Origin of the sequence: Micromonospora sp. BQ11 (assembly GCF_052068135.1) — a bacterium.
GTDB lineage: Bacteria > Actinomycetota > Actinomycetes > Mycobacteriales > Micromonosporaceae > Micromonospora.
Map to the genome: position 1 here is coordinate 57,672 of NZ_JBQHDB010000009.1, position 227,005 is coordinate 284,676.

Annotated in this window: 214 protein-coding genes, 1 tRNA gene and 2 riboswitches (2 of these 217 only partly in view); of the genes, 127 read left to right on the plus strand and 88 right to left on the minus strand. The window is 73.9% G+C overall.

All coding sequences use genetic code 11. From position 1 onward, the window contains the following. Positions 1-919: the 5' portion of an FAD-dependent oxidoreductase gene (locus ACTMSW_RS19650; protein ID WP_441182083.1), read on the minus strand. It extends 245 nt beyond the left edge of the window; 919 of the gene's 1,164 nt are visible here — the first part of the coding sequence; its start codon is at positions 917-919; its stop codon lies off the left edge, out of view. A 66-nt stretch (positions 920-985) separates the two neighbouring features. Between ACTMSW_RS19650 and ACTMSW_RS19655 the strand changes: the two genes are divergently transcribed. Both ACTMSW_RS19655 and ACTMSW_RS19660 read left to right on the plus strand, forming a co-directional pair. Further along, positions 986-1,615 carry a TetR/AcrR family transcriptional regulator gene (locus tag ACTMSW_RS19655; protein ID WP_441182084.1) on the plus strand — a complete coding sequence of 210 codons (630 nt, stop codon included), beginning with the start codon at positions 986-988 and terminating at the stop codon, positions 1,613-1,615. An 82-nt stretch (positions 1,616-1,697) separates the two neighbouring features. Next, positions 1,698-2,819 (plus strand): FUSC family protein, encoded by a 1,122-nt coding sequence (locus ACTMSW_RS19660; RefSeq protein WP_441182085.1) that lies wholly within the window; start codon positions 1,698-1,700, stop codon positions 2,817-2,819. A gap of 19 nt (positions 2,820-2,838) precedes the next feature. Here the strand turns inward: ACTMSW_RS19660 and ACTMSW_RS19665 are convergent, their stop codons facing one another. Both ACTMSW_RS19665 and ACTMSW_RS19670 read right to left on the minus strand, forming a co-directional pair. After that, on the minus strand, positions 2,839-3,537 hold the full coding sequence (locus ACTMSW_RS19665) for an alpha/beta hydrolase (RefSeq protein WP_441182086.1): 699 nt from the start codon (positions 3,535-3,537) through the stop codon (positions 2,839-2,841). Between the two features lie 76 nt (positions 3,538-3,613). Next, a complete protein-coding gene (locus tag ACTMSW_RS19670) occupies positions 3,614-4,600 on the minus strand; it encodes a LacI family DNA-binding transcriptional regulator (RefSeq protein WP_441182087.1) in 987 nt (328 codons plus the stop codon). A 145-nt stretch (positions 4,601-4,745) separates the two neighbouring features. Here ACTMSW_RS19670 and ACTMSW_RS19675 point away from each other — a divergent pair, with 145 nt between their 5' ends. The 17 genes from ACTMSW_RS19675 to cobA all read left to right on the plus strand — a co-directional run bounded on the left by ACTMSW_RS19675 (position 4,746) and on the right by cobA (position 25,592). Next, complete coding sequence (locus ACTMSW_RS19675; RefSeq protein ID WP_441182088.1) at positions 4,746-5,978, plus strand: MFS transporter; 1,233 nt, start codon at positions 4,746-4,748, stop codon at positions 5,976-5,978. A 128-nt stretch (positions 5,979-6,106) separates the two neighbouring features. Then, the gene (locus ACTMSW_RS19680; protein WP_441182089.1) at positions 6,107-6,775 is read left to right on the plus strand and encodes a hypothetical protein; all 669 of its coding nucleotides are present in this window, start codon (positions 6,107-6,109) and stop codon (positions 6,773-6,775) included. Between the two features lie 143 nt (positions 6,776-6,918). Beyond that, on the plus strand, positions 6,919-7,260 hold the full coding sequence (locus ACTMSW_RS19685; RefSeq protein WP_441182090.1) for a hypothetical protein: 342 nt from the start codon (positions 6,919-6,921) through the stop codon (positions 7,258-7,260). A 501-nt stretch (positions 7,261-7,761) separates the two neighbouring features. Further along, positions 7,762-7,891: riboswitch (cobalamin riboswitch) on the plus strand. A 44-nt stretch (positions 7,892-7,935) separates the two neighbouring features. Continuing rightward, positions 7,936-8,163 (plus strand): hypothetical protein, encoded by a 228-nt coding sequence (locus ACTMSW_RS19690; protein ID WP_441182091.1) that lies wholly within the window; start codon positions 7,936-7,938, stop codon positions 8,161-8,163. A 149-nt stretch (positions 8,164-8,312) separates the two neighbouring features. Next, a complete protein-coding gene (cobN, locus tag ACTMSW_RS19695; RefSeq protein ID WP_441182092.1) occupies positions 8,313-11,981 on the plus strand; it encodes a cobaltochelatase subunit CobN in 3,669 nt (1,222 codons plus the stop codon). After that, positions 11,978-14,167 (plus strand): VWA domain-containing protein, encoded by a 2,190-nt coding sequence (locus ACTMSW_RS19700; RefSeq protein WP_441182093.1) that lies wholly within the window; start codon positions 11,978-11,980, stop codon positions 14,165-14,167. Before cobN ends, ACTMSW_RS19700 begins: the two co-directional genes overlap by 4 nt. Continuing rightward, on the plus strand, positions 14,167-14,778 hold the full coding sequence (gene cobO, locus ACTMSW_RS19705; RefSeq protein ID WP_441182094.1) for a cob(I)yrinic acid a,c-diamide adenosyltransferase: 612 nt from the start codon (positions 14,167-14,169) through the stop codon (positions 14,776-14,778). The genes ACTMSW_RS19700 and cobO overlap by 1 nt, the downstream gene beginning before the upstream one ends. Continuing rightward, positions 14,775-16,136, plus strand: a complete 1,362-nt coding sequence (locus ACTMSW_RS19710) for a cobyrinate a,c-diamide synthase (protein ID WP_441182095.1) — start codon at positions 14,775-14,777, stop codon at positions 16,134-16,136. The genes cobO and ACTMSW_RS19710 overlap by 4 nt, the downstream gene beginning before the upstream one ends. Continuing rightward, complete coding sequence (gene cobI, locus ACTMSW_RS19715; RefSeq protein WP_441182096.1) at positions 16,133-16,897, plus strand: precorrin-2 C(20)-methyltransferase; 765 nt, start codon at positions 16,133-16,135, stop codon at positions 16,895-16,897. The genes ACTMSW_RS19710 and cobI overlap by 4 nt, the downstream gene beginning before the upstream one ends. Continuing rightward, complete coding sequence (gene cobM / locus ACTMSW_RS19720) at positions 16,894-17,742, plus strand: precorrin-4 C(11)-methyltransferase (protein ID WP_441182097.1); 849 nt, start codon at positions 16,894-16,896, stop codon at positions 17,740-17,742. Before cobI ends, cobM begins: the two co-directional genes overlap by 4 nt. Then, positions 17,739-18,884, plus strand: a complete 1,146-nt coding sequence (locus tag ACTMSW_RS19725) for a cobalt-precorrin-5B (C(1))-methyltransferase (protein WP_441182098.1) — start codon at positions 17,739-17,741, stop codon at positions 18,882-18,884. The genes cobM and ACTMSW_RS19725 overlap by 4 nt, the downstream gene beginning before the upstream one ends. A gap of 104 nt (positions 18,885-18,988) precedes the next feature. Then, the gene (gene cbiE / locus ACTMSW_RS19730) at positions 18,989-20,245 is read left to right on the plus strand and encodes a precorrin-6y C5,15-methyltransferase (decarboxylating) subunit CbiE (protein WP_441182099.1); all 1,257 of its coding nucleotides are present in this window, start codon (positions 18,989-18,991) and stop codon (positions 20,243-20,245) included. A 101-nt stretch (positions 20,246-20,346) separates the two neighbouring features. Next, the gene (gene cobJ, locus ACTMSW_RS19735) at positions 20,347-22,014 is read left to right on the plus strand and encodes a precorrin-3B C(17)-methyltransferase (protein WP_441182287.1); all 1,668 of its coding nucleotides are present in this window, start codon (positions 20,347-20,349) and stop codon (positions 22,012-22,014) included. Beyond that, positions 22,002-22,214 (plus strand): indolepyruvate ferredoxin oxidoreductase subunit alpha, encoded by a 213-nt coding sequence (locus ACTMSW_RS19740; RefSeq protein ID WP_441182100.1) that lies wholly within the window; start codon positions 22,002-22,004, stop codon positions 22,212-22,214. Before cobJ ends, ACTMSW_RS19740 begins: the two co-directional genes overlap by 13 nt. Continuing rightward, positions 22,211-23,311 (plus strand): HoxN/HupN/NixA family nickel/cobalt transporter, encoded by a 1,101-nt coding sequence (locus tag ACTMSW_RS19745; RefSeq protein ID WP_441182101.1) that lies wholly within the window; start codon positions 22,211-22,213, stop codon positions 23,309-23,311. The genes ACTMSW_RS19740 and ACTMSW_RS19745 overlap by 4 nt, the downstream gene beginning before the upstream one ends. After that, on the plus strand, positions 23,308-23,898 hold the full coding sequence (locus ACTMSW_RS19750; protein ID WP_441182102.1) for a precorrin-8X methylmutase: 591 nt from the start codon (positions 23,308-23,310) through the stop codon (positions 23,896-23,898). Before ACTMSW_RS19745 ends, ACTMSW_RS19750 begins: the two co-directional genes overlap by 4 nt. Next, positions 23,895-25,592 carry a uroporphyrinogen-III C-methyltransferase gene (cobA, locus tag ACTMSW_RS19755; protein WP_441182103.1) on the plus strand — a complete coding sequence of 566 codons (1,698 nt, stop codon included), beginning with the start codon at positions 23,895-23,897 and terminating at the stop codon, positions 25,590-25,592. Before ACTMSW_RS19750 ends, cobA begins: the two co-directional genes overlap by 4 nt. Positions 25,593-25,962: 370 nt before the next feature. Here the strand turns inward: cobA and ACTMSW_RS19760 are convergent, their stop codons facing one another. Continuing rightward, a complete protein-coding gene (locus ACTMSW_RS19760; protein WP_441182104.1) occupies positions 25,963-28,362 on the minus strand; it encodes a family 10 glycosylhydrolase in 2,400 nt (799 codons plus the stop codon). Positions 28,363-28,530: 168 nt separating this feature from the next. On the opposite strand from ACTMSW_RS19760, the gene ACTMSW_RS19765 reads away from it, so the two are divergent. From ACTMSW_RS19765 to ACTMSW_RS19805, 9 genes are all read left to right on the plus strand, one after another. Then, positions 28,531-29,841: an ABC transporter substrate-binding protein gene (locus ACTMSW_RS19765; protein ID WP_441182105.1), complete on the plus strand. Its 1,311-nt coding sequence runs from the start codon at positions 28,531-28,533 to the stop codon at positions 29,839-29,841. 110 nt (positions 29,842-29,951) lie between these two features. Continuing rightward, positions 29,952-30,836: a carbohydrate ABC transporter permease gene (locus ACTMSW_RS19770; protein ID WP_441182106.1), complete on the plus strand. Its 885-nt coding sequence runs from the start codon at positions 29,952-29,954 to the stop codon at positions 30,834-30,836. After that, positions 30,833-31,657, plus strand: coding sequence for a carbohydrate ABC transporter permease (locus tag ACTMSW_RS19775; protein WP_441182107.1), 825 nt, complete (start codon positions 30,833-30,835; stop codon positions 31,655-31,657). Before ACTMSW_RS19770 ends, ACTMSW_RS19775 begins: the two co-directional genes overlap by 4 nt. Then, positions 31,654-32,376, plus strand: coding sequence for a GntR family transcriptional regulator (locus ACTMSW_RS19780; RefSeq protein ID WP_441182108.1), 723 nt, complete (start codon positions 31,654-31,656; stop codon positions 32,374-32,376). Before ACTMSW_RS19775 ends, ACTMSW_RS19780 begins: the two co-directional genes overlap by 4 nt. Further along, positions 32,376-33,362, plus strand: coding sequence for an ROK family protein (locus ACTMSW_RS19785; protein ID WP_441182109.1), 987 nt, complete (start codon positions 32,376-32,378; stop codon positions 33,360-33,362). The genes ACTMSW_RS19780 and ACTMSW_RS19785 overlap by 1 nt, the downstream gene beginning before the upstream one ends. Continuing rightward, the gene (locus ACTMSW_RS19790; protein ID WP_441182110.1) at positions 33,359-34,846 is read left to right on the plus strand and encodes a DUF4127 family protein; all 1,488 of its coding nucleotides are present in this window, start codon (positions 33,359-33,361) and stop codon (positions 34,844-34,846) included. The genes ACTMSW_RS19785 and ACTMSW_RS19790 overlap by 4 nt, the downstream gene beginning before the upstream one ends. Beyond that, positions 34,833-36,503 (plus strand): FAD-dependent oxidoreductase, encoded by a 1,671-nt coding sequence (locus tag ACTMSW_RS19795; RefSeq protein WP_441182111.1) that lies wholly within the window; start codon positions 34,833-34,835, stop codon positions 36,501-36,503. The genes ACTMSW_RS19790 and ACTMSW_RS19795 overlap by 14 nt, the downstream gene beginning before the upstream one ends. After that, positions 36,500-37,186, plus strand: coding sequence for an N-acetylmannosamine-6-phosphate 2-epimerase (locus tag ACTMSW_RS19800; RefSeq protein WP_441182112.1), 687 nt, complete (start codon positions 36,500-36,502; stop codon positions 37,184-37,186). Before ACTMSW_RS19795 ends, ACTMSW_RS19800 begins: the two co-directional genes overlap by 4 nt. Beyond that, positions 37,183-39,687, plus strand: a complete 2,505-nt coding sequence (locus ACTMSW_RS19805) for a hypothetical protein (protein WP_441182113.1) — start codon at positions 37,183-37,185, stop codon at positions 39,685-39,687. The genes ACTMSW_RS19800 and ACTMSW_RS19805 overlap by 4 nt, the downstream gene beginning before the upstream one ends. A 149-nt stretch (positions 39,688-39,836) precedes the next feature. On the opposite strand, the gene crcB is transcribed toward ACTMSW_RS19805, so the two are convergent. From crcB to ACTMSW_RS19820, 3 genes are all read right to left on the minus strand, one after another. Further along, entirely contained in the window at positions 39,837-40,199 is a 363-nt protein-coding gene (gene crcB, locus ACTMSW_RS19810) for a fluoride efflux transporter CrcB (RefSeq protein WP_441182114.1), read from the minus strand. After that, the gene (locus ACTMSW_RS19815) at positions 40,196-40,714 is read right to left on the minus strand and encodes a fluoride efflux transporter FluC (protein ID WP_441182115.1); all 519 of its coding nucleotides are present in this window, start codon (positions 40,712-40,714) and stop codon (positions 40,196-40,198) included. Before ACTMSW_RS19815 ends, crcB begins: the two co-directional genes overlap by 4 nt. A 69-nt stretch (positions 40,715-40,783) precedes the next feature. Next, positions 40,784-41,542: a class I SAM-dependent methyltransferase gene (locus tag ACTMSW_RS19820; protein WP_441182116.1), complete on the minus strand. Its 759-nt coding sequence runs from the start codon at positions 41,540-41,542 to the stop codon at positions 40,784-40,786. A gap of 283 nt (positions 41,543-41,825) precedes the next feature. On the opposite strand from ACTMSW_RS19820, the gene ACTMSW_RS19825 reads away from it, so the two are divergent. The 5 genes from ACTMSW_RS19825 (at position 41,826) to ACTMSW_RS19845 (ending at position 45,827) form a co-directional block, all read left to right on the plus strand. Continuing rightward, positions 41,826-42,251: a DUF6766 family protein gene (locus ACTMSW_RS19825; protein WP_441182117.1), complete on the plus strand. Its 426-nt coding sequence runs from the start codon at positions 41,826-41,828 to the stop codon at positions 42,249-42,251. A gap of 77 nt (positions 42,252-42,328) precedes the next feature. Continuing rightward, on the plus strand, positions 42,329-43,309 hold the full coding sequence (locus tag ACTMSW_RS19830; protein ID WP_441182118.1) for a zinc-binding dehydrogenase: 981 nt from the start codon (positions 42,329-42,331) through the stop codon (positions 43,307-43,309). A 156-nt stretch (positions 43,310-43,465) separates the two neighbouring features. Beyond that, positions 43,466-44,770: a phenylacetate--CoA ligase PaaK gene (paaK, locus tag ACTMSW_RS19835; RefSeq protein ID WP_441182119.1), complete on the plus strand. Its 1,305-nt coding sequence runs from the start codon at positions 43,466-43,468 to the stop codon at positions 44,768-44,770. Positions 44,771-44,799: 29 nt separating this feature from the next. Continuing rightward, complete coding sequence (gene paaI / locus ACTMSW_RS19840; RefSeq protein ID WP_441182288.1) at positions 44,800-45,174, plus strand: hydroxyphenylacetyl-CoA thioesterase PaaI; 375 nt, start codon at positions 44,800-44,802, stop codon at positions 45,172-45,174. Positions 45,175-45,260: 86 nt separating this feature from the next. Beyond that, entirely contained in the window at positions 45,261-45,827 is a 567-nt protein-coding gene (locus ACTMSW_RS19845) for a dienelactone hydrolase family protein (protein ID WP_441182120.1), read from the plus strand. 83 nt (positions 45,828-45,910) lie between these two features. Here the strand turns inward: ACTMSW_RS19845 and ACTMSW_RS19850 are convergent, their stop codons facing one another. Continuing rightward, positions 45,911-48,262, minus strand: a complete 2,352-nt coding sequence (locus tag ACTMSW_RS19850) for an adenylate/guanylate cyclase domain-containing protein (protein ID WP_441182121.1) — start codon at positions 48,260-48,262, stop codon at positions 45,911-45,913. Positions 48,263-48,451: 189 nt separating this feature from the next. Here ACTMSW_RS19850 and ACTMSW_RS19855 point away from each other — a divergent pair, with 189 nt between their 5' ends. From ACTMSW_RS19855 to ACTMSW_RS19875, 5 genes are all read left to right on the plus strand, one after another. After that, complete coding sequence (locus ACTMSW_RS19855; protein WP_441182122.1) at positions 48,452-51,355, plus strand: helix-turn-helix transcriptional regulator; 2,904 nt, start codon at positions 48,452-48,454, stop codon at positions 51,353-51,355. Positions 51,356-51,502: 147 nt separating this feature from the next. After that, complete coding sequence (locus ACTMSW_RS19860) at positions 51,503-52,273, plus strand: DUF5995 family protein (RefSeq protein ID WP_441182123.1); 771 nt, start codon at positions 51,503-51,505, stop codon at positions 52,271-52,273. Between the two features lie 456 nt (positions 52,274-52,729). Then, on the plus strand, positions 52,730-53,131 hold the full coding sequence (locus ACTMSW_RS19865; RefSeq protein WP_441182124.1) for a hypothetical protein: 402 nt from the start codon (positions 52,730-52,732) through the stop codon (positions 53,129-53,131). A 97-nt stretch (positions 53,132-53,228) separates the two neighbouring features. Continuing rightward, complete coding sequence (locus tag ACTMSW_RS19870) at positions 53,229-55,322, plus strand: amino acid transporter (protein WP_441182125.1); 2,094 nt, start codon at positions 53,229-53,231, stop codon at positions 55,320-55,322. Positions 55,323-55,487: 165 nt separating this feature from the next. Beyond that, positions 55,488-56,960 (plus strand): right-handed parallel beta-helix repeat-containing protein, encoded by a 1,473-nt coding sequence (locus tag ACTMSW_RS19875; RefSeq protein ID WP_441182126.1) that lies wholly within the window; start codon positions 55,488-55,490, stop codon positions 56,958-56,960. Between the two features lie 248 nt (positions 56,961-57,208). Here the strand turns inward: ACTMSW_RS19875 and ACTMSW_RS19880 are convergent, their stop codons facing one another. Then, positions 57,209-57,415, minus strand: coding sequence for a hypothetical protein (locus ACTMSW_RS19880; RefSeq protein ID WP_441182127.1), 207 nt, complete (start codon positions 57,413-57,415; stop codon positions 57,209-57,211). Between the two features lie 186 nt (positions 57,416-57,601). On the opposite strand from ACTMSW_RS19880, the gene ACTMSW_RS19885 reads away from it, so the two are divergent. Beyond that, on the plus strand, positions 57,602-58,429 hold the full coding sequence (locus ACTMSW_RS19885) for a hypothetical protein (protein WP_441182128.1): 828 nt from the start codon (positions 57,602-57,604) through the stop codon (positions 58,427-58,429). A 27-nt stretch (positions 58,430-58,456) separates the two neighbouring features. On the opposite strand, the gene ACTMSW_RS19890 is transcribed toward ACTMSW_RS19885, so the two are convergent. The 5 genes from ACTMSW_RS19890 to ACTMSW_RS19910 all read right to left on the minus strand — a co-directional run bounded on the left by ACTMSW_RS19890 (position 58,457) and on the right by ACTMSW_RS19910 (position 63,965). Beyond that, positions 58,457-59,656 carry a low temperature requirement protein A gene (locus tag ACTMSW_RS19890; RefSeq protein WP_441182129.1) on the minus strand — a complete coding sequence of 400 codons (1,200 nt, stop codon included), beginning with the start codon at positions 59,654-59,656 and terminating at the stop codon, positions 58,457-58,459. Positions 59,657-59,933: 277 nt separating this feature from the next. Beyond that, complete coding sequence (locus ACTMSW_RS19895) at positions 59,934-61,073, minus strand: helix-hairpin-helix domain-containing protein (protein WP_441182130.1); 1,140 nt, start codon at positions 61,071-61,073, stop codon at positions 59,934-59,936. Positions 61,074-61,322: 249 nt separating this feature from the next. Beyond that, positions 61,323-62,672, minus strand: a complete 1,350-nt coding sequence (locus ACTMSW_RS19900) for an FAD-dependent oxidoreductase (RefSeq protein WP_441182131.1) — start codon at positions 62,670-62,672, stop codon at positions 61,323-61,325. A 15-nt stretch (positions 62,673-62,687) separates the two neighbouring features. Beyond that, positions 62,688-63,035: a TcmI family type II polyketide cyclase gene (locus tag ACTMSW_RS19905; protein WP_441182132.1), complete on the minus strand. Its 348-nt coding sequence runs from the start codon at positions 63,033-63,035 to the stop codon at positions 62,688-62,690. 123 nt (positions 63,036-63,158) lie between these two features. Further along, a complete protein-coding gene (locus ACTMSW_RS19910) occupies positions 63,159-63,965 on the minus strand; it encodes an AfsR/SARP family transcriptional regulator (protein ID WP_441182133.1) in 807 nt (268 codons plus the stop codon). 412 nt (positions 63,966-64,377) lie between these two features. Between ACTMSW_RS19910 and ACTMSW_RS19915 the strand changes: the two genes are divergently transcribed. The 9 genes from ACTMSW_RS19915 (at position 64,378) to ACTMSW_RS19955 (ending at position 72,419) form a co-directional block, all read left to right on the plus strand. Beyond that, a complete protein-coding gene (locus ACTMSW_RS19915; protein WP_441182134.1) occupies positions 64,378-64,716 on the plus strand; it encodes a TcmI family type II polyketide cyclase in 339 nt (112 codons plus the stop codon). Beyond that, a complete protein-coding gene (locus ACTMSW_RS19920; protein WP_441182135.1) occupies positions 64,713-66,455 on the plus strand; it encodes an acetyl-CoA carboxylase carboxyltransferase subunit alpha in 1,743 nt (580 codons plus the stop codon). Before ACTMSW_RS19915 ends, ACTMSW_RS19920 begins: the two co-directional genes overlap by 4 nt. A gap of 71 nt (positions 66,456-66,526) precedes the next feature. After that, entirely contained in the window at positions 66,527-67,039 is a 513-nt protein-coding gene (accB, locus tag ACTMSW_RS19925; RefSeq protein ID WP_441182289.1) for an acetyl-CoA carboxylase biotin carboxyl carrier protein, read from the plus strand. A 13-nt stretch (positions 67,040-67,052) separates the two neighbouring features. Continuing rightward, the gene (locus tag ACTMSW_RS19930; protein ID WP_441182136.1) at positions 67,053-68,432 is read left to right on the plus strand and encodes an acetyl-CoA carboxylase biotin carboxylase subunit; all 1,380 of its coding nucleotides are present in this window, start codon (positions 67,053-67,055) and stop codon (positions 68,430-68,432) included. Then, entirely contained in the window at positions 68,429-69,145 is a 717-nt protein-coding gene (locus tag ACTMSW_RS19935) for an SRPBCC family protein (RefSeq protein ID WP_441182137.1), read from the plus strand. Before ACTMSW_RS19930 ends, ACTMSW_RS19935 begins: the two co-directional genes overlap by 4 nt. Further along, positions 69,138-69,584, plus strand: a complete 447-nt coding sequence (locus ACTMSW_RS19940) for a cupin domain-containing protein (RefSeq protein ID WP_441182138.1) — start codon at positions 69,138-69,140, stop codon at positions 69,582-69,584. The genes ACTMSW_RS19935 and ACTMSW_RS19940 overlap by 8 nt, the downstream gene beginning before the upstream one ends. Further along, complete coding sequence (locus ACTMSW_RS19945; RefSeq protein WP_441182139.1) at positions 69,581-70,855, plus strand: beta-ketoacyl-[acyl-carrier-protein] synthase family protein; 1,275 nt, start codon at positions 69,581-69,583, stop codon at positions 70,853-70,855. The genes ACTMSW_RS19940 and ACTMSW_RS19945 overlap by 4 nt, the downstream gene beginning before the upstream one ends. Further along, positions 70,852-72,099, plus strand: a complete 1,248-nt coding sequence (locus ACTMSW_RS19950; RefSeq protein ID WP_441182140.1) for a beta-ketoacyl synthase N-terminal-like domain-containing protein — start codon at positions 70,852-70,854, stop codon at positions 72,097-72,099. Before ACTMSW_RS19945 ends, ACTMSW_RS19950 begins: the two co-directional genes overlap by 4 nt. Next, on the plus strand, positions 72,096-72,419 hold the full coding sequence (locus ACTMSW_RS19955; RefSeq protein WP_441182141.1) for an antibiotic biosynthesis monooxygenase family protein: 324 nt from the start codon (positions 72,096-72,098) through the stop codon (positions 72,417-72,419). The genes ACTMSW_RS19950 and ACTMSW_RS19955 overlap by 4 nt, the downstream gene beginning before the upstream one ends. Before the next feature lie 39 nt (positions 72,420-72,458). Here ACTMSW_RS19955 and ACTMSW_RS19960 read toward each other — a convergent pair whose 3' ends face one another. After that, positions 72,459-73,235: an HAD-IA family hydrolase gene (locus tag ACTMSW_RS19960; protein ID WP_441182142.1), complete on the minus strand. Its 777-nt coding sequence runs from the start codon at positions 73,233-73,235 to the stop codon at positions 72,459-72,461. An 87-nt stretch (positions 73,236-73,322) separates the two neighbouring features. Between ACTMSW_RS19960 and ACTMSW_RS19965 the strand changes: the two genes are divergently transcribed. Both ACTMSW_RS19965 and ACTMSW_RS19970 read left to right on the plus strand, forming a co-directional pair. After that, positions 73,323-76,118, plus strand: coding sequence for a DEAD/DEAH box helicase (locus ACTMSW_RS19965; protein ID WP_441182143.1), 2,796 nt, complete (start codon positions 73,323-73,325; stop codon positions 76,116-76,118). Between the two features lie 166 nt (positions 76,119-76,284). After that, positions 76,285-77,172 carry an MHYT domain-containing protein gene (locus tag ACTMSW_RS19970; RefSeq protein ID WP_441182144.1) on the plus strand — a complete coding sequence of 296 codons (888 nt, stop codon included), beginning with the start codon at positions 76,285-76,287 and terminating at the stop codon, positions 77,170-77,172. A gap of 185 nt (positions 77,173-77,357) precedes the next feature. Here ACTMSW_RS19970 and ACTMSW_RS19975 read toward each other — a convergent pair whose 3' ends face one another. Continuing rightward, the gene (locus tag ACTMSW_RS19975) at positions 77,358-78,281 is read right to left on the minus strand and encodes a 5'-3' exonuclease (RefSeq protein ID WP_441182145.1); all 924 of its coding nucleotides are present in this window, start codon (positions 78,279-78,281) and stop codon (positions 77,358-77,360) included. Positions 78,282-78,326: 45 nt separating this feature from the next. Next, positions 78,327-78,548, minus strand: coding sequence for a hypothetical protein (locus ACTMSW_RS19980; protein ID WP_441182146.1), 222 nt, complete (start codon positions 78,546-78,548; stop codon positions 78,327-78,329). 174 nt (positions 78,549-78,722) lie between these two features. On the opposite strand from ACTMSW_RS19980, the gene ACTMSW_RS19985 reads away from it, so the two are divergent. From ACTMSW_RS19985 to ACTMSW_RS20005, 5 genes are read left to right on the plus strand one after another with little or no spacing between them, the layout of a single operon-like run. Further along, positions 78,723-79,106 (plus strand): VOC family protein, encoded by a 384-nt coding sequence (locus ACTMSW_RS19985; RefSeq protein WP_441182147.1) that lies wholly within the window; start codon positions 78,723-78,725, stop codon positions 79,104-79,106. A gap of 47 nt (positions 79,107-79,153) precedes the next feature. Then, positions 79,154-80,269: a M24 family metallopeptidase gene (locus ACTMSW_RS19990; RefSeq protein WP_441182148.1), complete on the plus strand. Its 1,116-nt coding sequence runs from the start codon at positions 79,154-79,156 to the stop codon at positions 80,267-80,269. Continuing rightward, positions 80,266-81,408, plus strand: a complete 1,143-nt coding sequence (locus ACTMSW_RS19995; RefSeq protein WP_441182149.1) for an acyl-CoA dehydrogenase family protein — start codon at positions 80,266-80,268, stop codon at positions 81,406-81,408. Before ACTMSW_RS19990 ends, ACTMSW_RS19995 begins: the two co-directional genes overlap by 4 nt. A gap of 29 nt (positions 81,409-81,437) precedes the next feature. Next, positions 81,438-81,662 carry a DUF433 domain-containing protein gene (locus ACTMSW_RS20000; protein WP_441182150.1) on the plus strand — a complete coding sequence of 75 codons (225 nt, stop codon included), beginning with the start codon at positions 81,438-81,440 and terminating at the stop codon, positions 81,660-81,662. 54 nt (positions 81,663-81,716) lie between these two features. Beyond that, positions 81,717-82,223 (plus strand): Lrp/AsnC family transcriptional regulator, encoded by a 507-nt coding sequence (locus ACTMSW_RS20005; protein ID WP_441182151.1) that lies wholly within the window; start codon positions 81,717-81,719, stop codon positions 82,221-82,223. On the opposite strand, the gene ACTMSW_RS20010 is transcribed toward ACTMSW_RS20005, so the two are convergent. Then, positions 82,153-82,764, minus strand: a complete 612-nt coding sequence (locus ACTMSW_RS20010; RefSeq protein ID WP_441182152.1) for a histidine phosphatase family protein — start codon at positions 82,762-82,764, stop codon at positions 82,153-82,155. The genes ACTMSW_RS20005 and ACTMSW_RS20010 overlap by 71 nt on opposite strands. A gap of 156 nt (positions 82,765-82,920) precedes the next feature. Between ACTMSW_RS20010 and ACTMSW_RS20015 the strand changes: the two genes are divergently transcribed. Then, complete coding sequence (locus tag ACTMSW_RS20015) at positions 82,921-83,253, plus strand: YnfA family protein (protein WP_441182153.1); 333 nt, start codon at positions 82,921-82,923, stop codon at positions 83,251-83,253. On the opposite strand, the gene ACTMSW_RS20020 is transcribed toward ACTMSW_RS20015, so the two are convergent. Both ACTMSW_RS20020 and ACTMSW_RS20025 read right to left on the minus strand, forming a co-directional pair. Next, positions 83,231-84,373, minus strand: a complete 1,143-nt coding sequence (locus tag ACTMSW_RS20020; protein WP_441182154.1) for a low temperature requirement protein A — start codon at positions 84,371-84,373, stop codon at positions 83,231-83,233. The genes ACTMSW_RS20015 and ACTMSW_RS20020 overlap by 23 nt on opposite strands. Positions 84,374-84,474: 101 nt before the next feature. Next, positions 84,475-84,972 carry an N-acetyltransferase family protein gene (locus ACTMSW_RS20025; RefSeq protein ID WP_441182155.1) on the minus strand — a complete coding sequence of 166 codons (498 nt, stop codon included), beginning with the start codon at positions 84,970-84,972 and terminating at the stop codon, positions 84,475-84,477. Between the two features lie 91 nt (positions 84,973-85,063). Here ACTMSW_RS20025 and ACTMSW_RS20030 point away from each other — a divergent pair, with 91 nt between their 5' ends. Next, positions 85,064-85,705 carry a TetR/AcrR family transcriptional regulator gene (locus tag ACTMSW_RS20030; protein ID WP_441182156.1) on the plus strand — a complete coding sequence of 214 codons (642 nt, stop codon included), beginning with the start codon at positions 85,064-85,066 and terminating at the stop codon, positions 85,703-85,705. A 105-nt stretch (positions 85,706-85,810) separates the two neighbouring features. Here the strand turns inward: ACTMSW_RS20030 and ACTMSW_RS20035 are convergent, their stop codons facing one another. Continuing rightward, positions 85,811-87,217: a KamA family radical SAM protein gene (locus ACTMSW_RS20035; protein WP_441182157.1), complete on the minus strand. Its 1,407-nt coding sequence runs from the start codon at positions 87,215-87,217 to the stop codon at positions 85,811-85,813. A gap of 153 nt (positions 87,218-87,370) precedes the next feature. On the opposite strand from ACTMSW_RS20035, the gene ACTMSW_RS20040 reads away from it, so the two are divergent. From ACTMSW_RS20040 to ACTMSW_RS20065, 6 genes are read left to right on the plus strand one after another with little or no spacing between them, the layout of a single operon-like run. Continuing rightward, complete coding sequence (locus ACTMSW_RS20040) at positions 87,371-88,420, plus strand: zinc-binding alcohol dehydrogenase (RefSeq protein WP_441182290.1); 1,050 nt, start codon at positions 87,371-87,373, stop codon at positions 88,418-88,420. Between the two features lie 5 nt (positions 88,421-88,425). Beyond that, positions 88,426-89,997: an amidohydrolase gene (locus tag ACTMSW_RS20045; protein WP_441182158.1), complete on the plus strand. Its 1,572-nt coding sequence runs from the start codon at positions 88,426-88,428 to the stop codon at positions 89,995-89,997. Further along, complete coding sequence (locus ACTMSW_RS20050; RefSeq protein ID WP_441182159.1) at positions 89,994-91,553, plus strand: lysine 5,6-aminomutase subunit alpha; 1,560 nt, start codon at positions 89,994-89,996, stop codon at positions 91,551-91,553. The genes ACTMSW_RS20045 and ACTMSW_RS20050 overlap by 4 nt, the downstream gene beginning before the upstream one ends. Further along, positions 91,550-92,302 carry an OAM dimerization domain-containing protein gene (locus tag ACTMSW_RS20055; protein WP_441182160.1) on the plus strand — a complete coding sequence of 251 codons (753 nt, stop codon included), beginning with the start codon at positions 91,550-91,552 and terminating at the stop codon, positions 92,300-92,302. Before ACTMSW_RS20050 ends, ACTMSW_RS20055 begins: the two co-directional genes overlap by 4 nt. Then, positions 92,299-92,688 (plus strand): hotdog domain-containing protein, encoded by a 390-nt coding sequence (locus ACTMSW_RS20060; RefSeq protein ID WP_441182161.1) that lies wholly within the window; start codon positions 92,299-92,301, stop codon positions 92,686-92,688. The genes ACTMSW_RS20055 and ACTMSW_RS20060 overlap by 4 nt, the downstream gene beginning before the upstream one ends. Next, positions 92,685-94,028 carry a glutamate mutase L gene (locus tag ACTMSW_RS20065; RefSeq protein ID WP_441182162.1) on the plus strand — a complete coding sequence of 448 codons (1,344 nt, stop codon included), beginning with the start codon at positions 92,685-92,687 and terminating at the stop codon, positions 94,026-94,028. Before ACTMSW_RS20060 ends, ACTMSW_RS20065 begins: the two co-directional genes overlap by 4 nt. A 486-nt stretch (positions 94,029-94,514) precedes the next feature. Here the strand turns inward: ACTMSW_RS20065 and ACTMSW_RS20070 are convergent, their stop codons facing one another. Further along, positions 94,515-95,609 (minus strand): NAD(P)H-dependent flavin oxidoreductase, encoded by a 1,095-nt coding sequence (locus ACTMSW_RS20070; protein ID WP_441182163.1) that lies wholly within the window; start codon positions 95,607-95,609, stop codon positions 94,515-94,517. A gap of 164 nt (positions 95,610-95,773) precedes the next feature. Here ACTMSW_RS20070 and lnt point away from each other — a divergent pair, with 164 nt between their 5' ends. The 3 genes from lnt (at position 95,774) to ACTMSW_RS20085 (ending at position 98,883) form a co-directional block, all read left to right on the plus strand. After that, entirely contained in the window at positions 95,774-97,405 is a 1,632-nt protein-coding gene (lnt, locus tag ACTMSW_RS20075; RefSeq protein ID WP_441182164.1) for an apolipoprotein N-acyltransferase, read from the plus strand. Beyond that, a complete protein-coding gene (locus tag ACTMSW_RS20080) occupies positions 97,402-98,253 on the plus strand; it encodes a polyprenol monophosphomannose synthase (RefSeq protein ID WP_441182165.1) in 852 nt (283 codons plus the stop codon). Before lnt ends, ACTMSW_RS20080 begins: the two co-directional genes overlap by 4 nt. Before the next feature lie 108 nt (positions 98,254-98,361). Further along, positions 98,362-98,883: an FxsA family protein gene (locus tag ACTMSW_RS20085; protein WP_441182166.1), complete on the plus strand. Its 522-nt coding sequence runs from the start codon at positions 98,362-98,364 to the stop codon at positions 98,881-98,883. A 69-nt stretch (positions 98,884-98,952) separates the two neighbouring features. Here ACTMSW_RS20085 and ACTMSW_RS20090 read toward each other — a convergent pair whose 3' ends face one another. Next, positions 98,953-99,294 (minus strand): RNA polymerase-binding protein RbpA, encoded by a 342-nt coding sequence (locus ACTMSW_RS20090; RefSeq protein ID WP_046564157.1) that lies wholly within the window; start codon positions 99,292-99,294, stop codon positions 98,953-98,955. A gap of 223 nt (positions 99,295-99,517) precedes the next feature. Here ACTMSW_RS20090 and ACTMSW_RS20095 point away from each other — a divergent pair, with 223 nt between their 5' ends. Continuing rightward, a complete protein-coding gene (locus tag ACTMSW_RS20095; RefSeq protein WP_441182167.1) occupies positions 99,518-100,999 on the plus strand; it encodes a peptide MFS transporter in 1,482 nt (493 codons plus the stop codon). 18 nt (positions 101,000-101,017) lie between these two features. On the opposite strand, the gene ACTMSW_RS20100 is transcribed toward ACTMSW_RS20095, so the two are convergent. From ACTMSW_RS20100 to ACTMSW_RS20110, 3 genes are all read right to left on the minus strand, one after another. Then, positions 101,018-101,608: a pyridoxamine 5'-phosphate oxidase family protein gene (locus ACTMSW_RS20100; protein WP_441182168.1), complete on the minus strand. Its 591-nt coding sequence runs from the start codon at positions 101,606-101,608 to the stop codon at positions 101,018-101,020. A gap of 55 nt (positions 101,609-101,663) precedes the next feature. Then, positions 101,664-102,803, minus strand: coding sequence for a hypothetical protein (locus ACTMSW_RS20105; protein WP_441182169.1), 1,140 nt, complete (start codon positions 102,801-102,803; stop codon positions 101,664-101,666). Positions 102,804-102,899: 96 nt separating this feature from the next. Then, a complete protein-coding gene (locus ACTMSW_RS20110; RefSeq protein WP_441182170.1) occupies positions 102,900-103,862 on the minus strand; it encodes an NAD(P)/FAD-dependent oxidoreductase in 963 nt (320 codons plus the stop codon). Between the two features lie 109 nt (positions 103,863-103,971). Between ACTMSW_RS20110 and ACTMSW_RS20115 the strand changes: the two genes are divergently transcribed. Further along, positions 103,972-104,559 (plus strand): helix-turn-helix domain-containing protein, encoded by a 588-nt coding sequence (locus tag ACTMSW_RS20115; protein ID WP_441182171.1) that lies wholly within the window; start codon positions 103,972-103,974, stop codon positions 104,557-104,559. 99 nt (positions 104,560-104,658) lie between these two features. Beyond that, entirely contained in the window at positions 104,659-105,150 is a 492-nt protein-coding gene (locus ACTMSW_RS20120; protein ID WP_441182172.1) for a DUF1992 domain-containing protein, read from the plus strand. 67 nt (positions 105,151-105,217) lie between these two features. Here ACTMSW_RS20120 and ACTMSW_RS20125 read toward each other — a convergent pair whose 3' ends face one another. Both ACTMSW_RS20125 and ACTMSW_RS20130 read right to left on the minus strand, forming a co-directional pair. Further along, a complete protein-coding gene (locus tag ACTMSW_RS20125; RefSeq protein WP_441182173.1) occupies positions 105,218-105,559 on the minus strand; it encodes a cupin domain-containing protein in 342 nt (113 codons plus the stop codon). An 80-nt stretch (positions 105,560-105,639) separates the two neighbouring features. Further along, a complete protein-coding gene (locus ACTMSW_RS20130) occupies positions 105,640-106,206 on the minus strand; it encodes a maleylpyruvate isomerase N-terminal domain-containing protein (protein WP_441182174.1) in 567 nt (188 codons plus the stop codon). A gap of 201 nt (positions 106,207-106,407) precedes the next feature. Here ACTMSW_RS20130 and ACTMSW_RS20135 point away from each other — a divergent pair, with 201 nt between their 5' ends. Next, positions 106,408-106,728: a hypothetical protein gene (locus ACTMSW_RS20135; RefSeq protein ID WP_441182175.1), complete on the plus strand. Its 321-nt coding sequence runs from the start codon at positions 106,408-106,410 to the stop codon at positions 106,726-106,728. Between the two features lie 22 nt (positions 106,729-106,750). Here the strand turns inward: ACTMSW_RS20135 and ACTMSW_RS20140 are convergent, their stop codons facing one another. Then, positions 106,751-107,338 carry a TetR family transcriptional regulator gene (locus ACTMSW_RS20140; RefSeq protein WP_441182176.1) on the minus strand — a complete coding sequence of 196 codons (588 nt, stop codon included), beginning with the start codon at positions 107,336-107,338 and terminating at the stop codon, positions 106,751-106,753. A gap of 86 nt (positions 107,339-107,424) precedes the next feature. Between ACTMSW_RS20140 and ACTMSW_RS20145 the strand changes: the two genes are divergently transcribed. The 4 genes from ACTMSW_RS20145 to ACTMSW_RS20160 all read left to right on the plus strand — a co-directional run bounded on the left by ACTMSW_RS20145 (position 107,425) and on the right by ACTMSW_RS20160 (position 111,418). Beyond that, positions 107,425-107,850: a nuclear transport factor 2 family protein gene (locus ACTMSW_RS20145; RefSeq protein WP_441182177.1), complete on the plus strand. Its 426-nt coding sequence runs from the start codon at positions 107,425-107,427 to the stop codon at positions 107,848-107,850. After that, positions 107,847-108,695, plus strand: coding sequence for an NmrA family NAD(P)-binding protein (locus tag ACTMSW_RS20150; RefSeq protein WP_441182178.1), 849 nt, complete (start codon positions 107,847-107,849; stop codon positions 108,693-108,695). Before ACTMSW_RS20145 ends, ACTMSW_RS20150 begins: the two co-directional genes overlap by 4 nt. Continuing rightward, positions 108,683-109,885, plus strand: coding sequence for an alpha/beta hydrolase family protein (locus ACTMSW_RS20155; protein ID WP_441182179.1), 1,203 nt, complete (start codon positions 108,683-108,685; stop codon positions 109,883-109,885). Before ACTMSW_RS20150 ends, ACTMSW_RS20155 begins: the two co-directional genes overlap by 13 nt. 270 nt (positions 109,886-110,155) lie before the next feature. Then, positions 110,156-111,418 (plus strand): polysaccharide pyruvyl transferase family protein, encoded by a 1,263-nt coding sequence (locus tag ACTMSW_RS20160; RefSeq protein ID WP_441182180.1) that lies wholly within the window; start codon positions 110,156-110,158, stop codon positions 111,416-111,418. A gap of 41 nt (positions 111,419-111,459) precedes the next feature. Here ACTMSW_RS20160 and ACTMSW_RS20165 read toward each other — a convergent pair whose 3' ends face one another. Further along, a complete protein-coding gene (locus ACTMSW_RS20165; protein WP_441182181.1) occupies positions 111,460-112,290 on the minus strand; it encodes a helix-turn-helix domain-containing protein in 831 nt (276 codons plus the stop codon). A 107-nt stretch (positions 112,291-112,397) separates the two neighbouring features. Here ACTMSW_RS20165 and ACTMSW_RS20170 point away from each other — a divergent pair, with 107 nt between their 5' ends. The 13 genes from ACTMSW_RS20170 (at position 112,398) to ACTMSW_RS20230 (ending at position 130,268) form a co-directional block, all read left to right on the plus strand. Continuing rightward, positions 112,398-113,294 (plus strand): phytanoyl-CoA dioxygenase family protein, encoded by an 897-nt coding sequence (locus ACTMSW_RS20170; RefSeq protein ID WP_441182182.1) that lies wholly within the window; start codon positions 112,398-112,400, stop codon positions 113,292-113,294. A 358-nt stretch (positions 113,295-113,652) separates the two neighbouring features. After that, a complete protein-coding gene (locus ACTMSW_RS20175; protein WP_441182183.1) occupies positions 113,653-114,987 on the plus strand; it encodes a right-handed parallel beta-helix repeat-containing protein in 1,335 nt (444 codons plus the stop codon). 134 nt (positions 114,988-115,121) lie between these two features. Beyond that, positions 115,122-116,399, plus strand: a complete 1,278-nt coding sequence (locus ACTMSW_RS20180) for an ABC transporter substrate-binding protein (protein WP_441182184.1) — start codon at positions 115,122-115,124, stop codon at positions 116,397-116,399. Between the two features lie 62 nt (positions 116,400-116,461). Beyond that, complete coding sequence (locus tag ACTMSW_RS20185) at positions 116,462-117,454, plus strand: carbohydrate ABC transporter permease (protein WP_441182185.1); 993 nt, start codon at positions 116,462-116,464, stop codon at positions 117,452-117,454. Then, the gene (locus ACTMSW_RS20190; RefSeq protein ID WP_441182186.1) at positions 117,451-118,302 is read left to right on the plus strand and encodes a carbohydrate ABC transporter permease; all 852 of its coding nucleotides are present in this window, start codon (positions 117,451-117,453) and stop codon (positions 118,300-118,302) included. The genes ACTMSW_RS20185 and ACTMSW_RS20190 overlap by 4 nt, the downstream gene beginning before the upstream one ends. Continuing rightward, positions 118,299-120,479: an alpha-galactosidase gene (locus tag ACTMSW_RS20195; RefSeq protein WP_441182187.1), complete on the plus strand. Its 2,181-nt coding sequence runs from the start codon at positions 118,299-118,301 to the stop codon at positions 120,477-120,479. The genes ACTMSW_RS20190 and ACTMSW_RS20195 overlap by 4 nt, the downstream gene beginning before the upstream one ends. Next, positions 120,476-122,728 (plus strand): endo-1,4-beta-xylanase, encoded by a 2,253-nt coding sequence (locus ACTMSW_RS20200; protein WP_441182188.1) that lies wholly within the window; start codon positions 120,476-120,478, stop codon positions 122,726-122,728. Before ACTMSW_RS20195 ends, ACTMSW_RS20200 begins: the two co-directional genes overlap by 4 nt. Further along, positions 122,725-123,921, plus strand: a complete 1,197-nt coding sequence (locus ACTMSW_RS20205; protein WP_441182189.1) for a glycoside hydrolase 5 family protein — start codon at positions 122,725-122,727, stop codon at positions 123,919-123,921. Before ACTMSW_RS20200 ends, ACTMSW_RS20205 begins: the two co-directional genes overlap by 4 nt. A gap of 130 nt (positions 123,922-124,051) precedes the next feature. Beyond that, complete coding sequence (locus tag ACTMSW_RS20210) at positions 124,052-124,429, plus strand: nuclear transport factor 2 family protein (RefSeq protein ID WP_441182190.1); 378 nt, start codon at positions 124,052-124,054, stop codon at positions 124,427-124,429. A gap of 246 nt (positions 124,430-124,675) precedes the next feature. Continuing rightward, on the plus strand, positions 124,676-126,925 hold the full coding sequence (locus ACTMSW_RS20215) for an ADP-ribosylglycohydrolase family protein (protein ID WP_441182191.1): 2,250 nt from the start codon (positions 124,676-124,678) through the stop codon (positions 126,923-126,925). Positions 126,926-127,158: 233 nt separating this feature from the next. Continuing rightward, positions 127,159-127,980 carry a calcium-binding protein gene (locus tag ACTMSW_RS20220; protein ID WP_441182192.1) on the plus strand — a complete coding sequence of 274 codons (822 nt, stop codon included), beginning with the start codon at positions 127,159-127,161 and terminating at the stop codon, positions 127,978-127,980. 55 nt (positions 127,981-128,035) lie between these two features. After that, positions 128,036-128,848, plus strand: coding sequence for a calcium-binding protein (locus ACTMSW_RS20225; protein WP_441182193.1), 813 nt, complete (start codon positions 128,036-128,038; stop codon positions 128,846-128,848). Between the two features lie 208 nt (positions 128,849-129,056). Continuing rightward, positions 129,057-130,268 carry a PP2C family protein-serine/threonine phosphatase gene (locus tag ACTMSW_RS20230; RefSeq protein WP_441182194.1) on the plus strand — a complete coding sequence of 404 codons (1,212 nt, stop codon included), beginning with the start codon at positions 129,057-129,059 and terminating at the stop codon, positions 130,266-130,268. 33 nt (positions 130,269-130,301) lie between these two features. Here the strand turns inward: ACTMSW_RS20230 and ACTMSW_RS20235 are convergent, their stop codons facing one another. From ACTMSW_RS20235 to ACTMSW_RS20250, 4 genes are all read right to left on the minus strand, one after another. After that, positions 130,302-131,708 (minus strand): MFS transporter, encoded by a 1,407-nt coding sequence (locus ACTMSW_RS20235; protein ID WP_441182195.1) that lies wholly within the window; start codon positions 131,706-131,708, stop codon positions 130,302-130,304. A gap of 384 nt (positions 131,709-132,092) precedes the next feature. Then, positions 132,093-133,289, minus strand: a complete 1,197-nt coding sequence (locus ACTMSW_RS20240) for an erythromycin esterase family protein (protein WP_441182196.1) — start codon at positions 133,287-133,289, stop codon at positions 132,093-132,095. 111 nt (positions 133,290-133,400) lie between these two features. Continuing rightward, the gene (locus ACTMSW_RS20245) at positions 133,401-135,215 is read right to left on the minus strand and encodes a TIGR03767 family metallophosphoesterase (protein WP_441182197.1); all 1,815 of its coding nucleotides are present in this window, start codon (positions 135,213-135,215) and stop codon (positions 133,401-133,403) included. 112 nt (positions 135,216-135,327) lie between these two features. After that, positions 135,328-136,791: a hypothetical protein gene (locus tag ACTMSW_RS20250; protein WP_441182198.1), complete on the minus strand. Its 1,464-nt coding sequence runs from the start codon at positions 136,789-136,791 to the stop codon at positions 135,328-135,330. 114 nt (positions 136,792-136,905) lie between these two features. Between ACTMSW_RS20250 and ACTMSW_RS20255 the strand changes: the two genes are divergently transcribed. The 6 genes from ACTMSW_RS20255 (at position 136,906) to ACTMSW_RS20280 (ending at position 140,029) form a co-directional block, all read left to right on the plus strand. Continuing rightward, entirely contained in the window at positions 136,906-137,415 is a 510-nt protein-coding gene (locus ACTMSW_RS20255; RefSeq protein WP_441182199.1) for a DinB family protein, read from the plus strand. A gap of 20 nt (positions 137,416-137,435) precedes the next feature. Beyond that, entirely contained in the window at positions 137,436-137,831 is a 396-nt protein-coding gene (locus ACTMSW_RS20260; protein WP_441182200.1) for a cupin domain-containing protein, read from the plus strand. 61 nt (positions 137,832-137,892) lie between these two features. Further along, positions 137,893-138,417 (plus strand): DUF2087 domain-containing protein, encoded by a 525-nt coding sequence (locus ACTMSW_RS20265; RefSeq protein ID WP_441182201.1) that lies wholly within the window; start codon positions 137,893-137,895, stop codon positions 138,415-138,417. 50 nt (positions 138,418-138,467) lie between these two features. After that, positions 138,468-138,941, plus strand: a complete 474-nt coding sequence (locus ACTMSW_RS20270) for a MarR family winged helix-turn-helix transcriptional regulator (RefSeq protein WP_441182202.1) — start codon at positions 138,468-138,470, stop codon at positions 138,939-138,941. 74 nt (positions 138,942-139,015) lie between these two features. Then, positions 139,016-139,426 (plus strand): DUF6069 family protein, encoded by a 411-nt coding sequence (locus ACTMSW_RS20275; protein WP_441182203.1) that lies wholly within the window; start codon positions 139,016-139,018, stop codon positions 139,424-139,426. Between the two features lie 171 nt (positions 139,427-139,597). After that, positions 139,598-140,029, plus strand: a complete 432-nt coding sequence (locus ACTMSW_RS20280; protein ID WP_441182291.1) for an Hsp20/alpha crystallin family protein — start codon at positions 139,598-139,600, stop codon at positions 140,027-140,029. A gap of 49 nt (positions 140,030-140,078) precedes the next feature. Here the strand turns inward: ACTMSW_RS20280 and ACTMSW_RS20285 are convergent, their stop codons facing one another. Then, positions 140,079-141,053: a helix-turn-helix transcriptional regulator gene (locus ACTMSW_RS20285; RefSeq protein ID WP_441182204.1), complete on the minus strand. Its 975-nt coding sequence runs from the start codon at positions 141,051-141,053 to the stop codon at positions 140,079-140,081. A gap of 152 nt (positions 141,054-141,205) precedes the next feature. Here ACTMSW_RS20285 and ACTMSW_RS20290 point away from each other — a divergent pair, with 152 nt between their 5' ends. Continuing rightward, positions 141,206-142,204 (plus strand): tyrosine-type recombinase/integrase, encoded by a 999-nt coding sequence (locus tag ACTMSW_RS20290; RefSeq protein WP_441182205.1) that lies wholly within the window; start codon positions 141,206-141,208, stop codon positions 142,202-142,204. A gap of 73 nt (positions 142,205-142,277) precedes the next feature. Beyond that, on the plus strand, positions 142,278-142,406 hold the full coding sequence (locus tag ACTMSW_RS20295; RefSeq protein ID WP_441182206.1) for a hypothetical protein: 129 nt from the start codon (positions 142,278-142,280) through the stop codon (positions 142,404-142,406). Between the two features lie 5 nt (positions 142,407-142,411). Here ACTMSW_RS20295 and ACTMSW_RS20300 read toward each other — a convergent pair whose 3' ends face one another. Genes ACTMSW_RS20300 through ACTMSW_RS20310 form a run of 3 tightly spaced genes read right to left on the minus strand, consistent with a single transcriptional unit; the run spans position 142,412 to position 145,685 of the window. After that, positions 142,412-142,777, minus strand: coding sequence for a VOC family protein (locus ACTMSW_RS20300; RefSeq protein ID WP_441182207.1), 366 nt, complete (start codon positions 142,775-142,777; stop codon positions 142,412-142,414). Positions 142,778-142,812: 35 nt separating this feature from the next. Next, positions 142,813-143,976: an outer membrane protein assembly factor BamB family protein gene (locus ACTMSW_RS20305; protein WP_441182208.1), complete on the minus strand. Its 1,164-nt coding sequence runs from the start codon at positions 143,974-143,976 to the stop codon at positions 142,813-142,815. A 5-nt stretch (positions 143,977-143,981) separates the two neighbouring features. Continuing rightward, positions 143,982-145,685: an acyl-CoA dehydrogenase family protein gene (locus ACTMSW_RS20310; RefSeq protein ID WP_441182209.1), complete on the minus strand. Its 1,704-nt coding sequence runs from the start codon at positions 145,683-145,685 to the stop codon at positions 143,982-143,984. 117 nt (positions 145,686-145,802) lie between these two features. On the opposite strand from ACTMSW_RS20310, the gene ACTMSW_RS20315 reads away from it, so the two are divergent. After that, on the plus strand, positions 145,803-146,261 hold the full coding sequence (locus ACTMSW_RS20315) for an Rv0361 family membrane protein (protein ID WP_441182210.1): 459 nt from the start codon (positions 145,803-145,805) through the stop codon (positions 146,259-146,261). Here ACTMSW_RS20315 and ACTMSW_RS20320 read toward each other — a convergent pair whose 3' ends face one another. The 7 genes from ACTMSW_RS20320 to ACTMSW_RS20350 form a co-directional block, all read right to left on the minus strand. Further along, positions 146,262-146,960 carry an ABC transporter ATP-binding protein gene (locus ACTMSW_RS20320; RefSeq protein WP_441182211.1) on the minus strand — a complete coding sequence of 233 codons (699 nt, stop codon included), beginning with the start codon at positions 146,958-146,960 and terminating at the stop codon, positions 146,262-146,264. It abuts the gene before it with no gap. Then, positions 146,960-147,928, minus strand: coding sequence for an ABC transporter ATP-binding protein (locus ACTMSW_RS20325; protein WP_441182212.1), 969 nt, complete (start codon positions 147,926-147,928; stop codon positions 146,960-146,962). Before ACTMSW_RS20325 ends, ACTMSW_RS20320 begins: the two co-directional genes overlap by 1 nt. Then, positions 147,925-150,687: an FtsX-like permease family protein gene (locus ACTMSW_RS20330; RefSeq protein ID WP_441182213.1), complete on the minus strand. Its 2,763-nt coding sequence runs from the start codon at positions 150,685-150,687 to the stop codon at positions 147,925-147,927. Before ACTMSW_RS20330 ends, ACTMSW_RS20325 begins: the two co-directional genes overlap by 4 nt. Next, positions 150,684-153,875 (minus strand): FtsX-like permease family protein, encoded by a 3,192-nt coding sequence (locus ACTMSW_RS20335; RefSeq protein WP_441182214.1) that lies wholly within the window; start codon positions 153,873-153,875, stop codon positions 150,684-150,686. Before ACTMSW_RS20335 ends, ACTMSW_RS20330 begins: the two co-directional genes overlap by 4 nt. Before the next feature lie 137 nt (positions 153,876-154,012). Continuing rightward, complete coding sequence (locus ACTMSW_RS20340) at positions 154,013-154,726, minus strand: thymidine kinase (RefSeq protein WP_441182215.1); 714 nt, start codon at positions 154,724-154,726, stop codon at positions 154,013-154,015. Between the two features lie 53 nt (positions 154,727-154,779). Further along, positions 154,780-156,174 (minus strand): MFS transporter, encoded by a 1,395-nt coding sequence (locus ACTMSW_RS20345; protein WP_441182216.1) that lies wholly within the window; start codon positions 156,172-156,174, stop codon positions 154,780-154,782. A gap of 22 nt (positions 156,175-156,196) precedes the next feature. Beyond that, the gene (locus ACTMSW_RS20350) at positions 156,197-156,967 is read right to left on the minus strand and encodes a glycerophosphodiester phosphodiesterase (RefSeq protein WP_441182217.1); all 771 of its coding nucleotides are present in this window, start codon (positions 156,965-156,967) and stop codon (positions 156,197-156,199) included. Between the two features lie 360 nt (positions 156,968-157,327). Between ACTMSW_RS20350 and ACTMSW_RS20355 the strand changes: the two genes are divergently transcribed. Further along, positions 157,328-158,161 (plus strand): nitroreductase/quinone reductase family protein, encoded by an 834-nt coding sequence (locus ACTMSW_RS20355; RefSeq protein WP_441182218.1) that lies wholly within the window; start codon positions 157,328-157,330, stop codon positions 158,159-158,161. A 36-nt stretch (positions 158,162-158,197) separates the two neighbouring features. Here ACTMSW_RS20355 and ACTMSW_RS20360 read toward each other — a convergent pair whose 3' ends face one another. Then, positions 158,198-158,974 carry a lysophospholipid acyltransferase family protein gene (locus ACTMSW_RS20360; RefSeq protein ID WP_441182219.1) on the minus strand — a complete coding sequence of 259 codons (777 nt, stop codon included), beginning with the start codon at positions 158,972-158,974 and terminating at the stop codon, positions 158,198-158,200. A gap of 209 nt (positions 158,975-159,183) precedes the next feature. On the opposite strand from ACTMSW_RS20360, the gene ACTMSW_RS20365 reads away from it, so the two are divergent. The 3 genes from ACTMSW_RS20365 (at position 159,184) to ACTMSW_RS20375 (ending at position 163,565) form a co-directional block, all read left to right on the plus strand. After that, positions 159,184-160,596 carry a cytochrome ubiquinol oxidase subunit I gene (locus ACTMSW_RS20365; RefSeq protein WP_441182292.1) on the plus strand — a complete coding sequence of 471 codons (1,413 nt, stop codon included), beginning with the start codon at positions 159,184-159,186 and terminating at the stop codon, positions 160,594-160,596. A gap of 14 nt (positions 160,597-160,610) precedes the next feature. Continuing rightward, positions 160,611-161,609, plus strand: coding sequence for a cytochrome d ubiquinol oxidase subunit II (gene cydB / locus ACTMSW_RS20370; RefSeq protein WP_441182220.1), 999 nt, complete (start codon positions 160,611-160,613; stop codon positions 161,607-161,609). 270 nt (positions 161,610-161,879) lie between these two features. Next, positions 161,880-163,565: a hypothetical protein gene (locus ACTMSW_RS20375; protein ID WP_441182221.1), complete on the plus strand. Its 1,686-nt coding sequence runs from the start codon at positions 161,880-161,882 to the stop codon at positions 163,563-163,565. Positions 163,566-163,659: 94 nt separating this feature from the next. Here the strand turns inward: ACTMSW_RS20375 and ACTMSW_RS20380 are convergent, their stop codons facing one another. The 3 genes from ACTMSW_RS20380 to ACTMSW_RS20390 form a co-directional block, all read right to left on the minus strand. Further along, entirely contained in the window at positions 163,660-164,346 is a 687-nt protein-coding gene (locus ACTMSW_RS20380) for a hypothetical protein (protein WP_441182222.1), read from the minus strand. 67 nt (positions 164,347-164,413) lie between these two features. Next, a complete protein-coding gene (locus tag ACTMSW_RS20385) occupies positions 164,414-164,872 on the minus strand; it encodes a peroxiredoxin (RefSeq protein WP_441182223.1) in 459 nt (152 codons plus the stop codon). Between the two features lie 41 nt (positions 164,873-164,913). Then, positions 164,914-165,747, minus strand: coding sequence for a patatin-like phospholipase family protein (locus ACTMSW_RS20390; RefSeq protein ID WP_441182224.1), 834 nt, complete (start codon positions 165,745-165,747; stop codon positions 164,914-164,916). 75 nt (positions 165,748-165,822) lie between these two features. Between ACTMSW_RS20390 and ACTMSW_RS20395 the strand changes: the two genes are divergently transcribed. Both ACTMSW_RS20395 and ACTMSW_RS20400 read left to right on the plus strand, forming a co-directional pair. Continuing rightward, positions 165,823-166,551 carry an SDR family oxidoreductase gene (locus tag ACTMSW_RS20395; protein WP_441182225.1) on the plus strand — a complete coding sequence of 243 codons (729 nt, stop codon included), beginning with the start codon at positions 165,823-165,825 and terminating at the stop codon, positions 166,549-166,551. Between the two features lie 118 nt (positions 166,552-166,669). Beyond that, positions 166,670-167,317: a class I SAM-dependent methyltransferase gene (locus ACTMSW_RS20400; protein WP_441182293.1), complete on the plus strand. Its 648-nt coding sequence runs from the start codon at positions 166,670-166,672 to the stop codon at positions 167,315-167,317. Here ACTMSW_RS20400 and ACTMSW_RS20405 read toward each other — a convergent pair. Next, the gene (locus ACTMSW_RS20405; RefSeq protein WP_441182226.1) at positions 167,304-167,834 is read right to left on the minus strand and encodes a GNAT family N-acetyltransferase; all 531 of its coding nucleotides are present in this window, start codon (positions 167,832-167,834) and stop codon (positions 167,304-167,306) included. The genes ACTMSW_RS20400 and ACTMSW_RS20405 overlap by 14 nt on opposite strands. A 130-nt stretch (positions 167,835-167,964) precedes the next feature. Here ACTMSW_RS20405 and ACTMSW_RS20410 point away from each other — a divergent pair, with 130 nt between their 5' ends. From ACTMSW_RS20410 to ACTMSW_RS20430, 5 genes are all read left to right on the plus strand, one after another. Then, positions 167,965-170,409: a PEP/pyruvate-binding domain-containing protein gene (locus ACTMSW_RS20410; protein ID WP_441182227.1), complete on the plus strand. Its 2,445-nt coding sequence runs from the start codon at positions 167,965-167,967 to the stop codon at positions 170,407-170,409. Between the two features lie 8 nt (positions 170,410-170,417). Beyond that, a complete protein-coding gene (locus ACTMSW_RS20415) occupies positions 170,418-171,074 on the plus strand; it encodes a PH domain-containing protein (RefSeq protein ID WP_441182228.1) in 657 nt (218 codons plus the stop codon). 13 nt (positions 171,075-171,087) lie between these two features. Further along, the gene (locus tag ACTMSW_RS20420) at positions 171,088-171,693 is read left to right on the plus strand and encodes a TetR/AcrR family transcriptional regulator (protein ID WP_441182229.1); all 606 of its coding nucleotides are present in this window, start codon (positions 171,088-171,090) and stop codon (positions 171,691-171,693) included. A gap of 34 nt (positions 171,694-171,727) precedes the next feature. Beyond that, a complete protein-coding gene (locus tag ACTMSW_RS20425; RefSeq protein WP_441182230.1) occupies positions 171,728-172,177 on the plus strand; it encodes a helix-turn-helix transcriptional regulator in 450 nt (149 codons plus the stop codon). A 117-nt stretch (positions 172,178-172,294) separates the two neighbouring features. Then, complete coding sequence (locus ACTMSW_RS20430) at positions 172,295-174,688, plus strand: ATP-binding cassette domain-containing protein (protein WP_441182231.1); 2,394 nt, start codon at positions 172,295-172,297, stop codon at positions 174,686-174,688. A 72-nt stretch (positions 174,689-174,760) separates the two neighbouring features. On the opposite strand, the gene ACTMSW_RS20435 is transcribed toward ACTMSW_RS20430, so the two are convergent. Next, complete coding sequence (locus ACTMSW_RS20435) at positions 174,761-175,753, minus strand: helix-turn-helix transcriptional regulator (RefSeq protein WP_441182232.1); 993 nt, start codon at positions 175,751-175,753, stop codon at positions 174,761-174,763. Positions 175,754-175,798: 45 nt separating this feature from the next. Here ACTMSW_RS20435 and ACTMSW_RS20440 point away from each other — a divergent pair, with 45 nt between their 5' ends. Then, a complete protein-coding gene (locus ACTMSW_RS20440; RefSeq protein ID WP_441182233.1) occupies positions 175,799-176,278 on the plus strand; it encodes a hypothetical protein in 480 nt (159 codons plus the stop codon). Further along, complete coding sequence (locus ACTMSW_RS20445) at positions 176,278-176,757, plus strand: hypothetical protein (protein WP_441182234.1); 480 nt, start codon at positions 176,278-176,280, stop codon at positions 176,755-176,757. The genes ACTMSW_RS20440 and ACTMSW_RS20445 overlap by 1 nt, the downstream gene beginning before the upstream one ends. On the opposite strand, the gene ACTMSW_RS20450 is transcribed toward ACTMSW_RS20445, so the two are convergent. Continuing rightward, complete coding sequence (locus ACTMSW_RS20450; RefSeq protein WP_441182235.1) at positions 176,741-177,700, minus strand: AraC family transcriptional regulator; 960 nt, start codon at positions 177,698-177,700, stop codon at positions 176,741-176,743. The genes ACTMSW_RS20445 and ACTMSW_RS20450 overlap by 17 nt on opposite strands. 229 nt (positions 177,701-177,929) lie before the next feature. Here ACTMSW_RS20450 and ACTMSW_RS20455 point away from each other — a divergent pair, with 229 nt between their 5' ends. The 3 genes from ACTMSW_RS20455 to ACTMSW_RS20465 all read left to right on the plus strand — a co-directional run bounded on the left by ACTMSW_RS20455 (position 177,930) and on the right by ACTMSW_RS20465 (position 182,259). After that, a complete protein-coding gene (locus tag ACTMSW_RS20455; protein WP_441182236.1) occupies positions 177,930-179,489 on the plus strand; it encodes a flavin-containing monooxygenase in 1,560 nt (519 codons plus the stop codon). A gap of 266 nt (positions 179,490-179,755) precedes the next feature. Continuing rightward, positions 179,756-181,057: a low temperature requirement protein A gene (locus tag ACTMSW_RS20460; RefSeq protein ID WP_441182237.1), complete on the plus strand. Its 1,302-nt coding sequence runs from the start codon at positions 179,756-179,758 to the stop codon at positions 181,055-181,057. 257 nt (positions 181,058-181,314) lie between these two features. Beyond that, entirely contained in the window at positions 181,315-182,259 is a 945-nt protein-coding gene (locus ACTMSW_RS20465) for a TolB family protein (RefSeq protein ID WP_441182238.1), read from the plus strand. 76 nt (positions 182,260-182,335) lie between these two features. On the opposite strand, the gene ACTMSW_RS20470 is transcribed toward ACTMSW_RS20465, so the two are convergent. Together ACTMSW_RS20470 and ACTMSW_RS20475 are read right to left on the minus strand one after the other, a co-directional pair. Next, complete coding sequence (locus tag ACTMSW_RS20470; protein WP_441182239.1) at positions 182,336-182,536, minus strand: hypothetical protein; 201 nt, start codon at positions 182,534-182,536, stop codon at positions 182,336-182,338. Positions 182,537-182,629: 93 nt separating this feature from the next. Then, positions 182,630-183,040: a VOC family protein gene (locus tag ACTMSW_RS20475; protein ID WP_441182240.1), complete on the minus strand. Its 411-nt coding sequence runs from the start codon at positions 183,038-183,040 to the stop codon at positions 182,630-182,632. A 196-nt stretch (positions 183,041-183,236) separates the two neighbouring features. On the opposite strand from ACTMSW_RS20475, the gene ACTMSW_RS20480 reads away from it, so the two are divergent. Continuing rightward, a complete protein-coding gene (locus tag ACTMSW_RS20480; RefSeq protein WP_441182241.1) occupies positions 183,237-184,241 on the plus strand; it encodes a tyrosine-type recombinase/integrase in 1,005 nt (334 codons plus the stop codon). Here the strand turns inward: ACTMSW_RS20480 and ACTMSW_RS20485 are convergent. Further along, entirely contained in the window at positions 184,229-184,795 is a 567-nt protein-coding gene (locus ACTMSW_RS20485) for a TetR/AcrR family transcriptional regulator (RefSeq protein ID WP_441182242.1), read from the minus strand. The two genes, ACTMSW_RS20480 and ACTMSW_RS20485, sit on opposite strands and share 13 nt — an antisense overlap. Before the next feature lie 55 nt (positions 184,796-184,850). On the opposite strand from ACTMSW_RS20485, the gene ACTMSW_RS20490 reads away from it, so the two are divergent. Beyond that, positions 184,851-185,912: an FAD-dependent monooxygenase gene (locus tag ACTMSW_RS20490; RefSeq protein WP_441182243.1), complete on the plus strand. Its 1,062-nt coding sequence runs from the start codon at positions 184,851-184,853 to the stop codon at positions 185,910-185,912. A 139-nt stretch (positions 185,913-186,051) separates the two neighbouring features. On the opposite strand, the gene ACTMSW_RS20495 is transcribed toward ACTMSW_RS20490, so the two are convergent. Next, positions 186,052-186,831, minus strand: coding sequence for an endonuclease/exonuclease/phosphatase family protein (locus ACTMSW_RS20495; RefSeq protein WP_441182244.1), 780 nt, complete (start codon positions 186,829-186,831; stop codon positions 186,052-186,054). Positions 186,832-187,007: 176 nt separating this feature from the next. Here ACTMSW_RS20495 and ACTMSW_RS20500 point away from each other — a divergent pair, with 176 nt between their 5' ends. The 3 genes from ACTMSW_RS20500 (at position 187,008) to ACTMSW_RS20510 (ending at position 190,408) form a co-directional block, all read left to right on the plus strand. Then, positions 187,008-187,781, plus strand: coding sequence for a sulfite exporter TauE/SafE family protein (locus ACTMSW_RS20500; RefSeq protein ID WP_441182245.1), 774 nt, complete (start codon positions 187,008-187,010; stop codon positions 187,779-187,781). A 33-nt stretch (positions 187,782-187,814) separates the two neighbouring features. Further along, entirely contained in the window at positions 187,815-188,591 is a 777-nt protein-coding gene (locus tag ACTMSW_RS20505; RefSeq protein WP_441182246.1) for a GNAT family N-acetyltransferase, read from the plus strand. Positions 188,592-188,827: 236 nt separating this feature from the next. Further along, entirely contained in the window at positions 188,828-190,408 is a 1,581-nt protein-coding gene (locus tag ACTMSW_RS20510; RefSeq protein ID WP_441182247.1) for a VWA domain-containing protein, read from the plus strand. A 101-nt stretch (positions 190,409-190,509) separates the two neighbouring features. Here ACTMSW_RS20510 and def read toward each other — a convergent pair whose 3' ends face one another. Together def and ACTMSW_RS20520 are read right to left on the minus strand one after the other, a co-directional pair. Then, complete coding sequence (def, locus tag ACTMSW_RS20515) at positions 190,510-191,019, minus strand: peptide deformylase (protein ID WP_441182248.1); 510 nt, start codon at positions 191,017-191,019, stop codon at positions 190,510-190,512. 10 nt (positions 191,020-191,029) lie between these two features. Beyond that, entirely contained in the window at positions 191,030-191,812 is a 783-nt protein-coding gene (locus tag ACTMSW_RS20520) for a TetR/AcrR family transcriptional regulator (protein ID WP_441182249.1), read from the minus strand. A 74-nt stretch (positions 191,813-191,886) separates the two neighbouring features. Between ACTMSW_RS20520 and ACTMSW_RS20525 the strand changes: the two genes are divergently transcribed. Together ACTMSW_RS20525 and ACTMSW_RS20530 are read left to right on the plus strand one after the other, a co-directional pair. After that, positions 191,887-192,858, plus strand: a complete 972-nt coding sequence (locus tag ACTMSW_RS20525; RefSeq protein ID WP_441182250.1) for an ATP-binding cassette domain-containing protein — start codon at positions 191,887-191,889, stop codon at positions 192,856-192,858. Continuing rightward, positions 192,855-193,646 carry an ABC transporter permease gene (locus ACTMSW_RS20530; protein ID WP_441182251.1) on the plus strand — a complete coding sequence of 264 codons (792 nt, stop codon included), beginning with the start codon at positions 192,855-192,857 and terminating at the stop codon, positions 193,644-193,646. The genes ACTMSW_RS20525 and ACTMSW_RS20530 overlap by 4 nt, the downstream gene beginning before the upstream one ends. Here ACTMSW_RS20530 and ACTMSW_RS20535 read toward each other — a convergent pair. Next, the gene (locus tag ACTMSW_RS20535) at positions 193,625-194,749 is read right to left on the minus strand and encodes a sensor histidine kinase (RefSeq protein WP_441182252.1); all 1,125 of its coding nucleotides are present in this window, start codon (positions 194,747-194,749) and stop codon (positions 193,625-193,627) included. The genes ACTMSW_RS20530 and ACTMSW_RS20535 overlap by 22 nt on opposite strands. Then, positions 194,746-195,441, minus strand: a complete 696-nt coding sequence (locus tag ACTMSW_RS20540; RefSeq protein ID WP_441182253.1) for a response regulator transcription factor — start codon at positions 195,439-195,441, stop codon at positions 194,746-194,748. Before ACTMSW_RS20540 ends, ACTMSW_RS20535 begins: the two co-directional genes overlap by 4 nt. 173 nt (positions 195,442-195,614) lie before the next feature. Between ACTMSW_RS20540 and ACTMSW_RS20545 the strand changes: the two genes are divergently transcribed. Together ACTMSW_RS20545 and pip are read left to right on the plus strand one after the other, a co-directional pair. Continuing rightward, positions 195,615-196,595, plus strand: a complete 981-nt coding sequence (locus tag ACTMSW_RS20545; RefSeq protein WP_441182254.1) for a CPBP family glutamic-type intramembrane protease — start codon at positions 195,615-195,617, stop codon at positions 196,593-196,595. Further along, on the plus strand, positions 196,592-197,533 hold the full coding sequence (gene pip, locus ACTMSW_RS20550; protein WP_441182255.1) for a prolyl aminopeptidase: 942 nt from the start codon (positions 196,592-196,594) through the stop codon (positions 197,531-197,533). The genes ACTMSW_RS20545 and pip overlap by 4 nt, the downstream gene beginning before the upstream one ends. A 273-nt stretch (positions 197,534-197,806) precedes the next feature. Here the strand turns inward: pip and ACTMSW_RS20555 are convergent, their stop codons facing one another. After that, the gene (locus tag ACTMSW_RS20555) at positions 197,807-199,036 is read right to left on the minus strand and encodes a chorismate-binding protein (protein ID WP_441182256.1); all 1,230 of its coding nucleotides are present in this window, start codon (positions 199,034-199,036) and stop codon (positions 197,807-197,809) included. A 90-nt stretch (positions 199,037-199,126) separates the two neighbouring features. Between ACTMSW_RS20555 and ACTMSW_RS20560 the strand changes: the two genes are divergently transcribed. Then, on the plus strand, positions 199,127-199,327 hold the full coding sequence (locus ACTMSW_RS20560) for a DUF5999 family protein (protein ID WP_347669485.1): 201 nt from the start codon (positions 199,127-199,129) through the stop codon (positions 199,325-199,327). A 130-nt stretch (positions 199,328-199,457) separates the two neighbouring features. Here ACTMSW_RS20560 and gcvP read toward each other — a convergent pair whose 3' ends face one another. Together gcvP and ACTMSW_RS20570 are read right to left on the minus strand one after the other, a co-directional pair. Next, the gene (gcvP, locus tag ACTMSW_RS20565) at positions 199,458-202,280 is read right to left on the minus strand and encodes an aminomethyl-transferring glycine dehydrogenase (protein WP_441182257.1); all 2,823 of its coding nucleotides are present in this window, start codon (positions 202,278-202,280) and stop codon (positions 199,458-199,460) included. 73 nt (positions 202,281-202,353) lie between these two features. After that, a riboswitch (glycine riboswitch) is annotated at positions 202,354-202,449 on the minus strand. 80 nt (positions 202,450-202,529) lie between these two features. Further along, complete coding sequence (locus ACTMSW_RS20570; protein ID WP_441182258.1) at positions 202,530-203,429, minus strand: NAD-dependent protein deacetylase; 900 nt, start codon at positions 203,427-203,429, stop codon at positions 202,530-202,532. Positions 203,430-203,569: 140 nt separating this feature from the next. On the opposite strand from ACTMSW_RS20570, the gene ACTMSW_RS20575 reads away from it, so the two are divergent. Next, complete coding sequence (locus tag ACTMSW_RS20575; protein WP_441182259.1) at positions 203,570-204,223, plus strand: NAD(P)H-binding protein; 654 nt, start codon at positions 203,570-203,572, stop codon at positions 204,221-204,223. A gap of 106 nt (positions 204,224-204,329) precedes the next feature. Here the strand turns inward: ACTMSW_RS20575 and ACTMSW_RS20580 are convergent, their stop codons facing one another. From ACTMSW_RS20580 to ACTMSW_RS20650, 15 genes are all read right to left on the minus strand, one after another. Beyond that, positions 204,330-205,019, minus strand: coding sequence for a DivIVA domain-containing protein (locus tag ACTMSW_RS20580; RefSeq protein WP_441182260.1), 690 nt, complete (start codon positions 205,017-205,019; stop codon positions 204,330-204,332). After that, positions 205,016-206,179, minus strand: a complete 1,164-nt coding sequence (locus ACTMSW_RS20585; RefSeq protein WP_441182261.1) for a globin domain-containing protein — start codon at positions 206,177-206,179, stop codon at positions 205,016-205,018. The genes ACTMSW_RS20580 and ACTMSW_RS20585 overlap by 4 nt, the downstream gene beginning before the upstream one ends. Before the next feature lie 2 nt (positions 206,180-206,181). Next, complete coding sequence (locus ACTMSW_RS20590; RefSeq protein ID WP_441182262.1) at positions 206,182-206,580, minus strand: group I truncated hemoglobin; 399 nt, start codon at positions 206,578-206,580, stop codon at positions 206,182-206,184. 488 nt (positions 206,581-207,068) lie between these two features. Then, positions 207,069-207,644 carry a MerR family transcriptional regulator gene (locus tag ACTMSW_RS20595; protein ID WP_441182263.1) on the minus strand — a complete coding sequence of 192 codons (576 nt, stop codon included), beginning with the start codon at positions 207,642-207,644 and terminating at the stop codon, positions 207,069-207,071. A 188-nt stretch (positions 207,645-207,832) separates the two neighbouring features. Further along, positions 207,833-208,300: a bifunctional nuclease family protein gene (locus ACTMSW_RS20600; protein WP_441182264.1), complete on the minus strand. Its 468-nt coding sequence runs from the start codon at positions 208,298-208,300 to the stop codon at positions 207,833-207,835. 172 nt (positions 208,301-208,472) lie between these two features. Then, positions 208,473-209,174 (minus strand): transcriptional regulator FtsR, encoded by a 702-nt coding sequence (gene ftsR / locus ACTMSW_RS20605; RefSeq protein ID WP_441182294.1) that lies wholly within the window; start codon positions 209,172-209,174, stop codon positions 208,473-208,475. A 50-nt stretch (positions 209,175-209,224) separates the two neighbouring features. Beyond that, positions 209,225-209,677, minus strand: coding sequence for an oxoglutarate dehydrogenase inhibitor Odhl (odhI, locus tag ACTMSW_RS20610; protein WP_007071101.1), 453 nt, complete (start codon positions 209,675-209,677; stop codon positions 209,225-209,227). Between the two features lie 216 nt (positions 209,678-209,893). After that, positions 209,894-210,274, minus strand: coding sequence for a glycine cleavage system protein GcvH (gene gcvH, locus ACTMSW_RS20615; protein WP_441182265.1), 381 nt, complete (start codon positions 210,272-210,274; stop codon positions 209,894-209,896). 58 nt (positions 210,275-210,332) lie between these two features. Further along, positions 210,333-211,343, minus strand: coding sequence for a DUF881 domain-containing protein (locus ACTMSW_RS20620; RefSeq protein ID WP_441182266.1), 1,011 nt, complete (start codon positions 211,341-211,343; stop codon positions 210,333-210,335). 10 nt (positions 211,344-211,353) lie between these two features. Then, a complete protein-coding gene (locus ACTMSW_RS20625; RefSeq protein ID WP_441182267.1) occupies positions 211,354-211,686 on the minus strand; it encodes a small basic family protein in 333 nt (110 codons plus the stop codon). Beyond that, complete coding sequence (locus tag ACTMSW_RS20630; RefSeq protein ID WP_441182268.1) at positions 211,686-212,627, minus strand: DUF881 domain-containing protein; 942 nt, start codon at positions 212,625-212,627, stop codon at positions 211,686-211,688. The genes ACTMSW_RS20625 and ACTMSW_RS20630 overlap by 1 nt, the downstream gene beginning before the upstream one ends. Then, positions 212,624-213,265: a CDP-alcohol phosphatidyltransferase family protein gene (locus ACTMSW_RS20635; protein WP_441182269.1), complete on the minus strand. Its 642-nt coding sequence runs from the start codon at positions 213,263-213,265 to the stop codon at positions 212,624-212,626. The genes ACTMSW_RS20630 and ACTMSW_RS20635 overlap by 4 nt, the downstream gene beginning before the upstream one ends. A 306-nt stretch (positions 213,266-213,571) precedes the next feature. After that, complete coding sequence (locus tag ACTMSW_RS20640) at positions 213,572-214,039, minus strand: MarR family winged helix-turn-helix transcriptional regulator (RefSeq protein ID WP_441182270.1); 468 nt, start codon at positions 214,037-214,039, stop codon at positions 213,572-213,574. Positions 214,040-214,095: 56 nt separating this feature from the next. Continuing rightward, the gene (locus ACTMSW_RS20645) at positions 214,096-215,268 is read right to left on the minus strand and encodes a PP2C family protein-serine/threonine phosphatase (RefSeq protein ID WP_441182271.1); all 1,173 of its coding nucleotides are present in this window, start codon (positions 215,266-215,268) and stop codon (positions 214,096-214,098) included. A 115-nt stretch (positions 215,269-215,383) separates the two neighbouring features. Then, positions 215,384-216,130: an SAM-dependent methyltransferase gene (locus ACTMSW_RS20650; RefSeq protein ID WP_441182272.1), complete on the minus strand. Its 747-nt coding sequence runs from the start codon at positions 216,128-216,130 to the stop codon at positions 215,384-215,386. Between the two features lie 121 nt (positions 216,131-216,251). On the opposite strand from ACTMSW_RS20650, the gene ACTMSW_RS20655 reads away from it, so the two are divergent. The 3 genes from ACTMSW_RS20655 to ACTMSW_RS20665 all read left to right on the plus strand — a co-directional run bounded on the left by ACTMSW_RS20655 (position 216,252) and on the right by ACTMSW_RS20665 (position 217,890). Beyond that, positions 216,252-217,133: a universal stress protein gene (locus ACTMSW_RS20655; protein WP_441182273.1), complete on the plus strand. Its 882-nt coding sequence runs from the start codon at positions 216,252-216,254 to the stop codon at positions 217,131-217,133. Between the two features lie 86 nt (positions 217,134-217,219). Continuing rightward, on the plus strand, positions 217,220-217,432 hold the full coding sequence (locus ACTMSW_RS20660; protein WP_441182274.1) for a phosphatidylethanolamine-binding protein: 213 nt from the start codon (positions 217,220-217,222) through the stop codon (positions 217,430-217,432). Next, positions 217,429-217,890: a hypothetical protein gene (locus ACTMSW_RS20665; RefSeq protein ID WP_441182275.1), complete on the plus strand. Its 462-nt coding sequence runs from the start codon at positions 217,429-217,431 to the stop codon at positions 217,888-217,890. The genes ACTMSW_RS20660 and ACTMSW_RS20665 overlap by 4 nt, the downstream gene beginning before the upstream one ends. Before the next feature lie 45 nt (positions 217,891-217,935). Here ACTMSW_RS20665 and ACTMSW_RS20670 read toward each other — a convergent pair whose 3' ends face one another. After that, positions 217,936-218,139 carry a hypothetical protein gene (locus ACTMSW_RS20670; RefSeq protein WP_441182276.1) on the minus strand — a complete coding sequence of 68 codons (204 nt, stop codon included), beginning with the start codon at positions 218,137-218,139 and terminating at the stop codon, positions 217,936-217,938. A 123-nt stretch (positions 218,140-218,262) separates the two neighbouring features. Here ACTMSW_RS20670 and ACTMSW_RS20675 point away from each other — a divergent pair, with 123 nt between their 5' ends. Continuing rightward, positions 218,263-218,913 (plus strand): hypothetical protein, encoded by a 651-nt coding sequence (locus tag ACTMSW_RS20675; RefSeq protein WP_441182277.1) that lies wholly within the window; start codon positions 218,263-218,265, stop codon positions 218,911-218,913. A gap of 7 nt (positions 218,914-218,920) precedes the next feature. Here ACTMSW_RS20675 and ACTMSW_RS20680 read toward each other — a convergent pair whose 3' ends face one another. The 9 genes from ACTMSW_RS20680 to fdh all read right to left on the minus strand — a co-directional run. Beyond that, on the minus strand, positions 218,921-219,091 hold the full coding sequence (locus ACTMSW_RS20680; RefSeq protein ID WP_441182278.1) for a hypothetical protein: 171 nt from the start codon (positions 219,089-219,091) through the stop codon (positions 218,921-218,923). A gap of 88 nt (positions 219,092-219,179) precedes the next feature. Next, the gene (locus tag ACTMSW_RS20685; RefSeq protein ID WP_441182279.1) at positions 219,180-219,377 is read right to left on the minus strand and encodes a hypothetical protein; all 198 of its coding nucleotides are present in this window, start codon (positions 219,375-219,377) and stop codon (positions 219,180-219,182) included. A gap of 58 nt (positions 219,378-219,435) precedes the next feature. Then, on the minus strand, positions 219,436-220,149 hold the full coding sequence (locus ACTMSW_RS20690) for a hypothetical protein (RefSeq protein WP_441182280.1): 714 nt from the start codon (positions 220,147-220,149) through the stop codon (positions 219,436-219,438). 40 nt (positions 220,150-220,189) lie between these two features. Then, on the minus strand, positions 220,190-221,947 hold the full coding sequence (selB, locus tag ACTMSW_RS20695; RefSeq protein ID WP_441182295.1) for a selenocysteine-specific translation elongation factor: 1,758 nt from the start codon (positions 221,945-221,947) through the stop codon (positions 220,190-220,192). A 2-nt stretch (positions 221,948-221,949) separates the two neighbouring features. Further along, a complete protein-coding gene (selA, locus tag ACTMSW_RS20700; protein WP_441182281.1) occupies positions 221,950-223,257 on the minus strand; it encodes an L-seryl-tRNA(Sec) selenium transferase in 1,308 nt (435 codons plus the stop codon). A gap of 18 nt (positions 223,258-223,275) precedes the next feature. After that, positions 223,276-223,371, minus strand: a tRNA-Sec gene (locus ACTMSW_RS20705). Positions 223,372-223,420: 49 nt separating this feature from the next. Then, on the minus strand, positions 223,421-224,563 hold the full coding sequence (gene nrfD, locus ACTMSW_RS20710; protein ID WP_441182282.1) for an NrfD/PsrC family molybdoenzyme membrane anchor subunit: 1,143 nt from the start codon (positions 224,561-224,563) through the stop codon (positions 223,421-223,423). Next, complete coding sequence (locus tag ACTMSW_RS20715; protein ID WP_441182283.1) at positions 224,560-225,645, minus strand: 4Fe-4S dicluster domain-containing protein; 1,086 nt, start codon at positions 225,643-225,645, stop codon at positions 224,560-224,562. Before ACTMSW_RS20715 ends, nrfD begins: the two co-directional genes overlap by 4 nt. Beyond that, on the minus strand, positions 225,635-227,005 hold the 3' portion of the coding sequence (gene fdh / locus ACTMSW_RS20720) for a formate dehydrogenase (protein ID WP_441182284.1). Its footprint extends 1,944 nt past the window's final position; the window shows 1,371 of its 3,315 coding nt (coding positions 1,945-3,315); the start codon falls outside the window, past its right edge — the gene reads right to left on this strand; it ends in the stop codon at positions 225,635-225,637. The genes ACTMSW_RS20715 and fdh overlap by 11 nt, the downstream gene beginning before the upstream one ends.

A 227,005-nucleotide genomic window follows, 5' to 3' on the forward strand; every position in this document is an offset into this window, starting at 1 on the left:
CCAGCTCCACGGCGTCCTCGATGGCCTGGCAGGCGCCCTGCCCGAGGTTCGGGGTCATCGCGTGCGCGGCGTCGCCGAGCAGCGCCACCCGCCCCCGCACGTAGGTGGGCAGCGGGGTGGCGAGGTGGTACAGGTCGGTGCGCAGCACCGCCTCCGGCGGGGTGGCCGCGAGCAGCGCCGGAATCGGGTCGTGCCAGTCGCCGAAGCGCTCCCGCACCACGGCCAACTCGTCGGCCGCCCGGCCGCCGGGCGGGGCGAGAACGGCGGCGAACCAGTAGAGCCGACCGTCGCCGATCGGCACCATCCCGAACTCCGTGCCCGGTCCCCAGCTCACCGCCACCGGGACGGGCCGGTCGAACGCGACCGCGGCCCGCCAGGCGGTGGTGCCCGCGTACACCGGTGGGGGGATGTCGGGCCAGAGCCGGGTACGCAGGACGCTGCGCAGCCCGTCGGCCCCCACCACCAGGTCGGCGCGGACGGCGGCCGGCTCACCCCGCAGGTCGTAGCGGATCTCGCCGGTGTCCGGGTCGACGTCGGACACGGTCGCCCCGGTCCGCAGCACGTCGGGTGGCAGGGCGTCGCGGAGGAGTCGCTGCAGGGTCGCCCGGTGGATGCCGATCGCGCTGGTGCCCAGCAGCCGGGTCATGTCCGCGCCGTCCAACCGCGACAGCCAGCGCCCGCGTGCCGTGCGCAGCCCGCCCGCGGCGTCCGCGGCGCCCCGGGAGCGCACCGCCGCACCGAGGCCCAGCGCGTCGAGCCCGCGTACCGCGTTGGCCATCAGGGTGAGCCCCGAGCCCACCTCGCGCAGCTCGGGGGCGCGCTCCAGCACTGTGACCTGCCATCCGTGCCGGTGCAGCGCCAGCGCGGCGGCGAGGCCACCGATCCCGCCACCCACGACGACCGCGCGCGTTCCGCCCATGTCGACCGCCCTTCTACGCCTGTAGAAGGCCATACTACGGCCGGGAGGCGAATCGGAGGAGGGCGCGTGGCGGGGCGGGAGGACCGGGTGGCGAGGCTGGCGGACGCGGCCGTCGAGTTGCTGGCCGAGGGCGGGATGCGGGCGCTGACCCATCGGGCCGTCGACGCCCGGGCCGGCGTGCCGACCGGCACCACCTCGGCCTACCTGCGTACCCGGGCGGCGCTCATCGAGGCGGTGGTCCAGCGGTTGGCCGACCTCGACCGCGCCGACCTGGCGGTGCGTGACCTGCCTACCGGGGCGTCACCGCCGGAGCCCGGCCCGCCGCTGGACGCGGAGGACCTCGACCGCCTCGCCACCGGTGTCGGCGCGCTGCTGGACCGCTGGCTCACCACCGGGCGCACCCGCTCCCTGGCCCGGTACGCGTGCCTGCTCGAAGCGGTCCACCGCCCCGAGCTGCGGCCGGTCCTCGCACACGGCACGGGCCTGCGCGTCCAGGCGCGGGACCTGCTCGCCCGTGCAGGGGCGGCCGACCCGCGCCGGCAGGGCGACCAGCTCGTCGCCTTCGTCGACGGGCTGCTGTTCGACCGGCTCGTCGGCGCCGGCACCCTCTCCGCGCCCGCGTCGGGGACGCCGGAGAGCCGGGCCGACCTGACCGCCGCCGTCCGCGCCCTCCTGCGCGCCTTCACCGGCCGCTGACCCCGTCCCGGCAAGCCCGGCCGCGCTTACCGCTACCGTCGCCGGGTAGCCCGCCGGTCGGGGGCGGACCGAGGAGGCGGGGATGTTCCGGTGGAGCGTGTTCCGGGCGGCCGCCGGCCGGCTGCGACACGGATGGCGGCCGGTGGTCGAGGCGACCCTGGCGGCGACCGTCGCCTGGCTCCTCGCCGCGGACCTGGTCGGCGATCCGCAGCCCTTCTTCGCCCCGGCCGCCGCGCTGATCGTCCTCGGACAGGCCCGGGGGCAGCGGATCCGGCGCGCGGTGGAGGTGGTGCTCGGCGTCGCCGCCGGGGTGCTGGTCGCCGACCTGGTGGTGCAGGCCCTCGGCCGGACCACCGGCACCGTCTTCACCGTCATCCTGATCACCGTCGCCTTGGCCGTGGCGGTCGGCGCCACCGGGGTCTCACTGGTGCAGGCGGCCGTCTCCGCCCTCTACCTGGTGGCGATCCCGCCGGTGCGCGACGCGCTGGTGCCGTTCCGCTTCGTGGACGCCCTGGTCGGCGGCGTGGTCGCGATCGTGGTCAGCCAGCTCGTCGGCGCCCGCCGGCCGCTGGCCCCGCTGGTCGGCGAGGTCCGGCAGACCTTCGACCAGCTCGCCGGCCTGCTCACCGAGGTCGCCGACGCGTTGGACGCGCGGGACGCCCCGGCCGCCCTGGCCGCGCTGGAGCGGGCGCGTGGCATGGACGCGGCGGTGGACCGGCTCCGCGACGGCGTCCGCGTGGCCGGCGAGGCGCTGCGCCTGCACGTACGCCGTCGCCGGCACATCGGTCGACTCCGCTCGGTCGACGGCGCGATCCGGCAGATCGACTACGTGGTCCGCAACGTCCGGGTGCTGGCCCGCGCCGGGGTCACGTTGAGCCGGCAGCCCGCCCCGCCGCCGCCCGCGCTGGGCGGCACGCTGCGCGGCCTGGCCGACGCCGTCCGGGACGCCGGCGCGGCGCTCGCCGCCGACCTCGACGGCGACACCCGGGCCGCCGACCGGCATGCCGCGCAGGCGGAGCGGGCCACCCTGGAGGCCGTACGCGCCGCCGGGCGGCTCTTCACCCCGGGCCAGACCCTGCCGCTGGCCATGATCGTCGGTCAGGTCCGCGCCACCGCCATCGACCTGCTGCGCGGTGTCGGCGTGGACGACGACGCGGCGGTCCTCACCCGGGTGGACGAGGCGCTGGGGCTGCCGGTGCGGTGACCCGTCGCGCCGGGGCCGGTCAGCCGCTCAGCCAGGCCGCGGCGTGGTGCCGGATCTCGGCCGGCACCTCGTGGCCGCCCGGGAACTCCTGGTAGGTCACGTCGTAGTCGAGCGCGCGCAGCCGGGGCACCAGCCGGCGGCTGCACACGTCGATCGGCAGCACCGGGTCGTCCGTGCCGTGCGCCACGTACACCCGGGGCTTGCCGTGGGTGACCAGGGGCGCGGCGAAGCCGGGGGAGAAGGCCACGACCGCGTCGACCAGGTCGCCGTTGGTCAGGCCCAGCGACAGGGCGTACGAGGCGCCGTCGGAGAAGCCGCCGAAGACGACCCGGTCGACGGGGTGGCCGGAGAACACACCGGCGAGCAGCCCGTCGATCCGGCGTACGTCCACCCCGAAGCCCTCGACGATCAGGTCCCAACTGCCCGCGGCGGCCTGCGGGGCGACCAGCAGCAGGTGGTGCGCGTCGGCCACCGGCAGCAGCAGGTCCAGACCCTGCCGGGCCGAGCCGCCCGCACCGTGCAGCAGAAGCACGAGGCGGTACGGCGAGCCGTCGGCGGGCTCCGGCGCGTACACCGTCGCCAGCGGGCCGCCCTCGGCGTCGGTCAGTGCGGTGAGGCCGGTGCCGGCCCGCCCGGTGGGCGGTGCCGGCCGGGCGGTGAGCCGGCCGTGCCGGGCGTTCTCCTCCGGTGCGCGGTGGGGCGGGGCGGGTTCGCTCACGGGCGGTCCTCTTGCTCGGCGGTGCGGACGGCCGGCGGTTACCCGCCCCCGGGAGGACCAACCCCCGTCCCGCCGGTCAGGCGCTCACCCGGCGGACGAGTCGGGACGGGAAGACCGTCTCCGGGCCGACCCGGTCGCCGGTCAGCACGGCGGTCGCCGCGGCCGTGGCGATCTGCGCCACCGGGTGGGTGGCGGTGGTCAGCGCGGGGGTCGTCACCGCCGCGAGGGGGATGTCGTCGAAACCGGTCACCGCGACGTCCCCCGGGACCTGGACACCGTCGGCGCGCAGCCCGTCGATCACCCCGAGGGCCGTGGCGTCGCTGATGCCGACCACCGCGTCGGTGTCCGGCCACCGGGCCAGCACCTCCCGGACCGCCGTCCGGCCCCGCTGCGCGGTGAAGTCCCCGCGCACCATGCGCGCCGGCAGGCCCGCCTCCCGCACGACCCGTCGGTACGCCCGGACCGACCGGCCGGCGCAGGACAGCCAGCGGGGGCCGGTGACCATGGCGATGCGGCGACGGCCGGTCGCGTACAGGTGCCGGACCACCTCGTCGGTGCCGCCGGCGTTGTCCACGTCGAACGAGGGCACGCCGGCGGAGCCGATGCCGATCGACGCCACCCGGCCGCGCAGCGCCGACGGAACCGCGTCGAGCACCCGCTCGGTGGTGTTGAGCAGGATCAGCCCGCCCACCCCGCGGTCCTCGGCCAGCCGCCGCAGGCCACCCGGGTCCCGGGTCGGCAGCCAGTGCAGCGCCACCCCGAGCCCGTGCGGCGCGCAGACGCGGGCCGCCGCGCCGACCACCCGGTCGACGTACGGGTCGTCGAGGACCGCCGGGGACGCGCCGGACACCACCACCACGAGACGGACACCGCTGCCCCGGGCCAGCGCGCGGGCGGCCAGGTTGGGCACGTACCCGAGCCGGTCCGCCGCAGCGGTCACCCGGTCCTGGGCGGCGGGCGAGGCGTACCCGGTGCCGGCGAGCACCCGGGACGCGGTGGCCGCGGACACCCCGGCCGCGGCGGCGACGTCCGCCAGGGTGGGTGTCCGGTACGGCAGCATCATCTCGCTCCTCCCCGTTGTCGCCTTCGACACGCATCATCCCTCCCGAGGCGCGTGCAGGTAAGGGGTGGACCCGGGTTGTGGTGGTAGCGCTTACAGGTGTGTGATCGTTCGGCAGAACTCCGTCCCGACGAGAGGACCCGTACCCGTGACCGGCGCCGCCCCGTCCACCGCACCGGCCCCCACCGCCGGCGTACCCCGGTCCGTGCTGGCGGCCCGGAACGGCGTCGCGGCCGTCTTCGCCCTCAACGGGCTCGCCGTCGCCACCTGGTTCGCGCGGGTGCCGGCGGTCCGTGAGGCGCTGGACCTGAGCGCCGGCCGCCTCGGGCTGGTGCTGCTCGCCATGTCCGTCGGCGCCATCGTCGCGATGCCCGCCTCGGGCCTGGTCGCCCAGCGGCTGGGCAGCGCCCGCGCCGTGGTCGTCGCCACGGTGCTCGTGGCGCTCGGCCTGGCCACGGTGGGGATCTCCGCCAGTGTCGTCGGCTCGCTGGCCGGTGTGGTGGTCGGCCTGATCGCCCTCGGCTTCGGCTCCGGCATGTGCGACGTGGCCATGAACATCGAGGGGGCGGCGGTCGAGCGGCGGCTCGGCCGGACGATCATGCCCCGGTTCCACGCGGCGTGGAGTCTCGGCTCGGTGGCCGGCGCGGGGCTCGGGGCCGGGGCGGCCCGGCTCGGTGTCCCGATCGCCGTCCACCTCACCGTCCTGGCGGCGGTCGTGCTGGTCGGCACGGTGGCCGGCGCGCGGGCCTTCCTGCCGGTGCGGGAGAGCACCCCGGCCGGGGCGGACGGCACCGGCTCCGGCCGCCGCCGGGACCTGCTGAGCGCCTGGCGGGAGCCGCGCACCCTGCTCATCGGTCTGTTCGTGCTGGTCATGGCGTTCGCCGAGGGCAGCGCCAACGACTGGCTCGCGGTCGCGTTCATCGACGGGTACGGCCTCAGCGAGGCCGCCGGGGCCGCGGTCTTCGGCGTGTTCGTGGTGGGCATGACGGTGGGACGCACCGCCGGAACCATGGCCCTGGACCGGTGGGGCCGGGTGCCGGTGCTGCTCGGCACGATTCTGCTGGCCGTCGTCGGCGCGGGGCTGGCGGTGCTGGCCGGGTCCGGGCCGGTCGCGATCGTCGGGGTGGCGCTCTGGGGACTCGGCGCGTCGCTCGGCTTCCCGGTCGGCATGAGCGCGGCGGCCGACGACGAGGACCGTGCCCCGGCCCGGGTCAGCGTCGTCGCGGTGATCGGCTACACGGCGTTCCTGGCCGGCCCTCCGCTGCTCGGGTTCCTCGGCGACGAGGTCGGTACGCTCCGCGCCCTGCTCGTCGTGCCGCTGCTGCTGCTCCCGACGCTGGCGCTGGTCCCGGTCACCCGCCGCCCGGCACGCGATCGATGACCACGTCCCACCCACCGATTCCGCGCACCTGATCGAGGCTCCGTCCGATATGGACTCGCTTGCCTCGGGCCGTCATCATGCAACCGACGCCGGTGGGCGCCGGCGGTGCGAATCGCGAGGAGGGCATCGTGCAGGAACACGCGGGGTACGCCGTGGCGGCGGCGGCGTACATCACGACCCGGCTGATGAACGAGACGGCAGGTGGACCGGAACTGCTCGAGGACATCCGCGGCCTGCACCGGCTGGTGCGGCAGCGCCTCGACGACGACGACCACCTCGGCGTCGAGTACGTGCAGCAGAGCCCGCGCAGCGCCAAGGCCCGGTCCACCCTGGCCAGGGACATCGAGTACGCCGCCGGTGAGCACCCCGGCTTCGCCGCCGAGTTGACCTCCGTCGTGGACAGGTTGCGGGAGGCCGGTGGCCTGGACTACCTCGTCGCGCACGGCGGTGCCGCGGTCCTGCGCCAGGTCGTCGACCGTGACCGGCGCGGCGTCGACGCGTTGCGTCCGAGCCTGGTGCGGGCGCTCGGGCCCGGCGCCCCCGATGTGATGCTCACCGCGGCCGCGAGCGAGGCCGTCGCATCCCCGGCCGGCCACGGCACGACCGCCTGGCAGATCGTCTACTACGTCCTTGGCGCCCTGGCGGTGAGCGGCATGGCTCTCGCCTTCCTCGGCCAGAGTATCGACGAGAAGCCACTCGTCATCGCGGGCATCATCCTCACGATCGTGTTCGGCGCGCTCGTCGGGATCCTGCACCGCCTGCCCCGACTGCGCGGCGTGCCGGCGGACACCGTGTGACGGTAGGCGGGGACCCGGCCCGCCTATTCGTGCAGCCAGACATCCGGCGCTGGGCTGATCCGCTCAGGTGGTTGTCACCGTCCTCGCAGCCTGCTGCCAGGTCACGGTGGTGAACTGGGGTACGGCGAGGAAAGGAGGCCGGCATGGGCTGGTTCCGCCGACGGTCGCGTACCGCCGCGGCCGAGGGAACCCCGACGAAGCTCGACCGGGAGGCCACCCGGGAGGACCTGGCCGCGCTGGAGGCGTTCGTGGCCAGCCGTACCGGGGTCGAGTTCTACCTGGAGCCCGAGACCACGGCGACCGACACGACGGTGGTGGCGATCGCCCACGACGGCGAGTGGATCCGCCGCCGCACCGGGTCGCCGCGCGTCGCGGGCGCGCTGGCCCGCAAGCACGCCCTGCCGCTGTACGAGGCCGCGAAGACCGGCTACCCGGAACGCATGCGGGCGTGGAACCGGGCCCACCCGGAGCGCCGCGCCCGCTGACCCCCGACGCCGGGCCGTCGCACTCCGGCTTGGGGAAGCCCGAGTCGATCATCACACCGCGCGCCCACCCGACGCTGGCCGGACGGCCTGCCGCCGCCGGCCCGCCGGCGTGTGCCCCCGACGGGCGGAACCGCCTCGGGGCGTGTGCGCGGACCTCTTCCCCTCCGATTCACGGCAGATCGATGACGGACGTTCCGTCGCCGGCGGTTGGGTCGTGACCGGATCGTCTCGCCCAGCGTGGCTGCCAGGCACGTCACGGTCACCGGGCGACCCGCTGCCCCCGTTCTGCGCGTCGCTCCCGCCATGGACGTCATCCCGATCCGGCGCGCCCATGGCGGCAGAGCAAGGGGGCACTTTATAGGCAAGCGACAATGTCCGTAGCGCCGGTTGATATCGCCGCAATTGCCGTCCACCGATACCCGGCGGCGGCGGGGGTGGGGCCTCGGGTGGCGTTGACCGTCGGCCGCGACGTGTGGCAGCATTCGCGGCCTGACGGCAGTGAAGGAAGCCGGTGTGATTCCGGCGCGGTCCCGCCACTGTCACCGGGGAGCGATCCCCCCTCGTGAGTCACGGCCGTGCGTGCGCGGTTGGAAGGCCGGGGGTGAGCGTCGATCCGGGAGCCAGGATACTTCGGCCGTCGGTGCACCCCAGGGCGTGGACACCCGAGGAGGACCGATGACGCACCGCGTCTCCACCATGGATCAGCATCGTCGTACGTCGACCGGGCGCGGCAGCGTGCCCCGGTCCGGCCCGGCCGCGCCGGCCGCCCGGAGCGGCCCCGCCGTGCCGACCAGCACCCGCGTTCGACGCGCCGCACTGGCCGGCGCCGTCACCCCCTGCGCCGCACCGGCCGGCGCCGTCACCCCCTGCGCCGCACCGGCCGGCGCTTCCGCGCGCCCCTGACGCCTCCGCGCACCGCCACCGGTCCCCACCGGCCTCCCGCCGGGGCGATCCGGTCGTCGATCCGCCGCATTCGCTGACGCAGCGCCATCCCTCGCCCCTCGCCCGACCGGCCCCCACGCCGGCACGGGTGTCACTCTCCGGAGCCGCCCGTGCGCATCCTGCTGCTCTCCACCGCCGACACCGACCTGCTCGCCGCCCGGGCCAGCGGTGCCGACTACCGGCTCGCCAACCCCGCCCGGGTCACCCTCGACGCCGTGCCGGCGCTGCTCGACGGCGTCGACCTCGCCGTCGTACGCCTGCTCGGTGGGCGGGCGGCGTGGCCGGACGGCCTCGCGGCGGTGCTCGCCTCCGGCGTGCCCACGGTGGTGCTCGGCGGCGAGAGCGTGCCGGACGCGGAGCTGACCGCGGCCTCCACCGTGCCCGCCGGCGTGGCGACCGCGGCGCTGCGCTACCTGGTCGAGGGCGGCCCGGACAACCTCGCCGTGCTGGCCCGGTTCCTCTCCGACACGGTCCTGCTCACCGGGGAGGGGTTCGACCCGCCCAGCCCGACGCCCGCGTACGGGATCCACGGCGAGCACTCGCGCGACGGAGACCGACCCACCGTCGGGATCGTCTTCTACCGGGCGCACGCCCTCGCCGGGAACACCGGGTTCGTCGACGCCCTCGCCGAGGCGGTACGCGCGGCCGGCGGCAATCCACTGCCGATCTTCTGCGGCTCGCTGCGCGGCCTCACCGCCGGATCCGGCCCGCTCGGTCTCTTCGCCGGCTGTGACGCGCTGCTGGTCACCGTGCTCGCCGCCGGCGGGACGGTGGCCGCCGACGCCTCCGGCGGCGGCGCCGAGGACTCCTGGGACGTCGGCGCGCTGGCCGCCCTGGACGTGCCGGTCATCCAGGCGCTCTGCCTGACCAGCACGCGCGAGCAGTGGGCCGGCAGCGACGCCGGACTGTCCCCGTTGGACGCCGCGATGCAGGTCGCCATCCCCGAGTTCGACGGGCGGATCGTCACCGTGCCGTTCTCGTTCAAGCGGATCGACGCCGACGGGTTGTCGGTCTACGCCGCCGATCCCGAGCGGGCGGCACGGGTGGCCGGGATCGCGGTCCGCCAGGCCCGGCTCCGGCACGTCCCGAACGCCGACAAGCGCGTCGCCGTCGTGCTCAGCTCGTACCCGACGAAGCACTCCCGGGTCGGCAACGCCGTCGGCCTGGACACCCCGGCCTCCGCGGTGCGGCTCCTCGCGGCGCTCGCCGACGCCGGGTACGACCTCGGCGCCGCGCCCGTGCCCGACGACGGGGATGCACTGATCCACGCGCTGATCGCCGCCGGTGGGCACGACGTGGAGTGGCTCACCCCGGAGCAGCTCGCCGCCGCCGAGGCGCGCGTCCCCGGCGACGTGTACGCGCGGTCATTCGCGGCGGTGCCGGCCGACCCGCGCGAGCGGATGCGCGAGCACTGGGGTGAGCCGCCCGGCGAGCTGTACACCGACGGCGGGGACATCGTGCTGGCCGGGCTGCGCTTCGGCAACGTGACACTGCTGATCCAGCCGCCGCGCGGCTTCGGCGAGAACCCCATCGCCATCTACCACGACCCCGACCTGCCGCCGAGCCACCACTACCTGGCCGCGTACCGGTGGCTGGCCGCGCCGGTCGCCGACGGCGGCTTCGGCGCGGACGCGGTGGTGCACCTCGGCAAGCACGGCACCCTGGAGTGGCTGCCCGGCAAGGGCCTCGGGCTGGCCGCCGACTGCGCCCCCGACGCCGTCCTGGGCGACCTGCCGCTGGTCTACCCGTTCATCGTCAACGATCCCGGCGAGGGCACCCAGGCCAAGCGCCGCGCCCACGCCGTCGTCGTCGACCACCTGGTGCCGCCGATGGCGCGCGCCGAGACGTACGGCGAGCTGGCGAAGCTGGAACAGCTCCTCGACGAGTACGCGACCGTGCAGGCCCTCGACCCGGCCAAGGTGCCGGTCGTGCGGGGTCAGATCTGGGACCTGGTCCGGGCCGCCGAGCTGCACCACGACCTGCACACCGAGGACATGCCGGCCGCCGAGGACTTCGACGACTTCGTGCTGCACCTCGACGGGTACCTGTGCGAGGTCAAGGACGTGCAGATCCGCGACGGCCTGCACGTCCTCGCCGAGGTGCCCACCGGCGAGGCCCGGGTCAACCTCGTCCTCGCCGTGCTGCGGGCGCCCCAGGTGTGGGGCGGCACGCGTGCGCTGCCCGGCCTGCGGCAGGCCCTCGCCGCCGCGTACGGGCTGGACGAGCAGGACCTGCTCGCCACGCCGGGGCGGCGGCTGGCCCTGCCCGGCGCGCTGACCGAGACGGTGGACGGGCCGGCCGCCACCGCCGCCGACGCCGTCGACCTGATCGAGGCCCTGGCGCGGCGTCTGGTCGTCGGCATGGAGACCCTCGGTTGGGACGGGACGAAGGTGGACCAGGTCGTCGCCGAGGTCGCCGGCCGCGACATCCCCGACGTCGTGGCGGTGCTCCGCTTCGCCGCCCGCGAGGTGGTGCCCCGGCTGGACCGCACCACCGACGAGATCGACCGGCTGCTCGGCGCGCTCGACGGCCGGTTCGTGCCGCCCGGCCCGTCCGGCTCACCCACCCGCGGCCTGGTCAACGTGCTCCCCACCGGCCGGAACTTCTACTCGGTCGACCCCAAGGCGATCCCCTCGCGCAACGCCTGGGACGTCGGGGTGGCCCTGGCCGACTCGCTGCTCGCCCGGCATCTCGCCGACACCGGCGCGTACCCGCGCTCGGTCGGGCTCACCGTCTGGGGCACCAGCGCCATGCGGACCCAGGGCGACGACGTCGCCGAGGTGCTCGCCCTGCTCGGCTGCCGGCCCACCTGGGACGACCGGTCCCGTCACGTGACCGGGGTGGAGGTGGTGCCGCTGGCCGAGCTGGGCCGCCCCCGGATCGACGTCACCGTCCGCATCTCCGGGTTCTTCCGCGACGCCTTCCCGCACGTCGTGGCGCTGATCGACGACGCCGTGCGGCGCGTCGCCGCCCTCGACGAGGCCGACGACGACAACCACGTCCGCGCGCACGTCGCCGCCGACCTGGCCGAGCACGGTGACGAACGGCGGGCCACCGCCCGGATCTTCGGCTCCAAGCCGGGGGCGTACGGGGCGGGCCTGCTGCCCCTGATCGACGCCCGCACCTGGCGCACCGACGCCGACCTCGCCGAGGTGTACGCCGTCTGGGGCGGCTACGCCTACGGCCGGGACCTGGACGGGCGGGAGGCGCGCGCGGACATGGAGCGCTCCTTCGCCCGCATCGCGGTGGCCGTGAAGAACCAGGACACCCGCGAGCACGACATCGTCGACTCCGACGACTACTTCCAGTACCACGGCGGGATGGTGGCGATGGTCCGCCACCTCACCGGCGCCGCGCCGGTCGCGTACGTGGGGGACTCGGCGATGCCGCACGACGTGCGCACCCGCACCCTGGGCGAGGAGACCCGGCGGGTGTTCCGGGCCCGGGTGGTCAACCCGCGCTGGATCGCCGCGATGCGCCGGCACGGCTACAAGGGCGCGTTCGAGCTGGCCGCCACCGTGGACTACCTGTTCGGCTACGACGCCACCGCCGGCGTGGTCGACGACTGGATGTACGAGCAGCTCGCGAAGGCGTACGTCTTCGACGCCGAGAACCGGGACTTCCTCCAGCGGTCCAACCCGTGGGCGTTGCGCGGCATCACCGAACGGCTCCTGGAGGCCGCCGACCGGGGCCTCTGGGCGGAACCGGAACCGGCCACCCTGGATCGGCTCCGCGACGCGTACCTGGCCAGCGAGGGTGACCTGGAGGACCGGGCATGACGACCTACCCGCTCAGCGCCGTGCTCGGCATGGACGACATGCGCCTGGCCCTGCTGCTCAACGCCGTCAGCCCGGCGATCGGCGGAGTGCTCGTACGCGGCGAGAAGGGCACCGCCAAGTCCACCGCCGTCCGCGCCCTCGCCGCCCTGCTGCCGCCGGTGGACCGGGTGCCGGGCTGCCGGTTCGCCTGCGACCCGGCCGCCCCCGACCCGGGCTGCCCGGACGGGCCGCACCCGGCGGGGCCGGCGGCCGAGCGTCGCCCGGCCCGCCTGGTCGAGCTGCCGGTCGGCGCCGCCGAGGACCGGGTGGTCGGCTCGCTGGACCTGGAGCAGGCACTCGGCGCGGGCGTGCGTGCCTACGAGCCCGGCCTGCTCGCCGCCGCCCACCGGGGGGTCCTCTACGTCGACGAGGTGAACCTGCTCCACGACCACCTGGTCGACCTGCTGCTGGACGCCGCCGCGATGGGCCGCTGCCACGTCGAGCGCGAAGGCGTGTCGGTCAGCCACGCCGCCCGGTTCCTGCTGGTCGGCACCATGAACCCGGAGGAGGGGGAGCTGCGCCCGCAGCTGCTCGACCGGTTCGGGCTCACCGTCGAGGTGGCCGCCAGTCGGGACCCCGCCGTCCGCGTCGAGGTGGTCCGCCGCCGTCTCGCCGCCGACGCCGATCCGGCGGGCTTCGCCGCCGCCTGGGCCGACGAGGACGCGGCCGTCGCCGCCCGGGTGGCCGCCGCTCGTGCCCGGCTGGACCGGGTGCTGCTGCCGGACGCCGCGCTGCGGCAGATCGCCGAGGTGTGCGCGGCGTTCGACGTGGACGGGATGCGCGCCGACATCGTCACCGCCCGCGCCGCCCTGGCCCATGCCGCCTGGCAGGACCGGGACCGGGTGACCGCCGAGGACGTGCGGGTGGCGGCGCGGCTGGCCCTGCCGCACCGCCGTCGCCGTGACCCGTTCGACAGCCCCGGCCTGGACGAGAAGCGTCTCGACGAGGCGTTGCGGCGGGCCGGGGAGGAGCACCCCGACGACCCGGACGACGACGGTCCCGGCGGTCCGGGCGGGTCCGGTCCGGACGGTGGACCGGGTGGTCCCGGCGGACCGGCCGGGTCCGACGCGCCCGCCGGTCCGGCGACGTCCGAGGGGTACGACGGGTCTGGCCGTGCCGGGGGTCCCGACAGTCCTGGTGGTCACGCCGAGTCCGGCGGCCCCGACGATCCGGGTGATCCCGGTGGACCGGACGGCGGTGCCCCGCGCGCCGACGCCGGCCGGGCCGGCGACGCCGGACAAGGCGGTGATCGCGACCGAGCCGGTGACGCCGACCGAGCTGCCGGGATCGGGGAGGGTGCGGGCGGTGAGCGGGCGGTGGCCGTACCGGACCAGGGTCTCCGGGCCCGGCTGCTGGCCGCGCCCGGGGTGGGCGACGGGGTGCCCGGCCGGCGCTCGCGGGCCCGCACCGGGCGTGGCCGGACGACCGGCGCGCGGGTTCCGGCCGGCCGACCCGGTGCGTTGCACCTGCCGGCGACGATCCGGGCCGCCGCCCCGCATCAGGCGGCACGCGGGCGCGGCGGCGGGCCGCTGCGGCTGCGCCCGGTGGACGTGCGCGAGGCGGTCCGGGAGGGCCGCGAGGGCAACCTGGTGCTGTTCGTCGTCGACGCCAGCGGCTCCATGGGGGCCCGCCAGCGGATGTCGGCGGTCAAGGGCGCGGTGCTGGCCCTGCTCACCGACGCCTACCAGCGCCGGGACAAGGTCGCCGTGGTCGCCTTCCGGGGCGCCGGCGCGCAGGTCCTGCTGCCGGCGACCTCGTCGGTGCTGGCGGCGTCGACCCGGTTGGCCGCGCTGCCCACCGGCGGGCGTACGCCGCTGGCCGAGGGGCTGCTCGCCGCCGCCGACCTGCTGCGGGTGGAGCGGCTGCGCGACCCGAAGCGGCGTCCGCTGGTCCTGGTCGTCACCGACGGCCGGGCCACCGCCGGAGACCGCCCGCTGGAGCGGGCCGCCCACGCGGCGGGGCTGCTGCGCGCGACCGGCGCGCCCTGCGTCGTCGTCGACTGCGAGTCCGGCCCGGTCCGTCTGGGCCTGGCCGCGAACCTGGCGACCCTCCTCAACGCCGACCATCACCGCCTCGACACGGTCACCACGGCCCCCCTCACCGACCTCGCCGCCACCCACACCACGCAGAACAGGAGCGTTGTCTGATGCCGCAGGGACAGCCTTCGCACGTGCCCGCCGACGGGCTCACCACCCGGCAGCGGCGCCACCGACCGCTCACCATCGTCCATACCGGAGCGATGAAGGGGAAGTCGACCGCCGCGTTCGGGCTGGCGCTGCGCGCCTGGACCGCCGGGCTGCCGATCGGGGTGTTCCAGTTCGTCAAGAGCGCCAAGTGGCGGGTGGGGGAGGAGAACGCGTTCCGCGCCCTCGGCGAGGTCCACGAGCGGACCGGCCAGGGCGCCCCGGTCGCCTGGCACAAGATGGGCGAGGGCTGGTCCTGGATCCAGCGCGGCGGCGAGGCCGACCACGCCGCGGACGCCCTGGAGGGGTGGCGCCAGATCCAGCGTGACCTGGCCGCCCAGCGGTACGGGCTGTACGTGCTCGACGAGTTCACCTACCCGATGGCGTGGGGCTGGGTGGACGTCGACGAGGTGGTCGAGACCTTGCGGACCCGGCCCGGCTTCCAGCACGTCGTCGTCACCGGCCGCAACGCCGACCCCCGGCTCGTCGAGGCCGCCGACCTGGTCGCCGAACTGACCAAGGTCAAGCACCCGATGGACGCCGGCCAGAAGGGCCAGAAGGGCATCGAATGGTGACCCCGGCCGATGCGTGGGCGCTGCCCCGGCTCGTCGTCGCCGCGCCGGCCAGCGGGCACGGCAAGACCACCGTCGCCACCGGGCTGCTCGCCGCGCTGCGCCGCCAGGGCCTCACGGTCAGCCCGCACAAGGTCGGCCCGGACTACATCGACCCCGGCTACCACGCGCTCGCCGCCGGCCGTCCCGGCCGCAACCTCGACCCGTGGCTGGTCGGCGAGGACCGCGTCGCGCCGCTGCTGCGCCACGGCGCGAGCACCCCCACGCCCGCCGACATCGCCGTGATCGAGGGGGTGATGGGGCTGCACGACGGCGCGGTCGGCCGACGCGGGTACGCCAGCACCGCCCACGTCGCCCGGCTGATCGAGGCCCCGGTGCTGCTGGTGCTCGACACCACCGCGCAGGGCCGCTCGGCCGCCGCCCTGGTGCTCGGCCTGCGCGCCTTCGACCCGGAGGTGCGGATCGGCGGGGTCGTCCTCAACCGGGTCGGCTCGCCCCGGCACGAGGCGCTGCTGCGCGACGCGCTCGCCGAGATCGGCGTACCGGTGCTGGGGGCGGTGACCCGGACCGCCGAGGTGACCGCACCGTCGCGCCACCTCGGACTGGTGCCGGTCGCGGAACGGGCACCGGAGTCCGTCGCCGTGGTGGACGCCCTGGCCGACCTGGTGACGTCGACGGTGGACCTGGACGCGGTGCTCGACCTCGCGCGTACCGCGGCGCCGCTGACCGTCGCGGCCTGGGACCCGACCGTCGCGGTCGGCGGCCCGGCCGGGTCAACCCGTCCGGTCGTCGCGGTCGCCGGTGGACCGGCCTTCACCTTCTCGTACGCGGAGACGACCGAGCTGCTCACCGCCGCCGGCGCGGACGTGGTGACCGTCGACCCGCTGCGTGACCCGGCACTGCCCTCCGGCACCCGCGCGGTGGTCCTCGGCGGCGGCTTCCCCGAGGTGCACGCCGAGGCGCTGTCGGCCAACGCGTCCCTGCGTGCCGACCTGGCCGCCTTCGACGGTCCGGTGGTGGCGGAGTGCGCCGGCCTGCTCTACCTCGGCAGGTCCCTGGAGGGCGCCCCGATGTGCGGCCGGCTCGACCACACCGCCCGGATGACCGGGCGGCTCACCCTCGGCTACCGGGACGCCGTGGCCGTCGGCGACTCCCCGGTGCACGTCGTCGGCGAGCGGGTACGCGGTCACGAGTTCCACCGCACCGTCACCGACCCGGGGCACGGCGAGCGCCCGGCGTGGCGCTTCGACGACGCCGACCACGGCTTCGTGACCGGCCAGGTGCACGCCTCCTACCTGCACACCCACTGGGCCGGCCACCCGTACGCGGCCCGTCGGCTGGTCGAGGCGGCGATCCGGTGAGCGCGCCGGCCGAGGGACCCACACTGACCGGCGTCGGCGTCGGGCCGGGCGACCCGGAGCTGCTGACCCTGCGGGCGGTCCGGGTGCTGCGTCAGGCCGACGTGGTGTTCGTACCGGTGCTGGACCGGCTCGCGGCCGACGGTGCCGCGCCGCCCGGCCGGGCCGAGACCACGGTGGCCCCGCACGTCGCGCCGGACCGGCTGCGCCGGCTGCCGTTCGCCCTGGACGACCGGGGCGGGGTGACGCCGCGCCGGGAGCGGGCCTGGGACACCGCCGCCCGCGCGGTGGCCGCCGCCCTCGACGGTGCCGCCCGCGCGGTCGCGTTCGCCACGATCGGCGACCCGAACGTGTACTCCACCTTCTCCTATCTGGCCCAGACCGTCCGCGCCCTGCGGCCGGACGTGGTGGTCGGCACGGTTCCCGGCGTCACCGCCATGCAGGACCTCGCCGCGCGCAGCGGGGTGCCGCTCTGCCAGGGGCGGGAACCGCTGACCCTGCTGCCCGCCACCGCCGGGCTGGTGCCGGTCGCCGACGCGCTCGCCGGCCCCGGGACCGTCGTGGTCTACAAGGGCTGGCGCCGCCACACCGACCTGGTCGGTGCGCTGCGGCGGGCGGGCCGCCTCGACGACGCCGTGCTGGGCCGCGGCCTCGGCCTGCCCGACGAGCGGATCGGCCCGTACGACGCGACCGCCGACGACCTGCCGTACCTGTCGACGCTGCTCGTCCCGGCCCGCCGGGACCACCGGGGAGGACAACTGTGACCACCGGCAAGGTGTGGTTCGTCGGCGCCGGCCCCGGCGCGGCGGACCTGTTGACGCTGCGGGCGGCACGCGTGATCGCCGCCGCCGACGTGGTGGTGTGGGCGGCCAGCCTCGTCCACGCCGACGTGCTCACCCACGCCCGCGCCGACGCCGAGGTCGTCGACTCGTCCCGGCTGCCCGTCGAGGGGCTGCTGCCGCTCTACCGGCGGGCCGCCGCCGACGGGCTGACCGTGGCCCGGGTCCACTCCGGAGACCCGGCGCTGTGGGGCGCGGTGCAGGAACAGCTCGACCTGTGCCGGGCGCTCGGGCTGGACACCGAGATCGTGCCCGGGGTCTCCTCGTTCACCGCCGCCGCCGCGCTCGCCGGCCGGGAGCTGACCATCCCCGAGGTCGCCCAGTCGGTGATCCTCACCCGCCTCGAGGGCGGCAGGACACCGATGCCGCCCGGGGAACGGGTCCGGGACTTCGCCCGGCACGGCACCACCATGGCGCTGTTCCTCTCCGCCGCCCGCTCCGGCCAGGCCCGGGCGGAGCTGCTGGCCGGCGGCTACCCGCCGGACACCCCCGTCGTCGTCGCGTACCGGGCGACCTGGCCGGACGAGCTGGTGCTGCGCTGCACGCTCGACGAGCTGGAGGCGACCGTCAAGGAGCACCGGCTGTGGAAGCACACCCTGTTCCTGGTCGGCCCGGCACTCGCCGCCACCGGCACCCGCTCCCACCTGTACCACCCGGGCCACTTCCACACCTACCGTCGGGCCGAGCCGGCCGCCCGCGCCGACCTGCGCCGGACCCGCGCCGCCGGGAACACCCCGTCCGACACCGGCCAGGACGGGCTTCCGGAATGACGTACGCCGAGCCGCCGCTGCGCGAGCCGGACCTGCCGCGTACGGCGAAGGTCCGGCCCACGGCGCTGCGGACCGGCTGGACCACCGGCGCCTGCGCGACGGCGGCGGCGAAGGCGGCGGTGACCGCCCTGGTCACCGGCGAGCCGCAGACCGACGTGGAGATCGGCCTGCCCGCCGGGCGCCGGGTCGGCTTCGCCGTCGCCCGGTGCGACCTGGAGCAGGGCGGGCCGGCGGAGGCGGTGGTGGTCAAGGACGCCGGCGACGACCCGGACGTCACCCACGGCGCGCACCTCACCGCCACTGTCGGCTGGCGCGACGACCCCGGCCTGGACCTCGACGGCGGGCCCGGCGTCGGCACGGTCACCCGGCCCGGCCTCGGGTTGCCCGTCGGCGGTCCGGCGATCAACGAGACGCCCCGGCGCATGATCGCCGCGGCGGTCGCCGAGGTCGTCGACCTGGCCGAGGTGGGTGTCCGGGTGGTGATCAGCGTGCCGGGCGGCGAGGTCATGGCCCGCAAGACCACCAACCGGCGGCTCGGCATCCTCGGCGGCATCTCCATCCTCGGCACCACCGGGATCGTCCGGCCCTTCTCCACCGCGTCGTGGCGGGCCAGCGTCGTGCAGGCCGTGCACGTGATGGCCGCCCAGGGGGAGCGGACGACCGTGCTGTGCACCGGCGGTCGTACCGAGCGGGCCGCCCGTGCGCTCCTGCCGGAGCTGCCCGAAGTGTGCTTCGTCGAGGTGGGCGACTTCACCGGCGCGGCGGTCACCGCCGCCGTCGCCGACGGCCAGACGGCGGTGGTCTTCGTCGGGATGGCCGGGAAGCTCGCCAAGCTCGCCGCCGGGATCCTGATGACCCACTACACCCGGTCGACGGTGGACCTGTCGCTGCTCGGGGCGGTCACCGCCGAGGCCGGCGGTCCACCCGAGCTGGTCGCCGAGGTGGCGGCGGCGAACACCGGACGGCACGCGTACGAGCTGTGGGAGGCCGCCGGGTTGCTCGCGCCGGCCGGGGACCTGCTCTGCCGCCGCGTCCGCCAGGTGCTTCGGCGCTTCGCCGGTCACCGGCTGACGGTCGACGTGGCCATGGTGGACTTCGCCGGCTCCCGGGTGGTCGCCTCGTCCGGGCGGTGGACCGCGTGACCACCGGACCGCCCCCCGGATCGCCGGTGACTGCGCGTGACGCCGCTGGCGGGCGTCGCACCGAAGGACGATATGACGCAGGGGAATATTTATACCCCTCCGTCATGTCGGGCTCACCACCTTCGTCGCCGGGAGGTCACCACGCCGGCCCGTCTTCCACGCTCACCGTGGTGGGGATCGACGCGGCCGGACGGCCGCCGCATCCCGGAGCCCTCGCCGCGCTCGCCGGGGCCGGGCTCGTGGTCGGCGCGGCCCGGCACCTGGCCGCCGTACCCCTGCCGGCCGGCGCGACGACGGTCACGCTCGGGCCGCTTCCGCCCGCGCTGGACGCGCTCGCCGCCGCGGTCGCCGCCGGGCGGCCGGCCGTGGTGCTGGCCAGCGGCGATCCGGGGTTGTTCGGCATCGTGCGGCGACTGCGGACCGCCGGCCTGGCGCCCCGGGTGCTGCCCGCGGTGTCCAGCGTGGCCGCCGCCTTCGCCCGCGCCGGACTGCCCTGGGACGGCGCCGCCGTGGTGACCGCGCACGGCCGGGACCCCCGCCCGGCGCTGAACGCCTGTCGTGCGCTGCCCACCGTCGCGGTGCTCACCGCGCCCGGCGCCGGAGCCACCGAGCTGGGCGCCGGTCTGGTCGGCTGGTCCCGACGGCTGGTGGTGGCCGAACACCTGGGCACCGACGCCGAGCGGGTCACCGCCGTCACGCCCGAGCAGGCCGCCGCCCGCTCCTGGGCCGACCCGCACGTGCTGCTCAGCCTCGCCGGGTCGGGACCTTGCGACGGCATGCGCGCGGACGACCAGCCGGCCGCCGCGCCCGCCGGGGGGTGGGCGCTGCCCGAGACCGCGTACGCCCACCGGAACTCGATGATCACCAAGTCGGAGGTACGCGCCCTCGCGGTCGCCCGGCTGCGCCCCCGCCTCGGCCGGCTGGTCTGGGACGTCGGCGCCGGCAGCGGCTCGGTCGGTGTCGAGTGCGCGCTGCTCGGCGCGGCGGTGGTCGCCGTCGACCACGACCCGACCGCGATCGACCTGGTCCGCGCCAACGCCGCCCGGCACGGCGTGCACGTCCGGGCGCTGCCCGGGCGCGCGCCCGACGTGCTGGCCGACCTGCCCGACCCCGACGCGGTCTTCGTCGGCGGTGGCGGCACCGACGTGCTCGCGGCCGTGGCCGCCCGTCGGCCCGGTCGGGTCGTCGTCACCCTCGCCGCGCTGGACCGGGTCGCCCCGGCGGTCGGGCTGCTGCGCGCCGCCGGGTACGCCGTCGACGGCGTCCAGCTCTCCGCCGCCCGCCTCGCCGACCTGCCCGGCGGTTCGATCCGACTCGCGGCCACCAACCCGGTGGTCGTCCTCACCGGGGAGCTCCCGTGACCCACCCTCGTCCCACCGCCACCGACCCCGCCACCGCCGTCGAAACCGCCGCGCCACCACCGGAGCCGCCGCCCACCCGGGCCGGCGTCGGGCTCGTCGCGGTGACCGCCGCCGGACGGCGGCACGCCGAGGTGCTCGCCGCCGCCTGGCCGTACGCGCGCCTCGTCGAGGCCGGCGGTGTCGCCGAGGCGCTGCGGACCGCCTGGGCCGAGTGCACGGCGGTCGTCGCCTTCCTCGCCACCGGGGCGACGGTACGCATCCTCGCGCCGCTGCTCGGCGACAAGCGCACCGACCCGGCCGTGGTGGTGGTCGACGAGGCGGCTCGGCACGCGGTCGCCCTGCTCGGCGGCCACGCGGGCGGCGCCAACGCCCTCGCCGTGGACGTCGCCGCGCTGCTCGACGCCGCGCCGGTCGTCACCACCGCCACCGACGCGGTCGGAGTGCCCGGGCTGGACACCCTCGGCTGGCCGGTCGAGGGGGCGGTCGCGGCGGTGTCCCGCGCCGTCCTGGACGGCGAGCCCGTCCACCTGGTCGCCGACGCCACCTGGCCCCTGCCCGCCCTGCCCCCGAACGTCCACGTCGCCGCCGCGCCACCCGACGCGGACTGGCGGCTGCTGGTCACCGACCGGATCGTGCCGCTGGACGGGCGGACCGCCGTGCTGCGCCCACCGTCGCTGGTGGCCGGCGTCGGGTCGAGTCGGGGCGTACCGGCCGCCGAGGTGCGGGCGCTGCTGGACCGGGTGCTCGCCGAGGCCGGCCTCAGCCGGGCGAGCCTGCGCTGCCTGGCCAGCGTCGACCTCAAGGCCGACGAGGTGGGCATCGTGGACACCGCCCGCGCGCTCGGCGTACCCCTGGAGACCTGGACGGCCGCGCAGCTCGCGGCGGTCGACGTGCCGCACCCCAGCGAGGTGGTCCGCGCGGCGGTCGGCATCCCGAGCGTCGCGGAGGCCGCGGCGCTGCGCGGCGGCGAGGCGGAGCTGCTGGTGCCGAAGACCGCCTCGGCGATGGCCACCGTCGCGGTGGCCCGGCACGCGCCGCGCGGCCGGCTGGCGGTCGTCGGCCTGGGGCCGGGCGCGCCCGACCTGCGCACCCCCCGCGCGGTCGACGAGCTGCGGCGGGCCGGGGTGGTGGTCGGCCTCGACCAGTACGTCGACCAGGTGCGCGGGCTGCTCCGCCCGGGCACCCGGGTGCTCGCCAGCGGCCTCGGCGCCGAGGAGGAACGCGCCCGCGCCGCCGTCGCCGAGGCCACCGCCGGGCACGCCGTGGCACTGGTCGGCTCCGGCGACGCTGGGGTGTACGCGATGGCGAGCCCCGCCCTGGACCACGCCGACGACCGCATCGACGTGGTGGGCGTGCCCGGGGTGACCGCCGCGCTCGCCGCCGCCGCCCTGCTCGGCGCCCCGCTCGGGCACGACCACGCGTACCTGAGCCTGTCCGACCTGCACACCCCCTGGGCGGTGATCGCCCGCCGGGTGGCCGCCGCCGCCGAGGGCGACTTCGTGGCGCTGCTGTACAACCCGCGCAGCCGCGCCCGGGACTGGCAGCTCGGCGCCGCCCTGGAGGTCTTCGCCGCGCACCGCCCGCCGGACACCCCGGTCGGCGTGGTGCGCAACGCCAGCCGGGACGGCGAACGGGTGCACCTGGCCACCCTCGCCACCCTCGACGCCGCCCTGGTCGACATGTACAGCGTCGTCGTGGTCGGCAGCTCGCAGACCCGCGTCGTCGCCGGCCGGATGGTCACCCCCCGCGGCTACCGGTGGCGAAAGTGACGGCCGCCCCGGTCACGATCGGCGCCTGCCAGGGCTGCGGCGCCTGCCTGCTCACCTGCCCCGAACACGCGATCCGGCCGGTGCCGGGCGGCCTGACCGTCCGCGCGGAGACGTGCACCGGCTGCCTGGAGTGCCTGGAGATCTGCCCGGTGGACGCGATCCGCCTCGCCGGCACCGACCCCGATGGAGGACCACGATGACCTCGACCACCGCCAGCGCCGCACCCCCGGTGGGCCCCTGGAGCAGGGCCGAGCGGGTACGCCTCGGTGGCATCGTGCTCGCCGTCGCCGTGCTGCACGTCGCCGGCTGGAGCCTCTACCTGTACTGGAACGACCAGCCCGCAGCCGCGGGAGGGCTGGCCGGGGCCGGCACCCTCGCGTACGCCCTGGGGGTGCGGCACGCCTTCGACGCCGACCACATCGCGGCGATCGACGACACCACCCGGCTGATGCTGCTGCGCGGCCGGCGGCCGGTCGGCGTCGGCTTCTTCTTCGCCCTCGGACACAGCGCGGTGGTGCTGCTGCTCGCGCTGGTGGTCGGGCTCGCCTCGGCCAACCTCACCGGCCCTGGACTGGAGCAGGCCCGCGAGGTGGGCGCGACCGTCGCGATCGTCACCGCCACCCTGTTCCTGGCCCTGGTCGCCGCCCTCAACGCCGTCGTGTTCGGCGGGCTGGCCCGGCTCTGGCGACGCCTGCGCCACGGGGACCTCGACGAGCGGGAACTGGACCTCCACCTGCTCAACCGCGGCCTGGTGCAGCGGATCCTCGGCACCCGGGCGCGGGCGCTGGTCCGCTCGTCCTGGCACATGGCGCCGGTCGGCTTCCTCTTCGGGCTCGGCCTGGAGACCGCCAGCGAGGTCACCCTGCTGGCGCTGTCGGCGAGCACCGCCGCCGCCGGTGGCCTGCCGGTGCTGGCTCTGCTCACGCTGCCGCTGCTCTTCGCCGCCGGAATGTCCGCCATGGACACCGCCGACAGCCTGCTGATGAGCCGCGCGTACTCGTGGGCGTACCGGCAGCCGGCCCGCCGGCTGTACTACAACCTCGCCACCACCGCGATGACCGTGCTGGTCGGCGCCCTGGTGGCAAGCGTGTACGCCGCCGGCCTGCTGGTCGAGCGGTTCGGCGTGGACGCGCTCGCCGGGTACGCGGGCGTCGCCGACCACTTCGAGCAGCTCGGTTACGCCGTGGTGGGCCTGTTCGCGCTGGCCTGGGGCGGGGCGGCGGTGCTGTGGAAGCTGCGCCGCTTCGACGAGCGGTACGCCGGCACCGCCGACGTGACGCCGGGAGAGCGCGGATGAGCCGGACCGTGCACCCGATCGAGGTGGAGTCGTACCGGATCCTGCGGTCCCGGGTCGACCTCACGCACCTGCCGCCGCTGACCCGCGCGGTCACCGAGCGGGTGGTGCACGCCAGCGCGGACCTGGACTACGTCACCGACCTGGTGTGCGACGAGGCCGCCCTGGCCGGTGGTCTGGCCGCGCTGCGTGCCGGTGCGCCGGTCGTCACCGACGTGGCGATGGTCGCCGCCGGGATCACCGGCCGGCAAACCGTCTGCCCCGTCGGTGAACCGGCGACCGCCGACCTGGCCCGCGCGACCGGGCTCACCCGGTCGGCCGCCGCCGTGCGGATCGCCCGGGACCGGGTGGGACCCGGTGCGGTGTGGGTGGTCGGCTGCGCGCCGACCGCGTTGGAGGAACTGATCACCTGCGACGCCCGGCCCGCGCTGGTGGTCGGCCTGCCGGTGGGCTTCGTGGGCGCCGCCGAGTCCAAGGCGGCGCTGCGGGCCAGCGGCCTGCCGGCGGTGTCCAACCGGGGCGAGAAGGGCGGGTCGGCGGTGGCCGCCGCCGCCCTCAACGCCCTGCTCTACGTGGAGGAGGAACAGTGACCGCACTGGTCATCGTCGGGCACGGCACGCGCAGCGCAGCCGGGGTGGAGCAGTTCGCGGCCCTCGTCGAGCGGGTCCGCCGCCGGGCCCCCGAAGGCGTCGCCGCCGTCGCGGGCGGTTTCATCGAGTTGTCCCGGCCGCCGCTCACCGACGCGGTCGGTGCGCTGGTCGCGCAGGGGCACCGGTCACTGGTCGCACTGCCGCTCGTGCTGACGGCCGCCGGGCACGGCAAGGGCGACATCCCCGCCGCGCTGGCCCGCGAGCGGGACCGCCACCCCGGCCTGACGTACTCCTACGGCCGGCCGCTCGGCCCGCACCCGCTGCTGCACGCCGCGTTGGAGGAGCGGATCGACGCCGCCCTCGCCTCCGACGACCGGGCCGGTACCTGGGTCGCCCTGATCGGGCGCGGCTCCACCGATCCGGACGCCAACGCCGAGGTCGCGAAGGTGGCCCGGCTGCTCTGGGAGGGGCGTGGTTACGCCGGCGTGGAAGCGGGCTTCGTCTCGCTGGCCGAGCCGTCCGTGCCGGCGGTCCTGGACCGGTTGCGCCGGCTCGGCGCGCGGCGGATCGTCGTGGCGCCGTACTTCCTCTTCGCCGGGGTGCTGCCGGACCGGATCGTCGCCCAGTCGGAGGCGTTCGCCGCCGCCCACCCCGACCTGGACGTGCGAGTGGCCGGCGTGATCGGCGACTGCGACGCCCTCGCCGACCTGGTGCTGGAGCGGCACGCCGAGGCGCGGCGCGGCGACATCCGGATGAACTGCGACACCTGCGCGTACCGGGTGCTGATGCCCGGCTTCGCCGACAAGGTGGGCCGCCCGCAGACCCCGCACGACCACCCCGACGACCCGGTCGGCGGCCACCATCATCACCACCACGGCGGCCACGACCACGGCGGTCCCGGCCTGCGTCCCGGCGAGGTCGCCGTCGTGGGCGGCGGGCCGGGGCCCGACGACCTGATCACCGTACGGGGACGGGCGCTGCTGGACGCCGCCGACGTGGTGGTGACCGACCGCCTCGCCCCGACCGGCCTGCTCGCCGCCCTGCGGCCGGACGTGCTCGTCATCGACGCGGCCAAGGTGCCGCGCGGGCCGTCGATGGCGCAGGAGACCATCAACGACACGCTCGTCGCGCACGCTCGTGCGGGCCGGCGGGTGGTCCGGCTCAAGGGCGGCGACCCGTACGTCTTCGGGCGCGGCCACGAGGAGGTCCAGGCCTGCGCGGCGGCCGGGGTGCCGGTGACCGTGGTGCCCGGGGTGACCAGCGCGGTCGCCGCGGCGGCCCTGGCCGGTGTACCGGTCACCCACCGGGGCGTCGCCCACGACGTCACCGTGGTCTCCGGACACCTGCCGCCCGGCCACCCCGACTCGCTGGTCGAGTGGGCGGCGCTCGGCCGCGCCCGGGGCACCCTGGTGCTGCTGATGGCCGTGGACACCGTCGCCGCGATCGCCGCCACGCTGGTCGAGCACGGCCGCGCCCCGGACACCCCGGTCCTCGCGGTGCAGGACGCCGGGCACCCGGGGCAGCGCACGGTGACGGCCCGGCTGGACGACATCGGAGCCTTGGCGGCGCGGGAGGAACTCCGTCCGCCGGCGGTGTTCGTGGTCGGCCCGGTGGTCGCCCTCGCCCCGTCGCCGATGCCCGTGGCGGTGACGCCGTCCGGGCAGGCGATCGGTGTCGGCCCCGCCGGTCGCTGATCCACTGGACGCGGTCGGGTGGTGCTGACCGCTGCGCCGGACGGTGCGTGTACCGGTGGGGCGAGGGAGCCGTGCGGGTGTGATGACTGACAGTCATATTTATGCCCCACAGGTATCACGCGGTCCTGACCAACCGGCCCCACGCCCCATGGATCTTCTTTGATCCACTCAACTTCATTGAAGTCGGGGTGGCGGCGTGGCGGGGATACTCCGACTTCAATGACGTCGTGATGATCTTGGCGCGGGGCGCGGGGCGCGGGGCGCGGGGCGCGGGGCGCGGGGCGCGGGGCGCGGGGCGCGGGGCGCGGGGCGCGGGGCGGGAGTTGGACGTTCGGCTCCCGCCCCGCACCCCCACGTCGGGTGGTCGGGATCAGGCCAGGTCGGCCCAGCGGGCGTACATTCGCAGGTCGCGGACGGTGCGCCGGGCGAAGTCGGCCTGGACGGCGGCACCCCAGCCGGACGCGGCGGCCACCGCCTTGTCGAGCTGCGTGGCGGCGGCCTCGACGGCGGCGGGCGGCAGGCCGGGGCGCAGCAGCCGCTCGGCGGCGGCGAGCCGGGCCTGGACCTCGGCGGTCGTGGTGGCCGGGGCGCAGGCGGTGGCGCGGCCCAGGGTGGCGCGCAGCGCGGTCACGCCGGCCAGCGCCGCCGCCCGGTGGTCGGCGTGCGGCACCGGCGACCGGTTCCGGAAGGAGCCCTCCCGCAGCGCCTCCTGCTGACGGGCGTTGAGCTGGTTGTACGCGAACAGCGCGGCGCCGTCGGAGTCGGCGTCGTTGACCGCCTGCACCTGGTCGAGCATCAGGTCGGGGGAGGAGCCGCGCAGCGGGCCGTAGGTGGCGGTGTAGAGCGGCACGTCGCCGACCCGCTTCCGCATCACCGCGGTGTCGTGGCCGACCGACCCGGCCGAGGTGCCGAACGACATGCCGGTGAGGAAGTCCAGGGTGCCCGCGTCGACCCAGGCGCCCCAGTTCTGGAACTTCTTGCCCAGCCCGTCGGTGGGGTCGGCGAAGACGGCGGCGGAGAGCTTCTTCTCGGCGGCGACGTCCCGCTGGAGGGTGCGTACGGCGTCGACGAACGTGGTGACCTGCCGCTCCCGCCAGGCGTTCCAGGTCGCCCACTGCGGCGATTCCGGCTTCAGCGTGTACGGGTCGACGCCGTGCTCGGCGGCGAACGTCTCCCTGCTGTACGCGGAGTAGGAGAAGTCGGCCCCGTACGGCAGGGACACCGGGTAGCGGATGTAGTCCAGGTGCAGCCCGTCGACGTCGTAGCCGCGCAGGATCTCGTCGTAGGTGGCCAGGACGTGGGAGCGGACGGCGGGAATGGCCGGGTCGACCCAGAAGTAGCCGGGTTCCATCCGGGACGGCTGCGGCCCGGTCTTCCCGACGTCCTCCCGCTCGACGGCCGCCCACTCCGGGTGGGCCCGCAGCACCGGCCCGCCGCCGGACTCGATGCCGACGAAGAAGGTGTGCGTCCAGGCGTGCAGCTCGACGCCCCGGGCGTGCGCCTCGTCGATCCACACCTTCAGCGGGTCGAAGCCGCGCATCTCGGGCCGCTGCGCGGGGATGCCGGCACGCTCGGCGACCGCGCTCGGGTAGATGGTGTAGCCGCCCCAGACGGTCTCCAGGAAGACCGTGTTGAACCCGGCGGCGGCGATCCGGTCCAGCGACGCGCGGATCTGCTCGGGGCTGGTCTCGATGGGGCGTACCCACAGGCCGCGACCCTCGACCTCGCGGGACTCGCGCGCGCGGTAGCCGGCGACCTCGGCCCGGCGGGTCGCGTCGCGTGCCAGTTCGGCGGCCCGCTCCGGCTCGGTGGCGGCGAGGGTGCGGGCCTGCCCGAGCAGGGTGTCCGCCTCGGCGAGGGCGGCGTCGACCGAGGCCGGGTCGACGGCGAGGCAGGAGGCGAGCGCGGCGTCCTTCGCGCTCCGTGCGGCGGCGCCGGCCCGCTCCGCGCCGAGCAGCCAGCTCTCCGCGTCCACCTCGACCGTGACGGTGGTGCCGTCGACGGTGACGCGGGCGCCCAGCGGGGCGTTGCCCTCCAGCCAGGAACCGCGGGAGCCGTGACCGGAGAGCACGAACCCGTCGGCCGGGATCGCGCTGTTCCCGCCGCCGCGGGCGGTCACCCGTCCGCCGGCGACGGTGACCTCGTAGCCGAAGTCGTTGGTGCCGGTGGTCGGTCGTCCGGCGGCCGGGGTGTAGGCGATGAGCTGCTCGGCGCCGCGGCAGCCGGGGAAGCACTGGCCGGTGGCCGGGTCCACCCCGCCGGGGTGGCTGGCGGCGGTCGGGTCGGTGGCGTCGAGGGTGCTGCTCGCCTGCCGGATCAGCAGGTTGCGCAGTTCCACCCGGTCACCGGCGCGCAGCTGGTCGCGCAGGAAGCGGCGGTCGTCGACACCGCCGGCCTCCGGCGGTGACGCGGACAGCACCGCGCCGTCGGCGGGGATCGCGTTGTTGCCGGGCTTCGGGCAGGAGTCGAAGACCGTGCAGACGCTGAGCACCTCGTAGCTGCCGCCGCCGAGGGCGCGCAGCACGGCCTCGCCGCCGAACGCGTTGGTGCGGGTCTCGGCGCCCGCGTCGGGGGTGTACAGGGCGAGCATCCCGGCGGTCCGGGAGGACGGGTCGATCGCGTCGATGGTGGCCGTGTCGCCGTCGGCGGTGACGACGGAGGGCCGACCGAGGGCTGGTTCGGCGTGCGCCGGAACGGTCGTCAGACCGAGCATGAGGGCGCCGGCGAGGCCGGCGACGGACGCCCGGCGCAGGGGGGTGGGGGTAGGCATGCGGCTCATCGTGTGCCCGGTGGTACGGACAAGTCAAGAGGTCGATTCGATAACCGAACCGGACAGTGGGCGTCGAATTGGCAGCACGGGCTTGACCGGGCCGGCCGTCATGGTCCAGAGTCACCGGCACTGGTCCGTACCACTACCCCCCAAACTGGAGGACCCCTTATGAGGCGTACCCGCGCCTTCGCAGCCGCCGCCCTCGCGGCTGTCCTGTTCGCCAGCGGCTGCGGCCTGTCCGACGGCGACGACGCCACCGGCGGTGCCGGCGGCGACGCGATCTCCGGCGAGGTCAAGGGCGAGATCACCTTCTCGACGCTGGCCCTCAAGCCGACGTTCGACGAATACATCACGAAGCTCATCGCCGACTTCGAGGCGAAGCACCCGGGCACCAAGGTCAACTGGATCGACCTGCCGTTCCAGGGTGCCCAGGAGAAGATCACCAACGACGCCCAGGCGGGCACCCTGCCCGACGTGGTGAACCTGAACCCGAACTTCGCCCAGAAGCTGGAGAAGCAGGGCGTCTTCTTCGACCTGGAGAAGAGCGCGGCCGACGTCAAGGGCAGCTACGTGCCCGGCGCCTGGGACGCCTTCAAGGTCCCGGGCCAGGCGGGCGCGTACGGCCTGCCGTGGTACCTCACCAGCGAGGTCACCATGTACAACAAGGACCTCTACGCGAAGGCCGGGCTCGACCCGAACACCCCGCCGAAGACCATCGACGAGCTGCTCGCCCAGACCAGGCAGCTCTCCACCGCCGGCAAGGGCGCCTACTACGGCTGGCACCCGGCGCTGGAGAACACCGTCGTGCCGAACCTCGCCAAGCTCGGCGTGCCGCTGCTCAACGACGACGCCACCGCCTGGACGTTCAACACCCCCGAGGCCGTGCAGTACGTGACCGCGCTGCGCGACCTGTACACGAGCAAGGGCTTCGCCCCGGACTGGCTGACCGAGAACCACTCCAAGGCCACCGAGGCGTACTCGGCCGGGCGCACCGCGCTCTTCCCCTCCGGCCCGAACTTCCTCAAGGTCGTCGGCGAGAACGCCCCCGCCGTCGCGAAGGCCACCGGCGTGGCCGGCCAGATCGCCAGCGCCGAGGGCACCACGAACATGTCGGTGATGGGCCTGCTCATCCCCCGCAAGAGCAAGAACCCGGCCACCGCGTTGGAGTTCGCCAAGTTCGTCACCAACGCCGAGAACCAGCTCGCCTTCGCGAAGATCGTCACGATCCTGCCGTCCACGGCGGACTCGCTGAAGGACCCGTACTTCACCCAGGTGACCGAGACCGACCCGACCTCGATCGCCCGGAAGATCTCCGCCGAGCAGATCGCCAAGGCGAAGAACCTCACCCCGGTCCAGTGGGACGACCGCACCAAGGCCGTCGTCATCGGCAAGATCCAGCTCGCCGTCAAGGGCGACCTCGACCCGAAGACCGCCCTCGACGAGGCCGTGACCGAGGCGAACGCCCTGCTCGCCCGCTAGGGCGCGGCTGCACCGAGACGCCCCGCACCACCTGAGAAGGACGCCGCCCGCCGGGCCACCCACCCGGCGGGCGGCGACCACCCCCGCGACCGGACAGGAGTTTCCCCGACGTGATCGGCCGTCGATGGTACGTGCCCTGGCTCTTCCTCGCCCCGGCACTGCTCGTCACCGCGGTGATGACCTGGGGCCCGCTGGCCAACACCGGCGTGCTCGCCTTCACCGACGCCCGCGCCCTGGGCGGCGGTGAGTTCACCGGCGTGGACAACTTCCGCCGCCTCGCCGAGGACGACGAGTTCTTCCGCGCGCTGGCCAACACCGGCCTGTACCTGGTCGTGGTGGTCCCCGCCCTGGTCCTGCTGCCGCTGCTGCTGGCCCAGCTGGTGCACGCCAAGCTGCCCGGCCTCGGCGCGTTCCGGGCGGTGTTCTACTCCCCGGTCATCGCCTCGATGGTCGTGGTCGGCCTGATCTGGAGCTGGCTGCTCTCCTCCGAGGGCCTGGTCAACGCCGTCCTGCTCCGGCTGAAGGTGGTCGCCGAACCGCTGCCCTTCCTCACCGACGCCACCCTCCTGCTGTTCTCCTGCATGCTGGTCACCGTCTGGAAGGGCCTCGGCTACTACATGGTGATCTACCTGGCCGCCCTGTCCAACGTGCCGACCGAGCTGTACGAGGCGGCCAAGGTCGACGGCGCGGGCGCCGTACGCCGCTTCCGCTCGGTGACCGTGCCGACCGTACGGCCGACGATGCTGCTGGTCGGCGCCCTGTCGGCGATCTCCGCCACCAAGGTCTTCGCCGAGATCTACGTGCTCTCCTCCGGCACCGCCGGGCCGGGCGGGCAGGCCAAGTCGATCGTCTACTACATCCGCGAGGTGGGCCTCGGGGTCGACGGCGAGATCGGGTACGCCTCGGCGATGAGCCTGGTCCTGCTCGTCGGCACCCTCGGCCTGTCGGTGCTGGCGCTGGTGCTGCGCCGCCGCGACGAGGGGAGCACGGCATGAGACGGCACGGACCGGTGGCCCTGCGCTACGTCCTGCTGCTGGTGATGGCCGTCCTGCTGGTCGGCCCGTTCCTGTGGCAACTGCTCACCTCGCTCAAGGGCACCGCCGAGCCGATCTACGGCCCGGAGGTCACCTGGCTGCCCCAGGACCCGACGCTCGGCAACTTCGCCAAGGTCGCCGACGTCATCCCGGTCTGGCGCTACATCGCCAACTCGGCGATGGTGGCCACCGCCAGCGTCGTCACCAACTGCCTGCTCGGCGCGATGGCCGGTTACGCCCTGGCGCGGATGCGCTTCCGGGGCCGGGGCGCGGTGTTCGCCGCCGTCCTGGCGTCGCTGGTCGTGCCGTTCGAGGTCATCATGGTCAACGTCTTCCTGACCGTCCGCAGCCTCGGCCTGGTCGACACCCTGCTCGGCGTGCTCCTGCCCGGCGCGGTCTCCGGACTGTCCATCCTCGTCATGCGGACCGCCTTCCTCTCCCTGCCCAAGGAGGTCGAGGAGGCCGCCGCCATCGACGGCGCGGGGGAGTGGTCCCGGTTCTGGCGGGTCGCGCTGCCCAGCGTCCGTGGCTCGCTCGCGGTGGTCGGCGTGTTCAGCTTCCTCTTCGCCTGGGACGACTTCCTCTGGCCGCTGATCGTGCTGAAGAACCCGGACAACTTCACCCTCACCGTCGGCCTCCAGTACCTGTCCGGCACCTTCACCAACGACCAGCGGGTCGTCGCCGCTGGCACGATGATCGCGGTCCTGCCGTTGCTGGCCGTCTTCTTCGCCCTGCAGCGGCTGTTCTTCCGCGGGGTCGGAGAAGGGGGCGTGAAGGGATGACCGCCGTCAACAAGGTCGGCTTCAAGCACGAGGCGCTGTACGTCGCGCTGCGCACCGAGATCGGTCAGGCGCTGCGACCGCACGACCCGCTGCCCAGCGAACGGGAGCTGGTCGCCCGGTTCGGGGTCAGCCGGGCCACCGTCCGGCAGGCCGTCGGCCGCCTCGAGGAGGAGGGGCTGGTCTACCGGGCCCAGGGCTCCGGCACCTTCGTCGCCGACCCGGCGACCATCTCCAAGAACCTGGCGCTCACCTCGTTCAGCGAGGACATGCGCCTGCGCAGGCTCACCCCGGACTCCCGACTGCTCGACCTCACGGTGACCCCCGCGCCGGTGGCCGTCGCCCGCGACCTGGCCGTCTCACCCGGCGCGGAGGTGGTGCACGTCCGCCGGCTCCGGCTCGCCGACGGCCTGCCGATGTGCCTGGAGGAGGTCTGGCTCCCCGCCGAGCGGATCGGCGACCTCGACGCCGCGGTGGTCGCCGGCTCCCTCTACGAGGTGCTCGCCGAACGTGGCGTCCGCCCGCACCACGCCGACCAGGTGATCTCCGCGACCGTCGTCGACGCCGACCAGGCCCGGCTGCTCGGGGTGGCCGCGTTCTCGCCCGCGCTGCGGGTCGACCGGATCACCTACGCCGAGTCGGGCACGGCCGTCGAACGCGCCGAGAGCATCTACCGCGCCGACCGGTACGACTTCCGCATCACCGTGACCCGAAGGACCTGATGAGCGCCCCGATCCTCGCCGCCGTGGACATCGGCGGCACGAAGACCGCCGCCGCGCTGGTGCGCGGCGGGACCGTGCTCGCGCGTACCCAGGCGCCCACCCCGGCCCGCGACGGCGCCGCCGCCGTGCTGGACACCGCCGCCGCGCTGGTCCGCTCCCTCGGCGGCGCCCCGGTCGCCGTCGGCGTCGGCGCTCCCGGTCTGGTCGATCCGACCACCGGCCTGGTCACCGCCGCGACCTCCTCGATCCGCGACTGGTCCGGCGTGGACGTCCCCGCCGGCCTGCGCGACCGCCTGCGGCTGCCCGCGGTGGTGCTCAACGACGTGCAGGCGTTCACCCTCGGCGAGGCGGTGCACGGCGCGGGCCGTGGCCTGCCCACCGTGCTCGGGGTGGCCGTGGGCACGGGCATCGGCGGCGGCGTGCACGCCGCCGGCCGGCTGCTCAGCGGCCGGCTCGGTGCCGCCGGGCACGTCGGCCACGTGCCGGTGCCGCAGGCCGTGGGCCGTCCCTGCCCGTGCGGCGCCGCCGGGCACGTCGAGGCGGTGGCGTCCGGGCCCGCGATGGCGGCCGGCTACGCCGCGCGCACCGGCGCCGTCGGGGTCGCCCTTCCCGAGGTCGTACGCCGGGCGCGTGCCGGCGACACCCACGCGCGCGCGGTGATCGCCGAGGCCGGGGAGGCCCTCGGCACCGCCCTGGCCGGCCTCGCCAACGTCCTCGACCCGGACCGGATCGTGGTCGGCGGTGGAGCCGCCGTGCCGGAACTGCTCGACGCGCTGCGCCCCGCGTTCGCCGTGGCCTGCCTGCCGGTGCTCGGCGCGGTGCCCCTCGTCGCGGCCGCGCTCGGCACCGACGCCCCCCTGGTCGGCGCCGCCGAGGCGGCCCGGCGCGCCCTGGCCGTCGGATCCGCGGCGGGCCCGCTGCGGGGCGGCACGCTCCCGCCCGGAGCTGCCGTCGGCACCGACGCCGGTCGGGCGGTGGCCCGGTGATCCGCGTCGCCCTCGTCCCGCTGGACGACCGGCCGGTCTGCCGGGTGCTGCCCGCGATGGTGGCCGCCGTCGCCGGCGCCACCGTGGCCACGCCGCCGGCCGCCCTGCTGCCCGCCGGCCGCCGCGCCGGCGACCCGGACCGGCTCGCCGACTGGCTCCGGGGCACCGGCGCCGACGCCGCCGTGGTGGCGCTGGAGACCCTCGGCCACGGCGGGCTCATCGCCTCCCGGCTGCACGACGAGCCGGTGTCGGCGGTGCTCGGCCGTTGGGCGGCGCTGCGCGACGTGGCCGGTCCGGTGCACGCCTCCACCGTCGTGCAGCGCACCCCGGACGCCGACGACGCCGGCGAGGAACCCGACTACTGGGCCACCCACGGCCGGGCGCTGCACGCGTACTCCGCCGCCCTGCACCGCGCGCTCGACGCCGCCGACGGTGCGCCGTCGCCGCGTACCGACGTGCCGGCCGGGGTGCGACTCGACTTCCTGCGCCGCCGCCAGCGCAACCACACCCTCAACCAGGTCGCGGTCTCCCTCGCCGCCGAGGGGGTGCTGGACACGCTCGTCGTCGGCGCCGACGACACCGCTCTGGCCGCCGTGGGCACCGCCGAGTGGCGGTGGCTGCGGACGTGGGCCGGCTGGCTGGAACTCGGCGACCGGGTGCCCGCCCACCCCGGCGCCGACGAGATCGGCGCGGTCCTGGTGGCACGGGCCCTGGTCGCGACCGCCGGGCACGCGCCCCGGCTGGCGGTCGCCTGCGCCGAGCCGGACGGGCTGTCCCGGGTGGCCCGCTACGAGCCGGTGCCGATCGGCGCCGGTGTCGCCAGCCAGGCCGCCGCGGCCGGAGCCGTCCTGGTCGACCCGGCCGACGCCGACGCCGTGCTGGTGGTGCACCCGCCACAGGCCGGCACCGCCGACTGGGCGACCGCACCGCCGGAGGACACCGACCCGGCTCCAGCGGCCCGCACCGCCGCCCTGGTCCGGGACCTGCTCGGGCAGGGCCGGACCGTCGCCCTGGCCGACTGCGCACTGGGCAACGGCGCCGACCCACGCCTGGTGGCCGACCTCGCCGCCGACGGCAGCCTCGCCCGGCTGGCCGGGTTCGCCGGCTGGAACACCGCCGGCAACACCCTCGGCAGCGCCCTCGCCACGCTTGTCGCGTACCAGATCGGGAAGGTGTGCGGCACCCTCGACGAGGCGGCGGCCCGCCGCCTGCTCGCCCACCGGCTGGTCGACGACCACGTCTGGATGTCGTACGCCCGCCCGCGGCTGCGCCGCGAACTCGGCACCGACCCCACCCGGCACGACCACGTCGCCCCCGCCGACACCCCGGCCGTCACCGCCCGCGTCGCCGCGCTGCTCGACGAGCGCTGGACCGCCCTGCGCCCAGTGCCCGGCCTGCGCGTCGCGACCGACTCGGTGACCCTGCCCTGGCAGCGCACCTACGAGATCGACTTCGCCCTGGAGGAGACCGGTGAGCAGTCCTGACGAGACGGTGACCGCCGACGTCGCCGTGATCGGCGGCGGCCTCGGCGGGGTCGCCGCCGCCCTGGCCGCCGCCCGCGCCGGCCGGTCGGTGGTGCTCACCGACGAGTACTCGCGCGTCGGCGGCCAGGTCACCACGCAGGCGCTGCCGGCACTCGACGAGCACCCGCACGTCGAGACCTTCGGCGCCTCGGCGTCCTACCGGGCGTTCCGCGACGCCGTCCGCGCCCGGTACGGCGGCGTCGCCAACCCCGGCGGCGGCTGGGTGAGCCGCCTCTGCTTCGAGCCCGCCGTCGCCCAGTCGATCCTGGACGACCTCCTCGCCGAGGCGAAGGTCACCGTGCGCACCGGCGTGGCCCCGGTGGCCGCGCGCGTCACCGACGGGCGGGTCCGGGACGTCACCCTCGCCGACGGCACGGTGGTCGCCGCGACGGTGTTCTGCGACGCCACCGAGCGGGGCGACCTCGCGCCGCTGGCCGGCTTCGCCACGGTGCACGGCTCCGAGGGACGCGACGCCCACGGCGAGCCGGACGCGGTGCCCGGCGGCCCCGACCCGGCCGCCCAGCAGTCCTTCACCTGGTGCGCCCTCGTCGAGCACCACCCCGGTCAGGACTTCACCGGTCCCGCCCCCGCCGGGTACGCGGACCTGCGCCACCGGCTCTCCTTCGACATCGCCGGCTGGGACGGCGACGTGCACCGGTACCGGATGTTCACCGACGGCCCGGACGGCAAGCCGCCCTTCTGGACCTACCGTCGCCTGCGCGCCGAGGCGCCGGAACTCGTGGTGCTCAACTGGGCGTCCAACGACTGCGGCGGGCAGGACCCGCTCGGCGACCCGGCGGGGGCGGAACGCGCCGGCCGGGACCTGACCGCCGCGTTCGTGCACTGGCTACGTACCGAGGCTCCACGGGAGGACGGCGGGCGGGGCTTCCCCGGCCTCCGGCTCGCCCCCGAGGCGGCCGGCACCCCGGACGGGTACGCCGAGGCGCCCTACCTGCGGGAGTCCCGGCGCATCGTCGTGGACACCCCGGTCACCGGCCACGACCTGCGACCCGTCGACGGCCGGGCCCGCGCCCGCCACCTGCCCGGCTCGCTCGGCGTCACCTGGTACCACGTGGACCTGCACGAACGCACCGGCCACCCGGCGCCGGTCTACCGGCCCACCGCGCCGTTCACCATCCCCGCGTCCGCGCTGGTGCCGCGCGGGGCGGTGAACCTGGTCGCCGCCGCGAAGAACCTCGGCGCCACGCAGATCGCCGCCGCCGCGTACCGGGTACACCACGGCGAGTGGGCCGTCGGCGAGGCGGCTGGCACCCTCGCCGCACGCTGCGTCACCGACCGCCGCTCCGTCGGCGACGTGCCGACCGACCCCACCCTGCTGGTGGCGGTGCAGCGTGACCTGGTCGCCGCCGGCGTACCGCTGGCCTGGGTCGCGGACGTGCCGCTCGGCGACCCGCGCTTCGCCGCCGTGCACCTCGCCGCCGCGCACGGCGCGTTGGAGGGGGAGCGGGCCGCCTCGCTCGCCGTCGAACCCGACCGGCCCGCCGGAGAAGCCGACACCACCGCCGTACGCCGGGCCGCCGCCAGCCTCGGCGTCGACCCGTCCACGGTGGACGTCACCCGCGCCTTCGGCGCCGTACTGGAGGACATCACCGCATGACCGTGCTCGATGAGATCCGGGGCCGGCTGGTGGTGTCCTGCCAGGCCGACCCGGGTGAGCCGCTGGACGACCCGGCGCACATGGTGGCGCTGGCCCGGTCGGCGCGGTACGGCGGCGCCGCCGGCATCCGCGCCCAGGGACTGCGGGACCTGCGCGCGCTGCGTACCGCCCTGCCGGACACCCCGTTGATCGGCCTGGTGAAGGACGGCGCGTCCGGCGTCTACATCACCCCGACCCTCGCGCACGCCTGCGCCGTCGCCGAGACCGGGGCCGACGTCGTCGCGCTCGACGGCACCACCCGGCCCCGCCCCGACGGGCGTACCCTCGCCGACACGGTGGCCGCGCTGCGGGAGCGGCACGACGTCCTCGTGATGGCGGACGTCGCGAGCGTCGCCGACGCCGACGCGGCGGTCGCCGCCGGGGCCGACCTGGTCGGCACCACCCTCTCCGGCTACACCGGCGGCGCGGTGCCGCACGACCCGGACCTGGACCTCGTCGCCGCGCTCGCCGCGCGGCTCGACGTGCCGGTCGTCGCCGAGGGGCGGATCAACACGCCCGAGGAGGCCGCCGAGGCGCTGCGGCGCGGCGCCCACGCGGTCGTCGTCGGCACCGCCATCACCCGGCCGGCCGTGGTCACCGCCCGCTTCGCCGCCGCCCTCCTCACCTCCCGGGAGATGTCATGACCGTGCACGTCGTCAACCACACCCACTGGGACCGCGAGTGGTACCGGCCGATGGAGTCCTTCCGGGCCCGCCTCGCCGAGCTGGTCGAGCGGATCTGCGACCAGCTCGACGCCGGTGAGCTGGGCCGCTTCCACCTGGACGGGCAGACGATCACCGCGCTGGACGCCCTCGCCGTCCGGCCCGACCTGGCCGACCGGGTACGCGCCCACGGCGCCGCCGGCCGCCTCCAGGTGGGCCCCTGGCACGTGCTCGCCGACAACCAGCTCGTCTCCGGCGAGAACCTGATCCGCAACCTGCTCACCGCCCGGCGGATCGCCGCGGAGCTGGGCCTCCCACTGGCCACCATCGGGTACTGCCCGGACGCCTTTGGCCACCCCGCCGACCTGCCCCGGGTGCTGCGCGGCTTCGGCCTGGACACCGCCCTGGTCTGGCGCGGCGCGCCGCCGAAGCACGCCCGGTTTACCTGGCGCTCCCCGGACGGCTCGACGGTCACCGCCGTCAACCAGGGCTACTACGAACCGGAGGTGCTCTGGGAGGCGGCCGGCGCCCCGGAGAAGCTGGACGCCTTCCGCGCCAGGCAGGCCGCCCGCGACGCCGACGGGCCGTACCTGCTGCTCAACGGCGGCGACCACCTCGCGCCCCGGCCGCTGCCGGCCGGCCTCGCCGCGATCGAGGACACCCTCGCCGGGTACTTCGACCGGATCCGTGACCGGGTCGCCGACGAGGCGGTGGTCACCGGCGAGCTGCGGTACCCCGGTGACTGGCTCACCTTCGTGCTCGCCGGCACGCTCTCCACCCGGCTGTACCTCAAGCAGGCCAACGCGGCGGCCGAGACGCTGCTGGAGGCGTGGGCGGAGCCGCTGACCGTCCGCGCCGGCCGGGCCACCTCGGCGGGGCTGCTCCGGCACGCCTGGAACCTGGTGCTGGAGAACGCGCCGCACGACTCCATCTGCGGCTGCTCGGTCGACGAGGTGCACCGCGAGAACGAGGTCCGCTTCGCCAAGGCCACGCAGGTCGGCGAGCATCTCGTCGAGCGGGCGCTGCTCGACCTCGGCCTGGACACCCGGCTCGCCGGCGACCCGGCGACCGACGCCGCCGCCGTCGTGGTGCTCAACCCGCACGCCGCGCCCACCACCGGCCCGGTCACCGTGGACGTGTACACCGCACCCGGGCACACCGTCACCGGCCTGCGCGACGCCTCCGGCGCCGGAGTCCCGTACGAGGTTCGCGAGGTGGAGCCGACCCCGCTGTTCTGCGCCGACCTGGACATCCTCCCGGACACGAAGGAGACGCTGCGGCACCGGCTCGCCGCCGTCGCCACCGACGTGCCCGCCGGCGGCTGGACCGGCTGGACCGCCACCGTGGCACCGGGTGAACCCGCCGCGCCGTCCGGCGGGGCGCCCGGCCGCAGCGTCACCCGCGGCGACTGGACGCTGACCGTCGCCGACGACGCGTCGTTCACCCTGGTCGACGCCGCCTCCGGGCGTACGCTCACCGGCCTCGGCCGGCTCGTGGACGGTGGCGACGCGGGCGACACGTACACCTACGACCCGCCGATCAGCGACGAGATCGTCGTGCCGGTGCTCCGCGACGCTCTCGTGTACGACAGCGACGTCGCCTCCCGCCTCGTCGTCCGCGCCGACCTCGACGTGCCCGCCGGGCTGGCCGCCGACCGCACCGCCCGGTCCACCGAGCGGGTGGTGCTGCCCCTGACGGTCACCGCGACCCTCTGGGCCGGTGTACCCGAACTGGACTGGCAGGTCGAGTTCGACAACGCGGCCGACGACCACCGGATCCAGGCGCACTTCCCGACCGACGTACCCGCCCGCACGTGGCGCGCCGACACCCACTTCAGCACGCTGGAACGGCCGTTGAAGGATCCGCTCGGCCCGCTGCCCACCGAGCGCGGCTACGAGGCCGACGCCGGCGTCGCCCCGGTCCGCTCGATGTCGGTCCTGCCCGGCCTCGCGGTGCTCGCACCGGGACTGCCCGAGGTGCAGGGCATCCGGGGCGAGCGGCCGTCGCTCGCGGTGACGATCCTGCGGGCGGTCGGCTGGCTGTCCCGCCCCGACCTGCGTACCCGCACCGCCGGAGCGGGCCCCCAGCTGCGCACCCCGGAGGCGCAGTGCCGCCGTACCGTCTCCGCCTCGGTCGGCGTACGCCTGGACACCGACGAGGCAGCCCTCGCCGGCGCGGCGGCCCGGCGGCGGGCGCCGCTGCGCGGGTACCAGCTGCGACCGGGTCAGCCCACGCCCGCCCCGGTGACCGGGCTGCGGGTCGACGGCGCGCTGGTTTCGGCGTACAAGCCCGCCGAGGACGGCGACGGCGCCGTGCTCCGCCTGGTCAACCCGACCTCGACGGAGACGGTGGTGAGGCTCGGCGGCGTCCAAGGCCCCCTGCGGGAGTGCACCCTGTCGGAGGACCCGACCGGCGACACCCTCGACCCCACCTCGATCCCCCTACCGCCCTACGCCACCCGCACCTTCCGCCTGACCCCGTAACAACCCCCGCCCGGCGTCCCCGTCCCCGCCCCCCTTTGCTTCCGGCGATCTTGCATCTTCGGTCGCCGTCATGCACCGTTTCGCGCTCTCTGTCGCGACACAAAGTGCAAGATCGCGGGGAGCTAGGGGGGGTGGGGGTGGGGGGTGGGTCAGGGGGTGAGGGAGTGGGTGGTGGTGAAGCCGGCGGTGGCGGCGGCGAGGCCGGCGGTGACGCTGAGCAGGACGTTGGCCAGGGCGCGTCGGCGGGTGCCTGCCCGGGCGAGGCGCAGCGTCTCGTAGCCGAACGTGGAGTACGTGGTCAACGCCCCGCACAGGCCGGTGCCGAGCAGTGCGCCGAGGGCCGGGCCGACCGGCAGACCGGCGAGGAGTCCGAGCAGCAGCGACCCGGTGACGTTGACGGTGAGGGTGCCCCACGGGAACGCGGAGCCGAGTCGGGCCTGCACCGCCCGGTCGACGAGGTACCGCAGCGGTGCCCCGACGGCCGCGCCGAGCGCGACGAGCAGGACCGTCACCGCGGGCTCCGCGGCGCGACCCGGTCGAGCAACCGGCTGGTGAGGGTGTCGCCGACCCAGACCGCGAGCAGCGCACCGAGCACGGTGGCCCCGAGGTACGCCACGGCGGTGACCGGCGCGCCGGCGGCGAACGCCGCGTGGACGTCGACCGCGTACGTCGAGAAGGTGGTGTAGCCGCCGAGCATCCCGACGCCCAGGAACGGACGCAGCAGGGGTCGTCCGCGACCGGCCCGCGGCAGTGCCGCCATCAGCGCCCCGATGAGGAGGCAACCGCTCACGTTGACCGTGAACGTGCCCCAGGGGAAGGTGGCGGGCTGGTGCGGGACGGCGTGGGCGACGGCGGCGCGGGCCAGGGCACCGAGCGCGCCACCGGCGGCGACGGCCGTGAGCACCGCCCCGGGGTGCACCCGCAGTTCGTCCCGGTCGGCGGGCACTCGGAGGTCGACGTCGGGGTCGATCCGTGCCTCCGGTCCGGAGGCGCCCCCGCGCCCACCACCGCCAGCGGGGTCGATCACGGCCGTCAGCCTATCGCCGGCTCCGGTCGGTCACGTCTGGTCCACCGGACCGGCACGGCCCGGTCGGGGTCACCGGATCCCGGCGACCGCCGCGTCGGCGCCACCGCGCCACACCGTGCCGACCTCGGTGAAGCCGGCGGCGGCCAGCGCCGACAGGTGCCAGGAGACCGGCGGGTTCCACTCCGGACTGTGGCCGGTGGGGTAGATCTGGTGTCGCTGCGCGACGAGCGGGGCGAGGGTGGGGTCGGCCGCCGCCCGGTCCCACCACTGCGACCAGGAGAGGGCGGCGCCGGAGGCGTACCGGGCGGTACGTCGGTCGTGCGCCCGGTCGAGCAGCCGCTTGGTCAGCCCGGGCAGTGCGTCGTCGGGCATGTGGTCGGCATTGACCAGGATTCCGCCCGGCCGCAGCAGGTCCCGCACCTCGGCGTAGAGGGCGGCGAGCCGGTCGGGCGCGAGCCAGTGCAGCGCGGTGGCGGTGAGGACGGCGTCGACCTCGCGGTGGGGGAGCGCGTCGCGCCAGTCGGCGTCGTCGAGGTCGACGGTGACGATGGTGGCGCGGTCGCCGAGGGACGCGCGGGCCAGGGCGAGCAGTGCCGGGTCGAGGTCGACCAGGGTCACCTCGGCGTCGGGGAAGCGCCGCAGTGCGCGGGCCGTGATGCTGCCGGTGCCGCCGGCCAGGTCCAGCAGGCGCAGCGGGCCGCCGTCGTGGACGGCGTCGACCGCGTCGAGCATCGCGGTGAACCGGTGCTCACGGTCGGGCAGGTACCCCTCCTGCTGCCGGTCCCAGCTCTCCTGCCAGGCCGCCGCTTCCAAACTGTAAGGAGTCATAAAGCAGAGGCTAGTTACCGACCGGGAGCCGTGTCCAGACCTTGTTGCCAACAATGTGCAATTGCCGGGAGGTGGCAACGCGATGATCGGCACGGGCGTCGAGGCACCCGCCCGGCCCCCGTGCGTGACGCCGCCACGCCGTGCCGACCCGTCGTGCCCCGCCGTCGAGCGCGATGAATCGACGCAACTCTCTGTTTCGACTCCGGCACGGAAGGGCACCGTTTCGACGCAACCACTCCGGGGCACCTAGCCCGACCTGGGGATTCGTCGAGAGGGGATCGTGATGGCCGACACCACGACGGCGGCGACGTCGCGCCCGTACGGGTCCGGATCGGGCGGCCGGGGGAACCGGGGCGGACGCCCGCCGTTCCGCAAGCCCGGCTGGCCGAAGGCGTACGCGTTCGCGCTGGTCACCGGGGCGCTGTTCCTGTTCTCCTGGATCGGCCAGTTCGTCTTCCAGGCGGTGGTGGTGAGCAACGAGGCGAGCCAGCACGGTCAGTCCTTCGCCTGGGCCGAGTTCCTTCCGCAGTTCCTCGCCTCCACCTTCGAGAACTGGCAGAGCGAGTTCCTCCAGCTCATCTGGCAGGCCGCCGGCCTGGCCCTCTTCTACTACTGGGGTTCGTCCCAGTCCCGGGAGTCCGACGAGCGGATCGAGGCGAAACTGGACGCGCTGCTGCGCGAGCGCAACCTCGACCCGCAGAACCCGTGACGGGTGACAGACACGCGGTTATCGGTTGACCTCAACCCGACTTCATCTCCGACGCTCGACCCGACGAGGGACGACGAGTGACGGAGGGCGACATGCGGGTGATCGAGGTGGCGGCGTTCGGCGGGCCGGAGGTGCTGACCGTGGCGGAGGCGCCGGATCCGCGCCCCGGCCCGGGAGAGGCCCTGGTGGAGGTGGCCGCCGCCGACGTGCTCTGGGTGGAGACCATGATCCGGCAGGGTCACGGAGGGACGTACTTCCCGGTCGTGCCTCCGTACCGGCCGGGGGTCGGGGTGGCCGGGACGGTCGGCGCCGTCGGCTCGGGCGTCGACCGCCACTGGGTCGGCCGGCGGGTGGTGACCCGGACCGACGACCGCGGTGGCTACCTGGAGCGGGCCGTGGTGCCCGCGGAGGGGCTGGTGCCGGTGCCGGACGGGGTGTCGCTGACCGACGCGGCGGCCCTGCTGCACGACGGCGCCACCGCCTACGGCCTGCTCGACCTGGTGCCGGTGCGCCCCGGCGACCGGGTGCTGGTCACGGCGGCGGCCGGCGGCCTCGGGGCGCTGCTGGTCCAGGAGGCGCGCGCCGTCGGCGCCTTCGTCGTCGCGGCGGCCGGAAGTTCCGCGAAGCGGGACGCACTGCGGCGGTTCCGGCCCGACGCTGTGGTCGACTACACCGCGCCGGACTGGACCGCGCGGGTCCGGGCGGTCACCGACGGCGTGCACGTCGTCTTCGACGGCGCCGGCGGCGCGTACGGCCGGGCCGCCCTCGACGTGCTCCGCGACGGCGGGCGGTTCTCGGCCCACGGCACCCCGGCCGGGGAGTTCGCGGTGCCCGACGAAGCGGTGGCGACGGCCCGGCGGATCACGGTGACTGGCATCGGCGACCTCCGGTTCCCGCCGGATGAGGCCCGCCGGCACCTGCGCGCCGCACTGGACGCGGCGGCGGCCGGGCGGATCCGGCCCCTGGTCGGGCAGACCTTCCCCCTGGACCGGGCCGCTGACGCGCACCGCGCGCTCCAGGAGCGCACCGCCGTCGGCAAGGCGCTGCTCACCGTCTGACGGGGAGCGTCCGGGTCGGGCCCGCGCGCCGCACGAGGCGGGCGGGCCGGCACGGCCGCCGGTGGTGCCGCGACCCGGGCGGGCGTACGGTACCAAGATCGGCGAAGACACCGTGCTCCCGCCGACGAGGTCACCGTCACCGGCAGGAGGGCCGCCATGGAGGACCGGACGCCGCTCCCCGAGCACCTCGAACCGATCGAGCGGGCCGGCGTCGACGAGCTGCGCGCCCTGCAGCTCGACCGGCTGCGCTGGTCGCTGCGGCACGCGTACGACAACGTGCCGCACTACCGCCGGGCCTTCGAGGCCGCCGCGGTCCACCCCGACGACTGCCGGGACCTGGCCGACCTGGCCCGCTTTCCGTTCACCGGCAAGGCGGAGCTCCGGGACAACTACCCGTTCGGCATGTTCGCCGTGCCCCGGGAACGGATCGTGCGGCTGCACGCCTCGTCGGGCACCACCGGCCGACCCACCGTGGTCGGCTACACCACCGAGGACCTGCGTACCTGGGCCCGGTTGATGGCCCGCTCGATCCGCGCCTCCGGCGGGCGGCCCGGCGACCGGGTGCACGTCGCGTACGGGTATGGCCTGTTCACCGGCGGCCTCGGCGCCCACTACGGCGCCGAGGAACTGGGCTGCACCGTCATCCCCGTGTCCGGCGGGATGACCGAGCGGCAGGTGACCCTCATCCGGGACTTCGAACCCGAGGTCATCATGGTCACCCCCAGCTACATGCTGGCGATCGTGGACGAGATGGAGCGCCAGGGGATCGACCCGGCGGCCACCTCCCTGCGGGTGGGCATCTTCGGCGCGGAGCCGTGGACCGAGGACATGCGCCGCGAGATGGAACGCCGCCTGGATCTGCACGCGGTCGACATCTACGGCCTGTCGGAGGTGATGGGGCCGGGCGTGGCCAACGAGTGCGTGGAGACCAAGGACGGCCTGCACCTGTGGGAGGACCACTTCTATCCGGAGATCATCGATCCGGTGACCGGGGCGGTCCTGCCCGACGGGGAGCGGGGGGAGCTGGTCCTCACCTCGCTCACCAGGGAGGCGATGCCGGTCGTCCGCTACCGGACCCGCGACCTCACCCGACTGCTGCCGGGCACCGCGCGGCCCATGCGCCGGATCGAGAAGATCACCGGCCGGACCGACGACATGATGATCGTCCGGGGGGTGAACGTCTTCCCCACCCAGATCGAGGAGCTGATCCTGCGGATGCCGCAGCTCTCGCCGCACTTCCAGTGCGTCCTGGGCCGGCAGGGGCGGATGGACACGCTGACCGTCCGGGTGGAACGACGGTCCGGGGTGGACACCACCGGGGCCGAGGCCGCCGGCGCGCACCTGGCCGAGCTGGTCAAGAACTCCATCGGGGTGAGCGTGGTGGTCGAGGTGATCGCCCCGGACGGGGTGGAGCGGTCGATGGGCAAGATGCGGCGCATCGTGGACCGGCGGGACGGGTGACGGTGGGCGACCGCAACGCCGCGTACGACATGTTCGACGCCGACGCCGCCTCGCGCGGGCTCGGCATCGAGCTGGTGGAGGCCGCCGACGGGGCGGCGGTGGCCCGGATGCGGGTGACCGACGCGATGGTCAACGGCCACGCCATCGCACACGGCGGCTTCGTGTTCCTGCTCGCCGACACCGCCTTCGCGCTGGCCTGCAACAGCCACGGCCCGGTCACCGTCGCCGCCGGGGGCGAGATCACCTTCGTCCGGCCGGCCCGCGCCGGTGACCTGCTGGTCGCGCGCGCCGTCGAGCGCACCCGGTACGGCCGCAGCGGCATCTACGACGTCACCGTCACCCGGGGCGACGGCGAGGTGGTCGCCGAGTTCCGGGGCCGCAGCCGCACCCTGAACGGCGGCTGACCGCCCGCCGGCACGAGCTGACGTCGAGTGGCACGCGGGCGGTGTCGCGCCGGGTCTTCGTCGGTGGGCTGCGGCACGATGTCCCGATGGGACACGTCGTGCTCTTCCACACGGTCCACGGGCTGCGGCCCGCCGTCCACGCCGCCGCCGACCGGCTGCGCGCCGCCGGCCACCACGTGGTGACCCCGGACCTGTACGGGGTGCCGGCCACCGACACCGTCGACGAGGGCTTCGCGCTGTTCGACGCGATCGGCCACGACGTCGTGCTGGACCGGGCCCGGGCGGCGGTCCGGGAGTTGCCGCCCGACGTCGTGCTCGCCGGGGTGTCGATGGGCGCGGGGGTGGCCGGTGCCATGCTGGCCGAACGCCCCGGCGCCGCCGGCCTGCTCCTGCTGCACGGCTCCGGCGGCGCACCCGAGGAGGTCCGCCCGGGCCTGCGCGTCGAGCTGCACCTGGCCGACCCGGACGAGTGCGAGCCGGTGGACGAGCTGGACGAGTGGCGGCAGGCGATGACGGAGGCCGGTGCGGCGCTGGCGGTGCACCGCTACCCCGGCGCCGGGCACCTGTGGACCGACCCGGACTCACCCGACCACGACCCGGTCGCCGCCGAGGCCACCTGGACCCGCGTCCTGGCGTTCCTCGACACCCCCTGACGCGTTCCCGGTGATCGTTGACGCGCCAGCAGTCCGGTGACCGGCGTGTCGGACAGCTGGGGCGTCAACGATCACCGGCCATGTCAGGCGGCGGCCGGCCGTAACGGCACCGGACCCGGGACGACGTACCGGCGTCGGCCCCGGCCTCCGCTGGTCCACGCTCGACCGGCCGCCGGCGCGGCCCCCGGGCTCTCGTTCGGAGTGGACCGCTCCGCCTGTCCCGCCACCGGTGCGCGACCGGCCACCGCCACCGCGAGCGCCGGGGCCCCGGCCGGGCCGGCGAGGGCCGGCACGGTGACCGGGACGACGGCGGCAGGGGCCGGGACCGGGAGCGCGGCCAGGGGCGGGGCCGTGGCAGAGGCCGGAGCGGGCGTGGGAACCGGAACCAGGGGCGGGGCCGTGGCAGAGGCCGGAGCGGGCGTGGGAACCGGAACCAGGGCCGGGACCGCGGCGACCGGGGCAAGGGCCGAAGGTGGGAGCGCGGTCGGTCGACGGTCGTCGGTCGTCGCCACGGGAGCACGGGTGGCGAGGCGGGACGGCAGCAGGTGGGGGCTGCGCGGCTCCCGTACCGGGGTGGCCACCCGCGGCGCGGGAGCGTCGGCGAGCCGGGCGGCGAACGCGGCACGCGCCGCGCGGGTGAGCCGCTGATACGTGATCTGACGTACCACCGGGTCGACGAGGGTGTGCCCACCGGCGGGGCCGATCCGCAGCAGGCCGCCGGTGACCAGCGCGCGCAGCTCCGGAGCGGCTCGTCCCGGCGTCCAGCCGAGCAGGTGGTCCACCGTTGCGGCGGCGACCGGCGCGCCGACGGTGGCGGTGACCATCAGCACCGCGCGCTGCACGCCGTCCAGCCGGTCGAGCCCCGCGTCGACCGTCCGGCGGACCGCCTCGGGCACCGGCAGCCGTACCGGACCGGCGACACCCCCGGGCAGGCTCCCGCCGCCGGGCGACGTCACCGCCGCCAGCGGCGACGCCCCGTCGACCAGGGCGTCGACGTACGCGGCGACGCGACCGGGGTTGCCCGCCACCAGCGGCAGCAGCGCGTCGACCAGCGTCAGCGGCTGGCCGGCGTACGCGAGGCGGTGCCGCAGCAGCCGGCCGGTCTCCACCGCGCGCAGCGGGCGTAGGGGCAGCCGGCACCCCCGGCTTCCCGGCCCGGGCAGGGTGCCCGTCCACTGCGGAGCGTGCAGCGCCACCACGGCGAGCGGTACCGCCCGGGCGGTGGCCGCCTCGAACAGCCCGCGCAGGAAGCGACCCACCTCGCCGGCGGCCCGGTCGAGGTCGTCCACCGCCACCACCACGGGCTGCCGGGCGGCCACCGCCAGCAGCACCTCCTGCCAGACCGCCGCCCCCCGCAGCGCGGCGGTCGAGGTGTCCGGCCTGTCCAGGAGCCCTTCCAACGCGTACACCGCCTCGGTGCGGCGCGCCGCGGGAACCGCGTCGGCCAGGGCGGCGGTGAGCCGCCGCCGTACCACCGGGGGCCCGTCGGTGGCGCGGAGCCCGGCGAACGCGCGGACCTGGTCCGCGACGGGCGCCAGGGCCGGTTCCGGGGCGGGCGGGCAGAGCGCGACGCACCACCGCACCGGCGTCCCGTCCACGGTCGCGACCGCGCGGCGCAGCTCGTGCAGCAGCCGGCTGCGTCCGCTGCCGGCCGGACCGACCAGCGACACCCACCGCGGCCGGCGCTCCCGGACGGCGCGCAGCAGCAGCTCGCGGGCGCTGGCGAGATCGCGCCGACGCCCGACGAACGGCCCCGGGTGGCGGACCGGGGCCGGATCGCGCACGCCGTCGGCGTGCCACACGTCCAGCGGGAGCGCCTTGCCCGCGACGGCCACCGGCGGCACCCGACGCTGGTCGATCAGCCCCCGGGTGGCCCGGTGGGTGGCCGTGCAGAGCGCCACGCCCCCGGGCGGCGCGTACTCCTGCAGCCGCGCGGCCAGGGTGATCACCGCGCCGCTGGCCGCGCCGTGGCCGCCGTCGCGGGCGGCGGCGAGGTCCACCACCGCCTCACCGGTGGCCACCCCCACCCGTACCCGCAGTGCCGGAGCGTCGGCCAGCGGACGCCGGTCGAGCGCGCGCTGGATCTCCAGACCGGCCCGCACCGCACGGTACGCGTCGAACCCGTCGGACTCCCGGGCGCCGAACAGCGCCATGACCGCGTCGCCGATGTACTTCTCGACCACGCCCCGCCAGCGGACCAGCACCCCGCTCACGGTGTCGAAGTACGCGCGTTGCAGCCGCCGGACGTCCTCCGGGTCGAGCCGGTCGACAAGCGCGGTCGACCCGACGATGTCGGCGAACAGGACGGTGACCGTCCGTCTCTCCTCGGGCACCGGCCATCGTGGAACCTCCCACGCGAGGTCGAGGACGGGCACCGCGACGGTCCCGGTGCCCCGGCCGGCTTCCTGCCCCGGACCAGCAACGATGATCTGCATGGAGATCGCACCCGCCTTTCCCCCGTTGGCTGACGACCTCCGGAGACTGTCATCCGTGGGCCGACCGGGGATCGGCAGAACGACGTATGTCGTCTTGGCGCAACCTTTGGTCGCAATGTCGACGCGAGGAGTACCACAGGGCCGAAAGAGCTGTAGAGCGGTCCGGGGACCTGTGACTAGGCTGCGACCATGGCCAGCGATGTGGACGGTGCACCGCTCGTCGGCCGGGCCGACCTGGTGGCGGCCGTACGCGCGGCGCTGCTCGACGACGTCACCCAGGGAAACACCGCGGCGGTCTTCCTCACCGGTGAGAGCGGTGTGGGCAAGACCCGACTGCTGCGTGAGGTGGGTGCCCGGCTGCGCGACGGGGGCGCCCTGGTGCTCACCGGCACCTGCCTCGACATCGGCGACGCGTCGCCGCTGCATCCGCTGCTGGGGGCGTTACGCCGCTTCGACGCGGAGCTGACCACCTCGCACGCCCGGACCTCGTCGGCCGTACGCGGACTGCTCCAGATGTTCGCCAACGAGACGGCCGGGCCGGACGGCGCCGGCGCGTTGCTGGAGCGGGTTTCCCGGGGGCTGCACCTGATCGCCGAGGGCCGCCCGCTGGTGCTCGTCCTGGACGACCTCCAGTGGGTCGACCGGAGCACCCGGCAGCTGCTCCTCTATCTCCTCGCCGGCCTGGGCGACCTGCAACTGTCGGTGCTCGCGGCGGTGCGCGCCGAGTCGTTGCAGGGCGCGCACCCGCTGCGCCGCGTGCTGACCGAGCTGCGCCGGCTGCGGACCGTCCGGGTGCTCGACCTGGCCCCCCTGGACCGCGCCGGCACCGAGCAGCTCGCCGCCGCGATCGTCGGCCGGCCGTTGCCCTCCGAGGCCGCGGAGCAGGTCTGGCAGCGCAGCGGCGGCAACCCGTTCGTGGTGGAGGAGCTGGCCCGTGACGTCCGCGACGGCCGGGACGGGCTCTCCGACACGCTGCGCGAGATCTTCCTGTCCCGGGTGGACGCGCTGCCACAGCACGCCCACGCGGTCGTTCACGCCGTCGCCGCCGGCGTGGAGCCGGTGGCGCACTGGCTGCTCGCGAAGGTGGTGCGGCTGCCCGAGGACCAGCTGATCGAGGCGGTCCGGGCGGCGGTGGCGCACCGGCTGCTGGTCGGCGCGGACGACGGTTACCGCCTGCGGCACCGGCTCGTGGCCGAGGTGCTGGAGCACGAGCTGCTGCCCGCCGAGCGGGCGGCCCTGCACCGCCGGTACGCCGAGGCGCTGACCACGGCGCCGTCGGACCTGCACCAGGCCCGGCTGGCGTACCACTGGCGACTGGCCGGCGAACCCGCCCGGGCGTTGCCGGCGGCGGTGGCCGCTGCGGAGGAGGCGGAGCGGCTGCACGGCTACGCCGAGGCGCACCGGCACTGGTCGACCGCCTTGCAGCTGGCCGGCGCGACGACCGGCGGGCCGCCCGAGACGTACCGGGTGACCCTGCTGGAACGCGCCGCCGAGTCGGCCCACCACTGCGGTGAGCACGCGCGGGCGCTGACCCTGCTGGAGGAGCTGGCGGCCTCCGACGCCGGTCGGCCGGTGTGCGCACTGCACATCCGTCGGGCCCGTTATCTCGCGGCGGCCGGCCGGTCGGCCCTCGCCGAGGCCGAGTACCAGCGCGCTCTGGACGTCGCCGACTGCACGCCCCGGGAGCGGGCCACCGCCGCCGCGCACCTGGCCGAGCTGCTGCTGCACCTGGGGCGGTACGCCGACGCCGGTCACCGGGCCCGGGAGGCGCTCGAGCTGGCCGCGGCGGTGGAGGGCTCCACCAGCGAGGTGGTGCTGGCCAGCGCCGCGTTGGGCTTCTCCGAGGCGTACCTGGAGGACCCGGACGCGGGGCTGGCGGTGATGCGGCAGGCGCTGGAGACCGCCGAGCGCGCCGGCCGTCCGGAGGACGTGGCCTGCGCGTACCTGCACCTGGCGGAGTTGCTGACCGGCCCGCTGAACATCCTGGAGGAGGGTGTGGTGGTCGCCCGCCGGGGCGCCGAGCGGGTCGCCGAGCTGGGCCTGGGACGCACCTGGGAGACGCGGCTGCTGGCCATCGCCACGAACGGGCTGTTCCGGGTCGGCCAGTGGGCGGAGGCGGAGAAGGTCGTCGCGGCGGCGCTGCGCCACCGTCCGTCCGGCGCGGATGCCGTCGAGCTGCTGCTGGCCCGCTGCCGGTTGTCGGTGGGCTACGGCGACATCGAGGCCGCCGACCGGGACCTGGACGCGGTCGCCACGGTGCTCGCCGGTGGCGGTGCCCGGCACATGATCCCGCTGCTGACCCTGCGGGCCGGTCTGGCGATGTGGCAGGGCCGCCACGACGTGGCCCGGCAGGCGGTGCAGCGGGGCCTGACCGAGAGCCGCTCCGACGACGTGACGATCCTCGCGGCGCTGGTCTGGCACGGCCTGCGGGCAGAGGCCGAGGCGCACGCCAGCCGGACCGTGCCGGTCGACCAGACGGCGGTGCGGCGACTGCGCGAGGTCGCCGAGCGGGCGGCCCGCAAGAGCGCGCACGCGGCCCGGCCGGTGCGCAGCGTCGTCGACGGGTTCCTGGCGCTCTGCGCGGCCGAGGTGAGCCGGCTCGACGGCAGCGACCCGGACCTGTGGGCGCGATCGGTGGCCGAGTGGGACCGGCGCAACCATCCCTACCCGGCGGCCTACTCCCGGCTGCGGCAGGCCGAGGCGTTGCTGGCGAAGCGGAGCCGCAGCGCCACCGCGGCGAAGCTGCTGCGGCAGGCGTACCAGGTGGCGCAGGGCCTCGGCGCGGTGCCGCTGACGTCGGAGATCCGTACCCTCGCCGGTCGGGCCCGGGTGTCGCTGGAGGAGCGCGGCGCGTCCACCGGCGTGACCACGGAGGCCGGCGGGGCGGGCGCGGACGAGCTGGCGGTCCTCACGGCTCGGGAGCGTGAGGTGCTCGCCGCGGTGGCCGAGGGGTTGACCAACAAGGAGATCGGGCAGCGGCTGTTCATCAGCGAACGCACCATCGGCGTGCACGTCTCGCACATCTTCGACAAGCTCCAGGTCCGCACCCGCGTCCAGGCCAGCGCCATCTTCCTGCGCAACCGCCCGGCCTGACGCGCGACCCTCCACGGTCCCGCCGCGGGTTGCCGGTCGGTACGTATACGTCGTTCTACTGATCCGGCGGTCGGTCCTCGGCTGGAAGGCTGAGCAGCGTCGCCGACGGCACGGGGGTGCCGTGGAGCATCGTGTGGAGGAGTGACTATGTCCGAACCGGTCTGGGGTCCCGTGCACCGGGACATCGTCGACCTGCTGGCCGACCGGCCGGCGGACGTGCCGGCGGTGGTCGACCACCTCACCAAGCTCCAGGACCTGCTGGTCCGGCTGCCTCCGCTGGAGGAGAGCTGCCCGCTGGCCGACTTCAACCGGCTCTACCTGACGATCACCGAGAGCGTGCTGAACGGCCTGTACGACGACCGCTTCGCCGATCCGGTCTTCCTCTCCCGGCTGGACGTCGAGTTCGCCGCCCGCTACTTCGACGCGATGCGGCTGTGGACCGACGCCAACCCGGGCACGCCGCAGGCGTGGTCGTGCCTGTTCGAACGGATGAGCGGCCCGGACGCCCGTCCGCTGCCGTCGGCGGCGGCCGGCGTGAACGCGCACATCAACTACGATCTGCCGTTCGCCCTGGTCACGACCTTCGACAGCCTGGAGTCCGAGCCGGTCGACGGCACCGACCAGCACCGCGACTACCTGGAGATCAACAACATCTTCGCGGACAAGATCCCGGGTCTGCGGCGGGGCTACCTGGACCGGTGGCAGTTGCTGATCGACATGCTCAACGGCGACATCGACGACTGGTACCAGGGGGAACTGGTCGAGTACACGCGCGACGTCGCCTGGCGCAACGCGCAGCGGATCTGGCGGTGCCGGCACGACCCGGACGCCCACGAGTGCGAGCGCACGCGGCTGGACGACAACGCCGCGCGGCTCGGCCGGCTGCTGCTCTCGCCCCTCGGGGCGTTCCTGCAGTAGCCGGGACGGGGGGTCCCCGCGCTCCGGACGGGGCGGAGCGCGGGGACGCGTCCCGCAGGAACGACCGTGCGCCGCACGCGACGGTGCGGAGGAGACGGCCGGTGCCGCTGGGGGGTGGCGCCGGGTGTGGGGGAAAGGACCGGCGCCGGGGGGCGCCGGGCACAGGGGGAAGGGCCGGCGCCGTACGGGGGCGGTGCCGGCCCACCTCGGCCACGACGACGGGCCGGACGACGGGGAGGCGTCCGGCCCGTCGTCGTGGGCGCCCGAACCCGACGGGCGCGTACGCGGCGGGGGAGCGGGTCGATCCGTGGGGTGTCGACCGCTCGGGACCGGGTACGCGCGCGGCATGACGTACCCGTCGCGCCGGCCGGCCACCCGGCCCCGCCCCCGCCCCGCCGCCCGTCCCCGTCCCGCCCGTCCGGGCGACGCCCGCCGAGGTGGTCCCGGCGGCGGCCGGTGACCGGCGCCGCTCGGCGGTTCGCGTTCCGGTTCGACCCGCCGTTCCGTCCGCTGCTGGCCCTGCTCGGGGTGCGGCCGGAGACCGCCTGGGTGCGGGTGGACGCCGACGAGTTGCAGGTGCGGTTCGGGCCGTGGCGGCTGCGGACCCCGCGGGCCAACGTCACCGGCGTCGAGCAGAGCGGCCCGTACCGGTGGTGGCGGGCCATCGGTCCGCACCTGTCGCTGGCCGACGCCGGGGTCACCTTCGGCAGCAGCACCGCCGGGGGTCTGTGCGTCCGTTTCGCCGAGCCGGTGCCGGCCCTGCTGCCCGGGCGGTGGCCCCGGCACCCGGGCGCGACGCTGACCGTGGTCGACCCCGACGACCTGGGCCGCGCCCTGAACGGCCCGACGACCGGCTGAGCAGGGCCACCCGGGCCCGGCGTCGTTCGCCGTTCCGGCGGGGCGTGGTCGGCCGACGACCTACGGTCGGGGCAGGACGGCGCACGGGGGACGGGACATGGGTGACACGAACGCGGAACGACCGCGTCGGCTGCGGGGACGCCGCCGGCCACCGGCCGGACCGGGACCGGACCTGCGGGCGGCGCGGGACCCGACCCGATCCGGTGACCACGACAGGCGCCGCGGAGCCGTTCCGCCGTCGGTGGCGAGCCCGACCCGGGCCGGTCCGCCCCCCGGCCGGCTGAGCCGCTGGCTGTTCCTGCACCGGGTGCAGCCGGTGGGACCGGAGACCGAGGAGGGGCAGACCCGTACGCACCCGTGGTGGCAGGTCATGTGCCTGACCGGGGTGGACTACTTCTCCACGCTGTCCTACCTGCCGGGAATCGCCGCGGTGGCCGCCGGGGCGTTGTCGCCGCTGGCCACGCTGCTGATCGTCGCGCTGACCCTGTTCGGCATGCTGCCGATGTACCGGCGGGTGGCCCGGGAGAGCCCGCACGGGCAGGGCTCGGTGGCGATGCTGGAGCGCCTGCTGCCGTTCTGGCGGGGCAAGATCTTCGTCCTCGTCCTGCTCGGCTTCGTGGCGACCTCCTGGATCATCACGATCACCCTCTCCTCCGCCGACGCGACGGTGCACCTGCTGGAGAACCCGCTGCTGCCCGAGGGGGTGGGCGGTACCGCCCTCGCGGTCGGCGTGACGGTGGTCCTCCTGCTGATCCTGGGCGGGGTGTTCCTGCTCGGCTTCCGGGAGGCGGTGGTGGTGGCGATCCCGCTGGTCGCCGTGTTCCTCGCGCTGAACGCGGTGATCGTGGTGGTGTGCCTGGCGGCGATCGCCGGCGATCCGGGCACGATCGGCGGCTGGACCGACGCGCTGACCGCCGGCGGGAGCCCCGGGCAGGTCGCGCTGACCGCCGTGCTGGCCTTCCCGCTGCTGGTGCTGGGGCTGTCGGGCTTCGAGACCGGCGTCAGCATGATGCCGCTGGTCGCCGGGGCCGGCCCGGACCGGGAGGCCCGGCTGGCCGCCCGGATCCGCAACACCCGTCGGCTGCTCGCCACCGCCGCGTTGATCATGAGCGTCTACCTGGTCTCCACCACGTTCGTGACCACGGTGCTGATCCCCGCCGAGGAGTTCGCGCCCGGCGGGGCGGCGAACGGGCGGGCGCTGGCGTACCTCGCCCACGAGCGGGTCGGCGAGGGTTTCGGCACCGTGTACGACATCAGCAGCGTGCTGATCCTCTGGTTCGCCGGCGCGTCGGCCATGGCCGGCCTGATCAACATCGTGCCCCGCTACCTGCCCACCTACGGCATGGCGCCGGAGTGGGGGCGCGCGGTGCGACCGGTGGTGATCGTCTACACGCTGGTCAGCATCGCGATCACGGTCGTGTTCCGGGCGGACGTCAACGCGCAGGCCGGGGCGTACGCCACCGGGATCCTGGCGATGATGGTGTCGGCCGCGGTGGCGGTGACGATCTCCGCGGCGCGCGCCCGGCGGCGACGCGCCGTCGCCGGCTTCACCGTGCTCACCCTGGTGCTGGTGTACGCGCTGGCCGAGAACGTCGTGCGCAAGCCGGACGGGATCACGATCTCCGGCCTGTTCGTCCTGGGCATCGTCGCCGTCTCGCTGATCTCCCGTGTCACCCGGACCACCGAGCTGCGCGCCGACCGGATCGAGTTCGACGAGCAGGCGCGACGGTTTCTCGACGAGTCACTGGCCCACGACGGGCGGCTGCACCTGATCGCGCACAAGCCGGCCGGGAACGCGTGGAAGGTGTACACGGTCAAGGAGCGCACCCAGCGCGGGATGAACCCGGTGCCCGGCGCGGCCGACGTGCTCTTCCTGGAGATCGAGGTGGTCGACCCGTCGGAGTTCAGCCAGGTGCTCCACGTCCGCGGCGTCGAGGTGGGCGGCTTCCGGGTGCTGCGGGCCGACAGCCCGGCCGTGCCGAACGCCATCGCGGCGATCCTGCTGGCGCTGCGGGACGTGACCGGTGTCCGGCCGCACGCCCACTTCGAGTGGTCGGAGGGCAGTCCGGTCGCCCACCTGTTGCGGTACCTGATCCTCGGCCGGGGCGACACGCCACCGGTGGTCCGCGAGATCATCCGGCGCAGCGAGCCGGACCCGGCCCGGCGCCCGGGGATCCACGTCGGCGGCTGACCGTCGCGGCGGCCCCGTCCCGCCTCTCCCGAGCGCGAAAGTGTCATTTATTCACTTACGCGAAACCTGCTCACTTTGTGTCCGTACCGTGGCATTCGGTGGCGATCGTCGGCCACTCCGCGCCCGGCACCGGCGCGGTGTCGACAGGCACGAGGAGAGGCAGGAATGGCGATGTTCATATCTGACGACCGACCGGCGACCCGTCGCAGGCGACGCTCCCGGTGGTTCGTGGCGGGGGGCCTGGCCGCCGGCAGCCTGGTGGTCGGCTCGGCCGGACTGGCCGGGGTGGCCGCGGCGGAACGGCCCGCCGCGGACTGGCCGTCCGTGGCGTCGTTCGGCGCCGACGGGCACCGCGACGACGGAGGCGGCAAGGGCCGGGATCACGGCTACGACGGCCGCGGCGCGATCAACGTGCCGTGCGACGAGAAGAAACTGATCTCCGCGCTGGCCTACGCCAACGCCGAGGGAGGTGCGCACCTGCGGCTGGCCCCGAAGTGCCGGTACGTCCTCACCGAGGCTCTCGACGAGAAGGACGAGTACGACGGCGGGATCCGGGACGCCCGCGAGACGGCGGACAGCGCGGAGAACCCGGGCGACGTCGAGGCCCCGCCGCGCGACCCGAAGGCGGACCGGTCCGGCCTGCCGTTCGTCTACCACCCGATCACGATCGACGGCCGGGGCGCCACCATCGCCCGCGCCAAGGGCACCGAGCCGTTCCGGTTGCTGACCGTCCGCGACGGCGGCGAGCTGACCCTGCGCGACGTGACCCTCGCCAACGGGCGGTCCATCGCCGAGGGCGGCAGCCTGTACGTCGTGCACGGCGCCTCGGCGACCATCGAGCACGTCACCGTCGTGGGCAACACCTCGCTCTCCGCCGACGGCGGTGGGGGCGGCATGTACAACGACGGCAACATGGTGGTGCGGGACAGCACGTTCGTCGACAACCACGCCGAGGGCACCGCGGGCAAGGGCGGGGGCCTGCTCAACGGTGGGGTGATGACCGTGCGCTCCTCGACGTTCAAGGACAACAGCGCGGTCGCGTACGGTGGCGGGTTCGGCAACTACCGGGGTGCGGCGCAGGTCAACGACAGCACCTTCGCGCACAACACCGCGGGACAGGGCGGCGGCGTGGCCAGCTACTCGGCCCGCACCCGGGTCGCCGACAGCAAGGTGCTCGGCAACACCGCCGAGGTCGGTGGCGGCATCGCCGACTCCGACGCGCTGATCTTCCTCAGCGGCATGGAGATCCGGGGCAACACGGCTACCAAGAACGGCGGTGGCATCTACGTCTTCCAGGGCCTGCTGCCGCTGGACGACAGCACCGTGCAGGACAACACCGCCCTGGGCGACGGGGGCGGCATCTACGCCGAGAAGTCGAACGTGCTGGTGCGACGCAGCGCCGTCAAGTACAACGCCGCGGTCGAGCCGGAGTCGCAGGGCGGCGGCATCTACGCAACGCTGGGGCAGCTCTCGCTGTTCAAGAGCGCCGTGGTCGGCAACAGGTCCACGCTGGAGCCCGGGGGCGTCTTCGCCGACAAGGCTCGGGTGAAGGTCGACGACGAGAGCCACATCGTGAAGAACCGGCCCACGAACTGCGCCGGCAGCACGGTCCCGGTTCCGAACTGCGCCGACTACTAGGCCGCCACGCAAGCGCGGCGCCCACGTCGAAGAACGCACGTCCGGCCCGTCCGTGACGACCCAGGGTCGTCACGGACGGGCCGGACCATGTGGCAAGCGTCCGGGCAGCCAAGCCCAGCCTCCTAGGATGCCCTACCTAGTGCGACACCCGTCGCAGTACCCGACACACGACCACCGGGTCGGAGGCTGACCCCGGACAGGGAACGGCCCGCGCCGGGGATGGGCGCGGGCCGGCGAGCAGAGATGTCCTATTCGGACGGCTGGGGGAGTTCGCAGTCCACCTTCGGGTTGGCGCCGATGTAGTTCAGCGGTCCGGCCACGATGGTCACCAGGATGGTGCCGGCCTCCGCGCAGTTCGTGTCGTCGTTGCCGAAGTATCCGCGCTGACCTGCGGCGATTGCACCGATCAGCAGCCAGATCACGACCAGGACTCCGAATATCGAGGTGCCGCGCATCGTACGCCTCCAGGGGTTGTGGTGGTTCGAGGTGCAGGCGATGTACCCAGTCGGCGCTCGCCGCTAACGGTCACGGCGTCGTCCCCGGTCAGCCGGACGCGAAGACGTCGCTATCGGATCCGCGACGAAGGACGGGCTCGCGGGACAGTACGGGCGTACAACTGTGGGGCACGCGCAGGAGGACTGATGGACGCCCCGACACCGCACCTGTACCTCGACCGTCGCGCGGACGTCGCGGCGGCGGCCCGCGCGCTGGCCGGGGGAGCGGTGGTCGTCACCGCCTTCGCCAACATGTACGCGCTGGTGAGCCGGCCGGATGCCGCCACCGTCCGCCGGGTCAACCTGGCCAAGGGGCGCCCCGCCGAGCAGACCGGCAGCGTCACCGCCCTCGCCGGTCGGATTCCCGGGCTGTTCGACTGGACGCGGGTGCCGCACCGGCTGCCGGTGGGCCGGGTGCGGCAGTTGATGGACGGCCTGTTCGGGCTCGGCCCGTTCGGCTTCCGGGGCCCGGCGGCCGACCGGCTGCCCGGCCACCTCACCTCGGACGACCAGGGCGTGCGTACCACGCAGGTCATCGCGCCGGGACCGGTTTGCCCGTCGAACGCGTTCCTCGACCGGGCGCTGGCCGAGACCGGGCTGGACTATCTGCACATCACATCGGCGAACCGTTCCCGACACCGCACCGGCGCGCCGGACGAGCCGGCGCACTGGAAGGCCGGCGGGGTCCTGGCCGACCTCGGTCACCTCGACGACCTGGTGCTGCTCGCACATCCGGACGAGGCGGCGGCGCGGGCCGCGTACCCCCGGCACCTGCCCACGTCGGTCACCCTGCTGTCCTTCCACGCCCCCGAAGGCGACCCGGAGGATCCTCCGGTGCTCACCGTGGACCGGCACGGGTCGCTGCACGTCGACGACGTGCGCCGGGCCGCCGCGCCACTCGGCCTCCAGGTGCGGCTCGGTGCCACCGCCGGGCAGCGTCTCCAGGCGCGCGGGTACGCCGGCGCGCTGGTCTGACCTGTCCGGCGCGGTGGGGGCCGGAGGTCAGTGCGGTGGGAGGGGTTCCTCCGGCGGGCGGCCCCAGCTGCGGCGCGCGTCGGCGATCGCCACACCGGCGAGGACCAGCATGGCGGCGAGCGCGGCGGTCCACGGTGGTAGGAACAGCACCGCCGGCGCGACGGTGAGCAGGGCGAGCAGCCCGCCGGGACGGGACAGCGAGACGCGGCTGAACACCTCGTACTCGAAGAGCGCGCGACCGACCAGGAACAGCGCCGGCCCGCCGAGGATGACCGCCGCCCACGCCGGTGGGGTCCGACCCCCGGGGTGGTGCAGCAGCAGGTCGAAGCCGGCGGCGGTGGTCACCACGCCGGCGACCATGAGCAGGTGGGTGTACGGGGCGGTGTGCAGGAACCGGCTCGGCTGCCGTGAGGTGGCGATGGCCAGGGGCAGCAGCTCGCCGGACTTGTGGACGTAGATCCGCCAGAGCAGCAGCGTGGTGCAGAAGGCCGCGGTGAAGGCCGCGACGTTCTCCGCCTCGGAGTGGTCCAGGCTGAACATCGTGCCGATGGTCAGGATGGCGTCGCCGAGGGCGATGATGAAGAACTGCTGGTAACGCTCGGACAGGTGCTCGGCGGTGACGCTGCGCTGCGCCTCCGGCACCACGCCCAGGCCGGGGACCGGGTACGCCAGCCGGAAGCCCAGGTAGTCGATGGACAGGGCGAGCCCCCACAGGGCCAGCCGCCCGTCGCCGGAGACGAAGGCGCCGCCGATCCACGGCACCGCGGACACGGCGAACCAGATGAAGATGCGGGCCGCGCGTCGCTGGGTCTGCGGGTCGTGCCGGACCCTCGGCATGAGGAACAGGCCGCGGCCCAGGTGGATGGCGACGTACGTGCCGGCGAAGATGAGGCCGCGCGCGCCGAACGCCTCGGGGATGGCGGTGGTCATCAGCAGTGCCCCGAACATGACCGCGGTGATCAGTAGCTTGATCTCCGGGTGTTCGGGGTTGTACATGTCGGTGACCAGGGTGGTGATCGCCCAGGTCCACCAGAGCGCGGCGAGCAGGACCAGCGCCTCGGCGGCACGGTGCCAGTCCAGGTCGACGACCATGCCCCGCGAGATCAGCGCGAGCGCCACCACGTAGACGAGGTCGAAGAAGAGTTCGAGCAGGGTCACCCGACGGGGCGACTCCTCGTCCCGCAGGGGAGGCCGGCGCGGGCCGGACCCCGGCGGGGACGAGGACACGGGCGGCTCCTGCGGGACCGGAACGGTTGATCGACGCGGCGGGCCGTCCGGCCCTGCCTCGACGGTAACCGCCTGTTGTCCGCTATGTACCGCTTTCCACCCGCGGCTGAGGAGTAAGGAAGGGCCCCCCGTTAACGCCTCCGGTAGAGGAAGGGCCCCTTCTTAACGCACGTGCAGGATCGTCGGAGCGGGTGGCAACGCCCGCGAAGGGTCCGAGCCGGGTGGCTACGCACGCGACGGGGGTCCGAGCCGGTGGCTCGGACCCCCGTCGTCCGGGTCAGGCGTCGGTGCCGCCGGGCAGTACGGCGGCCGCGTCCGGCGCGCCCGCGAGCACCTTCGCCTGCTGCGGCCAGCTCGCCAGGCCCGGGGCGGACCGCAGCCCGGCCGAGCGGACCATCTCGCGCAGCGCGGCCTCGTCGAGCTCGGCCAGCTGCCGGTACGTGCGGATGCCCGCCGCCTGCAGCGCCGCGGCGATCTTCGGGCCGACGCCCTGGATCCGACGGAAGTCGTCCGCGCCGTCCGCGCCAGCCGTCGGCCGTACCGGAGGGGTGGCCACCTCGGCCCGGGGCGCCGGCACGGACGCGGCCGGCACGGACGCGGCCGGCACGGACGCGGCCGGCACCGACGCGGCCGGCACCGACGGCTCGTCGTCCGCAGCCGCCGGCGTGGGCAGCGTGTCGGGGGTCGTCGCCGGTTCGTCGGTGGCGTCGGCTGCGACCGGCGTGGGCAGCGCGTCGGTCGAGGTGTCGGCGGTGGCCGGGCTGTCGGTGGCCTCGGCCGTAACCGGCGTGAGGGGCTCGTCGGTCGAGGTGTCGGCGGTGGCCGGGCTGTCGGTGGCCTCGGCGGTAACCGGCGTGGGCAGCGCGTCGGTCGTCGTCGGGCTGTCGGTGGCGTCGGCCGCGACCGGCGTGGGCACCTCGTCGGTGTGGTCGGTGGTGGCCGGCGTCGTCTCGACGGGACCGGTCACACCGGCGGCGACCGGAAGCACCATCTCGGTGTCCCGGCCGGCGGAGTCGATCGGCGGGGCGGGCGGAACCTCGTCCCGGGGGGCCGGCACCGGGTCGCCGGTCAGCACCATGTCGGCGGGGTCGACGTCGCTGGCGGGGGTGTCGGCGGAAGCGGGGCGGTCGCCGGTGGGAGCCGGGCGGTCCTCGGCGAGGGCGTCGCCGGGCACCGGGTGGTCGGCGACCGCGGTGGGCGCCGGGTCGACGGTCGCCTCGGGGCGTACGTCGTCGACGGTGGCCGTCGGCGCCGGGGTGGTCACCACGGCGGCCACCGGGTCGCGGTCACCCTCCACGATGGGCGCGGTGTGCCCGGCGGCGGCGGCGTTACGGCGGTCGCGCAGCGCCCAGCCGGCCACCGCGCCCACGGCAAGTGCCACGATCAGTATCAGCCAGTGCCCGAGTGACCACGCCACGGCGGACCTCCCTATCGGTCGGATCGGAGAAGATTTCGAAAAAACTCGGGCGCAGCTTCGCACACGCCCGCGCGGGACGACAGCCAGCCTCCACCCGGACCTCCGCAGCTGGGACGTGGTCTACCCGGGGTGGTCGTCGGACGACGCACGGTCGTGCCCGCGCCACGGTCGCGCCCGTACGGCGTCGACCCCGGCGCCGGGGCGTCGGGGTCGACGGTGGATGGTGCGGCCGGTGGCCCGCAGACCGCGTCAGTCCTCCTCGCCGCGGTAGGTGTAGAAGTCGTCGACGAACCTGCGGGCCAACCGTGGCACCCGGCTGGTGACACCGAAGTAGCCCCGCGCGCCGAGCAGCGCGAGCCGCCCGACCACCGGCTTGTACATCCGGTCGTCGCCGTTGGTGCCACTGCGGTTGAGCGAGTCGGCGACCCGCGCGAATCCGTACGGCAGCATGGCGGCCTCGTAGTCGGCCACCGCCTCGACGAGCGTCTTGTCGCCGGCCACCGCGAGGCGCAGGTGGCGGCAGAGCAGCGCCGCGTCGCGCAGGGCGGTGTTCGCGCCGACGCCGCGGCCGGGTGTCATGGTGTGGATGGCGTCGCCGAGCAGCGTGACGGTACTGCTCTTCCAGGGCGGGACGGGTTCGCTGGTGGTCACCCGGATCGGCAGGGCGCTGCCGGGCTCTGCGCGGGCGAGCAGCTCACGGAGGTTCGGGTGCCAGTTGCGGGTCAGTCGCAGGGCGAGCTGGATCAGCTCCTCGCCGCGCAGGTGCATGACGTCGGCCGGGAAGCGGCGGGCGGTGCTCCAGACGATGAGGTTGATGTTGTCGCGGGTCGGGTCGTGGGCCCGGCCGGGCCATTGCCGGAGCAGGTCGGCGTCGGCGGGCGCCACGCCGGGCTTGAGGGCGCCGTCGCGGTCCCAGGGGAACTCCATGACGTGCAGCACGCCCATCATGCCTCCGGTGCCGAAGATCAGCGAGATGCCCTTCTCCACCCGCTCGGGCAGCAGCCTGCGGGTGTGTGGGGTGAGCGGGATGCGGGTGGCGATGTTGATGGTGCCGGCGTCCCGGGTGACCGCGTGCGGCAGGTACTGGCGGCGTACCGCGGAGTGCGTGCCGTCGGCCGCCACCAGCAGGTCGCCGGTGGCGGTGGTGCCGTCGGCGAAGTGCGCGGTGACGGTGCCGTCGTCGCGCTGCTCGTACCGGATGAACTCCTGGTCGAAGCGCACCACGTCCTCCATGCCGGTGAGCAGGACCTGGCGCAGTGTCATCCGGGCCACCGAGCGTTCGGTGTTCACCGGGTCGGTGTCCGGCCGCAGGGTGAACGACGCCGTGCGGCGCATCCGCTGGGTGAGCACGTTGAAGTAGCGGGGTGACCGGGCGCAGGTGGCGAGGAAGACGTCGAACAGCTCCGGCGGCAGACATTCGCGCAGCGCGCGGCTGCCGGTCGGGCCGATGCCCACCCGGTAGCCGAGCAGGCCCTCGCCGCGGGTGCGGTAGCGCTCGTGGACCGACACGCGTATCCCGGCCCGGCGCAGGCCGTGCGCCAGGCACAGACCACCGGTGCCCGCGCCGATGACGATCACGTGCGGGGGTCGATCGGTCATGGCGATCTCCCGAGGTCAGCCGGCGGCGTGCGGTGTCGGCGCGTCGGCGGCGTCCCAGCGGTAGAAGCAGCCGGCGATCGCGTCCCGGGGTGAGCGCCAGGTCGGCAGGTACGGCGTGGTGTGCGCGGAGAGCCGTTCGTTGACCCGCAGGTACAACGGGTGGTTCCGGGCGCCGGCCAGCGCGTCCGGGTCCACGTCCCCGGTCTCCATCAGGTGGACGCACAGGTCGTGCAGGCAGTACAGGGAGCGGTGCCGGACGCCGGTCAGGGCGGGCAGTTCGGTGGCGTCGGACTCGGCGAAGATCTGCGCGACGCGACCCTCCGACCCCGGGATGATCCTGCTGACGATCAGTAGACGGCTCATGGGACTCCTCTCGCCGGTTGCCCTTCCTCGACCAGGTCGGACACCACGTGGTGCGGTGCGTTCACGCTGACCGATGGACTGTCACATGGCCGTCACGCGTACGGCCCGGGTGGTGACGGGTGGTCAGTGGGCGCGCGGCGGCGCACGGTGCGCGAGCGACCGGCGCTGCTGCTCGGCGTCCCGGCTGGCGTGCCGGATGGGTGCGAGGGTGTCGTCGAGGAGTGCGGTCATCGCGGCCGACGGTTCCAGCCGCAGCTCCCGCAGCAGCAGGTCCCGGTAGACGTAGAAGGCGTGCACCGCCTCGAACGCGTTGCCCTCGGCGAGGTGGATGCGGACCACCAGCCGGTGCGGCGTCTCCCGCAGCGGTTCCGCCGCCAGCGCCTCCAGGGCGGCCTCCAGCGCCTCGCCGTGCCGGCCCGCCGCGAGGTGCTGATCGGCCAGTTCCTCCAGCATGTGCAGCCGGAGCTGGCGCAGGCGTTCCCGCTCGGCGAGCACCCAGTCCTCGTACCAACCGGGCAGCAGGTCGTGGCGGCCGGCTTCCAGCGCGGCGGCGGTGCACGGGTCGGCGCCGTCGCGCACCCGGGCGGCCGTGCCGACCAGCGCGTCGACGTCGACCGCGACCAGGGGTCCCAGCCGGACGGTGTCGCCGACGGTGCTCACCGGGCAGCAGGGGTCCTGGCGCAGCCGCCACAGTGCGGTGCGCAGTGAGGACAGGGCCCGTTCCTCCGACGCCTCCGGCCACAGCAGTCCGGCCAGGTGGCTGCGGGTGGCGCCGGGACGTAGCCCGATCAGCGCGAGCACCCGTTGCAGGCCGCGCGGCACCACCACCGCGACGTCGCCGTGCAGCAGACGGAACCCGCCCAGCAGGTGCAGGGAGATCGGAGCGTGGGGGCGGGCCCCCGTGGTCGGCATGGGCGGTTCGGCGGTCACGCGGCACCCCCTGCGGAAGGCTCGGCGGAGACTCCTCGACTGTGTCCCCGGCGCGGCTGCCCATGACCGCACTGTCGGAAGGCTGAGCCGCGGCTCGGCGCCACGCGCCGTGGTCGCCGGACTGACCTTGACGAAGATTATCAATCGTGATGACTCTCGGTCAACGGAGCGTGCCACCGCTGCGGGGCCTGGTCGAACCGCGAAAACCCTTCTGAACTGGTAAGAGATGCGCAGGTCCAAAGCCGGTCCACAGCGGATACACAGTTAGCGTCAACGCACCGTCACCAAAGCGGAGCCGCGCGGCCCCGTCGTTGACGCCGCCGTGACGCGCCCGTCCGCATCGTGTCGGCAGTCGTCCAGCTCGGTCGGCGCCGGCGTGAGGAACGCCCGACGCCTGAGGGGAGGCCCATTCATGGACCGTTCGTTGATCGTCGCGAAGGTCGACCCGACCGCCGAGGCGCGGGTCGCGGAGATCTTCGCCCAGTCCGATGCGACCGAGCTGCCGCACCTTGCCGGTGTGCGCCACCGGTCGCTGTACCGGCTGCACGATCTCTACGTACACCTGCTGGAGACGGAGCTGCCGGGGGAGGGCGCGGTGGCGGCGGCCCGGCAGCACCCCGAGTTCGACCGGGTCAGTGCGGCGCTGCGCCCGTACGTCTCGCCGTACCTGCCGACGTGGCGGGAACCCCGCGACGCGATGGCCCGCTGCTTCTACCGCTTCGACGCCGCGCCCACCGGACGACGGCCGTGACCGCCACCGCGCCCCAGGGGCAGCTCTGGGCCCGCTGCGCGGGCTGCTCCAGCCTGCTCTACCGCAAGCGGCTGCGCCGCAACCTCGACGTCTGTCCCGAGTGCGGTACGCACGCCCGGCTCGACGCGCACGCCCGCCTGGCCCAGATGGTCGACCCCGACTCGTTCACCGCCCTGCCCGACGGTCCGGCCGAGACCGATCCGATCGGATTCGTCGACGTGCTGCCCTACCCGCACCGGCTCAGCGCCGCGCGTGCGGCCACCGGCCTGTCGGAGGCGGTGGTGTGCGGCACCGCGCAGATCGGCGGGCACCCCTGCGCCGTGGCCGTGATGGACTTCCGCTTCCTCGGCGGCAGCCTCGGGTGCGCGGTCGGTGAGCTGGTCACGCGGACCGCCGAGCGGGCGCTGGACGACGGCGTCCCGCTGGTGCTGGTCACCGCCTCCGGCGGCGCCCGGATGCAGGAGGGCGCCCTGTCGCTGATGCAGATGGCCACGGTCAGCCAGGCGGTCGCCGGGCTGCGCGAGGCGGGCCTGCTCAGCGTCAGCGTCCTCACCGACCCCACGTACGGCGGCGTGGCCGCCTCCTTCGCCACCAACACCGACGTGGTCCTCGCCGAGAGCGGGGCGCGGATGGGCTTCGCCGGTCCCCGGGTGATCCGGCAGGTCACCGGCCGGGACCTGCCCGAGGGCTTCCAGACCGCCGAGTTCCTGCTCCGGCACGGTCAGGTCGACATGGTGGTGCCCCGGCACGCCCTGCGCGCCCGACTGGTGGCGCTGCTCGCCGCCGCGCGCGCCGGCCGCCGACCGGCGGCGCGTCCCGGCGTACCCCGGCAGGAGCCGCCGGCGGCCGGCGGCGCGGGACCGGCGCGGGTGCCGGCGGCCCGGACGTCGCCGGTGGTCGAACGACCGACGGCCGGCGGCGAAGGCGACGCCTGGGAGACGGTACGGCTGGCGCGACACCCCGGGCGGCCGACCACGCTGGACTACCTGGAGACCGCCTTCGACGGTTTCGTGGAGCTGCACGGCGACCGGCTCGGCGCCGACTGCCCGGCGGTGGTCGGCGGCCTCGCCCGGCTCGACGGCCGGCCGCTGATGGTGGTGGGGCACCAGAAGGGACACACCACCGCCGAGCTGGTGGCGCGCAACTTCGGCATGGCCAGTCCCGCCGGGCACCGCAAGGCGCTGCGGCTGATGCGCCTGGCCGCGCGCCTCGGCCTGCCGGTGGTGACCCTGGTGGACACGCCGGGCGCCGATCCCGGCGTGGCCGCCGAGGAGCAGGGCCAGGCGGCGGCGATCGCGGAGAACATCCTCGCCCTGACCGTGCTGCCCACCCCGGTCGTCACGGTCGTCACCGGCGAGGGCGGCAGCGGCGGCGCGCTGGCCCTGGCGGTGGCCGACCGGGTGCTGATGCTGCGGCACGCCGTCTACTCGGTGATCAGCCCCGAGGGCTGCGCGGCGATCCTCTGGCCGGACCGGTCGGCGGCCCCGCAGGCGGCCCGCGCGCTGCGGCTGACCGCCCCCGACCTGCACCGCCTCGGGATCGCCGACGAGGTCGTGGCCGAGCCGGAGCCGGCCGCGCACGCCGACCCGGCGGCGGCCGCGCGGGCGCTGCGCGAGGCCGTCCTGGCCAACCTGCTGCCGCTGCTCGACGTGCCGCCTCCGACGCTGGTGCGGCGACGGCGGCAGCGCTTCCGCCGCTTCGGCGTCACCCGCGGCGCGGCCCGGGCGGGTGCCCGGTGAGCGCCCGCACGGACACCGCGCCGGCGGGCAACGGTGCGCCGCCGGCCGGCGGCGGGCAGCCGGCGCCCGACGTGCCGCGCGTCCCGCACGGTCCCGCCGCGAGCGACGCCGGGGAACCGGCGGACGCCGTGCTGGCCGGGCTGCGCCGGCACGTGCGGCACCTGGTCGCCGAGCTGCCCGGGCCGGTACGCCGGGTGCTCCTGCGCGCCGGTGACAGCATGCTGGAGGTGGAGTGGCACGACGCCGCCGCACCCGCCGGGCCCGGCTCCGCGCCCCCGGCGCCGCCGACCGTCGTGCCACCCGCACCCCGGCCGGCGCCCCCCGCCGCGGCGGAGCCGGTCCACCGTCTCACGGTGCGCTCGCCCATCGTCGGCACCTTCTACCGGGCGCCCGATCCGGGGGCCGCGCCCTTCGTCGCCGTCGGCGACGTGGTCCGCCCCGGTCAGGTCATCGGGATCGTCGAGGCGATGAAGCTCATGAACGAGGTCACCGCCGACCGCGCGGGCCGGGTGGTCGAGGTGCTGGCCGACGACGGCCAGCCGGTCGAGTACGACCAGCCGCTGCTCGCGCTGGACCCGGCCTGAGGCGGGGGACGGAATGTTCACGAAGGTGCTGATCGCCAACCGGGGCGAGATCGCGCTGCGGGTGCTGCGAGCCTGCCGCGAACTGGGTGTGAAGACGGCGGTGGTCTACTCCACCGCGGATGCCGACTCGGCCGCGGTGCGGCTGGCCGACCAGGCGGTCCTGATCGGACCGGCGGCGAGCCGGCGCAGCTACCTCAACGCCGCCGCGATCATCGAGGCGGCCCGCCTGGTCGGCGCGGAGGCGGTGCACCCCGGGTACGGGTTCCTCTCCGAGGACGCCGACTTCGCCGAGATCTGCGCCCACAACGGCCTGACGTTCGTCGGACCTCCCCCGGAGGTGATGTCCGCGCTGGCCGACAAGTCCTCCGCGCGGGAGCTGATGCGCCGGGCCGGCCTGCCACTGCCCCCGGGCAGCGTCGCGCCGGTGCCCACCGCCGAGCGGGCCGCGCAGGTCGCGGCGGAGGTCGGCTACCCGGTCATCGTCAAGGCCGCCGCCGGGGGCGGGGGCCGCGGGATGACCGTCGTGCACACCCCGGCGGAGCTGCCCCGGGCGTACGCGCGGACGCGGGCCGCCGCGCAGGTCGCCTTCGGCGACGACCGGGTGTACGTCGAGCGCTACCTGGCCGGCGCCCGGCACGTCGAGGTGCAGGTGCTCTGCGACGGGCACGGCAACGGCGTGCACCTGGGCACCCGGGACTGCTCGGTGCAGCGCCGGCACCAGAAGCTCGTCGAGGAGGCACCGGCGCCCTTCCTGTCCGCCGGCACCCTGGAGGGCATCGCCGAGTGCGCGCTGCGCGGCGCGCTGGAGGTCGGCTTCACCGGCGCGGGCACGGTGGAGTTCCTGGTCGACGCGGACGAGCGGTTCCACTTCCTGGAGATCAACTGCCGGATCCAGGTCGAGCACCCGGTCACCGAGATGATCACCGGCATCGACCTGGTGCACGAGCAGCTCCACATCGCCGCGGGCGTACCGCTGCGCTGGCGGCAGGAGGAGATCCGCCCGCACGGGGTGGCGATCGAGTGCCGGGTCAACGTCGAGGACCCGGACCGCGACTTCGCGCCCACCCCCGGCCGCCTGGAGCGGTTCCTGCCGCCCGGAGGCCCGTTCACCCGCGTCGACACCCACGGCCGCCCCGGCTACCTGGTCGGACCGCACTACGACTCGCTGCTGGCGAAGGTGGCCGTCTGGGCGCCGGACCGGGAGCTGGCGCTCAACCGCCTGGAACGGGCCCTGGAGGAGTTCGACATCGCCGGCCCCGGCATCCGCACCACCATCCCCTTCGTCCGGCGGGTGCTCGACGACGCCGGCTTCCGCAAGGGGCGCTACTCGACCGGCCTGGTCGACCGGCTGCTCGCCGACCCGACCGACCCACCGCACAGGAGGACCCGATGACCGTCACCCACGGCCGCCCGCTGGCCGCCGAGATCACCGACATCCTGGTGGCCAACTGCGGGCTCGACCCCGACGCCGCCGCCCGCGCGCCGGCCGCGTCCCTGGACGAGCTGGGCATGGACTCCCTCGCCCTGCTCGAACTGTCCGCCGTGGTCGCCGACCGGTGGCAGGTGCGCATCCCCGAGGAGAGCGGTCAGCTGAGCATCGCCGACGTCGCCGACCTGGTCGCCCGCCGCGTCGACCCGCCGGGGCACACCGAGAACAGTGTCCTCATCGCCGCGCCGCTGCCGCTGGTCTGGGCGGTCACCAACGACGTCGCCGGGTGGCCCGAGCTGTTCACCGAGTACGCCCGCGCCGAGATCCTGCACCGCGACGGGGACACCGTCCGGTTCCGGCTCACCATGCACCCGGACGAGAACGGTGTCGCCTGGAGCTGGGTCAGCGAGCGGACCGCCGACCCGGTGGCCCGGGAGGTCCACGCCCGGCGCGTGGAGACCGGGCCGTTCGAGTACATGCGGATCCACTGGCGCTACACCGAGGAATCCGGTGGCACCCGCATGACCTGGGTGCAGGACTTCGCGATGGCGCCGACCGCGCCGGTGGACAACGCCGGCATGACCGACCGGATCAACACCAACAGCGCGATCCAGCTCGCCGTGATCAAGGAGAAGATCGAGCGGCTGGCCCGGGACGGGGGTGCCGGCGATGAGTGAGCCGACGACGACCGGGTCGACCGGCAACGGGCTGGCGCCCGAGCCGGCGCGGCGGCTGGTCGCCGCCGCCGACGTGCCGCCGGACCGCCGGCGCGGCGGCGAGCTGCGGGTGCTGCTCGGCCCCCGCACCGTCGGCAGCACCTCGGGGTTCATGGGCGTCGCCGCGCTGCGCCCCGGGGAGCGCATCGCCGAGCACTACCACCCGTACAGCGAGGAGTTCCTGTACGTGTCGCGCGGCGCGATCACCGTAGACCTCGACGACGTACCGACGCCGCTGGCCGCCGGTGAGGCCCTGTTCGTGCCGGTCAACGTCCGGCACCGGCTGCGCAACACCGGCGACGAGCCGGCCGAGGTGGTCTTCCAGCTCGGACCCCTGGCGCCCCGCCCGGAACTGGGCCACGTCGACACCGAACTCGTCGAACAGCGGGGCGGGTCATGAGTGCGCGCCGCACGGTGGTGACCGGCATCGGGGTGGTCGCCCCGGGCGGCGCCAGTCGGGACCGGTTCTGGAAGGCGATCACCGAGGGGCGTACCGCCACCCGGCGGATCACCTTCTTCGACCCGTCGCCGTTCCGCTCCCAGATCGCCGCCGAGTGCGACTTCGCCCCGCTCGCGGCCGGCCTCACCGACACCGAGTGCCGCCGCGCCGACCGGTACGTCCAGTTCGCGCTGGCCTGCGCCGCCGAGGCCGTCGCCGACGCCGGCCTGGACCTCACCGACGCCGAACGCGAGCGCGCCGGGGTGGTCCTCGGCACCGCCGTCGGCGGCACCATGGCCCTGGAACAGGAGTACGTCACGGTCAGCGACGGCGGCCGGCACTGGCTGGTCGACGCCGCGCGCGGCGGCCCGTACCTCTACCAGGCGCTCATCCCCAGCAGCCTCGCCGCCGACGTGGCCTGCCGGCACGGTCTGCACGGCCCGGCCCAGGTCGTCTCCACCGGCTGCACCTCCGGCATCGACGCCATCGGGTACGCCCACCAGCTCATCGTTGACGGCGAGGCGGACGTGGTGCTGGCCGGGGCCGCGGACTCCCCGATCTCACCGGTGACCGTCGCGTCCTTCGACGCCATCAAGGCGACCAGTCCGGACAACGACGATCCGGCGCACGCCTCCCGGCCCTTCGACGCCGACCGGCGCGGCTTCGTGCTCGCCGAGGGGGCGGCCGTGCTGGTGCTGGAGGAGGCCGGGCACGCCCGGCGGCGCGGCGCGCACGTCTACTGCGAGGTCGCCGGGTACGCCAGCCGCAGCAACGGCTACCACATGACCGGGCTGCGGCCGGACGGGCTGGAGATGGGACTCGCGGTCACCGCCGCGCTGAAGCAGGGGCGGATCGCCCCCGAGCAGGTCTCCTACATCAGCGCTCACGGCTCCGGCACCCGCCAGAACGACCGGCACGAGACCGCCGCGTTCAAGCGGGCCCTGGGCCAGGCCGCGTACCGGGTGCCGATCAGCTCGATCAAGTCGATGGTGGGGCACTCGCTCGGCGCGATCGGCTCGATCGAGATGGCCGCGTGCGCGCTGGCGATCGAGTTCGGCGTGGTGCCGCCGACGGCCAACTGGACCACCCGCGACCCCGAATGCGACCTCGACTACGTGCCCAACGAGGCCCGCGAGCTGCCGGTGGACGTGGCGCTGTCGGTCGGCAGCGGCTTCGGCGGTTTCCAGTCGGCCATGGTGTTCCGTCGACTGTCCGGGACGGTGGCGGCGTGACCGCCCGGGCCGTCGTCACGGGGATCGGGGTGGTCGCGCCGAGTGGTGTCGGCGTCGACGCCCACTGGCGCACCGTCCTCGCCGGCACCCGCCGCACCGGCCCGCTCACCCTCTTCGATCCGTCCGGCTACCCCACCCGGTACGGCGGTGAGGTGCCCGACTTCGACGCCGCCGCGTACGCCGACAACCGCCGGCTCGTGCAGACCGACCGGTGGACGCACCTGGGTTTCGCCGCCACCTCCCTCGCCCTCGCCGACGCCGGCCTGCCCGAGCGTGCTCCCGACCCGTACGGCTACGCGGTCGCCCTGGCCAGCTCCTCCGGCGGCAACCTGTTCGGGCAGCGGGAACTGCAACGGCTCTGGGGCGGGCCGTCGCGCACCGTCGGGGCGTACCAGTCGATCGCCTGGTTCTACGCGGCCAGCGTCGGCCAGCTCTCCATCCACCACCAGTTCAAGGGGCCGTGCGGGGTGCTGGTCGCCGAGGCGGCCGGCGGCCTGGACAGCCTCGCCCACGCCGCCCGGGCCATCCGTCGGGGCACTCCGGTGGTGATCGCCGGCGCGACCGAGTGCCCCCTGAGCCCGTACGCCCTGGCCTGTCAGCTGCGCTCCGGGATGCTCAGCGACGTCGCCGACCCGGAGCGGGCGTACCGGCCGTTCGACGCGACGGCCAGCGGCTACCTGCCGGCCGAGGGCGGCGCGGTCTTCGTGGTCGAGGAGCTGGCCCACGCGCTGGGCCGGGGAGCCCGCGTCTACGGCGAGGTCACCGGGTGGGGCTCGACCCACGACGCCGTCCACACCGGACCGGACACCGCCGGTGACCCCGTACAGTACGCCCGCGCGATGCGGCTGGCCCTGGACCGGGCCGCCGTGGCGCCCGACACGGTCGACGTGGTGCTGCCCGACGCGCTCGGCGTGCCGAGGTACGACCGTAGCGAGGCCGAGGCGCTGCGCGCCGTGTTCGGCGACCGGCCGCCGCCGGTGACCACCCAGAAGCCGCTGACCGGACGGGCGCACCAGGGCGGGTCGGCGCTGGACGTGGCGACCGCGCTGCTCGCCTTCGCGCACGACACGCTGCCCGCCTCCGCCGGTCCGGACACCGTGGCCGACGGGTGTGAGCTGGACTTCCTGCGCGGGCACCGGCGACCCCGTAGCAGGGTGGCGCTGGTCTGCGCCCGCGGGTTCGACGGTTTCAACAGCGCGCTGGTCCTGCGCGGGGCGGCGCCGACGAGGGGAGTGCAGGCATGAGCGGGCAGCGGGCGCGGGTGGTCTTCCTGGTGCGGGTCCCCGAGGAGCGGACGGAGGCGTTCCTGGCCGCGTACGAGGCGGTGCGGCACCTGGTCGCCGACGGCGTGCCGGGACACCTGGTCGACCAGGTCTGCCGCTCGGCGACCGACCCGGAGCAGTGGCTGATCACCAGCGAGTGGGCGCGCCTGGCGGACTTCGAGGCGTGGGAACGGAGCCCGGAGCACCGCGACCTGGTCCGGCCGATGCGGGAGTGTTTCACCGACGCCCGGTCGCTGCGCTTCCACATCCACGCCCAGACCCCCGCGCTGGCCGGCGCCTGATCGGCGGCGAGCCTCCCGGCGTCGGCCGCCCTCGGCGGCTCAGCGCTCCTTGACGCCGGCCAGGTCCAGCACGGCGCCCAGGCCGTTGGCCCGTCCCGCCTCGGCCGCCGGCAGCACCAGCACCGCGCACCCGGCGGCGACCGCCCCGGCGTCGGCCGGGGTGTCGCCCACCATCAGCGCCCGCTCCGGCTCGACGCCGATCATGGCGCAGGCGCGCCAGAAGATCCCCGGGTCCGGCTTGCAGCGCCCCACCTCGTACGACAGGGCGAACGCGTCGACCAGACCGTCGAGACCCCAGGACGCGAAGATCGGCCGGATGTCGAAGCCGATGTTGCTCACCACGGCCACCCGCACACCGGCCTCGCGCAGCGCGGCCAGGGTCGGCGCGGTGTCCGGGTAGGGCACCCAGCCCTCGGGGACCAGGAGCCGGTCGTAGAGCGCGTCGGCGAAGCCCTCGATGCCCGCGTCGACGGTCTCCGCGAGGCCGGTGTACGCGCCCCGGTGGGCGTGCGGGTAGAGGTCCCGGTCGGCCCACAGCTCGGCCAGCCGGGGCGGCACCCGGGCGGGCAGGGGCCCGCCCGCGCGACCGGCGGTGAGCAGCCGGTCGGCCAGCGCGGTCGCCCGGGCCCGCTCCAGTTCCACCCCACAGGCCGCCGCCGCCGCGGTCACCCACGCCTGGGAGTCCTCCACCTGCGCGAGGGTGCCGTGGAAGTCGAGGAGCACACCTTCCACGGGCCGGCGCGACGCCCGCGCGCCGGAGGCGAGGTCGGCGCCGCCCGGGGCGGGTGTCTGGGAGGGTTCGGTGGGTTCCGGCACGTCGTGCACCCTACCGATCGCCCCGGACGGGCTGGACTGGACGGCCTTGTCGGGTGTCCCGGCACGGTACGCACTAATCTTGGTCACATGTCGAGTCCCGCCGAGCGGTACGCCGCGGCGCGCCGCCGGGCCGCGCAGGCCTCCCAGTTTCCGGCGCTGGACGAGTTCGCCCTGGATCTGGGGTTCGATCTCGACGACTTCCAGCGTGAGGCGTGCCAGGCCCTGGAACGGGGCAGCGGCGTGCTGGTGTGCGCCCCGACCGGGGCCGGCAAGACGGTGGTCGGCGAGTTCGCCGTACACCTGGCCCTGCGGGGTGCGCCGGCGGCGCCGGAGGCTCCCGACGGTGCCCGGCCGGGCCGGCGCAAGTGCTTCTACACCACCCCGATCAAGGCGCTGTCCAACCAGAAGTACCACGACCTGGTCGACCGGTACGGCGCCGAGCACGTCGGGCTGCTCACCGGCGACAACGCCATCAACGGCGACGCCCCCGTGGTGGTGATGACCACCGAGGTGCTGCGCAACATGCTCTACGCCGGCTCGGCCACCCTCGAGGGCCTGGCGTACGTGGTGATGGACGAGGTGCACTACCTCGCCGACCGGTTCCGGGGCGGCGTGTGGGAAGAGGTGATCATCCACCTGCCGGCCTCGGTCACCCTCGTCTCGCTGTCGGCGACGGTCTCCAACGCCGAGGAGTTCGCCGACTGGCTGGTCACCGTGCGGGGTGAGACGACGGTCGTGGTCAGCGAGCACCGGCCGGTGCCGCTGTGGCAGCACATGCTCGTCGGCAAGCGGATGTTCGACCTGTTCCACGACGCCGACGCGGCCCGCAAGCACGACGTGCACCCGGAGCTGCTGCGCTACACCCGTGACACGGTGCGCCGGCTGGAGCTGGGCGAGGGACGCAGCGCGGGTCCGGGTGGGGGCCGCCGCGGCCCGCGGTGGCGGGGCCCGCTGCGGCCCGACATCGTGGACCGGCTCGACCGCGAGGGCCTGCTGCCGGCGATCCTGTTCATCTTCAGCCGGGCCGGGTGCGCGGCGGCCGTGCAGCAGTGCCTCGCCGCCGGGCTCCGGCTGACCTCGCCGGAGGAACGCGCCGAGATCCGCCGCGTCGTCGAGTCACGGGTCACCGCCATCCCGGGCGAGGACCTGTCGGTGCTGGGCTACTGGGAGTGGCTCGACGGCCTGGAGCGCGGCCTGGCCGCACACCACGCCGGCATGCTCCCGGTGTTCAAGGAGGTGGTCGAGGAGCTGTTCGTCCGCGGCCTGGTCAAGGCGGTCTTCGCCACCGAGACCCTGGCGCTGGGCATCAACATGCCGGCCCGCTGCGTGGTCCTCGAACGCCTGGTGAAGTACAACGGCGAGGCGCACGTCGACCTGACGCCGGGGGAGTACACCCAGCTCACCGGCCGCGCCGGGCGCCGGGGCATCGACATCGAGGGCCACGCCGTGGTGGTGTGGTCCCCGGAGACCGACCCCCGGCACGTGGCCGGGCTGGCGTCGACCCGCACGTACCCGCTGCGGTCCAGCTTCCGGCCGTCGTACAACATGGCGGTCAACCTGGTCGGGTCGGTCGGCACCGAGCCGGCCCGGGCGCTGCTGGAGTCCTCGTTCGCGCAGTTCCAGGCGGACCGGTCGGTGGTCGGCCTGGCCCGGCAGGTGCAGCGCAACACCGAGACCATCGAGGCGTACGGCGTCGAGGCGGCCTGCCACCACGGTGACTTCGACGAGTACTTCGGGTTGCGGGTGGCCATCGCCGACCGGGAACGGGCCATCGCCCGGCAGGGGCAGCACCAGCGCAAGGCCGCCGCCGTGGCGTCGCTGGAGCGACTGCGGGTGGGCGACGTGATCCGGGTGCCGTCGGGCCGGCGGGCCGGCCTGGCCGTGGTGCTCGACCCGGCCACCGGCGGGTTCGGCGAGCCCCGGCCCCTGGTGCTCACCCAGGACCGCTGGGCCGGCCGGATCACCCCCGGCGACTTCACCACCCCGGCCGAGGTCCTGGCCCGGATCCGGGTGCCCAAGCACTTCAACCACCGGTCCCCGGCGGCCCGGCGGGACCTGGCCGCCGAGGTCAGCGGGACCGGTCTGGACCGGCACGGCGGTCGCCGGGGCGGCCGGTCCCGGCAGGCGGCCGGCGAGGACCACCAGCTCAGCCAGCTCCGCACGGAGCTGCGTCGGCACCCCTGCCACGCCTGTCCCGACCGGGAGGAGCACGCCCGGTGGGCGGAGCGACGCCGTCGGCTGGAGAAGGACACCGAGGAGTTGCAGCAGCGGGTGGCCGGCCGGACCGGGTCGCTGGCGCGTACCTTCGACCGGATCGTCGCGCTGCTGACCGCCCGTGGGTACCTGGCGCCCGACGGCACGGTCACCGACGCGGGCCGGATGCTCGGACGCATCTGGACCGAGGCGGACCTGCTGGTCGCCGAGTGCCTGCGGCGGGGCGTCTGGGACGGGCTGTCCCCGGCGGAGCTGGCCGCCGCGGTGTCCGTGGTGGTCTTCGAGGCGCGCCGCGACGTGGACGAACGGGCGGGGCTGCCGCGCGGCCCGGTCGCCGACGCGGTCGACGCCACGCTCAAGCTGTGGAGCGAGATCGAGGCCGACGAGGCGGCGCGCGGGCTCGCGGTCACCCGCGAGCCGGACCTCGGCTTCGCCTGGCCGGTCTACCGGTGGGCCCGGGGCGAGGCGCTCGCCAAGGTGCTCGCCAGCGGGCACGAGATCGACGGCGAGATGCCGGCGGGCGACTTCGTCCGGTGGGCGCGGCAGGTCGTCGACCTGCTCGGCCAGCTCGCCGACTCCGGGGGTGCCTCGCCGGACCTGCGCTCCACCGCCCGGCAGGCGATCGCGGCCGTCAACCGGGGTGTCCTGGCCTACCACACCCCCGCCTGACCGTAACCCTCGGTAGTCGCCGGCGGGAAATCGACGCATCGCACGGTTACCGCGACAGCACCCCCCGAAGTAGCAGGGGGGTGCTGTCGTGCCTGCTCAGAGGGTCCCCGATCATGTCCGGGGCGCGTTGTTACGCGCCGGTAACGTGTCTGGGGGGAAGGCCGCCGTGGCGGACATCAATCACTTCGAGTACGGGTGGATCACGCCCGCGCTGAGCTACGCGCTGTCCGTGCTCGGCTCGTGTCTGGGCCTGGTCTGCGCCGGCCGGATCCGGATCGCCACCACGCCCGGCCAGCGCGCCTGGTGGGGCATCCTGGCGGCGTTCGCCCTCGGCGGCACCGCCATCTGGACCATGCACTTCATGGCGATGCTCGGGTTCGCCGTCGAGGGCACCCGGATCCGGTACGACGTGCCGATCACCGCCGCCAGCGCGGCCTTCGCGATCGTCGCGGTCGGCATCGGCCTGGCCATCGCCGGCACCGGCCGGGTCTCCGTGCCGCGCATCGCCGCCGGTGGCCTCTTCACCGGCGCCGGCGTGGCGGCGATGCACTACACCGGCATGGCCGCGATGCGGCTGGGGGGTCGCCTCGGGTACGACCAGACCCGCGTGGTGCTGTCGGTCGTCATCGCCGTGGTCGCCGCCACGGTGGCGCTCTGGCTCGCGGTGACCGTCCGGCGCGGCCTGGCGATCTTCGCATCCGCCCTGGTCATGGGAATCGCGGTCAACGGCATGCACTTCACCGGCATGAGCGCGCTCTCGGTGCACCTGCACGACCGGCAGGAGGACGTGGCCGGGACCGAGGTCGGCACCCTGCTCGTGCCGATCGTCCTCGCGGTGATCTTCGTGGTGGTCGGTCTGGTGTACGCGCTGCTGGCCGCCCCGACCGACGAGGACCGGGCCGGTGCCGCCTACCTGGACGGTCGCCGGGCCGGCGAGCCGGTCACCGCGCCGGCACCGGTGTCGCCCGCCGCGGACCCGGTGGGCCTGCGGGCACGGTCGACGCTGGGCGCCGGCACGCCGTTCCCGTCCCGCCGGGACAACCCGCCCCGCTGACCCCGCCCGCCCGGCCCGGCCAGGCCAGGCCAGATCATCCCGACGTCGGTGACATCGGGGTGTCAGGGCGCCTCCGACACCCCGACTTCACTGACGTCGAGTGGATCAAGGCGACCGGTGACCGACGACGGGCGGTCGGCACCCCGCGACCGGGCGACCGGTGACCGGCACCGGCGGGCGGGCGTTCAGGCTTCGGCGGTGCGCAGGGCCAGGGCGTCGACGAGGCGGCGGGCCGAGCCGGCCAGGTTCCACTCGGCGGCGAGCTCCAGCAGGCGGTCGGGGTGGGCCGGTGCGGCCGGCAGCGCGGTGGTCAGGTCCGGCAGCGGTACGTCGAGAGCCACCTTGACCACGGTCGGCGCCACGGCCAGGTAGTCCCGTGCCCCGGCGAGTTTCGCCCGCAGACCGGGGGCGAAGGCCGAGCCGGGGTCGTCCAGGGCGGCGAGGATGCCGGCGATGTCGCCGTAGCGCTCGACGAGGCGGGCGGCGGTCTTCTCGCCCACGCCGGGCACGCCAGGCAGCCCGTCGCTGGGGTCACCGCGCAGGGCGGCGAAGTCGGCGTAACGGTCGGCCGGCACGCCGTAGCGGGTCCGGACCGCCGCGTCGTCGCAGTCCTCCAGTTTGGCCACGCCGCGCCCGACGTACAGCAGCCGGACCGGCCGGGTGTCGTCGACCAGCTGGAACAGGTCACGGTCGCCGGAGACCACCTCGACCGGGCCGGGTTGGGTGACCGAGAGGGTGCCGAGCACGTCGTCGGCCTCGTAGCCGGTCGCGCCGAGGACCGTGATGCCGATGGCGTCGAGGACCTCCAGGATCACCGGCACCTGCGGGCTCAGCGTGTCGGGCACCACCTCGCCGCCCTCCGGCGCCACCCGGTGCGCCTTGTACGACGGCAGCAGCGCGACCCGCCAGTCGGGCCGCCAGTCGTAGTCCATCGCGCAGACCATCCGGTCCGGCCGGCGGGTGCGGATGAGCTGGGCGAGCATGTCGAGGAAGCCACGCACCGCGTTGACGGGACTGCCGTCGGCGGCCCTGGCGGCCGACTCGGGAATGCCGAAGTAGGCCCGGAAGTAGAGGCTGGGCGCGTCGACGAGCATGATCGGTGCGGTCACGCCCGACAGCCTGGCACACCCCACCGACGAACGCGGGGAGGCCGTTCAGCGGCGCTCCTCGTCGGCGTACAGGGTCTCCCGTCGAGCGAGGTACTGCACCCCGTAGCTGGCGAGCAGCAGCAGGATGGCCACCACCACCTCGACCCAGGCGGCGACGCCGTCGGCGACGGTGAGACCGATGACGAGCAGCACCAGGCCGGCGAGGGCGAGGAGCCCGGACCAGAGCAGCCGCCGCCGACGCGTCTCGGCCCTGTTGTCGCCCGCCACGGTCGGTCCCTTCGTCCGGTCAGGGTCTGCCCCGAGGCTATCGGCGCCGTGGTCCCGGCGTGCCGGAACGGGTCGAGGCCGCCGCACCGACACCGCCGCGTCAAGACCGCCGCCGCTTCGAGACCGCCGCCGGCGGGGCTGCGGCGGGTGTGCCCGGCGGGGAGAATCGGCCAGATGAGTACGCCGCGTCCCCACCTGCGTCTGACCACGGTCAATCTGGACACGCCGGACCCGGCGGCGCTCGCCCGGTTCTACTGCCGGCTGCTCGGTTGGGGGATCGAGGTCGAGGAGGCCGACGACGTGGTCCTCCGGGATCCCGACGGTGGGGTGGGCCTGTCCTTCCAGCGGGAACGCCGGTACGTGCGTCCGACGTGGCCGGCGGAGGCGGGCCGGCAGCAGATGATGGCGCACCTGGAGATCGGGGTCGACGACCTGGCGGCGGCCCAGGCCCACGCGGTCGCCTGCGGCGCGACCGTCGCGCCGTTCCAGCCGCAGGACGACGTCCGGGTCTGCCTGGATCCCGACGGGCACCCGTTCTGCCTGTGGCTGATGTCGTGAGGCCCCGCCCCACCGGGGTGTAGCCGAACGAGCGTTAAGCTGAGCGGGTGGGAGACGACGAGCTGTACCCGCCGGCGCGGCTGGCTGCCGCGCAGCGCGCCACCGCCGCCGCCGGCCTGGACGCGCTTCTGCTCAGCCCCGGATCGGACCTGCGGTACCTGACCGGCTACGACGCGCACGCCGGGGAACGGCTGACCCTGCTGGTGCTGCCCGCCGAGGGTGAGCCGACGCTGATCGTGCCCACCCTGGAGCGTCCCGCCGCCGAGGCGTCCCCCGCCCCGGCCACCGGCGTCCGCATCGTCGAGCACGCCGACGGCAGCGACCCGTACCCCCTGGTCACCACCGCGCTCGGCGGCCCGGTGGGCGCGGTCGGACTGGCCGACCGGATGTGGGCCGAGCAGGTCCTCGCGCTGCGGGCCGCGCTACCCGGCGCCACCCAGCGGCTCGCCTCCGAGGTGCTGTGCGAGCTGCGCATCCGCAAGTCCCCGGCGGAGGTCGCCGCGCTCGCCGAGGCGGGCACGGCGATCGACGCGGTGCACACCCGGATGGGGGAGTGGCTGCGCCCGGGGCGTACCGAGGCGGAGGTGGCCGGGGACATCGCCGCGGCCATCCGCGCGGCCGGCCACGTGACCGTCGACTTCGTGATCGTCGCGGCCGGCCCGAACGGCGCCAGCCCGCACCACGGCACCTCCGACCGGCCGATCGGCGCGGGCGAGCCGGTGGTGGTGGACATCGGCGGCACGATGCCGTCCGGCTACCGCTCCGACTGCACGCGCACCTACGTCGCCGGCGGGCCCGCCCCGACCGAGTTCACGGACTACTACGCGGTGCTGCACGAGGCGCAGCGCGCCGCCGTCGCGGCGGTCCGGCCCGGTACGACCGCCGAGGCGGTCGACGCGGCGGCCCGGGACGTCATCGCCGCCGCCGGGTACGGTGCCGCCTTCCTGCACCGCACCGGCCACGGCATCGGGCTGGACGGCCACGAGGAGCCGTACGTCGTCGCGGGGAACCCGCGACCGTTGGAGGCGGGGATGGCGTTCTCCGTCGAACCTGGGATCTACCTCGCCGGGCGGCACGGCGCCCGGATCGAGGACATCGTCGTCTGCACGACGGACGGCGTCCACCGGCTCAACACCACCCCCACGGAGCTCATCGCGCTATGACCGTCGACCGGATCCTCCCCACCGACGAGGCCCACGACCTGCTGGACCTCGCCACCGAGCTCGCCGACCGGGAACTCGCGCCACAGGCCGCCGGCTTCGAGGAGCGCGCCGAGTTCCCCCGCGAGGTGCTGCGGACGCTCGGCCGCGCCGGGCTGCTCGGCCTGCCGTACGCCGAGGAGCACGGTGGCGCCGCCCAGCCGTACGAGGTGTACCTCCAGGTGCTGGAGATCCTGGCCAGTCGGTGGCTCGCCGTCGCCGAGGCGGTCAGCGTGCACACCCTGTCCTGCTACCCGCTGGCCCAGTTCGGCACCGACGAGCAGCGCAAGCTGCTGCCCGACATGGTCGGCGGGGAGCTGCTGGGGGCGTACTGCCTCTCCGAGCCGCAGGGTGGCTCGGACGCGGCGGCGATGACGACGAAGGCCGTCCGCGACGGTGACTCGTACGTGGTCTCCGGCACCAAGGCGTGGATCACGCACGCCCGGGTGGCGGACTTCTACAACATCTTCTGCCGCACCGGCGGCCCCGGTCCGAAGGGCATCTCCTGCCTCCTGGCCGACCGGAACACCCCGGGCCTGCACCCGCAGGTCGCCGAACGGACCATGGGACTGCACGCCTCCCCGGTCGCGCAGATCGCCTTCGACGGCGCCCGGGTGCCAACCGACCGGCTGATCGGCGGGGAGGGGACGGGCTTCACCATCGCCATGTCGGCGCTGGACTCCGGCCGGCTCGGCATCGCCGCCTGCGCGGTCGGGCTGGCGCAGGCCGCGTTGGACTACGCGGTGGGGTACGCGAAGGAGCGGCAGCAGTTCGGTCGGGCGATCATCGACTTCCAGGGACTCGGGTTCACCCTCGCCGACCACGCCACGCAGATCTCGGCCGCCCGGGCGCTGATGCTGGCCGCCGCCCGGCTGCGCGACGCCGGCCGCCCGTACTCCATCGAGGCGGCGAAGGCGAAGCTCTTCGCGACCGACGTGGCGATGCGGGTGACCACCGACGCGGTGCAGGTGCTCGGCGGCGCCGGTTACGTGGCCGACCACCCGGTGGAGCGGTACATGCGGGAGGCGAAGGTCCTGCAGATCGTGGAGGGCACGAACCAGATCCAGCGGCTGGTGATCTCCCGGGCCCTCGCGAAGGGGTGACCGGCGGGCCGGTCGCGTAGCCTGTGCCGGTGACGTTCCCGCGGATCACCGTCGACCCCCAGGTGATGGGTGGGGCTCCCTGCGTGCGGCAGTCCCGGGTGCCGGTGGCCATGATCCTCGCGATGATGGCGGACGGGATGACCGCTACGGACATCCTGACCGACCTGCCGTTCCTGGAGGAGGACGACATCACCGAGGTGCTGCACTACGCCGCCGACGCGGTCCGCGAGCGCGCCGCCGGCGAGCCCGCCTGATCCGCGCCACCGCGCAGGTGTCTCCGGTGGATTCCTTACGGTAGGTTGCACGCCGTGGAGGAGATCGACCGTGCCATCGTCACGGCACTGACCGCTGACGGTCGGCTGTCGTACACCGACCTGGCGGAGAAGGTGGGACTGTCGGTCTCCGCGGTGCACCAGCGGGTGCGCCGGCTGGAGCAGCGCGGCGTGATCCGGGGGTACGCGGCCCGGGTGTCCTTCGAGGCGCTGGACCTGCCGTTGACCGCCTTCGTGGCGATCCGGCCGTTCGACCCGTCGCAGCCGGACGACGCACCGGAGCGGCTGGCCCACCTGCCGGAGATCGACTCGTGCTACTCGGTGGCGGGGGAGGACTTCTACCTGCTCCTGGTGCGGGTGGCCGGTCCGTCGGACCTGGAGCGGGTGCTCCAGGAGATCCGCACCGCGGCGAACGTGACCACCCGGACCACGGTGGTGCTGTCCACCCCGTACGAGAGCCGGCCCCCGACGATCAGTGCCGAGCCGTCTGGTCGCCTGCGGTCGCGGGGGCCGGGGGAACCGGCTGGTTCCACCGCAGGATGACCCGCCGGCCGTGCTCGTGGCCGAGCACGCTGACGGTCGCGGTCTCCAGCCGGAACAGGCCGCCGGCCGACGGCGGGAGTCCCAGCCACCGGGCCCCGAGGACCCGCAGGCTGTGCGCGTGCCCGACCACGGCGACGGTTCGCGTCTCCAGGAGCGGGTGCACGCGGTCCAGCAGCCGGTCCAGGCGCTCGCCCACCTCGCTGGGGGACTCCCCGCCGGGGCACCCGTCGGTCCAGATCGTCCAGCCGGGATGGTCCTCGCGGATGTCGACGGTGGTGCGTCCCTCGTACTCGCCGTAGTTCCACTCGGCGAGGTCGTCGTCGGTGGAGGTGACGGTGAGGCCGGCGAGCTGCGCGGTGCGCTGCGCCCGGACGCGAGGGCTGCTCAGCACCGCGCCGAATTGCCGTCCGGCGAGGAACCCACCGAGCGCGCGGGCCTGCCGCTCGCCGTCGGGGGTCAGCTCCAGATCGGTGTACGAGGTGTGCCGGTGGGTGGCGCTCCAGGCGGTTTCGCCGTGACGGATCAGTACCAGGTCTCCCATTCGTCCAGTCAACCAGCTCCGTGCCGACTCCGTTCACCTAGCTTCCTAGGACGCACTACGCGAGGTGGAGCCGTAGACACGCGGACCGTTGGCACCGGCCGAGCAGCCCTCCCGGGACCGAAGTACTGCGGGGGAGCGGCCGGTAGGGTCGCGGGCGTGTCGGTCGTGCGCTCGTTGGTGCTGTTCGTGCTGGCTGCCCTGGCCGAGATCGGGGGCGCGTGGCTGGTCTGGCAGGGCTGGCGGGAGCACCGCGGGCTGTGGTGGATCGCCGCGGGGGTGATCGCACTGGGGTGCTACGGCTTCGTGGCCACGTTCCAGCCGGACCCGAACTTCGGGAGGATCCTGGCCGCGTACGGGGGTGTGTTCGTGGCGGGGTCGCTGGCCTGGGGCGTGGTGGTGGACGGGTTCCGACCGGACCGGTGGGACCTGACCGGTGCGGCGATCTGCCTGGTGGGCGTCGCCGTGATCATGTACGCGCCGCGGGGTTGACGGGGCGGTGGCCGTCGACGAGGAGCATGACGGTCATCAGGGCGGTGACGAGGGCCAGGTGCAGGGCGGCGTTGACGACGGCGCCGACGGGTGCGGTGGCCGCGACGGCGGCCGCGGTGACCAGGCGGCTGCGCGTGTGTCCCTCGCCTGCCGCGTGCCGTTGGTCGGCGACCGCGATCAGGAACAGGGCGACGCCGCCGGCCAGGCCGAGGGCCGGAGGCCAGCCGGCGGGGGTGTCGGGGTGGGCGACGACGGCGTGCAGGCCGGTGGCGGTGGCGATAATGCCAAGTAGCAGCAGGTAGTGGCTGAGGACGTAAACGCGGACGGCGAGCCGGGTGCGTGTCGCTTCGTCGGCGTGGTCGAGCGCCGTCTCCTTGGACGGGGCGTCGGTGAAGTAGGTCCACCAGAGGGCGGCCGACAGGGCGAGGGCCAGGACGACGGCTGCGGCGGTGGCGAGACCGATGTTGTCGGGGCGTACGCCGACGCCGATGGCGACGACGGTTTCACCGAGGGCGACGATGACGAGCAGGCCGTGGCGTTCGACGAAGTGGGCGGGTCGGATGTGGAAGCTGGCGGCGGCGCCGATCCAGGAGTGGCGGGGCAGCAGGTAGGGCAGGACGGCCTGGGTGAAGACGGCGGCGATCCAGAGGGCGGGTACGGCGGGACCGCTGGCGAGGCCGGCGGCGATGACGAGGGCGGCGGCGCCGAGGTTGTAGGGCGCGAGGCGGCGGACGCCGGCGCGGGCGGTGCTGCTGCGGCTGAACAGGGTGAGGTGGACGGTGACGACGATCAGGTAGCCGAGCCCGAAGAGCAGTCCGCTGCCGGCGAAGGCGTCGGGGATGGCGACGGCGGCGAGCAGGAAGCCGGCCATGCCGGCGAAGAGCAGGAACTTGCGTGCGGGGCGGTGGGGCGGGACGTGGTTGGTGAGCCAGGCGTAGCCGCTGTAGAGGTACCAGAGGAGCGCGAGGATCAGGACGGTGTGGGCGAGGCCGGTGCCGTCGGGTTCGTCTTCGAGCAGCTGGGAGAGCTGGGTGATGGTGAGGACGAAGACGACGTCGAAGAACAGTTCGACGGGGGTGACCCGGTCGGCGGTGTCGGTGTCCCGGATCGGGGTCCCCATGCGGGTGACGCTAGCGGTCGGGGTGGGCCCGCTCGTGGGGTACCGCGAAAACGACTCGCCGGCCCATCGATCGGCGTGATGGGGGTTTCCGGACTGGTCGTTCAGTGCATGTCGGAGGCGATGGAGGGCACGGTGAGGGCCTTACGGAACAGCACCATGTCGTCGCCGGTCTCGTAGTAGTCGCGGACCCGCGCCTCCTCGTCGTATCCGCACGAGAGGTAGAAGGCCCGGGCGCGGTCGAACGCCGGGGTCGCGGAGGTTTCGACGAGCAGCAGTCGCTGCCCGCGGGCTTGGAGGTCGGTCTCGACGGCCTGGAGGAGGCGGGTGCCCAGGCCGTGGCGGTGGTGGCTCCGCTCGACGCCGATCATGGTGAGTTCCCAGGTGCGGTCGGTGGCGGGCAGGGGTTCGTAGTAGGCGACAGCGATCAGTTGTCCGTCGTGCTCGTCGACGAGGCAGGCGTGCCCGCTGTCGGCCTTGGTGGCGAAGTAGTCGGCCATCATCTGTTGCACGATGCCGGACTCCTCGGGCGGGAACAGTTCGGCGGCGACCGCCAGGTTCACGATGCTGGACGCGTCGTCCGGGGTGATGGTGCGGATCATGGGGATGCCTCCAGGATTGCCGGCGGCGCCGGGTCGGCCGCACCGCACTAGAATGTACTGCGCGATACATTTTGGCGATAGGATTTTCGGCATGCCTTCGCCGCCGACGACCGCCAAGGGCCGGGCTACCGTGCAACGGGTGCTGGACGCGGCGTGCGTGCTGTTCGCTCGGCAGGGCATCCGGGCCACCACGCTCGACCAGGTGCAGGCCGCCTCGGCGACCGGGCGCAGTCAGCTGTACTCGTACTTCGCCGGCAAGGCCGACCTCGTGACCGCGGTCGTCAACCAGCAGGTCGAACGGGTGCTGGAGGCCCAGCAACCCTTGCTGGGCAGCATCGCGACCGCCGCCGACGTGCGCCGGTGGTGTGAACTGGCCGCCCGGCAGTACTCGGCTGACGACCCGGTGCGGTGTCCGATCGGTTCCCTGGTCCATGAACTCGGCGAGCAGGACCTTGACGCCCGTGCCGCGCTCGCCGCCGGTTTCACCCGCTGGCACACCGCCCTGTCGACGGGCCTGCGGCGGGTCCGCGACAACGGGGGGCTGGCGCCGTACCTCGACCCGGACGCGGCCGCCTCGGCGCTGCTGGCGGCCTACCAGGGCGGCGTGCTGCTCGCCGCCGCCACCGGCGATGTCACCCGGTTGAGCGCCAGTCTCACCACCGTTGCCGGCGGCATGCTCGTCGAGCCTCGCTCCGGGTCGGGGATGCCACGGCAGTCGCCGAGCCGGCGGTAGCGTCGGTTTTTCGCCGGAAGCCACGGACGGGCCGGGTGGGTTCGGGCGGTGGGGACGGGTCACCCCCGCGCACCGGGTGGTGGCGGGGGTGACGGTGGTGCGGGGTCAGTCGTCGCGGTGCGCGGTCCACCACTGCTGGCCGGTCTCGGGCAGGGTGTCGATCGGGTCATAGTAGGCGTAGCGCTTGTTGAGCGCCTCCAGGTCGGCGGACTCGATGGAGGTGCGGTAGTTCTTGGTCCAGTAGGAGATGCCGCGGTCGCGGTCGTACTCGGTGAGCATGTGCACCCAGCGTTTGCCGACGAAGGGGACGTCGCAGACGATGCGGGGGGTGGCGTAGCCGGGCAGGTAGCCCATGATGTCGTGCTGGAGCTGCTGGGCGTGCCAGACGGGGACCCGCCAGTGCTCGGCGTTGGGGATCATGTCGCACATGTAGAAGTAGTACGGCAGGATGCCCGCCTCGCCCTGGAGGGCGAAGCAGAGGTCGAGCAGCTCGGGGGCGGTGGCGTTGACGCCGCGCATGAGCACGCCCTGGTTGCGGACGTCGCGGACGCCGACGTCGAGGGCGGTCTGGGCGGCCTTGGCGACCAGCGGGGTGAGCGACTGGGCGTGGTTGACGTGGGTGTGGATGGCCAGGTTGACGCCGCGGCGGGCGGCGGTGCGGGCGACCCGCTCGAGGCCTTCGACGACGTCGTGCTGGAGCCAGTGCTGGGGCAGGCCCATGAGGGCCTTGGTGGCGAGCCGGATGTCGCGGACGGTCTCCAGGTCCAGCAGCCGCATGAGGTACGACTCGAGGTTGCGCCAGGGCACGTTGGCGACGTCGCCGCCGGAGACGACGACGTCGCGGACGCCCGGGTGGGCCTTGAGGTAGGTGATGTGGGCGTCGTAGCGGTCGACGGGCTTGAGGGTGAGCTTGAGCTTGTCGACGGCGGGGGTGGAGTTGCCGACGAGGTCCATCCGGGTGCAGTGGCCGCAGTACTGCGGGCAGGTGGAGAGCAGCTCGGCGAGGACCTTGGTGGGGTAGCGGTGGGTGAGGCCCTCGGCGACCCACATGTCGTGTTCGTGGAGTGAGTCGCGGCTGGCGTAGGGGTGGGAGGGCCAGTCGGTGCGCCGGTCGGAGGCGACGGGGATCATGTAGCGCCGGATCGGGTCGGCGAGGAAGGCCTCGGTGGTGACCGGCGCGAACGGCACCATCGTGTTGATCATCTGCGGTGGTACGAGCATGGACATGGTGGCCAGGGCGGCCTGGTCGGCGGCGAGGTCGTCGTAGAAGGTCTCGTCGACGAGGTCACCGAGCACGGTGCGCAGCTGCTTGATGTTCTTGACGCAGTTGACGCGCTGCCACTGGGCGTTCTCCCACTGGTCGCGGGTGACGTGTCGCCAGCCGGGGAAGCGGGTCCAGTCGGGTTCGACCAGGGGGCTGCGGCGGTATTCGTAGGGCTGTCCGGCGGTGGGGACCGCGACCGGCGTGGGGCGGGGCGCAGGGATGGTCTCCACCGGTTGGGTCTGGGTCACGGCCCCTCCTCAGTGCGGTGCGGATGATCAGCGGCTCCGAAGGCTACTGGAAAATATCCGGCGAAGAAATTAGTCTGCCGGAAGTTTTCCCGCTACGCGAGCCCTGGCCGGGGTTTCGGGCGGTTGACAGGGGAGGTCGGCGTGACGTCACCGGTGGGTCTGCACCGCGTCGTGGAACCGGCGGGGGTGCTGCCGCAGGCGGCCTGGCGTCTGGATGCCAGGCCGGAGATCGCGGCGAACGAGGTGCGGATCCGGGTAGAGCGGCTGAACCTGGACGCGGCGAGCTTCCGGCAGCTGTGGGAGAAGCACGGCGGGGACGGGGAGAAGGTCCGCGCCGAGGTCCTGGACATCGTGTCGACCCGGGGGAAGATGCAGAACCCGGTGACCGGTTCGGGGGGCATGCTGATCGGCACGGTCGAGGAGGCCGGGCGGCGCTCGCCGCTGGGGCTGCGGCCGGGGCAGCGGGTGGCGACGCTGGTGTCGCTGACGCTGACGCCGTTGACGATCCTCGACGGTCTGGCGCGGTGGGACGGGCGCAGCGAGCAGGTGCCGTGCGACGGGTACGCGATCCTGTTCGCCCGGTCGATCGCGGCGGTGCTGCCGGAGGACCTGCACCCGGAGTTGTCCCTGGCGGTGCTGGACGTGTGCGGTGCGCCGGCGCTGACCGCGCGGGTGGTCGCCGAGCACGTGGCGCGGCGGGAGCGTACGGGTGACCCGACGCCGGTGCGGGTGGCGGTGATCGGGGGCGCGGGCAAGAGCGGGTCGCTGTCGCTGGCCGCGGCGCGGCGGGCGGGCGCGCACCGTACGGTCGGGGTGGTGCCGGTGGCGGCGGAGCGCGACGCGCTGCAGGGCGCCGGCCTGGCGTCGGTGGTCGCGTTGGCCGACGCCCGGGATCCGGTGGCGCTGTCGACGGCGGTGACGTCGGCGCTGGGGGCGCCGGCGGACGTGACCGTGGTGTGCGTGGACGTGCCGGGCTGTGAGCACGGGGCGGTGCTGGGCACCGCCGACGGCGGCACGGTGGTCTTCTTCTCGATGGCGACGAGCTTCGCGGCGGCGGCGCTGGGCGCGGAGGGCCTGGCGGCGGACGTGACGATGCTGGTGGGCAACGGGTACGTGCCGGGGCACGCGGAGCTGGCGATGGGGCTGTTGCGCTCCGAGCCGGGGGTGCGTCGTCTGTTCGAGGCCCGGCTGGCGGCAGACTGAGTGCCATGACGAACCCCTCGACGTTGTACCGCGGTGGCGTGCTGCACTGTCCGGCGGAGCCGAGCGCGACGGCGCTGCTGGTGCGCGACGGCCGGATCGCCTGGTTGGGTGCGGCCGGTGACGCGCCGGCCGCGGATCAGGTGGTGGAGCTGGACGGGGCGCTGGTGACGCCGGCGTTCGTGGACGCGCACGTGCACGCCACGGACACGGGTCTGGTGTTGTCGGGCCTGGACCTGTCGTCGGTGCGGTCGGCGGGTGAGCTGCTGGAGGCGGTGGCGGCGTTCGCGGCGGGCCTGCCGGGTGACGCGGTGGTGCTGGGGCACGGCTGGGACGAGTCGAACTGGGCCGACCGGCGGTTGCCGGACGCCGCGGAGTTGGACCGGGCGGCCGGTGGGCGGCGGACGTACCTGTCGCAGGCGTCGATCCACTCGGCGTTGGTGTCGGCGGCGTTGCTGGCGGCGTGTCCGCAGGCGCAGGCCGCGCCCGGGTACGACGCGTCGGGGTGGTTGCGGCGTGACGCGCACCATGTGGTGCGGGCGGCGGCGCAGGGGTCGGTGACCCGGGCGCAGCGGGTGGTGGCGCAGCGGGTGGCCCTGGGGCACGCGGCGTCGCTGGGTATCGCGGCGGTGCACGAGTGCGGCGGTCCGGAGATCTCCGACGAGGAGGACTTCACCGGGTTGCTGGCGATCTCCGGTGCCGGGGTGCCGGAGGTGTACGGGTACTGGGGTGAGCTGTCCGGTGCGGCGCGGGCGCGGGAGCTGGGCGCGGTGGGTGCGGGCGGGGACCTGTTCGCCGACGGGGCGTTGGGGTCGCGGACGGCGCACGTGTCGTCGGCGTACCTGGACGCCGAGGACGGGTCGTGCGGGCACGGGTACCTGAGCGTGGCGCAGGTGCGTGACCATCTGCTGGACTGCGCGGCGCACGGCATGCAGGGCGGGTTCCACGCGATCGGTGACGCGGCGATCTCGACGGTGCTGGACGGGTTCGCGGCCGCGGCGGCGACGCTGGGCACGGATCGGCTGCGGGCGGCGCGGCACCGGGTGGAGCACGCGGAGATCATGAGCAAGCGGTTGATCGCCGGGTTCGTGGAGTACGGGATCGTGGCGTCGATGCAGCCGGCGTTCGACCGGTTGTGGGGTGGCGCGGGCCGGATGTACGAGTCGCGGTTGGGTCTGGACCGCTCGTGGGAGTCCAACCCGATGGGTGCGATGCACTCGGTGGGGGTGGCGTTGGCGTTCGGGTCGGATTCGCCGGTGACGCCGCTGGATCCGTGGGGGTCGGTGCGGGCGGCGGCGGCGCACCACAACCCGTCGCAGCGGATGAGTGTGCGGGCGGCGTTCGCGGCGCACACCCGGGGCGGGTGGCGGGCGGTGCACCTGGACAGTGAGGGTGTCCTGGCGTTGGGTGCGCCGGCGACGTTCGCGGTGTGGGACACCCCGGCGGGGGTGGAGCGGGGTCTGCCGGTGTTGGTGGCCGAGGACCCGGAGGTGCGGGGTCCGCAGGATCCCACGCCGTTGCCGGTGTGCCGGCGCACGGTGCTGCGCGGTGAGGTCATCTACGAGGAAGGCAGTTCGTGAGCGGGAAGCTTGACCTGGATCCGGCGCTGGTGGCGCGGGCGCGGGAGTTGGCGCGCCGCGCCGGGGCGCCGGTGGTGGAGTTGGCGCGCAGTCACACCACGGTGTCGGTGGAGCGGGCGGTGCTGCGGCTGGCCGGGGTCAGCGGCGCGGACCCGGACGGCATCCCGTGGGTGAACCGGCTGGTCGACGCGGTGGTCGCGGACGTGGGCCTGGGGCACGGTGTCGCGGTGCCGGTGTTCGACGCGATGGCCCGCGAGGGTGTCACGGACGTGACGTTGCTGGCGCAGAAGGCCGCCGCCGGGTCGGTGCGGTTCGGTGTGCCGTCGGGCAGGGCCGGCACCGCCGCCCGCCGGGCCGCGCGCAAGGCGGTCGGGTCGGGGGTGCGGCTGGTCGACCGGCGCCGGGCCGAGCGGGAGCGCCTGGTGAAGCGGTACGGGGATCCGAAGCAACGGCCGTGGATCTATCTGATCGTGGCGACCGGGGACATCTACGAGGACATTCCGCAGGCGCAGGCGGCGGCGCGGGCGGGCGCGGACGTGATCGCGGTGATCCGGTCGACGGGGCAGTCGCTGCTGGACTACGTGCCCGAGGGCGCGACCCGGGAGGGGTTCGCCGGGACGTACGCGACGCAGGAGAACTTCCGGCTGATGCGGGCGGCGCTGGACGACACGTCGAAGGAGCTGGGCCGGTACGTGCGTCTGACGAACTACGCGTCGGGTCTGTGCATGCCGGAGATGGCGACCCTGGCCGGGCTGGAACGGCTGGACATGATGCTCAACGACTCGATGTACGGGATCCTGTTCCGCGACATCAACCCGATCCGTACGTTCGTCGACCAGCGGTTCTCCCGGCAGGTGCACGCCCGGGCGGGGATCATCATCAACACCGGTGAGGACAACTACCTGACCACCGCCGACGCGGTGGACGAGGCGCACACGGTGACGGTGTCGCAGCTGCTCAACGAGTTCTTCGCGCACGAGGCGGGGCTGGCGGACTGGCAGTTGGGGCTGGGGCACGCGTTCGAGATCAACCCGGACGTGCCGGAGTCGTTCCGGTTGGAGTTGGCGCACGCGCTGCTGGCGCGGGAGCTGTTCCCGGACGCGCCGTTGAAGTGGATGCCGCCGACGAAGCACATGACCGGTGACGTGTTCCGGGGCAACCTGCTCGACGGGTTCTTCAACCTGGTGGGCACGATGACCGGGCAGGGGATCCTGCTGGTGGGGATGATGACCGAGGCGGTGGTGACGCCGTGGCTGTCCGACCGGGACATCGCCCTGCAGAACGTGCGGTACGTGCTCGGTGCGGCCGGTGGGCTGCACGAGGACTTCGTGCCGGCGCCGGGCGGGTTCATCCAGCAGCGCGCCAACCGGGTCCTGGGTGAGGCGCTGGACCTGCTGGAGCGGATCGGGGAGCAGTCCCTGTTGACGGCGATCGCCGAGGGCACGTTCGGGATCATGAAGCGGCCCGCGGACCGGGGCAAGGGCCTCGACGGGGTCGCACGGCACGAGGCCGACTACTACAACCCGGCCACCGAGATCCTGGAGCAGGCCTCGTGAGTGACAAGACGATCGTCCGGCCGTACGGGGACACCACCGGTGACGGCATGGTGCAGGTGTCGTTCACGCTGCCGGTGCCGCACGACAAGCGGGCCGAGGGCGCGGCGGTGCAGCTCGCGGCGAAGATGGGCATCGACCCGGCGATGCTGGTGCACGCCAAGCCCATCGGTGACGGGTTCACGTTCTTCGTGGTGTACGGGCGGGTGAACCACCTGGTGGACCTGTCCGCGGTGCAGGTGGTGGAGCGCGACTACCCGCTGCTGGGCGCCAAGGAGGTCAACGCGGTGGTGAAGCGGCAGTTGCGCCGCAAGCTGTCGGTGGTGGGGGCGTGCATCGGCACCGACGCGCACACCGTGGGCATCGACGCGATCCTCAACGTCAAGGGCATCGCCGGGGAGAAGGGCCTGGAGTACTACCGGGAGTTGAAGGTCACCAACCTGGGCGCGCAGGTCAGCGTGCCCGAGTTGGTGGAGGCCGCCCGGATGGAGAAGGCCGACGCGGTGCTGGTGTCGCAGGTGGTGACGCAGCGCGACGCGCACCTGCACAACACCCGGGAGATGTCGGCGGCGTTCCGGGAGGCCATGCCGGCCGGGAAGCGTCCGCTGCTGATCGTCGGCGGTCCCCGTTTCGACGAGAAGATGGCCGGCGAGCTGGGTGTGGACCGGATCTTCGGCCGGGGCACCACCCCGGGTGAGGTGGCGTCGTACCTGGTGCACGCGTTGATCACGAACAGGAAGGTGCCGGCATGAGCGAGCGGCTGGGGTTGACGGTGACGCACCGGCGGTACGTGCCGTACGCGCACGCCCACTACGCGGGGAACCTGGTCGACGGCGCATACGCGCTGGGCCTGTTCGGCGATGTCGCCACCGAGGTGTGCATCCGTACCGACGGCGACGAGGGTCTGTTCGCGTCCTACTCCGACGTGCAGTTCCGCAGCGCCATGAAGGCCGGCGACGTGCTGGAGGTGACCGCGACGGTGACCCGGGTCGGCACCCGCAGCCGCACCCTGGACTTCACCGCGCGGGTGGTGTGCCGGGGCCGCCCCGACCGGGGGGAGTCCGCGGCCGAGGTCCTCGACGAGCCGATCGTGGCGGTCACCGCGACCGGCACCGTGGTCGTACCGCCGGCGGCGTGAACGTCGCCGTCTGCGCCGACGTCGGCTCGACGTACACCAAGGTCGCGGTGGTCGACCTCGACGGCGGTGGCCTGGTCGCGGCGGCGTCGGCGCCCACGACGGTCGACAGTGACGTGCTGCACGGCCTGGACGCCGCGGTCGCCGCGGCCACCGCGCGCCTGGGCATGCGCGACGCGCCGTGGTACGTGTGCTCGTCGGCCGGTGGTGGGCTGCGTCTGGCGGTGGTCGGGTACGAGCCGCTGGTGACCGCGCAGGCCGGTCGGCGGGTCGGCCTGTCGGCCGGGGCGAACGTGGTGCACGTGGCCGCCGGCCGGTTGGGTGCGGCGGACGTGGCGGCGTTGCGGGCCGCCCGGCCGGACGTGGTGCTGCTGGTCGGCGGCACCGACGGCGGTGACGCCGAGACGTTGACGCACAACGCGACGCGGCTGGCGAAGGCCCGGTGGCGGGTGCCGGTGGTGCTCGCCGGCAACGCCGACGCCCGCGACGACCTGCACGCTCTGCTCGCCGACGCGCGGGTGCCGGTGACGGTCGCGGACAACGTGCTGCCCCGCATCGGTGTCCTCGCGCCGAGCGCGGCGCGGGCGGCGATCCGGGAGGTGTTCCTGCGGCACGTCATCGGCGGCAAGCGGCTGTCGCGGGGTACGCGCTTCGCCCGGCTGGTGCGCGCGGCCACGCCGGACGCGGTGCTGACCGGGGTGGAGGTCCTCGCCGACTCCCTGGGCGGGGACCTGGCCGTCGTCGACGTGGGTGGGGCGACCACCGACGTGTACTCGGTGCTCACCCCGGACGAGCGGGCCACCGGGCCGGGTCGGGAGGTCGCCGGCACGCTGTGGCGGGCCCGGACCGTGGAGGGCGACCTGGGGATGCGGTGGAGCGCGCCCGGTGTGGTCCGCGCGGCCGTGGAGGAGCGGCTGCTCACCGCCGGCGACGCCGGTGAGCTGACCGCGGCGGCGCAGGCTCGTGCCGCCGATCCGGGGTTCCTGCCCGCCGACGCCGTGCAGCGGGACGTCGACGCCCGCATCGCCGCGCTCGCCGCGACGGTGGCGCTGCGCCGGCACGCCCGGGGCGCGGCCACCGGTGAGCGCGCCGGCCGGGACCTGCGGGACGTGCGGCTGCTGGTCGGCTCCGGCGGGGTGCTGCGGCACGCCGCTCCCGACGCCGCCGCGGGGGTCCTCGGTTCGGTGCTCACCGACCACGCCGGCGGTTGGCCGCTGCCGCGCGCCGCCCGGCCGGTCGTCGACGTCGACTACGTCCTGGCCGCCGGTGGGCTGCTCGCCGCCGACCATCCCACCGCGGCCCGCGCCCTGCTGGACGGGATGCAAGGAAGGGCCCCCCGTTAACGCCTCGCGTGGTGCCGGGGGCCCTTCTTAACAGGTGGGCAGCGTCCTCGGGTGCGAGGTGAACCTCGGCTGAACGACGCCTCACCCGCGTCGGTCGGGACGCGCCGACGCGACACGCCGAATGTGACGGCCGCGACTCGTCCGGGGTGGGTTGACAGCGCCCGGGGGGCAGCACGTACCGTCTTTGAGTCCTACTACGGGAAGCGGCTGTTGTTCGCTTCGTCCCTTCGTCCGCTGGCCGAGCGACACCGAGCAGTTCGTCGCGGCGGCCAGGTCCAGCGGGCGGGGGTCGGCGGGGCGGCGCGAACCGGCCGCGCTTACCGGTGTACGGGCAGGGTGAGGTGCACGGCCAGTAGACAACGGCCGGGCGGGGACAGCCAGTCCACCGTCGGGTCGGTCCGAAGGTCGGCGTGCCCCATCCTCGCCCCACCGGCCGGGGAGGGCCTGGGAGCATCGGGGCGCGGCGCAAGCCGCGCCCCGATTTCGTCACCGACCGACCGCGGCCAGCTCGGCGTCGAGGCGTTCCAGATAGTCCACGGCCCGCATCCGCCGGCCGAGCGGCGCGGACTGACCCGACCAGAGGCTCGCGTGCTCGCGGTCCCCGGCGGCGGCCGCCGCCCGCCGCAGCGGCGCGGTGAGCGCGGACTGCGCCGGGTACGGGGCCCGGGGAACCGCCGGATCGGCCAGGGCGCGGGTGACCCGGTTGGGCACACCGCGGGCGAGTCGACCGGAGAAGGCCGACGTCAGGACGGTGGAGTGCCGGCCGGGGGCCGTGGTGAGGGCGTCCTTGTGCACGTCGGGTACCGCCGACTCGTGCGTGGCGAGGAAACCGCTGCCGATCTGCACCCCCTCGGCGCCCAGCGCGAAGGCCGCCCGGACCTGGCGGGCGTCGGTGATGCCGCCCGCGGCCACCACCGGCGCGGCGACCGCGTCCACCACCTGCGGAACCAGCGAGAGGGTGCCGACGAGCGACTCCTCGACCGGGCGCAGGAACGCGCCACGGTGGCCGCCGGCGTCACTGCCGGAGGCGACGATCACGTCGACGCCGGCCTCGTCGAGGGCGACGGCCTCCTCGACGGTGGTCGCCGTGGCCAGCACGACGACACCCCGGCGGTGCGCCTCGGCGACGACCTCGGCGTCCGGCACACCGAACACGAAACTCACCACCCGTGGTGCGGCCGCCAGAAGCGCGACGATCTGGTCGTCGTAGCGCGGCCCGGCCGGCGGCGGGCCGTCGGGGACGGCGACGCCGAGCGCGTCGTAGAACGGACGCAGTGGTGCGACGAACCCGGCGACCTCGTCCGCGCCGACCCGCACGTCCACCTCACCCGGCAGCGGCACCCACAGGTTGACGTTGATCACCCCGTTCGTGCGGGACCGCAGGTCCCCGACGAGCGCGGTGATGGCCTCGGCGTCGAGATGGTTGGCGCCGAAGGACCCCACCGCGCCGGCCTCGGCGACGGCAACGGTCAGATCCACCGAGGAGAGGCCGCTGCCGAACGGGCCCTGGACGACCGGCCGGCGCAGGTCGAGCAGGCGACTGAAACGGGTCACCGGCCAGGGCGACGGGGACGAGGTCATGGGTGTCCTTTCTCGGGCCGCTGCGCGGCGGGGTTACCCCCAGGAGCATCTTTCCGTAACGGAGGACACCCTCGTGCTGCCCGGGCGAGGCGGTCACTCGGGCTGCGGACGATCGGGCGGGTAGCCTTCACCCCCGTGATCGTGGTGAGGTGCCGGTGACGACCGTGGACAGCAGTAGGGCGCACGCCGGGCGGGTGCGTCCGCACACCGACGCGCCCCGCGCGCTGCCGTTGCGCACGGCGATCGCCCTGGCGGTGGCCGCCGGGCTCGCGCTGCTGCTGGCGTTCCCTCCGTACGGGCTGTGGCCGCTGGCACCGGTCGGGGTGGCGCTGCTGGCCGCCGCGGTGCACCGCCGCCGGATCCGCGCCGGCGCCGGCCTGGGCTTCCTGACCGGTGTGGCGCTGTTCGCCCCGATGCTGAGCTGGACGAACCTGCACACCGGTTACCTGCCGTGGGTGCTGCTGTCGCTGCTGCAGGCCGGCTACGTGGCGCTGCTCGGCGCCGCCGCGGCGTACGCGTCGCCGCTGGCCGACCGGTTCCGGGCGGCGTGGCCGGCGCTGACCGCCGTGCTGTGGGTCGGGCAGGAGGCCCTGCGTGACCGCACCCCCTTCGGCGGGTTCCCGTGGGGGCGGCTCGCGTTCAGCCAGGAGGACTCCCCGCTGCTGCGGCTGGCGGCCCTCGGCGGCGCGCCGCTGGTCACCTTCGCCGTGGCGCTGACCGGCGGATTCCTCGCCGCCGCGGCGTGGCGTACCGGGGAGCTGCGGGGCGGTGCCGGGGGAGCGCGGCCGTGGGCGCCGGTCGCCGGGCTGACCGCGGCGGCGCTGGCCGTGCCCGGAATCGGGCTGCTCGTCCCCGTCGGCGCCGCCCGCCCCGGCGCGGCGGTGACCGTCGCGATCGTGCAGGGCAACGTGCCGCGCCTCGGTCTGGACTTCAACGCCCAACGGCAGGCGGTGCTGAACAACCACGTCGACGCGACCGTCGACCTCGCCCGCCAGGTGGCCGCCGGCACCCAGCGGCGCCCGGACCTGGTGGTGTGGCCGGAGAACTCCTCCGACATCGACCCGCTGCGCGACGCCTCCGCCGGGGCGCGGATCTCCGAGGCCGCCGACGCGATCGACGCGCCCATCCTGGTCGGGGCCGTGCTGCGCGGCCCCGGCGAGGGGCAGGTACGCAACGCGGGGCTGATCTGGAACCCCCGGACCGGCCCGGACCTCGCGCAGCTGTACACCAAACGGCATCCGGTGCCGTTCGCCGAGTACGTGCCGATGCGCGACATCGCCCGGATGGTCAGCAAGGAGGTCGACCGGGTCCGCGCGGACTTCGTGCCCGGCACCGAACCCGGCGTCCTGCGCACCGGGCCCGCCGTGCTCGGCGACGTCATCTGCTTCGAGGTCGCCTACGACGAGGTGGTCCGCGACACCGTCACCGGCGGGGCGCAGCTGCTGGTCGTGCAGACCAACAACGCCACCTTCGACGTGGCCGAGGCGCGTCAGCAACTGGCGATGGTGCGGCTGCGGGCCGTCGAGCACGGCCGGCCCGCGTTGATGGCCTCCACGGTCGGGGTGTCCGGGTTCGTCGCCCCGGACGGGCGGGTAAGTGACGCCACCGGGTTCAACACCCGCGCGGTGGTGGTCCGCGAGGTGCGGCTCGCCGACGGGCGCACCCTGGCCACCCGGGTCGGGCTGTGGCCGGAGGCGGTCCTGACCGCCCTGGCGGCGGCCGCCCTGGCCGGCGCGACCGTGCTGCGCCGCCGCCGCTTCACGGATGGCCCGCAGGAGCAGCCGCGCACCGGATGACGGCAGGCCCGCGACCGGGCCGGCGGAGGGGGAGCGGAGTGGCCGAGGCGACCGACGTCCGGAGGCCCACGACGGGACACCCCGGGCTGGGTCGGGTGCTCGTGGTGATCCCGACCTACAACGAGGCCGACAACGTACGGCAGATCGTGACCCGGGTACGGCGGGCCGCCCCCACGGTGGAGGTGCTCGTCGCCGACGACAACAGCCCCGACGGCACCGGCACGCTGGCCGACGCCCTCGCCGCCGCCGACCCGGGGGTGCACGTGCTGCACCGCACGGGCAAGCAGGGCCTCGGCGCGGCGTACCTGGCCGGGTTCGCGTGGGCGCGGCAACGCGACTACGACGCGGTGGTGGAGATGGACGCCGACGGCTCGCACGCCCCGGAGCAACTGCCGGCGCTGCTGCACGCCGCCGGTGACGCCGACGTGGTGATCGGGTCGCGGTGGACCGGCGGCGCGCGGGTGGTGAACTGGCCGCTGCGGCGGCTGCTGCTGTCCCGCGCCGGCAACCTGTACGCACGGGTGGCGCTGGGCCTGCCGGTCTCCGACGCCACCGGTGGGTACCGCGTGTACCGGCTCAGTGTGCTGGAGTCGCTCGACCTCGACGCGGTGTGCTCCCAGGGGTACTCGTTCCAGGTGGAGCTGGCGAGGCTGGCGCACCAGGCGGGCGCGCGGATCGTGGAGGTGCCCATCACGTTCGCCGAGCGGGAGCGCGGCACCAGCAAGATGACCCCGCTGATCGTGGCCGAGGCGCTGTGGCGGATCACCACCTGGGGGTTGCAGGACCGCCGGCGGGCGGTACGACGGGGCCTGCACGGCACCCCCACCGGTCAGGTGCGGTGGCCCTGAGCGTGGGCGTGTCATGCTGGACGGGTGGCGACGCCCCACCGGCCGCAGACAAGCGGACGGAAGCGGACACATCCGGATGAGGGCCCCACTCAAGGCGGATGGGGTGAGATGCGCCGAGGACTGAGATTCGTACCGCTGGCGCTGCTGGTGGCGGTGGTACTGGAGCTGACGGTGTTCGTGGCCGTCGGCCGTGCGGTCGGTTTCCCGACGGCGGTGCTGGCGGTGTTCGTCGCGTCGCTGCTGGGCCTGGTGCTGCTGCGCCGCGAGGGCATGCGGGCGTGGCGTGGCTTCCGGGCCTCCGCCGAGGCCGGTCGGCCGCCGGGCGCGCAGGTCACCGACGGCCTGGTCGGGTTGGCCGGCGCGCTGCTGCTGGCCACCCCCGGCCTGCTGAGCGGCCTGGTGGGCCTGATGCTGCTGGTGCCACCGGTACGCCGGCTGGCCCGCGCCGGCGTGCAACGCACCGCCGAGCGCCGCGTGTCGTCGATGGTCGCCGGTGACCTGTTCGGGCCCCGCCGGGTGCGCGTGCGGCGCGGTGATCCGCAGCCGCCGCCCGGGCCGGCCGCCGAGCCCACCGTCATCGACGGTGGCCGGGCCATCGAGGGCGAGATCGTCGAGCCCGGCCGCAACTAGGAACGTCGACACGCGAAGCGCCCCGGCAGCCGAAGCTGCCGGGGCGCTGTCGTGTCGTGCGGTGACTGCTCAGGCGCGACCGCGGCGGGTGCGAACCTCCTGCAGCCGCTCGGCGAGGATGTCCTCCAGCTCGGCGATCGAGCGCCGCTCCAGCAGCATGTCCCAGTGGGTACGCGGGGGCTTGGCCTTCTTCTGCTCCGGCTCGCTGCCGTCGACCAGCCGCGCGACGCTGCCGTCGAACTTGCACTCCCAGGTCGTGGGGACCTCGGCGTCGACGGCGAACGGCACCTCGAACTGGTGGCCCTTGGCACACAGGTACTCGCGGGTCTGACGCGGCGCGAGCTCCGTGTTGCGGTCGGATTCGTAGCTGACCGCGCCCAGACGGCTTCCGCGCAGCATACGCTCGCCCATGATCGACTTCCCCTCGTTCGTGGTGCTGGTCTTCTGGTCCAACGGTCCGTTCCCACCGGGCCATTCCCGCCCGTGGCGCTGCCGCGCACACGGTCGGCCGCACCAAGGGTAACCGGCCACGCCAGGCCGCCGACGCGCTCATCCCGCGCCCGGGTCGAAACGGTGGAGTGTTTCCGCTGCCAACGGGGATGTTAGCCGCCCGACGAGCAGCCGGAGGTTCGCCATGGCCAGTGACGCGCCGGTCGCCGCCCGACCGCCGGGCGGGCGGGGCTTCTTCGGGCATCCGCCCGCCCTGGCCACCCTGTTCCTCACCGAGATGTGGGAACGGTTCAGCTTCTACGGCATGCGGGCGATCCTGGTGCTGTACCTGACCGCGTCGGTGGCCGACGACGGTCAGGGCCTGGGGGAGTCCACCGCCAACGCGGTCTACGGCACCTACAACGCGATGGTGTACCTGATGGCGTTGCCCGGCGGCTGGGTCGCCGACCGGTTGATCGGCGCGCGCCGCAGCGTGCTGTGGGGCGGCATCGTCATCGCCGCCGGGCACTACGTGATGGCGATCCCCGTGCGGTGGAGCGTCTTCGCCGGCATGGCGCTGATCGTGGTCGGCACGGGGCTGCTCAAGCCCAACATCTCCACCATGGTGGGCGACCTCTACGACCGGGACTCGCCGCGCCGCGACGCCGGCTTCTCCATCTTCTACATGGGCATCAACCTGGGCGCGTTCGTCGCACCGCTGGTCACCGGCTTCCTCGGCGAGAAGATCAACTGGCACCTGGGGTTCGGGGCGGCGGCGATCGGCATGACCTTCGGCGTGCTCCAGTACGTCCTCGGCCGGCGCCGCCTGGGCGACGCGGGCGCCCGACCGGCCGACCCGCTGCTCGGGGCCGACCGGCGACGGGCGCTGAGCCGGATCGGCGTGGCCGCCACCGTCCTGGTGCTGGCCGTGGGGGCACTCGCCGTGGCCGGGCTGTTCACCGTCAACACCGTGGTCAACCTGCTCACCGCCGTCACCGTGCTGGTCACCGTGGTCTACTTCGCGCGGATCCTGCTCGACCGGGAACTCAGCGACACCGAACGCAGCCGGATGAAGGCGTACGTGTGGCTGTTCGTGTTCGCCGCCGCGTTCTGGATGATCTACGACCAGGCCGGGTCGGTGCTGAACCTCTTCGCCGCCGAGAACACCGACCGGGACGTCGCGGGCTTCACCTTCCCGGCGTCCTGGCTGCAGTCGGTCAACCCGATCCTCATCATCATCGGCGCGCCGCTGGCCGCCCTGCTGTGGGTGCGGCTGGGCCACCGGGTGTCCACCCCGGCCAAGTTCGCCGTCGGCCTGGTCCTCAACGGCCTGTCGTTCGTGCTGATGGCCGCCGCCGCGCAGGCCGCCGTCGGCGGCGACCTGGTCTCACCGTGGTGGCTGGTCGCCGTCTTCGCGATCCAGGTCGCCGGCGAACTGGCGCTGAGCCCGGTCGGGCTGTCCGCCACGACGAAGCTGGCCCCGGTGAAGTACGCCAGCCAGATGATGGGCCTGTGGTTCCTCGCCACCGCCGTCGGCGACGCCATCGGCGGCCAGGTCGCCCGCCTGTCGGACACCTGGCCGCAGCCGACCTACTTCCTCGTCTTCGGCCTGGCGTCGGTCGTGCTGGGTGCCGCGGCGATGATGTTCACCCGGCAGATCCGCGCCCTGATGGCCGGCATCCACTGACCGGCCGGGCATTCCCGGTCAGGACACCGGGGTCGGCGGCAGCGGCAGCGGCAGGCCGGGCAGCCCGTCGATGCTGGTCGCCACGTGGTCCTTGCCGGCGAAGTACGCGTCCAGCGACGCGTCGTCCTCCCGGGCGAACCGCTTGGCGTGCAGGTCCCGGTCACTGTCGTAGGTCATGAACGGCACCGCGTAGCCGCACGTGTCCCGGATCAGCTCGGCGCGCACCACGATGATCGCCCGCAGGCCGTGCTGGCTCGTGTCGATGTCCGGGAAGTGGCCGGCGAGTTCCACCCAGCGCGGGTCGTCGCGGAACACGGGCTCACCCCGCCCGTGCACCCGCACGATGTTCGGCGGGCCGGTGAACGCGCACCACATCAGCGTGATCCGGCCGTTCTCCCGCAGGTGGGCGACCGTCTCGGCGTTGGAACCGGCGAAGTCCAGGTAGGCCACGGTGCGGTCGTCCAGGACCGCCCACGACCCGCGCAGGCCCTTCGGCGACAGGTTGATGGTGCCCGCACCGGACAGCGGCGCCGTCGCGGTGAAGAACAGAGGCTGGTCCTCGATGAACGTGCGGAGCCGGCCGTCGATGCGCTCGTGTGTCTTCCCCATGTGGCCATCATCGCGCCGCAGCGGCCCGCCGACCGCCCGGTATCCCAGGGGCTGGTCAGCCGCGGGCCCCCAGCTGCGCCAGGGCGGCGGCGAGGTGGCTGACCTGGTCGGCCAGCTGCGCCGCCCGCGTCCGCGCCTCGTCCCGGTCGGCCTCGGCGGCGCGCAGGCGTACGGTCAGCTCGTCGACCGTGCCCTGCGCGGCGGTGCCGGCCGCGCGGGCGGCGGCCAGGTCCGTGACCGCCGCGTCCCGCTCGGCGGCGAGCGCGGTCCGGTCCGTGACCGCCCGCCCGACCGCCGCGACGGCCTCCCGGCGGGCCGCATCGGCACGGTCGCGCTCGGCCTCGGCCCGCTCCTGCGCCTGCCGCGCGGCGGCGGCCTGCGCGTGCGCCCGGTCGGCCTCGGTACGGGCCTGGGCCGCCTCGGTACGGGCCTGGTCGGCCTGCTCGCGGGCCCGCCGGGCCTCGTCGTGGCGGCGCTGCGCCCGGTCCAGGGCCTCCGTCGCCGCGGCGGTGGCCCGCGTGGCGTCGGCGCGGGCCGCGTCGCGCTCACCGGTCGCCTCGGCGGCGCCGCGCCGCGCGGCCTCCAGCTCCTCCCGGAGGGTACGCAGCTCGTGGCGGGCCGCGTCGCGGTCCCGTTCCGCCTGCGTGCGCAGCGCCTCGGCGGCGCCGGCCTCGCGGCGGGCCCGCTCCCGGTCGGCCTCGGCCCGGTCGGCGCGCTCGGTCGCGGCGGCGGCCTCCTCGGCGGCGCGAGCGGCCTGCGCGCGCGCCGCGTCCCGGTCGGCGCGGGCCGCGCGGGCCTCCTCGCGGGCCCGGACGGCGGTGGCGGCGGCGTCCTCGGCGTCGCGGCGTGCCTCGTCCCGTTCGGTCTGCGCCGCCGCCACCTCGTTGGCCGCGTCGGCGCGGACCTGCGCCAGCTGCCGCTCCACCCCGACCGGGGACAGCTCGGCGTGCAGCGCCTCGGTGAGGGTGTCCACGATCTGGTCCAGCCGGTCCACGGCCTCCCAGGTGCGGGCCACCTGGCCGGGCAGGCCGGGGGCGTTGCGGTGCCGCATCCGGCTGTTGCGGGAGGCACGCTGGCAGGCGCCGTCGTTGTCCCGGCAGTACCGGAACGGGCGGCCCGCGCCGGCGCGCTGCGGCACCTCACGTCCGCAGTGGGCGCAGGGGCGGGTCTCGGGGGCGGTGGCCGGGGCGTCCATCGAGGGCGAAGTCTAGTGCGGGGACCGTCGGGCGGCGGCGGGGTGGTTCGGGCCGCGCCCGTCCACCCCGCCGGCACCGCGACGGCCACCGAACCCCTACACCGACGCCCGGTCCCGGAAGGCGGCCACGGCCCGCCGGGTGTCCTCGGCCATCAGGTCGGCGTTGATCGCGGCGCCCGCGTTCAGGCCGGCCGCCGCCGCGCTGACCACCTGGGCGCGCAGGTCGGTGACGTTGCCGGCGACCCACACGCCGGGCACCTCGGTCGCGCCGGACGCGTCGGCGGGAACCGCGGTGCCGACCACCTGGCCGCCCATCTCCAGCGGCGCCGTCGGCAGGCCGAGCGAGGTCAGCACGTCGGCGCGGGCGGTGAAGCGGGGTGCGACCACCACCGCCGCGCACGGTACGACCTGCCCGGACGCCAGACGGACCCCGGTGATCCGGTCGTCGGCGACCTCCACCGCGGCCACCGGACCGTCCACCACCGTGACGCCCCGGGCGGACAGCTGTTCCTGCGCGTCGGCGTCCAGCGGCGGCGCGGTGTGCCGGAACAGCGTCACGTCGGCGCTCCACTGCCGCCACAGCAGTGCCTGGTGCACGGCGAGGGGGCTGGTGGCCAGCACGCCCAGCGGCTGGTCGCGCACCTCCCAACCGTGGCAGTACGGGCAGTGCAGCACGTCCCGTCCCCACCGCTGCGCCACGCCCGGCACGTCGGGCAGCTCGTCGACCAGGCCGGTGGTCACCAGCACCCGGCGGGCGAGCACCGTGCTCCCGTCGCTGAGCCCGACCCGGAACCCGCCGTCGACCCGCGTCGCCGAGGCGACCGTGCCGGTGGCGATCTCCCCGCCGTAGCCGGTGACCTCGGCCCGCCCGGCGGCCAGCAGCTCCGCCGGGGGCATGCCGTCGCGGGTCAGGAAGTTGTGCACGTGCCCGGCCAGAGCGTTGCGTGGCGCCCCGGCGTCCACCACCAGCACCGACCGTCGCGCCCGGGCCAGGGCCAGCGCGCCGCTGAGCCCCGCCGCGCCGCCACCGACGACCACCACGTCGTACGTCTCGCGCATCGTTCCGTTCCCCCTCGCGGGGCGGGTCGGACGCCCGCCACCGGCGCCGACTGTGCGCCGACCGGCGCCCGGTGGCAAATGCCGTTGCCGTTGTGGCAAAGTCGGCGGCGTGAGTGACTTCGGAGAGGTGCTGTCCGCCGTCGGGCCGCGCCTGCGCGCGCTGCGGGAGCGGGGCGGCACCACCCTCGCCCAGCTGTCCACGGTGACCGGGATCTCGGTGAGCACCCTGTCCCGCCTGGAGTCCGGTCAGCGCCGGCCCACCCTGGAGCTGTTGCTGCCCCTCGCCCGCGCCCACCGGGTACCGCTGGACGAGCTGGTCGACGCACCACCCACCGGCGACCCGCGCGTGCACCCCCGCCCGGTGCGCCGCCACGGCGTGACCTACCTGCCACTGACGCGCCGGCCCGGGGGAGTGCGGGCGTACAAACTGATCATTCCGGCGGCCACGCCGGGCGGGGAGCCGGACCCGCGCAGCCACGAGGGACACGAGTGGCTGTACGTGCTGTCGGGACGGTTGCGGCTGGTGCTCGGCGAGCACGACCTGGTCCTCACCGAGGGCGAGGTCGCCGAGTTCGACACGCGGGTGCCGCACTGGCTGGCCAACCCCACCGACGAGCCGGTGGAACTGCTCATCCTGTTCGGCCCGCAGGGTGAGCGGGCGCACGTACGCGCCCGTCCGGCACGCACCGCCGACTGACCTCCACCGGGAATGCCGCGTACGCCTCGGGCGCTGGCCTCTGTCGGGCGGCAGCGCCGTGGCCGCCCGCGTTACCGTGGCCGGGGAGGAGGCGGGGCGATGGACAGCTGGGAAGCGACGGTCGAGGCGCAGATTCGCAGCGCCCAGGAGCGCGGGGAGTTCGACAACCTGCCCGGTATGGGCAAGCCGATCCCCGGTCGCAACCTTCCGTACGACGAGTCCTGGTGGATCAAGAGCTTCCTGGAGCGGGAGGCCCTGCCGACGGACCTGCTGCTGCCCACTCCACTGCTGCTGCGCCGCCGCGCCGAGCAGGTGCCCGACGAGGCGCGGGACCTGCCCACCGAGGAGGCGGTCCGTGCTTACGTCGCCGTGCTGAACCGGGAGATCCTGGCCTGGCTGCGCAACCCGTCCGGACCGCGCGTGGTGGTGCGCCCGGTCAACGCCGACGAGGTGGTGCGCGGCTGGCGGGAGCGCCGGCAGGCGGTGGCGGTCGCGGCGACCCGGCCGGACGCGGGGACCCCGGCGACGGTCACCCAGCAGCGGCGGTCCAGGCGTTGGTGGCGGCTGCCGTGGCGCCGCCCGGCTGCCTGACGGCCCTCAGCGGCGGGGGCCCCCGGCGGCGAAGCGCTCCATGCGTGCCCGATCTGGGCGACGGCGGTCAGGCGGGATGCGCCCTCCGGGAGCCGTAGGCCGGGCCGAACACCACCAGCAGCGCCAGATCCTCGGTGACGTCCACGAAGCGGTGCTCCTCACCCGCCGGGACGAAGATCACCGCACCCGGGCCGACCGGTGCCTCGCCGTCGGACGTCACGATCCGCGCCCGGCCCGCCGTCACCACGTAGATCTCGTCCTCGGTGTGCGGGCTCTGGTCGTCGGTCCCGCCCGCCGGGATGCAGTACGTCCCCACGGACAGGTCGGGCACCCGCAGGTGCTCCACCCAGTCGTTGGCGGCGGCGTCGGCCGGTGCCGTCCATTGCCCCGCACCCGTGACGATCCGCATGGCGGCAACCCTAGCGGCCCCCATAGCGCGCTGGCGGGACCAGTCGCCCGCCCGGCAGCTGCTGCTGACCGATCGGCGGGTCAGTCGACCGCGGCGCGCCAGACCCACGAGGTACGCCGGGGCCGACCCGGGAGCTCACCCCGCCCGGTCGACCAGAGCAGCACCGCCGGCGTCGACCCGTGCGGGGCGTCCGGGAACAGGCGGCGCAGCACCGCGGCGCTCACGTCCTCCGGTGGTGTCCACGGCACCCCGAGCCCCCGGGTGATGTCGTAGGTGTGCAGGACGGTCTCGGCCACTCCCATCGCCGCGAAGCCGCCCGGGTCGCAGGGACCCCAGTGCCAGGCCCGCACCTCGGGCGGGGCCGCGTCCACCGCGGCGGCCAGCAGGCCCGCGCAGGCGCGCACCACCCGAAGCACCTCGGCGGGCGCGGCGGTGGGGGAGACCACCAGGTCGTACGGCAGGTAACCGGTCTCGGCGCCCCCGGCGACCTGGCCCGCGTACGCCATCAGGTCGTGCGCCACGTGCGCCGCCGTCGTCCAGCAGCTCCACTCGAGGTCTCCGGCCGGCACCGACCAGTCCCGGTCGGTGTGCGCGTCGAGCACGGCGGCCATGTCCGCCACGGCGCGGATGACGTCGGCCCCGGTCATCGCGATCACCACCCGACCATGGCAGCACGGGTGGCTCGTGGCAACCGGAGTTCCGCCCGGGACAGCGACTTATTAACGTAATTCCGGTAACGATAATCCAGTAATTACGCCAGAAAGTCGCCCGGGAGTCAAACACCATAATGACTGTTATTGTGTATCCCGGGTCGAGGACGTGTCGCCACCTTCCGTGCCCCTCCGGCGATGGCCCTGGACCTCGTCGCCGCCGTCAGGATTCCTGCCCGCAACCGTGCCGGCTCTCCGGCCGGGTTCGTGCACGCGCCGGACTTCTTCGCGCGGTTAATGGACAGGACCTCGCTGGTGATCGACGGCCGGCCGGCGCCGCGGATCAAGCCGCGTGCTGCCAAGGCCTGCGCGCGCCCGGCGGCAGTGATCGAGACGGCTGAGCAGGCCGGCGACCCGGTCGCGATGCTTCCGGTGCTCTATCGCCTGCTGTGGTTCGTTCCGCCTCGACATCGTCCGTTTCTGAGAAGTCCGCGGTGCCGAGGCGCCTTCCCGACTTGATCAGTCCTTCGGCGTTCAACCCCTACAGCGGATGAGTGCCTAAGACTCTGGCGGTGAAGCCCGCCAGTTGCGTCCGCATTTGTTCGGGCTCTACGCGCTCTCGGCCGGCCAGGTGTTCTACGAGGTCGGCTCGGGTGGCGGCGAGCAGTGCATGGGCGGTGAAGTCACTGTCGGCCATGCCGGGAATCTGCTCCAGCATGTCTTGGACCAGGCGGTGCCATCGTTCGTAATTCTCTGCCCGGTAGGGGCTGGTGCCGGCCGCTTCCTCCAGGGCCAGCGCGAGACGGCGGTTGTCGAGCTTGAAGCACAGCAGGGCGTCGAGCAGGGCGGGTACGCGTTGAAGCGGCGGGGTGGTGGGCCCCAGGGGCGGCGGACCCGCTTCGACGGCTTCCATGATCGGTTGCAGCCGCGCCTCGTACAGCGCCCGGAGCAGCCCGGTGCGGTCACCGAAGGCACGGAAGAGCGTTGCTTTGCCGACACCTGCCGCGGCGGCGATGCCGGCCATGGTGAGGTCCTCCGGGCTCTCGCGGCGATTGAAGAGGGCGTCGGCGGCGGCCAGGACAGCCATCCGGTTACGGACGGCGTCCTTGCGGGGTCTGCGCTCGGTCATGCGACTCCCTGTTTGCGATCCGGACCGGAGGTCCGTATCTTTGGGGTTCCGGACCGCCGGTCCGGATCAGGAGATGGAGATTACCTGTGTCCGTACACACCGCGCCAGCAGACCTGTTCCGCCACGGTCTGCAGCTGCTGCTGGACAAGAACATTCCCGCCTGGGTCGACCTGTGGGCCGAGGACGGGCAGATGGAGTTCCCCTTCGCGCCCGACGGCTGGCCCAAGCGTCTGGCGGACAAGGAGGCCATCGCCGCCTACATGCGCCCCTACCCCGACCACATCGACCTGCACGACTTCCCCGACGTGACGATCCACCAGACCACCGATTCGGAGACCATCGTGGTGGAGATGCGAGGTGTCGGGCGCCTGGTGCAGACGGACAGCCCCTTCGACATGACCTACATCGCCGTCGTCACCGTCCGCGACGGGCGCTTCGCCTTCTACCGGGACTACTGGAACCCCCTCGCCGTCTCCGAGCCCGGTACCGACTTCGTCAGCAGCAGCCGATGACCGTCACCAGCACCACTCTCGTCATCGGCGCCACCGGCACCACCGGTAGCCGCACCGCCGCCCAGCTGACAGCCGCGGGCCACCGGGTCAAAGCCGCCAGCAGGAACGCCACCCCGGTCGTCGGCGCGGAGTCGGTCATCTTCGACTGGTACGACCCGGCCACCCACCTCGACGCCCTCGACGGAACCGACCGCGTCTACCTCCTACCGCCCCTGGGCGAATCCGACCCGGCGTCGGTCATGCTGCCGTTCCTGCAACGGGCCCGCGACGCCGGCGTACACCGCGCCGTGCTGCTCAGCTCCTCGGCCATCGCCCAAGGCGGTCCTGCGGTCGGAATGGTGCACCAGGCGCTACCGGAGCTGTTCGAACAGTGGGCGGTGCTGCGGCCCTCGTGGTTCATGCAGAACTTCACCGGTGCGCACGCGCACGCCGTGAGCATCCGTGAAGACGGCGCCATCTGGACCGCCACCGGCAGCGGCCGGGTCGGCTTCGTCGACGCTGAGGACATCGCGGCCGTCGCCGTCCACGCATTGACCGACGAACACGCCCCCAACACCGACCTCATCCTCACCGGACCCGAGGCGCTCAGCTACGACGACATCGCCGCCATCATCACGGAGGTCACCGGTCGACCCGTGGCCCACCGCCGCCTGTCCTACGAGCAGATGCGCGATCGCCTCACGGCGCTGATACCGGTGGAGTTCGCCGCGATGCTGGCCGGCATGGACAGGGCCATCGCCGAGGGATCCGAAGACCGCGTCACCGACACCGTCCAACGCCTCACCGGCCGGCCCCCGCGCAGCTTCCGCGCCCTCCTACAGACGGAGACGCCATGGAACAACTGATGTTCAAGGACGACCAACAGTTCTGGTTCGAGACCCTGCGCAACCTCGGCCTGGCCGTCTATGGCGGCTCCGACGTGGGCGAAGTCATCGCCACCGCCTCCCGGGTTCCCTCCGGCGATTACGACGGCTGGCACGACGCCTGGCTGTCCACCGCCGAACGGCTGGAGACCGAGGCCCGAGCAAGCCACCCCATCAGCGCCCGCGACGGACTCCTACGCGCCTCCACCTACTACCGGGCTGCCGAGTTCTTCCTGCACGGGGAACCCCGCGACCCGCGTATCGACCACGCCTACGAGCGCGGTGTTGCCTGCTTCCGTGACGCCATCGCCCACATTCCCGACATCGTGCCTGTGCAGATTCCGTACGAGGGCACCGTGCTGCACGGCTACTTCTACCGAGCGGCGGGCGACGGCCCGAAGCCAACACTGATCATGCACAACGGATTCGACGGCGCCGCCGAGGAACTGCACTTCTTCGGCGCCATCGGCGCACAGGAACGCGGGTACCACGTCCTGACCTTCGACGGCCCGGGCCAGCCGGCGAGCATCCACCGTGACGGGCTGACCTTTCGGCCGGACTGGGAGAACGTGATCGGTCCCGTCCTGGACTTCCTCATCCAGGACCCCGGCGTCGATCCCGCCCGCATCGCGCTGCTCGGCGTCAGTCTCGGCGGCTACCTCGCGCCCCGCGCGGCAGCCCATGAGCCGCGCCTGGCAGCCGTCGTCGCCGTCGACGGTGTCTTCGACGCCGCCTCCGCCCTGACCGCGTACCTCCCGCTGCCGCACGACGAGGCCGTCCGGCGCGCGGCAGCGGGGCCCGACGAGGAACTGGACCGGATGATCGCCGACGCCCGTGAACAGAGCCCGACCCTGCGCTGGGCCTGCGAGCACGGGCGTTACGTCACCGGCACCTCGACCGACAGAGAGTTTCTGGCCGAGTACGCCCGCTACAACTTCAACGACGGCAGCGCGGAAAAGATCACCTGCCCAGTGCTGGTGTGCGAGGCAACCGCTGACCTGTTCTACGCCTCCACCGAGGAGTCTGACCCACGCAAACTTTACCGGCACCTGACCGGACCAAAAAAGCTGCTGAGCTTCACCGAGGAAGAAGGCGGCGACGCCCACAGCCACCCTGGCGCCTTGCGCCTGGCGGTGGCCCGCATCTGTGACTGGCTCGACGACACGATCTGACCTGTTCAGCATCACCCTTGCACGCAGGTACGCGTATGGGGCGCTGGCGATCGGTGGTGGGGCGGGGGGCGGCCGTCTCAGAGGACCGCGCCCCGAATGCCGGGAAGGCCATTTCTCCATTCATGTCGCGGCGGATATAAACACAGTGCGATGACGTCGGCAGGCGGGCAAACAATGGCGTGAGAACCGATCGGGCTCCTTGACACACATCGGGCGACGACAGCTAATGGCTGCATGTTCAATAGACGGCAATTACTGGAATCGCTCATGGTGGCGGGGCTGGGAAGCCAGGTCGGATGGCCTTCGACCGACGGTGCCGAGGCCGTTCCACCAGTGCCCGGCGCGGCGGCGAAACGTGGCCCGCGGATCCTGCTGCGGTCCTCGTGGCAGACGGTCAACATCGGCGACGTCGCCCACACGCCCGGCGTCCTGGCCCTGATCGAAAAGCACATCCCCGACGCCGAGGTGCAGTTGTGGCCCAGCAGCCTCGGCGACGGCGTGGCGGAGATGCTGCGGGCGCGGTTCCCGAGCGTGAAGGTGATCGACCGGTCGCCGGCCGGGATCAGGGCCGCGTTCGCGTACCACGATTTTCTCCTGCATGGATCCGGGCCCTATTTGGTGGCGGCCGACGACGTCGCGAGGTGGCGCGCGGAGGCGGGGCAGCCCTACGGCGTCTACGGCATCACCCTCGGCGACCCGGACGAGAAGACGCTGGACATCCTCAACGACGCCAGGTTCGTCTTCTTCCGTGACACCGTGTCGATGAACAACGCGCTGGACAGGGGCGTGACACAACCGGTGCCGACCGTACGCTTCGCACCCGACGGCGCCTTCGCCACCGATCTCGCCGACGACGCCGCGGCCGATGCCTTTCTGCGGACCAACGGTCTGGAGGACGGCAGGTTCCTCTGCTGCATCCCGCGCTACCGGGTCACCCCGTACTGGGAGATCTACGACCGGGCGCCGACGGAGAGCGAGAAGGCGAGTGACGCCTACAACCAGCGGATGAAGGAGCACGACCACGCGCCCCTGCGTGCCGCCATCACGGCCGTCGTCCGGCGGACCGACCTGAGGGTCCTCATCTGCCCCGAGGACCGCAGCCAGGTGAAGCTGGGTAAGGAGATGCTGCTGGACAAGCTGCCGGCGGACGTCAGGAGTCGGGTGGTCTGGCGGGACACCTTCTGGTCCCTCGACGAGGCGCGCAGCACCTACGTGCGCTCCGCGGGCCTCTTCGGCCACGAGATGCACTCGCCGATCATGTGTGTCGGCAGCGGGGTGCCGGCGATCGTGTGCCGGTGGAGGCAGCAGACGACCAAGGGCTTCATGTGGCGCGACATCGGGCTGGCCGACTGGCTCTTCGACATGGACGACGAGGCGTCGATCGCCGGCATCGTGCCGGCCGTGCTCGCCATGGCCCAGGACCCGGTCGCGGCGAAGGCGAAGACACAGGCGGCGCTCGCCTTCGTGCGGCAACGGCAGCAGGCGACGATGGCGAAGGTGGCCAAGGAGGCCCGGCTCGGCGTACCGGCCTGACGGTGCTCGGCGTCGATCGGCCGGCGGTGGAACGGGCCCGGTCAGCCGGGAACGTGTCGGTAGGACCGGCGGAACGCCGCGGGGGACTGGCCGCACGTCGCGGTGAAGCTGGCGTAGAGCCGGCTGACCGAGCCGAAGCCCGCCGCGTGCGCCACCTCCGCGATGGTCGCGTCGGTGGTCAGCAGCAGCCGCTGGCCCTCGGCCACCCGGCACTGGTCGAGGTAGCGGCCGATGGTGAGGCCGGTGACCCGCCGGAAGATCGTCATCGCGTAGCGGGGGTGGAGATGAACCGTGTCGGCGACGTCGGCGACGGTGATCCGCTCGGCGAAATGGTGGGCGACGTACCGGGCCATGGTGGTGACCTGACCGACCGCGCCGTCCTCCTGCACATGGGCGACCGGCGGCGCGTCGGTCTGCGCCTCCGTCGCGTACAGGAGCCGCCGGACGTACGCCTGGGCCTCCAGCAGCGCGATCACGCGCAGCTCGGCGTCGCCGCCGGTCAGTTCGCCCGACCACCGTCCGAAGCGTCCGGCCGACGGACCCTGCGACACCACCACCGGCCAGCCGCGCAGCGCCCGGTCCAGCACCGCGCGGTCGAGCCCCCAGGACAGCACGGTGGCCAACGGCAGATTGAGCCACCAGACGTGCGCGTCCGGCGTCGCCGTCAAGAGCTGGTGCGGGATGGCGGCCCAGAACAGTGCCGTGGTGCCCGCCCGCAGCTCGACACGGCGTCCGCCGTACAGGTACGCCAGCCCGCCCGTCTCGACGATGTTGATCTCGATGTCCTGGTGCCGGTGTGCCCGGCTCATGACCTCGGGCGTGCCCTGCCAGCAGTCGAGACCGAGGTCGTGCTCCCACAGTGACATGGTCATCTGAACATCCGGGAAAGAGTGATGATCTGCGGCGAAGATTTACCTGTCGTCTCAGCATACGCTCCCAATATGAAACATCATTGAGTCAGCGGACGGCGGAGGACGGCATGTCATACTGCTTGACCGACGACGATGTCCGACTCTTCGACGATCAGGGTTTCCTGATACTGCGCGGCCGAATTCCCACCTCGCTGGTGAACCGCCTACGCGATGCTGCGCAGAATTGGGTCACCGCCGGGCGCGCCGAGTCGACGGACGAATCACAACGATCCGATTACCAGTTCGTCGACCGTTCCGGGAGCAGGTCGTTGTTCCGGGTCGACTACCTGCACGCGAAGGGCGAGGTGGCGTCCCTCGAACTGCTCGGGGCACCGGAACTGCTGGGCATCGCCGAGAGCCTCGCCGGACCGGCCTTCGTGCCGACCTACGAGTCCCTGGTCTTCAAGGAGGAGGGCGACGGCGCCCCCATCCCCTGGCACCAGGACGCCGTCCACCCCCGCAACCATCGCATCTTCAACATCGACGTCTACCTCGACGAGTCCCGGCGGGACGAGGGGGCGCTACGGGTGCTGCCCGGCAGCCAGCGGCGGGCGGCCGACGTCTGCGCGCTCACCGAGGCGTACGGGTGGGAGGTCCCCGGGGCGGTGGTGGTCGAGCTCCAGCCCGGGGACGTGCTGGTGCACGACGTCATGCTCGTGCACGGCTCGGCGCCGGTCACCGGTAACCGACTCCGCCGCACGATCTACTACGAGTTCCGGCCGGCGGAGCAGATCCTGGCGGAGGGGCCGTGGGACGCCGGCTGGGTGCAGCGACGGCTGCGACTCATCCCCCTCGCCCTGGCCGAGGACGCCCGCCGCAACCCGGGCCGACCGGGTTTCTCCTGGCGCATACCGGACCGGCTGCGCCCCGCACCGACCGGCGACGCGGCCAGCGAGTTGCGGATCGCCCACACGTCCCACACCCCCGGATCGCACTGCAGTGCCGGGGACGTGCCCGTCGCCTGACCGGATCGTCCATGCCGCGCCACCGGTTCCGGCACTGCGTGACCATGACACGAGACGATGGGAGAGAGCGTCGACGGCGCAATTCTGGACGCCCCCGCAACGGCGCCATTCCTGAGGCCCGCCGGCTGATGTCCCCTGCAATTTGTCCGCGATTCTCGCCGAAGATTCTCTTGACATTTGTTACATCGATATTGGTCATTATATGGTAACGTCCTCGAAACATACTACGGAGCACGCGATGAGCACCGGGTTACGTCCTTCACTCGCCGTTCACGATTCAACTGGCTCCGTGGTGACCCTTCGGCCGCGCCACGACTCCGCGATCACCGCGGGCGCGGTCCGCATCGAGGAGGAAACCATGCGACGAATCCAGGTGTACGGCACCGTGTCGGCCGTGGCGGCACTGGTCGCCGTGTCGGGTGGGACGGCTCAGGCCGCCGCGCCGGCGCGACCGACGACGTTCTACGTGAGCGGAACCGGCTCCGACGCCAACAACGGACTGTCGCCCGCGTCGCCGCTGCGGACCATCCAGCGAGCGGCGAACCTGACCAGGCCGGGCGACACCGTGAACATCATGAACGGTACGTACGGCGACACGTCGACCGAGGGCGTCGTCCAGATCACCCGTTCCGGCTCACCCGGAAGAGCGATCACCTACCAGGCCATGCCCGGTCACCGGCCGATCCTCAAGCCGGTGACCGGGTGGAACGGCATCGTGCTGATCGGCGCCTCCCACATCACCATCCAGGGCCTGGAGATCAAGGGGGACAGCGACAACATCACCCTGGCGGAGGCCAGGGCGGGCGCCAGCGCGGAACGGCCGAGATTCAACACCAACTGCATCAACGCGAGGGAGGACCGGGTCACCGGAGCGCTCTCGCACCACCTGATCATCCGCAACAACCACCTGCACAAGTGCCCGGGCGCGGGCATCGGCGTCCTCTACTCCGACCACGTCCTCATCGAGAACAACCGGGTCCACTCCACGTCCTGGTACAACGTCTTCGCCACCAGCGGAATCTCCGTCTACGAGCCGATCGACGTCGCGCCGCCCGCGCCCGGCCAGACGTACAAGATCGTCATCAGGAACAACATCTCGTACGACAACGAGAACCTCGTCGAGTGGATCGCCTGCGGGTGCATCTCCGACGGCAACGGCATCATCGTCGACGACACGAAGCACCAGCAGAGCGGCGGCCGCCCCTACACCGGGCGGACCCTGGTGGCCAACAACATCGTGTTCGACAACGGTGGATCGGGGATCCACTCCTACCTGAGCAGGGACGTCGACATCGTCCACAACACGGCGTACCTGAACTCACGCAGCCCGGTGCTGAGCAATCCCAACATCGGCGCCTGGGACAGCACCAATGTGAACATCCTGAACAACATCTCCTACGCCCGCCCGGGCAAGGCCACGAACTTCACCTGGCGGAACGTCAACGTCCGGCACGACTACAACATCTACTACGGCGGCCTGGCACCGCAGGTGAAGGGGCCCCGGGACGTGATCGCCGATCCGCGGTTCGTCAGCCCGAGCACCGACCCGGCGAGGGCCAACTTCTGGCTGCGACCGACGTCGCCGGCGATCGACAGCGGCACCTACCTCGGCATGGTGCGGAACGACTACTTCGGAACCGGGCGGCCGCAGGGCGCCGCCCACGACCGGGGCGCCCTCGAATTCGTCCGGTGACGCGAGCGGCGGGCGCCTGCCGAGGTCAGGCGCCCGCACACCGCGCACGCGCGCTCGGACAGCCCCGGCGATCCACGCCCGGAAGAGCGAGACCGTCATACGCGACGCCGTATGGCCAGTGAATCGGAGGATGCATGTTCACCATTCGATCCCGTTTCGTCGGCACGCTGGCCGCAGGTCTGGTCGGCACCCTGGCCCTCACCGCCTGCGCCGGCACCAACGGCGGTGCGGGGGACTCCTCCGACGGCAAGGTGACGCTACGGGTGAGCTACTGGGGCGACTTCGGGCTGGACGATCTCGTTCCCCGGTACACCGCGGCCCATCCCGACGTCACCATCCAGCTCAACTCCGGTGACTACAGCCAGCAGCAGGAGGACCTGCAGAAGTTCCTCGTCGCCGGATCGGGCGCCCCCGACATCGCGGCCGTCGACGAGAGCACCGTGGTGCAGTTCCGCAATCAGGCCTCGAAGTTCGTCAACCTGCTCGACAAGGGCGCGGGCCAGTACGAGGACGACTACCTGCCGTGGAAGTGGCAGCAGACCCGGTCGCCGGAGGGGCGGCAGATCGGCCTGGGCACCGACATCGGTGGGCAGGCCATCTGCTACCGCGCCGACCTGTTCCGGGCCGCCGGGCTGCCGACCGACCGCGGCCAGGTGTCGACCCTCTGGCGCACCTGGGACGACTTCCTGGCCGCCGGCAAGCGGTACCGGCAAGGCTCCGGCGGGAAGAAGTTCGTCGACGGCGCCGGTCTGTTCCTGGAGACGGTCATCCGCCAGCAGCCCGTCGGCTACTTCACCCCCGACGAGAAACTGGCCATGGACGGCGGCCCCCGAGTCGGATGGGACCTCGCCACCACGCTGGTCTCCGAGGGGCTCTCGGCGAACCTGCAGCCGTTCACCCCGGAGTGGAACGCCGCGATGAAGAACGGGACGTTCGCGGTGCTGACCTGCCCGGCGTGGATGCAGGCCTACATCCAGGGGCAGGCGCCGGACACCAGAGGCAAGTGGGACATCGCCTACCCACCCGGGGGCGCCGGGAACCTGGGCGGCTCCTTCTGGACCATCCCCGCTCAGGGCAAGCACGTCGACGAGGCGTACCGGTTCCTCGAGTGGCTGATCCAGCCGGAACAGCAGATCGCCATCTTCAAGAAGGCGGGCAACCTGCCCTCACAGCCGGCGCTCTACGACGATCCGGCGATCCGCGACTTCACCAATCCGTTCTTCAACGACGCGCCGGTGGGCCGGATCTTCCCGGAGGCCGCCAGAAAGGTCGTTCCCCAGTACCAGGGCAGGCTCACCGACAAGGTCCGCACCGCGGTGTCGAACGTGTTGGACCAGGTCCAGCAGGGCAGGATCAGCGGCCCGGCGGCGTGGGCGAAGGCGAGATCGGAAGCGGAGCGGGCCGCCCGCTGACCCGCCGCATCCCGGGCGTCTCCCGTTGTCCTTCTCGACCCCGCGCCGATTGAGGAGCCCGCATGCCCGCCACCCCCATCACGGCAGTACGACGGCCCGTGACGCACCGCGCCCCGCCGCCGACGCACCCCCGTCGGCCGGGGTGGCGGGACCGGCTCAGCCGGTGGGACATCCGGTACACGCCGTACCTGCTCATCGCGCCGTTCTTCGTGCTCTTCGGCCTGTTCGGAGTCTTCCCACTGGTCTACAACGCCGTCGTCTCCCTACGGACCTGGCGCCTGGACGACCCGACCCGCGACGGCTGGGCCGGTCTGGACAACTACACGACGATCCTGGCCGACGACCGGTTCTGGAACGCCATGGTGAACACCGTCGGGATCTTCCTGCTCTCGTCGGTGCCGCAGCTGTTCCTCGCGCTCCTGCTGGCGGCGCTGCTCAACCGCCGCCTGCGGCTGCGTACCGGGCTGCGCATGGGGGTGCTGCTGCCCTACGTCACCCCGATCACCGCCTCGACGCTCGTGTTCGGCGCGTTGTTCGCCCAGCAGTTCGGTCTGGTCAACAGCGGACTGTCCGGCATCGGCCTGGAGCCTGTCGACTTCCGGGCCGAGAAGTGGTCCTCCTGGCTGGCGATCGCGACGATGGTCAACTGGCGCTACGTCGGCTACAACGCGCTGATCTACCTCGCGGCCATGCAGGCCGTGCCGAAGAGCCTCTACGAGGCGGCCGCCCTGGACGGTGCGAGCCCCTGGCAGCAGTTGTGGCGGATCACCGTGCCGGTGATCCGGCCCGCGGTCCTCTTCACCATCATCCTGTCCACCATCGGCGGCATGCAGCTGTTCACCGAGCCGCTGCTGTTCGACACGCAGCCGCGGGAGGCCACCGGCGGGTCCGACGGCCAGTTCCAGACCATCGCGATGCTCATCTACCGCACCGGCTGGAAGGAACTCGACCTGGGCCGGGCAGCCGCGATGTCGTGGGTGCTCTTCCTCGTCATCGTGCTGCTGGCGGCCGTCAACAGCGTACTGACCAACCGCCTCAGCGGAGGACGCCGATGACCACCACCAGTCGCCCCTCCTCGGCCAACCCGGCCGGACCGCTCACCTACACGCTGCTCGTCCTCGTGCTGCTCATGTCCGCCTTCCCCCTCTACTGGATGTTCGTCGTCGGGTCGAGCAGCGAGGAGCAGGTCTTCCAGATCCCGCCCTCGGTGGTGCCGCGGGACAACTTCGCCGACAACGCCCACGCCGTCTTCGCCGCGGACAACGTCTTCTTCATCGCCTCCCTGCTCAACAGCCTGGTGGTGGCGCTGGTCGTCACCGCGTCGGTGCTGGTCCTCAGCTCCCTGGCCGGGTTCGCGTTCGCCAAGCTGCGCTTCCGGGGACGCACCCCGCTTCTGCTGTTCGTCGTCCTGACCATGACCGTGCCCAGTCAGCTCGGCGTCGTGGCGCTGTACATCCTGATGGGCCGCCTCGGACTCAACGGCACCCTGCCGGCGGTCATCCTCCCCGGTCTCGTCACCGCGTTCGGCGTGTTCTACATGCGCCAGTTCATCGTGGCGGCGATCCCCGACGAACTGGTCGAGTGCGCCCGCGTCGACGGGGCCTCCACCGTCCGCATCTTCGCCAGTGTGGTCGTCCCCGCGCTGCGTCCCGCGCTGGGCGTGCTCGGCCTGTTCACCTTCACCGCCACCTGGAACGACTTCCAGTGGCCGCTCATCACGCTGAGCGGTTCCCGGTATCCCACGGTGCAGGTGGCCCTGTCCAACCTCGCCTCCGGCCAGTTCGTCGTCTACTCCCGCCTGCTCGCCGGCGCGCTGCTGGCGACCCTCCCGCTGGTCATCGTCTTCGTCGTCGCCGGCAAGCAGATCGTCGCCGGCATCATGGAAGGGGCGGTCAAGTCGTGAGGTGCCCCCGTGGCCGGCAGTGGCGGCTCCAGACCGCGCACACCACCTACGCCGTCAGCCTCGCTCTCGACGACAGCGCCCTCGTGTCGGACTACTGGGGGCCCACGGTCCGGGAGCCGGTCAGCTCCTGGACGCCCGGGGTGCTGCCCCCGTTCGAGACGGTCGCCGACGTCGCGCCGATCGAGTACGCCACCGACGGCACCCGGCACATCCACCAGTGCGAGATGCGTCTCGACCGGGGCGACGGCTGGTTCGGCGCCGCGTGGGCACACGTCGGCGACGAGGTGCGTCGGGAGGACGACCGGGTCGAACTGGTGGTCACCTTCGACGACCACGCCGGGACCCTGCGCCTGGTGCAGCACGTCCGCGTCAGTTCCGGCCACGACGTGGTGGAACGATGGATCGAGATCATCAACCGGGGCACCTCCACCGTACGGCTGCACCGGGTGTTCAGCGGCGGATGGACGGTGCCGGGCGCGGGCGGCGTGCGGGTTCGCTACCTCGGCGGGGCCTGGGGGCAGGAGTTCCGCGAGCACCAGGTCGACCTGGCGCTGGGCAGTCTCACCATCGGCAGCCGGCAGGGGGTGACCGGCCACCTGTTCGCACCGGCCGTGACCGTCACGCCGATGGCGGGCGGACCGCCCGGCGCCTGGGGGACCCAGCTCGCCTGGAGCGGGTCCTGGCGGGCCGTCGTCGAGGCGGCACCGTACGGCGACCGGGCGCGGATCTCGATGGGCGTGGACGACGACACCGTCACCGTGGTCCTCGACCCGGGCCGGACCTTCGTCACCCCGGCGACCCTCGGCGTCCACAGCCAGGACGGCGTCGACGGCGTGGCGCGGGCCTGGCACCGCTACCAACGGCAGGCCCTCGCCCGGTCCACCGACGCGTACCACCACCCGGTGGTCTACAACTCCTGGTTCGCCACCGAGTTCGACGTCAACGCCCGCCATCAGCTCGCCCTCGCCGACGTGGCCGCCGAGATCGGCGCCGAGGTGTTCGTGCTCGACGACGGGTGGTTCGCCGGCCGTAAGGACGACACCGGTGGACTCGGTGACTGGCGCGTGGACACCGAGAAGTTCCCCGACGGCCTGGAGGAACTCGCCGACGGAGTGATCGCCCGCGGCCTGCGCTTCGGTCTGTGGATCGAACCCGAGATGGTCAGTCCGGGCAGCGACCTGTTCCGTCGGCACCCCGACTGGATCTACCGGTCACCGGACCGTACGCCGCTGCTCTCCCGCAACCAGTACGTCCTGGACCTCGGACTGCCGCAGGTGCGCCACTGGATCGCCGGCACGGTGGGTGACCTGCTGGCGCGCTACCCGATCACCTACCTGAAGTGGGACATGAACCGCCCGATCACCGACGGGGGACGCCCGGGCGACCCGGCGGGCGGCGAGTGGCCGCTGCAGCACACGGCCGCCTTCCACCAGCTGCTGCGGATGCTCCGGGAGGACTTCCCGCACGTCACCGTCGAGGTGTGCTCGGGCGGGGGAGGGCGCGTCGACGCCGCCGTGCTCGGCCTGTCGGACCTGGTCTGGCCCACCGACGAGGTGGGGGCACGGGACCTGCTGGAGATCCAGCACGGCTTCCTGCGGGCGTTCCCACCGCACATCATGAACTCGCTGGTCTCCGGGCTGCCCGGCATGCGCACCAAGACGCCGGCCTCACTCGGTTACGGGTTCGTGGTGGCGATGTCCGGTGTGCTCGGCGTCGGGGCGGACCTGCTGTCGTGGGACGCCGAGCAGCGCCGCCAGGCTGCCCGCTTCATCGCCCTGTACCGGGAACTGCGGCCGCTGCTGCAGTTCGGCGAGCTGACCGTGCACGGCTCACCGTCGGACCACCCGTACGCCCGGGAGTTCTCCGGTGGCCCGGACCCCGACGGGCGGGTCTGCGTCCTGGTGTGGGACACGGCTGGTCGGCGTGCCGCCCACCCCCGCGACGGCGGCAACCAGATCCGTCAGGACTGGCGCGTCTTCCCGAAGACGCTCGATCCGGCCCGCACCTACCGGGTGCGCGGCACCGGCTCGGTCGCACCGGGGTCGGTGCTGGCGTCCCAGGGGGTGGAGATCGGTTGGTCCCACGCCCCGGACGCCGACGTGCTGATCTTCGATCCCGTCTCCGGTCACCGCTCTTCCGCGGAGACCGAACTCCCGAAAGGACAGGTGACGGCGTGACGCCGACCCTCCCGACCCCTCCCTGCCGGCAGCGAGCCTCGTCGCGCCGGCGGCTGTCCCTCGTCGCCGTCGGAGCCGCCGCACTGGTGGCCCTGGGCGGGCTCCCCGCCGTGGCCGCGCCGCCGAGCGCCGCGCCTCCCGGCGGGCCCACCCTGCGCGACCTCGCCGACAGCCGTGGGCTGCGCATCGGCGCCGCGGTGGACGCCGACCCCGTGCTCGCCGCCGACGTCCCCTACATCACGACCCTCACCGACCAGTACAACCACGCCACCACCGCGAACGCGCTCAAGTGGGACCACCTCCGGCCGACCCGCGGCTCCTGGAACTTCCGGGAGGCCGACGCGATCGTCGAGTTGGCCCTGGCCCGGGGCATGACGGTGCAGGGGCACACGCTGGTCTGGCACCACCAGCGGGCGAGCTGGGTCAACGCGATCAGCAGCGAGGCCGAGGCACGCGCGGTGCTCGAGGAACACATCAAGACCGTGGTCGGCCGGTACCGGGGCCGGATCAAGGTCTGGGACGTCGTCAACGAGGCCACGGGCGACAACGGCAACCGCCGCTCGACCAGCGAGTCGGTGTGGGAACGGCTGATCGGCCCGGAGTACGTCGAGCTGGCTTTCCGCTGGGCCCACGAGGCCGACCCGGACGCCGTCCTGCAGTACAACGACTACGGCTCCGAGGAGATGAGCCTCAAGGCGAACGCCGTTTACGCCCTCGTGAAGGACCTGCGGGCGCGAGGCGTGCCCGTGCACGCGGTGGGCTGGCAACTGCACGCGAAGTACGGCTGGCGGATCACCGACGCCCACTGGCGTAACGCGAATCGTCTGGCCGCGCTGGGCGTGCAGCTGTCGATCACCGAGTTCGACTACGGACTTCCCGTGCCGGTCACCGCGGGGAAGCTGGCCGACCAGGCCCGCGCCTACCGCGAGGTGGCCGAGTTCTGCGTGGCGCAGCCCGCCTGCGCCTCGCTGACCACCTGGGGATTCACCGACGAGCACTCCTGGATACCCGGCGAGCGCCCGGACCACGACGCGGGGCTGCCCTTCGACCGCGCCTACGGCGCCAAGCCGGCCTTCCACGCCCTGCGAGACGCGCTCGGCGCCGTGGCGACCACCGCGCCGACCGCCCCGCGCATCCTCGACGCGGTGGGCGCCGACGGGCGGGTCACGCTCGGCTGGCGGGGCGTACCCGGCGCCGAGCGATACACCGTCCGCTACGGCACCTCGCCGACGCGGCTCACCGGCACCGTCATCGTCGGCCGTGCCACCGGCCACACGGTCACCGGGCTGGCCGACCACACCGCCCACCACTTCAGCGTGACCGCCGGCAACGCCCTCGGCGACGGGCCCGCCTCGGCCACCGCCACGGCGACACCGACGGCGGCCCGGGCCGGACGCCCGACCCTGGCCGTGGCCGCGACGGACACCCGGGCCCTGCTGCTGCGGTGGAGCCGCGCCTCCCACGCCACCGGCTACTCCGTGGAGTACGGCCGCGTCACCGACGGCGGCTTTCCCGTTCGCGTCGACGTCGGGAACCTCACCCGCTACCGGCTCACCGGCCTGACCGACGGCACCGCGTACCAGGTGCGAGTCATCGCCCACAACGGCAACGGCGACGGCCGACCGTCGGCGACGCGCACCGCCACACCGGCGCTGCCGAGCACCCCGCGGCTGCCCTCCGTCCAGGCGACCGGCACGGTCACCGTCGACGGTGTGCTCGACGAGGCCGACTGGCGGCTGGCGACCCCGGTCTCCGAGACCGTCCTCGGCACCACGGACAACACCGCGCGGGTGGGCTTCACCTGGGACGACACCTACCTGTACGTCGGTGTGGAGGTCACCGACGGCACCCTGCGCAGGGACTCGCACGACCCCTACGAGGATGACGGCGTCGAGATCCACCTCGACGGCGACGACGACCGGGCGCAGGCGTACAACCCGCTGACGGATCGGCACTTCTTCAAGCGTTGGAACGACCCCGGCCTGACGGAGGCCCGCGGCGACACCGCGGGGGTGCGGCACGCCTGGGCGCCGCGCCCCGGTGGGTACGCGGTGGAACTGGCCGTGCCGTGGACTTCCATCCAGGTACGCCCCGGCCGCGACACCACCCTCGGCATCGACGTGGCCGTCAACGACGACGACGACGGATACACCCGGGAGGGGCAGCAGGTGGCGTTCGGCACCGAGGCGAACTGGCAGGACCTCAGCGCGGTGGCGCAGCTGACGCACCTCGCGAGGGGTAGCAGGTGACCGAACGACCGGCGGCCGGGCCGCGCTTCGGGGCCAACTACGTGCCCAGCCGGAACTGGTGGCACTGCTGGCGGGACTGGGACACCGGCTCCATTCTGGAGGACCTGCGAGCCGTCGCCGGCCTCGGCCTGGACCACGTCCGCATCCAGCTGCTGTGGCCGGTGTTCCAGCCCGATCCCACGGCGGTCAGCCCGGCCGCCCTCGACCACCTCGGCGAGCTGCTGGACCTGGCCGACCGGCCCGACGTCGGCCTGGACGTCTCGGTCACCGTGCTCGACGGGTGGCTCAGTGGGTTCGTCTTCGCACCGGCCTGGCTCAAGGGCCGCAACATGATCACCGACGACGGTGTGGTGACCGCGGAACTGCGCCTGCTCGACGCCCTCGCCGCGACCATCGGCGGGCACCCCCGCTTCCTGGGCTTCGACCTGGGCAACGAACTGTCCGTCATCAACGGCGACGTCGCGCCGCACGATGGCGACCGGTGGGCCGCCCGGATGTTGGCGCACTGCGACCAGCTCGCGCCGGGGCGGCTGCACGTCAATGGTCACGACCACCAGCCGTGGTTCGAGGCTCGTACCTTCTCTCCGGCCGGAGCCGCCACCAGCGGCGCCGCCAGTGTCTTCCACACCTATCCGTTCTGGACCGGCGCGCTGGAGCGCTACGGAACCGACGGGACCGGCACGCGGCATCTGGGTGAGTACATGACCGAGTTGGTCGCCGCCCACGCGAGCGAGCCGCACCGGCCACGGTGGCTGCAGGAGTTCGGCGCATCGCCGGTGGAACGCCCGGCCGACTCCATCCCGGACTGGACCGAGTCCCTCGTACGCAACACGCTGTCGTCCGCCGACGTCTGGGGCTGCACCTGGTGGGGCAGTCACGACATCGACCGCCGGTTCACCGGCTTCCACGAGTACGAGTACGACCTGGGCCTGCTGACGGTCGACAACGAGGTGAAGCCGACCGGCGAGCGCCTGCGGGCACTCGTCGCCGAGTGGCGGGCGGCGCCCCCGCGGCCGCTCCGGCGTCGCATCGCACTGGTGCTCGACCATCCACACCGGGCCGGCCTGGAGTTCGCGGACCACTTCTTCGCCCTCGTCGACGAGGGCATCCGACCGGCGATCGTCACCCGGGACCGGGCCACCGACGCCGATCACCTGGCCGCTCGCGGCATCGACCACCTCGTCGGCCGTTGACGGGATCGGCTTCGGTGGCCGTGCGGCCAACAGGTCGAACACGTCAGCTCGGCAGAGGACCATGAGGACCAACCGCCACCGCGGCCGGCTGGCTGCTCGGCGGATGACCGGAAGGACCAGGAGGACCAGGATGCCCGACAGTGAACGTGCGGCCGAACTGCTGGACGCGGAGCGGCGCCTGCAGGCCGCGCAGCGGGCCGGGGACGTCACCGCGCTCGACGAACTGCTGGACGACCGACTGGTCGCCATCGGCCCCGACGGCGCCCGACACACCAAGCAGGACGACCTGTCGGCCCACCGGAGCCGGACCTCGATCATCGACACCCTCGTCGAGGAGGATCTGGAGCTGATCGTCGCGGGGGCGACCGGGGTGACGCTCTTTCTCGGTCGGGTGACCGGGGTGTTCGACGGTTCGCCCTTCGCGGCGAGGCTCCGGTACACCCGGACGTGGGTCCACGACGACGACCGTGGCTGGCGAATCCTCGCGGCGCACATCAGCGCGGCCTGAGCGCCGGTCCAGCCGGCCACCGCGCGTCCGACGGCGGCATGACTGTTTCCGCCACCTCGCATTTATGACATTCGCAACCTCTTGCGCAACCCCGAAATTGCTCTCGACAATATTCGTCACCGGTGCTCCGCAATCCCGGATCCGGGCGTGCCCGCCTCATGTCGGCGCTGCCCGTCGCGAGTGGAGGCCGTCACCGTCGGAGCGCGTTTTCAGAGCGCCCGCCCGTCCCACCATGGGGAGAATTCGATGAATCGATTGCGCCGAGGGTATGCGATCGCGGCGACCGCCGCGCTGCTCGCGTCGTCGTCCGTCGTCGTCGCCGCGTCGCCCGCGAGCGCCGCGGTGCCCGTCGACCGCGCCGCCTACACCGACAAGCTCCGGGCCATGTGGCTGGGCGAGGCCCTCGCCAACTGGACCGGGCTGACCACCGAGGGGCTCCGGTCGACCGCGCCGTTCTTCACCGACGCCGACTGGGGGACGCAACTGGGCGACGACAGGCGGATCGACTACGTCGTCCAGGACCCGTGGGGAGCCGACGACGACACCGACATCGAGTACGCCTACCTGCACGCCATGGCCAACACCTACCGGGACGTACGGCTGACCCCCGAGCAGATCTCCACCACCTGGCAGCGGCACATCAACCGCTTCATCTACGTGTCGAACCAGCGGGCGCGCACCCTGATGGGGGAGAAGGCGCTCCCACCGGTGACCGGGATGAACGTGGCCAACACCCATTCGCTGCGCATCGACGCGCAGCTCACCACGGAGTTCTTCGGCGCGTTGGCGCCCCGGATGCCGGAACAGGCGCTGCGCCTGTCCGAACTGCCGATCCGCACGACCGCCGACGGCTACGCGGCGCACGCCTCGCAGTTCTTCGTCCTCCTCTACTCACTGGCCTCGGCCGTGGACACCAGCGCACCACGGCGCGAGCAGGTGGTGTGGCTGACCCGCGAGGCCCGCAGGTACCTGCCGAACGGCTCCAAGAGCGCCGACGTCGTCGACTTCGTCCTGACGGACTTCCTGGCCAATCCCGACGTCGACGACTGGGAGTCCACCCGTGACAGGATCCACCAGCGCTACCAGGTGAAAGCGGACGAGAACGGGTTCGTCTACCGCGACTGGTACGAGTCCAGCGTCAACCTCGCCACCGGAGTGCTGGCGCTGCTCTACGGCCTCGGCGACTTCAAGCGCACCGTCCGCATCGGCACCCTCAGCGGATGGGACTCCGACAACCCGACGGCCACCCTCGGCGGGCTGCTCGGCCTGCTCTACGGCACGGCCGAGTTGCGGGCCCAGTTCCCCGACCGTGCCCTCTCCGACCGCTACCACAGCCGCCGGACACGCGACGCCGTTCCCGACTTCCTGCCCGGCGACCCGGCGGCGGAGGACACCTTCACGCTGATGGCGCAGCGGATGCTCCCCCTCGTGGACCAGGTCGTCCGCGAGGCGCGCGGCGGCGTGGCCGGCGGCACATGGAACATCCCGGACCGGGCGCCCGCACCGGCGCCGGGTGACCTGGTCTCCCTGGCGGCGGCCAACCCGCTGGTCGACCTGTACCGGCGCAGCGCCAACAACCAGGTCCGCAGGGCCGGCGGCACGGTGTGGGCCAACCTCGAACCGGCCGGCAGCACCGACGGCGGCGGCGTGTCGTACGCGTCGGCCATGGCCGACGGACGGGAGGCCGACTTCTCCGGCGTCGAGCCATCGCCGCACCAGGCCAGATACGTCTCGGCCCGCGGCACCGGCGGCAGGCAGACCTTCACGGTCACCTACGACCGGTGGGTCTGGGTCCACACGGTCCGGGTGATCGCCGGCGCCACGGCGGGGCTGCGGTCGGCGAGGGTGCAACTGCGCGGCACGGACGGCGTCTGGCGCGACGCGGCGAGCGGTTCGGTCTGGTCGCGTCCCCTGGAAGGGCGCCCGTACCAGCAGACCGACCTGCAGCTGGACCGGGCCGTGACGGCCACCGGCATCCGGTTGGTCGGCGATCTCGGCCCGAACGCCTACACGACGGTGGCTGAGCTGGACGCGTTGAGCGCCCCCGGGGCGGGCGCGACGACGGTCGTCGAGGCGGAGAGCCTGCTGCCCACGCTGCGCTCCACCGCCCCCGCCGACCGGCAGGAGAACTGCTGTGGCGTGGCCTGGTCGGCCGACGCGCAGATCCTGTTCCGCGCCGACTCGGTGGGGGACACCTTCTCCCTGACCTTCAACGCGCCCCGGGCCGGGCGGTACGACCTGGGCATCACGTACACCCGGGCCTGGGATTTCGGTACGCAGCGCACGCGTCTCGACGACCGGGACCTGGGTATCTTCGCCCACGGCCTGAGCGGGGCGGGCGGCGTGGACACGGTGCGCCGCGACCACGGTGTGGTGGACCTGGCCGCCGGCGCCCACACGCTCAGCTTCGAGGTGACGGGCAAGCCGACGTCCTCCCCGCGGTACGGGTTCGGGCTGGACGCGCTCGACCTCCGCTATCTCGGTCCGACCGACTGACCAGAGGGCAGAGTCCACTGCGGCACGAAGGCGTCGTCAATATGCGAACGCTTATAACTGCAGCACATGCCCATAGCGTCGGTTATCAACCGACTCGAAATTCATGAAGGCAACAATGGCGTCATCGGATAATTGTTTCCAGACCCTTGTCCGCACGGTCCCACGCCCCGAGCATCGTCGGTGACACCTTCGTTCTCCACCGGGTGTCCTCGATGTTCCAGGAGGGAACCACGATGTTTTCGAAACGCCGGTCCGCGCTGTTCGGCGTGGCGTTCAGCACGGCCGTTCTGGGGGTGCCCGCCGCGCCGGCGGCGGCCGCCGCTCTCGCCGACGGCAGCACGCTCGTCAACCGCACGGGCTCCGTACTCACCGTGACCGCAGGGGTCAACCGTGCCAACGACATCACGGTCCGGCTGGTGGGGGCCACGTACGTGATCACCGACCAGGTCGAAGGGGTCAGCGCCGGCGGGGCCTGCACCCTGGTCGGCGCGGAGGCCCGCTGCCCCGCCGCCGGGACCACCGAACTCGTCGTCAACGCCGGGAACCTCGACGATCGCGTCACCGTCGACACCGGTACGTCCGCCCCGGTCGGCGCGTCCCTGCACGGAGGTTCGGGCAACGACCGGCTGGTCGCCGGCGCCGGCAACGACACCCTCGACGGGGAGGAGGGCGTCGACACGCTGCTGGGCGGCGGCGGAAACGACACCGTCAACGGCGGCACGGGCGGCGACTCGGCGTTCGGCGGCGCGGGCAATGACAGCGTCGGCGGCCAGGAGGGAGCCGACTCGCTGCAGGGCGGCGACGGCAACGACGTGGTCGAGGGCGGCGGGGGAGCCGACCAGCTCGCCGGTGACGGCGGAGACGACCTGCTCGACGGTGGAGCCGGCAGGGACCGGGTGACCGGCGGCGTCGGCCGGGACACGCTGTTGGGCGGTGGCGGCGACGACGTCCTCGACGGGTTCGACGGGCTCGGCGGCAACGACCGGCTCTTCGGCGGTACGGGCACCGACACCTGCTTCGCCGACCCGGGTGATCCCGCCGACGAGTGCCCGTGACCCGGCCGGGAGCCCGCCTGACAACCGTCACACCGATCCACAGGGAGTTCGCGCCATGAATGCCAGGAACAAGATTCTCGTCGTGACGGCAACGGCTCTCCTCGGCCTCGGCCACGTGGTGGCGGCCGGTGGCCCGGCCGACGCCGTCGGCCGCAACCGCGGGCAGGAAACCGCACCGACGGTCGCCGCCGTGGAGGGCACCGTGGTGCGGCAGGTGGGCGACGCCGTCCTCGTCGACGCCCGGCCCGGGGTCGTCAACGAGATCCGCATCCGGCGGCAGGGGCAGAGTCTCGTCGTGTCCGACCAGGGAGACCGGGTGCTGGCGGTAGCGCCCTGCGTGGCCGACGGCGACCGGGCCGTCCGCTGTCCGCTGCCGGTGGCGCGCATCTCGGTGGAGAGCGCAGACCTGGACGACGACATCCGGGTCGCGCCGAACGTGGACATCGTCGGCACGCTGAGCGGCGGTAGCGGCGGAGACGTCATCGAGGGAGGCCCGAAGGACGACCGCATCGTCGGCGACCCTGCCGTGGCCGCCGCCGACGGTCGGTTCCTGGCCACACCCGGCAACGACACGATCATCGGCGGGCCGGGCAACGACACCCTCGACGGCCTCGCCGGCAACGACACCATCTCGGGTGGCCCGGGCAACGACACGCTGCTCGGCAACACCGGGAACGACACGCTGCGCGGTGAGAGCGGTAACGACACCCTCAACGCCGCTACGGGCAACGACAGCCTCGACGGCGGCACCGGCAACGACACCCTCGACGGAGTCGACGGCGTGGCGGCCAACGACTCCCTCGACGGGAACGTGGGCTTCGACACCTGCACCTCGGACGCCTTCGACCCCGTCGTCAACTGCCCCTGACCGCCCGACGCGGTCCCCACCCGCCTCGGCGGCGGGTGGGGACCGCGTCGTGTCGGTCGACCGCGCCGGGCGGCTGCAGCCGGTGCTGTCACCGGATGTTCGGCTCACCGCGGCCGACGGTCGAGCGGCTGATGGTGTCGAAACCGTCACGCGGTGGCAGTATCGGCGTCGGCCTCCTACGGTGGGGAGTCGCGGGGAGGTGGGGCTGGTGGACGCAGGACCTGCCGTGCGCTGGTTGCAGCTCGCCGCCTCCCGGGGCGGGCCGGAGGAACTGCCGTTGCTGGTGGCTCAGGCCGCGCCGACGATCGGCGCGACGCAACTCGTGATCTACCTGGCCGACTACACGCAGGCCCGCCTGGTGCCGATGCTCGGCAGCGGCCTCGTCCGGGACGAGCTGTCGATCGAGACGACCCTCGCCGGCCGGGCGTTCACCAGCCTCGACGTGCAACGCGCGACCGACGACCCGGACCGGATCTGGGTCCCCCTGCTGGTCGGCTGCGAGCGGATCGGTGTGCTGGAGGTCGTCTCAACGGCCGCGGGCGAGCAGGCCCTGGAGGGGACCGCGCGGGAGCTGGCGGTCAGCGTCGCCCAGGTACTGGTGAACCGCCGACCCTACGGCGACGTCGTCGAGCGCCTCCGGCGACGCCTTCCCATGCAGGTCGCGGCCGAGATCGTGTGGGGCCTGCTGCCGCCGCTGACCTTTGCGACGGACGACACGATGATCACCGCCATCCTCGAACCCTGTTACGACGTCGGCGGAGACATCTTCGACTACGCGCTCAACGGCGACGTGCTCAGCGTCGGGCTCTTCGACACCTGCGGGCACGGCATCAAGGCAAGCAGTCTGGCTTCACTGGTGGTCAGCAGCTACCGCAACGCCCGCCGTTGCGGGCTCGACCTCGTCGCGACGGCGAGCAGCATCGACAGGTGGGTGCGCTCGGAACATCCGGGCTACTTCGCGACCGCGCTGCTCGCCGAACTCGACCGTGTGACCGGCCGGCTCCGCATGATCAATGCCGGCCATCCCGGTGCGCTGCTGCTGCGTGACGGCAAGGCGATCCGGGAACTGCCGGGCCCGACCGCGTTGCCACTGGGCCTCGGTCACCTGTCGGCGCGCCGCCCGCAGGTGCACGAGGAGGACCTGCACCCGGGCGACCGCGTCCTGGCGTACACCGACGGGATCACCGACGCGCGTGGTACAGGTGGCCAGCGGTTCGGGGTGGACCGGCTCGTCGACTTCGTCAACCGCGCGCTCAACGACCGGTTGCCGACCCCGGAGACGATGCGTCGCCTGGTGCGTGCCGTCGTCGCGTACCAGGACGGCGAGCTCGACGACGACGCCACGGCGATCTTCCTGGAGTGGCGTCCGCCGCGTAGTCCTCTCGCCCTTCTGCACGACCTTCCGGCGACCGGCCCCTGATCCGAGCGGCGGGGTGGAGCCGGTCCTCCCGCGTCAGGAGCCGATGTCCCGGACGTGAGTGCCTGGCCGGCGCAGCCGGTGTCGACGCGTGCTCGCCGGGCGCCGCTGGCCCCGGCGGTTCCGGCCGGCTCTCCGCCGCATGGCCCGGCCCGGCCGGCGACGCCGGGACCGGTCGGCCGGGGCGCCCGCAGGCGGGGGCGCGGTCAGTTCGTCGAGGTCGCGCACGTGGCGCAGGGGAGAGAGCAGCAGCGGGATCGGTGCCAGGGTGAGGCCGACGCCGATGAGCAGGAGGGTCGGTCGGATGCCGATCGCCTGACCCAGAGCACCACCGAGCAGACCGCCGAGCGGTAGCGCGCCCATCACCAGGAATCGCATGCTCGCGTTGACCCGGCACAGCAACCGGGCCGGTACGACGGCCTGCCGGTAGGTGACCTGGGAGATGCCGTAGATGACCTGCCCGACTCCGCCGCCCACGACACCCGTGAGGAAGAACGCGGCGCCCCAGTTCGGGCCGGTCAGCGGGATCAGAAGGTGGAAGGGACTCGTCACCGCCAGTGAGAGCCAGATGATGCGGGCCGAGCCGACCCGACGTGCCAGGCGGGGGGCCAGGGTGGCGCCCAGGAGCGCGGCGACCGGAGCGGCGGACATCAGCATCCCGGCAGTACCGGGACCGAACCCCACGGTGTCGACCAGGAACAGGATGATCAACGCGGTGGCGGCCGTGAACAGCAGGTTGGACGCGGCGCTGGTGGCGGCGACCGCGCGCAGGACCGGATTGCGGAGGACGACGGCGAAGCCCTCGCGGGCCTGGGACACCGTCCCGGACCGCCGGGTGAGCCGTCGCGTCGGCTCCCTGGCCCTGATCCTGGCCAGGCAGGCGGCGCTGACCAGGAAGCTCACCGCGTCGACCAGCAACGTGTTCGTCGCGCCCACCAGTTGGGTGAGCCATCCGCCCAGACCGGGGCCGGCGACCTGCCCGGAGGACCGGACGACCTCCACGGCGGAGTTGCCCTGCAACAGATCCTTCCGGTTCAGCAGGGTCGGCAGGTAGGACTGATGGCCGATGTCGAAGAGCACCCGCATCACCCCCAGCACCGCCGCCATCGCCATCAGCAGCGGCAGGGTGAGCTGCGACAGCGCGGCCGCCACGGTGACGGTCACCAGCGCGGCGCACCGGACCAGGTCGGTCACGATCAGCACCGGTCGGAGCCGCCGCCCGTCCAACCAGACCCCGGCCGGTACGCCGACCAGCAGGAATGCGGCGTTCTGGACAGCGACCAGGGCACCGAGCTGCAACGGCGTGGCGTCCAGGAGCAGGATCGCGATCAGTGGGAAGACGACCGCGGTCACATCGGTGCCCAGCTGGGTGACCGTCTGACCCGCGATCAGAAGCCGAAAGTCGGTGGACCGCCAGGGTTCGTCCCGGGTCCGAGCCGTCATGTGCGCCCCCGAACATGCCATGAACTGCCATGTCGTGTGTCTGACGACCGCGCGGCGGAGGACGGCCGGCCCTGACCGCGGTCGGACACCGCACAGGGGTAATCGTCGGCTCGTCCCTGCCGCACAGGTGGGTTCGGCGCGCCATGGCCATTCGGGAGCGGGTGCGCGCCCCCGACTCCGAGTGCCGCCCGGCCGCCTCGGAAAACACGTACGGGCGACTCGACACCGATCATCGGGTGTCGCCCTCGGTCAGAGGCTAGCCCAGCAGCTCCGGCCTCCGTCGCGATACCGCACTTCACGGCCGGCAACCCCGCACACACGCGTGGGACACGAGGTCGCCGGCCGTGAGGTCGCCGCCGACGAGCCGGGCTGGACGCCGGGCGGCTAGCTCGGCGGGCAGTCCTTGACGAACACGAGCCCGTCGGTGTCGGCCAGGTGGGCCGGGTCCAGCGGGGCGTAGCCGAACCAGGGGGACACACGGGGCGTCACGTCACCGACGATGGCGGCCAGCCGGCGCACGTCGACGACGTACCGGTCCCGCGGAAGCGCGTACAGGAGTCCTTCGACGGTGTCCGGGGGTGGGGTCTGCACATCGTGGTGGCGGATCGTGCCGAGAGCCGTGGCCAGGAAGGCGTACCCCGCGCCGAGCCGGGCGTCGACTATCGCCCCGGCACTCCACCATTCCAGCAGCTGACCGCCCATCCGCATGCTGCTCCTGTTCCGCTGGAGGTGGGCGTTGTGGGCGTGCACCAGCGTCGGACCCCGCTGGACGAGAGCGAGCAGATTGGCGGCCATCATCGAGTCCCGCAGTGCGCAGAGCCGCACGAGACGGCTCTGCGACGTGTCGGCCATCCAGAAGTGGTACCGCAGCAGCCCGACGGCGGTACGGCCGTACAGGCGTGCCCGGTCCCAGTCCTCCGGCGAGGACGCCGCGACCAGGTGTGGCGTCTGCGTGTCGAGCAGGGTCACCAGGTCGTCGGCCAGCAGCCGCAGCTCCCGGGCCTCGGGCGTCCGCCCCACCGACCGGGACGGCTCCCACATCGCGGCGTGATCGGTCCACCGGTCGTCGGCGCCGAGCAGGCGGTCGAGTGTCTGCGCGGTGCAGGGCAGCAGGTCGGTGTCGACCCGGGCGGCGAGGTAGTCGTGCAGTGCGGTGAGGGACTGCCGAGGGCTCGCGGCCTCGGTCGTCTCCAGCGGGCCGTCGAAACCGGCGAAACGCAGGCGTTCCGACACGGGCCGGCCGTCGTTGTACGCACGCATCCAGCGCACCAGCTCACGGTTGGCCGCCGAGGCGCCCCACCCGTGGCTGAATCCGCGTGCCATGACCTCGTCGAGGGTGCCCGCCCCCGAGGTGACGTAGTCGTCCACGACCAGGCCCATCATGCAGTCGCTCTCGATGGCGATCGTCCGGTAGCCCTCCTGGTCGACGAGTTGCCGGAAGAGGTCGTTCCGCACGTCGAGCAGTACGTCCTCGCCGTGGGTGGGCTCACCGAGGGCGAGCAGTCGTGGTCGGGTCGGGAGCAGGCCCATGACGGTGGTGGCGTCGACGGCATGGGCGGCAGTGGTGACAGCAGCAGTCATTCCCTCAACGGTATCGTTGAATCGACGGTGGAGACTTTCCGGCGATATTGGTCGCACACGGCGATGAAACCCTCAAGACGATGGTCGGCCGAGGGTTGGCGGCTCGCCGGCTCATCGGGCCGCACCACCGCCGGCCAGGGCGGAGGCCTGACCCCTCCCGTGGGAGCGGGGCCGCGCCGCCGCCAACGGCGACGGGATGAGCAGTTCGACGTTGCGGTCCGGCAGCTCGCCACGCCGGCTGTCGGTCCGGCCCTGCCAGTCGTTCGCCGACAGCTCCCGGGAGAGCGCGGCGAGGGCGGTGGTGCCGGAGAGCCCGCCCGTGGCGACCGGTCCGGCGTGGTCGACGACCGTGCAGAACGCGGAGAGCGTGCCGTCGAGGTTGTCGACCAGCTCGATGATCCGCGACTGCTCGGGCCAGTCGATGTGGGCGGCGGTGTTGACCTCCCAGAAGCCGCCGCCGACGGCCGCACCGGCCGGGCGCGCGTGGGGCAGTACCTCGTTGCGGTGGGTGTGCCCGTTGACCCAGAGGATGACGTTGGGGTACCGCAGCAGCAGGGCGCGGACCTGCTCCCCACCGATCCGGTCGCTGCCGGCCGGCACGTTGTCCATGCTGTCGATCGTGTGGTGGCTGTAGATCACCACGTACCTGTCGGCCCGACCCGGCCGGCAGACCACCTCGCCCGACCGTGACAGCCAGCGGCTGCTCGCCCTCTGCAGGTGCTGCTCCAGCCAGGCGTACTGGGCCGGGTCGATCGAGCCGTTCGGCCCGCCGGCGCTGTTCACCGTGTCCAGGACGATGTTGCGGACCCGGCCGGCGTCGAAGGTGTAGTACGCGGTGGCGTCCGCGATGTTCCTCCGGGTGAAGCCGTGCCCGACCGGCGTGCCGGTCGTGGCGAAGTGTTCGGTCACGGTGGTGGCCCGGTCCACGATCCGTCGGGCGGGGTCGGGGGTCACGACACGGCGCCCGCCGGAGGAGAGCATCAGGGCCACCGCGGCCGGGTCCTGGGCGAGCAGCCCGAGGATGAACTGGATCTGCGCCGGAATCGGCGCCGCGAGGATCGACGGTGGCAGGCTGGTCAGCTTCAACGGGCCGGTGGCCAGCTGTTGCAGCAGCGGCGAGGCGGGCACGTTGCCCTGGACCAGTCCGTCGTGGTTGCCGTAGACCGAGTACCACGGCACGCCGATCCCGGCCGCCTGGAACGGGGCGCGGGCGGCGTCCAGCAGGCCCGGCACGACGGGGAGACCGTGGACGGAGGTGGCCTGGCCGAAGCCCGTCTCGGGGTGCCAGTAGTAGGCGTCCGGAGCGGCGTCGTCGGCCACGCCCTCGTACCGCGTCGGGTCGCCGGAGTCGGGCCGGACCGTGCCACCGTCGAGCAGGTCGATGTACCAGCGCAGCTCGTTGTGCTGACAGTTGTCGGTGTTGTCGCCCGTGACGACCGCGAACCGCACCGGAGCTCCGGTGAACGGACCCCGGCGCACCCGCCGCACCTGTCGGACCATGGCGTCGCCCACCTGGGCGCTGAGCAGCTCCTGCGGTCGGTACGCGCTGGTCAGGTCATCCAGGCCGGGCAGGCTGCCGTACCGGTCGAAGAACTCGAAGCGCCCGGGTGACTGCACGTCGAGCACGTGCAGGTCGCTCAGCTGCGCGAAGCAGGTCAACACCCGGCCGGCGGAGCCCGCCCGCGCGCGCGGAACCCCGCCGAGGTCGGCGCGGACCATCAACGGCTCGCCCTCGGCGAACCGCAGCCGGGCGTAACCGCCGGTGCCCGGTGCGCCGCGGACGATGGTGCGCTCCAGGGTGGTACCCGCGGTGCGGGGAGCGGGCCTGGCGAAGGCCGGACCGGGTGGGAACGGGGACAGGCCGAGGGCGGCGGTTCCGGCGCCGCCGACCATCCCGGTGAGTATCGCTCTCCTGCTGATCGGCATCAGGCTCTCCCAGCTGTCGCAGCGCCACGGGCGGCGCCGACTCCTGGAAGAACGATCACCCTCGATGCACGGGGTGCGCAAGAGCCTGCCGGGGCCGGGGCGGACCGACCGGTCAGGTCCGTGCGCCGCCCAGGCCGAGGAGCACGGCCAGACCCAGGGCGCTGCGCGGCGCGTACGGCACGCGCCACAGCCCGCCGTGCGCCGCCGCGTACGCCTCGTCCTGCCAGGGCTGCTCGTGGGTCGGGCCGCCGCCGGTGCGCAGGTCGTGCACCAGCAGTGCGGCCATCAACGTGTTGCTGGTCGACGGCTCGAACACCTCGATGCCGAACCGGTGCGCCCCGGCGTACGCGGCGGCGAGCGCCCGGTTGCGCAGCACCGAGCGGGTGCGGGTCGGTGGGGCGACCGTGAACGACACGACGGCGCCCTGCTCGCGGGCGACGGCCGCGCGCCATCGTTGCAGGCGCTTGGCGAGGGCGTAGTTGGGGCCCTGCTGCGGCACCAGGCTGTCGTTCATGCCCGGGTCCACCCCGGGCGGGTAGTTGCGGTGCAGCAGTCGACCGCCGGAGACGACCCGCAGGGCGCGACGGGCGGCACCGCGACGGGCGTAGCCGCGCTCGGCGTGCCGGACCGCGTCGCCGGGCACGGCGTACACGTCGGTCGGAGTGGCGAGGAACGCGAGCGCGACGTCGTCACGCTCGCGGCGCAGCTGGGCGGTGAGGGCGTCGACGGCGGTGGCGACCCGGACGTTGGTCGCCCCGTCGGCGTAGACGTAGTTGCCCAGCACGAGCCGTCCCTCGGTCCCGCGCAGCCACTCGGCGACCTGCGGCAGGCGGTGCAGCAGGTCGGCGCCCGCGTGGCTGGTCAACGTCGGGTCGTCGGTGCGGGTGCCGGCCGGTACCGGTAGGTGCAGGCGTCCACCGTGACGGCGGGTGGTCTGGAGCAGCCGGCGCCAGATCTCCGGGCGGGGCAGGTCCACCGCCACCACGTCGCCGCCCCAGCGCAGCACCGAGGGAAGCGGGCCCATCTCGGCACCCGCACCGAGCACCACGATCCGCTGGTCGCGCAGGTCGAGCCAGTCCGGGTTGGCGATGACCGCGCCGACCGCCTCCGCGCAGGAGGGCTCCACCACACCGTCGGTCACCCAGGTGTCGAGCCGCCGGCGCAGCGCGCCGCCCCGCAGGCGTTCCCCCCGGTACGGCAGGGAGAACTCCCGCTCGACGGTGCCGTCCCCCTCGACGGTGGCGGTGGCCAGCGGCTCGTGGCGCGCGGGTGCGGCGAACACGTCGGCCAGCGGCCCCTCCCGGCCCTCGTCGTCCACCACGGTCATCCGGGCGTGCAGGGACGCGAGCCCGTCACCGGCGATGGTGAGTGCCGCCTCGCGGGAGAGCAGGCCGGCTTCGACGAGGCGGCGGAAGTGCCCCAGGTAGCCGTGCCGCCAGTCCGTCTCGTGCTCGGCCGCCCGGGCGCCCACCGGGTCCACGGCGCGCAGGGCGTCGGCGACGACCGTGCGGCCGAGAGCGGACGTGCTGCGACTCTCGCCGGTACGGGGGAAGACCACCCCGCGGGGACCCTCCACGGACACCGCCTCCTTCTCTCGGCGTACCGGCCGCCGCCGGTCGCGGCTGCCACTCTGCCGCATGTCCGCTCGGGCCGCAGCGCCGGGCGATCTGCGGCGGCGCACAATGGCGTCGTGACGTTGCCGTTTCCTTCCCCCACCGTGCCGGCCGCCGACCGTACCGAGGTGTTCCTGCGCTACCTGGACTTCTTCCGGTCGACCCTGATCGAGAAGGTCTCGGGCCTGCCGGAGCAGGAACTGCGTCGCAGCCGGCTGCCCTCCGCGTGGACGCCGCTGGAGCTGGTCAAGCACCTGCGGTACGTGGAACTGCGCTGGATCGAGTGGGGCTTCGAGGGCCGTGACGTCGGGGAGCCCTGGGGCGACCGGCGCGACGAGCGGTGGCACGTGACGCCGGAGGAGACCCGGGACGGACTCGTCGAGGCGCTGCGGGCGCAGGGCGCGCACACCCGGGCGGTGGTGGAGGCCGCCGACCTGGATGCGCCCGGCGCTCCGGGCCCGCGCTGGGACGGCGCGGAGCCCCCGCCGTTGGAGCGGGTGCTGTTCCACCTGGTGCAGGAGTACGCCCGGCACGTCGGGCACCTGGACGTCGTGGTCGAGCTGACCGGCGGCCCCACCGGCGAGTGAGGGCGCGGCATCATGGTCCGATGAGGAACGAGCCGATCGAGCTGGCGGCCGCGCTGGCCGGATTCGACCAGCTGTGGAGCCCCCGCATCGTCACCCGGGTCAACGACTACGACGTCCGCGTCGCGAAGGTGGCCGGCGAGCACGTCTGGCACGCGCACGACGACACCGACGAGTTCTTCCTGGTCATCGAGGGCGAGCTGCGCATCGCGCTGCGCGACGGGCCGGGCGGCGCGCAGCGGGAGGTGGTGCTGCCCCGCGGCGCCGTGTACGTCGTACCGCGCGGTGTGGAGCACCGACCGTCCTCGCCCGGTGGAGCGTCGATCCTGATGTTCGAGCCGTCCGGCACGTCCAGCGTGGGGGACCGGCACGAGCCGGTGCCGGACCACGTGGACGCGACCATGGGGCACGCGTTGTAGGCCGTCGTCACCGGGCGATATCGCGTGGCGGGACGCGTACGCCCCTGGCAGGGTGACGGGTGTGACTGCGCAGGTGCTGGCGGGTGCGCTCGCCGACGAGGGGCGGCGAGCGGTGTTCGCGGCGATCGTGCTCGGTGACGCCGACCGGGCGGCGGTGGCCGCCCGCACCAGCCTGACGGTACGGGAGGTGGTCACCGCCGTGCGGCGACTGCGCGACGTCGGTGTGGTCATCGGAGACGACGGTGACCTGAGGGTCGACGGCGGGTGGCTGCGGGAGGCCGCGCGGGACGCGTCGCCGTCGACGCCCGCCCCGGGGCCGGTCGACGCCGGGGAGCGGGTCCTGCGGACCTTCCTGCGCGACGGCGTCCTGGTCGGGCTGCCTTCGCAGCGGGGCCGACGGCGGGTCCTGCTGGCGCACATCGCCGCCGCCTTCGAGCCCGGGGTGCGGTATCCGGAGCGCGCGGTCGACGAGACGCTGCGCGCCTGGTGCGCCGGCGGCGGGTCCGACCACGTGACGCTGCGGCGGTACCTGGTCGACGAGCACCTGCTGAGTCGGGACCAGGGGGTGTACTGGCGCACCGGCTGATCGTCCACGCGGAGACGATCCCGTTCTCAACCAGTTGTTAACCTCGGGGAATGTCCTCGTGCTCGCCGGGCGGCGCTCCCGACCTGATGTTCCTGCTCGCCTCGGCCAGTCACGCCCTGCTGGCCGAGCACGCGGCCGGCCTGGCCGAGCTGGGCATCTCGCCCCGGGCGCACCACGTCCTGTTGCGGGCCCGCGCGGGAGATCTCACCCAGCGCCAGATCGGCGAGGCGTGCGGCATCGACAAGACCACGATGGTCGTGACACTCGACCAGTTGGAGGCCGCGGGGCTGGCCCGCCGCCGTCCGTCGCCCACCGACCGCCGGGCACGCCTCGTGGAGGTCACCGAGCAGGGGCTCGCGGTGCTCGACCGGGCCCAGGAGATCGCCGCGCGGATCCAGCAGCACGTGCTCGCCGGCCTGCCGCCGGGGGAGCGGGAGGCGCTGCTGCGGGCGCTGGGCAGCCTCGTCGCCGGACGCCTCTCCGGGGCCGGCCCGTGCGGTCCGGGCAACCGCCCCGGGTGTTGATCCCGAAGGAGATGGTTTCGAACGGGACCATCTGCTACGGTCGCTCTCGTCGAACCCGCGATCGAGGAGCAGCCATGAGTGCGACCGCGCAGCCCGTCACCACCACCTCGTCCGTACGCCGGCGCGCTCTCGGCGTCCTCGCCGCCGTCGCGACCTGCGCCTTGATCTGGGTGATCGGAAGCGTCGCCGGAGTGGACTGGACGGTGACGAGTCCCGGCCGTCCCGCGATGGAGCTCGGGCTGGCGCCGGTCGTCGTGGTCTCCCTCGGTGCGTCGCTGGTGGGCTGGGCGGCCCTGGTCGTGCTCGAGCGCTTCGCCGGTCACCGGGCGACGATCATCTGGACCGCGCTCGCCGCAGTGGTGGCCGTGGCGTCGCTGTTCCCCCTCTTCGGCGTCGACGCCTCCACCGGCGCCAAGCTCGCCCTCGGGGCGATGCACCTGGCGGTCGCGGCCGTCCTCATCCCGATCCTGCCCACCCGCCGCTGACTCCGGCCCGGTCGTCCCGGCGCCCGCGACAGGCCGTCGCGGGCGCCGACACCTGGGCAGGGCGCGTCGGGGTTGACGACCGCGCCGGAACGCGCTAAATACTGAAGAGGAAGTTGAGTCATGTCGACTCAACCCGAGACCTTCGGCCAGGAGACCCGAGGAGGCACGACCATGCTGATGCGTACCGACCCGTTCCGTGAGATCGACCGGCTCGCCGAGCAGTTCTTCGGCACCGCGGCCCGGCCGGCGATGATGCACCTGGACGCCTATCGCGACGGGGAGCACTTCTACGCCGCGTTCGACCTGCCCGGCGTCGACCCCGACAGCATCGACTGCACGGTGGAGCGCAACGTGCTCACCGTCCGGGCGGAGCGCCGCCGACCCACCGGTGACCGCGTCGAACTCGTCGCCGCCGAGCGTCCGATGGGCACCTTCACCCGCCAGCTGTTCCTCGGCGACACCCTCGACACCGACAAGCTCGAGGCGGGGTACGAGAACGGCGTCCTGACGCTGCGGATTCCGGTGGCCGAGCGGGCCAAGCCCCGCCGGGTCACCATCACCGCCGGCAGCAACGGCAACGGACGCAAGGAGATCCACGCCTGAACCCGACCGCGCCCGCGGGACGCCGCACCGCCGTCCCGCGGGCGCGTCGTCACGTCGGGTACAGCGCCGCCAGCGCCCTCGCGGTGCCCCGGAACAGGTCCCGTAGCTCGGCGGGGGCGAGCACCTCCACGTCGGCGCCGAGCTTGAGCAGCTCGATGTGGCCGTGCCGCACCGACTCGATCGGCACCGTCGTCCGCAGCCAGCCCCGTTCGTCCGGCTCACCGGCCGCCGCGCGGGCCGCCCGGCTCATCGCCGGCGGGAAGACGTGCGTGGCCAGTTCCAGCGCCGCCACCGTCATCCGGACCTGCGCCTCGGCGCGGTACACCCCGCGCTCGTACCGGTCGGCGTGCTCCTGCCAACAGCGGGCCAGGTCGAAGTCGGCCGGGCGCTCGAACCGCTCGTCGAGGACGGCCAGGTCCAGGATCGCGGTGACCCGAAAGGTGCGGACCTGTCTGCCGGCGTCGGCGACCAGATACCACCGTCCCGCCTTCAGCACGACACCGAGCGGGGCGAGGTCCCGGACGACCTCGCGCGGTTGCTTCCACCGCTGGTAGCGCACCTGGATGCGTCGGTCCTCCCATACGGCCCCGGCCAAGGCGGCCAGGTGCGGAGTCGGCTCCGGCTCGCGGAACCAGGTGGGCGCGTCGAGGTGGAACCGGTGCCGGATCCGCCCGCCCCGGTCGGCCAGTTCCGCCGGCAGCGCGGCCCGCAGCTTCAGCTCGGCGGCGGCCAGGAGCGACCCGAGACCCAGCTCGGCCGCCGGACCGGGCATGCCGGCCAGGAACAGCGCCTCGGCCTCGGCCGCGGTCATCCCGGTCAACCGGGTGCGGTAGCCGTCCAGCAGTTGATAGCCGCCGTCCGGGCCGCGTTCCGCGTACACCGGCACCCCGGCTGCGGAGAGCGACTCGACGTCCCGGTAGATGGTGCGGATCGACACCTCCAGAGCGACGCTCAACTCCTGGGCGGTCATCCGGCCGCGAGTCTGCAGGAGCAGCAGCAGGGACACCAGCCGACTCGCGCGCACCGCACGACCGTACCGTCGATACGGCCGAGCCGTTGTCCGTCGTCACGCTCCGTGCGTCCTCGGACACGGTCGCTGACGGGAGTGGTGGGTGCTCCTCGCCCGTAGGGCGCGCCTGCGCGGCTTTCTGATCCGGGGCTGAGAGCCTTTTTCACATGCTCTCCTCGGACGCTCCGGTGCGGTCCCGCCCGTCGCCCCGCCCGGCCCTGCCCGCCGGACCGACCGACTTCACCGAGGCGTGGCTGCGTAACCGTCGGCTCTCCGCGCACACCCGCGACGCGTACCGGCGGGACATCGCCGGCTGGCTCGCCTGGTGCGCGGCCCGGGACCTCGATCCCCTGTGGGCGAACTTCCTGCACGTCAACGAGTACGCCCGCACGCTGGAGTCCACCCTCGCGGTGCGCAGCGGCCGGCCGTTGACCCCGGCCACCGTGGCACGCCGCCTGTCCGCCCTGTCCAGCTGGTACGACTTCCTGGTCAAGCTGCGGGCGGTCGAGGCCAACCCGGTGGCCGGCGCCGACCGTCCGCGTATCGACCGGGACCACTCGGCGACGGTGGGGCTCACCCCGGACGAGGTGGACGCGCTGCTCGCCGCCGCCGAGGCGGACGCCGGCCCGACCGCCGCCCGCAACCGTGCCGTCGTCGCGCTGCTGGCCGACCTGGGCCTGCGGGTGGGGGAGCTGGTCTCCCTCGACCTGGCCGATCTGGGCGCAGAGCGGGGGCACCGCAGCGTCCGCTTCGTCGGCAAGGGTGGCAAGGCACGCCGGCGCGCCCTCACCCCCGGAACGGCGTACGCCCTCGACGCGTACCTGGCGCAGCGGGCCGCCGACCGGGGGGTGGCGGTGCAGGAACTGACCGGCCCGCTGCTGGTCACCGCCAGCGGCGCCCGGCTGGACCGGCACTCCGTGTTCCGGCTGGTGCGACGGCTGGCCCGGACCGCCGGCATCCCGGCGTGGGCGAAGCTGTCACCGCACTCCCTGCGGCACGCGTTCGCCACCACCGCCCGCGCGGAGGGGGTGCCGCTGGAGGACGTGCAGGACGCCATGGGCCATGCCGACCCGCGCACCACCCGTCGCTACGACCGGGACCGGCACAACCTGGACCGGGACCCGGCGTACGCGATCTGGGCGGCCCGCGCCCGTCGTAGCGGCTGATCCACTGTCGCACCCCGACCGTACGGTCCGGCGATGCGACACGGGGTTGGAGATCTCCTGCGGCGGCGGTTCGGTGGCCGCGTCCACACTGGTCAACCTGGGCGAGGTGGCGCAGGCCGGCGCGACGTGGTGGCTGGAGTACGTGCCGGCCGGCCCGGCGGAGGACATGCGGGCGACGGTGGCGCGCGGGCCGCTGCGCTGACCCGGTCAGCCGCGCCGGCAGATGCAGAACGGCTGGCCGATCGGGTCGACGAGCACCACCCACCGGCCGTCGCCGGGCTGGAAGTCCGGCCGGGTGGCGCCGGCGGCCACGAACTCCTTCGCGGCCAGGTCCAGGTCGTCGACGTACAGGTCGAGGTGGAAGCGCTTGTCGCCGGTCTCGTCCGGCCAGGCCGGCGGGCGGTAGCCGGGTACCAGGCCGAAGCCGATGGCCACACCGGAGGTGGCGACCATCGCGTACTCGGCTTCGCTGTGGGTGATCTCCCCGCCGAGCACACGCTGCCAGAAGGCGGCATGTGCGACGGGGTCGGAGCTGTCGAGGTTGACCATGGCGAGGTCGGCGGTGACTGTCATGCCAGCAGTCTGCTCCGCGTACCTGTCATCCTCTGTCAGGTACGCGGAAGGTTCCACACCGTCGCGCGCTCGGCCGACCGGCACACCAGCCGCCCGGCCGCCTGCCGGCAGTCCCGGGCATCGGCCGGCAGCACCCCGATCACCCGTGGGCCGTCGGCCCGCACCACCGCCACCAGGCGACGGACCCCGTCGGCGGCCGGCCGCAGCAGTACCACCGGCTCGGCCGCGCCCCGCCCGGCCGGCACCGCCCGCCAGTCGCCGCCGTCGGGCCAGGTCCACACCTCGGCCCCGGTGTCCGGCCGTACCGCCCGCCGGACCGAACCCTGGTGCAGGCAGAGCAGGCCCGCACAGGCCCGCGCGGTCACCTCCCCGACTCCGACCGGGCGCTGCCACCGCAGGACGAAGCCCGGCAGGTCGTAGCCGGCGAGGACCCGACCGGCGGACGTGGGATGGCGCAACACCAGCCGGTCGCCGACGACCTGCGGATTGTCCGGTGCGTAGTCGGTCGGCGGAAGCCGCCCCTGGCCGCGCACGGCCCCGCTGCCCACGTCGTGCACCCGGGCCAGACCGCTGTCGTGCACCAGCAGCACCCGCGCCGGCGGACCCGGCAGGACACTCACCACCGCGGTGGACGGCACCGGAGCCGTCCACCGGGTCCGGCCGGTCGCCGGGTCGACGCCGTGCACCACGCCCTCCACCCGGCGACCCGGCTCCAGCGCGCTGCGAACCTCCGTGACGGCGACCGCACCGTCGCCCGCGGCGTACACCCGGTCGGGCCGCCGCCAGCGCTGCACACCGGTCCGCGCGTCGTGGGCCACGGTGGCCACCACCTGCCGCAACTGGTCACGTTCGTGCACGAGCACCAGGTCACCGGCGGCCTCGGCGGCCCAGCCGGTCGCCCCGCCGACGTCGACCCGCCACCGGGGTGGCCCACCCGGCGCCGTCGCGTCGTACGCCGACAGCCGCGGCGGCTCCACCACCAGCAGCGCCTCGCCGGCGGACAGGACCGACGTGCCGACCAGCACCGCCGGTCCCGCCGCGCCGGTCAGGCCGGGCACCGGCGCGGCCGGACCCACCAGCAGGAGGCAGCCGGCCACCACCGCCGCGCCGCGTTCCCACCGACGCGAGCGGGTCGGTGGTGCGACGGCCTCGTCCGGGGCACCCCGGTCGACGCCCAGCTCGATCAGCGGCTCCGCCACGCCGGTCAACCGAGCAGGTCCAGGTGGTGGTGGGCGTCGGCGGCGATCTCCTCGTGGCGCAGCCACCGCCGCGCCCACAGCACGGCGGCCACCTCGGCCTGCTCGTCACCCCACGCCGCCTGCTCCACCAGCAGCGCGGCCGTCAGCGCGTACGCCATGCGCAGGGCCAACCCCCGGGCGCCCGCCACCACCGCGACCGCACCCGGGTCGGCGGCCACCGCCGCGAGGTCGGCCCGCAGCTCGCCGGCGAGGGCGGCGAGCGTGTCGGCGAGCACCGGCGACAACGGCCGGGCGAGGTCGGCGGCGCCGTCGAGGCGACGCAGCAGCGGCACCCCGGCGTCCTCCCGGGCGACCGCCCGCAGCACGTCCACCGCCAGCACGTTGGTGGTGCCCTCCCAGATCGGCAGCACCTGCGCGTCGCGCAGCAGCCGAGGCACACCGGTGTCCTCCACGTAGCCGGCGCCGCCGAAGCTCTCCAGGTACTCGCTCGCGGAGCCCACCGCGAGCCGGCCGGTGGCGAGCTTCGCCAGTGGGGCGACGATCCGCAACTCCGCCGCCGCCTCCGGGTCGGCACCCACCTCCACCCTGCCGAGCAGCGCGAACGCGTGCCCGGCCAGCGCGAACGCGCCGGCCGCGTCCACGGCGAGGGCGCCGAGGGTGGCGCGGTGCAGCGGGTTCGTCGACAGCGGCCCCCCGGCGACGTGCCGGGCCTCGGCGTAGGCGCGGGCGTACGCCAGGCTCCGCCGCATCCCCCCGGCCGCCGCGGCGGCGTTGTGCAGCCGGGTCACCACCACCAGGGTCATCGCCCGGACCAGGCCGGGCACCGCCGGGTCACCCAGCGGCAGCGCGTACGCGTCGTGCAGGCCGATCTCGGCGGTCGGCAGGGCGCGGGTGCCCAGCTTGTCCTTGAGTCGGTGCACCGTCACGCCCGGCGCCGGCGCGTCCGGTGCCACTGCGCCGGCCAGCGGCGAGTCGGCGGCGTACCGGGGTACCAGGAACGGGGCGAGGACCCGGCTGCCCCGCCCGGCGCCTTCCGGTCGGGCCAGGGCGACCGCCATCGTCGCGTCGGCGGCCGAGCAGAACCACTTCTCCCCGGTCAGCCGCCACGAGCCGTCCGCCGCGGGCCGGCCGATGGTGGTGGAACGGGCCAGGTCCGAGCCGCCCTGCGCCTCGGTCATCCACTGCCCGCTGGTGATCGCCGTGGCCGGGTCGGTGGAGATCAGCCGGGGCAGCCACGCGTCCCGCACCTCGGCGTCGACCTCCGGGCGGCTGAGCAGCGCTGCCGCACCGTCGGCCATCGCCACCGGGCAGGAGAACGTGGCCGACTCCGGCCCGTACAGGTGCAGCAGCGCGTGCTGCACCACCCGGGTCGCCGCCCCCCACGTGCCGCGCGCCGCGGGCAGGTAGGGCAGGGCGACCACGGCGTGCCGCGCGGCGGCCGCCCGCTGCTGCCGCCACCCGGCAGAGGTCTCGATCCGGTCCACCCGGGCGCCCCACGCGTCGTAGCGGACCAGGGTCGGCGGGTGCGCCTCCGCGTCCGCTTGCGCGGCCCGCAGCGGTCCGGCCACGTCGGCCGCGAGGTCGGCGAGGCGGCCCTTCGCGGCGGCGTGCCCGGCCGGGCCGAGCTGCCGCTCCAGCCACGAGCGCAGCAGTCGGTCACCGGCGTACGGGTCGTCGGGGGCGGGCACCGGCTGCACGAAGCGGCTCATCGGTCGGCTCCTCGCACGGGGCGTCGGGGGTGTGCGCCGACGGTAGACGATCCGGCGGCGACCGCGACAGGGCCGACTTTCCTGCGCGCGGCCCGGCCCGTTCTCTACGGTCGACGGGTGGGCGCTGAGCAGCGGTGGAGCCGGCCGGCCCGGCGGCACCGACCGGTCCGCGCCGGCCTGGTGTTCGCCGGGGTGGGCGTGGCGCTGTGCTGCGTCGGGGTGGCCGGCCTGGGTGCCTGGAACGTGCAGGTGGTCACCCAGGCCAGCGGTCCGGTGCGGGAGACCGCCGACGGGTTCCTGCGGTCGGTGACCGTCGGGGACACCGACGGCGCGTACGAGCGGTTGTGCGCCGACGCCCGCAGCCGGTGGAGCCCGATCGGGTTCACCAGCTGGATGCGAACCCCGCCGCTGGTCGACGACTACGAGATCGTCGACGTGTCGGTGGCGACCAGCCGGGGCCGCCCCGAGGGGACGGTGGCGGTCCGGCTGACCCGCGACACGGGTGCCACCGAGGAGCGGGAACTGTCGGTGGTGAAGGAGGACGGCGGCTGGCGGGTCTGCGGCGACCCGTACTGATCAGGCGGGAACCGGCGTGGTCTCCTCGGCCAGCCGGCCGTCGCGCAGCACCAGCACCCGGTCGGCCAGGTCCACCAGCGTGGGGTCGTGCGTGGCCACCAGCGCGGTCATCCCCCGCGAGCGCACCAGCGCCCGGAGCAGGTCCATCACCGCCCGGCCGGTCTCCGAGTCCAGCTGGCCGGTCGGCTCGTCGGCGATCAGCAGCGGCGGGTCGTTGGCCAGGGCCCGGGCGATGGCCACCCGCTGCTGCTGCCCACCGGACATCTCGTACGGCCGCTGCGCGGCGTGCCCGCCCAACCCGACCATCTCCAGCAGCACCGCCACCCGCTGTTCCCGCTCGGCGGCCGGCACCTTCGCCAGCCGCATCGGAACCCCCACGTTCTCCGCCGCGGACAGGATCGGGATCAGTCCGAAGGACTGGAACACGAACCCGATGGCGTCGCGGCGCAGCGCCAGCAGCTCCCGCTCGCCGGCGGAGGTCACCTCGTGCCCGGCGACGTGGATACGCCCGGCGGTGGGCCGGTCCAACCCGCCGATCAGGTTCAGCAGGGTCGTCTTGCCGGCGCCCGAGCGGCCCTTCACCGCCACCAGCTCACCCCGGTCGGCGGTGAACGACACCTCCCGTACGGCGTGCACCACCTGCCCGCCGGTGCGGTACTCGCGGCTGACGCCCTCGACACGTACCAGCTCGTCGGCCATCACTTCTCCTTCACGTCCGCGCCGGGGCGCACCTGCACGTGGTCGGGCTCCAGCGTCAGCTTCACCCGGTCCCGCAGCTCCAGCGCGTCGACGAACGCCGCCGGCAGCTGCATCCGACCGGCCCGGTCCAGCACCGCGTACTCCTCGGTGACCAGCTCCTCGACGCCGTCGGCGCCGATGCGCGCCGAGCGGCGTACCTCCGAGGCGGTGCGGCCGTCGCGGATCGCGACGGTCCGGCGGACCTGCGAGGCGACCTGCGGATCGTGGGTGACCACCACGATGGTGACGCCCAGCTCGGCGTTGATCGCGCGCAGCGCCGCGAACACCTCACCGGCGGTCGCCTCGTCCAGCTCGCCGGTCGGCTCGTCGGCGAAGAGCACCTCCGGGTCGTTGGCCACCGCCACCGCGATGGCGCAGCGCTGCTGCTCACCGCCGCTCATCTGACCCGGCCGCCGGTCGGCGCAGTACCCGACGCCGACGGTCTCCAGCAGCTCGACCGCGCGCCGGCGCAGTGCACGACCACGCCGCCCGGCCAGCCGCATCGGCAGCTCGACGTTCTCCCGCGCCGACAGGTACGGCAGCAGGTTGCGGCCGGTCTGCTGCCACACGAACCCGACCGTGTGCCGCCGGTAGGCCAACCGCTTGCGCGGCGACATGGTCAGCAGGTCGTAGCCGGCGACCCGGGCGATCCCGGCGGTCGGCACGTCCAGCCCGGACAGGATGTTGAGCACGGTGGACTTGCCCGACCCGGACGCGCCGACGATCGCCAGCAGCTCACCCTGGTCCACCACCAGGTCCAGGCCCTGCAACGCGACGACCTCCACCCCCTCGGTGGTGAAGATCCGCACCAGGCCGTCGCAGACGATGTGCCCGCGCAGCCGGTCGGCGCCGCCGGCGCGGGCGGCGGCCCGTTCCGCGGCCCGCCGTTGCAGGGTCGCCAGGTCCGGTACGTTGTCGACGACCGTCATGCGTTCTCCTCTCCCACGCGGAGCACCTCACCGAGACGCATCCGCCGGTTCGCCAGATTCTCGACCGTCAGCCCGGCCAGCAGACCCACCACCACCAGGGCCAGCACGCCAGCGACGACAAGCGGGTCCAGTTGGACGCGGGGTGTCACGCCGGGCGTGAACGTGGACAGCCCGAGCGTGTCGCCGAGCAGGCGGGGCAGCGCCACGCCCACCGCGCCACCGGCCAGGGCCGCCGCGCCGACCAGCGGCACCAGCTCGTACACCAGCAGCTGACGGCCCTGCCTGCCGGACAGGCCCATGGTGCGCAGCCGGGACAGCACCCGCCCCCGGCCCCGGGCGTCGGCGACCACCGCGAAGCCCACCGCGAGCACGGCCAGCCCGGTGCCGCCGGCCGCGCCCACCACGAACGCCAGGGCGAGCACCTCGTTGACGCCGGTGCGTTCCAGGTCCTGCCGGCGCGCCTGCCACGTGTCCAGAGCGGCGGGCAGTTCCGGCTCCCGCACCTCGGTGCCCAGCACGGCGGACTGCCGCTCCCGCTGCGCGTCGTCGGCGACCCGCAGCAGCTCCGCCACGGCGATGTCCTCGCCGGCCAGCAGGAACCGGTTCGGGATCACCGGGGTGTCCCCGTACTCGGAGAGGGCCTGCCAGGGCAGCACGACGAACCGGCCCCCGTCCGGGCCCAGCCCGGGGAAGGTGTCGGCGACACCGGCCACAGTGAACGGGAACAGCCGGTTCTGCACGTCCGCCGCACCGCCGGTGGGCAGGTCGGCGGCCACGTCGGGGGAGACCACCGCCGGCACCGGCGCGTCGCCGCGCGTGGCCGACCGGATCACCGCCGGCACGTCCACGTCGATACCGCTGCGCCGTACCACCTCGGCGAAGGCGGGTCCGTCGACCACCAGGACCCGCGCCGGTCCGAGCGTACGGGCATCGGCCTCCTCGCCGGTCAGCAGCGGCCGGTTGCCCTCCGTCCACACCCGGGCCACCGCGTCCACCCCGGCTACCGCGGCGAGCCGGTCTCCGGTGTCGGGTGTGAACGCGTAGCCGGTCAGCCAGGCGTCGGCGGGTACGGCCACGTCGACGGCCCGGTCCCGGGCCCGGTCCACTGTCGTGGTGACCACCGCGCTGAAAACGCCGGTGCTGACGGCCACGATGATCACCGCGAGTGGACCGATGGTCATCGGGGAACCGCGACCGGCGCGAGCCGCGCCGAGGAACAGCATGGCTCCGGAGGCCCGCCCGGCAAACCGGTCCAGCAGTCGCAGCGGCCACGGCAGCAGTCGCAGCGCCACCAGCGCGACCGCGACGGCCACCAGCACCGGCACCGACGCGAGGAACAGGTCGACCCCGTCGTCGGTGTCCAGGCCACGGCGGCGCAGCAGCAGCACACCGGCGACCGCGGCGACGACCACCGCCGCCTCGGCGCTCACCCGGCGTGGCGACGGCCGAGTCCTCGCCACGTCCTGGCGTCGGGCCACGAACGTGACGTTGCGTTGATCGAGCATCCCCAGCACCGCCACCACCACGGTGGTGAACACCGCCAGTGCCAGCACCAGCCACCCGGTCTGGCCCGCGCGGCCGGGCACCCGGGTACCGACCAGCAGGCCGACGAGGACCGCGACCGGCTGCACCAGGGCACTCTCGGCGAGCAGTCGTCGGCCGATCGTCGCCACCGACGCACCCCGGGACCGCAGCAGCGCCAACTCCTCGCGGCGGCGCCGCACACCGAGGTCGGCGGCGAGCAGGACCAGACCCAGCAGGCTGACGACCAGCCCGGTCTGGACGACAGCCAGCAGCGCCCGCACCGACGCCAACTGCCCGGCGAACCGCGTGAGTGCGACGTCCAGGCCGGTCTGTACCACCGAGGAGGGCAACCATTCGGTACGCCGCGCGGCACCCACCGCGGCGGTCACCGCCTCCAGGTTGCCGGTGTTCAGCAGCCGCTCGTCCAAGCGGTGCCGCCAGCTGTGGGTGATCGGCGCACTCGTCGCCGCCGACACCGACGCCGTGCCGGCGGCGTCGGTGACCGCGACGGCGACGAAGGGCTCCCCGTCGTCGGTGGGAATGAGCGGCTCCAGGGCGAACCGCAGGTCGTCCCAGTCCGGCGCGTCGGCCCGTTTCGGGGCGAAGATCCCGCTGACCACCAGCGGGGCCGCCCGTCGACCGGTGACGTTCAGTCGGCTGCCCGGCCGGAGCCCGAACACCTCGGCGACCTGCTCCGACACGGCGACCTGGACGGGCTGGGCCGACGTCGTACGCGGCCAGGCCCCGGCTCGCAGATCCGCGACGTCGGTGATCCCGGTCTGCGTCACCAGGCCGAACAACTTGGGCGCGCCACCGTTCAGCGGCGCTTCGTCCCCGGTGGCGACCAGCGACTTCGGCGCGATCGTCCCGGCGTACCAGCGCTGCCCGACCAGGCCGGGCAGCGGCTGCGGCAGTGCGGTGACGAACCGCTCGCGTTGGCCGATACCGGCATCGGGAGTGGTGCCGGCATCGGGGTCCAGCTCCTGCTGGATGATCACGTCACGGGACAGGTGCGGCAGCGCCGCCACGTCGGCGCGCAGTCCCCGGTCGGCGTACTCGTTGAACAGTCGTGGCGCGGCGGTGAGCAGCAGCGTCGCGACCAGCGTCAGCGCCGCGAGCAGCCCGGCGTGCCCAAGAAACGCCCGGACCCGCCGGGCGGGTTCCGCGCGCAGTGCGCGCCAGCGGGCGACCGTGGTCCGTGACGTCGTGCCGTGCCCGCCCACGCCGGTGCTCACCGGTCCTCCCCGATCCGCAGCTGGCTCGCCGTCAGGCGCCGCCGCATGGTCAACGACAGCCCGGCGCTGGAGGCCAGGGCCAGCAGCAGCAGACCCGCGCCGGTGGCCGCGACCGGTGTCCAGTCGACCTGGAGCAACGGTTGCGGAACGGGCCGGTCTGCCGACGGGGTCAGGATCACCAGTGGTGCCATGGTCGCGGCCACACCGACGCCGACCGCGAGCCCGACCACCACCCCCAGGCCGGCGAGGAACGTCTGTTCGGCCAGCAGCGACCGGGCCACCAGGCGGTGACCGGCGCCGAGGGTGTGCAGGACGGCCAGTTCGGTGGCCCGCCGCCGGGCGGTGGCGCTGACGTCGACGGCGACGCCGACGGCGGCGAGCAGCACCGCGGCGAGTGCGGCGGCGAACAGCGCCCCCCGGGCGCCGACACCGAACGGATCGCCGGCCAGCTCACCGGCCAGGAGCTGCCGGTCGGCCACGACCAGGCCGCCGAGCGCCGTCGCCGCGTCCGAGGCGGCGACGCGTTGCCCGGGCTCCACCGACAGCCACCACTGTTGTGGATCACGGGCGATCGCGTGGTCGTACAGCAGGCGTCCGCTCAGCGACGGCAGGTCGGCCAGCAGTGCCGCCGCCTCGGTGTCGCCGGGTACGGAGTCGACGGCGCCCACGATCATGGCGTCGACCTCGGCCCCGGCCAGGTAGAGGCGGGTCTGTTGACCGACGTCCAGCCGCAACGCCTCCAGCGCCTGCGGGGTGGCCAGCAGTGGCACCGGCCCGTTCGGCGTACCGCGCACGACGGCCGTCTGCACCGGCGCGCCCTGGGTGCCGACGCTCGTATCGTCCCAGGACCACCGGGTCGACAGGGTCGCGCCGACGGCCGGTACGCCGGCACTGGACCCGGCGCGGTCGATCCACCGCCAGTCACCGTCGGCGCCCAGGTCCACCGGGGTGCCGGGGGAGTCGTCCGCGCTGCTGCGCAGGTCCCGCAGGCGCCAGTCGAGGGTCAAGCCCTGCTGCGCGAACGTCTCGACGGTGAACCCGGCCAGGTGCGTCGGACCGGGACCCGCCGGCAGGTCGACGGCGAACCGCAGCGGCTCGCCGTCGCGGCTCGCGCCCACCGGCAGCCGGCGGTGCCCGCCGTGCGGGTCGACGAGCACCACGTACGTCTGCACGGGGACGGTGCTGTCGAGGCCGGCGACACGGGTCAGCACCTCACCGGTGAGACGCCGGGAGCCGGCCGGCAGTGCGGTCGTCGGGGCGACGACGCGGGCCTCGGCGAGGGAGCGCAGCACGTCACCGTCGGCCAGGTCGGGTCGCAGCCGCACCACGTCGGTGGCCTGCCGCGCGTCGAGGGCCACCAGCGATGCCAGCTCCGACGTCGGGCCGAGCCGCAGCGGTTCCCGCCAGGCGGCAAGGGCGACGCGGTTGCCCGGCAGCTGCGCGATCTGGTCCGCCCGCCCGGCCGGAGCCGACCCGTTCGACTCGGTCAGCCGCAGGTCCGCCCCGATCTGGTGGTCGGCCTGATCGGTCAGGGAGCGTTCGCTGGTGGCGGCGAGGCACCAGGCCAGGGTGCCGACGGCGACGGCGAGGGCGAGCAGCAGCACCGGGCCGGCGTGCGGGCGGCGACCGGCCTGCCAGGTGCCGAGGATCGTCGCCGTCCACGGCTTGCGGTCGACCCACCGTTCGGCCAGGCGGGTCAGCGGGGGCAGCAGCCGCAGGGCGAGCACCGCACCGGCGAGCACCCCGATGGTGGGGGCCGCGGCCAGCAACGGGTCCACGTCCAGCGCGCCGGAGCGGCTGCGCGACAGCGGTGACGAGTACTGCCGCAGCTGGTACCAGGCCAGCACCGCGAGCGCGACCAGCAGCACGTCGACGCCGGCGCGCTGCACCGCGCCACGCCGGCTGGGTCGGGAGCGGGCGGCCTGGTCGGCGACGTAACTGACGCCGCGGCGCAGGCCGGGCGCGACCATCGCCAGGGTGCAGCCGGCCGCCGCGAGGCCCGCGACCAGCCACAGCGTGCCGTCGGGACCGTCGGGACGCAGCGACACCGCGGCCAGGGCGGGCACCCGGTCGGCGTACGTCAGCAGCTGCGTGGCCAGCGGCGGCGCGATCGCGGCGGCGGGCAGGACGACCAACGCCGCCTCCCGGGCGGTGAGTCCGGCCAGTTGCCAACGGCCGGCGCCACGGGCGCGCAGCAGCGCGGTCTCGGCGCGGCGGTGCTCGGTGAGCAGGACGGCGACCAGCAGCAGCGCGTACCCGCCGAGCACGACCACCAGGAGCATCGGTGTGACCAGTGCGGACCGCCCGACCAGGGTGGCCCGTTGCAGGCGCTGCACCAGGTCGTCGAGGGTGGTGATGGCGGTGCCGGCGTCGCCGAGCCCGGCGGCGGCGGGCGCACCGGAGGCGACCGTACCGGCGGTGTCGACCAGCCGGTCCAGCGCCGCACCGGTGGTGACGGCGGCCAGGTCGGGCTCGACGAGCCACCCCGCCGAGGCGTTGGTGCGGAAGTGGGTTCCGAAGTCGTCGCGGTGGACGACCAGGGGGCCGTACGTGGCCGAGCCGGGCAGGGTGCCGGTGGCCACCTCCGGGGCGAGTCGCCAGTAGGTGTCGGCCGGATCGAGCGGCTGCCAGACGCCGACCACGCCGACCTCGGTGACCCGGCCGGTGAAGCCGTCGGTGACGGGAATGCGGTCGCCGACCCCGACGCCGAGGGTCGCGGCGACCGGCTCGGCGAGCGCCGTCTGCACCGGAGCGCCGCCCGGCTGGGGCCACGCGCCGGCGGTGAGTCGGGCGCGCGTGGCCAGGTCGTCGAGGAACACCACGGAGGCGTAGGTGCCGCCTCCGGCGTCGGGCACGGCGCTGCCGGTGTCGCCGCGCAGCTGACGCCCGGCGGCGTAGCCGGCGGCGGTGACCCGCGCGTCGAGACCGGACAGGCCGGCGGTGACATGGGCCCGCAGGGCCGTGTCCCGCTCGCGCAGCACCTCGTCGGAGCCGCCGGCGGGGCCCCGCACGAGGATCGAGCGTTCCTCCGGTGTGGCGGCGGCGAGCACGCTGGTGGTGCCGGAGACGACGACATCGTCGTTGTAGGCGCTGAGCCCGGTCAGCGCGGCGGTCGCGACCAGGGTCGCCCCGGCCGCCGCGAGGAGCAGTCCCTTCGCTCCCCGGGCGCGTCGTAACGCGAGCCTCATGTCGTGGTGTCTCCCCGTCCCCCGTGGACGAGCGGCGCCGCTCGCCGTCGTCGTCGCCGTGGAGGAGGGGTGAGGCCGGCCGAAAGGTTCGCGCCGTGATCGAATCGTGTCCAACCGGCGGGGCCGGTGCGCCGGGCCTACCGGCGTGGGCCCAGCTCGCCCGCGCGGTAGTGGCGGCGGCACAGCACCTGGTAGCGCACCTCGGCGGTGTCGACGGTGTCGCCGATGACGACCTGGGCGCCCTCGCGTACCACCTGCCCACCGACGACGCGGGCGTTGAGCCGCCCCTCGCGGCCGCACCAGCACAGCACCTCGACCTGGATGCGGGCCACGGAGTCGGCCAGCTCGAACAGGCGCTGCGCGGCGGGGAACAGGCAGGACCGGAAGTCGGTGGCGAGGCCGAACGCGTACACGTCGACGTCGTAGCTGTCGACCAGCTCGGCCATCTGCTCGACGTGGTCGACGCTGTAGAAGCTGGCCTCGTCGCAGATCAGGTAGTCTACCCGGACTCCCTCGGCCCAGGTGTCGCGCACCAGGGCGCGCAGGTCCAGGTCGTCGGTCACCTCGACGGCCTCGTGGGCGAGCCCGATGCGGGTGGTGACCTGCGGGCCCAGCGACCGGTCGATGCGGGTGGTGACCAGACCACGGCGGCCCTGCCGCGAGTGGTTGTAGTTCATCTGCAACGCCATGGTGGACTTGCCGCAGTCCATCGGCCCCCAGAAGAACTTCAGCGCCGCCGCGTGCAGCGGACGCCCGTCCACGCCGCGCGCCGCGGCACATCCGCCGGGGCTGTGGTCGGGGCCGGGAAGTGGGCGCGCAAGGCAGGTCGGGGAGGCGGCGAGGTCGGTCACGGTCGGGCAGCCTAACCCATCGACCGCCCTGGTCCTGCGGGCGTGCGGCGCCCTCAGAGCACCCGGGGCGGCGTGTTGCCGGCGGCGAGGATGGCCCGGCGCATGGGCACGGCCAGCAGCAGGACGAACCCGACCACGAAGAAGATCAGAAGTGAGACCAGGCCCACCCGATAGGAGTTGGTGAGCTGGAACACCAGGCCGAACGCGAGTGGTCCGAGCCAGCTGGTGCCCTTGTCACTGATCTCGTAGAAGCCGTAGTACTCGCCCTCGCGGCCGGCGGGGATGAGCTGGCTGAACAGCGACCGGCTCAGCGCCTGGCTGCCACCGAGGACCAGGCCGATCGCCGCGCCGAGGACCATGAACGGCACCGGCGCCTCGGCGGGCAGCCGGAACGCGGCGAGGATCACCCCGGTCCACAGCACGAGGCTCAGCAGCACCGTCTTCCACGCGCCGATACGCCGGGCGAGCGCCCCCAGCAGCAGCGCCCCGCCGAAGGCCAGGAACTGCACCAGCAGGATGGTGACGATCAGCGTGGACTGCCCCAGCCGCAGTTCCTCGGTGCCGTACTGGCTGGCCAGGGCGATGACGGTCTGGATGCCGTCGTTGTAGACGAGGAACGCGAGCAGGAAGTACAGCGTCAGCGGGTACGCCTTCATCTGCCGCAGGGTGCGGCCGAGTTGCCGGAATCCGTCGGTGAGCACGTTCCCGCCGCGGGCGGTGAGCGCCTCGGCGGTGGGGTGCTCGCGCAGCCAGCGCAGCGGTACCAGGGTGAACACCGCCCACCACAGACCGGCCGACACGATCGACCAGCGGGCGAGGTCCAGGGTGCGCTGGTCGTTGCCCTCCTCGCCGAGCATGGTGACCGCCACCAGGTTCAGCGCGAGCAGCAGGCCGCCGCCGAGGTAGCCCAGGGCCCAGCCGCGGCTGGAGATGCCGTCGCGGTCGTCGGGACCGCCGAGCTGCGGCAGGAAGGAGTTGTAGACGACCACGCCCGCGCCGAAGGCGATGTTGGCGACCAGGAACAGTGCCCCGCCGAGCAGGTAGCGGTCGCCGGTGACGAAGAGCATGCCGACGGTGGCGGCGGCGCCGGTGAACGCGGCGGCGGCCAGCAGCCGCTTCTTGTGCGCCGTCCGGTCGGCGAACGCACCGACGACCGGCAGCACGAACACCGTCAGGAACACCGACAGCGACACCAGGTACGGGAAGTACGACCCGGCGGCGACCTTGATGCCCAGCGGGTACACGTACCCGGAGCAGGTGTCCGCGCCCAGCTCGCAGCCGGCGGCCAGCTCGGTGACCGTGGTGAGGAACGGGCCCAGGAAGACGGTGATCACCGTGGTGGAGAACGCCGACATCGCCCAGTCGTAGAAGTACCAGCCGGTGCGCTCGCGGCGGGTGCTCGACGGGGAGGGGGTGTCGTCCACCGCCGGGGTGACGGTTGCGGCCATCGCGGGTCCTTCTCGGGGCGGGTCAGGCGGCCCAGTGGCCGCGGCTGCGGTAGACGTCGCGCAGCACGCCGACGTGATCGGTCATGATGCCATCCACGCCGAGGTCCAGTAACTCGTGCATCTCGGCAGGTTCGTCGATCGTCCAGACATGCACCTGCAGGCCGATGCGGTGGCAGTGCGCGACCAGGCGGCGGTCGACCACCGGCACCCGCCCGTAGCGGACCGGCACCTGCGCGGCGACCACCGCCGTGGGCAGCCGCAGTGGACGGCCGGTCAGCGACGCCATCCGCAGCCGGGCCACCCCCCGCATGCCGAGGCTGGTGGCGACGCGGCCCGCGGTGAGCGCGCGCAGCCGGGTCAGCCGGGCGTCGCTGAACGAGGCGAGCAGCACCCGGTCGCCGGCGCTGACCCGCTCGACGGTGGCCACCGCCGGCTCGACGCCCCGGTCGGCCTTGACGTCGATGTTGAAGCGAACCTCCGGCCACGTGCCGAGGACCTCGTCGAGGCGAGGCACCACGGCGGCACCACCGACGCGGACGCTGGCCAGGTCGGCCCACCGCAGGTCGGCGATGCGTCCCCGCTCGCCGGTGACCCGGCGCAGGGTGGCGTCGTGGAACACGACGGCCACCCCGTCGGCGGTGGCGTGCACGTCGGTCTCGACGTACCGGTAGCCCAGGCCGATGGCCCGCGCGAACGCGGCGGTGGTGTTCTCGTCGCCGTCGGCGGCGCCGCCGCGGTGCGCGAAGGCCAGGGGTGCGGGAGCGTCCAGGTACGGGTGCGGGGCGGTCGGCACGCGGGGCAGTATGCCGGTCCCGCGTGGCCGCCGGGTGACCGGCCGGCGACCGGCGGCGGATGCCCGTTTCGCGGTGGTGGCACTCCGGTGGACCTTGCTCCGGGGCCCCGCCCGGTACTAGGTTCCAGTGTCGTGACTGCCGGGTCGGCCTCAGGCCACGAGCGGACAGGGCACCCGGCGAACGCGTGAGCGCCGGGCGGGCCCGAGGTCCGCCGCCGTGTCGCCAGCCGGTTTCTCCCCTCCACGGTCTCCGCACGCCCTCGCGCGTGCCGCAGGACCGTCGCGCCGACACGTGCGCGCCCCTTGGCCACCGTCCCGCCGCGCGGGACGTCACCTGCCCTTTCGGGAGTACACACACGCATGCCGAACACCTTCAACGACGATGTCATCGCGGAGTTCCGCGCCAACGCCGGCCGAGTCGGCGGTTGGTTCGCCGGAGCCCGCCTGCTTCTGCTGACCACCACCGGCGCCCGGACCGGCGCCCCGCACACCACCCCGCTGGGCTACCTGCCCGACGGCGACCGGGTCCTGGTCATCGCCTCCGCCGGTGGCGCGCCGCGCGACCCGCAGTGGCTGCGTAACCTGCGGGCCGACCCGCTCGTCACCGTCGAGGACGGTGTCTTCACCTACCGGGCGCGCGCGGAGGTCCTCACCGGCGCCGAACGGGACCGGCTTTTCGACCGGGCGGTACAGGCCGACGCGGGGTGGGTCGAGTACCAGGAACGCTCCGGCCGGGTCCTGCCCGTGGTGGCACTGGAGCAGGTGCCCGGCCCGCCCACGCCGCCGTCGGGATCGCCCGGAGCGGCTCTGGTGGCCGTGCACGACGCGTTCCGGCGGGAACTGGCGCTGATCCGCGACGAGATCGACGCGTCGGGGCCCCGGGTCGGTGCGCAGCTGCGGGTGAACTGCCTGACGCTCTGCGCGGGCCTGCACCACCACCACCGCATGGAGGACCAGGGGCTCTTCGCGTGGCTGGCCGTCGAGCGGCCCGACCTGGTCGAGGTGCGGCAGCGCCTCGACGCGGAGCACCGCGCGATGGCGGCGCTGCTGGAGCAGTTGCAGGCCGTGCTGGCCACCCCGCAGCCGGACCGGGAGGCGCTGCGCCGCGACGTGGCCCGGCTCACCGGACAGGTGGAGGCGCACCTCGCGTACGAGGAGGAACACCTCGTCCCGCTGTTGGACGCGACCGCCTGACCACTGCCACCGCCGGCGGGCACCCGGGCGCCCGACTCAGCCCGGGGCCCGCCGGCGGTGGGCGCGGCTGCCGTCCAACGGTCGGCCGGGGTCGACGTGTCGGGGTCGGTCGGGTTCGTCGAGACGCAGCGGCACCAGGGTGTCGGTGATCGCGTCGATGATCCGGTCGGTGGCCCGCAGGGCGGCGCCGGGCGTGCCGCGGGTGAGGTCGGTCAGGTCGACGGGCGCGCCGAAGCGCACCCGGACCACCGGGCGGCGCAGCATCGACCGGGCGATGCCGCGCAGCAGCCCCTCGGGTGCCCGGTAGGGCACCACCTCGTGGGAGCCCCACTGGGCGACGGGGATGACCGGCGCGTCGCAGTGCAGGGCCAGGCGGGCGGTGCCGGTCTTGCCGCGTTCGGGCCAGAGCCCGGGGTCCAGACCGATGCGGCCCTCCGGGTACACGAGGATCACCGAACCACGACCGACGGCGGTGGCGGCGTCGTCGAGGGCGCGGCCGGCGGCGGCGGTGCCCCGGTCGACGCGGATGTGCCCGGCGCGGCGCATCGCGGTGCCGACGAGCGGGGCGCGGAACAGTCCGCCGGTGGCCATGATCCGCGGGGCGACGCCCACGGCCCGGCAGGCGGCGGCCAGCACCACCGGGTCGAAGGGGCTGATGTGGTTGGCGGCCAGCACCAGGGGACCCCGGCGCAGCGACGTCGGTACCTCTCCGGTGACCTCCAGCCGGGCCACGGCGCCGACCAGGGCGCGGGCCAGCAGTTGCGCGGCCCGCCAGATCAGCGGCGGCTGCCATCCGGAGTGTGCGGTGTCCATCAGCGGGACATGCTCGCACGGTCGGTCCGGTCGCGGGGGACGGGGCGGGGCACGTCAGCCGCCCGGGGTCGGTGCCCGCCTGCCGAGTGGCCCGGGGTGATCAGGGTCATTGGTCCCGGGCTGGTTCGGGACCCCTGCCCCTGCCCATTCTTCTACGACGGGCAGTAGTATTTACTACGTCTTGTAGTATGCACAGCTGGGGGTATCAGGTGGACGCGTTGGACGTCGCCCGCTGGCAGTTCGGTGTCACCACCGTCTACCACTTTCTCTTCGTACCGCTGACCATCGGCCTGTCCGTGCTGGTCGCGATCCTCCAGACCCTGTGGCACCGCACCGGCAACGAGAAGTACCTCAAGCTCACCCGGTTCTACGGCAAGCTCTTCCTGATCAACTTCGCGATGGGTGTGGTCACCGGCATCGTGCAGGAGTTCCAGTTCGGCATGAACTGGAGCGACTACTCCCGCTTCGTCGGCGACATCTTCGGCGCACCCCTGGCCATCGAGGCCCTCGTCGCGTTCTTCCTCGAATCCACCTTCATCGGCCTGTGGATCTTCGGCTGGGACCGGCTGCCCCCGCGCCTGCACCTGGCCAGCATCTGGGCCGCCGCGATCGGTACGAACCTGTCCGCGTACTTCATCCTCGCCGCGAACTCGTTCATGCAGAACCCGGTCGGCTACCGCATCAACCCCGACACCGGCCGCGCCGAGCTGACCGACTTCGTCGCCGTGCTCACCAACAAGGTCGCTCTCATCACCTTCCCGCACACCATCGCCGGCGCGTTCCTCGTCGCCGGCTCGCTGCTGGTGTGCGTGGCCGTGTGGCACCTCATCCGCAACCGCGACTCCGCCGACACCCCGGCCTACCGCTTCGCCGCGAAGTTCGGCTCGTGGGTGACGCTGATCGCCGCCTTCGCCGTGGTCGTCACCGGCGACATCCAGGGCAAGATCATGACGCAGGTGCAGCCGATGAAGATGGCCGCCGCCGAGGGCCTGTACGAGACCGAGAGTCCCGCGTCGTTCTCCGTGCTCACCGTCGGCAGCCTCGACGGCTCCCGCGAGCTGTTCGCCATCAAGATCCCGTACCTGCTGTCGTACCTGGGCACCGGCGACCCCGAGGGCACCGTCCAGGGCATCAACGACCTCCAGGCCCAGTACGCCAGCCAGTACGGCGCCGGCAGCTACACCCCGATCATCCCGGTGACCTACTGGAGCTTCCGGTTCATGATCGCCTTCGGTCTCGCCGCCGCCGCGATCGCCCTGCTCGTGCTCTGGACCCACCGCAAGGGCCGCACCCCGACCAGCCGGTGGCTGCTGCGCGCCGCCCTGGTCATGCCGGTCCTGCCCCTGCTCGCCAACTCCTTCGGCTGGATCTTCACCGAGATGGGCCGCCAGCCGTGGATCGTCTTCGGCGAGATGCTCACCCGCGACGGCGTCTCCCGCAGTGTCTCGCTGGCCGAGGTCCTCACCTCCTTCACCGCGTTCACGCTGATCTACGCCACCCTCGCCGTCGTCGAGTTCAAGCTCCTCGTCCGCCACGCCAGGGCCGGCGTACCCGACGTCACCCCGGCGCCCGAACCCGACGACACCGACGACGCCGAGCGCCCGCTCGCCTTCGCCTACTGAGACCGGAGCACCCCGTGGAACTGACGACCATCTGGTTTCTCCTCGTCGCCGTCCTCTTCACCGGCTACTTCATCCTTGAGGGCTTCGACTTCGGCGTCGGCATGCTGCTGCCCGTCCTCGGCCGCGACGACCGCGAACGCCGAGTCCTGATCAACACCATCGGCCCGGTCTGGGACGGCAACGAGGTGTGGCTGATCACCGCCGGTGGCGCCATGTTCGCCGCCTTCCCCGAGTGGTACGCCACCCTGTTCTCCGGCTTCTACCTTCCGCTGCTGCTGATCCTGCTCGCGCTGATCGCCCGCGGCGTCGCCTTCGAGTACCGCCACAAGCGCCCCGAGGCGGCCTGGAAGCGCCGCTGGGACGCCGCGATCTTCTGGGGATCGCTGCTGCCGGCGATCCTGTGGGGCGTGGCGTTCGCCAACATCCTGCGCGGCGTACCCCTGGACGCCGACCACGAGTACGTCGGCGGCCTGCTCGACCTGCTCAACCCGTACGCCCTGCTCGGTGGCGCGACCACCCTGGCCCTGTTCCTCACCCACGGCGCGGTGTTCATCGCCCTCAAGACCGTCGGCGACGTCCGCGAGCGCGCCGGCGCGCTCGCGGTGCGCCTCGGCGTGGCCACCGCCGTACTGGCCGTGGCGTTCCTGTCCTGGACGCTGACCATCCGCTCCAGCGCGGCCGCCGTCGTGTTCGCCGTCGGCGCGGCACTGGCGCTGCTCGGTGGTCTCGCCGCCGCCCGCGTACGCCGGGAGGGCTGGGCCTTCACCGGCACCGCCGTGGCCATCGGGCTGGCCGTGGCCACCCTCTTCGCGGCCCTGTTCCCGAACGTCCTGCCCTCGACGCTGGACGCCGCCGGCACGCTCACGGCCACCAACGCCGCCTCCACCCCCTACACCCTGAAGATCATGACCTGGGTGGCGGTGGTGTTCACCCCGATCGTGCTGGCCTACCAGGGCTGGACGTACTGGGTGTTCCGCAAGCGCATCGGCGTCGCCCACATCCCGCAGCACTGACCGTCATCCCCCCACCGAGCCGAAGGTCGGCGCACCGGCGTTGTCGTAGGTCAGCATCATCACGCCGGTGCCCGGCGCGCTCGCCGTACTGCGCTGCACAGCCCGCGCGCACCGTATTCCTCGCGGGCGGGTGGTCCGTTCGGCGGGACAGGCCGACCGAACCGCCCGATTGAGCGCGGGACCCTCTGCCACCCGTTGGGCGGGGCAACCGGAATGCCGCCCGTTCGTTATCCTTCCCGCCATCACCCCCCCGGCTCGTGAGGATTCCGCATGCCCGTAGCGGCGGCCGAAGCACCGGTAGAACCCACCTCGTCGGCCCCCCCGCCTCGCCGGCGGGGGTGGATTCCACGCTGGCGGCACCTGCCCCTCGCCGCCCTGCTCGGCGCCTACCTGGCCGCGCGGGTCCGGGTCCTGACCGGGTTCACCGTCTTCACCTCGGCCGACGCCGGCTCGTACGCAGCCCGGTCGGGGAAACCGATAGAAACGCTGTCGTTCACCGGCCACGCACCGCGACCGTGGGGCGTACCGCTGCTGTACGCGATGGTCGACACCGACCCGGCCCGCGTGGTGCTGCAGTGGACGATCAGCACACTGGCCTGGTCCCTGCTGGTCTGCGCCTGCTGGTTGCTGTTGCGCTCCCTGCCGGCGCGGGTCTTCGCCGCCGCCGCGCTGATCTGCCTGGCCCTGAGCCGGTCGGTCTACCCGTGGGACCACGCCATCCTCTCCGAGTCGCTGTCGATCAGCCTCGGCATCGCGGCGCTGGCGCTGCTGGCGATCTGGGTCAGGACCCGCTCACGGGTGGCGATAACAGCGCTGGTCCTGGTGGTGTTCTGGTGGACCTTCACCCGACAGGACCTGCTGCCCTACGTCCTGCTGCTGGTCGTCGTGCTGGCCGGTCACGTCCTGCTCCGCCGGTACCGCTGGGCCGCGGCCACCGCCACGGTGGTCCTGCTCGGCGGCCTGGCCTGGCAAGCGGCGATCGTGCCGACCGTGGACCACAGCTACCGGTCCTGGGGGACCGGCCTGAGCCTGTCCGAGGCGACATTCCTGTACCGACTGCGCTTCCAGGTCCTCAACGATCCGCAGGTGAAGTCCGCCTACCAGCAGGAGTTCGGAATGCCCCGCTGTGAGCGGGCGGAGTTGCTTGCCAAGGGGAGGGCCGGGGCGATGGGCAAGTTCATCGTCGCCTATCGCGACTGTCCGGCGTTGATGGACTGGGTGCAACGGGAGAAGGGGTCGGTCGGCTACCGGTACGCCCTGGCCCACCCGAAGCATTACGCCGACACGGTGGTGAAGCTGCTGCCGACCTCGCTGGGTGGCACAGTCCGGTACGCCAAGCCGGTGCCGGGCGTGCCGACCTTCCCGGAACGGGTCTTCTTCCCGCAGCCGGACCGGGTGCTGCCGCAGGCCGGTCTGATCTTCCTGGTGACGTTCGGCGCCGGCCTGCTGGCCCGGGCGTTCCGAGGCGCCCGCTTGCTCGCGGTGGCCGGCACACTCGTCGTCCTGGCGAGCATGGGCAGCGCGGTGGCCGGCACGATGTACTCGGCCGGCGAGTACAGCCGCTTCGGCATCCAGGAGGCGGTGCTGCTGCGGGTCGGGCTGGTCCTCCTGGCGGCCGCCGCGATTCAGGCCGTCGTGGCGTCGGTCACCGACCGGGTCGCCGCGTTGCGCCGTCGGCGCGCGCCGGCCGCCACGCCCGCGACCGGCGAGGCACCGGCGGCTTCCGAGGCACCGGCGGCCACCGACGTGGCACGGGACGAACCGCGCGCGGCTTCCGACGCCCCGGCACCGGACGGCGAGCCGCCCGCAGCGGGCGATCCGCCGGCACCCACCGCTCAGCACTCGGACGGCGACCGGCCTGCGACAAGGCAGCGCGACCGCGAACCCGACGGCGAACCGGTCGGCGACAAGGACAAGATCCTGGGCAGCTCGGCCACCGATGCACCCCCCGCCTGACCAGCCGACCCGGCTTCTGCCCAAGGTCCCAGGCCCCACCGGCGGCGCTGACCGGCCATGCGCCGGCACTCTGATCAGCGCCGCCGGTGGCAGATCAGTGCGCCTCGCGCAGCTCCGCCAGGCGCGCCTCGATCTCGGCCAGCTCGGCGCGCAGCTTCTCCGCCTGCTGCTCCGCCTCCGCCCGCTCCGCGGCCATGATCTGCTCCACCGCCTCGTGCACCCCCGGCACGTCCACCAGCGCCACCATCCGCAACGCCTCGGCCGGCTTTACCACGTACGGCTTTGCCAGGGCCTTCGTGCCCTGCTGCGCCGCCACCGTCCACTCGCCCTCGGCGTACGCCAGCGTCACCGTCAGGCCCGCGGGCCCCTTCGGCTTCGCGGCCTTGACCGGACGTCGCGCCGGCTTCGGCTCCACCTGCTGCTCCACCTTCGGCTCCTCCCGGCGCGGCGCCGGCACCCGCGGCGTGTCCAACACGAACTCCGGCGTTGCCGGCTGCACCGGCTCCGGCTCGGCCTGCTCGGCCTTCGGCTCCGCCACCCGGCGCCCGGCGCCCCGCGGCGCGATCGCCACGTCGGCGGGGGAGAAGGGCAACTCGTCGCGGCCGAACCGCACCACCACGTACTCGTCGGACACCGCCGGGTCGGTCAGCTCCACCACCTGACCCACCTGCCCGGCCATCTGCCCCGCCGAGGAGGTGAACACCACCTTCGGCTTGCGTCCCGCCGCCAGCGCCTCCCGGACACCGGCGACGTCTTCCGTGGACAAACCCTGGCCCGCCATCACAGCCCTCTTCCGTACACGTGTCTGATTGGTGCCTTGATACCAGTCGACCCCGACACCCGGAAGATCAACCCCCCAGCGCCCGCAGCGCCCGGTCCGCGTGCTCGTTCATGCTCACCTCGGAGTGGATGACGTCCACGACCCGCGAGTCGGTCCCGATCACGAACGTCACCCGCTTCGTGCTCAACGGCCCCAACGGCAACCGCCGCCGTACGCCGAGCCGAGACGCCACCGCACCGTCGACATCCGACAGCAGCGGATAGTCGAAGCCGTGCAGCCGGGAGAACTCCGCCTGCTTCGCCACCGGGTCCCGGCTGATGCCCACCCGCTGGGCGCCCACCGCCGCGAACTCCGCCGCCAGGTCCCGGAAGTGGCAGCTCTCCGCCGTGCACCCTCGCGTCATCGCCGCCGGGTAGAAGAACAGCACCACCGGACCGGACGCCAGGAACTCCGACAACCGCCGCGGAGCGCCCGTGTCGTCCGGCAGCTCGAAGTCCTCGACCACGTCACCCACACCAACCACCACGCCACCTCCACCTCGACACCGACGGCGCGAAGCCTAGGCGATCACCGGAACACCGCCGAGACCTCCTCGGCCACCGCGTGCGCCTGGGCCCGACCGGCCCGCGCCGCCCCCGCCCGCCGCGCCGGGTCCAGCACGTTGCGGCCGATCGCCGTGCGCGCCGCCGCGTCCGGCACCACCACCGCCACCCGTGACCCCGCCGCCCGCAACGCCGCCACCTGCGCCGACAACCGGGGCATCGGCCCGAACGCGGCCGACATCGGCGCCAGCACCACCACCGCCTCCGCCCCCGCCGCCAGGTCCGCGTTCACCGCCGAGCGCATCCCCCCGTCCATGAACCGCCGCGCACCGATCGTCACCGGCGGCCACACCCCGGGAACCGCGCAACTCGCCCCCACGGCGTCCACCAACGACACTCCCGAGGACGCGTCGAACACCACGAACTCGCCCGACGCCACGTCCACCGCGGTCACCAGCAGCCGCCGGGCCGGCCACTCCCGCACCGGCAGCCGAGCCTCGATCACCGTCCGCCGCGACGCCTCCGACGGTGTACGCGCCGCCACCGCCATCGCCCCGATCCGCGCCCGTGCCCGCGCCCCGTCCCGGGTCGACCCACCCGCCCACAGCAGTCGCACCAGCACCGGCCACCCCAACCGGGCCGCCACCTCACCACCGGCGTCGCGCAGCTGTACTGCGTACAGGTCCTCCACCGGCGTCCCGGAGCACACCTGGGCGCCCACCACCGATCCCGCCGACGTGCCCACCACCAGGTCGGCGCCCACCAGATCCACACCCCGCTCCACCAGTCCGGCCAGCAGCCCCAGCTCCCACGCCACCCCGGTCACCCCGCCACCACCGAACACCAACGCCCGTGCCATCGACCACTCCCATCTCCCGCCCGACGTGCCGGCCACGGTAACGTCGCGGCCAGCACGGGGGACAGGGGAAACGCATTGGCACACGTCACCGTCGTCACCGGCGGCAGTCGCGGCATCGGCGCCGCCACCGCCCGCCGCCTCGCCCGAGCCGGCCACCACGTGGCCGTCGGCTACCGCCGCGACCACGACGCCGCCGAGGTCGTCGTCGAGGACCTGCGCACCACCGGCGTACGCGCCGTCGCCGTCGCCACCGACACCCGCGATCCCGACCAGGTCATGCGCCTCTTCGACGCCGCCGCCGCCCTCGGGCCCATCACCGGCCTGGTCAACAACGCCGGCGTCACCAGCCCCATCGGCGCCTTCGTCGACCTCGACCCCGCCGACCTGCGCCACGTCGTCGACGTCAACCTCGTCGGCTACGTCCTCTGCGCCCAGCAGGCCGCCCGCCGCATGACCAGCGGCGGGGCCATCGTCAACGTCTCCTCGGCCGCGGCCACCCTCGGCAGTCCGGGGGAGTACATCCACTACGCCGCCGTCAAGGCCGCCACCGACACCCTGACCACCGGCCTGGCCAAGGAACTCGCGCCGCACGGCATCCGCGTCAACGCCGTCGCCCCCGGCATCATCCGCACCGACATCCACGCCCTCTCCGGGCAGCCCGACCGCCCCGACCGCGCCGCCGGCCGCATCCCGCTGGGCCGCGCCGGCGAACCCGACGAGGTCGCCGGCGCCATCGCCTGGCTGCTCGGCCCCGACGCCAGCTACACCACCGGAGCCGTCCTGCGCATCGCCGGAGGTCTGTAGACATGGGAGTCTTCGGCGAGGTCGCCGGCCTCTACGACGATGTCCGCCCCGGCTACCCCGCCGATCTCGCCGACACCGTGCGGGACTACCACGGGGCACACCCACCGGCGTCGTCGAGATCGGCGCCGGCACCGGCAAGGGCACCGACCTGCTGCGCCGCCTCGGCGCTCCGGTCACCTGCCTGGAACCCGACCCCCGGATGGCCGCCCTGCTCGCCGCCCGCCACCCCGGCATCCGCGTCCTCGGCACCACCTTCGAACAGTGGCGGCCCCCGGCCGGGGGCGTGCCCCTGCTCGCCGCCGCCCTCGCCTGGCACTGGCTCGACCCCGCCACCCGCAACCGGCACGCCCACGACGCGCTCACCCCCGGCGGCACCCTCGCCGTCCTCGGTCACACCTACGGCTACGCCGACCCCGAGCACGGCCGCGCCCTCGACGCCGTCTTCCGCTCCGCCGACCCCACCGCGCCCCGCCGCCGGCCCGACTGGTTCCTGCACGACATCACCGGCAGCGGCCTGTTCGCCGACGTCACCACCACGACCCGGCTCCGCGACATGCCCTTCACCACCGACCGCTACCTGGACCTGGTCCGCACCTTCGGCCCCTTCCGCCGCCGGACACCCGATGAGCAGACCCGCGGCCTGACCGCGCTGCGCCACACCGTCGACGGCTTCGGCGGCAGCCTGATCGTCCGGCTGCACACCACCCTGGTCCTCGCGCGCCGCCCGCGCGGGGCAGGGGAGGGGACCACCCTCACCGGGACGTGAAGACCTCGTCCAGGCCGTCCTCGCCCCACCGGTCCAGGTCGGGCGCACGCCGCAGCCCGGCCCGCACCGCCACCCGCGCCGACGCCACGTTGGCCGGCCGTACCCGCGCCACCACCGGTCGCCCGGGCACCGTCCGTCCCGCCCACGACACGACCGCGGCCGCCGCCTCCGTGGCCAGCCCGTCGCCCCACACCGCAGGGTCGAGACGGTAGAACAGGTTCAACACCTCCCCGGTGTTCCACCGCACCACCTTGAGCCCGCAGAAACCCACCGCCGCCTGCTCCGGATCGTGGCGCGGGCGCATCGCCCAGTACCCGAAGCCGTACGCCCGCCAGTGCGCGTCCCACGCCCGGTACCGGTCCTCGGCCCCGGCCACGTCGGTCAGCAGGTCCGACGGGTTGTGCGCGCAGGCCCGCCGATCGGTGTGCAGGGCGTGGATCCGCGCGACGTCGGCGGGCGTCGGGCGGCGCAGCGACAGTCGTGCCGTCACCACCTCGTCGGCGAACAGGGCGGCCATGCCGAAGATTCTCCCGCCACGGACGATGCCGCACGGGTGACCTGCCCGACACCGTTGGCGTTGCAGTCGTATCGCCAACCGGGTACGGTCGGATGCAATGCACATGCATTGCAAAGGAAGAGGCGTCCCCATGCAGATCATCGCCCTGTCCGACATCACCGCCCACATGCGCGACCTCGTCGGCGGCAAGGCAGCCGGCCTGGGGGACCTCATCCGACACGGCGAACGCGTCCCGCCCGGCTTCTGCATCACCACCGGGACCGACCTCGACGCGCTGCCCGAAGCGGAGATCGTCGACGCCTACCAGCGGCTCGGCGGCGGCCCGGTGGCCGTACGCTCCAGCTCCACCGCCGAGGACCTGCCCGACGCCAGCTTCGCCGGCCAGCAGGACACCTTCCTCGACGTCACCGGTGCCACCGACCTGCTCACCGCCGTCCGCGCCTGCGGGCGGTCGCTGCACGGCCCCCGCGCCACCGCCTACCGCGACGCCCGCCACATCGACCACGACACCGCCCGCATGGCCGTCGTCGTGCAGCGGATGATCGCCCCGGCCGTGTCCGGCGTGCTGTTCACCGCGAACCCGCTGACCGGCTGCCGTACCCAGATGATGGTCGACGCCGCCGCCGGACCCGGCACCGCCGTGGTCGACGGCGCCACCGCCGCCGACCACTACGTCCTCGACGGGTCCGACCAGCCCGCCAGGGGAGTTCTCACCCCGGCGCACCTGGCCGACCTGCACGCCGCGGGAGCACGCATCCAGGCGCACACGGGCAGCCCGCAGGACGTCGAATGGGCCATCGACGAGCAGGGCACCCTGTGGATACTCCAGTCCCGGCCCATCACCACCCTGTTCCCCCCGCCGCCGGCCACCGACAAGCCCCAACCCCGCGTCTACCTCGAATTCGGGCACGTGCAGGGCATGCTCCAACCCGTCACCCCGATGGGCATGGCCACCCTCAGGGACCTGATCGCCGCGATGCTCGCCCCGCTCGGCCTCAGGGTCGAGATCGTCGACATCGGTGGCCGCCTCTACGGTGACCTGACCGACCTGGCCCGCGACCGGTCCGCCCGCAAACGCCTGGTCAAGCTCATGGCCGTCGACTTCGGCCCGCGGGCCCAGGCCGCCATGGAACACGTCCTGGCCGACCCCCGCTTCGCCCCGCTGGAGCGCGGCGCCACCGGTACCCGCCGGGCGAACCCCGCCGCCCTGCGTACGGCCGCTCGCGCACTCACCGGAATCCTGCGCGCCCTGGCGCGACCCGACGCCGCCCGGACCCGCCTGTTCCACGCCGTCGACCAGATGCGGCTCGCCTCGGCCGCACCCGACGGCCCGACGACCACCGCCGACCGGCTGCGCCTCGTCCAGACCCGGGACGCGACCGACAGCCACGACGAGATCACCTGGCCGGTCGTCGCCGGCATCCTGGCCGCGTCCGTGCCGTCGCATCTCCTCAAGGGCGTCGCCGAGCCGGACGAGGTCCAGAGGGTGCTGGGCGGCATGCCGCACAACGTGACCATCGAGATGGACCTCGCGCTGTGGCGCATCGCCGAACGCGCCACCGCGCACCGTCACCTGCTGCGGGACACACCCCCGCACGAGTTGGCGCTCCTGCACCACCAGGGGAAGCTTCCCGACATCGGGCTCACCGCGTTCCTGGACCGCTACGGCCACCGTGGCGTCGCCGAGGTCGACCTGGGCGTACCGCGCTGGGCGGAGGACCCGACACCGGTCTTCGCGATGCTCGCCAACTACCTCCGGCTCACCGACGCCGACCAGGCCCCCGACCGACGCTTCGCCCGCGCCGCCGCCACCGCCGAGGCCACGCTGGACGACATCGCCACCCGTGCCGGCCGCCGACGCCCGGTACGTGGCCGCCTCGCCGTGTTCCTCCTGCGCCGGGCACGCGCCCTGGCCGGGCTCCGCGAGGCCGGCAAGTTCGCCGGCCTCTACCACCTGCGCGAGATGCGACGCCACCTGCTGCTCATCGGCGCCGACCTCACCGCCGCCGACCTGCTGGAACAGCCCGACGACATCATGTTCCTCACCCTCGACGAGGTCCACGACGCCGTGCACGAAGGCGCCGACCAGCGCTCCGCCGCCGCCGCACGCAAGGTGATCCACTCTCGGGAGCTGCGGCGCAGGACCGTGCCGGTGGCCCTGCTCTCCGACGGCACCGACGTCGAAGCCGTCCGGCCGGCCACACCCACCACCGACGCCGCGCTGCGGGGCGTCGGCGCGGCCCCCGGCCGGGCCACCGGCCCCGCCCGGGTCGTCCACGACCCGGCCACCGCCCATATCGAACCCGGCGACATCCTCGTCGCCGCCACCACCGACCCCGGCTGGACGCCGCTCTTCCTCACCGCCGCCGCGCTGGTCACCGACACCGGCGCCATCATGGCCCACGGACCCACCGTGGCCCGCGAGTACGGCATCCCGGCCGTCATCTGCGTCCCCGACGCCACCCGCCGGATCACCACCGGACAGATCATCACGGTCGACGGCGCGGCCGGGACCGTCACCCCGCACGAGGCCACCGCACCCGCCGTACCCGAGCCGACCCTGAGCCGAGGATGAGGACGACCATGACCGACACGACGACGACCCGCGCGCCCGGCCGCGCCGGCCCACTCCTGCGCCGGGCCATCGCCACCGAGGGCGCCATGTGGCGCAGCCTGTACCGCTGGGCGCGACGCCGGCCCCCGGCCCTGGAGCCCGGCGACGCGCCGTTCAGCTACCTCGGCGTCGTCAAGCCGATCCTCGGCGTTCTCATCGGACTGTCCGCCGTGGAGATCCCGATCTTCGACCTCATCGTCAGCAACGTCGTACCCTGGCACCCGGCCCGCTGGATCGTCGGTGTCCTCGGCGTCTGGGGCCTGCTCTGGATGGTCGGTCTCTTCGCGAGCATGAGCATCCACCCCCACGTCGTCGGCCCGCGCGGCATCCGGATACGCCTGAACGCCGCCATCGACGTCACCGTGCCGTGGGACCACGTCGAGGCGGTGCACGCCCGCTACCGCTCGCCGCCCTCCGGCAGGTCCGTCCAGGTGGAGCAGGACGGCGACCGTCGGGTGCTGCAGTTCGTCGTCGCCAGCCAGACCAGCGTCGACATCCGGCTGCGCCGCCCGCTCACCCTCGACCTGCCCAAGGGCAGGACCGAGCCGGTCGACGAACTGCGCCTGTACGCCGACGACCCCGACGGCTTCGTCCGCCGCGCCCGCGACCTCACCACCTCGGTTTGAAAGCATCGCTGCCATGCCCAAGAAGGTGGACCGTCAGGAGCGACGAACGCTCATCGCCGACGCGCTGATGCGGGTCGCCGCGCAGCAGGGCCTGGAAGCGGTCAGCCTCCGGCACGTGGCGGCGGCCGCCGGCGTCTCGGCGGGAATGGTGCAGCACTACTTCCGCACCAAGGACGAGATGATGGCGTTCGCGCTGTCGGTGGTCCGCGACCGCAGCCAGAGGCGCCTCACCGAGGCCCTCGCCGCCCTGGGCGAGGATCCCCCGCCGCGACTGCTGCTGCGGACGATCATCGCGACGCTGCTGCCGCTGGACGACCAGTCCCGTGATGACGGGCGGGTGGCGCTGGCGTTCCTCGCCTACACCGCCGTACGCCCCGAAGCCGCCTCCACGCTGCGCGAGGACAACGCCCAGATGACCGGCTTCATCGCCCGGCTCCTGCCCGCCGGCCCGCACGCCGACGACACCGCCACCGGACTGCTGGCGCTCATGGAAGGGCTGGGCCTCTACCTCCTGGGCGGCCACTACGCACCCCAGCAGGCGCTGCGCGTCCTGGACCAGCACCTCGACATGATCTTCAGCCAGGGCGAACAGGCCGGGGCGGGATATCCACGACGCTAGGCAAATTTCGGCCCGACGTGGCACGATCTCGCAGGTGACCAGCACTTCCGCCGAGACCCAGCACCTGCGCGACCTCGCGCGACTGCGCCGGGTCCGCGACCGGATCGACCGGGAGTACGCGCAGCCGCTGGACGTCGAGGCGCTCGCCCGCGGGGTGAACATGTCGGCCGGGCACCTCAGCCGCCAGTTCCGGCTGGCCTACGGCGAGTCGCCGTACTCGTACCTGATGACGCGGCGCATCGAGCGCGCCATGGCGTTGCTGCGTCGTGGCGACCTCAGCGTCACCGACGTCTGCTTCGCGGTCGGCTGCTCGTCGCTGGGCACCTTCAGCACCCGCTTCACCGAGCTGGTCGGTGTGCCGCCGAGCACCTACCGGACCCAGGGTGCACGCCCGACGGCGGACATGCCGGCGTGCATCGCCAAACAGGTGACCAGACCGATCAGAAATCGAGAAGCACGGGCGGCGAAGCCCCAACTAGCCTGATCGCCATGGACCGAGCAGCCGCGTGACCGGCTCCGCGAACCGGCCTCGACCCGGGCGTGTCACGCCGTACCGCCGCGTCTCTCGCGTCCCCGCGCCCAGGCCCGAGATGGAGACACGATGAGCATGGCCACGAGGACCGACACCGGGTCCCCTGAGCCGCACGTTGCCGACAGCCACGATCTGATCCGCGTGCAGGGCGCGCGGGAGAACAACCTCAAGGACGTCCACGTCGAGATCCCGAAGCGCCGCCTGACGGTGTTCACCGGCGTCTCCGGCTCCGGCAAGAGCTCGCTGGTGTTCGGCACGATCGCCGCGGAGTCCCAGCGGATGATCAACGAAACCTACAGTGCCTTCGTGCAGGGGTTCATGCCGAACCTGGCCCGGCCGGAGGTCGACCTGCTCGACGGGCTGACCACGGCCATCATCGTCGACCAGGAGCGGATGGGCTCCAACCCCCGATCGACCGTCGGCACCGCCACCGACGCCAACGCGATGCTGCGCATCCTGTTCAGCCGGCTCGGCAAGCCGCACATCGGACCGCCCAACGCGTACTCGTTCAACGTCCCCTCGGTGAAGGCCACCGGTGCGATCACCGTCGAGCGCGGCGCCGGCAGGACGAAGACCGAGAAGGCGACCTTCAACCGTCTCGGCGGCATGTGTCCCCGCTGCGAGGGGATGGGCTCGGTCACCGACTTCGACCTCTCGGCCCTGTACGACGACTCCAAGTCGCTCAACGAGGGCGCCCTCACCATCCCCGGCTACAGCATGGAGGGCTGGTTCGGTCGCATCTTCAGCGGCAGCGGCTACTTCGACATGGACAAGCCGCTGGCGAAGTACACCAAGAAGGAACTGCACGACCTGCTCTACCGGGAACCGACCAAGATCAAGGTCGAGGGCATCAACCTGACCTACGAGGGCCTGATCCCCAAGATCCAGAAGTCGATGCTCGCCAAGGACGTCGACGCCATGCAGCCCCACATCCGCGCCTTCGTGGAACGGGCGGTGACCTTCACGACCTGCCCCGAGTGCCACGGCACCCGCCTCACCACCGAGGCCCGATCGTCGAAGATCAACGGGAAGAACATCGCCGACGTCTGCACGATGCAGATCAGCGACCTGGCCGACTGGGTCCGCAAGCTCGACGAGCCGTCGGTGGCCCCGCTGCTCACCGGGCTGCAACACCTCCTCGACTCGTTCACCGAGATCGGCCTGGGCTACCTCTCGCTCGACCGCCCGTCGGGCACCCTGTCCGGCGGCGAGGCACAGCGCACCAAGATGATCCGCCACCTCGGCTCCTCGCTCACCGACGTCACCTACGTCTTCGACGAACCGACCATCGGGCTGCACCCGCACGACATCCAGCGCATGAACGGCCTCCTGCTGCGACTGCGGGACAAGGGCAACACGGTGCTCGTCGTCGAGCACAAGCCCGAGACGATCGCGATCGCCGACCACGTCGTCGACCTCGGCCCCGGCGCCGGTACGGCCGGCGGCACCGTGTGCTTCGAGGGCACCGTCGAGGGTCTGCGGGCCAGTGGCACCCTCACCGGCCGGCACCTGGACGACCGGGCCACCCTCAAGGAGACGGTGCGGACGCCCGCCGGCGCGCTGGAGATCCGCGGCGCGAACGCCCACAACCTGCGTGACGTCGACGTCGACATCCCGCTCGGGGTGCTCTGCGTGATCACCGGCGTCGCGGGCTCCGGCAAGAGCTCGCTCGTACACGGGTCGATCCCCACCGGCGCGGGCGTCATCTCGATCGACCAGGGCGCGATCCGCGGCTCACGACGGAGCAACCCGGCGACCTACACCGGACTCCTGGACCCGATCCGCAAGGCGTTCGCGAAGGCCAACGGTGTGAAGCCGGCGCTGTTCAGCGCCAACTCCGAGGGCGCGTGCCCCGCCTGCAACGGCGCCGGCGTCATCTACACCGACCTCGGGATGATGGCCAGCGTGGCCACGACCTGCGAGCAGTGCGAGGGCAGGCGGTTCCAGGCCTCGGTGCTGGACTACCACTTCGGTGGCCGGGACATCAGCGAGGTGCTCGCGATGTCGGTGACCGAGGCCGAGGAGTTCTTCGGCACCGGCGAGGCGCGCATTCCCGCCGCCCACGCGATCCTGCACCGGCTCGCCGACGTCGGGCTCGGGTACCTCAGCCTCGGCCAGCCGCTCACCACGCTGTCCGGCGGCGAGCGGCAGCGGCTCAAGCTGGCCACGCACATGTCCGACAAGGGCGGCGTCTACATCCTCGACGAGCCGACCACCGGCCTGCACCTGGCCGACGTCGAGCAACTGCTCGGCCTGCTCGACCGGCTCGTCGACTCCGGCAAGTCGGTCATCGTCATCGAGCACCACCAGGCGGTCATGGCGCACGCCGACTGGATCATCGACCTCGGCCCCGGCGCCGGGCACGACGGCGGCCGGATCGTCTTCGAGGGCACGCCCGCCGACCTCGTCGCCTCCCGCTCCACCCTCACCGGCGAGCACCTCGCGGCCTACGTCGCACCCTGACCGCGCTCACCGACGCCGGCCCACCCCACCGGTGGGCCGGCGACCACCTGACGCCCGGGGGAGTACCGGCCGTCAGGTGGTCACCCGGGTCGCCGGTGCGTAGAGAGCGGCCAGGTCGGCGGCGGTCGCGGCCAGCCGCTCCCGCAGCGCGACCGGGGTCAGCACCTCCACGTCCGCGCCGAGCCGCAGCAGGTCACCGTGGGCGTGGGTGAGCGACTCGATGGGGATCACCGCGGTCACCCAACCGGCCTCGTCCGGCGCCCCGGCGCTCCCGTCGACCGCGGCGACCACCAGCTCGGTGGCGACCTCGCGCAGGCGCTGCCGGCCCCGCGGCGAGAGCCGGACGGTCGCCTCGTCACGGTGCAACGTGGCCCGGAACCGCACCACGTGCTCCCGCCACCAGGCGGGCAGGTCGAACGACCCCGGCCGGTCGAACCCCTCGTCCAGGGTGGTCAGCGACAGGATCTGGTTCACCCGGTAGGTGGCCGCCCCGTCCCGCCCCGGCCGACCGGCCACCGCGTACCACCGGCCGCCCTTGAGGACCAGACCGTACGGTTCCACCGTCCGGTCGACCTCCCCGCGCCAGCTGCGGTAGCGCACCCGGACGCGGCGCTGCCGCCAGACCGCCTCCGCCACCTCCGCGAGATGCGGCGACGCGTCACCGTCGGCATACCAGCTCGGGGTGTCGAGGTGGAAACGCTGCTGGAGCTGCACGGCGCGGTCGGCCAGCTCGCGGGGGAGCGCGGCGTGCAACTTGAGCTGCAGAGCGGCGACCACGGCGCCGTAGCCCAGCTCGGCGGCCGGCCCGGGCAGGCCGGCCAGGAACAGCCGCTCGGCCTCCTCGGTGGTCAACCCGGTCAGCCGGGTACGCCACCCCTGCACCAGGTGATAACCCCCGGCATGCCCGGCCTCGCCGTAGAGCGGGACGCCGGCAGCGTGCAGCGCCTCGACGTCGCGGTAGACGGTACGGGTGGACACCTCCAGCCGCTCGGCGAGCTGCGCGGCCGTCATCCGCCCATGGCTCTGCAGCAACAGCAGAAGGGAGAGAAGTCGACTGGCCCGCACTCCGCTGACAGTAGCTGTCAGTGGAGTGGTCCTACCGTCCCCGGCATGGCCTTCCGAGACAAGGAACTGCGCGTGCCGGAACCGCTCACGCTCGCCGGACGCAGAATCAAGCGCTACCACATCGACCAGCCCGGACGCCGACTCGAAGCCCACGTGCAGCGGGCGGCGTACGACTACCTGCCCGCCCTGCTCCCGCCCGCCGGCGAGGACGGCACACCCGCCGGCACCTGGGTGGTGCTGCACCGCGGCGCGGACACCGGGGCCTACCTGCTGGCGTACAGCTGGTTCTTCGACAACGTCGTCGAGGCGCGCATCGCCGTGGCCGGCCAGCCGGCGGTCGGCTCACCCGACGACGATCCGACGCACTTCACCGAGATGCGCCGGCCCGCAGTGGGCTGCGTCTGGGAACTCGGAGTCCTCGAACACGAACGCACCGCCTGGATCCGGCACATCCTCGCCCCCGACCGACCCGACCTCGACGCCTGGCTCGCCGACACCCGGGTCGAAGGGCCGGTGGGGCGCTGATGGGCGACTTCGACTTCCTCGTCGGCTCCTGGCACGTGGCCAACCGGCGGCTGGTGCGACGACACGTCGGCAGCGACGAGTGGGACGAATTCCCCGGCACCACCGTGGCGCACAGCTTCTTCGACGGCGCCGGCAGCTTCGACGAGATCACCTTTCCCACGAAAGGCTTCGCCGGGTCGACCGTACGGATCCACGACGCCGCGAACGGGACCTGGTCGATCTACTGGACGAACAGCTCACGCGGAGTGCTGGAGCTACCCCCGGTGGTCGGTCGGTTCACCGACGGCGTGGGCACCTTCCTCGCCGACGACCTCGACGACGGCCGCCCGATCCGGTGCCGGTTCGTCTGGTCGGCGATCACGCCGACCTCCTGCCGATGGGAACAGGCGTTCTCCACCGACGGGGGAGAGGCCTGGGAGACCAACTGGATCATGGAGTTCACCCGGACGACACCGACACCCGTCACCGACGCAGGGTGACCGACGGCGACTCCCCGAAACGAGCCCGGTACTCACCGGCGAAACGCCCCAGGTGGGCGAAACCGTGCGCGAGAGCCACGGCCGTCACGGAGGTGCCGGGCTCCCCGGCCCGCAACGCCCGGTGCACCGCGTCCAGCCGGCACCCCCGCAGGTACGCCGTCGGCGTGGTCGCCAGCTCCCGACGAAAGCACTCCTGCAGCGTCCGGACGCTGACCCCCAGCGCCTCCGCGACGTCGGAGACCGTCAACGCCTCGCTGTGGTGGTCCCGGATCAGGGCGCAGGCCCGCCGGACCAGGCGCCCCGGGGCCGGGTGCTCCGCCGCCTCGGCGAGCAGGTGCGTCCCGCTGTGGTGATGGGTCAGCAGCAACTTGCCGAGCAGGGCCTGCGCGAGACGGACGGCGACCAGGGGATGGCTCACCAGCGACCCGCCCGCCGGCTGGGCCAGCTCCGCGGCGAGGAAGTCCACCCCGCGCGACCACGCCGCCGCCGCGGGACCACCCATGTCCATGCCGGGGTCGAAGCGGACCGGAGCGTCCGCCGGACGACCCAGCAACCGGCCGAGTTCCCGGTCCAGGGCGCGCTGGTCGGCGTAGAAGATCCGGTGCGGCGACCCCTCGGACCAGTGCATGTCCGAGGCGTCGAAGGGGGAGAGGACCGAAGCGGTCCCGGGTGTCGAGGTCACGGTCTGACCAGCGTGCCGGACGACCGCGCCGCCCCGGCGGGGGATCTGCACCAGGTAGAAGGTCTCCAACGGATCGGGCTCGATCCGCACCGCCCGCCCGTAGTCGAGGTCCACGACACCCACCCCGACACCGGGCAGGAGGTGGGAGGTCATCCGCAGGCGAACGTCGTGTACCCCCGACCGAGGCGTCAACCGGTGGGGACAGAAGACGCGGCCCACCTCGCTGCGGGCGTGCTCGATGTCGTTCGTGCTGACCGTCACGGCGTCCACCTGGCACCTCCCGCCCCCGGACTGCCCCGACCGTAGGGCACGAGTGCCGATCAACCGCTCGCCGAGCCGCCGATCCGACACTTTGCGCCCGTCCGCGTACGCCGGACAGCGGCCTCGCCCAGCGGATAGCGCCCTCACCGCGGCGCTCGTTAGCGTGCGGACACCGCCGGCGACCCGCCCCGCGGTCGCGTCAACCACCACCCTTCCTGGAGGTCTCGTCATGAGGATCGCCGTCGTCGGCGCCGGATTCGGCGGATTGAGCGCAGCCAAGGTGCTGCGACAGAGCGGTTTCGACGTCACCGTGTTCGAGAAGGCCCCCGACGTCGGGGGCGTCTGGAGCCGCAGCCGGCGCTACCCGGGCCTGCGCACCCAGAACGACAAGGGCACCTACCGCCTCTCGGACCTGCCCATGCCCGCGCACTGTCCACAATGGCCGACCGGCGAGGACGTCCAGCAGTACCTGGAGACCTACGCGGACACCTTCGGGCTGCGCCCCGCCCTGCGACTGTCCACCGAGGTCGTCTCCGCCGAACTCGTCGACGGCGAGACGGGATGGCGGATCGGCTCCCGACCGGCCGGCAGCGACGACCCGGTGACCTGGGAACGCTACGACCACCTCACCGTCGCCAACGGCATCTTCTCCGACCCGTACATCCCGCCCTTCCCCGGCCGGGAGGACTTCGTCGCCGCCGGTGGACGCGTCCTGGCCGCCGGCGAGTTCCACGACCTGGAGACAGCCCGAGGCAGGCACGTCATCGTCGTCGGGCACGGCAAGTCCTCCTGCGACGTGGCCGTTCCGCTCAGCGACGTCACCGCACACACCCACCTCGTCGCCCGCGAACTGCTCTGGAAGATGCCCAGGAAACTCGGCGCGGTGAACTACAAGTACCTGCTGCTCACCCGGATGGGCGAGGCGCTGTTCCGGTACATCACCCTGAAAGGCTTCGAACGGTTCCTGCACGGCCCCGGAGACGGCCTGCGCCAGGCGATGCTGCGCCAGGTCGGCGCCACCGCCACCCGGCAGCTCAAACTCCGCGAACTGGGCCTCGTACCGCACGGCACCTTCGCCGACATCGCCCGCAGCACCGTCAGCCTCGCCACGGAGGGCTTCTCCGAGCGCGTCACCGACGGCCGGATCACGGTGCACCGCGACCAGGTGATCACCGAACTCCTGGTCGACGGCGGACGACCGGCCGCCCGCCTCGCCGACGGCACGGTGCTCCCCGCCGACCTGGTGATCTGCGGCACCGGCTTCCGCCAGCACGTGCCCTTCCTCGACGCCGCGCTGCACGCCCGGCTCGAGGACGGCGAGGGCAACTTCATGCTGCACCGCCAGATCCTGCCGATCGACGTACCGAACCTCACCTTCGCCGGCTACAACTCCTCGTTCTTCAGCCCGCTCAGCGCGGAGATGGCGGCGGTGTGGATCGCCGCGTACCTGCGGGGAGGGGTCACGCTGCCGCCCGCCGAGGAGATGCGGCAGCAGGTGCGTACCCGCCTGGCCTGGATGCAGGAGCGCACCGGCGGACACCACGCCCGCGGCACCAACATCATCCCGTTCTCGATGCACAACATCGACGAGGTGCTCGACGAGCTCGGGCTCAACGTCGGCCCGCTGACCCGCGCCCGGCAGTGGCTGCTGCCGGTCGACCCGGGGGCCTACCGGCGGGTGACGCCGCGCATGATCCGGCGGACCGCGGCGACAGCGGCAGGCCGCGACTCGGGGATCGACATGCCGACGTCCGGTCCGGGTCGGATCGCCGATCGGACGGGCCGCTGATGTCATTCCTCCCGTGACCTCCGGCGCCCTCGCCCGGGCGGCCGAGCAGGTGGCCGTACGCCTGGCGCCCGGGCCCCGGTTCGGCCTGACCGGACGCTGGAGCACTTTCGGCTGCCGCCGTTCATCCTGCCCGCCGCCGACCTGGTCAAGGCGCCGTCCGCTCCGACCTGGACCGCGGCGGCCGGTCGTCGACGGTGAGCAGCGGGCGGCGACGGGTTTTGACCGATCGAGCCCGGTGGGCCAGCGCCGGCTGGGACACTGCGGGGGTGGCTACCCAGGCCCGGTCCCGGCTGATCACCTGGGGTGGGCCGGGCACCCGGGTCACCCGCCTGGAACTCTTCTACGACCTGGTGTTCGTCTTCGCGTTCATCAACCTGACCACGCTGACCTCGGCGAATCTGGATGTCCGAGCGCTGGGGGAGTCGCTGGCCGTGCTGGCCCTGCTCTGGTGGTGCTGGACCGGCTTCGCCGCCCTGGGCAACATCCTCCGGGCCGACCAGGGCGTCATGCCGCTGGTCGGCTTCCTGGTGATGGCGGCCGTCTTCGTGCTCGCCCTGACCACCGACGCGGCGATCCACGATGAGCCCGGTGGCCTGTACGGGCCGTTCGTCTTCGCCTGCGCCCACCTGACGATCTGGGTGGTCCAGGGGGCCGCACTCTGGGCCACGATAGGGACCGGCCCGACGCCGAGGAGGCGCTCGCTGCTGCTCACCGCGCCCACCATCGTCGGTGCCCTGATCATCCTGCTCGCCGCCACGGTGCCGCAGCACCTCTTCGCCGAGGATGTCGCCGACGACGTGCGGCTCGGGCTCTGGCTCGTCGCACTGGTGGTGGAGTACTCGGTGCCCCTGCTGCTCACCCGAATCGGTTGGCGGGTGCGGTCGGTGGGCCACTGGGCCGAGCGGCACGCCCTCATCGTGCTGGTGGCGCTCGGCGAGTCGGTGATCGCCCTCGGGATCGGCTCCACCAGCCGGGCGGGGCGAAACATCACGCTCTCCGTCATCACCGCCGCCGTCCTCGGCATCGTCGTCATCGCCACGCTCTGGTGGCTCTACTTCGACCTGCTCGCCCTCGCCGTCGAGCAGACGCTGCACGGGGTGCGCGGGCCGGAGCGGATCCCGTTGACCCGGGACCTCTACACGTACCTGCACCTACCGTTGATCATGGCGATCATCTTCGTCGCCCTGGGCTTGAAGCGGCTGCTCACCGGTGTGATCACCTCGCCCGCCCGCGCGGCGCGGGAGTCGCTCGGCGGGCTGGACCTGCTGGTGCTCTACGGCGGGGTCGTCGTCTTCCTGCTCACCCTGGTGGCGATCGAGCTGCGCACCTTCCGCCGGCTCGACCGGCTCTCGCTCGGCACCGGCGGACTGCTCGCCGGGGCGGCGCCGCTGGCGTACCGGCTGCCGGCGCTGACCGCGCTGGCCCTGCTCACCGGCGTCATCGGGGTGCTGGTGCTGGCCCGACTCCGCACCAAGCGGGACATGCGCAGTCGGGTGCGCGAGACAGCGCAGAGGGAGCAGGCGGCGCTGGAGGAGGAGGCCAACCAGTGGCGCCGCCGCCGCTTCTGACCGCTCGGCGAGTAGGCGTCGAGCGCTTCGGTGGTCTGCGCCGGTAGAGCACGCTCGCGTTGATCATGTCCCTTGACGCGGTGCGCAGCGTGCGGTGCCCGGTGGCGAGCGCGGCCCCAGGCCGGATCATCGTGCTCGGCCGACGTGGTGCGCGCTGACCGAGTGGCGACGGTGGACCGGCTGCTCGTCGGATGCCCTCCCGATCATCCCTCCAGGAGGGTGGAGCGACGTCTACCACGGGGGTTTCCATGACAGGAATGAATCGACGGGCGCTACTGCGGACCGCCGCGCTGGCCGGCGCGGCCGCGGCGACCGGGCTGACCGCCGCGGCGCCCGCCGCCGCGGCGGAGACCACCGAGGTGGTCAACGGGCCGTGGCTGGTCAGCGTGGGCTGGGGTGTGCTCCAGGTCAACCCCGGCCGCACCACGCCGCAGCAGCTGCTCACCGACGGCGACCAGGCCACCACGTCGCCCGACGGGCGGTACGTGGCCTGGGTCAACAACGCCTGGTCCGGCGACGGTCAGCTCCTGCCCTACGTGTCGCTGTTCGACCGGGTCACCGGCGACATCCGCAAGCTGCTCGCCGACCCGCCCGGCGTTCAGTACGGCGCGCCGACCTGGTCCCCGGACGGCACGCAGATCGCCCTCGTCATCGGGAACGACACCCTGGTCGCGGTCGACGTGGCGACCGGCGGAAAGCGGGTGCTCGTCCAGGGCCACACCATGTCGCACCCGAACTGGTCGCGGGACGGCTCGATGATCGTCATGCGGTGGGTCAGCCGCTCCGAGGGGCCGCAGCTGCGCACGCTCGAGCTGGCCACCAGCAAGGTACGGCCGATCTACACCCCCGAGGCGGCCGGGGAACTCTTCCACGGACCCGTCTTCATGCCCGCCTCCGAGCGGGTCGTGTTCTGCACCAACCGCTGGACCCGGGACACCACGGTGCTCGGCGGGGCGGCGCTCGGCTCGGTGCGGATCGACGGCACCGGTCTCAAGCGACTCACCGACGAACCCCGCTACTACCTGTCCCCGGTGTTCTCACCCGACGGGCGCTACTGCGCCGCGCTGTCGATCCCGCCGACCAACGAGGCTCCCGACGGCGGCAACATCATCGTCTCGACCAGCGGCTTCGGCGAGCCCTGGTGGATCCCGGGGGACGAGTACGACGACAGCAGCCGGCTCGACTGGGCCCGCGCCATCTGACCCGACACCCGCGACGCGGCGCAGGGTCCCTGTCGGGGCCAATGCCAAGATCGACGACGACGACGTCGTGGCCAGATCACACGTGCCAGACGGACAACCGGCCGCCGCGTCGGCGCACCCGGGCGGATTTCCGCGCCGCCGCCCGGGAGCGGTGCGCCGCCGACGGGGCGACGACCGCCGTGGAGGCCGGGAGGGCCGCGCCGCCGACCGGGACACCGGGTCGTGGTGCCTGCGCGAGCCGCGGAGGCACCACGAGCAGGCATTCGATAATGTACATTATGTCAAGTTGCACCTTGAGAGGGTCCCCTGGGCGCCGGTGCGAAGGTCGCCCAGCGGCACCCGGTGCTGGTCGCGGTTCGGTATAGGTGGCCTAGGCGCGCTCAGGCCAGATGAGGCCCTGGTCGGTCCACACGACACCCTTGTTGCGGCAGAGACAGAAGGGGTGACCGACGAGGTCGGTGTAGACACGGAAGCCGTAGCCGTCGGGGCCGATCAAGTCCCGCTTCAGGGTCGCACCGAGGGCCAGGACGCGGCTCTGTTCCGCCTCGACATCGTCGACCTCGAAGTCGAGGTGGAACTGTTTGGGATGCTCGCTGTCGGGCCACTGAGGAGCTCGGTAGTCCTCCACCCGGTTGAAGGCCAACTCGACCTCGCCGAACCGGATACCGGCCCAATCCTCGTCGCTGCCTGCCTTCACCGGGCGACCCGTCACCGCAGAGTAGAAGGCTGCGAGCTTCATCGTGTCCGGGCAATCGATGATGAAATCGGTGAGGCGCAGCATCCCGCGATCCTGCCACAGGGACAAGACAGCCGAGGTTCGCGACGTTCCCAGCTGGACAGCGAGTGCCACGCGCACCGGCCGCTCCGAGCCGGTGCTGAACCGCTGCGAGCCGGCTCCGTGGCGTTGGCGGCGGTGAACTGATGCAGTCCCCTCCTCCCCCTGGGCCGGAACGTGAAACTCATGCATAATAGTGCTTATGCATGACAAACCGGACGAATCGGTGACGCAGCTGATCGAGGAGTTCCTGACCGCCCGTGCCACCCGTAAGCCCTCCCCCCACACCCTGGAGGCGTACCGGCGGGACCTGCGCACGGTCGCGGCACTGGCCGCGGAGGACCACACCCCTCCCCTCCCCCTCGACGCGCTGTCGATCTCCGCGCTCTCCCCCCGGGTCATGCGGACGGCCTTCGCGCGGTTCGCCGGCCCCCGGGCCTCGGCGTCGGTCCACCGGGCCTGGTCGAGCTGGAACAGCTTCTTCACGTTTCTGGTGGCCGAGGGGGTGGTGGCCGGTAATCCGATGCCGGCGGTCGGCCGTCCCCGTACCCCGCTCCCCCAGCCCAAACCGTTGCGGGGCGACGACACCCCGGAGGAACTGCTCGCGGCGGTGGCCCGGGAGGACGGCCGGCAGCGCGACCCGTGGCCGGAGCGGGACGTGGCGGTGCTGGCGTTGGCGCTCTGTGCCGGGTTGCGCCTGTCGGAGCTGCTGGCGCTGCGGGTGTCGTCGCTGGGGGGTCGGGCCGGCGAGCGGCGGGTGGAGGTGGCCGGCAAGGGTGGGCGTCCGCGGGTGGTGCCGGTGGAGCCGGAGCTGGATCGGGTGCTGGAGTCGTACCTGGACAGCCGGGTGCGACGGTTCGGGGCGCGGAGCGTACGGCCGGACTCGGTGTTCCTGGTGGACCGGCGGGGTGAGCCGCTGCGCCGGGGTGGGCTGCAGTACCTGGTGGACTCCTGTTACCGGCGGGCGGGGATCGGTGACCGGGTGCCGCGGGGCGCGCGGTTGCACGCGTTGCGGCACACGTTCGCGACGCGGTTGGCCGAGGACGGGGCGGGCGCGGCGGAGATCATGCGGTTGCTGGGGCACGCGTCGTTGGCGTCGTCGCAGACGTACATCGAGGTGACGGCGGGTCAGCAGCGGGCGGCGGTGCGGTCGAACCGGACGCATCGGGTGTTGTCGGGGTTGCTGGGGGCCGTTCAGGGGTCGTGACGGTCGAGGATGGCCGGCAGCACGGTGGCGACGGCGGTGGTGGGGTCGAACGCGGGGTCGGGGTTGGCGAGTTGGTTGTTGAGCAGGCCGTCGACGAGTGCGAGCAGCAGGCGTAGGGCGGCGGTGGGGTGGCGTGCGCCGAGGGTGGCCAGAAGGGGTGCGGCCCAGGCGGCGAGGTCGGCCTGGCTGCGGGCGATCTGTCGTTGGAGGTCGGGTTGGTGGGCGGCTTCGCCGAAGATGGCGAGCCGGGCCAGGGTGAGGGTGCGGCCGTCATGGGCGAGGTGGTGGACGAGGGCGCCGACGACGGCGGCGAAGGTGGTGGGGTCGACGGGGTGGAGGTCGCCAGCGAGGCGGTACCAGCCGGCGGTCTCGGTGTCGAGGATGCGGGTGAGGACGCCGGCGAGGAGAGCTTCGCGGGTGCGGTAGCGGTTGGAGGTGGAGCCGGTGGGCAGGCCGGCTTGCTCGTCGACGGCGCGGTGGGTGAGGTGTCGGGGGCCGCGGGTGCCGAGGACGGTGATGGCGGCGTCGAGGATCTGCCGTTGACGGGTGTCCACGGGCAGACACTACATCAGTAGTCTCGGTGACTACATCTGTAGTAGGATGCGGGTCATGCGAGGCTCAGTGGCGATCATCGGAGGCGGCGTCGGTGGGCTCGCCCTGGCCGGCGGATTGCACCGGTCCGGGTGGACGGTCTCGGTGTTCGAGCGTGCCGGCGGGTTGCCGACGGTCGGCACCGGGTTGGGTATCTGGCCGTCGGCACTACGGGCTCTGGACGAGCTCGGGTTGGGGACGGTCGCCCGCGAGCGGGGCCTCGTGCAACCGGACGGGGCGATGCGCCGCCCCGACGGGTCGGTGATCGCCACCCTGGACGTGGCGCGGATCCGGCGGCGGCACGGTGAGGGGGTGCGGCTGTTGTCGCGACCGGCGCTGCTGGGATTGCTCGCCGAAGCGTTGCCGGCGGGCACGGTCCGGTTCGGTGAGGCGGTGACGGACCCGCCGGCGTTGACGGAGTCGTACGACGTGGTGGTAGGCGCGGACGGGATTCGCAGCGCGACGCGGGCGGCCATGTTCGGTGACCGGTTCCCGCTGCGGTACTCGGGGGTTACGGCGTGGCGGGGCACGGTGGCGATGGACGTGCCGGCCGGCGGTGAAACGTGGGGTCGGGGGCGCAAGTTCGGGTTGACGCCGCAGGCTCCCGGGGTGACCAACTGGTACGCGGCGGTGGCCGCGCCGGAGGGGTTCCGGCCGCGGGAGGGTGACGTGGCGGTGCTACGCCGGTGGTTCGGTGACTGGCACGATCCGGTCCCTGCGGTGCTGGAGCGGGTGGAGGCCGCGGGCCTGCTGCACCACGACGTGCACATGCTGCCGGCGTTGCCGTCGTACGTGCGGGGTCGGGTGGTGCTGCTGGGCGACGCGGCGCACGCGATGACCCCGGATCTGGGGCAGGGGGCCTGTCAGGCGTTGATCGATGCGGTGGCGTTGGTGAACGCGTTGGTGGCGTGCTCGGATGTGGCGTCGGCGTTGGCCCGGTACGACGCGCAGCGACGGCGGCCGACGCAGCGGATGGCGGCGATGGCTGCCCGGGCGAGTCGGCTGGCGCAGGTGCGGCACTTCGTCGGCGTGCGGGACGCGGCGCTGCGGGTGGCGTTGTCGTTCGGCCCCCCGGCCTGAAGAGGCGGCTCGGCCATGGGGTTTGCGCTCGGCGAAAGATCGATGGATGCAGGCGGATGCGGCGCGGGCGGTGGCGGCCGACCGGGCGCCGCGGCGTGGCTGCTGCGCATGCGCAGCGAACCGGCAACCTGCAGATGTTTCAGCCTAGGTCGACCAGGAGCGGGCGGTGGTCGGAGATCGTCGACAGTGGGGTGCGTACGGCGGTGACCGGTGGGAGCTGGTCGAAGCCGTCGCGGTCGGCGAGTATGTGGTCGAGTTGCACGCGGGGTTGCCCGGCGGGGTAGGTGGGGCGGCGGCCCAGCGGGTGCCAGCCGGTGACGAGGCGGGCCGGGCCGGCGGGGAGGTTGAGGTCGCCGAGGAGGATCCGGGGGGCGGGCAGGGTGCGCAGGGCGCGGACGGTCTGCCGGAGTTGGCGGACGTTCCAGCCGGGGACGAAGGACAGGTGGGTCGCGGCGACGGTGAGGGGGCCGCGTGGGGTGTCGAGGACGGCGGCGAGGACGACGCGGGGTTCGTCGCGCAGGAGGATGAGGCCGCCGCCGGCGCCGGGCACGTAGACCGGTGAGCGGACGGGTGCGGGGCGCAGGCGGGTGACCTGCCAGGTGATGACCTTGTGGCGGGTGACCAGGCCGATGCCGTAGCAGGGTTCGCCGTGGCCGTCGTCGTCGTGGCGCAGGGGGCGGAACTGTTCGCCGGGGGTGCCGACGACGGCGGCGGCGAAGCGGTGTTCGGCGGCGCCGAGGGCGCGGGCGGCGATGGCGGTGAGGTCCAGTTGGCCGCTGCGGCTCTGGTCCCGGTCGACCTCCTGCAGGGCGAGGACGTCGGCGTCGAGGGCGGTGACGGCGGCGGTGAGCCGGTCGGGGTCGACGAGGCCGTCGGTGAGGGACCGACCGTGCAGCAGGTTGAACGTGGCCAGGCGCACCGTGTCACCTTACGTCGCCGTGGCATGGTTGCCGGATGTTGAAGCTGCTGCTGTGCTCGATGCTGGTGTTCGTGGCGGTCGGTGTCGTGGGGATGTGGTTGCAGCGTCGTCGGGGGCGGTGAGGCTGGCCACAGCGCGTCCCGCGGACGTGGCGGGGGTGGGAAGAATGGCCGCCCGTGGACCCGTTTTCGCTGACCACCCTGCTCGCCGCGGCCGCGTTGGCCGGTTGGGTCGACGCTGTGGTGGGCGGTGGTGGGCTGTTGCTGCTGCCGGCGTTGCTGGTGGCCGCGCCCGGGATACCGGTGGCCACCGCGCTGGGCACGAACAAGCTCGCGGCGATCGCGGGCACGTCCACGGCGGCGGTGACGTTCGCGCGGCGGACGAAGCTGGACTGGGCGGTGGCGGGCCCGTCGGCGGGTCTGGCGGTGTGCTGCGCGGGGCTGGGCGCGGCGTTGGCGGGTGCGGTGCCGGCGTCGGCGTACCGGCCGGTGGTGCTGGTGGTGCTGGTGGCGGTGGCGCTGTTCGTGGTGCTGCGTCCGCGGTTGGGTGTGGTGGCGTTGCCGCAGCGGCGGACCCGGCTGCGGGTGATCGCCGTGGTGGCGGTGGCCGGGGTGGGCATCGCCCTGTACGACGGGCTGATCGGGCCGGGGACGGGGACGTTCCTGGTGGTGGCGTTCACCGCGCTGGTGGGTGCCGACTTCGTGCAGGGTTCGGCGATGGCGAAGGTGGTCAACGCCGGCACGAACCTCGGTGCGCTGGTGGTGTTCGCGGCGACCGGCCACGTGTGGTGGCTGCTGGGCGCGGCGATGGCGGTGTGCAACATCGCGGGGGCGGTGCTGGGCGCGCGGATGGCGTTGCGGCGGGGCTCGGGCTTCGTGCGGGTGGTGTTGCTGGTGGTGGTGTCCGCGCTGGTGGCCAAGCTGGGCTACGACCAGTGGGCGGCCGGGTGATCGGCGCCGTCGCGGTCGTGTGATCATCGGCGGATGCCGGTGCGCGCCGAACACGACCGGGCTGTCCTGGCGGAGTTGCTGGGGCGCGATCCGGTGCTGCACGCCTACGAGTTGGGCGACCTGGACGACTTCTTCTGGCCGTACACGTCGTGGTTCCGGTCCGGGGACGCGGTGGCGTTGCTGTACCACGGGTTCGATCCGCCGACGTTGCTGGCGTTCGCGCGGCCGGCGGAGACGGCCGGGCTGTCGGCGTTGCTGGGTGAGCTGGCGTCGGTGTTGCCGGCCCGGGTGTACGCGCACCTGTCCCCCGGTCTGGAGTCGGCGTTGACGGCGGTGTTCCGGGTGGAGTCGGCGGCGGCGCACCGGAAGATGGCGTTGACGGATCCCGGCCGGTTGGCGTCGGTGTCACCGGCGGGGGTGCCGTTGGGTCGGGAGGACCTTCCGGCGGTGGCGCGGCTGTACGCGGCGGCCTATCCGGGTAACTGGTTCGATCCGCGGATGCTGGACACGGGCCGGTACGTGGGCGTTCGCGACGGCGACGAGCTGGTGGCGGTGGCCGGGGTGCACGTGTGGTCGCCGGTGCACCGGGTGGCGGCGTTGGGCAACGTGACGACCCTGCCGAGGCTGCGGGGTCGTGGGCTGGCCGCGGCGGCGGTGGCGGCGGTGTGCGCGGGCCTGCGCGACAGCGTGGACCACGTGACGTTGAACGTCCGCGCCGACAATCGGGCGGCGGTGCGCCTGTACGAGCGGCTGGGGTTCACGACGGTCGCCGACTACCACGAGTACAAGCTGACCGCTTTCGGTCACTGATCGGTGTCCCGGGCTGGCCTTCCGGCCCGGTCCGGCGGTCCGGTTCGGCCGGTCGGCGGCGCGAACGGCGCGTTGTGGGCGCGCGGCCGTCACCTGCGGCATGTCCAGCCGCCACGCGGCGTCAACAACCCGACGCGCAGCGTGGCACGTGTCGAGCGGGTGCGGTGCTTCCCGGCCCCTAGCGTCTGCGGTCGAGGCCGGGCGCGTCGCGCGCGGCGGAGCTGAAGGAGCATCGGATGGCAACAGCGACAGTGCCCTGGCGGAGATCCCGGGGGGTGGGTGTGGTGGCCGCGGCGACGGCGATGGTCACCGCATTGGCCGTACCGGCGGCTGCGGCGCCGGGGGTGAGCCCGGCGGCGGTGGACCGCACCGCCGACCCGGGGGCGTCGATTCCGGTCAGCAAGGTGGTGTCGACTCCGCCGATACCACCGAAGCCGGACGTGGTGCTGCTGGTCGACACGACCGGCAGCATGGGCGGGGCGATCGCGAACGTGCGGACGAACCTGCAGCAGGTCATCACCGACGTGCGGGCGGCGCAGCCGAGCGCGCAGTTCGCGGTGGCCTCCTACCGGGACACCGGGGACGGCGCGGAGCTGTTCCGGGTGCGGCAGAACCTCACCGGCGACGCGGTGGCGTTGCAGGCGGCGGTGGACGGGTTGGCCGCCGGTGGCGGCGGGGACACCCCGGAGGCGTGGGTGAACGCGCTGGTGGAGGTCTCCGAGGGTGCGGTGGCCTACCGGTCGGGCAGCAGCCGGATCGTGGTGCTGGTGGGTGACGCGCCGAGCCACGACCCGAGCAACGGGCGGACGCTGGCGCAGGCCGGCGCGGCGTTGCTGGCCGACGAGGCGCGGGTGATCGCGGTCAACGTCGCCGGCGCGGCCGGCGGGCTGGACGCCACGGGTCAGGCGGCGTCGGTGGTCGCGGCGACCGGCGGGCAGCTGGTGGACAGCTCCCCCGACACGGTGACGGCGGCGCTGCTGGCGGGCCTGCGGGACCTGGACGTGACGGTCACACCGTCGGTCACCTCGTGCGATCCGGGTCTGTCGGTGGCCTTCGACGCGGCGTCGCGGACCCGGCAGTCCGGCACCGACGTGCCGTTCGCCGAGACGATCACCGTGGCGGCCGACGCGGCGCAGGGCGCGGTACTGCACTGCACGGTGGACTTCCTGCTCGACGGGGTGTCCGCGGGGACGCCGTTCGTCCAGAGCATCAGCGTGCGGGTCAACGACGTGACCCCGCCGACGGTCGTCGTGGACGACCGGACGGTGGAGGCCACCGGCCCGGCCGGTGCGGTGATCGACTACCCGGCGTCGGCGACGGACAACGTCGACGGGCCGCTGAGCCCCACCTGCGTGCCGCCACCGGGTTCGACGTTCCCGCTGGGCGACACGTCGGTCACGTGCACGGCGACCGACGCGGCCGGCAACACCGGCAGCGACACCGCGGTGATGCGGGTGGTGGACACCACCGCCCCGGCCACGGCGTGCGTGCCGACGAACAACCCCGCCGGTGACACCATCCCCGGCTCGGACAACCCGGACGGGTTCTACGAGCTGACGTCGACCGACGTGGTGGACACGGCGGTGCAGGTGTTCATCGCCGACTCGGCGGACCCGTCGGTGCGGTTCGGCCCGTTCCCGGCGGGCACCAAGATCAAGCTGGTGCAGGCGCCGGGCGCGCAGTCGAAGGTGAAGGACGGCACCGGCGACATCGACTACAAGGTGACGTTGCGCGGGGACGCCGTGATCACCGGCGTGGACGACGCGGGCAACGTCTCGTCCCCGGCGGTGTGCCGGGTGGCTCCGCCGCCGAAGTGACCCGCGGCGTCCCGGTCGCCGCCGGGTGACGCGTCGGCCGCCGGGCCCGTCGAGGGTCCGGCGGCCTTTTCGCGTACGCGGACCGGCGCGCGACGGGTGGGTCAGGCGCGGCGGCTGGGTGAGTCGAAGCGACCGGCCCGGATCTCCCGCAGCGCCCGGCGGCGGACGTCGCCGCGCAGCGTGTCGACGTAGAGCCGGCCGGCGAGGTGGTCGGTCTCGTGCTGCAGGGCGCGGGCGAGGAACCCGGTGCCGGCGATGGTGAGCGGCTCACCGTGCTGGTCGAAGCCGTGGGCGGTGGCGTGCAGCGCGCGCGGGGTCGGGAAGTAGAGCCCGGGGACGGACAGGCAGCCCTCGTCGTCGTCCTGCAGCTCGTCGGACAGCTCGAGCGTCGGGTTGACCATGTGCCCGCGGTGGCCGTCGGCGTCGTAGACGAACACCTGCGCGCTGACACCGATCTGCGGTGCGGCGACGCCGGCGCGGCCGGGCGCGCCGACCAGGGTGTCCATCAGGTCGGTGACCAGGGCCCGCAGGTCGGCGTCGAAGGTGGTCACGGGTTCGGCGGGGGTCCGCAGGACCGGGTCGCCGATGATCCGGATGGGGCGCATGGTCATGCCGGCAAGATTATCGTCCCGCGTCGGGGGCCTGCGGGCGGTCGCGGACGAGGGTCTCGACGCCGTCGAGGATGCGGGCGAGGCCGAAGTCGAAGGCGCGGTCGGGGTCGGCGGCGGCCTGGTACTCCTGCCCGGCTGCGGTGCCGACCCGGGCCGCGAGGGGGAACCGGCGGGGGTCGAGGGCCTTCTCCAGGTAGGGGGCGTGGGCCTGCCACCACTGCTGCTCGGTCATGCCGGTGCGGGCGGCGGCCTGGGCGGCCTCGACGGCGCTGCGGACGGCGCCGTGGACGAACCCTCCGACGAGGGTGACGACGGCGTCCATCTCCAGGTCGGTCAGGCCGATGCCGTCGACGGCGCGTAGTTCGTACTCGTAGCGGGCGATGAGGTTGGGCCCGAGCGGGGGTCGGGTGGTGGCGACCTGCAGCAGCCACGGGTGACGCAGGTAGCGGTCCCAGTTCTGCCGGGCGATGCGCTCCAGGCGTTCGCGCCAACCGCCGGTCGGCTCCTCGTCCGGCGGTTGCTCGCCGTGGACGGTGTCGAGCATGACGTCGAGCAGTTCGCCCTTGCCGGGGATGTAGGTGTAGAGGCTCATGGTGCCCACGCCGAGGCGTTCGGCGACGCGGCGCATGGACAGGGCGGCGAGCCCCTCGGTGTCGGCGACCTCGATGGCGGCGCGCACGATCCGGTCGACCGACAGGTCGGGGCGGCCCTTGCGGCTGGTGCGTTCGCGGGTGCGCCAGAGCAGGGCGAGGCTGCGGGCGGGGTCGCCGGTGCCGCTGTACTCGGTCGTCACGGGCTCACCCTACCGTCCGCTGTACCGTACGGTGTACGGTACAGCGGACGGTAGGCGAGGGACGGGGGCGGCGGATGCGGACGGACGACGTGGCGATCGAGGCCGAGGGGCTACGCCGGCGGTACGGCGACACCGTCGCGCTGGCGGGTCTTTCCCTGCGGGTGCCCGCCGGAGGCGTCTGCGGGCTGCTGGGCCCCAACGGGGCCGGCAAGACCACCGCCGTGCGGATCCTCACGACCCTGCTGCGCGCCGACGCCGGCACCGCCCGGGTCGCCGGGTTCGACGTACGGCGGCACCCGGACCGGGTACGGGCCCGCATCGGGCTCGTCGGCCAGCACGCCGCCCTGGACGAGGTGCTCAGCGGCCGGCAGAACCTCGTGCTCTTCGGACGCCTGCACCACCTGCCCACGGCTCGGGCACGCGACCGGGCCCGGCAACTGCTCGACCGCTTCGGTCTGACCGACGCCGCCGACCGGCCCGTCGGCACGTACTCCGGCGGGATGCGCCGCCGCCTCGACCTGGCCGCCGGCCTGGTGCTCGACCCGCCGGTGCTGTTCCTCGACGAACCGACCACCGGTCTGGACCCGCGCGCCCGCACACAGGTCTGGGACACGGTCCGCGCGCTGGCCGACGGCGGCACCACGGTCCTGCTGACCACGCAGTACCTGGAGGAGGCCGACCGCCTCGCCGACCACCTCGCGGTGGTCGCCGCGGGCCGGGTCGTCGCCACCGGCACGCCGGAGGAGCTGAAGACCGCCCTGGGCGGCGACCGCATCGACGTGGCGCTGGCGCACGCCGGGGACCTCGACGCGGCGGCGCGGGCGGCCGGCGCGGCCGTCGGCGCCACCGCGTCGGTCGACGCCGCGGCCCTGCGGATCAGCGTGCCCGTCACCGACCGGGTCACCGCCCTGTCGGCGGTGCTGCGGGCGCTGGACGACGCGGGCGTCACGGCGGCCGACATCGCGGTACGCCGTCCCACCCTCGACGAGGTGTTCCTGCGGCTCACCGCCGGTCACCACACCACCGGCCCGGAGGTGGTGGTGTGACCGCGCTGCGGTGGGCCGTCTCCGACGGCCTCGTGCTCACCGGCCGCGCCCTCGCCCACTGGGTGCGCCAACCCGCCCAGGCGCTCGTCGGGCTGCTGTTCCCGGTGCTGCTGGTCGTCATGTTCGGCTACCTGCTGGGCGGCGCGATGACCGTGCCCGGCGGCGGCGACTACCGGGAGTTCCTCCTGCCCGGGTTGTTCGCCATGACGATGGTCTTCGGTGTCGAGGCCACGTACGCGGCGGTGGCCACCGACCTCGCCCGCGGCGTGACCGACCGGTTCCGGTCCCTGCCGATGGCGTCCTCGGCGGTGCTGACCGGGCGGGCCGCCGCCGACCTGCTGCACGCCGCCGCCGCACTGGCGGTCATGCTCGCCTGCGGCCTGGTCGTCGGCTGGCAGCCGCGCGGTGGCCTGCCCGCGGCGGCCGCCGCCGTCGGGCTGCTCCTGCTGCTGCGCCTCGCGCTGATCGCGGTCGGCATCCACCTCGCGCTGCTGCTGCGCCGTCCCGAGTCGGTGGTGGTGCTGCAGATCCTCGTCTGGCCGCTCGGGTTCACCTCCAACGCGTTCGTCGCACCGGAGACCATGCCCGGCGCTCTGGCCACGGTCGCCGCCTGGAACCCGCTGTCGGCGACCGTGGCCGCCAGCCGGGAGCTGTTCGGCAACCCCGGCTGGGGCGGGGAGTCGTTCGCCGCGCAGCACGCCCCGATCCTGGCGGTGATGTGGCCGCTGCTGCTGATCGCGGTGTTCGGGCCCCTGTCGGTGCGCCGCTACCGCCGCCTGGCCGGCTGACCGGCGCCCCACGGCGGGGCCGCCCCGCCGCGGGGCAGCCGCACCTCGACGCTCGCTCCCCCGCCGGGTGCCGCGCCGATCGCCACCCGCCCGCCGTGCGCACCGACGAGGGCCCGCACGATCGCCAGGCCGAGCCCGCTGCCGCCGGGGTGCGCCCGGCGCGACGGGTCGAGCTGGCGGAAGCGGTCGAAGACCGCCTCCCGGTCGTCGGCGGCGATGCCGGGCCCGGTGTCGTCGACCACGACCACCGCGTCGGTGTCGTCGGCGTGCACACCGACGGTGACGGTCCCGCCGGCCGGCGTGTGGCGTACGGCGTTGTCGAGCAGGTTGGCCAGCACCTGGGCGAGCCGGTCGACGTCGGCGTCCACCAGCACGGCCCCGGCGGGCACCCCGGCGAGGGTGAGGCCGACCCGACGGTCGGCGGCGAGGGAGGTGTGCGCGTCCACGGCGTCGGCGACGGTGGCCCGCAGGTCGGTGACGTGCCGGTCCAGGCGCAGCCGGCCGGCGTCGGCGAGGCTGAGCGTACGCAGGTCGTCCACGAGACGGTGCAGCACGGCGGTGTGCCGCAGCAGACGCCGCGGCTCGGCCGCGTCGTAGTCGATGACGCCGTCGTGCAGCGCCCGCAGGCGGGCGGTCAACGCGGCCAGCGGAGTCCGCAGCTCGTGCGCGACGGCCGCGCTGGACGCGGCGCGTTCCCGCTCGAGGGCCTGCAGGCTCGCCGCCATGGCGTTGAAGTCGGTGACGAGCCGGCCGAGTTCGTCGCGGCCGGTGCGGCCGGTGGCCCGGGCGTCCAGGTGCCCGTCGGCGACCCGACGGGCGGCCCGGGTGACCGAGCGCAGCGGCGCGGTGAGCCACCGGGCCAGCAGCAGCGCGGCCAGCAGGCCGGCGGCGAGGCTGACACCGGCCACCGCGGACAGTTCCGCGAAGCCGTCGAAGTCGCCTCCGGCCACAGAGAGCCGGCGGTCGACCTGGTCGCGTACCTCGGGAGGCAGACCCGTCAGTCGTCGTTCGAAGTAGACCAGGGCGAGCACCAGCGCCGCCGCGGCCGTGACCACGGCGACGACGCCGAACGCGAGCATCAGCCGGGCCCGGATGCCCCTCACCGGCGGGACCGGTCGGTGTCGACCAGGCGGTAGCCGAACCCGCGGACGGTGTCGATGAGTCCGGTCGCGCCGGCGTCGGCGAGCTTGCGCCGCAGGTTGGTCAGGTGGGCGTCGACGACGCGGTCCAGGGCGGCGGAGTCCGGCAGCGCGGCCGTGCGGAGCTGGGCCCGGCTCAGCGTACGGCCGGGGTTCTCGACCAGGCAGGTGAGCAGCCGGTACTCCGTGGCGGTCAGCGGCACCTCGGCGCCGCGGACCGTCACCCGGGTGGCGTCGAGGTCGACGGTCAGCGCACCGAACGTCAGGTGCCGGGACCGGTCGGCCGGTCGGGCGCGGCGCAGCACCACGGCGACGCGGGCGGCGACCTCGGCGGGGTTGAACGGCTTGACGACGTAGTCGTCGGCGCCCATCCGCAGACCGACGATCTTGTCGACGTCCTCGTCCCGGGCGGTCACCATGATCACCGGTGTGCCGCCGTGTCGTCGGATGCGGCGCAGCAGCTCGAAGCCGTCGAGGCCGGGCAGCAGCACGTCCAGGACGACCAGGTCCGGGCGGCTCGCCTCGAACAGGTCCCAGGCGTGCGAGCCGTCGCCGGTGTGCTCCACGTGGTGTCCGTCGCGGCGCAGGTACGCCACCAGGACGTCCCGGATGTCGGGCTCGTCCTCGACGACGAGCAGGCGCGCAGGGGTGCTCACACCGGTCGAGGGTAGGCCGGTGCCGTCGAGGTCCGGACCGGATGACGTCGAGAACGTGTGCAGAGGCGTCTGCACCGGATCTCGACCCGGCCTTCGCGGCACCTCCGGCAGCGCCTCCTAGCGTCCCCGGCCGAGCGTCCCACCGGGGGACGCGCGTCCACCGGGAGGCAGCCGTGACCGTATCCACCCCCACCGTGCCCGCGGCGCGGTGGCGACGGGCGGTGGCCCGTCGCCCGGTGCTGTGGTTCTGGCTGATCGCCGTGGGCATCGAACTGGTGGTCGTCCCGGTGTTCCTCCTCTCCGGCGCCCAGCAGGCCCTGGACGACGCGATCGTGGCCACCGGCGCCGGCTTCAACACCGACCTGGTCAGTGCCGCCCGGCTCGTGCTCGACGACCGTCGGGCCCTGGCCGGTGTGCTGCTGGCCCTCACCCAGGTCGCCGCCCCCGACCTCGCGGTCCTGGTCGTCGGCGTGATCGCCGGCGGCGGGCACCTGCGCCGGGTGGGCCGGCGGTTCCGTTTCTGGGCGCCCCGCCTGGGCGCCCGGCGCGGTCTGACCGTGTGGGCGGGGGCGGTCGCGGTGTTCACCGCCATGAACCTCGCCACCGCCGGCCTCAACGCCCTCACCGCCGACGCGTACGACTTCCGCTGGAACGTGGCACCGCTGTGGTGGCCGCTGCTGGTGGGGCTCCTCGTCGCGATGTTCCTCGACGCCGGCGCGGTGTTCGAGGAGAACGGCTGGCGCGGCTTCGCGCTGCCGCTGCTGCAGCACCGGTACGGGCCGCTGCTCGGCTCGGTCGTCCTGGGCCTGCTGTGGGCGTTGTGGCACCTGCCGGTCAAGTTCGAACTGTTCGGCTACGGGCCGGCCGGCGCGGGCGCGCTGATCGCCGTGCTGGTGGCGAAGTTCGTCGCCCTGACCGTCGTCATGACGTACTTCTTCAACGCCGCCGGAGGCGCCACGATCCTCGCGATCGCCATGCACGGGCTGTCCAACGACTCCGTGCGCGTCGGCGGGTTCGTGTTCGGCGACTCGCTGGAGGCGTACCTGGTCAGCGAGATCAATCTGCTCGTCCCGCTCGCCGTGGTCGCGACGGCCGTCACGGTGGCCACCCGGGGTCGGCTCGGTCTCTCGCACCGCTACCGTGTCCTCCCATGACCCAGCCCCACGCACACGGGATGCTCGATGTCGGCGACGGCCAGCAGATCTACTGGGAGACCTACGGCAACCCCGACGGCACACCGGCCGTGGTGCTGCACGGCGGCCCCGGTTCCGGCTGCTCGCCCGGCTGGCTGAGCCCGTTCGACCTGTCCCGCTACCGGGTGGTGCTGCTCGACCAGCGCGGCTGCGGCCGTAGCCGCCCGCACGTCGCCGACCCGACCGTGGACCTGGCCACCAACACCACCGACCACCTGATCGCCGACATCGAGCGGTTGCGGACGCACCTGGCCGTGGACCGGTGGCTGGTGCTCGGGGCGTCCTGGGGCTCCACCCTCGGTCTGGCCTACGCCCAGCGCCACCCCGAGCGGGTCAGCGCGCTGGTGCTGTTCAGCGTGGTGACCACCACCCGCCGGGAGGTCGAGTGGGTCACCCGGGACATGGGTCGGATCTTCCCCGCCGAGTGGGCCCGCTTCCGCGACGGCGTCCCGGCCGCTGACCGCGACGGGAACCTCGCGGACGCGTACGCGCGGCTGCTGCACGACGACGACCCGGCCGTGCGGGAGCGCGCGGCCGTCGACTGGTGCGCCTGGGAGGACACCCACGTCGCCACCGTCCCCGGACACCGACCCGATTCGCAGTTCGCCGACCCGGTGTTCCGGATGGCGTTCGCCCGGCTGGTCACCCACTACTGGCGGCACGCGGCGTTCCTGCCCGACGGGGAACTGCTGCGCGGCGCCGCCCGCCTGGCCGGGATTCCCGGTGTGCTGGTGCACGGGCGACTGGACGTCTCCAGCCCCGCCGACATCCCCTGGCAGGTGGCGCAGGCCTGGCCGGACGCCCGGCTCGAGCTGGTCGAAGCCGCCGGCCACGGCGCCGGCCACGGCGTGGCCGAGCGGGTGCGGGCCGCTCTGGACGGTTTCGCCGGCCGGCCCTGACCCCGTCCGGGATGTCGCCACGGTGCGCCGGCCCGACACCGGGTCGTGGCGCTGTCGAGCTGAGTCATCCAGGTCATGACCGCCCGGTCGGGGCGGGAGGCGCCACCGCGACGACGTGGCGCGAGCGCGATCCACCGACGACATCAGCTCGACAGGGCACCGATCAAGTACCCAGGGCGCCCTGCCACCGCGGATCGCCGGCCACGCCGTAGAGGCGCGGCACGGCGACCGCCCGGCACGGCGGCGGGGCGACCGGCGGGAGGCGCGGGGTGGTCAGTGGCCGGCGAGCGTCGCGCGGACCGGGGCGCTCTTCGCGGCGGCCTCGGCGACCTCGGCGTCGGGGTCGCTGCCCCAGGTGATGCCGCCGCCGGCCCACACGTGCAGCCGGTCACCGTCGGCGGCGGCGGTACGGATGGTCAGCCCGAGGTCGATCCGGCCGGGCGCCACCCAGCCCAGCGCGCCCATGCTGGCGCCCCGTCCGACCGGTTCCAGGGCGGCGATGTGATCCAGCGCGGCGAGCTTCGGCGCGCCGGTGACCGACCCGCCGGGGCACACCGCGTGCAGCAGGTCGGCCAGCCCGAGCCCGTCGGCGACGGTCGCGGAGACGGTGGACTCGGCCTGCCACAGGTCGCACCAGCGGCGGACGGCGAACAGCTCGTCGACCCGGACCGAGCCGGTGCGGGCGATCCGGGCGAGGTCGTTGCGTTCCAGGTCCACGATCATGACGTGCTCGGCGCGTTCCTTGGCCGAGGCGAGCAGTTCGGCGCGGCCGGGGGCGGTGGCCGGGCGGGTGCCCTTGATCGGCCGGGTGATCAGCCGGCCGTCGACGACCTCCACGAGGGTCTCCGGGGAGGCGCAGCCGATCGCCCAGCCGGCGCCGGTGAGGGTGCCGCCGTAGCGGGCGCCGGGTAGCGCGCCGAGGCGGGCCAGGGCCGGCAGCGGGTCGCCGGTGTAGCGGGCGGCCGCGTGCCCGACGACGTTGACCTGGTAGACGTCGCCGCGGCCGATGGCGTCGCGCACGGCCCGCACGGCGTCGGCGTGCTGGACCGGTGTCCAGCTCTCCGCCCAGTCGCCGAGCCACCACCCGGCCGCCGGCGCAGCGGTGGTGGGTGGGCGGGTCGTGGCGTGGCCGTACACGACCACGGCGACCTCGGGCAGGGTGGGCGCGGGGTTCGCGGCGCCGGTGGGACCGCCGGCGAGGGCCGCGCCGGCGGCGGCGGAGACGTACAGGGCGGCGCCGCAGGGCCCGTCCGGGTCGTGGGGGCCGGCCGGGCGGGCGAGGTCGTGCAGGGGCAGGCCGTGGGCGGCGAGGAACTCCTGCGCCCGTACGGCGGGGTCACCGCCGTCGGCGGGCCGCCACTCCCAGCGCGCCCGTTCGACGAGCGTACGGCGACAGCCAGCGGGCGCCGCCGGCACGTCGGTCACGCGGTATGGGAGCGTTTCCACGCCATCCGGCCCATTCTCGCTCGTCCGTTCAGCGGATTTCCTCGAAACCACGCACATGCCTGCTCGATGCCGCACAGTTTCGCTTGGTACTGTGCGTCACTGGTCATGTGAACCATGACACAGTGCCCCCACAGTCCGGAGAACCCGATGTGTCAGCACCAACCCACCTGCCCCTCCGCCGAAGCGACCGACCGGGAAGCCGCCCGCGTCCTCGCTTGCTTCCCTGAGCAGGGCTGGAGCCTGCTCTGCAACGGTGTCATCGTCTTCGAGGACACCGGCGAACTGCTCCCCGACGGCCGGACCATCGCCCCGCACCGCGGGCCCGCCCGACACGCTCTCGTCGCCTGAGCGACCACGCAGCGTCAGCACACGTTCGCGTCGACCAGGCTAGTCCCCCCGGTCGGGACACCCGCCGCCCAGGTCGACGCCCCGCCGGGGCGGCGGCACCACGACCGCCCCGGCGCCACGACACCACCGCTCAGCTCTCGTACGCCTCCGGCGACGGGCAGGAGCACACCAGATTCCGGTCCCCGTACGCGCCGTCGATGCGGCGCACCGGCGGCCAGTACTTCCCGGCCCGGTCCACCCCGGCCGGGTAGGCGCCCACCGACCGCGGGTACGCGTGGGGCCACTCGTCACCGGACACCATCGCCGCGGTGTGCGGGGCGTTCGCCAGGGGGTTGTCCCCCGCCGGCCACTCCCCCGACCCCACCTTGTCGATCTCCGCGCGGATCGCGATCATCGCGTCGCAGAACCGGTCCAGTTCGGCCACGTCCTCGCTCTCGGTCGGCTCCACCATCAGCGTCCCGGCCACCGGGAACGACATCGTCGGGGCGTGGAAGCCGTAGTCGATCAGCCGCTTCGCGACGTCGTCCACCGTCACCCCGGTCGCCTTGGTCAGCGGCCTCAGGTCGAGGATGCACTCGTGGGCCACGAGGCCCTTGTTGCCGGCGTACAGCACCGGGAAGTGCTGCCGCAGCCGCGCCGCCACGTAGTTCGCCGCGAGCACCGCCACCCCGGTCGCCCGGGTGAGGCCCTGCGCGCCCATCATCCGCAGGTACGCCCACGGGATCGGCAGGATCCCCGCCGACCCGTACCGGGCGGCGGAGATCGCCGGCCGGTCGTCGTCGTGCGCCGCCTGCGGGTCGCCGGGCAGGAACGGCGCCAGGTGCGCCCGTACCGCCACCGGACCGACACCCGGGCCGCCGCCGCCGTGGGGGATGCAGAACGTCTTGTGCAGGTTCAGGTGCGACACGTCCGCCCCGAACTTCCCCGGCTTGGCGAACCCGACCAGCGCGTTGAGGTTCGCCCCGTCGACGTACACCTGGCCGCCGGCGTCGTGGACCTTCGCGCACAGCGACGCGATGCCGGTCTCGTACACGCCGTGCGTCGACGGGTACGTCACCATGATCGCCGCCAGGGCGTCGCGGTGCTTGTCAATCTTCGCGTCGAGGTCGACCAGGTCGACGTTGCCGTCGTCGTCGCAGCCCACCACGACCACCCGCATGCCGGCCATCACCGCGCTCGCGGCGTTGGTGCCGTGCGCCGACGACGGGATGAGGCACACGTCGCGGTGCGCCTCGCCCCGGGAGGCGTGCCAGGAGCGGATGGCCAGCAGCCCGGCCAGCTCGCCCTGCGACCCGGCGTTGGGCTGCACGCTGACCGCGTCGTAGCCGGTCACCTCGGCCAGCCACCCCTCCAGCTGGGCGATCAGCTCCCGGTAGCCGGCGGTCTGCTCCTCCGGCGCGAACGGGTGCACGTGCGCGAACTCCGCCCAGCTGACCGGTTCCATCTCGGTGGTCGCGTTGAGCTTCATCGTGCACGATCCCAGCGGGATCATGCCCCGGTCCAGGGCGTAGTCGAAGTCCGACAGGCGCCGCAGGTAGCGCAGCATCGCCGTCTCCGAGTGGTGGGTCCGGAACACCGGGTGGGTGAGGAAGTCCGACGTGCGCGCCAACGCCTGCGGCAGCGCACCGGTCGGCTCACCCTGCGGCGCGGGCACGCCGAACGCGGCGCACACCCCGTCCAGGTGGGCCCGGGTCGTCGTCTCGTCGCAGGAGATCCCCACCCGGTCGGCGTCAACCAGCCGCAGGTTCACGCCACGCTCGGCGGCGGCGGCGACCACCGCGGCGGCCCGGCCCGGCACGACCGCGGTGACGGTGTCGAAGAACGCGACGTCGGCGACCTCGACGCCGCCGGCGCGCAGCGCGTCGCCGAGCAGCGCCGCCATGTCGTGGGTACGCCGGGCGATCTCCCGCAGCCCGTCCGGGCCGTGGTAGACGGCGTACATGCCGGCCATGACGGCCAGGAGCACCTGGGCGGTGCAGATGTTGCTGGTCGCCTTCTCCCGGCGGATGTGCTGCTCACGGGTCTGCAACGCCAGCCGGTACGCCGGGAGGCCGTCGGCGTCGCGGGACACGCCGACCAGCCGGCCCGGCAGCATCCGCTCCAGGCCCGCACGCACCGCCAGATAACCGGCGTGCGGCCCACCGAAGCCCATCGGTACGCCGAACCGCTGGGTCGTGCCGGCGGCGATGTCGACGCCGATCTCCCCCGGCGGGCGCAGCAGCGTCAACGCCAACAGGTCGGCGGCCACGGTCACCAGCGCCCCCACGCCGTGCGCGGCCTGCACCAGCGCCGCGTGGTCGCGGACCGCCCCGGACGCCCCCGGGTACTGCAGGTGCAACCCGAAGAACTCCGCCGGCAGGTCGTCGTGCTCCACGTCGAGGACCCGCACGTCGATGCCGAGCGGCTCCGCCCGGCTGGTGATCACCGCGATGGTCTGCGGCAGCGTGTCCGCGTCGACCACGTACACCGGGCTCTTGACCTTGGACGCGCGGCGGGCGAGGGTCATCGCCTCGGCCGCGGCGGTGCCCTCGTCGAGCATGGAAGCGTTCGCGGTGGCCAGCCCGGTCAAGTCGGTGACCATGGTCTGGAAGTTCAGCAGCGCCTCCAGCCGGCCCTGGCTGATCTCCGGCTGGTACGGCGTGTACGCCGTGTACCAGGCCGGGTTCTCCAGCACGTTGCGGCGGATCACCGCCGGGGTGTGCGTCCCGTGGTACCCCAGGCCGATCATGGACACGGCCACGGTGTTGCGGCCGGCGAGGGCCCGCAGCTCCGCCAGGGCCTCCTGCTCGGTGGCCGGCTCGGGCAGGTCCAGCGTGCCGTGCCAGCGGATCACCTCGGGGATCGCCGCGTCCATCAGCTCGTCGATCGATCCGTAACCGACGGCCTCCAGCATCCGGCGCTCCTGCGCCGGATCGGGCCCGATGTGGCGGGCGGCGAACTGATCTGCGGTCATGGGCGGCGCTCCTGCAGGGGGCGAGGTCGACAGGTCAACCTCCCCCTCTGTCGCGCCCGGGCGCTCCACAGTGCCTGCCCACGAGGTCCTTTTGCCTGAGAGGTTCCGGGGAGGATTTGCCCCTTCGGCGCCACCCCCTCACGGGGGCGGTCTCTCCCACGTGGGTGATACCGGCATGGTCAACGCTACCAGCGCCCGGGATTCCCGCACCCGTCGTACCCCTGCCGCCGGGTGGAGGTCCCCGCCGCCCTACCGGGCGGCCGGGGTCGCGCCGGCCGGCACCGGCCCCACCCCGCCCGGGCCGGCCCCGTCGGGGCCCACGAGGCGGTCGGCCAGAGCGGGCAGCAGCCGCCCCAGCGGCGCGTCGACGGTCAGCTGCGCGTACGCGTCGCCGCGGGTCGGCCCCTGGTTGACGATCACCACCGGGATGCCCAGCTTCGCCGCCCGCAGCACGAACCGGCGACCCGACATCACCGTCAACGACGACCCCAGCACCAGCACCAGCCGGGCCCGCTCCACCATCGCGAAGCAGCGGGCCACCCGCGGCGCGGGCACCGTCTCGCCGAAGAACACCACGTCCGGTTTCAGCATCCCCGTGCCGCAGAACGTGCAGTCCACGGTCCGGAAGCGGGCCACCGCCTCCTCGGCGAGATCCACGTCACCGTCGGGGTTCACCGCGTCCACCTGCGCCTCGAAGCCGGGGTTGGCCTCCCGCAGCCGCCGGTCCAGTTCCTCCCGGGACGTCGCGTTGCCGCAGTCCAGGCACACCACCTCGTCCAGGCGGCCGTGCAGCTCCACCACAGCGGTGCCACCGGCGGCGGTGTGCAACCCGTCGACGTTCTGCGTGATGATCCCCTCGACCAGGCCGGCGCGTTGCAGCCGCGTCACCGCCCGGTGCCCGTCGTTCGGCTCCGCCCGCGCGATCAGCCGCCACCCCACGTGGCTGCGCGCCCAGTAGCGGCGCCGCGCGTCCGCGTCGCGGGTGAACGCCTGGTAGGTCATCGGCGTGTGCCGCCGCGCCGCCCCACTGGGCCCCCGGTAGTCCGGAATTCCCGACTCGGTGGACAGTCCCGCCCCGCTCAACACCACGACGCCGCCGCCCGAGACCGGGCCGGCCAGCGCGTCGATCGTCTCCGTCACCCCACCCATGCTGCCTCAGCATCCCCCCGGCGACCACGAAAGGAAGGGCCCCCCGCTAACGCCTGCGGTAGAGGAAGGGTCCCCGCTTAACAGCCGGCGGCCCGCCGATGTCGGGGGTGGGTGCGGTCCGGGGCCGATAGGTTCACCGTATGCGCGTCGTCATCGCCGGAGGACACGGCAAGATCGCCCGACTGCTGGAACGGGAACTCGCCGGCCGCGGTGACACCGCCGTCGGCCTGATCCGCAACCCCGACCATGTGGCGGTGCTCACCGCCGCCGGCGCCCACCCGGTCGTCTGCGACCTGGAACACGCCTCCGTCGACGACCTCGCCGCCCACCTCGACGGCGCCGACGCGGTGGTCTTCGCCGCCGGCGCCGGCCCCGGCAGCGGCGCCGCCCGCAAGGACACCGTCGACCGGGCCGCCGCCGTGCTCCTGGCCGACGCCGCCCGGGCCGCCGGTGTCCGCCGCTACCTGCTGGTGTCCTCGATGGGGGTGGACGACGCCCCGCCCGCCGGCACCGAGGAGGTGTGGGCGGCGTACCTGCGGGCCAAGAAGGCCGCCGAGGACGACCTCACCGGCCGAGCGGACCTCGACTGGACCGTCCTGCGGCCCGGTCGGCTCACCGACGACGAACCCACCGGCCGGATCACCCTGGCCCGCAGCGTCACCCCCGGCGCGGTCACCCGCGCCGACGTCGCCCGCGTCCTGGTCGCGCTCCTGTACGCCCCGGACACCGCCGGGCGGATCCTGGAACTCGTCGGCGGCGACACCCCGATCGCCGAGGCCGTCACCCGCGCCTGACCGCCCGCCCGACCCCCGCAGGGCGCGGCAGGCAGCCGCGCAACGGTCGGCGACGACCTCCGGGGTACGGCGGCGCGGACAACCCCGCCCGCGACCGCCGGTCCCGTCAGTGCTGCCCGTGCCGCGGCAACGCCCCCTGCGCCGTCCCCGCCACCGCCGGCGTGCTCCCGTCGCGGGCCAACCGCTCCATCGTCCGCGCCAGGTGCTCACTGCCGTCGTCCAGGTGCCGGGCAGCCGACTGCATGTGCGAGATCATCATCTCGCCGTAGATGCGCAACGCCTCCCGCGCGGCCACCCCGTCGTCGAACGTCGGCCCGGCGGTCGCGCGGTACTCCTGCACCGCCCGCTCCGCCTCCTGCCGCGCCTCCTCCGCCGCCGCCTGCACGTAGCTCTCGTACTGCACCCGGGCGTACTCGGCGACGCGCCGCGCGTAGTCGTGCGCCTGCGCGATGATCTGCTCGGCCTCCCGCTGCGCCGCGGACAGCAGGTTGACCTCCTTCGCCGCCGGCACCGCCGACGCCGCCGGAGCGCTCGGCAGCACACCGTGCCGGTGCAGCTCCAACTGGTCGTTGAGCCGCTCGTTCTCCGCCCGCAGACCACCCACCTGCGCGGCCAGCAGATCCAACTCGTCGGCGACCTGCATCCGGAACCGGTCCACGTCGTTGGGGTCGTACCCACGGCGGGTGAACGACGCCGAACCGAACTCCCACCGGCGCACCCGGTCGGCGGTCATCCGGACCTGGACGCCACCGGAGACCTGCATCCCGTCATACCTGCTGATCGGCGTCGCGCTCACTGGCCACCTCCGGGGTTGTTGTCCACCGCCGTCCGCCACGACGGCCCGTACCAGTGCTTCCCGAGCCCCTCGTGGTGCAGCTGACCGGCGTGGTAGCCGGCCCGGGTCAGCGCCGCCACGGAGTGCGACACCATCTCGTCGGAACCGCACACGTACACGTGCCGGGACCGCCAGTCACCGTCGACCAGCGCCCGGTCCACCGCGTGCGTGACCTCCCCCGGCCGGGCCACGTCCACGCCGACCACCCGGCTCACCGTCAACCACGGGTACGACGACGCCAACTTGTCCACCGCCTCGTCGTCGTAGAACTCGCTGCGCGACCGGGCCCCCAGGTACAGGTCCACGGTGCGGCGGGAACCCTCCGCGGCGACCTGCTCGATGAGGGCCTTCACCGGCGCCCAGCCCGTCCCGCCGGCCAGCAGCAGCAGGTCCGCCGACCCGGCCGACCGCAACGTGAGGCGGTCACCCACCGGCGCCGCCAGGTGCACCTGGTCACCGATCGCGCTGCCGTACACCAGCCGGGACGACACCGCGCCACCCGGCGCGGCCCGCACGTGCAGCTCCAACGTGCCGTCCACCCGCGGCGCGTTCGCCGGCGAGTAGTACCGCCACGACCGCACCGCCGGATGGGACACACCGATCGACTGGCCCGGCTGGAACGGCAACAGGTACTGCGGTCGCAGCGTCAACACCGCCACGTCGAACCCGCGCCGCTCGTGGCTCACGATCTCCGCCACCCACCACGGTGGGTTGACCGCCTCCGCGGCCTGCGCGCCCTCGGTCATGACCTGCGCCACCAGCCCGTACGCCGCGGCCCAGTCCTGCGCCAGCTCGTCGGTCCACTGCTCGGCCAGGAAGTGCCGCAACGTGGCCAGCAGCGCCTCGCCCACCGCCGGGTAGTGCTCGGCGCGGACGGCGAACTTGCGGTGGTCGGCGCCGAGATCCTGCAGGAACCCCACCAGCCGGTCCACCTGGTCCACGTTCGACACGATGTGGCCGAGCGCGGTGACCAGCCGGTCCCGCTGACCCGCCATGTTCGTCGGGAACATCTGCCGGGTCTCGGGGTACGCCAGGAACAGCGTGGAGTAGAAGTAGAGCGGCACCTGGTCGCCGTGCGCGGCGACCAGGGACCAGCTCTGCTTGAGTCGGGCGACGTCCACGCTCAGACGCCCGCCGGGTCGCCGCCGGCCACCACCTGGTCCTGCACCTGCGCCAGCACCGCCTGCACGTCGGTGATGATGTCGGCCGGCACGCCCAGCTCGGTCAGCGTGGCGGTCAGGTGCTCGCCCACCTTCACGTAGTGCTCCAGCGGGATGTTCAGCGGCTGGTGCGCCTCGGCCAGGCCACGGCCGGTGTACTCGTTGGGGCCGCCGAGCACCACCGTCAGCATCAGCGCCAGGTGCCGGCGCTGGCCCACCATGTCCACATCGGAGAAGTAACCGGCCAGCTCCGGGTCGGCCAGGACCTTGTCGTAGAACAGCTCGACGGCGGCCTTGACGGAACCGGCGCCACCGATGCGCTGGTAGTGGGTGAGGGGGGCGGTCTCTTCGGTAACCGTCACGGTCGTTCCTTCCGGGTAACGAGGGGCGCGCGGGGTCGGCGCGAAGGGGCGTACGGCCGATGGAATCCGGGAGAAACACCGGTGCCATGGCGACCGCGTGACGGACCTTAGCGCGTCACGCGTCGCCGGTCATGACCGCCCTATCAGCTGCCCGACAACAGTCCACGACGGAGAGTGATAAAGTGGCCGGCCACATATCGACGCATGGCGACGTGCCGGTGACGTACGGCCACGTGCACGGTCCACACCCGACGCACTCTCCCCGATGGACGCCGACGGTGCTGCGGAAAACCCACCCAGCGACACGTCCGTGACCACCCGCTACGACACCACCGCAGACCGCACCGCAACCTTGGCGACGGTCCCGGGCGGAACACCACCCACCCCCGCACCACCCCCGCCCGGAACCCGCAACGACGACGGACCGTCATGGGGAGACACCAAAAAAGCCGGGCGCATTCGCGCCCGGCTTTCGAGACGACCGACGATCAGCCCGCCCGGCGTCGCGCCCGACGCGCCGCCAACTCGTCACCCACCGGATCCGCCGCCGACTCCACGACCGGCGCCACCGCCGGCTCCGCCGGAAGGTGCGACAGCGAACCCTGGATCTCCTTGAACGCCCCGCCGATCGCGATGCCGAACACACCCTGCCCACCCTGCAACAGGTCGACCACCTCCTCCGGCGACCGGCACTCGTACACCGTCGTGCCATCGGAGATCAAGGTGATGCCCGCCAGGTCCTCCACCCCACGCGACCGCAACGCCTCGATCGCCTTACGGATGTTCTGCAGGGACACCCCGGCGTCCAGGAGCCGCTTCACCACCTTCAACACGACCAGGTCCCGGAACGAGTACAACCGCTGCGTCCCCGAACCCGAGGCGTCCCGCACACTCGGCACCACCAGCGCCGTCCGCGCCCAGTAGTCCAACTGCCGGTAGCTGATGCCCACCGCCTGGCAGGCCGTCACACCCCGATAGCCCACGCTGGCGTCACCGTCGGTTGCCGAACCCGGCGACCCCACCGACCCGTCCCAACCCGTACCCGGATCTCGCGGCTCGTGCATCCGGACAACCTCCCCGCCCGTGCGGTGACACGTCGTTTCCGGGACGCGCACCCCTCGACACGGGCAACACTATCGCCGCCCCCGCTCGTTACCGTGGAGGAACAGTCGCGACACGCCGTACACCACGGCCGAAGATCACCCACCGCACCGGAACGTCACTTACCGTGACGAACCCGGCCGGGCCGCACTCAGCCCGCGAAATCCTCCGGACGCACCTGCTCCAGGAACTCGCGGAACTTCTCCACCTCGTCCTCCTGCTCGTCGGGGATCACGATCCCCGCCTCGGTGAGGACCTCCTCCGCACAACGAATCGGCGCACCGACCCGCAACGCCAACGCGATCGAATCACTCGGCCGGGCCGACACCCGCACGCCCTCGTCACCGATCAACAGATCGGCGTAGAAGACGTTCTCCTTCAGCTCGATGATCTCCACCGCCCGCAACGGCGCCTTCAACGCCGCCAACACGTCCCGCAACAGATCATGCGTCAACGGCCGGGCCGGCTTGACCCCCTGCTGCTCGTAGGCGATCGCCGTAGCCTCGACCGCGCCGATCCAGATCGGCAGATAGCGGTCCCCCTCGACCTCCCTGAGCAGGACGATCGGCTGGTTGCTGGGCAGCTCCACCCGAACTCCGACCACGCTCAGCTCGCGCACCGCCGCCTCCGTGTCGTCGTCAACCTACGCACCGCGCCCTTCCCTGCACGGTACACGGACCGCGACACGGCCGTCCCATGCGCTACCTGCACCACGCCCGCGCCAGAAAGGGGTTACCCCGGCAAGCCTACGACACGCTTCCCGGGGCAGATCTTTCCGCTCGACACCGGCCTCACCGACCCAACGTCGACCGCAACCCCACCCGCACCAACGCCGCGTGCAACTGCTGCGACAACGCCACCAACTCCCGCGCCGTCTCCGCCGCCCGCGCCCGCGCCGCCGGATCACTCTGCCGCGCCAACGGCGCCACCAACTGCGCGAACAAACCCACCTCACGGTCCGCCGCCGACCGGTAGCCCCGCAGGTGCCGCGGCTCCAACCCGTACGCCGCCAGACCCGCCACCGCCCGCGCGATGATCAACGCATCCGCGTCGTACCAACCCGGCGGATCCGACACCACCACACCGAGCCGCTCCAACTCACCCAACGTCGACGAGTCCAGACCGCTGCGCGCCACCAGATCAGCCCGGCCGAGCCGTACCTCCGACGACTCGGCCGCCTCCTCCGACGCACGCCCCGGAACCTCACCACCGGGACCCACCGCCACCAACGTCGGCCGCTGCCGACCCGGCGAATCCCCCGTCGCGTCCCACTCCGCGAGCTGATCACGGATCACCCGCAACGGCAGGTACTGGTCCCGCTGCGCAGTCAGCACGAACCGCAACCGCGCCACGTCATCCCACGAGTACTTCCGATACCCCGCCGCCGTCCGCTGCGGCTCCACCAGGCCCTCAGCCTCGAGAAACCGCAACTTCGAAATCGTCGTGTCCGGAAAATCCGCCCGCAACTCGGCCAGCACCTCGCCGATACTCATCAGCGGACGCGCCCGGGCCGACCCCGGCGGCGTGGAGGCCGCAGGCTCGTTCACCCCCGGCCGGCCTCCTCCTCCGGGCGCGGACCGGCGATGAACACCACCCGGAACTTACCGATCTGAACCTCGTCACCATTGCTCAACGTGGCCGCCTCGACCCGCTCCCGGTTCACGTACGTACCGTTCAGGCTTCCCACATCCCGCACCGTGAACGTCCCACCGTCACGGTGGAACTCCGCGTGCCGCCGCGACACCGTCACGTCGTCGAGGAAGATGTCACTGTCCGGGTGCCGACCACTGGTCGTCACGTCGTGGTCCAACAGGAATCGAGCACCCGCGTTCGGGCCCCGACGAACCACCAGCAGCGCCATACCCGGCGGCAACGAACCGGACATCCGGCTCGGCACCACATCGGTGTCCGGCCCCTCCAGCACTTCGTCGAGCGAACCGAGATTGAGCGTCGAAGTGACGTCGAGCGGGGGGAACTCGTCGTCTGGCCGCGTCATGGGACCACCTCACGGATCTTTTTCGGTCGGCGTCGGGTAATGGCGGGTCTGGCCGCCGGGCGAAGCACCACCCGGCGGCTGGCTCCCCGTGCCAGGGAAGGCAATTCCGCGACGCTCAACTCATGGTTTCTCGGTCAACTGGGCGAGCCTAGCCAGCGCCGAAATGCAGGGCAACCGGACGCGCGGAAACGACCCCCGCACCGGAAGCGGGGCGCATCAGCTCTCGGTGAGCTCGCGATACGCCTCCGCGGACAACAGACCATCGACAGCCGAAGGATCGTCCGGCGTGATCTCCACCAACCAACCCGCACCGTACGGGTCGGTGTTGATCACCTCAGGGGTGTCGCCGAGCGCCTCGTTGCGCGCCGCCACCGTCCCACCGAGCGGGGCGTAGATCTCCGACACGCTCTTCGTCGACTCGATCTCACCCAGCGACTCGCCAGCCGCCACCACCGCACCGGACTCGGGCAACTGGACGTACACGATGTCACCCAGGGCGTCCTGCGCGAAGTGCGTGATGCCGACCCGGACGGCGCCACCGTCGACACCGGCCACCCACTCGTGCTCGGCGGTGTACCGCAGATCCTCAGGAATCACCAGTCGCGTCCTTCATCCATCGGTGCACCGGCGACAACACCGGTGCCGGCCGCGCCGGTCAGGAGACCGGACGGGCGTGTTCCAGTTTGATCGGCGCGTGCAGTGCCGAAACCTCGGCAACCTCACGATCCTCGACGATCACCGTACCGCCGTCGCCCGCAACCGACGCGACCACCCCGCCCGGAATGTTCAACGCCGTACGCATGGTCGCCGGATCACCGATCACCGTGATCGTGAACGGACCCGTCAACCGACGCCCGTCCACCACCAACGACCGGTCCTCCCCGTCCAGGAAGTACGTCGACGCGATGATCCGCACCGTCGCCCGGTCCCCACCGGAGATCTGCATCGCCTCCGCGCCCGCGCCCCGCAACTCCTGCACCGCGTCGAGCACCCGCGACGCCGAAATCTGCTCCGCGCCCGCCTCGAACCGCACCGACAGACCCGGACCCGTCGCCGGCAACGTACCGGCCAGGATCCCCAACTCGTCCGCGCGCCGGGTCGCCTCCTCCAACGCCGCCTGCCGGCCCTGCTCACCCGAGCGCAACTGCCGCTGGCTCTCCTCCAACGACGCGATGTCCTGGCGCAGCCGGACCTCCCGCGCGTTCAGGTCGTACAGGATCCGGACCAGATCCTCCTGCCGCGTCGCCACCGCCGTGGGATCCGTCGACGTCGTCTTCAACTGCACCACCAGCGTGAACCCCAGCAGCGCCAGCAACAGGCCGATCATCACCCCGGCCGAACTCCACCGCGACCGCCCCGACGGCGCACCGGACGAAGCGCCGTCGACCGGCACCTCCTCCACCACCGCCGGCGGATCCCCGGACCCCGGCTCCGGCTTCCCGCGCGCGCCGACCAACTCGGCGGCGCGCCGCAGATCCACCGTCGCCCCGCCGTCCTCCGGCTCCCGCACCGGCGGCTCCGACCGCTCCGGCGCCAACGGACTCAACTCGTCCGGATCCGGAGCCGCCGGACGCGGATCCGGCTCCCCCGCCGGCCCGGACGGGCGCGCCGGCCCCGCCGGCTGCGGCCAACCCGTGCCCGTCTCGGTGTGCTCGTCGTTGCTCATCGTCACAAACCTACGCCCGGAACAGGTGCCGACGGATCGCCGCCACGTTGCCGAAGATGCGCACCCCGAGCACCACCACCACGCCCGTGGACAGCTGACCCCCCACGCCCAGCTGGTCACCCAGGTACACGATCAGACCCGCCACCAGCACGTTCGAGATGAACGACACCACGAACTGCTTGTCGTCGAAGATCCGGTCCAGCTTCGCCCGGATCCCACCGAACACCGCGTCCAGCGCCGCCACCACCGCGATCGGCAGGTACGGCAGCAACCCCGCCGGGACCGTGGGATCGAGCCACAACCCCAACGCCACACCGGCGAACAGCGCCAACACCGCGATCATCAACCACCTCCGGAGGGGCTGGGCGACGTCCCCGAGCGGGACGGTCCCGGACTGACGGAACGGTCGGCACCCGACCGCGACGGACTCGGGCTGACCGAAGGCTCCGCGTAGCGTAGCCGCGGGTCCGGAGCCGCCGGCAGGGTGAGGTCGTCGGCCTCCCGGATCGCGAACGACAACCCCGTCTCCTCGGCCACCTTGCGCATCGTCAACGCACTGCGACTCCGGTCGTACCGGTCCCGCATCTCCTCCGGCCCGATCGCCGACACCTCGTACGGCCCCGTCACCGGGCGGTAGTCCACCAGGATCGCCTGGCCCGCCTGACGGATCGTCGACATCGCCGTCAACCGCTGGCCGTTGATCGAGATCGCCTCCGCGCCGGCGGCCCACAGGTCGTTCGCCACACCCTGCAGATCGCTGTAGAGCACCCGGGACGGACCGACGTCGCCGTCGCCCACCGCGTCCGGGCTCTGCGGCCCGTCCACCAACCGCACCACCACGCCGTCCCCGCGCACCCGCCCCAGACCGGTCCCCGACTCCAACGTCCGCAGCCGCGCCGCCTCCGAGCTGCCCAGGGCCGCGGCCCGCTGCCGGGCGACCTCCGCCCGCAGCTGGTCGGCGCGCTCCGACAGACGGTCGGTCTCGGTCTCCCGCTGCTTGATCTGCTCCACCAGCCCCGAGCGCACCTGACTGCGCCCCGGCTCGTCCTCCATCGTCTGCCGGTACGCCACCGCGAACAGGAAGCCCAGCACCAGGAGCACGACGAGGCTCACCGAACGGACCGGCCACCGCCGCCAGCCGGACCCGGCCCGCGGATCCGCCCGCCGCCGGGCCGCCGCGTCGGCGTACCCCGGGTCCAGCGGGTTGCGGAACAACTCGGTGAGGAAGTCCGGGGCGTACACCCGGTCGCCGCGGTTACCGCCGTCGCGCGGTGCGTCGGTCATCCCTGCGCCTCCGCCCCACGTACCCCGCGCACGAGCCTCGCCGCCTGCACCACGTAGAGCGCCCCGGCAACCCAGTACAGGACCAGACCCCACCAGGCCAGCCCCCAGCCGATCGCCCCGGCCGCGGTCGCCGCCGCCGGCACCGCCGTGGCCAGCAGCAGGATCGGGAACGCCGCCAGCAGCAGGAACGTCGCCGTCTTGCCGACGTAGTGCACCGGCGGTGGGCCGTACCCGTAGCGACGCAGCACCGCCAGCGACCCCAGCAACAGCAGCTCCCGGGCCAGCAGCGCCACGGTGAACTGCCACGGCACCACCTCCCGCGCGGTGAACGCGAGCAGGGTGGCCAGGATGTAGAGCCGGTCGGCGAGCGGGTCGAGCAGCTCGCCCAATCGGCTCACCTGGCGCAGCCGGCGGGCGATCCAGCCGTCGACCCAGTCGGTGGTCCCACCCACGGCGAGCACCACGATGGCTGCCACGTCGGCCCGGGCGACCAGCAGAAGGTAGAGGAAGATCGGCACGCCGAGCAGCCGTACGAAGCTGATCAGGTTCGGCAGGGTGAGGACCCGGTCGCCGACGGGTGCGGGACGGATGTCGTCACTGGCCCGCGGGCGTTCCTGCCGAGCCGGCCGACGCGACACCGAACCTCCTCCGCGACACGCTCCGGCGCCCCGACGAGACGGGCGCGGCGGAGAGACGTGCGCACTGTCGGCCGGCTGGTGCCGGCTCCCCCTGCGGCCCCGGGACGGGACCCTCCCCTTGACGCGGCCCGCGATCGACATGATCGCGGGCCGGGTGAGTTGCGCTGCCACTATATCGGGCCTTCCTCATCCGCTCCGGCCCCGCGTCCTTGCGTCGCCGCGGTGTCCGCTGCGGTGTGCGACCCTGATCACTACCGCTAAAGCGTCCTAGGACGCCAGGTGATGGGGGACCAGATCGGTGCCGACTCAGGCGGTACGGGCCGGGGCGCCGGGCTGCGGTTCCACGCTGCCGATCGCGGCCTGGCCGAAACAGACCAGCGCCTGGAGCAGTTCCTGCTGCACGCGCCCGGGCATCCGGTCCAGCACCGCCTGCAGGGCGGCGTGCCGCCGCTCCCGGACCTCCCGCAGCAGGGCGGCGGCCGCCGCCGTGGGCACCAGCAGCACCTCCCGCCGGTCCCGGGGATCGGCCACCCGCCGCAGCAGGCCGGTCGCCTCCAGACGGTCGCAGAGCCGGCTCGCCGACGACGGCACCACGTCCAGCAGCTCGGCCAGCCGGTTCACGTTAGTCTCCGGCCGACCGCTGAGCAGGGACAGGACCCGCAACTGCGTCGGCGAGACGGAGAGCTGGTGCCGGGAGACCGCGGAGTCCAGCACACCGACCAACGCCTCGGCGGCCGCGTCGATCGCCGCCGGCAGATTCAGAGGTCGCTCCACCCGGTGTCCCCTGCGATAGTCCCGCTCATGGTCGGTCACCGGCCCGGCCGCGGGGTTCACCCGCCGTCCCGGCCGGGACCACGCCAGTCCAGGCAGACCACGACCGCGTCGTCCCGCAGGTCGGTGTCCGCGTGGTAGGCGTGCAACTCGCGCATCACCGTACCAACCGCCTCACTCGGCGGCTGCAACCGTGTCGAGCGCATCGCCCGCGTCATCGCGCGCTCGCCGTAGCGCCCCTGGCCGTCCGGGTCGGCCGCCCACACCCCGTCGCTGACCACGAACAGCCGGTCCCGCGGCGCGAGGTCGAACTCCTGCACGTCGTAGCGCGTCTCGGCGAACATGCCCAGCGGTAGCTGCTGCTCCAGCGGGACCGGGGTGGGCGCGCCACCGCGTACGCGGACCAGGCGCGGTGAACCCGCGTCGACCGTGCGTACCCGGCCGGTCCGGGTGTCCAGCTCCAGCAGGAGCGTCGCCACGAACCGCTCGCCGCGGTGCTGGTAGAAGACGGTGTCCGAGGCCAGCTCCGCCTGCTCCTCCAGGCTGCCCCCGGAGCGCCGGGCGTTGCGCAGCGCGTTGACGGTGACGGCGGTCAGCAGCGCCGCCGACAGGCCGATGCCGGCGCCGTTGAGGACGGTGACGGTGAGCCGGTCGCCGTCGACCGACCAGTCGAAGTGGTCCCCGCCGACGGTGTACGCCGGTTCGAGCTGGCCGGCCAGCTCGAACGTGTCGTGGCTGACGCCGCGACCGGGCAGCAGCTCCCACTGCATCTCGGCGGCCATGCTGAGCCGCTCGCGCCGGCGCGTGCGCCGGTAGCGGTCGGTCTCCCGGTCGGCGGCGCGCAGCGCCATGGCAAGGTCACCGGCGGCGTCCAGGATGTCGTCCAGGCTGCTGTCGTCCGGCGCGGCCGGCAGCTCGACCATCAGGACGCCGAGCCGCTCGCCCCAGACCGACAGCGGCAGGAACAGCCGGCAGCGGTCGTCCAGCGCCTCCCGGACCGGCTGTTGACTGGAGAAGCAGCGCTGGGCGACGCCCCGGAAGGCCAGCGACCCGGAATCGGGCAGGTCCCCGTCGAGCACCGGCCACAGGCCCGCGATGCGGTAGTCGGCGAGGAACACGTCCGTCCGCAGGGCGCCCAGCACCGACCGGATGGCCCGGTCGGCGGCCTCCGCGACCTGGTCCGGCGGTGCCGCGCGCACCGCGCGGGACACCGGGCCGGCTGCGTCCACCATGTTCCCCCCCGACAACACTTGCAGTCGGGCAAGCATCATACGGTGACGGCCACCGACGCCACGGGCGGGCGTACACCTCGCCGACCCGCGCGACCCGCGCGACGGGCCGGGCGGCTCAGTCGGCGGCGCGGACGGCGACCCCGCCGTGGAAGGCGTCCGGCACCTCGGCCGGCGGGCCGTCCGGGCGCCAGGCCGTGACGGGAACGATGCCCTCGGCGGTGGGCGTCCAGCGGCCCAGCAGCGGCGCGAACGCCGCCGGCGGGCGCATCCGGAACGCAGGCCCCATCATGGCCAGCGCCTCCGGGTACGCCGCCAGCTCCTCGGTGTCGAAGTCCACCGCGAGCAGGCTGCCCGGCGCCGTCGCCGCGTACAGCTCGTCGAGCGTGCGGGCCAGCGTGTCGTCGTCGAGGAAGGCCGCGAGCCCGAGGAACACCACGCCGACCGGCCTCCTCCCCCAGCCCGGCACGAACCGGTGCAGCTGGGCGGGGTCGACCGTGCCGATGTCCGTGGCGTCGCCGAACCCGTAGCCGGCGCGGTCGCTGCCGGCGAGGATCTGCTGCCCGAGCCGGATCGTGACCGGGTCCACGTCGGTGTAGAGGACCGTCGCCTCGGGGGCCGCCTCGTGCACGTTGCCCATCGTCGGCACGCCCCCGCCGAAGACGAGGAAGTTGTCCACCCCCTCGTCGGCGATGGCCCGCACCGCCCGGCCGAGGAACGCCCGCAGCTCCCGGAACACCGGCGCGCAGGGCCCGTACGCCTGCTCGAAGGCGCGTGCCGCCGCCACGTCCACCGGGAAGTGGTGCTCCCCGCCCAACCAGAAGTCGATCATGCGCGCGGTGCTCGGCACGGTCGGCTCGTCCATCGACGGCGCTCCCTCCCCGGGTCCTGGTGGTCAGCGTACCGACCGGTCGTCCTGCGCGGTATCGCCGCGCCACACCCCCACCGGCCGCGATACTGGGCGGCATGCGGGCGCGAGGTGGACGGTGAACTCGGCGGACGGCGCGGCGGTGGTGGTCGGCGTCGACGGCTCCGAGCCGGCGCTGCGGGCCGTACGCCTGGCAGCCGTCGAGGCCGCCCGCCGACACCGGCCGCTGCGGGTCGTGCACGGCTTCATCTGGCCGCTGCTGCACGTGCCCGTGGAACCCCCGCCGGACAGCCCGCCCGGCGCGGGCCTGCGGAACCAGGCCGAGCAGCTCGTCACCGAGGCCGTCACCGAGGCCGAGGCCACCGTCCCCGGAATCCGGGTCTCCGGCGAGATCATCGACGGCGAGGCCGCCGCGGTGCTGCTCGGCGAGACACCCACGGCCGCGCTGATCGTCCTCGGCGACCGCGGCCTCGGCGGCTTCTCCTCCCTGGTGGTCGGCTCGGTGGCGGTGCAGGTCGCCGCGTACGCCGACTGCCCGGTGCTGGTCGCCCGCGGCGCCGACCGCGCCCACGGCCCGGTGCTGGTGGGGGTGGACGGCTCCGAGCTGTCCCGACGGGCCGTGGAGTTCGCGCTCGAGGAGGCGTCGCTGCGCGGCGCGGAACTGGTCGCGTTGCACGGCTACCGGCACCCCGGCTCCGGCGGGCCGGGCGACATGCAACCCCTGGTGCACGACGAGACGCAACTGCACGACGAGGAGGACCGGCTGGTCGCCGAGTCGCTGGCCGGCGCCGCCGACCGCTGGCCGGACGTACCGGTGCGGCGGCGGTCGGTCCGTGGTCGGCCGGCCGGTGTGCTGACCGACGCCTCCCGCGAGGCCCAGTTGCTGGTGGTCGGCGGGCAGGGGCGCGGGGAGTTGACCGGGTTGCTGCTGGGATCGGTGAGCCAGTCGGTGCTGCACCACGCGGACTGCCCGGTGGCGGTGGTCCGCGCCCCGCGCTGAGGTCCCCGGCCTCCGTCGGGTTGACCGGGTCCTGCACGGGTAGACGACCGCGGTACGTCATCGCCGAGGAGACCGAGGAGGCAGTGATGCCAGGACCACGGCCGGGCAGCAACGCGTACGACAAGCAGCGGGCGCGCATCCGCAACGCCATCGACGACTCGGGGCGGCGGGTTCCGGACGGCAAGGCCGACGACGTCGCGAACCGGATCCTGCAGGAGGACCGGGGCCAGCGGGGTGTGATCCGCGGCGAGCGGATCTACGGCCCGAAGAGCGAGCGCGAACCCGGCGACCCGAAGTGAACGTCACCCGGCTCCTGGACGGGGCGATCGCCGGGGCGGTCGGGAGCACTGCCCTGAACATGGTGAGCTACCTCGACATGGTGGTCCGGGCGCGGCCGGCCAGCAGCACGCCGGAGGCGATCGCCGGCCGGCTGTCCGGGGTCGCGCACGTGGACCTCGGGCCCGAGGACCGGGCGGCCAACCGCCGCTCGGGCCTCGGGCCCCTGCTCGGCTACGGGTTGGGCATCACCGGCGGCATCGGGTTCGCCGCGCTGGCCCGGGGACGCCGGATGCCGGTGGCGCTGGCCACCGCCGTGCTCGGCGGTGGCGTGATGACGATGTCCGACGGGTCCATGACGGCGCTGGGTGTCACCGACCCGCGCACGTGGCGGCGAGCCGACTGGCTCGCCGACCTGGTGCCGCATTTCGCCTACGGGCTGGCGGCCGCGGCCACCTGGAACCGGCTGCGAACGCCCTGACGGGCCGGGGTCGCTGACCCCGGCCCGTCAGGAGTGGCCGGGGCGTCAGCCCCGGCCACTCTCGTCGTCGGCGACCGGCTCCTGCGTCGGGCCGTACGGGGAGACCTGCCCCCGGGGCACGGGACGGCCGTCGTCGCCGCGTGAGCTGCCCTTGTTGAGCGGGAAGCCGCTGGGCTTCGGGCCCTTGCTGTCCTGGCTGGTGGCGCCCTTGGCGTTGCGCCGGAACTCCTCCTGCTGCGGGTTGACCACGGGTGTCTCCTCCCTGGGCTGGGCGACGGCGGTCGTCCCGCCGCACCTCCGCCACCGGTTACCCGACGCCGACGGGCGCATGCGGGAAGGGCTAGGCGGGCGCGGGGCGGGTACACCGGGGGCGTGGGGGACGATCAGGCGACCGCGCGGGTGCTGCTGGAGCGGCGGGGCCGGACCTACGCCGAGGAGGCGGGGATCCGGTTGGCCGACCGGCCCGGTCCGCTGTACCAGCTGCTCGTGCTGACCACGCTGCTGAGCACCCGGATCCGCGCGTGTGTCGCGGTGGCCGCCGCCCGGGAGCTGTTCGCGGCCGGGTACCGGACCCCGGCGGCGATGGAGGCGGCGAGCTGGCAGGACCGGGTCGACGCGCTGGGCCGGGGGCACTACCGCCGGTACGACGAGCGGACCGCGACGATGCTCGGCACCGGGGCGCGGCTCTGCCTGGACCGCTGGCGCGGTGACCTGCGCCGGCTGCACCAGGAGGCCGACGGCCAGCCGACCCGGATGCGCCGGTCGCTGACCGAGTTCCCCGGGATCGGGCCGACCGGCGCGGACATCTTCCTGCGGGAGGCGCAGACGGTCTGGCCGGACGTACGCCCGTACGCCGACAAGCGGACCCTGGCCGGGGCCGAGCGCCTGGGCCTGCCCGGATCGCCGGACCGGCTGGCCGGCCTGGTCGACGGCGCCGAGTTCGGCCGGCTGGCCTCGGCCCTGGTGCGGGTGGCCCTGGGCGAGGAGTCCGCCGGCGAGGTGACCCGCGCCGCGAGCGCCTGACCGCAGGTCACTTGGCGGTCTTGTCCCCCGGCTTGGTCAGGTGCCACACCAGCAGGGCCGCCAGCAGGGCGAGCACCACCAGTCCGCCGGACACGCCGGCGGGGTCGTCCGGGCTGCGTCCGGTGGTGCCGAAGTAGATCACCGCGAGCCCGGCCAGCACGGTCACGAAGGTACGCATTCCTCGGTCCTTCACGTACCGGACGCTATGTGTCCCGTTCGGTTCCCCGGGACGATTCGCGGGCGGGATCCCCCGTCCGGGTGGCCCCTCAGTCGACCTCCAGGTCGTCGAGGGAGATCTTGTGGCTCATCAACCACCGGGCCAGGGCGGACATCCCGAACAGCCACAGCGGGGCCGACTCGGTGGTGCCGTTGGTGGCGAAGATCGCGAATCGCAGGTCCGGGGCCCGGTAGGCCTCGATCCGCCAGCGGTGCTGCTTGTCCCTCCAGGTCGCGGACGGGTCCATGCCCGCCACGCTAGGCGACCGGTCCGCACCGCCGGGTGGGTTCGGTGTGCCGCCCGCGTCACACGGGCACGATCCACCCGCCCAGCACCGCCCGCAGCAGGTACAGCAGCAGCGAGACGACGATGCCGAGCCCGACGAGGCAGCCGAAGCCGAACCAGCCGGTGTACCGCTCGTGTGCCGGCCGCTGTCCGCGTCGCCACCATTCCCGGTCCACCCAGGCGAGCACGCCCAGCCCGAACGGCAGCAGCCCCATCCACCACCAGAACCACCGGGTGCCCGATGCCGGCGCCGGACCGGCGACCAGCACCACCAACCAACCCAGCGCCAGTGCGCCGCCCAGCCAGCCGAGCACGTCGACGAGGCGGTGGGTGAGCCCCTGGCCGCTCCACCAGCGGTCGGCGGTACCCAGCCGGGGCGCGTAGGGATCGCCGTCGGACAACGACCCGACGATCGGATCGACCGTGGCGTACCGGGTCTGCCCGTTCGGCACCGTCCACGTGAACACCTCACCCTGCGGGTTCGCCCGCGGCTCCGGCTGCTGCCGGGCCCACAGGAACTCCCTGTCGTTCCATCCCTCGGCGCGCTGCCAGGTGACGACCCGCCCGGCCGCCAGGTCCCGCTCCAGCTCGGCGGCGTCGACCTGCCGGGGCGCGGTCCACCACCCCAGCGCCGCCCACAGCAGCCACAGCGCCGGAAGCCCCCACCGGACCGCGACGTCCAGGACCGCCCGGCCCCGCGAGGCCAGCGAGGGTGACGCGCCATCGACGACCATGCCGGCAGCGTCGCAGATCCGGGCAACCGCCGCCGTCCCGCTAGGACCGCACCACCACGCGGGCGTCGTCGGGCAGCCGGCGGGTGGCGCCGCGCCGGTCCAGCAGTTCCAGCAGCGGTACGGCGACGCGACGGGTGGTGCCCAGGGCCTGCCGGGCGGCGCTGAGCGTGAACGGCTGCGGAAGCGCCGCCAGGACCCGGAGCGCGTCGTCGACGGCCCCGGGGGGCAGCACCACGTTGTCGGCGAGCTTCAGCAACGCGCCGGCGCGGACCGCCGCCCCGATCTCCCGGGGACCGAGGCCCAGGTCGGCCAGGTGCGCGGCCTCCGGGGCACGGAACGGCTGCTCGGCGTACGCGGCACGGAGCCGGGCGACCGCCCGGGCCACCGGCTCGGGCAGCGCGTCGCCGGCCGTGGCGGTGACCCGCCCGGCGTGCAGCCGCAGGGGCGGCCGGACCAGGGCCTCGACCAGCGCCCGGTCGGGCAGGTCGAGTCGCTGCCGGAGCACCTCCACCGGGGCGCCCGGCTCCAGGGGATGCGCGCCGGCGTGCCGGGCCACCTCCCGGGCGAGCCGGTCGCCGAGGTCCCGCCAGTGGTCGGGGTCGGCGTACCAGTCGCCGGTGACCGGCCGACCGTGCACCGGCACGCCCATCCGGGTCAGGTCGCCGGCCCGGACCAGTCGACGTCGGCGCAGCTCCCCCGGCAGGTCGGGCCGGCCGTCCAGGAGGGACAGCACCGTGGCGCGGGCCGCCGCGGCGCCGCGCCGGGACAGCGGCGGTGGGGCCACGTCCAGCACCGTCACCCCACCGGCGACGTGGTGCCGGCCCGGGTCGCGCAGCAGGGCCCGGTCGCCGACCAGCAGCGGCAGCGGCCGGGCCAGCCGCAGCCGGGCCGTGTCCGGGCCGAGCGGGCGCACCCGGGCCGCCACCGCGGCGGAACCCACGTGCAGCATGAGGGTGGCCGGCAGGTCGGCGGCCGGGTCGCCGGCCAGCCGGACGTCCAGCAGGTCGGTGCGGCCGAACCGGCCGGGCGTGAGCAGTGCGTCACCGCGCCCGAGCGCGTCGCGGGGGGTGCCCCGCAGGTTCACCGCCACCCGGGCCACCGCCGCGACCTCGGCGTGCGCGACACCGAGGGAGTGCAGGCCGCGGACCCGGACCGGCTCCCCGGTGCCGGCGATCTCCAGCTCGTCGTCGACGCGCAGCCGGCCGGCGCCGAGGGTGCCGGTGACCACGGTGCCGCTGCCCCGCACGGTGAAGGTGCGGTCCACCCACAGCCGCACCGGGGCGTCGACCGCCGGCGCGGGTAACCGCGCGGCGAGCCGGTCCAGCGCCGTGCGCAGCTCGGGCAGGCCGGCACCGGTCACCGCGCTCACCGCGACGGCGTCGACCGTACCCAGCGAGGTCGCCGCGACCCGTTGGCGGCCGGTGGCCAGCGCCGGCCCCGGGTCGGCCAGGTCCGCGCGGGTCACCACCAGCAGCCCGTACGCGACCCCGAGCGCGTCCAGCGCCGCCAGGTGCTCGGTGGACTGCGGCATCCAGCCCTCGTCGGCGGCGACCACCACCAGCGCGGCCGGGACCGGACCGACGCCGGCGAGCATGTTCGGCACGAACCGCTCGTGCCCGGGCACGTCGACGAACGCGACCGTCGCACCCGTCGGCAGGGTGGTCCAAGCGAACCCCAGGTCGATGGTCATGCCCCGGCGGCGTTCCTCGGCCCAGCGGTCCGGTTCCATCCCGGTCAGCGCGCGGACCAGGGTCGACTTGCCGTGGTCGACGTGCCCGGCGGTGGCCACCACGAACATGCTCACCCGTCCCCGGGGACCCGCAGCACCGCCGCCCGCAGGGCGTCGTCGACGTCGGCGGGAACGCAGCGCAGGTCCAGCAGCAGCCGGCCGCGGACGGTGCGACCAAGGACCGGCGGGTCGCCGGTGCGCAGGGGCTCGGCGTACCGCTCGGGCAGGCTCAGCGCCCACGAGTCCAGGTCCACCCCGGGGGCACCGCCCCCGCCGACGACGGCGACAGACGGCACCACCTCGGCCGCGCACCCGTCGGCGGCGAGGGCGTCGCGCAGCCGTCCGGTGCGCTCCCGCAGCCGGCCCACGTCGGCGTGCAGGGCGGCGCGGACGGGGGTGGCCGGGTCCCCGACGGTGGCGGCCAGCGCGGCGAGGGTGAGCTTGTCCACCCGCAGCGCCCGCGCCAGCGGGTGCCGGCGCAGGCGGTCCACCAGGTCGGCGGCGCCCAGCAGCAGACCGGCCTGGGGTCCGCCGAGGAGCTTGTCGCCGCTGGCGGTGACGAGGGCCGCCCCGGCGCGCAGGGTGGAGGCGGCGTCCGGCTCGTCGGGCAGCAGCGGGTCCGGTGCGAGCAGTCCGGAGCCGATGTCGGCGACGACCGGTACGCCCAGGGTGGCCAGCGCCCGCACCGGCACCGCCGAGGTGAAGCCGGTGACCCGGAAGTTCGACGGGTGCACCTTGAGCACGAACCCGGTACGCGGGCCGAGCGCGGCGGCGTAGTCGTCCAGGGTGGTGCGGTTGGTGGTGCCCACCTCGCGCAACCGGGCGCCGGTGCTCTCCAGCAGGTCCGGCAGGCGGAACCCGTCACCGATCTCGACCAGCTCGCCCCGGCTGACCACGATCTCGCCGCCGGCGGCGAGCGCGGTGGCGGCGAGGACCAGGGCGGCGGCGCCGTTGTTGACCACGTGCACCCCGCCCGCGTCGGGCACGGCGGCCGCGAGCGCGTCGAGGGCGTCCCGGCCGCGCCGGGCCCGCCGGCCGGTGCGCAGGTCCAGTTCCACGTCGGTGTGGCCGGCGGCGGCGACCACCGCGGCCACGGCGGCCGGCGACAGCGGGGCGCGGCCGAGGTTCGTGTGCAGGACCACCCCGGTCGCGTTGAGCACCGCCCGGGGCGCCGGCGCGGGCAGGGCGGCCAGCGCCGCGTCGCGTACGTCCTCGGGGGTGATCTCGCCGCGCCGCGCGCGGTCCTGGGCGGCGCGGACGGCGGCCCGGACCCGGTGCCGGCCCAGGGTGAGCGCCGCGGCGGCGAGCCGCGGCTCGGCCAGCAGCGTGTCGGTGCGCGGCACCCGCCGCCGCTGGTCGGCGCCGCCGTCGCCTGTCACGTGATCCCCCACCCTGCTTGGCGGAGACGGACGGGAATCGAACCCGCCTGGCCCGGGTCCCGGACCACACCGGTTTTGAAGACCGGGAGGGGCACCAGCCGCCTGAACGCCTCCGCCCAGCATTGGACCACAGTGCCGGTGGCGCCGCGCGGCGAGGCGGCGGCTACGGCGGGCCGTCGGCCCGGCGACGTTCGAGGCGCTGCCGCTGCGGCACGACCGTGTACTTCGGATCCTTCGCCGAGGCGACCCCGCCGTGGAAGATGCCGAACCGGGTCGCCACCGACGCGGCCAGCAGCGCCGCCCCGGACAGCGCCGACACCGCGCGGCTGCGTCGCCCGAGCAGCGCGCCGGCCGCACCCGCCACGGTCAGCACCCGCGCGGCGCGCAGCAGCCTGCCGGCCGTACCGGTGGTGTAGGGCTCGCTGAGCAGCCCGTGCCGGGTCTCCACCCGGTGCGCCCCGACCAGTTCCAGGGCCGCGCCGGCCACCGCCATGCGCCGGGCCGGGCCCGCCTGCGCGCCGGGCGCGGCGATCAGACCCACGGCGGCGCCGCTGGCCAGCGCGCTGCCCGCGAAGATGACCGGCAGTTCCGGGTACGCCTCGTGCCACGACGGCACGGCGGTGCCCGCCAGCAGCACCCCGGTGTACGTGGCCAGGGCCGGCGCGGTGGCCGCGGCGGCCAGCCCGGCGACCTGCCCGACCGGTGGGAGCACACGCCGGGCGAGGCCGAGCAGCCCCCGCTCGGGCAGCCACGACGCCGCCTCGGCGACCGCCGCCACCCCGGCCGCCGGCCCGTACGCCGACAGGATCCACGTTCCGACCGACATCGGCGAGGTCGGCTTGGCGACCCGCAGCATGTGGTGGAACCGTTCCGGACGGCCCAGGTCCTTGATCAGGAAGACGGTGCTGGCGCCGACCGCGCCCAGCGCGGTGACCCGCCCGGCCCGACGCAGCGCCGGCCGGCCGGTGAGCTGCCCGCCCGCGGCCAGCAGCGACGAGCCGGCCGCCAGCCCGCCGGTGAACAGGTACGCCGCGATGTCCCACTTCCACACCGGCGGTTTGAGGATCGGCCGGCCGTAGTACGAGGTGAACTCGGCCTCCGGAACGGCCAGGTCCTCCCCGCCGCGCCGACCCCGGCCGCGGCCGCGTCGCCGCCGTGCCGGGTCCGGCGCCCGCTGCGGTGCCGGCGCCAGGCCGGCGCCCGCCGCGTCGGCCTCGACGGGCGGCGGGGCGGCCGCGTGCGGGCCCGCGTCGAGGGCGTCGGTGAAGCGGCGGAACCGGTCACCGACCGGGCGGTCCGGGATCACGAGGAACCTCCGACGAACGCGGCGACGGCGGCCGCCGTCATCGCCAGGGCGGCCAGACCGGCGCGCTTCCACATCGCCGGCAGATCCCGGGTGGTCACCACCGGATCGGGCGGCAGCCCGTACACCTCGGGCTCGTCGAGCAGCAGGAAGAACGCGCCGTCGCCGCCCACCCCGTCGGTCGGGTCGTGCCCGTACAGGCGGGCCTCGGTGACGCCCCGCTCGTGCAGGGTGGCCACCCGCTGCGCCGCGCGGTCCCGCAGCTCGTCCAGCGGACCGTACTGGATCGACTCCGTGGGGCACGCCTGCGCGCAGGCCGGCGTGTTCCCCGCGCCGAGCCGGTCGTAGCACAGCGTGCACTTCCACGCCCGGCCGTCACCCTTGCGCTGGTCGATGACCCCGTACGGGCAGGCGGAGATGCAGTAGCCGCAGCCGTTGCAGATGTCCTCCTGCACCACCACCGTGCCGAACTCGGTGCGGAACAGCGACCCGGTCGGGCACACGTCCAGGCAGGCGGCGTGCGTGCAGTGCTTGCACACGTCGGACATCATCAGCCACCGGAAGTCGGTGCGGGACTCGGCGCCGGTCCCCCGGCCCGGCGGCGCCGACCCGGGCATGCCGAGGAACTCCGGACCCGCCGACCCGCCTCCCCTGCCGGCGGTGAGGTCCGCTCCGGCGGCCATCCGCGCGGCGGCGTCGGCCGATCCCGCCGGCACGCCCGGGTCGGTGCCGCTGGGGTTGCTGACGCCGGCGGCCACCGCCGCCGACGACGCGCTCACCGGGGCACCCGTCGGGGTGCCGGTGAACGGCGGCGTGCGGTGCCCCGCCGGGAGCGGCTGCTCGATGAACGCCACGTGCCGCCACGAGTTCGCGGTCAACGCGCCGGTGTTGTCGTACGACATGCCGAGCAGGTCCAGCCCGGAGCCGGGGACGTCGTTCCACTCCTTGCAGGCCACCTCGCACGCCTTGCAGCCGATGCAGACGCTGGTGTCGGTGAAGAAGCCCATCCGGGGCGGCGCCTCGGTCCAGCCCGCGTCCGGCGCCGGGTCCAGCGGCCCGTACAGACTGTTCGGGTCAGGAAGCATCGCGGTCCTCCCGGTCGCCGGCGTCCGCGCCGCCGTCGGCGGCGCTGCCCGCGGTGAACGCGCCGGGCGTGAGCGCCGGGGCCGGCTGGCCCGCGACGATACCGGCCCGCCGCCGGTAGTCGGCGACCAGGTCGAGCAGCGCCGGCCCGGTCGGGCGGCGACCCGGCAGGACGTCACAGGTGCCGACCTTGCTCTCCTGGATCAGTACGTTCGGATCCAGGGTGATCCCGAACAGGTCGTTGGCCGAGTCGCCGGTGACCAGGCCCTGGAAGCCGAAGTGGTACGGCAGCCACACCTGGTGGATCACGCGGCCGTCCACCCGCAGCGGGGTGAGCCGGTCGGTGACCAGCACCTTCGCCTCGATGACCGCCCGGCCGCTGACCAGGTGCGCCCAGCCGAGGTGGGCCAGGCCGACCTCGGCGGCCAGTTCCGGGGACACCTCCACGAACATCTCCGGCTGCAACTCGGCCAGGGGACGCACGTTGCGGCTCATCGCGCCGGCCGTGTGGTGCTCGGTGAGCCGGCTGACCGTGAACACGTACGGGAACACCTGACTGTGCTCCTGCGGTGGGCTCGGGTTCACCGAGTTCGCCGGGTGCGCGTACACCTTGCGGGTCGGGTTGGCCTGCTGCCGGTACAGCGGGTTGCGCACCGGAGACTCGGCCGGCTCGTAGTGCGTCGGCAGCGGCCCGTCGAGCACGCCGCTGGGCGCGTACAGCCAGCCCTTCCCGTCGCCCTGCATGACGAACGCGTCGTCACCGGCGATGCCCTCCGGGCCGGCGGCGCCCTCCGGCGGGCGGTACGTCGGCGGCTTCGTCTTCTCGAAGTCCGGCACGTCGTACCCGGTCCACTCGCCCTTCTCCGGGTCCCACCACACGTAGCGCTTGCGCTCGCTCCACGGGCGGCCCTCGGGATCGGCCGAGGCCCGGTTGTAGAGGGTGCGCCGGTTCGCCGGCCACGCCCAGCCCCACTCCGCGGCCACCCAGTCCTGCTCGTGGCGGCTCTTGCGCCGGGCGGCCTGGTTGACACCGTCGGCGTACACGCCGGCGTAGATCCAGCAGCCGACGGCCGTGGACCCGTCGTCGCGGGCCTCGGCGAACGACGACAGCGGGCGGCCGGTCGCCACCTCGTACCCGTTGATCTCGCGCAGGACCGCCTCGGCGCTCGGCTCCGCGTGCGGACCGTGCGTGGGGTAGTCCCAGGCCAGGTCCAGCAGCGCCCGGTCGCGGGGGTGGGTCGAGTCGGCCAGCTTCTCCCGCAGCTTCCGACCCAGGTGGTAGAAGAACCACAGCTCGGAGCGGGCGTCGCCGGGCGGGTCGACCGCCTTCTCCCGCCACTGCACCAGGCGTTGCGTCTGAGT

Excerpts from the sequence above, each read along its gene's own strand:
- ACTMSW_RS19660 (WP_441182085.1), top strand. The coding sequence starts at position 1,698 with ATGTTCCGGTGGAGCGTGTTCCGGGCGGCCGCCGGCCGGCTGCGACAC.
- ACTMSW_RS19670 (WP_441182087.1), bottom strand. The coding sequence starts at position 4,600 with ATGATGCTGCCGTACCGGACACCCACCCTGGCGGACGTCGCCGCCGCG.
- ACTMSW_RS19685 (WP_441182090.1), top strand. The coding sequence starts at position 6,919 with ATGGGCTGGTTCCGCCGACGGTCGCGTACCGCCGCGGCCGAGGGAACC.
- ACTMSW_RS19690 (WP_441182091.1), top strand. The coding sequence starts at position 7,936 with ATGACGCACCGCGTCTCCACCATGGATCAGCATCGTCGTACGTCGACC.
- ACTMSW_RS19700 (WP_441182093.1), top strand. The coding sequence starts at position 11,978 with ATGACGACCTACCCGCTCAGCGCCGTGCTCGGCATGGACGACATGCGC.
- cobO (WP_441182094.1), top strand. The coding sequence starts at position 14,167 with ATGCCGCAGGGACAGCCTTCGCACGTGCCCGCCGACGGGCTCACCACC.
- ACTMSW_RS19725 (WP_441182098.1), top strand. The coding sequence starts at position 17,739 with ATGACGTACGCCGAGCCGCCGCTGCGCGAGCCGGACCTGCCGCGTACG.
- cbiE (WP_441182099.1), top strand. The coding sequence starts at position 18,989 with ATGTCGGGCTCACCACCTTCGTCGCCGGGAGGTCACCACGCCGGCCCG.
- ACTMSW_RS19745 (WP_441182101.1), top strand. The coding sequence starts at position 22,211 with ATGACCTCGACCACCGCCAGCGCCGCACCCCCGGTGGGCCCCTGGAGC.
- ACTMSW_RS19750 (WP_441182102.1), top strand. The coding sequence starts at position 23,308 with ATGAGCCGGACCGTGCACCCGATCGAGGTGGAGTCGTACCGGATCCTG.
- ACTMSW_RS19760 (WP_441182104.1), bottom strand. The coding sequence starts at position 28,362 with ATGCCTACCCCCACCCCCCTGCGCCGGGCGTCCGTCGCCGGCCTCGCC.
- ACTMSW_RS19765 (WP_441182105.1), top strand. The coding sequence starts at position 28,531 with ATGAGGCGTACCCGCGCCTTCGCAGCCGCCGCCCTCGCGGCTGTCCTG.
- ACTMSW_RS19775 (WP_441182107.1), top strand. The coding sequence starts at position 30,833 with ATGAGACGGCACGGACCGGTGGCCCTGCGCTACGTCCTGCTGCTGGTG.
- ACTMSW_RS19780 (WP_441182108.1), top strand. The coding sequence starts at position 31,654 with ATGACCGCCGTCAACAAGGTCGGCTTCAAGCACGAGGCGCTGTACGTC.
- ACTMSW_RS19785 (WP_441182109.1), top strand. The coding sequence starts at position 32,376 with ATGAGCGCCCCGATCCTCGCCGCCGTGGACATCGGCGGCACGAAGACC.
- ACTMSW_RS19800 (WP_441182112.1), top strand. The coding sequence starts at position 36,500 with ATGACCGTGCTCGATGAGATCCGGGGCCGGCTGGTGGTGTCCTGCCAG.
- ACTMSW_RS19805 (WP_441182113.1), top strand. The coding sequence starts at position 37,183 with ATGACCGTGCACGTCGTCAACCACACCCACTGGGACCGCGAGTGGTAC.
- ACTMSW_RS19820 (WP_441182116.1), bottom strand. The coding sequence starts at position 41,542 with ATGACTCCTTACAGTTTGGAAGCGGCGGCCTGGCAGGAGAGCTGGGAC.
- ACTMSW_RS19825 (WP_441182117.1), top strand. The coding sequence starts at position 41,826 with ATGGCCGACACCACGACGGCGGCGACGTCGCGCCCGTACGGGTCCGGA.
- paaK (WP_441182119.1), top strand. The coding sequence starts at position 43,466 with ATGGAGGACCGGACGCCGCTCCCCGAGCACCTCGAACCGATCGAGCGG.
- paaI (WP_441182288.1), top strand. The coding sequence starts at position 44,800 with ATGTTCGACGCCGACGCCGCCTCGCGCGGGCTCGGCATCGAGCTGGTG.
- ACTMSW_RS19845 (WP_441182120.1), top strand. The coding sequence starts at position 45,261 with ATGGGACACGTCGTGCTCTTCCACACGGTCCACGGGCTGCGGCCCGCC.
- ACTMSW_RS19850 (WP_441182121.1), bottom strand. The coding sequence starts at position 48,262 with ATGCAGATCATCGTTGCTGGTCCGGGGCAGGAAGCCGGCCGGGGCACC.
- ACTMSW_RS19855 (WP_441182122.1), top strand. The coding sequence starts at position 48,452 with ATGGCCAGCGATGTGGACGGTGCACCGCTCGTCGGCCGGGCCGACCTG.
- ACTMSW_RS19860 (WP_441182123.1), top strand. The coding sequence starts at position 51,503 with ATGTCCGAACCGGTCTGGGGTCCCGTGCACCGGGACATCGTCGACCTG.
- ACTMSW_RS19870 (WP_441182125.1), top strand. The coding sequence starts at position 53,229 with ATGGGTGACACGAACGCGGAACGACCGCGTCGGCTGCGGGGACGCCGC.
- ACTMSW_RS19875 (WP_441182126.1), top strand. The coding sequence starts at position 55,488 with ATGGCGATGTTCATATCTGACGACCGACCGGCGACCCGTCGCAGGCGA.
- ACTMSW_RS19880 (WP_441182127.1), bottom strand. The coding sequence starts at position 57,415 with ATGCGCGGCACCTCGATATTCGGAGTCCTGGTCGTGATCTGGCTGCTG.
- ACTMSW_RS19885 (WP_441182128.1), top strand. The coding sequence starts at position 57,602 with ATGGACGCCCCGACACCGCACCTGTACCTCGACCGTCGCGCGGACGTC.
- ACTMSW_RS19900 (WP_441182131.1), bottom strand. The coding sequence starts at position 62,672 with ATGACCGATCGACCCCCGCACGTGATCGTCATCGGCGCGGGCACCGGT.
- ACTMSW_RS19905 (WP_441182132.1), bottom strand. The coding sequence starts at position 63,035 with ATGAGCCGTCTACTGATCGTCAGCAGGATCATCCCGGGGTCGGAGGGT.
- ACTMSW_RS19915 (WP_441182134.1), top strand. The coding sequence starts at position 64,378 with ATGGACCGTTCGTTGATCGTCGCGAAGGTCGACCCGACCGCCGAGGCG.
- ACTMSW_RS19930 (WP_441182136.1), top strand. The coding sequence starts at position 67,053 with ATGTTCACGAAGGTGCTGATCGCCAACCGGGGCGAGATCGCGCTGCGG.
- ACTMSW_RS19935 (WP_441182137.1), top strand. The coding sequence starts at position 68,429 with ATGACCGTCACCCACGGCCGCCCGCTGGCCGCCGAGATCACCGACATC.
- ACTMSW_RS19940 (WP_441182138.1), top strand. The coding sequence starts at position 69,138 with ATGAGTGAGCCGACGACGACCGGGTCGACCGGCAACGGGCTGGCGCCC.
- ACTMSW_RS19945 (WP_441182139.1), top strand. The coding sequence starts at position 69,581 with ATGAGTGCGCGCCGCACGGTGGTGACCGGCATCGGGGTGGTCGCCCCG.
- ACTMSW_RS19955 (WP_441182141.1), top strand. The coding sequence starts at position 72,096 with ATGAGCGGGCAGCGGGCGCGGGTGGTCTTCCTGGTGCGGGTCCCCGAG.
- ACTMSW_RS19965 (WP_441182143.1), top strand. The coding sequence starts at position 73,323 with ATGTCGAGTCCCGCCGAGCGGTACGCCGCGGCGCGCCGCCGGGCCGCG.
- ACTMSW_RS19985 (WP_441182147.1), top strand. The coding sequence starts at position 78,723 with ATGAGTACGCCGCGTCCCCACCTGCGTCTGACCACGGTCAATCTGGAC.
- ACTMSW_RS19995 (WP_441182149.1), top strand. The coding sequence starts at position 80,266 with ATGACCGTCGACCGGATCCTCCCCACCGACGAGGCCCACGACCTGCTG.
- ACTMSW_RS20010 (WP_441182152.1), bottom strand. The coding sequence starts at position 82,764 with ATGGGAGACCTGGTACTGATCCGTCACGGCGAAACCGCCTGGAGCGCC.
- ACTMSW_RS20020 (WP_441182154.1), bottom strand. The coding sequence starts at position 84,373 with ATGGGGACCCCGATCCGGGACACCGACACCGCCGACCGGGTCACCCCC.
- ACTMSW_RS20025 (WP_441182155.1), bottom strand. The coding sequence starts at position 84,972 with ATGATCCGCACCATCACCCCGGACGACGCGTCCAGCATCGTGAACCTG.
- ACTMSW_RS20030 (WP_441182156.1), top strand. The coding sequence starts at position 85,064 with ATGCCTTCGCCGCCGACGACCGCCAAGGGCCGGGCTACCGTGCAACGG.
- ACTMSW_RS20045 (WP_441182158.1), top strand. The coding sequence starts at position 88,426 with ATGACGAACCCCTCGACGTTGTACCGCGGTGGCGTGCTGCACTGTCCG.
- ACTMSW_RS20060 (WP_441182161.1), top strand. The coding sequence starts at position 92,299 with ATGAGCGAGCGGCTGGGGTTGACGGTGACGCACCGGCGGTACGTGCCG.
- ACTMSW_RS20070 (WP_441182163.1), bottom strand. The coding sequence starts at position 95,609 with ATGACCTCGTCCCCGTCGCCCTGGCCGGTGACCCGTTTCAGTCGCCTG.
- ACTMSW_RS20080 (WP_441182165.1), top strand. The coding sequence starts at position 97,402 with ATGACGGCAGGCCCGCGACCGGGCCGGCGGAGGGGGAGCGGAGTGGCC.
- ACTMSW_RS20085 (WP_441182166.1), top strand. The coding sequence starts at position 98,362 with ATGCGCCGAGGACTGAGATTCGTACCGCTGGCGCTGCTGGTGGCGGTG.
- ACTMSW_RS20090 (WP_046564157.1), bottom strand. The coding sequence starts at position 99,294 with ATGGGCGAGCGTATGCTGCGCGGAAGCCGTCTGGGCGCGGTCAGCTAC.
- ACTMSW_RS20095 (WP_441182167.1), top strand. The coding sequence starts at position 99,518 with ATGGCCAGTGACGCGCCGGTCGCCGCCCGACCGCCGGGCGGGCGGGGC.
- ACTMSW_RS20100 (WP_441182168.1), bottom strand. The coding sequence starts at position 101,608 with ATGGGGAAGACACACGAGCGCATCGACGGCCGGCTCCGCACGTTCATC.
- ACTMSW_RS20105 (WP_441182169.1), bottom strand. The coding sequence starts at position 102,803 with ATGGACGCCCCGGCCACCGCCCCCGAGACCCGCCCCTGCGCCCACTGC.
- ACTMSW_RS20110 (WP_441182170.1), bottom strand. The coding sequence starts at position 103,862 with ATGCGCGAGACGTACGACGTGGTGGTCGTCGGTGGCGGCGCGGCGGGG.
- ACTMSW_RS20120 (WP_441182172.1), top strand. The coding sequence starts at position 104,659 with ATGGACAGCTGGGAAGCGACGGTCGAGGCGCAGATTCGCAGCGCCCAG.
- ACTMSW_RS20125 (WP_441182173.1), bottom strand. The coding sequence starts at position 105,559 with ATGCGGATCGTCACGGGTGCGGGGCAATGGACGGCACCGGCCGACGCC.
- ACTMSW_RS20130 (WP_441182174.1), bottom strand. The coding sequence starts at position 106,206 with ATGACCGGGGCCGACGTCATCCGCGCCGTGGCGGACATGGCCGCCGTG.
- ACTMSW_RS20135 (WP_441182175.1), top strand. The coding sequence starts at position 106,408 with ATGGCCCTGGACCTCGTCGCCGCCGTCAGGATTCCTGCCCGCAACCGT.
- ACTMSW_RS20140 (WP_441182176.1), bottom strand. The coding sequence starts at position 107,338 with ATGACCGAGCGCAGACCCCGCAAGGACGCCGTCCGTAACCGGATGGCT.
- ACTMSW_RS20150 (WP_441182178.1), top strand. The coding sequence starts at position 107,847 with ATGACCGTCACCAGCACCACTCTCGTCATCGGCGCCACCGGCACCACC.
- ACTMSW_RS20155 (WP_441182179.1), top strand. The coding sequence starts at position 108,683 with ATGGAACAACTGATGTTCAAGGACGACCAACAGTTCTGGTTCGAGACC.
- ACTMSW_RS20165 (WP_441182181.1), bottom strand. The coding sequence starts at position 112,290 with ATGACCATGTCACTGTGGGAGCACGACCTCGGTCTCGACTGCTGGCAG.
- ACTMSW_RS20170 (WP_441182182.1), top strand. The coding sequence starts at position 112,398 with ATGTCATACTGCTTGACCGACGACGATGTCCGACTCTTCGACGATCAG.
- ACTMSW_RS20175 (WP_441182183.1), top strand. The coding sequence starts at position 113,653 with ATGCGACGAATCCAGGTGTACGGCACCGTGTCGGCCGTGGCGGCACTG.
- ACTMSW_RS20180 (WP_441182184.1), top strand. The coding sequence starts at position 115,122 with ATGTTCACCATTCGATCCCGTTTCGTCGGCACGCTGGCCGCAGGTCTG.
- ACTMSW_RS20185 (WP_441182185.1), top strand. The coding sequence starts at position 116,462 with ATGCCCGCCACCCCCATCACGGCAGTACGACGGCCCGTGACGCACCGC.
- ACTMSW_RS20190 (WP_441182186.1), top strand. The coding sequence starts at position 117,451 with ATGACCACCACCAGTCGCCCCTCCTCGGCCAACCCGGCCGGACCGCTC.
- ACTMSW_RS20210 (WP_441182190.1), top strand. The coding sequence starts at position 124,052 with ATGCCCGACAGTGAACGTGCGGCCGAACTGCTGGACGCGGAGCGGCGC.
- ACTMSW_RS20215 (WP_441182191.1), top strand. The coding sequence starts at position 124,676 with ATGAATCGATTGCGCCGAGGGTATGCGATCGCGGCGACCGCCGCGCTG.
- ACTMSW_RS20220 (WP_441182192.1), top strand. The coding sequence starts at position 127,159 with ATGTTTTCGAAACGCCGGTCCGCGCTGTTCGGCGTGGCGTTCAGCACG.
- ACTMSW_RS20225 (WP_441182193.1), top strand. The coding sequence starts at position 128,036 with ATGAATGCCAGGAACAAGATTCTCGTCGTGACGGCAACGGCTCTCCTC.
- ACTMSW_RS20235 (WP_441182195.1), bottom strand. The coding sequence starts at position 131,708 with ATGACGGCTCGGACCCGGGACGAACCCTGGCGGTCCACCGACTTTCGG.
- ACTMSW_RS20240 (WP_441182196.1), bottom strand. The coding sequence starts at position 133,289 with ATGACTGCTGCTGTCACCACTGCCGCCCATGCCGTCGACGCCACCACC.
- ACTMSW_RS20245 (WP_441182197.1), bottom strand. The coding sequence starts at position 135,215 with ATGCCGATCAGCAGGAGAGCGATACTCACCGGGATGGTCGGCGGCGCC.
- ACTMSW_RS20260 (WP_441182200.1), top strand. The coding sequence starts at position 137,436 with ATGAGGAACGAGCCGATCGAGCTGGCGGCCGCGCTGGCCGGATTCGAC.
- ACTMSW_RS20270 (WP_441182202.1), top strand. The coding sequence starts at position 138,468 with ATGTCCTCGTGCTCGCCGGGCGGCGCTCCCGACCTGATGTTCCTGCTC.
- ACTMSW_RS20275 (WP_441182203.1), top strand. The coding sequence starts at position 139,016 with ATGAGTGCGACCGCGCAGCCCGTCACCACCACCTCGTCCGTACGCCGG.
- ACTMSW_RS20280 (WP_441182291.1), top strand. The coding sequence starts at position 139,598 with ATGCTGATGCGTACCGACCCGTTCCGTGAGATCGACCGGCTCGCCGAG.
- ACTMSW_RS20290 (WP_441182205.1), top strand. The coding sequence starts at position 141,206 with ATGCTCTCCTCGGACGCTCCGGTGCGGTCCCGCCCGTCGCCCCGCCCG.
- ACTMSW_RS20300 (WP_441182207.1), bottom strand. The coding sequence starts at position 142,777 with ATGACAGTCACCGCCGACCTCGCCATGGTCAACCTCGACAGCTCCGAC.
- ACTMSW_RS20310 (WP_441182209.1), bottom strand. The coding sequence starts at position 145,685 with ATGAGCCGCTTCGTGCAGCCGGTGCCCGCCCCCGACGACCCGTACGCC.
- ACTMSW_RS20320 (WP_441182211.1), bottom strand. The coding sequence starts at position 146,960 with ATGGCCGACGAGCTGGTACGTGTCGAGGGCGTCAGCCGCGAGTACCGC.
- ACTMSW_RS20325 (WP_441182212.1), bottom strand. The coding sequence starts at position 147,928 with ATGACGGTCGTCGACAACGTACCGGACCTGGCGACCCTGCAACGGCGG.
- ACTMSW_RS20335 (WP_441182214.1), bottom strand. The coding sequence starts at position 153,875 with ATGAGGCTCGCGTTACGACGCGCCCGGGGAGCGAAGGGACTGCTCCTC.
- ACTMSW_RS20345 (WP_441182216.1), bottom strand. The coding sequence starts at position 156,174 with ATGGCCGCAACCGTCACCCCGGCGGTGGACGACACCCCCTCCCCGTCG.
- ACTMSW_RS20355 (WP_441182218.1), top strand. The coding sequence starts at position 157,328 with ATGCCGAACACCTTCAACGACGATGTCATCGCGGAGTTCCGCGCCAAC.
- ACTMSW_RS20360 (WP_441182219.1), bottom strand. The coding sequence starts at position 158,974 with ATGGACACCGCACACTCCGGATGGCAGCCGCCGCTGATCTGGCGGGCC.
- ACTMSW_RS20375 (WP_441182221.1), top strand. The coding sequence starts at position 161,880 with ATGCCCGTAGCGGCGGCCGAAGCACCGGTAGAACCCACCTCGTCGGCC.
- ACTMSW_RS20380 (WP_441182222.1), bottom strand. The coding sequence starts at position 164,346 with ATGGCGGGCCAGGGTTTGTCCACGGAAGACGTCGCCGGTGTCCGGGAG.
- ACTMSW_RS20390 (WP_441182224.1), bottom strand. The coding sequence starts at position 165,747 with ATGGCACGGGCGTTGGTGTTCGGTGGTGGCGGGGTGACCGGGGTGGCG.
- ACTMSW_RS20405 (WP_441182226.1), bottom strand. The coding sequence starts at position 167,834 with ATGGCCGCCCTGTTCGCCGACGAGGTGGTGACGGCACGACTGTCGCTG.
- ACTMSW_RS20410 (WP_441182227.1), top strand. The coding sequence starts at position 167,965 with ATGCAGATCATCGCCCTGTCCGACATCACCGCCCACATGCGCGACCTC.
- ACTMSW_RS20415 (WP_441182228.1), top strand. The coding sequence starts at position 170,418 with ATGACCGACACGACGACGACCCGCGCGCCCGGCCGCGCCGGCCCACTC.
- ACTMSW_RS20420 (WP_441182229.1), top strand. The coding sequence starts at position 171,088 with ATGCCCAAGAAGGTGGACCGTCAGGAGCGACGAACGCTCATCGCCGAC.
- ACTMSW_RS20430 (WP_441182231.1), top strand. The coding sequence starts at position 172,295 with ATGAGCATGGCCACGAGGACCGACACCGGGTCCCCTGAGCCGCACGTT.
- ACTMSW_RS20440 (WP_441182233.1), top strand. The coding sequence starts at position 175,799 with ATGGCCTTCCGAGACAAGGAACTGCGCGTGCCGGAACCGCTCACGCTC.
- ACTMSW_RS20445 (WP_441182234.1), top strand. The coding sequence starts at position 176,278 with ATGGGCGACTTCGACTTCCTCGTCGGCTCCTGGCACGTGGCCAACCGG.
- ACTMSW_RS20455 (WP_441182236.1), top strand. The coding sequence starts at position 177,930 with ATGAGGATCGCCGTCGTCGGCGCCGGATTCGGCGGATTGAGCGCAGCC.
- ACTMSW_RS20465 (WP_441182238.1), top strand. The coding sequence starts at position 181,315 with ATGAATCGACGGGCGCTACTGCGGACCGCCGCGCTGGCCGGCGCGGCC.
- ACTMSW_RS20470 (WP_441182239.1), bottom strand. The coding sequence starts at position 182,536 with ATGTACATTATCGAATGCCTGCTCGTGGTGCCTCCGCGGCTCGCGCAG.
- ACTMSW_RS20475 (WP_441182240.1), bottom strand. The coding sequence starts at position 183,040 with ATGCTGCGCCTCACCGATTTCATCATCGATTGCCCGGACACGATGAAG.
- ACTMSW_RS20480 (WP_441182241.1), top strand. The coding sequence starts at position 183,237 with ATGCATGACAAACCGGACGAATCGGTGACGCAGCTGATCGAGGAGTTC.
- ACTMSW_RS20490 (WP_441182243.1), top strand. The coding sequence starts at position 184,851 with ATGCGAGGCTCAGTGGCGATCATCGGAGGCGGCGTCGGTGGGCTCGCC.
- ACTMSW_RS20505 (WP_441182246.1), top strand. The coding sequence starts at position 187,815 with ATGCCGGTGCGCGCCGAACACGACCGGGCTGTCCTGGCGGAGTTGCTG.
- ACTMSW_RS20510 (WP_441182247.1), top strand. The coding sequence starts at position 188,828 with ATGGCAACAGCGACAGTGCCCTGGCGGAGATCCCGGGGGGTGGGTGTG.
- def (WP_441182248.1), bottom strand. The coding sequence starts at position 191,019 with ATGACCATGCGCCCCATCCGGATCATCGGCGACCCGGTCCTGCGGACC.
- ACTMSW_RS20525 (WP_441182250.1), top strand. The coding sequence starts at position 191,887 with ATGCGGACGGACGACGTGGCGATCGAGGCCGAGGGGCTACGCCGGCGG.
- pip (WP_441182255.1), top strand. The coding sequence starts at position 196,592 with ATGACCCAGCCCCACGCACACGGGATGCTCGATGTCGGCGACGGCCAG.
- ACTMSW_RS20555 (WP_441182256.1), bottom strand. The coding sequence starts at position 199,036 with ATGTGCGTGGTTTCGAGGAAATCCGCTGAACGGACGAGCGAGAATGGG.
- ACTMSW_RS20560 (WP_347669485.1), top strand. The coding sequence starts at position 199,127 with ATGTGTCAGCACCAACCCACCTGCCCCTCCGCCGAAGCGACCGACCGG.
- gcvP (WP_441182257.1), bottom strand. The coding sequence starts at position 202,280 with ATGACCGCAGATCAGTTCGCCGCCCGCCACATCGGGCCCGATCCGGCG.
- ACTMSW_RS20570 (WP_441182258.1), bottom strand. The coding sequence starts at position 203,429 with ATGGGTGGGGTGACGGAGACGATCGACGCGCTGGCCGGCCCGGTCTCG.
- ACTMSW_RS20575 (WP_441182259.1), top strand. The coding sequence starts at position 203,570 with ATGCGCGTCGTCATCGCCGGAGGACACGGCAAGATCGCCCGACTGCTG.
- ACTMSW_RS20595 (WP_441182263.1), bottom strand. The coding sequence starts at position 207,644 with ATGCACGAGCCGCGAGATCCGGGTACGGGTTGGGACGGGTCGGTGGGG.
- ftsR (WP_441182294.1), bottom strand. The coding sequence starts at position 209,174 with ATGAGTATCGGCGAGGTGCTGGCCGAGTTGCGGGCGGATTTTCCGGAC.
- odhI (WP_007071101.1), bottom strand. The coding sequence starts at position 209,677 with ATGACGCGGCCAGACGACGAGTTCCCCCCGCTCGACGTCACTTCGACG.
- ACTMSW_RS20620 (WP_441182266.1), bottom strand. The coding sequence starts at position 211,343 with ATGAGCAACGACGAGCACACCGAGACGGGCACGGGTTGGCCGCAGCCG.
- ACTMSW_RS20625 (WP_441182267.1), bottom strand. The coding sequence starts at position 211,686 with ATGATCGCGGTGTTGGCGCTGTTCGCCGGTGTGGCGTTGGGGTTGTGG.
- ACTMSW_RS20630 (WP_441182268.1), bottom strand. The coding sequence starts at position 212,627 with ATGACCGACGCACCGCGCGACGGCGGTAACCGCGGCGACCGGGTGTAC.
- ACTMSW_RS20645 (WP_441182271.1), bottom strand. The coding sequence starts at position 215,268 with ATGGTGGACGCAGCCGGCCCGGTGTCCCGCGCGGTGCGCGCGGCACCG.
- ACTMSW_RS20650 (WP_441182272.1), bottom strand. The coding sequence starts at position 216,130 with ATGGACGAGCCGACCGTGCCGAGCACCGCGCGCATGATCGACTTCTGG.
- ACTMSW_RS20660 (WP_441182274.1), top strand. The coding sequence starts at position 217,220 with ATGCCAGGACCACGGCCGGGCAGCAACGCGTACGACAAGCAGCGGGCG.
- ACTMSW_RS20680 (WP_441182278.1), bottom strand. The coding sequence starts at position 219,091 with ATGCGTACCTTCGTGACCGTGCTGGCCGGGCTCGCGGTGATCTACTTC.
- ACTMSW_RS20685 (WP_441182279.1), bottom strand. The coding sequence starts at position 219,377 with ATGGACCCGTCCGCGACCTGGAGGGACAAGCAGCACCGCTGGCGGATC.
- ACTMSW_RS20690 (WP_441182280.1), bottom strand. The coding sequence starts at position 220,149 with ATGGTCGTCGATGGCGCGTCACCCTCGCTGGCCTCGCGGGGCCGGGCG.
- selB (WP_441182295.1), bottom strand. The coding sequence starts at position 221,947 with ATGTTCGTGGTGGCCACCGCCGGGCACGTCGACCACGGCAAGTCGACC.
- ACTMSW_RS20715 (WP_441182283.1), bottom strand. The coding sequence starts at position 225,645 with ATGCTTCCTGACCCGAACAGTCTGTACGGGCCGCTGGACCCGGCGCCG.